We start from the raw sequence: 227422 nt of genomic DNA, 5'->3' as shown, positions 1-227422 counted from the left end.
GCAGGGTCCGCTGGTCCGCAGCCTGGCCGCCTACCAGCAGTACTACGCCCGGTGGTCGCGCGTCTGGGAGGCGCAGGCCCTGCTCCGGGCCCGCTTCGTCTGCGGCGACGCCGAGCTGGGCGGCCGTTTCGAAGAGCTGGCCGACAGGATCCGCTACCCCGAGGGCGGCCTGACCCGCGAACAGGTCGTCGAGATCCGCCGCATCAAGGCGCGCGTCGAGGTCGAGCGGATGCCGCGCAACGCCGACCCGCAGACCCACACCAAGCTGGGCCGGGGCGGCTTGTCCGACGTGGAATGGGCCGTCCAGCTGCTGCAACTGCGGCACGCGTACGCGGTGCCCGAGCTCCGCCGCACCCGCACCCTCGAAGCGCTGGACGCAGCCGTCCAAGCCGAGCTGCTCGACCCGGCGGACGCGGCCGCGATGACCGTCGGGTGGACGCTGGCGGCCCAGGTGCGCAACGCGTTGACGCTGGTGCGTGGCCGCCCCAACGACCAGCTGCCGCGTCACGGCGTCGAGCTCGCCGGCACCGTTCAGCTGCTGGGTGGCGGCGACCCGGGCGAGTTCGTCGACCGCTATCTGCGCCTGACCCGGCGTTCCCGCGCTGCCATGGAAAGGGTGCTCGAGTCTTAAGTCGCGCCCGGGTGGGTATTACACCTTCATGCTGTTCAACATGGTGAAGCGCTTCGCAATCATGGCCGTTGCCGTTCCGCTCGCGGCGGCGGGCGCCCGCAAACTCAGCGAGAGGCTGGAAGCCAAGCGTGGCCCCAGCCGCGGCACCCGCGCGCTCCGGCAGGGCGCCGACTTCCTCGGCGGCCTGCGCGGCCAGCAGAAGAAGAAGCGCCGTTTCGCCTGGTGACGACGCTGTCTCAGGCTTGCTTACGAATCTGGTCGGCGGCGGCGAGCAGAACCTCGACGGGAATCTCGACGAGGCGCTCGCCGTCGGGCACCTCGACACCGGCGTTGTCGTCGTTCACCACGTAGCCCTGCACGACAACTGTCGCGCGGTTCGTCCCGTAGACGGTCGGGCACGAACCGCCGCTGCAGTCGGGAGTCAGGGCGTGGAGGCGCAGGTCGGCGGTGGCCGTCTTTGCGGTGGTGACGGCGTCCTCATGGGTCGTCATGACACCCAAGGTACGGACGGGAGTGCCGTAACTACAATGGGTCAGGCTGCGGCGCCGGGCAGCATCTGGACGTATCGAGCTTCGTATTTGTCCAGGATGGGCTCGATATCGGTCGTCGCGACAGCTTCGAAGGCGTCGAACACGTGCCGATGCTGGCGGACGGCACGCCGCCCGGCCCGGGAGACCAGGCTGCTGTTGATGAGGTCGGCCATGACGTGCCGATCGCCCATGAGCTCGAAGCCATTGGCCGGCGGCACGGGCCACCGCTGGGTCAGGGTGACTATGCGAATCGCGACATTGGGCCTTTTTGCGATTTCACGCAGGCGCTTGATCTGACCCAGCATGTCGAGCGGTCCGCAGACCAGGTTGCAGAGAACCGTCTCGGCCATGACGAAGTGAAATTCCCGATCCGGCTCGTAGAGGGCCTGGCTTCGGGCCATGCGCGCGGCGACAGCCTCTTGTACAGCCAGGTCGGAGCCGGCGGCCTTGCCGTCGCCGACCTCGAAGCGGAACGCCTCGAGGATGGCGCGCGCGTACTCGCTGGTTTGCAGCAGACCGGGCACCACCGCGGGCTGGAACACTCGTACCTCGCGCACCGGCGCTTCGAGCGACTTCACGAAGTTCTGCCGGTTCGGCAGATTCGGCTCCACTGCCTGCCACTCGACGAACTGCTCATCCGACTGCTCGGCCAGGGCGGCCAGACGTTCGACCTCGTCCGCCGGCAGTTCGAGTCCCCGGGCGATGAGCCGGACGTCCTGCGGATCGGGGGTGGAAGCTCCGGTCTCGAGCCGGGAAATTTTGGCCTGGCTCATGCCGACCTTGTCGCCGAGGACCTGTCCGGAGATCTTTTTGCGTCGGCGCCAGCGTGCCAGCGCGGCGCCGACACTCTCGCCGGCGCTACGGGATGAGTTGGGCGAGTCGGTCATTCCGTGCTCGCCCCCCTCCTCAATATGTCTTGCTCGTCGCCCGGGCGGCCGCGGCGATGAGGATCTCTCGGGGAATCTCGACAATCTGTTCGCCGGCAGGCAGGTCAAGACCCGCGTCTTCGGCCGTGACGATGTATCCCTGCACTAGAACAGAGTCGGTGTCCGTGCCGTAGACGGTCGGGCACGTGCCTGAGCTGCACTCAGAGGCATACATATCGAGGCGCCACTTTGCGCCCGGTTTCGGTGAGTTTGTCACGTGCGCGAACTATACAGCACGGGTCAAGATTCTATGCGCGATTCCCGAATAGAGCCATGCAACCACACCTCGGAGGGAACGGAAACCCCGGTGGTCACATCGTGAACAGTCTGAAGAGCTAATTCACGTCGGCGCATCAGTCTTGCGGTTTCCTGCATAACGCTGCATATTCAAGTGCAGAGGGTCACGCCGGGACAACCACACGCTGTCGGTTCGACTTCGCTCTGTGGTTGTCTCGTCGGAGACGTCGAAGTCAGGGCCCTTGGTAGTGCATATGCGGCCTGAACCGGAGGTCGATCACATGCCCTTGTCTCCGCCAGCCTCACCAGCGAGTAGCGACCGGGAAGCGACACGCTTAACCCGGCCGATCGTGTATCTCACGCTCGCTGCGCTCTCCGTCCTGATTGCTCAGCCGTCGCGGCGACGGCAGTTGTCAGGACCCCCTGTCCTGGTGGCCGCAGCCGCGGTCAGCGCCCACCGAGTGGTCGCCTCCTCCGAGCCGCCCGGTCCCGCACCGGGCGGATCCACCCTCGTCCGACGGACAGGAGACTCCCGATGGCTACTTCCGTGCTGGTCGGTGTCGTCGCGCTGATCGTGGTGATGATCGCCCTCAGTGAGATCCTCGCGGCTGTCATTCCTCTCGTCATCGTGCTGACCTGCGTGCCCCCGGGGGAGCGGGACGGGCTCGCCCGCGTGCTGGCGGTGCTCGACTCGTCGCGGCGGCTGCGGGTGTGGTCGGCGCTGCGGCTCGCGGTGGCGCTGCGCCGGCAGGAGATCGAACAGGCCCGTGCCGCCGCTGACCCCTGCCGGAACCCGTACGCGCACCTCAACGCGCACTTCGCCGACCTGCCGGGGGATGCGCCGCTCAACCCGCCGTACGACCGGGTGGAGCCGGTCAGCCCGCCTGCCCGCGACTGACAAGACGCCGACGGGCCTCGGCCGTGGCGGCGGCGCTGGGGGTGATGCCGTCGCGCTGCGCGGACGCGAACACTTCGGTGAGCGTGTCCGCGATGGCGTCCAGGCGGGCCGTGACCTGCTGGGGCGATTCGTGGTGCAGCTCGACGGCGGTGGCGCTGATGACGCCGCCGGCGCTGACCACGTAGTCCGGGGCCCAGAGGATGCCCCGGTCGTGCAGCAGGTCAGCGGTGGCGGGGGTGTCGAGCTGGTTGTTCGCTGGGCCGGCCACAGCGGCACAGCGCAGCGCGGCCACGCTCGTGGGGGTCAGCAGTCCGCCCAGGGCGGCCGGCACCAGGACGTCGACGGCCGCGGTCTGGGCTTCTTCCGGCGTTGCCCAGGTGGCGCCCAGCTCGTCGGCCAGGGACCGCTTGGCCGGGTCGACGTCGGCGACGACGAGCTTCGCGCCGGACTCGGCGAGCAGCCGGGCCACCCGTCCGCCGACCCGGCCCAGGCCGACGACCGCGAAGGAGCGTCCGGCCGGGTCGGCTGAACCGAATCGGGCGCGGCACACCGCCCGCAGAGCCGCGACCGTGCCGGCGGCGGTGCCCGGGGACGAGTCACCGCTGCCGCCCGCGCCGGCCGGGCGGCAGAAGACATGGTTCGTACGGTGGCCGATCGTGACCATGTCGTCCGGGCCGGTGCCGACGTCGGGGCCGGTCGCGTAGTGGCCGCCCAGCTCCTCGATCACCGAGCCCGCGTCGTGCAGGGCGGCCACCCGTAGGCCGGGATCCGGTGTGGCGCCGGTGGGAAGGGCGATCACGGTCTTCCCGCCGCCGTTGGGCAGCCCGGCCAGGGCGCACTTGTCGGTCATGGCGGCCGAGAGCCGCAGGGCATCGGCCAGACCGTCCTGCCATTGCGGGTACGCCTTCAGGCGGCAGCCGCCGAGGGCCGTCCCCAGCGCCGTCGAGTGCACGGCCACGATGATCGGCAGCTCCGACTCCGGGCCGCGCCGGATGATGATCCGTTCATGCGAGAACATGGGGTCCAAGTTAGGCATCCACCCGCCCGCGGAAGCGTCGTGCCGAACGAAATTCGGTGCGACACCCGAAGGTGGTCGCCCGGCCGACGTTGATTCGGCGATCGCGCGGGAACGAGGATCAACTGCTGATCGTGTAGCGGCCCTGGTCGGTGACCTTGACGGTGAGCCAGTCGCCCTGGCGTTCCAGGGTGGCGTCGTTGTCGATGGTGAGCCAGCGGTTCCAGCGGATGCGTACGGGGACGGTGCCGGGAGTGGCGTCGAAGGTCACGGAGGCCGCGTCCTGGCGGACCAGGCGGGCCGGCGCGGCGACGAGGGGCCGGGGGTCGGCTACCGCGTAGAGACGCCAGTCGGCGTTGCTCCACAGTTCGGTCAGATAGGGCAGGCCGGCCTTGATCAGCTCTGCCTCGGGGCGGCCCGACCAGGTCAGTTCGGCGTCGGGGACGGCTACGAACTGGACGGCCAGCTCGTCGAGCCAGGCGCGGTAGGTGTCGGCGGTCAGAGGCACGCCGGTGCCGCGGGCGCCGGGGAGGTCGGTGAAGAAGAGCGGGTTGCGGTCGATGTCGGCCTGCCGCAGCCAGCCGCGGGCCAGGGGGACGTCGCCCATGTGGGCGGCTTCCCAGTAGTCGCGGGTGGCGGGGATCTCCACCCGGCCGGTCAGGTTTTCCTGGGCCAGGCGGTCGAGCAGGGGGCGGAAGTAGGCGGCGTCGGCGGTCGGGTTGCCGATGTCGCGCACGTCGCCGGTGACGACGGGGGGCTGCCACCAGCAGGCCACGGCCAGCAGGATCACGACCGCCCATCCGGGTAGCGGCCGGACGGCACCCGTCCGCGGCGAGGTGCGGGAGAGGACGGGGAGAGTGGCGTAGGCGGCCAGCAGGGGAAGGGTGAACATCACGGCCAGGCGGGTGGCGTTCAGGCCCACCGGGGTGTGGATCAAAGCTGCGGCCAGGACTCCGGCCGAGGAGAGCAGGGCGCCGATCCGTACCGGGCGGCGGGGGACCAGGGCGGCCACGACCAGGCCGGCGATCACTGCGCGCACGGTGTCGGTGCGGCTGATGTTCATCCAGCCGCCGTCGCCGAAGAGCAGGGCCGTCAGGGCCAGGGGGACGGCGGCGGGAATGGCCAGCAGCAGGCCCGAGCGCAGCCGGCCGGACAGGATCAACGCGACACCGGCCAGGCCCAGGAACAACGCGACGACCGGGCTGGTGGCTCCAGCCAGCAGGGTGAGCAGGGCGGCGAGCCAGCCGTCAAGAATGGAGGCACGCGGCCGGCGGGTGGTCAGGGCGACCAGCGCGCCGAGGGCCAGGCACACCCCGAGGCCGTACGTCACCCGGCCGCTCACCAGGTTGCCGGCCAGGCACGCGGTGCCGACCAGGGCGCCGAGCAGGGGACGCGGGGCGTCGGTGCGGCGCAGCAGGACGGCGAGGAGCACGGCTGCGAACGGCAGGCACAGGGCGCCGGTCAGGCGTACGCCCAGCAGCGCCATCACTGGCTGTGAGATCAGGCTGTAGCCGAGCTGGTCCACACCGGCGTACCAGCGCAGGTCGACGGGGGTGTAGCCGTGCGCGGCGAAGAAGTCGGCCCGGGCCACCTGGGCTGCCAGGTCGGAGCCCATGGCCGGAAGCAGCAGATAGGTGGCGCCGAGCACCGCCGCGAGCACGGCGGTGAACACTTCCAGCCGGTGCCGGGCCCACACGCGACCAAACCCTACAGCGCGTCACGATAGGGTGCTCGCCATGCCCCGCCTCGCCGCCGTCCGCTACGCGGGCCTGGGCGGCAGCGTCCTCCTGGCGGTGGCCGCCTGGCTCGGCGGCGCGACGAATCCGTGGCAGCCGACGATCAAACCCGGGACGATCTTCGCCGGTGACGACGGCGTGCTGCTGCCGGTCGCCTGGCTGCTCGGCACGGGGCTGCTGATCACCGCGTGGGTACTCGGTGTGCGTGCCGTGCCGTCGGCGCGCTGGGCGTACGTGACGGCCGGGCTCTGGATGCTGCCCCTGCTGGCCTTCCTGCCGTTGGGGAGCTACGACGCCTACTCGTACGCGTGCCAGGGCTGGCAGCAGAGTGCGGGCCTCGACCCGTACGCGGGCGGGGTCGATGTTCTGGGTTGTCCCTGGGCCGACGCCGTGGCCCCCACCTGGCGCGACGCCCCGGCCCCGTACGGCCCGCTGTTTCTGGTGCTGGCCGGGCTCGCGGCCAAGACCGGCAGCCTGGCCGGGACGCTGGCCGGGCTGCGGGTGATCGCGCTGGTCGGCGTCGCGCTGATCGCCGTGTCGCTGCCGGTGCTGGCCCGGCGCGGCGGTGTTCCGCTGGGTCGTGCGGTGTGGCTGGTGCTGGCCTGCCCGCTGGTGCCGATCCATCTGATCTCCGGCGCGCACAACGACGCGCTGATGGTGGGGCTGATGGTGGCCGGGCTGGCGTTCGCGATCAGGCGGAAGGGTTGGGCGGCCGGCCTGCTGCTGGGCTTGGCGGTGGCTGTCAAGGCGACTGCGGTCGTCGTGGCGCCGTTCGCCCTGCTGCTCGTGCTCGACCGGCAGAAGCGACCCGCGGCGACGCTGGCCGGGGGGCTGCTTCTCGCTCTGGCGGGGGTCTCGCTCGTCAGCGGGCGCGGGTTCGGGTGGGTCACGGCGCTCAGCGGCAGCGGGGTCTCGGTGCAGTGGACGTCGCTGCCCACGGCGATCGGCATGACGATCGACCTCGTCGGCCCGGATGCCGTGCCGGTCACCCGGGTTCTCGGCATCGCGGCGCTCGCGGTCGTCCTCGCGTGCCTCTGGTGGAAAGCCCGCCATCGCGACGCGCTGCTCTACTCCGGGTACGCCCTGGCGGCGACCGTTCTGCTCGCGCCGGTCTTCCACCCCTGGTACGCGTTCTGGCCGCTCGCCGTCCTTGCCGCCACCCTGCACACACACCTGAAGTGGCTGGTCGTGCCGTGCGCGGCCGCCTCCGCCCTGTGCCTGCCGGACGGTTACAACCTGGCGCTGGCGGTGAAGGCGCAGGGTGCCGTCGCCATGACCGCGTTCATCATCTACTTAGCCTGGAAATCGGTACATGAAGCGAAAAATCGCGCTGCTGAGCGTCGCCGGGCTGATCACGTTCCTGGTCGTCTATCTGGCCCAGACGCGTAACGGGTACTTCGACTCCAAGGTCTACTACGGAGCGATCCAGTACTGGTTCCGCGGCGACGGCGGCATGGTCTACGACTGGCTGCGGGCCGGAACCCCCTACGGCTTCACGTATCCGCCGTTCGCGGGTCTGGTCATGTCGCCCATGGCCTTCCTGCCGTTCGGCGCGGTGGTGGTGATCGCCATCGTGGCCACGGTGCTCACCACCGCGCTGCTCATCTGGTGGTTCGCCCGGGACCTGATCCGTCGACGGGGATGGACGGTCTGGTTCGCGTACGGCATCGCGGTGTGCCTGGCCATCTCGTTCGAGCCGGTGCGCGAGACGATCACGTTCGGTCAGGTCAACACGCTGCTGCTCACGCTCGTGGCCGGGGACCTGCTGTTCGGCCTGGGCCGGGGGCGCAAGTGGGCCGGCGTCGGCATCGGCGTGGCCACCGCGATCAAGCTCACGCCGGGCATCTTCATCGTCTATCTGCTGGTCACCCGGCGCTGGCGGGCCGCCGCCACGGCGAGCGGCGCCGCGGCCGGCGCGACCCTGCTGGCGGCCGCGATCTTCCCGGACGAGTCGCGGGAGTTCTGGACGTCGGCGCTGTGGGACACCAACCGGGTCGGCGTGCTGTCCTTTCTGTCCAACCAGTCGGAGCGCGGCTTCCTGGCCCGCCTGCCCATTGCCCAGGTCGAGGCGAGGGTGTGGCTGGTGTGCGTACTCGTCACCCTGGCCTTCTGGGCCTGGCGGGTGGCCAAGGCGCCGGACGACATCATGGGCGGCCTCGCGCTGACCGGCGTCGTCGGCTGCCTGATCAGCCCGGTCACTTGGATCCACCACTGCGTGTGGCTGCTGCCCGCGATCGTCCGCTGCGTCGACCTGGGCACCCGCAACCAGAAGATCCTGGGCGGCGCCGCCTACCTGCTGATGACGAGCCGGCTGACCTGGCTGTGGGAGAAACGCCCGCGCCCGCCGCTGGAGCTGATCGGCGGCAACCTCTATGTCTGGTTCAGCCTGGCCCTGCTGATCTGGACACCCATCGGCACCCCTCGTTCAGCGGACGTCCATGAGGAGGACAAGATCCTCACGTAGTCAGAGCGCATGCACAAACGCTCGGCAATCGCTCTGCTCGGCCTGGCCGCCACCTTTGTCGCCACGCCGGCGGCCGCTCACGCCCCCGATGGGGAATTCCGCCGGCTGGCCACCTTCCCGGCCTATCTGAACTCGTCGATCGACGACACCGCGGCGGCGGAGATCTCCACGGTCACCGGGGACGGCCGCACGGTCGTCTACACCGACAGCCCGGGCAAGCGCCTCGGCTTCGTCGACATCAGCGATCCCAGCCGGCCGCGGGCGTCCGGCACGCTGGCCCTGGACGGCGAGCCCACCTCGGTGGCGCACCTCGGTCACCTGCTGCTCGCCGGCGTGAACACGCGCGAGAGCTTCACCAACCCGTCGGGCAAGCTCGTCGTGATCGACGACCGCAGCCGCAAGGTCGTGCGGCAGATCGACCTGGGTGGGCAGCCCGACTCGGTCGCGGTGGCGCCGAGCGGCCGCTACATCGCCGTGGCGATCGAGAACGAGCGCGACGAGGACGTCAACGACGGCGCGATCCCGCAGCTGCCGGCCGGCTACCTGTCGGTGATCGACACGAAGACGTGGAAGGCCTCCAAGGTGGGCCTGACCGGGCTGGCCGCGGTCGCGCCGACCGATCCTGAGCCGGAGTACGTCAGCATCAACTCGCGCGACGAGGCGGTCGTCTCCCTGCAGGAGAACAACCACCTGGCTGTCGTGTCGCTGAGGTCGGGCAAGGTCGTCGAGCACTTCCCGGCGGGCGCGGTCACGGTGTCCGGTGTGGACACCAAGGACGACGACGCCATCACGCTGGACGGCTCGATCACCGCCGGGCGGGAGCCGGACGGCGTCGCGTGGATCAGCGACGACCTGTTCGCCACGGCCAACGAGGGCGACTACGAGGGCGGCTCGCGCGGCTGGACGATCTTCTCGCGCGACGGCCGGGTCGTCTGGGACGCCGGCAACACGCTCGAGCACCTCGCCGTCGAGCACGGCCTCTACCCGGACAAGCGCTCCGACGCCAAGGGCATCGAGCCCGAGAACGTGGCGTTCGCGAAGATCGGCCGTACGCCGTACGTCTTCGTCAACTCGGAGCGGGGCAACTTCACCGCGGTGTACGACGTGTCGAACCCGCGGAAGCCGAAGTTCCAGCAGCTGCTGCCGACCACCAACGGCCCCGAGGGCGTCGTCGCGGTGCCGTCGCGGGGCCTGCTCGTGGTCTCCAGCGAGGAGGAGATTCCGGACGCCAACATCCGCGGCTCGGTGCAGATCTACGGAATTGGCCGCGGCCGGTTCCCGTCGATCGTCTCGGACGACCTGATCCCGTTCGGCACGCTGTCGGCGCTGTCCGCCGTGCCCGGCAAGCGTTCCCAGCTCGCCTCGGTCACCGACTCGGCGTACACCCCGACCCGGATCCTGACGATCGACACCGCCTCCTCTCCCGCGAAAGTCAACAAGCAGCTGACCGTCACCAAGGCCGGCCGGCCGGTCGGTTACGACGCCGAGGGCATCGTGGCGCGTCAGGGTGGCGGCTACTGGTTGGCCAGTGAGGGCTCGGCCGAGACCCCCAACCTTCTGGTACGCCTCGACGCCCGCGGCGCGGTGCAGCAGGAGCTCCCGCTGCCGGCCGACATCGCCGCCGCCGTCACGACCAACGGTTTCGAGGGCGTGGCCGAGACCGGCGCCGCCGTCTGGGTCGCGATCCAGCGCCCGCTCAAGACCGACCCGGCGAACGTCGTCCGGATCGGCCGGCACGACCTGAGGACCGGCGCCTGGTCGTGGCTGCTCTACCCGCTCGACGCCGCCCCGCTGGGCTGGACCGGCCTGTCCGAGCTGGTCGCGGTCGACGGCGACACGTTCGCGGTGATCGAGCGCGACAACCAGCGGGGCCCGCAGGCCTCGATCAAGAAGATCTACCAGTTCGACGTCCCGGCCACCTGGACCGGCACGCCGACCGTCAGGAAGACGCTCGTCAAGGACCTGCTGCCCGCGCTGAAGGCCGGCAACGGCTGGGTGCAGGACAAGGTGGAGGGCCTGGCGGTCGGCGGTGACGGCCGGACCTACGCCGTGACCGACAACGACGCCATCGACGACGCCACCGGCGAGACGGTCTTCCTGCGGCTGGGCCGGCTGCTCTAGAGAAGGCCCACCGCGTCGGCCACCGTCGTGCCGGTGGCCCGGCGGTAAGCCTCGTCGAAGCCCGCGTCGCCCAGTGCGGCGCGGGCTTCGGCCATGATGCGGTCGACGTCGGGCACCGAACGGTCGCGGTAGCCGCGCACCGCGTCGGCCGCGCCCAGCAGGAACGCGGCGCGCGCGGCGTCGCCCATCCGCAGGGCCACATCGGCCCAGCCGACCAGGGTGAGGGCGACCACCGGCGAATCCCGCGACTCGACGGCGGTCCGCACGGCGTCGTCGTGCTTGAGCCGGGCCGTGGCCAGGTCGCCGGCGGCCGCGCTGATCAGGCCCTGGGTGTGCAGGGCCATCGCCCGGAACTGCGGAACCACCGCCGGGTGGCGCATCTTGGCCAGGGCCGCGTCCATGCCGGCGCGGGCCTCCTCGAGGTCGCCCTCCATCCGGGCGAACGTGGCGTGGCCGTACGCGACCGAGGCCAGCACCTCGGGCAGCGCCACCTCCTCGGCCGCCACCCGGGCCTGCTTGAGCACCGTGCGCGCCTCGGCGACCTCACCCGCCATCCACAGCTGGTGGGCCAGCTTCACCTCCATCTGGGGCACGTCCTCCCGGATGCCCACCTCGCGCACGAGCGCGATCGCCTCCCGCTGCCAGCCCACCGCCGTCGCGAAGTCGCCGCGCGCGGCGGCCAGGTCACCCAGCAGGCTGAGGGCGAAGCCGATGCCCCAGCGCTCGCCGATCGCGCGGAACCCCGCCAGCGCTTCGCGCATCTCGGCCTCGGCCAGCTCGGGGCTCTGCCCGAAGTTCAGCCGCAACTGCGACACGAACATCTTGGCGACCGCCCGCAGCCACGGCTCGGGGTCGTCGAACAGCGGCTCGATCAGGCGGAATCCGGAATCCGGCCCGCCCGGATCCTCGAACATCGCAGCCAGCGGCGGGATCAGCCGCAGCGCGGGGTGCTTCGATTCGAGCCCGGCGCTGTGCAGCTGGGCCAGGCCGAACTCGCTCTGCACCCGCTCGATCGTCAGCCCGCCCTCCAGCCCGTTGATCGCCGCGTAGGCGTGGGTCAGGGCCCTGTCCTCGGGGTCGGGCTCGCCGCTCATCGACGAGACCTCGGCCGCCAGCGCGGCCCCTTCCGACCGGTGGCCGCTGAGCCACCAGTACCAGCCCAGCCGGGCGGTCAGCGCGGCCCCGGTCGCCCGGTCGCCGGCCTCGATCGCGGCGCGTACCGAGGCGTGCAGGTTGTCGTGCTCCTCGGCCAGCCGCCGCAGCCAGGCCAACTGGTCGCGACCGCGCAGCTCGGGGTCGGCCCGGCCCGCCAGCTCGATGAGCCAGCCGGCCAGGGCGAGCCGCTGCGACTCGGACTCGCCGGCTTCGGCCAGCCGCTCGAGCCCGTACTCGCGAATGGTCTCGAGCATGCGGTAGCGGCCGCCGGGGCCGAGCACGAGCAGCGACTTGTCGACCAGCGCGGCCAGCACCTCGAGATCGGTGGCGCACACCTGCTCGGCCGCGTCGACGCCGGCGCCGCCCTTGAACAGCGCGAACCGGCGCCACAGCTGCCGTTCCGGTTCGCTGAGCAGCTCCCAGCTCCAGTCGACGACCGCGCGGAGCGTCTGATGGCGGGGCAGCGCGGCGCGGTTGCCGCCGGTGAGCAGGCGGAACCGGTCGGCCAGACGGTCGGCCAGCACGGCCACGGGCAGGGTGCGCAGCCGGGCGGCGGCCAGCTCGATGGCCAGCGGCATGCCGTCGAGCTCGCGGCAGACACGGACGACGGCCCCGGTGTTCTGCGCGGTGAGGGCGAAGCCGGCGGCCCGGTCGAGCAGAAGCCGTACGGAAGGAAAGGAAGCAGCGGTCGACGCGTCCGCATCCACCGGCGGCAGAGCCAGCGGCTCGACCGGATGAAGCTGCTCGCCCGGAATGCCGAGCGGCTCGCGGCTCGTGGTCAGCACGCGCAGCCCGGGCGCGGCCCGCAGCAACTCGTCGGCCACCTGGGCGGCCGCGGTGATCAGGTGCTCGCAGTTGTCGAGGATCAGCAGCATCGTGCGGCCGGCGAGCGCCTCCCGCAGCCGGGCCGCCTCGCTCCTCTTCGGACGGTCGAGCATGGTCTGACCGCGCAGGCCGAGGGCGGTCAGGATGGCCAGCGGCACCTCGGCCGGGTCGGTGACCGGAGCCAGCTCGACCCGCCAGACATCGCCGCCGTGGCGGGTGCCGACCTCGACCGAGAGGCGGGTCTTGCCGCTGCCACCCGGCCCGATCAGGCTCACCAGCCGGTGCTCGCCGAGCAGCCGGCGCACGGTGCTGACATCCGCCTCCCGCCCGACGAAGCTGCTCACCTCGGCCGGCAGGTTGCCGCTCGGCCTGTCCTGGAGCAGTTCGACGTGCAGGGCCCGCAGCTCGGCCGACGGGTCGGCGCCGAGCACCTCGGCCAGGCGGCGGCGAGCCTGCTCGAAGACCTCCAGCGCGCGGCCCGGATTGCCGGCGGCCTGCAGCGCGCGCATCAGCAGGGCCACCAGCTGCTCGTCGAGCGGATGCTGGGTGACCAGGCCCTCGAGCGCCGGCACGGCCGCCGGCCCGGTGACGCTGCGCTTGATCGCGTCGAGGCGCAGCTCGTGCAGCCGCGCCGCCTCGGCCCGGGCCACCTCGGGAAAGTCGAGATCACCGCGCCAACAGCCGAGCGCCCGGCCCGGATCGGTGGCGGCGAGCCGGGCGAAGACGTGCGCGTCGATCTGATCGGGCTCGATGACCAGGCGATAGCCGTACGAGGCGGCCTCGATCACCAGCCCGGCCTTGCGCAGCCGCGAGACCAGGGCCTGAAGCGCGTTGCCGGACGGTGGCTCGTCACCCCAGACGCCGTCGATCAGCCGCTCGGCCGAGACGACACGCCCCGGTTCCAGGGCGAGCAGCACCAGCAGGCTGCGCAGACGCGCGCCCGCGACCGGCACGACCTCGCCGGCCGGGCCGCGCAGCTCCAACGGCCCGAGCACGGCGATCTCCACACCTACGATTCTGCCCGCTTGTAGTGGGCGATGAGTACGCCCTTCGTCGTGGCGACGCAGTCGATCAGCTCGAACTCGGCGAGCGGGGCCGGCTGCTCGAACAACCGCGCGCCCGATCCCAGGGTCAGCGGGTGGATCAGCAGCGTGTAATCGTCGATCAGACCGGCCGCGTGCAGGCTGCGGACCAGCGCCGCGCTGCCGTTGACGGCGAGGTCAGGGCCGGGTGACGCCTTCAGCTCGGCCACTGTCGCGGCGGCGTCACCGCGCAGCAGGATCGAGTTCTCCCAGCCGCCGGCATCGTTCAGGGTGGTCGAGACGACGTACTTGGTCGCCTTGTTCATGAGAGCCGAGAACGGGTTGCCGTCGGTGGCGCGCCCCCAGACATTCGCGAAATCCTGCCAGGTGCGCCGGCCGAACAGCAGGTCACCGGCCTGGGCCATGCCTTTGCCGAGCTCCTGCCCCATGACCTCGTCGTTGTACCGCGGCCCCCAGCCACCATGGGCGAATCCACCGCGCGTGTCCTCGTCCGGTCGCCCCAGCCCCTGCACCACCCCGTCCAGAGTCATGAACGTCGTCACACTGATCGAACGCATGCCTGTCTCCCTGTCCTAATCCTGCCTTTCCTCCTGTACGAACGGCGTGCGCAATCTTCTACATCGCCGGGCTGCCGGCCCCGTTCTCCCCGCTGCGAACCACCCGGAAGTTGGCCGATGTCGTCGCCTCGCTGTGAACGCCTGTTCGTCACGGGCGGCCCTGCCGTGGTTGTGAACAGCGCTCAGACCGGTGAGCGGTTCGGATCCGCCGGGTGAGCGGGAACGGCGCCGTAGTACGGCGGCATCGGCGAGGGCGGTTCGGCCAGGAAGTAGGCGCGGGCTGAGCGGGGAGCGGTCAGGGTGAGCAGGGCGCCGAGCGAGGTGGTGAGGAGGGCGGCGCCGGCCAGGGGAAAGGCGCCAACACGGCGCGGGCGCCGGCGTCCCAGTCGTCCTGGCTGAGGTTGGTCAGCACACCGTAGGCAACCCGGCCCGCACCGACCAGGCCGACGGCCGCCAGCAGGCTCGCGCCGATCTCGACCGTTGTCGGGCGCGGTCTTTGTTCGTACGACATTTCTCGTTCCCCCGTGGCATCGAACCTGATCGTGGCGGTCATCGTAGAGCGCCGCCGACGGGACAGCGGCCGCGCGATCGGCGGTGTTAGGCTCGCGGACCTTCGCCCCGGGGGATGCCCGTGGGCTGAGGCCATGGGGGAAGCACTATGCACAGACGTCTGGGGAGAACTCTGTTCTCTCTGCTCGTGATCGCCGCGATCGGGCTGGCCCAGCCGGCCGTCGCGCACGCTGCCGCGGATGAGGGAACCGCGCCGCCGAGCATCGAATCGAGCGAGTACTTCACCGACAAGTCGGCGCCGATGGGTACCCAGGGCTCGTTCCGGTTCGGGCCCGGCGTGGCCGATGTCGTGTCCTATCTGTACAACTTCGACGACGGGCTGGACACGACCCTGCAGGCCGGCCCGGACGGGACGGCCACGCTGCCGTGGACGCCGCCGCGTGAGGGCTACTTCAAGCTGACTGTGCGCTCGGTGACCGGGGGCGGCGTCGTGTCCGACCCGGCCGTCCGCGCGTTCTCGATCCTGAGCCGGAGCCCGGTTGTCACGATCTATCCCAGCGAGAACGACGGCGTGGGCCGCCCGGTGCTGGTCGAGTTCCTGAGCGAGCTGCCCGGGGTCACCGGCTTCGTCTACCGGTACGACGGCGGCCGGTGGAAGAGCGTCGACGAGGGCTACTACAGCCTCGTCAACATCATTGCCAGTCGCGCCGGCACCACCAAGCTGGTCGTCCGGGCCAAGCTGCCCCACGGCAGGTTGTCGCCGGCCACCACGCTCGGCATCTATACGACCGATTCGCCGTTGGTCGAACTCGAGGGCCCGTACGGTTCGACCGCGATCGCCGGCGTGCCGATGACCGTGCGGGTCGACCCGGCCGTGAAGCACGTCAAGGAGTACCGCTACTGGGGCTTGAACAGCGGCGAGGAGCAGACCGTGCGCGCCGGTCGGGACGGCCGGCTCAGGCTGCCGTGGACGCCCGCCGAGCCGGGCTACCACCTGATCAATTTCCGCAGCGTCACCTCCGGCGACCGGGTCTCGGCCAGTCGCGAGATCGCGCTGACCGTGCAGCCCGCCGTTCCGACCGTGCTGTCCACGTGGAACAACACGACCCCGCGGGGTGGCGTGGGCGTGCCCGGCACGATCCGCTTCTGGTCCACGATCCCCGCCGAGCACGTCAAGGGCTTCCGCTGGCACGTCGACGACGGCCCGGAGCAGTTCACCGCCCGCAACCCCGTCGGGTACGACACCCGGACCCCCTACACCCCGACTCACGCGGGCTCGAACAAGGTGTACGTCCAGATGGAGTTCTCCGACGGCCGGCTCTCCCCGGTCCAGGAGTACTCGTTCCTGGTGGCCTGACCGACCGCCCGGCCGCCGGCACGCGAGAGCGGGCGGCCGGGTGCGGTTTCAGGCCGGCTCGGCTCGGCGCAGACGCAGCGACGGCATCATCATGACGACGGCCACTGCCGTCAGCACGATCGCGACGCTGACGCCGACCAGCACCCAGCCGGGCGCGCGGTCGTCGAAGAACGCGCCGATGCCCAGAAGCGCCGACAGGGCCCGCGAGCCGATCACGACGGAGGCGGCCTTGCGGTTCCCGTGCCACGCCGGGACGGCGGCGGCCAGGCTGATCAGGCCGAGCGTGAGCCCGGCGATGACGACCCCGACCGGTGGGCGGTTGTCGCCGAAGGGCAGTGAGCTCACCACGTCGAGCAGGGCGAGCAGGACAAGGATGACCAGGCCGGTGCGATACAACGGAACCTCCCGATGACAGGTGCGAACATCGGGAAGGGGCGGCGGCCCTCAGCGAGATACGTCCTCAGCCCAGGTCGCGGCCCGGCTGGGACGTGACCACGGCCCTGCTCATCACCGGAACGGTCGGTTCCGGCAAGACGTCGGCCGCCGAGGCCGCCGGAGACCTGCTGACCGCGCGCCGGATCCCGAACGCGGTCATCGACGTCGACTGGCTGCGACGATGCTGGCCGTCACCGCCGGGCGACCGCTTCAACGGCGCCCTCACCCTGCGCAACCTGAGCGCGGTCACCCACAACTTCGTCGACGCCGGCGCCGAGCGGATCGTGCTCGCCGGGGTGATCGAGAGCCGAGCCGAGAGGCACGCGTACGAGAATGCTCTGGGTCTGCCGCTGGCGGTTTGCCGCCTCCGCGTGGCGCTCCCGGCCGTGCACGCCCGCCTGCGTCGCCGCCACGCCGCCGACCCCGAAGGGCTGGCCTGGCACCTGGAGCGTTCCGGCGAGCTCGACGGGATCCTGGCCGCGGCCGGCGTCGAGGACATCCTCGCCGACGTGACCGACGAGACGATTCCGCAGGTGGCGGAGCTCGTACTCCGTGATTGGATGGGGTCGTGACGATTGCGGTGACCGACGCGCCGGAGAAAAGCCGTTTCGAGGCGCGCGACGACGACGGGACGCTGGCCGGGGTGATCACCTATCAGGTGACCGGCAACGTCATCGCCTACACGCACACCAAAGTCGAGCCCGCCTACGAGGGCCATGGCGTCGGCGGCCTGCTGGCCCGCGCCGCCATGGAGGACGCGCAGGCCAAGCAACGCCTGGTCGTGCCGATCTGCCCGTTCCTGGCTGCCTGGCTCGACGAGCACCACGAGTACGAGAAGATGGTCGCCCGCAGCCACCGGCGCGTGAAGTAGCCGCGCTCACGAGAACGGCGTCACCGGCCGGGCCTGGGGCTCGCCGTCGAGGACGATGTCGACCCGCTCGTTGTAGAAGCAGAGCAGGTCACGGATCTTCGGGATCTCGCCGATCGGGTCGGGGTAGCTCCACGCCGCGTCGGCCAGCAGCGGGTGCGACCAGTAGCGGGCCACGCCCTTGTACGGGCACCGCGACACCGTCTCGCTGGCGGTCAGCAGGTCGGTGCGCACGTCGGCGAACGGCAGGTAGTAGCGCGTCGGCAGGTGCGTCTCGAAGAGCAGCACCGGCCGGGTGCTGTTGGCCACCTCCTCGCCGTCGATCAGCACCTGGACGCGGCGTGAGCTGTGCACCGTGTCGACGCGGTGCCGGGGCGAGCGGGCGTGGACGAAGACCTGCTCGTCCTCCTCGTACCAGTCGAGGGTTTCCCAGGAGAACGTGACATGGCCCTTGAGCTGCTCGAACCGGTCGTCCGACCAGGCCGCGTCGTCGGCTCGCCGGCCGCCGGCGACCACGGACCACCGCCCGTCGGCCCGGTTGTCGAGCACATCGGGTCGCACATCCTCGTACGGTACGAAGTAGGTCGGGAAGCCGTGCTCGCTGATCTCGTCGAGCAGCAGGGCACGCTCGCTGTCGGCGACGACGGTGGGGCCCAGGCGCACCCGGATGCGGCGCGGGGTCGGCTCGATGGTCGTCTCGGGAGGCCGGAAGACAAACATGACTCCGGCATACACCCGTACGGCGCCCGCTGGGAAGCCGTTACGAAGCGCAGGCGATGCAGGTCGTCGCGAACGGCCGGATCTCGAGGCGCTCGCCCGCGATGGCTTGCCCGCACGACTCGCAGTGTCCGTAGGCGCCGGCGTCCAGGCGGGCGAGTGCCTCGTTGACCGCCACCAGCTGCGCCCGGGCCGCAGCGAGCACGGCCGTGAGCTGCGCCCGCTCGTACGCGATGGTGGCGCCCTCGGGGTCGTGCTCGTCGTCGGCGTTGTCGGCGCGGGACGCCTCGAAGAGCGCGTGCAGGTCGGCGTCGAGGGCCGCGATCTCGCCCTCGGCCTGCTCGCGGAGCCGCTCCAACGCCGTGCGGTGGCTGTCCATGGTCCCTCCACGGTAGCCAGCCCGGCGCCGCTCTTCCCGGCGTTGACTCGTGTGGCGGAGTTGAGGCCTGGATCGCTGCCTGCCCGGCGTGTTCTTCGCGGCGGCGGTCTTCACGCCGGCGTTCTTCACGGCAGTGAGCCTTGTAGCGGTGGGATGAGTGCCGCGATCGCTGCCTGCCCGGCCGCGTTGGGATGATCGCCGTCCGGGGACAGCAGGCCGGTCGGGTCGCGGCCGCCGTCGTCGCCGTGGAAGGCCGCTGCGGTGGAGAGATAGTCGGCGCCCGTTTTTGCGGCCGCTTCCTGTAACGCCTGGTTGACGAGGCTGGTGGCTCGGGCCGCGTCGCGGACACCGTCGGTGCCGTACGCGGCCGCGCCCACCTGACCATCCTGAACCACATTCCAGTAGCCGAGCACGATCACCGGAACCTGGTGGAGTTGCCGGATCGCGGTAATCGTGGCGGCCACATCGTTTTCGACGCCGGCAGCGACCGAGGCGTAGCGCGACGGCTGCCCGAAGACATCGGCCATGTCGTTCGCGCCGATCATGATGACCACCTCGGCGGCCGACGACAGGTCGTCCCGCATGTCGCCGAGGCCGGCCCGCACGTCGGCCGCCGTGGCGCCGCCGCGCGCCAGATCGACGTCCGTGGCGTGCTGGGCCCGGGCATAGAGCGCGGGAAACGGATCGCACCCGCACGCCGCGCCCGCCGCAACCGAGTCCCCGAGGGTGACGACGCTGGGCGGCGACGACGTGTGCCGGGTCGGCGCGCTCGCGCAGCCGCTAACCATCAGGACCACCAGCAGCGCGGTCAGGCGCCGCAGGTAGGCGATCGGGTTCCGCTCCTGCGTCGCCGGCCGGTGGGAGCTGTTCACGGCAGGCCCCATGAGTGGCGCAGACAGGCGCCGTGGTGTCGGTTTTCCGGCGGCACGTGGCCGCTGCTCCGATGCCTGCGACAACCGTCTTTCGCCGGCCGTCGGAACGCGTCCGCTGTCCATATCTGCGACAACCGCTTTCCGCCGGCCGTCGGGAAGTGGCAGCTGTCCAATGCCGGCAGAGCCTGCGACAACTGAGTTCCGCTGGGCGCCGGCAGGGGGCAGGCGGGAGCGTGTGGGCCGGGGGTCATGGCAGAGGGCGGGCCAGGTGGGCGGAGAGCCAGTCGAAGGCCGGGGCTTCCATCTGGCGCCAGACTGCGCTGCTGTGGCCGCCGTGTGCCACCACTGCGGTGGTCGAGGCCAGTGGGCGGTGGATCTCGGCGGCCAGCCGGCGGGAGTCGTGGGCTGATTCCTTGTCGTCGGCCGCCCAGCCCAGCCACAACGCGATCGCCGGCTGGGGGAGGTGGCGTAGCCGCCACGCTGGGTTGTTTGTGGTGTTCTGTGAGCCGTCGCCGACGTTGATGCCCGGCTCGGCATAGCCGGACAGGCTCGCAGCTGCCGCGTACTGCTGGGGGTGTCGTAGCGAAAGGTTGATCGCGCAGAAGGCGCCCGCCGAATAGCCGGTGAGACCCCAGGCGGCGCGATCGGTGCGTACGCGGAAATGGGTAGCGGCGTAGGCGGGCACGTCGACCGTCAGGAACGTCTCGGTCTGCGGGCCGTCGTGCAGGTTGGTGCACTCGGTGTCGAGCAGGCGCTCGGGCGTCTGATAGGGGAACAGCACGACGGTGGGGGCGATGCGTCCGGCCGCTGTCTCACGGTCCAGAGAGGACTGCACGTTCAGCTTGCGCAACCACGTCAGGGGTGTGCCGGGATAGCCGTGCAGCGCCTCGATCACCGGAAAATGGCCGCCGCCGCTGCGATAGGCGGCGGGCAGGTAGACGAACATCGGCATCGAGAGGCCGCTGGCCGGCCCGCGGACCGTGACGCTCAGCATCTCGCTGCCGCTGCTGCCGGCGGCCGTCGTCGCGGCGACCGCCTCGGTCGGATAGGCCTCGGTCAGCCGGTTGACCTGCACGGCCACGGCAGCGACGACGCTCAACAGGGCCAGCACGACGAGGGCGGAACGACCGATCGTCCGCACCCTGTTCCATCCCGCAGCGAGCAGCGCGGCCGTGGCCGGGACGGCGGCGAGTGTCAGCACGGTGCTCATGTCGGCCTGCCGTTCGACGGGAGTCTCAGCGGGGCGGCGAGGGCGGGCGGCAGGTCGCCGGTCGGCTGGTTGAGCACCGCGAACCCGGGCGGCTCGGCGGCCACGAAGGCGGCGGGGAGGGGGCCGGCGCCCACGACGTCCCAGCCCGCGGCCGCGACCCGCAGATCGTGGCCGAGCGCGGTGGGCAGGCTGCGCAACGCGGCGGCGGTGGTGGTCGCGGTGGGTGTCAGCGTCACGGTCACCGCCTCCGGCGTGTGCCGGGCATGCTCGCCCGGCGCGGTGAGCACCAGGACCACGGGGAAGGTCACGTCGGGCCGGGCCCGGTAGTCGCGCGGGAGGGCCACGGTGGGCGGGCCGGTCAGGTGCCACGCGGTCAGCTCGGGCGGGCGCCACGGGAAGCGGCTGGAGTGCATACGGGCGTCGAGCGAGCCCGCCCGCAGGTGGTCGGCGACCGCGACCGTACCGGTGTCGCCGCGCAACGCCTGCCAGGACGGATAGAACTGCTCGTGCCGGTTGACGGCCAGGCCGGCGGTGAGCACGACGAGGACCTCGACCAGCAGCACGCCCGCGGTGCGGCTCACCGGGCGCAGCCGGCCGCCGCGCGGCCACGACCACACGGTGGCGGCGCCGGCGGCAACGGTCGCCGCGACGGTCAGCGCGAGGAGCGGCAGGCCGGTGAGCGTCATGCCGCCGCCCCTTTCCAGGTCATGCCGCCAGCCTCTATGCGTCCGCTGTGAATTCCCTGCCGAAAAAGCTGTGTGCTAGCTCCATGCCCCTTGACCTGCGGGTTCCCGACTGTGTCGCACGTCGCTGGGTGACGCGGAACGCTATCCGACCAGGCGGTCGACGAAGGCGGTCAGAGCTTCGTCGGGGGTCACGCCGGCGTCGATCGAGGTGGTCAGCATGTCGAGGAGCAGGCCGTCCAGGGCGTAGCGGAGCAGGGCGATCTCGAGCGGGCCGCCGGGCAGGCCGGTGGTCGCGTGGAAGGCGACGTCCTCGCGGTAGCCGGTGCGCAGGGTCGTGCCGAGGATCTCGGCCAGGCCGGGGCGGCGGGCGGCCTCCAGACGCAGCTCGATGAGGGCCCGGGTCAGCTCGGGGTGGGCCGTCGTGCGTTCCAGGATGTAGCGCAGATAGTCGATGAACAGCTCGCGCCCGGCTGGGCGGCCGGCGAGCCGCTCGACCACAGCCGGGTCGGGCGCGAATCGTTCGAAGATGCGTTCGCCGAGCGCGCCGAGCAGGGCGTCGCGCGAGCGGAAATAGTTGGACGCCGTGCCGCTGGGCACGCCGGCCTCGGTGTCGACCGCGCGGTGGGTGAGACCGCGGGCGCCCGACTCGGCCAGCACGCGCAGGCCCGCGTCGGCCAGCAGGCGGCGGCGTTCCGGATTTCTGACCACGAGGAGAGACTAGCTCAACCACTACAGCTGTTGTAGTTTGGCCGCATGCGAAAACTCATCTACTACGTGGCCTCCACCGTCGACGGGTTCATCGCCGCGCCGGACGGTGACTTCGCGTTCTTCGGCCCGCTCAACGAAGAACTGAACGCCTACATCAACTCCCGTTATCCCGAGACACTGCCGACGGCGCTGCGCGAGCACTTCGGGGTCACCGCGCCCAACCAGGTCTTCGACACCGTCGTGATGGGCCGCGGCACGTACGAGCCGGCTCTGAACGCCGGCATCACCAGCCCGTACGCCCATCTTGAGCAGTTCGTCTTCTCGAGCACCCTCGACCCCGCGATCGACCCGGCGGTGACCGTGGTGACCGAGGACGCCCTGCCCTATGTGCGGAAGCTGAAGGAGCGCCCGGGCCGGGACATCTGGCTCTGCGGCGGCGGCGCCTTCGCCGGCGCCGTGCGTTCCGAGATCGACGAGTACGTGATCAAGCTGAACCCGGTGCTGGCCGGCGACGGCATCCCGCTGACAGCGGGCCCGTTCGACCCGGCCCGGCTGACCTTTATGGACGCCACGCCGGTCGGGTCGAGTGGAGTGGTGGTGCTGCGGTACCGGGGGAACCTGATGACCGACGACCGGGCCCTTCCTACCGAGGGCTAGTTCGAGCCGACGCGCTGGCAACGGGTGTGACGTCGCGGACGAACACGACTCCGTCGACGCCCGCGAGCCGGGCCGGGTCGAGCGGCGCGTAGCCGTACCAGGGGGACTCCCTTCGTGCCCCGGGCAGGTCGCGGGCTTCTGTCACGAGCTGATCTTGCGCGAACGCGTACAGGTGGCCCTCGACGGTGTCCGGGGGCGGGGCCGGCACGCCGTGCTCGTGGATCGTGCCGACGGCGGTGGCGACGAAGGCGTAGGCCGTACTCAGTTCGGCCTCGACCAAGGACCCGGCGCCCCACCACTCAAGAGGCCGGCCGCCCATCCGCATGCTGCTTCTCCCGCGCTGCAGATGCGAGTTGTGCCCGTACGCGAAGGTCGGACCCCGGTCGGCCAGGGCGCGCAGGTTGTCCGCCATCATCGAGTCGCGGATGCCGAGCAACCAGGCCAGGCGGTCGGGGGAGGGGTCGGCCATCCAGTAGTGGTAGCGCAGCAGGCCGGTGGCGGTGCGGGCGTACAGGCGAGCGCGTTCGTCCTGGTGCGGCTGCATGGCCAGGCGGGCCGCCAGGTCATCGGCGAACAGACGCAGTTCCTTGGCCTCGGGGGAGCGGCCCACCGACTGCGACGGATCCATCATGGCGGCCGGGTTGGTCCAGCGTTCGTCGTCGCCCAGCAGGCGGTCCATGTCCGGCGCGTGGCTGCCGGTGCTCTCGGCCAGAGCGGTCAGGACCGGGCGCGGACTGGCGGCGGCGGTGATCTCCAACGGGCCGTCGAAACCGGCGAAACGGACCTGCTCCCCGGGTGGGCGGCCGTCGTTGTGCGAGCGCATCCACCGTACGAGATCGTGGTTGCCCTGGAAATGGCCCCACTCGTGGCTGAAGCCGTTCCGAACCACATCGTCGAGGTCGCCGGCGCCCGTGGTGACGTAGTCGTCGACGGCGAGGGCCCGCAGGCAGTCGCTCTCCAAGGCGATCGTGCGGTATCCCTCGTACTCGACGAGATGCTTCCACAGCACGTTGCGCAGCGTGAGCAGGTTGTTGTCGCCGTGGGTGGGCTCGCCCAGAGCCAGCAGGCGGGGCCGGGCCGGGAACAGGCGCATCACATCTTCGACAGCGAAAGTCATGCCTCTGAACAGTATCGTTGAACCGTCCATTGAAACTTCGGCGCATTGGGCGAGGGTGAATGGCTCGGAACCCTCAAACGCTGCGACCGGTCGATCTGGCGCGGGCGCATGGTTTGTCGACTCAGGCGATCCGGAACTACGAGGAGGCCGGCATCCTTCCGGCGGCCGGCCGCACGCCGTACGGCTATCGCACTTACACGCCACGTCACGCGCAGGCGCTCCGCGCGTTCCTCGCCCTGATCCCCGGTCACGGCCACCGGACGGCCTCGCTGATCTTGCAGGCAGTCAACCGGGACCTGCCCGCCGAGGCTTTGCAGCGCATCGACGAGAGCCACGCCCAGCTGCTCGACGACCGCCGTACGCTGCGGGCCGTCGAAGCCGCACTTCGCGACCTGTCCCCCATGCCGGTGGAACGCGGTGACATGTTCGTCGGCCGGCTGGCCGGGCTGCTTGGCGTCCGGCCGGCCACGCTCCGCAAATGGGAGCGGGCCGGCCTGATCCACCCGCGGCGCGACCGCCGGACGGGGTATCGCGTGTACGGTCCGGCCGACATCCGCGACGCGCAACTCGTCCACCAGCTCCGCCGAGGCGGCTACCGGCTGGAACGCATCGCCCCGCTCATCGCCCAGGTGCGCACGGCCGGCGGCGTGGAGCCACTGGAGTCGGCGCTCAGCGACTGGCACGCGCGGTTGGCGGCCCGCGGCCGCGCGATGCTGGCCGGCGCGGCCGCCCTGGACGCCTACCTCATGCTCATATCACCGCTCATCGATGTCCATGGGTCCGCGACGAGCCCCCGCACGCGAAACGGCGGCCACCCCGGCCGAAGCCGATCGTGACCGCCGTTTCTTCCCTGAGCGGGATCAGACGTTGTAGTACATCTCGAACTCGTGCGGGGTCGGGCGGAGGCGGACCGGGTCGATCTCGTTGGTGCGCTTCCAGTCGATCCAGGTGCTGATCAGGTCGTCGGTGAAGACGCCGCCGGCGGTGAGGAACTCGTGGTCCGTCTCGAGGCTGTTGAGGACCGCGTCGAGAGAGCCGGGCACCTGCTTGACGCTGCCCCACTCCTCCGGGGGCAGGTCGTACAGGTCCTTGTCGATCGGGGCCGGGGGCTCGATCTTGTTCTTGATGCCGTCGAGGCCGGCCATCATCTGGGCCGAGAACGCCAGGTAGGGGTTGCTCGACGGGTCCGGCACGCGGAACTCGACGCGCTTGGCCTTCGGGTTGCTGCCCGTCACCGGGATGCGGGTGCAGGCCGAGCGGTTGCGCTGCGAGTAGACCAGGTTGACCGGGGCCTCGTAGCCGGGAACCAGGCGGCGGTACGAGTTGACCGTCGGGTTGGTGAAGGCCAGCAGGCTGGGCGCGTGGTGCAGCAGGCCGCCGATGTACCAGCGGGCCGTGTCGGACAGGCCGGCGTAGCCGGTCTCGTCGTAGAACAGCGGCTCGCCGTTCAGCCACAGGCTCTGGTGGGTGTGCATGCCCGAGCCGTTGTCGCCGAACAGCGGCTTCGGCATGAAGGTGGCGGTCTTGCCGTGCTCCCAGGCGGTGTTCTTGATGATGTACTTGAACATCTGCATCTGGTCGCCGGCGTGCAGCAGGGTCGAGAACTTGTAGTTGATCTCGGCCTGGCCGGCGGTGCCGACCTCGTGGTGCGAGCGCTCGACGGTGAAGCCGACGTCGATCAGACGGCGGACCATGGCGTCGCGCAGGTCGCTGTAGTGGTCGAGCGGGGCGACCGGGAAGTAGCCGCCCTTGTAGGCGGTCTTGTAACCCTTGTTGCCGCCCTCTTCGTCCTTGCCGGAGTTCCAGGCGCCCTCGATCGAGTCGATGTGGTAGAACGCCTCGTTGGCACTGGTGGAGTGGCGGATCGAGTCGAAGATGTAGAACTCGGCCTCGGCGCCGAAGAACGCGGTGTCGGCGATGCCGCTGGAGGCCAGGTAGGTCTCCGCCTTCTTGGCCACGTTCCGCGGGTCACGCGAGTAGGCCTCGCGGGTGAACGGGTCGTGGATGAAGAAGTTCAGCGCCAGCGTCTTCTGGATCCGGAACGGGTCGACGAAGGCGGTGGTGACGTCCGGCAGCAGCATCATGTCGGACTCGTGGATGGCCTGGAACCCGCGGATCGAGGATCCGTCGAAGGCGAGGCCGTCGGTCACCACGCTGTCGTCGAACGACTCGACCGGCATGTTGAAGTGCTGCATCACACCGGGCAGGTCACAGAACCGTACGTCGACGAACTTGACGTCCTCGTCCTTGAGGTATCGCAGCAATTCCTCGGGGTTGGCGAACAACACGTCCTCCTGGTACAGGATTTCGATACCGGGGCGGCGTTCTTCCGCCGCATGGCTGGGCTGGTCGCGACGCTATGGGGCGGGAGTTGCCCGGGCGTATCCCTATTGTTTCCGTCATGTTACGGAGTCTGTGGGTCTCCGCCGACGGTCAGGGCCGACCCCAGCGAGGCTATCGCGAAAACGGACGCGGTTACGCTGGTTGCATGGTTTCGGCAGGCAAGACCCCGCCCGGTACGCGGGGTGCGCTCGATCTGTCCGGCGTGACCCACGCCTCGTTCGGCCGCCGGTTCGGCGCCCTGCTGATCGACTGGGCGCTCGCCACCGTGGTGGCCGCCGTGATCGTCGACGACCTGCGCGCCAACCCCTGGCCCCAGCTGGGCATCTTCGTGCTGGTGCACGCGTTCTTCGTGGGCCTGTTCGGGCAGACTCTCGGCATGGCGCTGGCCCGCATCCGCTGCGTCTCCATCGTGGACGGCGGCGCGATCGGCCTGCCCCGCGCGATCCTCCGAGCCCTGCTGCTGGCCGTCGTCATCCCCGCGGTGATCAACGACGGCGACGGCCGGGGCCTGCACGACCGCGCTGCCCGCTCGGTCATGGTCCAGCGCTGACCTTGAAGTTAGGTCGCGCTCAGCGGGGGCGCTGCTGGCGGATCCCCTTGTTGGGACGCATGTTCTTGGGGATGGCGCCCTTGGGCATCTGCGGGCGGGCCATCAGGGCGCCGAGGCGCTTGTCGAGCGCGTTGACGTCCTTGCCGGTGAGGTTGCGCGGCAGCCGCATCATCGTCGTGCGCAGCTTCCTGACCGGGAGCTGGCCCTCGTCGGAGCCGATCACGTAGTCGTAGAGCGGCGCGTTGCCGATGACCTTGGACAGGCGGCGCTTCTCTTGCCCGAGCAGGCCGCGGACGCGCTGCGCGTTGCCCTCGGCCAGCAGGATCACGCCGGGGCGGCCGATCACCACGTGCACCATGTCGAACTGGGTCGTCGAGGCGGCCGCGGGACGGACCCGCCAGTCACCGCGCATGTTCTCGATCAGGGAGGCGGCGGCGCCGGGCTGGCCCTCGGCCGCGTTCATCATCGCGGCGTTGGAGCGCAGGTTGAGCACGATGACCGCGGCCAGCAGGGTGACCATGATGCCGATCGGCAGGTAGATCCAGCCGAACATGATTACCAGGACGACAGTCAGGGCGAGCGGGATCAGCACGGCCGCGAGGAGCAGCGGGACGAACCACTTGTCCTGCTTCGCGGTGAACGAGAACACCTGACCGATCTGCTTCAGGCGCGTGCCGAACGACACCTTCTCCTGCTCTTTTGCCATAACTCGAAAGTGTAGTGGGGCGGGTCCTTACCCACGCACCGGTGGTCCTCCCCATGGGTAAGGAGGCGCCGGACGCCAATATGAGGCAGGTTCCCCATGCCCGGCGGGTGCCTTCCGGCGAAGAGTTCCTTCCAGAAGAACTCCGACGGAAGGACACGGGATGTTCCCGTACAACGACCCCCGAACCATGCTCGACCTGCACCACCAGCGCGCCATTGAGCTGAGCCGCCGCGCCACCGACGCCCGCCGCGTGCGGGAGGCCGGCGCCGGCCGGTCCCGCCGCTTCGGGCGATGGCCCCGCAGGCGGGCGGAGCAGCCGGCCCGGGCCGCCGTGGCCGCATGACGGCCGTGGTGTCCGGGGGGCCCGGGCCGGTTTCCGCGGCGGAAAATCTGTCGCACCCCCATGGCATGCTCGACCTCATGACAGCGCATGCGCACAGCGAGGTGCTCGTCGGCCGGGGGGCCGACCTCGCTGTCCTGCGCGATGCGCTGAAACGGGCCCGCCACGCCGAGCCGTCGACCGTGCTGGTCGGCGGCGAGGCCGGCGTGGGCAAGACCCGCCTGGTCGAGGAATTCGCCCGCGGCCTGGCCGGCGAGCCCGTGCGTGTGCTGTCCGGCCAGTGCCTCGAGCTGGGCGAAGAGGGTCTGCCCTTCGCCCCGTTCGCGGGTGCGCTGCGCGAGCTGGTGCGGGCCGAGGGCGTCGGCGCGCTCGACGGTCACGAGCGCGAACTCGCCCGTCTGCTGCCCGAGCTGGGTCCGCCCCCGCTCGAGGGCGACGCCCGCCGCGGCCTGCTCTTCGAGGCGGTCGCCGCGCTGTTCGGGCGGGGTCCGCTGGTCCTGGTGATCGAAGACCTGCACTGGGCCGACCGTTCCACCCGCGATCTCATCGCCTTCCTGGTGCGGGCGGCCCGCCTGCCCCAGCTGCTGCTGATCACCACCTATCGCACCGACGAGCTGCATCGCGGCCATCCGCTGCGCGCGTTCCTGGCCGAGCTCGACCGGGTACGCGGCGTGCTGCGCCTCGAACTCGACCGGCTCGACCGCGAGGGCACGGCCGAGATGCTCACCCACCTGCTCGGCGCCGAGCCCGACGCGCGCGTGGTCGACGCGATCAACGAGCGCGCCCAGGGCAACCCGTTCTTCATCGAGCAGTTCGCCGGCTCGGGCCTCAACGAGATCCCCGCCAGCCTGCGTGACCTGCTGCTCTCCCGGGTCGACCAGCTGCCCGAGCCGGCCCAGCAGGTGCTGCGGGTGGCCGCCGTGGGCGGCACCCGCTTCGGCCACGGGCTGCTGGCCCGCGTGGCCGGGCTCGACGACGCGGCCCTCGAATCGGCGCTGCGGGTCATCGTGGCCGCCCAGCTCGTCGCGGTCGTCGACGCCGAGGGCGGCTTCGAGTTCCGCCACGCCCTGGTGCGCGAGGCCGTGCACGACGACCTGCTGCCCGGCGAGCACGCCCGGCTGCACGCCCGCTACGCCCGCGCCGTCGAGGCCGAGCCCCACCTGGTCCCCATGGGCCGGGCCGCCGCCGAGACCGCCCATCACTGGCACGCGGCCCGCGACCATCCGCGCGCGCTCATCACTGCCAAGATCGCGGCCGACGAGGCCAAACAGCGTTTCGCGTACGGGGAACAGGCGCGCCTGCTCGACCGGGTGCTCCAGCTGTGGGAAGACGTGCCCGACGCCCAGACCCTGCTCGGCCTCGACCACCTGGACCTGCTCGAAGAATCCGCCCTGGCCGCGATCGACTCCGGCGAGCACATGCGGGCGCTCACCCTCACCCGCGCCGCCCTGGCCGACCTCGACGCCGAGGCCGAACCGCTGCGGGCCGGCCGCCTGCTCGTGCGCCGGGCCAAACTGCTGCGCACGGCAGGCAAGTCCGACGGCCGGGCCGAGTGCGAAGAGGCGTTCCGCCTGCTCAGCAAGGCCCCGCGCGGCTCCACCCGGGTGCGCCTGCTGGCCGACGTGGCGCACCAGCTGGCCGGCCTCGACCCCGACCGCGCGGCCGAGGTCGCCCGCGTCGCGATGGCCGACGCCACCGACCAGGGCGACCTCGCCGCCCTGGTGACGGCCGAGGTGGCGTTCGGGTCCACCTGCTCGGGCCGGGTGCCCGCGGGCGAGGTGCTACCGGTCATGCGCGACGCGGTCGAACGAGCCCGCGCCGCCGGCGACCTCCCCGCGTTCACCAGCGGCCTGATCAACGTCTCCGACACGCTGTTCGAGCTGGGCCGCTACGAGGAATCGGCCGCGGCCGCCGCCGACGGCCTGCCCAGCGCGGGCCGGGTCGGGGTCAGCCGCACCACCGGCGTCTTCCTGCTGGCCAACCACGCCGAGGCGCTGATCGCCCTGGGCCGCTGGGACGAGGCCGACGCCCGCCTGGCCGAAGCCGCCCGGCTCGACCCGCCCGAGACGCTGGCCCTGCCCTGGCTGCGCCTGCGCGCCCGCATCCGCCTGGCCCGCGGCCGCGAGGGCGCACAAGCGCTGGTCAACCGGTCGCTGGCCTTCCTGGGCCGCCCCTACCTGAGCAACGAGGGCCGCCTGGCCACGCTCGACCTGAGGCTGCTGGCCGCCCTCGACGACCCCGACCCGGCCGCCGCCGTCGAGGCCGCCCGCTCCGCCCTGGCCGACCCGTCGCTGACGGTCCTGCCGCGCTACTGCTGGTCGATCCTGTCCCACGCCGCCCGAGCCGCCACCCGCGCCACAGACGCCGAGCTGGCCGCCGAGGTAGCCGCAGCCGCCACCCGCCTCCCGATCCGCCACCCGGCCGAGTTCGCCTTCGCGGCCGAGGTCCGGGCCCTGCTCGAGGGCGGCGAACCCCGCTGGCACGAGGCCGTCCAGGCCTGGCGCGACGACGGCCATCGCCACGAACTGGCCCGAGCCCTCCTCGACCTGGCCGAGGCCCAGGCCGCAGCCCGCTCAACCCACCGCTCCGACGCCGCTGCCGCCCGCGATGCAGCTTCCCGCTCCGATGCTGTTCCTCACTCTGAGGCCCGGTCCAGTTCTGAGGCTGCTTCTCGCTTTGAGGCTGGGCCTGGTTCCGGGGCTGCTTCTCGCTTTGAGGCTGGGCCTGGTTCCGAGGCCGCTTCCCGCTTTGAGGCCGGGGCTGGTTACGAAGCTGCTTCCCGATCGGAGGTCGCGTCTCGTTCGGAGGCCGCTTCCGGTTCTGTGGTCGCCTCTCGTTCTGAGGCCGCCGCTTCTCGCTCTGACCCGGCCGAGTCGATCGCTGAGGCCGTCGCGGTGGCGTCGGCGCTGGGTGCGACCCCGCTGGTTGAGGCGGCCGACGTCTTGTCGCGCCGCCTTGGCATCCGCCCGTCGACCCCGGCCGCTGTGCGCGACGACCTGCTGACCAGTCGCGAACGCGAGGTCCTGCGCCTGGTCGCCGAGGGTCACACCAACAGCCGCATAGCCGCCGACCTCTACATCTCACCCAAGACCGCGAGCGTCCACGTCTCCCGCATCATCGCCAAGCTCGAGGTCACCAACCGTGGCGAGGCCGCCGCCGTGGCCCGTCGCCTGGGCCTGCTCGACGACTGACGGCAACACGGCTGGCTGGGGTGGTCGCTGTCGTGCTGGGCGGCTGGCTGGGGTGGTCGCTGTTGTGCTGGGCGGCTGGCTGGGGCATGTCTGTGGTTGGGACGGTCGCTGTCGTGCTGGGCGACTGGCTGCGTTAGGTCTGGCTGCGGTGGTCGCCTGCCACGCTCGGCGGTCGGCCGCTCAGCGTTCGGGCACGGGCGCCGGGTTGGCCATTATCGACTCCGACCGACGGGGTGAGGAGTGCTGGGCCGGCCTCGGTGGCGAACCGCAGGCAGGGGCTGTTCACTCCTTACGGCGCACCGATCCCGCCGAGTCAGTCGTCCAGGTGTGCAGTCCAGCGACGTCGGTCGAGCTGTGCGAGGACGCGCCTTGCTGATAGACGAGTGAGGCACCCGATGCATAACCGGGCTGCCCTGGAGCCGAAAACCTAGGAGCCGCGCTGCTCGGGAGCCGAAAGCGTAGTGCCGGGCTGCCTGGGAGCCGAGCGGCCCGAAGATGAGCGGCCCGAAGCCGAGCAGCCCAAGAGCCTAGGAACCGGGCGGCCAGGTGCCGGGCGGCTGGGGTGCCGGGCGGCTGGGGTGCCGGGCGGCTGGGGTGCCGGGCGGCTGGGGTGCCGGGCGGTCAAGGTGCTGGCGGCCCAGGTGCTGGGTCAAGGAGCCGGGCGGTCAAGGAGCCGATTGCCTCAGAGCCGAGCAGCCTTAGAGCTGAGTTGTCCTCAGAGCCGAGCAGCCTGGGACCGGGCTGCCTAGGAAGTGGAGTGAGTCACCGACAAACGGCACTAGCGCCAATAGGTTTGTTGTGGAAACCTATTGGTATGGCAGCTGATTTGGTGTCCGGCGGTGGCGAGCCGCGGCGATTGCTGTCCGATGTTGGAGCTGATCGTCCGGAACATCGCCGAGCACCTGTGCGTGCTGGGGCCGCCCGTCTGATCGAGGAGGAGAAGGGCTACGTGCACCGGCTTCACCACCGTCGGCGCCAGTGGAACCTATGCGGCCTGTCCGCGCCGCCGTCCGAGGTTGTTGGACACGGCGGCCACCGCTGCCGTCGGCAGGCGCGTGTCCGATGAGAAGTGCGACGCCTCCGGCTCGGCTGGTCCGCCGGCCGGACGATCGGCAAACCAGCTCGTGGCGTCCGTCGAAACCACCAATAGGCACGATCGGGACCCCTCCCGCCCGCCGTCGGACGCATTTGAGCAGGTTCTTCAAGCCCTCGCCGGCACGAGCCATACATGTCGGCGCCGCCGTCGATCCCGTTGGCCCGTGATGGTGATTCCGCGTCAGCGACACATCCCGACCGAAAACCGTCCCGCATCCGGGAGCGCGGCGATCCGTGCGGCCCCGGTATGCGCCACGCCAAAACAGCAGGAGGCGCTATGACCCGTACACCGCCGATCGGCACTCATCTGTCACGCCGTGATCTCATCACCGGTGCGTTGGCCGCCGGGCTCGCCTTGCCTCTCGGCCTCGCGGGGCGCGCGGAAGCGGCTGCGGTTGCCGGTCCAACGGAAGCGGCTCCGGGCGCACCGCGCATGGTTCTGCCCGCGCCGACCGGTCCGCATCCGATCGGGTCGGTGGCATTGCGGCTGGTCGATCGGTCGCGGCCGGATCCGGTGGCGGGGCCGGGTCGCTACCGCGAACTGATGGTCAGCGTCTGGTATCCGGCCCGCGACGTCACTCGGTACCCGCGGAGCGTCTGGTTGTCCGATCCGCTCCTGCGTGCCCTGCTGGAGTTCAACGGGATTCCGGCCGGCTCGGTGGGCGGGCCGCCGATCACGGCTGGGCACGTGGGTGCGCCGGTGCAGCGGTCCGGTGGGCGGTTGCCGGTCGTTGTGTACTCGCCCTTGGCGCACGACCAGCGCGCTGACACCACGATTGTGGTTCAGGAACTCGCCAGTCACGGATACCTGGTGGTCACTGTGGACCACACGTACGACGCGTTCGTCGAGTTTCCTGACGGGCGGCGGCTTTCTCCGGTCGACGAACCGTCGCTGGGTGCTCCCGACTTCGCTGACGACATTCCGTACGTGCTGGATTGCATCGGTCGTCTCGCGGCGGGCCGGAACCCCGACGCTGACGGCCGTACGCTGCCGGCGGGGCTGGCCGGCGCGCCCGATCCGGGGCGCATCGGTATGTTCGGCACCTCGAAGGGCGGGACCGCGACGGCGCTGGTCATGAGCATGGATTCGCGCGTACGGGCGGGGTTGAGCCTGGACGCCCCGATGGAGCCGGTCATCGCCACCGATCTCGACCGGCCGTTCATGCTGATGACGGCGGACTACGGCCGGGACACGGCGCCGGTCGCGCAGCTCTGGTCGCGCCTGACCGGTTGGAAGCTCAACGTTCGGGCCTGCGGCGCGGTCCACAACGCCTACGACGACTATCAGTTTCTGCTGCCGCAGATCGGCGCGGCGGTCGGGTGGAGCAAGGAGATCCTGCTGTCCTGGATCGGCACCCTGCGCCCCGACCGGGCGGTACGCATCCAGCAGGCGTACCCCCTCGCGTTCTTCGATCTGCATCTGCGCCACCAGCGGCAGCGCCTGCTCGAAGGGCCCAGCCCGGCGTTCCGCGAGGTGCGCTACCTGCCGTGATCCGACGGCGGCGCCACGACTGAATGAAAACGGTTCGCGGTGGCGTGGAGGATGTGGCCGTTCGGGGTTGTCTGTGCCGTCAGGCGCCAGCCGAGCGGCGCCACGGCGGCGGACAGGTCGGCGGGCTGCCAGAAGCGCTTGACCACCCGGAACTCGCGGCCTCGTTGAGGGTGCGCTGCTGCACGTGGCCGGGCAGTTCGGCGGTGTGGTGGCTGTCGATCAGGAAGACGCGGCCGCCGGGGCGCAGCGCGGAAGCCACCTGGGCCCAGAACGCGGCGAAAAGGTCGGCCGGCACGTGGGACAGCCAGTAGCTGAAGAAGACCACGTCGTACGCGGCCGGCGGGGGCGTCCAGGCGAAGATGTCGGCCTGGTGGTAACGCACGTGGGCGCCCAGGTTCCGGGCCTGGTTCAGGGTGATGACGGCGGGGGAGGCGTCGACGGCCAGAACCGACGTGGCGTGCCGGGCCAGGCGGCGGGTCCAGAGGCCGGTGCCGCAGGCGTACTCGAGCACGTCGCCGGCCGGGGCGAAGGCGTCCAGGGCCTGCTCGGCGGAGGCCACGTCAGCGAACCAACGGCGTTCCTCGTCGGGTTGCAGCGCGTAGCGGCCCTGGCGGTACCACCACTCGTCGTACTCGCCGGCTCGTGCCTGATAGTAGGCGCGCTGCTCATCGAGAAGGCCCATGGCGCGACCGTAGAGCCGATCGCCCGAGTGACCAACCCGATTTCGGGCCGCCGGAGGCCTCGCAGGATGGCAGGGAAGCGACGGCGTTCGCGCTGTAGTTGGACCACGCCACGAAATCAGGAGGGATCGCGGAGGGAGCGGATCACGCGGACCAGGAAGTAGCCGCCGCCGCCGATCAGGAGCAGGCCGAACGCCACGGCGAACATGCTGCCAGGGCTCATGCCGGGGCGGGCGGCCTGAACCTCCGGGACCGCTGTGGTGGGGGCCGGGTAGTACATCGCGGGGGCATTGTCGGTGGCGGGCGTGGCAGTCGCGGCGGGGGAGGGCGGCGCCGGGGCGGGCGGAGCGGCGACGGCCGACGGCTGGGTGGGGGCGGGGGCGGGGTTCGTCGCGGGGGCGGGGGCCGGTACGGAGGTGCAGCCTGCCGTGGGCGGGCGCCAGCTTCCGACGTACGTGGTGAAGGTGTTGACCCTGATCGTCAGAGAGCCCTGGCGAGGGCCGCGCACAGTGGTGGAGCGGCCGGGGGCCAATCGGGTCAGTCGGCCGCCGATGAGGAACGCGGCGCTGACGTTGGCGGAGGCGGCGTTGGCCAGCGTGGCCCGGTAGGAGCCGTCGCACGCGCTGGTGAAGGCGACCGTGGGCTCGGGGGCGCAGTCGGTCGAGCCGCCCCGGTAGTGCGCCGGCGTGCCGGTGGAGCGGTTGCCCGGGGCGCCCAGGGTGGACGCGCCGTACGGGTTGCCGCCGCTGGTGACCTCGTCGAGCAGGCCGGTGCCGGTGATCGCGGTGACCTGGGTGCGGCAGGGCGGCACCACGACGTCGAGCCGGACCGTGCGGGCCCTCGACGTGATGGTGGCGCGGTCGGTGGCGTACGTGAACTGGCCCCCGCTGCCCTCGGTGTACGAGGCCAGGCCGAACGACTGGGTCTGACCGGCGCAGAGCGGACGGACGGCGGTGACGGTCGCCTTGCCGGAGTCGCCGTTGAACGTGTGGCGGAAGGTTGCCGACGAGGCGGAGACGCAGGTGTCAGCGGCCGAGGCGGCGAGGGGGGCGCTGAACACGACCGCCGGCGTCGCCGCGGCGAGCAGGAGCCTCAGCCAGCGCATACTCACAGAATCGGCTGATATCCGGCTTTCTGAGGCGAAGCGCACTGACGGACGCGAGGGGAAGACAACGATGCCCCGGCCGGGAAGGGCCGGGGCATCGGGAGGATCAGGTCAGCCGCGGGCCTCGAGGGCCTGCTTGTAGAGACGCCCGGCCCGGTAGGACGACCGGACCAGCGGGCCGCTCATCACGCCCGCGAACCCGATCTGCTCGGCCTCTTCGCGCAGCTCGACGAACTCTTCGGGCTTGACCCAGCGCTCGACCGGGTGGTGCCGCGGGGTCGGCCGCAGGTATTGCGTGATGGTGATCAGCTCGCAGCCGGCGTTGTGCAGGTCGCGCAGCGCCTGGGAGATCTCGGCCCGTTCCTCGCCCATGCCGAGGATGAGGTTGCTCTTGGTCACCAGGTCGGCCGCGCGGGCCTGGGTGATGACGTCGAGCGAGCGCTCGTAGCGGAAGCCGGGGCGGATGCGCTTGAAGATGCGCGGCACCGTCTCGACGTTGTGGGCCAGCACCTCGGGCTGGGCGCCGAAGACCTCGGCCAGCTGGGCCGGCTCGGCGTTGAAGTCGGGAATCAGCAGCTCGACACCGCAGCCGGGCTGGAGCTTGTGGATCTGGCGGACCGTCTCGGCGTAGAGCCAGGCGCCGCCGTCGGGCAGGTCGTCACGGGCCACGCCGGTCACGGTCGCGTACTTCAGGCCCATCGTCGCCACGGACTCGCCGACGCGGCGGGGCTCGTCGGCGTCGAACTCGGCCGGCTTGCCGGTGTCGATCTGGCAGAAGTCACAGCGCCGGGTGCACTGGTCGCCGCCGATGAGGAAGGTGGCCTCGCGGTCTTCCCAGCATTCGTAGATGTTGGGACAGCCGGCCTCCTGGCAGACCGTGTGCAGGCCTTCCTTTTGCACCAGGCCGCGCATCTGGGTGTATTCCGGACCCATCTTCGCTTTGACCTTGATCCACGGAGGCTTCCGCTCGATGGGAGTTTCGGCGTTGCGCGCTTCGATGCGCAGCATGCGGCGGCCCTCGGGAGCAATAGTCACAGCCCCGAGATTACGCCTGAATAGGATTCCGCCAAGACAGGGGCGACGAGGCTCACGTGACACGAGGTGTGACGGCGCTCATATGAACCGGTTAAATTCTCTTTCGCGGCGTGTACGCCTGGTGTTAACGTCCCGCCCACGGCAGTGAGGGAACCGAGTAGCCCCCGGAAGGCCGGCCGAGAGAGCCACCGATCGCTGTGAAGGTGGCCCGGGCGCCGGGGCGTGAAGACACTCCTGAGCCGCAGCAACACAAAGAGGCGCCCGTCAGGGCGCGAAGGTGTGGTGGCACCGCGAGGATCCCGCTCGCCCACGCCTCCCTGGGGCCGCGTTGCAGCTTTCAAGGAGGTCAACCGCCATGCAACGCATCCTCTCGACCCAGCTCCGCGCACACGTCGACGCGACGGTGACGATCGCGGGCTGGATCCACCGCCGCCGACTGCTCAAGTCGGTGGCCTTCCTGATCCTCCGCGACGCCGAGGGACTCAGCCAGGTCGTCGTGACCGAACCCGGTACCCGCGCCCAGCTCGAGGAGCTCGCCGAGGAGAGCGTCGTCGAGGTGGTGGCGACGGTCACCGCCAACGAGCAGGCGCCGGGCGGGGTCGAGCTGACCGCGCCGAAGATCCGGGTGCTCTCCGCCGTCACCGCGCCGTTGCCCTTCGAGCTGCACCGCCCGGCGATCGGCGCCGGTCTGCCGGCCCAGCTCGACCACGCCGCCCTGGCCCTGCGGCACCCGGAGCGCCGGGCGGCCCTGCGCGTGGCCGCGGCGGCGACAGCCGGCTTCCGGGCCGCGCTGACCGAGCAGCGGTTCGTCGAGATCCAGACGCCGAAGATCGTCGCGTCGGCCACCGAGTCCGGGGCCAACGTCTTCCGGCTCGACTACTTCGGGCGTACGGCGTATCTGGCGCAGTCGCCGCAGTTCTACAAGCAGCTGATGGTCGGCGTGTTCGAGCGGGTCTTCGAGGTCGGCCCGGTCTTCCGCGCCGAGCCCAGTGACACCGCGCGTCACCTGTCGCAGTACACCTCCCTGGACGCCGAGCTGGGTTTCATCCAGGACCACCGCGATGTGATGGCCGCCCTCACGCGGACGCTCACCGTCATGATGGCCACCATCACCGCGCGCGCCCGGCTGGCGACGCCGCGGGTGCCGTCGGAGATCCCCGCCGTGCACTTCAGCGAGGCGCTGCGGATCGCCGGGGCGCCCGCCGACGAGCCCGACCTGGCGCCGGCCCACGAACGAGCGCTGGGGGAGTGGGCACTGCGTGAGCACGGTTCCGAGTTCCTGTACGTGACCGGCTATCCGATGCGCAAGCGGCCGTTCTACACGCATCCGGACCCGGCCGACCCGGCGTACTCGAACGGCTTCGACCTGCTGTTCCGTGGGCTGGAGATCGTGACCGGCGGGCAACGCCTGCACCGCTACGAGGACTATGTGGAGGCGCTCGCCCGCGCCGGGGAGCCGCTGGAACCGTACGCGGGATATCTCGACGGCTTCCGCTACGGGATGCCACCGCACGGCGGGTGGGCGATCGGGCTCGAACGGTTCGTCGCCCGCCTGACCGGGACGGCTAACGTGCGTGAGGTGACCGCCTTCCCGAGAGACCTCAACCGGGTCGCCCCGTAGCGATGACGATCGACCTCGACGTCGCTCCCGCCCGTCGCACCCGGCGGGGTGAGCGGCGTACGAGGTCCGGCGTGCTCGTCGTGGCGGCGCTGGTGCTCGCGCTGGTCGCAGCATCGGCGCCGCCCTCGCACGCCGCCGGGATCACGCCCGTGTTCGAGGGCGACGGCCGGGGGATCACGGCCGGCCTGCTCACCCGGACGGCCGTCTTCACCCAGCACGGCACGTCGGAGGATCAGTCGGCCGACATCTGGGCGCGCCCCATCGCGCCCGGTGGCCCCGAGTGGATCACCAAGGTGGCCGGGCCGGGCGCGGGCCTGTGGCTCGACCGGTCGGGCACGGTGCTGGTCAGCGAGTCCGGCGATGGCGGGGAGACCACCCTCCTGGACGCCCGCACCGGCCACGTGCGGTGGCGGGCCGGCCAGTACTCGTCGGTGCAACCTCTCGGCGCCGCTGTCACGGACTGGGTGCCGCCCGGGCTCCTGCGGGTACGCGACGTGGCCACGGGACGAGTGCTCTGGTCGCACCCGGCGCGGGCCTTCGCCGTCGACCAGCCGCAACGGCACGTGGTCGTCTTCGACGTGCGGCGCCGGGCGACGGTGCTGTCGGCGGCCGACGGCCGGGTGGTCGCCCGCTCGGGGCGGCTGGACGTCGAGTGGAGCCTCGACTACCCGTCCCCGTTCGCCCCCGTCCGGTTGATCGGCGAGAACCTGGTCACGGCGGGAACGACGTCCGTCGGCGCCTACCGCCTGGCCGACCTGGCCCCACTGTGGCGGACGCCGATCCCCAGCCCGGCCGCCATCGTCGGGTGCGGTGGCCGGATCTGCGCGTTCTCGGCCGGCGAGCTGGCCGTCCTCGACCCGGCGACCGGCGCGGTGCGCTGGACCAGCGGGCGGTGGCGAAGCCTGGCCGACGACGGCCGGACCCTGCTGGACGAGGCCGGCCGGGCGGCGCGGGTCGACCTCGCCACCGGGCGCGTCGAGGCCGAGCTGGGCGCCGGCGATGTGGTCAACGGCCTGCAGTTCGCCGACGGCGGCGGCGAACGCACCCTGGTCCGCGGGATCGCCGACGGACGGGTGCTGGGCGAGGTCCCGAAGGTCGCGGAGGCCGCGTGCATCGCCGCCGCTGACCTGTTCGCCTGCCGGACGGTCGACGCCCGGTTCCGCGTCTGGCGGGTACGCCGGGCGTAGAGTCCGGTCCGTGGTGATCGATCTCGATGTCGTGCGGCCCGCGAGCGCGATCCCGGCCAAGCCCCGGCGACCGGCCCGCTACTGGGCCGTGGCGGTGGCCGCATTCGTGCTGGCCCTGACGGGCGGAGCGGCTGCCCCCGATCGGGCGGCCGGCATCACCGAGGTCCTCTCCGTCGACGGGCAGGGATCGCTGACCAGCCTGCTGACCGATGAGGCGTATTACACCGTCCGCACCGACGGGCACGTCGAGGCCCTGCCGCTGTGCGCCGGCTGCCCGCGGTGGAGTTCGCGGACGAAGCCCGGGCAGCGGTTGACGGCAGCCGGGGAAGACACGTTGATCGTCGATGTGAGCGAAACCGCCGAGGTGACGTTTCTCGACGCCCGCACGGGCGCGCTGCGCTGGCGGTTGCGCGACACGCTGGCGGTCGACGTGATCGGCGGGCGGGTCGCCGCGTGGGATGTCGAGAAGCACATCCTGCAGATGCGTGACCTGCGCACCGGGCGGGTCCTCTGGTCACGCCCGGCCTTCAACTACTCGGCCGACGAGGCGTTCGCGGTGATTCTTGACGGGGCGGGCGGCGCCACCGTGGTCGACGCCGCGAACGGTGCCGAGCTCACGCCCCGCCGCGACCTCGGCCGGCCGAATCCGGCCGCCCGGCTCGTGGGTGACCGGCTGGTCGTCTTCGGCGGAAGCTACCTCGCCGCGTTCTCGCGCGACGGGCTGTCCCGCGAGTGGATCACGGCCACCAACTCGCCGTACGGGGTGATCCCGTGCGGCCCGGGCCTGCTGTGCGCGTTCGGCTCCGCGGGGCTGACGGTGATCGACCCGGCCGACGGGTCGGTCCGGTGGACGAGCCCCACCTGGACCGGCATGGGTGAGAACGGCGTGCTGCTCGAGGAGAGCGGCCGTTCGGCCGTGGTCGACCTCGAGACCGGCCGGGTCGAACGGGAACTGGGACGCTCGGGGCCGGTCGGCGGGCTGCTGCTCTTCCCCGAACCGGGCCGGACGTCGGTGATCGGACTGGCCGACGGGCGCCTGCGCGGCGTCCTGCCGCTGGTGCTGCCGAGCGCGTGCAGTGCCGCCGGGCCCTACCTGGGCTGCGAGACGCCCGACGTCAAGTTCACGGTGTGGCGGCTCGGACGCTGAACTCGTTGCCGTCCGGGTCGGCCAGGTGGACCGTGCCGTCGTCGCCGGGACCGAGCCGGGTGGCGCCGAGCGCGATCAGCCGGTCGACCTCGGCCTGCTGGTCGGCCTCGACCGGGACGAGTTCGAAGCGCTGACGGTTCGGCCGCTCGTTCGGCGCCACCGGCGGCCCGCCCCACGCGACCTTCGTGCCGCCCCGGGGGGACTGGATCGCGGTCTCCTCGTCGGAGTCCCAGACCAGCGGCCAGCCCAGCGCCTCGCTCCAGAACAGGCCCACCTCGCGAGTGCCGTCGCACGCGTACTCGCCCAGGAAGCCGGTTCCGGCCAGGTACGAGTTGCCGGGCTCGATCACGTCGAACTCGTAGCCCGCCGGGTCGGCCAGCACGATGTGGCCCTCCTCGGGGCGCTGCCCGACGTCGAGGTGGTGGGCGCCGAGCTCGATCGCCCGGGCCACCGTACGCTGCTGGTCGTCGAGATCGCTGCTGGTCAGGTGCAGGTGGATGCGGTTGTGGCCGAGCGCGCCGCCGCGTCCCGGAACGAACCGCAGAGCGACCCGGGCGTCGTCGGCCGGACGAAGGCCCAACAGGGCGGCCCAGAAACGCGCCGCCCGATCCGGATCCTGTGCCTCGTAGGTCACCGCGGTCAGCAAGGCGGGCATCAGGCGAGCACCGCGATGGTCATGCCGACGACGATGACGAACGGGATGATCGTGGTGCAGACGAGGATCACCCAGGCGATGGGGTGCCCGAAATTCAGGGACACCCCGCCGCCGCGCTTGGGGACGAAGACCCGCTTGTCGGCCGGGTCTCGATAGAGAGCCATCAGAGCAGGGTAGTGAGGTGCTTCTCGACGACCGGCAGCACCTCGGCCACTGTCACGTCGCGGCCCAGTTCGGCCGAGAGTGACGTCACGCCCGCGTCGCGGATGCCGCACGGGGTGAAGCGGTCGAAGTTGGCCAGGTCGCAGTCGCAGTTGATGGCGAAACCGTGCTGCGTCACGCCGCGGGCGACCCGGATGCCGATCGCGGCGATCTTGCGGTCGGGGCCGCGCTCGTCGGCCAGGACCCAGGCGCCGCTGCGGCCCTTGATGTCGCTGCGGGCGGCCGTCACGCCGAACTCGGCGCAGACGTCGATCAGCATCTGCTCGGTGCGGCGGACGTAGGCCACCACGTCGATCGGGTCGGCCAGCTTGAGGATCGGGTAGCCGACCAGCTGCCCGGGGCCGTGCCAGGTGATTTTGCCGCCGCGGTCGACCTCGACCACCGGGGTGCCGTCGATCGGCAGGTCGGCGGGCTCGGTGCGCTTGCCGGCGGTGAGCACGCTGGGGTGTTCCAGCAACAGGACTGTGTCGGGCCGGGTGCCGTCGGCCACGGCCTCGTGCAGGCGCCGCTGCTCGTCCCAGGCCTCGCGATAGTCGACCAGGCCGGGCCGCAGGACGGTGAGCGTGGAAGTTGTCACGCGTCCCACGGTAGTCCCCTTGTCAGCGGTCGGCCGGATCCACTCCGGGACGGATGCGCCACACCAGCACGTCGTCCACGCGCTCGGGCGGACCGAGCAGATCGGTCGCGGTGATCTCGACCGCCGAGCGGAACAGCGGCCCCTCGGGTCCGGTGATCACGTCGGGCAGGAACAGCGCCTCGACGCCCCAGCGCTGGAAGTCGGCGCGCGCCGTGGCCCGGTCGGCGTTGTCCAGATCGGCGAGGTAGCCGTAGAGGGCAGCCCGCAGGAACAGCCAGTCGGTGGCCCGTGGCAGGGCGCCGATGCGGCCCTTGCCCTCGGGGCCCTCGGCGTCGGGACCGAGGAAGTAGCCGTCGGGGATGCGGAACTCCTTGCCGGCCCGAGCCATCGTGTACGCCTGCCAGCGCTGCCCGTCGGCGGCCACGTTGATGGCGAACGGCAGCGCGCTGATCACCCCGCCGTCGCCGACGTACCTCTCCCACGTGCCGTCGGCGATGAACCGCGGCTCGGGCGCCCGCTCCCGGTAGTGCAGCGGCACCGGGAAGATCGGCACGAGCGCGACCACGAGGCCCATCGCGAACCACGGCTGCGGAGCGCCCGCGCCGAACGCGCGGTCGGTGGCCATGGCGAGGATCACCCCGAACACTCCCACCAGGACGAGGGCGTAGCGGGCCGGCAGTGCCGCGTCGAACAGCGGCACGTGCTGCAGCAGCGCGTACAGAAGCGGGATGTCGGTCTCGGTGTCGGCCACCCGCAGGCGGGGGCCGAGCGAGATCAGGAAGAACAGCCCGCCGACGGTCATCAGGGCCCGCAGGGTCGCCCGCCGCCGGTCGTCCGCGCTGCGCCACAGCATCACCAGGGAGACGGCGAGCAGCACCAGCAGGGGCAGGCCGAAGAAGCTCGTCTCCTCGGTCTTGTTCGCCGCGAGGTCGTTGCCCAGCCCGGCCCAGCTCGCCAGCGAGCGGTCGCTGAAGGCGAAGAAGGAGAGCAGGTCCTCGGAGTAGTGCCGCTGGTTGAAGCCGGTGCCCTTGAAGGTCTGCGGCCCGGCGAAATGCATGTACAGCGGGTACGCCAACAGGGCGCCGGCCACCACGGCGGTGACACCCAGCCCGGCGGCGAACTTCGGCAGCGCAGCCCGCGCTTCGGCCCGGTTGATCGGGGACAGCGACCACGCGATCACGAAGACCCCGCCGGCCAGCGCCGTGAAGAACAGCCCCTCGGCCGCGATCGAGAAACCGACGGCCAGCGTCACTCCCAGGATCAACCCGTTGCGCAGCCAGTGGGCGGTGTCGCGCATCTTGAGCAGCCGCCACAGCACCAGCGGCGCGATCCAGCCCGAGGTCCAGTTGAGGTGGCCGTTCGCGTGGGCGACGAAGCCCGGCGCGAAGCCACAGAAGAAGCCGGCCAGCGCGGCCGCCGCCCGGTTGGCGGTGACGAAGCGGCTGAGGAACAGGAACCAGGCGTACGCCGAACCCGCGAGGTTGAGCGTGAGGACCGCCAGGAACGTGACCTGAGGGCCGGCCAGCATGGTGAGCGGCGCGAACAGGATCGCGTAGACCGTGATCGAGGTGTTGGCGGCCAGGTTGACGCCGTCCGGCACGTTCATCAGGTCGGTGAAGAAGGGGTCGCCGCCGTGGTGCAGCAGGTGTACGCCGTACGACAGCACCCACTCGAAGAACGCCTGGTCACCCACGTTCTCGGCGACCGCGTGCTGGAACGGGTCGCGCCAGAGCCGGCTCACGACGTAGCCGCCCAGGGCCAGGGCCATGAGCGCGACGAACAGATGGAACCGCCACTGCCGCGTCGCCCGGGGGGCGTCGGGGGGTGCCGGCTGATCTGACGAGGACGTGGAGGTGGGAACGGCGACGGACATCACGCGCAGGTTAGCAAGCCTGCGCCGCTGCTCAGCGCGACGCCGCCGGTTCCGGGTTCACTGTGGCCTGCACGGCGCCCTCGATCGTCGGGTAGGCCCACCGGAAGCCGGCCCGTTCCAGCACCGCCGGCACGACCCGTGCGCTCCGCAGGGATTCGCCGGCGAGTTCGCCCAGCACCACGTGCAACGCCGGGCCGGGCACGCTCAGCAGCGCCGGGCGGTGCACGGCGGCCGCGACCGCCTTGGTGAACTGGGCGTTGGTGATCTGCTCGCGACCGACGATGTTGACCGGGCCTGAGATGTCCTCGCGCTCGAGCAGGAAGTCGGCCGCGCCCAGCCAGTCGGGCAGGCTGACCCACGGCATCCACTGCCGGCCGCCGCCCAGCTTGGCCCCGCCGCCCAGCTTGAACAGCGGCAGCAGGGGCTTGAGCAGGCTGTCGAGGGTGAGGCCGGTGCGCAGCAGCACGACCCGGACGCCGGCGTCCTCGGCCGGGCGGGCGGCGGCCTCCCAGACGCGGCACAGGTCGGCCAGGAACGTCGTGCCGGCCGACGCCTCCTCGGTGGCGGGCGTGTCGCCGGTCTCGCCGTACCAGCCGACGGCGGAGGCCTGCAGCAGCGTGCGCGGGCGGTCGGCCTCGGGCAGCTTGCGGATGGCCCGGGCCAGCGTGCCGGTGGTGTCGACCCGGCTCGAGCGCAGTTCGCTCTTGTAGCCGGCGGTCCAGCGCTTGCCGCCGACGTTGGCGCCGGAGAGGTTGATCACCGTGTCGGCCGCGGCGACCACCTGCGGGTCGATCTGGCCCTGCGCGGGCTGCCAGGTCGCCTCGTCGGCGCTCCGCGCGGGCCGCCGCACCAGCTTGGTCACCTCGTGGCCGTGGCCGCGCAGGCGCTCGACGAGGTTGCCGCCGAGGAAACCGGACGCGCCCGAGATCAGGATCCGCATGTCCCCATCATGCCCTGAAGTGAACCTGTTCAAAACGAAGAAAGCGCGCCGGCGAACCGGCGCGCTCTCTCGGTGCTGCTTTGTTACGCGAGCCCGAGGTCACCCTCGAAGTGGCCGCCCTCGAGGCGGTCCTTCAGCGTGACCAGGAAGCGGGCGGCGTCGGCGCCGTCCACGATCCGGTGGTCGTAGCTGAGCGCGAGGTAGACCATCGACCGCGGCACGATGATCTCGCCCAGGTTGGGGTCGTCGATAACCACGGCCCGCTTGACCACCGCGCCGGTGCCGAGGATGCCGACCTGCGGCTGGTTGATGATCGGCGTGTCGAAGAGCGCGCCCCGGCTGCCCGTGTTGGTCAGCGTGAACGTGCCGCCCGAGATCTCGTCGGGGCCGATCTTGTTGTTCCGGGTGCGGTCGGCGACGTCGGCGATCCGCTTGGCCAGGCCGGCCAGGTTGAGGTCGCCGGCGTCCTTGATCACCGGAACGATCAGGCCCTTCGGGGTGTCCACGGCCATGCCCAGGTGCTCGGCGTCGTGGTAGGTGACCGTGCCGGCCTCCTGATCGATCGACGAGTTGACCACCGGGTGCTGGCGCAGCGCCTCGACCGCGGCCAGCGCGAAGAACGGCAGGTAGCTGAGCTTCACACCGTTCTTGGCCAGGAAGTCGGCCTTGGCCTTGTTCCGCAGCTGGGCGATCTTGGTGACGTCGACCTCGACGACCGTGGTGAGCTGGGCCGAGACCTGCAGCGACTCGACCATGCGACGGGCGATCGTCGCGCGGGTGCGGGTCAGCTTCTCGGTGCGGCCACGCAGCGGGCTCGGCGCCGGCTTGGCGGCCGCGGGCTTGGCTGCCGCCGGGGCGGCCTGCTGCTGCGGCGCGGGCGCCGCCTTGGCCGCCGCGGCCTTCTCGGCGGCGTCGATGACGTCCTGCTTGCGGATGCGGCCGCCGACGCCGGTGCCGGTCAGGGCCGAAAGGTCGACGCCCTTCTCGGTGGCGAGCTTGCGCACCAGCGGCGTCACGTAACCGGCGTCGCCGGCGCCGTTCGGGTTCGCGGTCTCGACCCGCGGCTGGGACGGCGCAGGCGGTTCGGCGGCACGCTCGGCCGCGACCGGGTCCTTGGCCGTCTCGGCCTCGGGAGCCGGGTCGGCGTACGACCCGCCGTTCGGCTCGAACGTCGGCGCCGGAGCCGAGTCGATCTTCGGAGCCGGAGCGGCTTCCTGCTTCGGTTCCGGGGCGGTCTCCTGCTTCGGGGGCGCGGCCTGCTGCGGGGCCGGAGCCGGCTTCTCTTCGGCCGGCGCGGGAGCCGCGCCCTCGGCGCCGATGATCGCCAGGTCGGCGCCGACGTCGGCCGTCTCGTCCTCCTGCACCTTGATCTCGAGCAGGGTGCCCGCGACCGGCGAGGGGATCTCGGTGTCGACCTTGTCGGTGGAGACCTCGAGCAGCGGCTCGTCGACCTCGATGGCGTCGCCGACCTGCTTGAGCCACCGGGTGACGGTGCCCTCGGTGACGCTCTCGCCGAGCGCCGGCATCTTCACCGCGGTGCCCTCGCCGCCGCCGGTGGGTGCGGCGGTCTGCGGCGCCGGAGCCTCCTGCTCGACCGGCTTCTCGGTCGACGGGGTGTTGAGCGCGGCCGGCTCGGGCTCCGGCTCCTGTTCCTGCTGCTGCTGGGCCGGAGCGGCAGGCGCCGGCTCGGCCGAGCCGGCGTCCTCGCCCTCGCCGGCGATGACCGCGAGCTCGCTGCCGACATCGGCCGTCTCGTCCTCGCCGACGACGATGCGGGTGAGCACACCCGCGGCGGGCGACGGGATCTCCGTGTCGACCTTGTCGGTGGAGACCTCGAGCAGCGGCTCGTCGGCCTCCACCCGCTCGCCCTCCTGCTTGAGCCAGCGAGTGACGGTGCCCTCGGTGACGCTCTCACCCAGTCGCGGCATGGTGACCGATACCGGCATGTCTCAGAACTCCTTAACCGCTGTGAACGGGGATCAGCTGTGTGCGTGCAGGGGCTTGCCGGACAGGGCCAGGAACGCCTCGCCGAGCGCCTCGTTCTGCGTCGGGTGGGCGTGGACGAGCTGAGCGACCTCTTCCGGGAACGCCTCCCAGTTGTAGATCAGCTGAGCCTCGCCGACCAGTTCGCCCATGCGCGCGCCGACCATGTGGACACCCAGCACCGGCCCGTCGTTGAGCCGGACCAGCTTGACGAAACCGGCGGTCTTGAGGATCTGGCTCTTGCCGTTGCCGCCGAGGTTGTAGTTGTACGTCGAGACCTTGTCGGCGCCGTACTGCTCCTTGGCCTTGGTCTCGGTCAGGCCGACCGAGGCGATCTCGGGGTCGGAGTAGGTGACCCGGGGGATGCCCGCCTCGTCGATCGGGGCCGGCTTGAGCCCGGCGATCTCTTCGGCCACGAAGATGCCCTGCTGGAAACCGCGGTGCGCGAGCTGCAGGCCGGGGACGATGTCGCCCACGGCGTAGATGTTGCCGACGCCGGTGTGCAGCCGCTCGTTGGTGATGACGAAGCCCCGGTCGAGCGTGACGCCCTGCTGCTCGTAGCCCAGGTCGGCCGTCGTCGGGCCGCGGCCGACCGCGACCAGCAGCACCTCGGCCTCGACGGTCTCGCCGCCGGCGATGGTCGCGCGCACGCCGTTGTCGGTGTGCTCCACCTTCTCGAACGGCTTGCCGACCTTAAAGTTGATCTTGCGCTTGCGGAAGGCGCGCTCGACCGTCTTGGAGATCTCCTCGTCCTCGGCCGCGACCAGGCGGGGGAGGGCCTCGAGGATGGTGACGTCGGCGCCGAACGACTTCCAGACGCTGGCGAACTCGACGCCGATGACGCCGCCGCCCAGCACGATCGCGGAGGACGGCACGCGGTCGAGCTTGAGGGCGTGCTCGCTCGTGATGACGCGCTTGCCGTCGACCTCGAGGCCGGGCAGCGAGCGGGAGTACGAGCCGGTCGCCAGGATGACGTTGCGCCCGGTGTAGCGCTTGCCGTCGACCTCGACCGTGTCCTTGCCGACCAGCTTGCCGGCGCCCTGCACCAGCGTGATCTTGTCTTGCTTGAGCAGGCCCTGCAGGCCTTTGTAGAGGCGCGCGACCACGCCGTCCTTGTACGCGTTGACACCCGCCATGTCGATGCCGACGAGGTCGGCCTTGACACCGAACTGCTCGCTCTCGCGAGTCTGGTCGGCGATCTCGGCCGCGTGCAGCAGCGCCTTGGTCGGGATGCAGCCGCGGTGCAGGCAGGTGCCGCCCAGCTCGGCCTTGTCGATCAGCGCGACGGAGAGGTTGAGCTCGGCCGCACGCAGAGCGGCCGCGTAGCCGCCGCTGCCGGCGCCGAGGATGACGATGTCGAAGGTTCCGCCGTTCGGCTGGCTCACGTTGACTCCAGTGTTCGCGTCGTTGCCATGCGGGTCACACAATGGAAACGGTCACAGTATGTCCAGGCCATCTTGTCACTTGGCGAACCGATCGATGCAGTCAGGTTCCCCACGCACGGGCCCGCTCGACGTACTCTTGCCGCAATTGAACGTGAGGAGCGGGTAGTGGCCTGGTTTCGGCGCCGCCGGGAGCCGCAACGAGCGGCCGGTCGGTCGGTCGACCGTGCCGATCTCGAGTATCTCGCAGAGTTCGTGCGCACCCGGCGCGGGGTCGAGGCGTTCATCGAGCCCCGTACGTCGGTGACCGAGACGACGGTGCTGCTCGTGGCCCACGACGGCGAATGGACGCGGCGCCGCACCGAGACGCCCGAGATCGCGCGACGGTGGGCCCATCAGCTCAGCGTTCCCATCTACGACGTGGCGTTGCTCGGCTACCCGCAACGGATGCGCGATTACAACGAGCGCCGGAAGCGGCGTCCCGCCCAGGAAAACTGACACGGTTCCGGGCGCCGTGCGCCCGGAACCGGAAATAATCAGCCTAACTGGTCGATCACGGACAACAGGGTACGAATCGGGACGCCCGTTCCGCCCTTGCTCCAATATCCGCTCGGCTCGCCGGTGTGATAGCTCGGGCCCGCGATGTCGATGTGCGCCCACTCGACACCCTCGGCCACGAACTCCCGCAGAAAGACTCCGCCCTGCAGCATGTGCCCGGCCCGGTCCAGATTGGAGTTGGTCTGGGAGATGTCGGCGATGTCGGACTCCATGCCCTTGCGCACCTCGTCCGGCAGCGGCATCGGCCAGGCCGGCTCGCCGACCCGGTCGCCCGCCGCCCGCACCAGCTCGACCGCCTCGTCCGAGCCCATCAGGCCCGCGATGCGCTTGCCGAGCGCGATGACCTGACCGCCGGTCAGCGTCGAAGTCTCGAACACGTAGTCGGTGCCGTCGGCGCAGGCGCGGGCGATCGCGTCGGCCAGCACCATGCGGCCCTCGGCGTCGGTGTTGTAGACCTCGACCCGCTTGCCGTTGAACATCGTGATGACGTCGCCCGGCCGGTACGCCGTCCCGGACGGCATGTTCTCGGCCATCGCCAGGTAGGCGCTGACCGCGACGCGGGGCTTGAGCGCGGCGACGGCGAGCATGGTCGCGCCGACCGCGGCGGCGCCGGCCATGTCGGACTTCATCTCCCACATGCCGGCGGCCGGCTTGATGCTGATGCCGCCGGTGTCGAACGTGATGCCCTTGCCGACCAGCGCGACCCGCTTCGGCGACTCGACGCCCTCGGGGGTGTAGGTCAGCTTGACCAGGCGCGGCGGCGCCTCGGAACCCTGGCCCACGGCCACGATGCCGCCGTAGCCGCCGGCCTTGAGCTCGTCGAAGTCGAGCACCTCGACCTCGAGGCCGGTGCCCGCGGCCGCGGCCACCACAGCGTCGGCGAACTCCGGCGGGCGCAGCACGTTGGGCGGGGTGTTGACCCAGTCGCGGGTCAGCCGCACGGCGCGGGCGACGGCCTCGGCCCGGGTCACCTCGGCCGCGGCCGAGGCGTCGTTCGCGTCGGGCACGTGCACCTGCAGCGCGGCCACCGGCTCGCGGCGGTTCGGCTGCGGCTTGGTCTTGTAGCCGGCGAACCGGTACGACCCCAGCAGCGCGCCCTCGAGGATGGCGCGGAGCACGCCCGGCGCGTCCTCGTCGTCGGGCAGCGGCAGGGCAAGCGCGACCGTGTTGCTGCCGGCCAGCGCGCGCACAGCGGCACCGGTGCCCCGGCGCAACGTCTCGGGGCTGGGCGCCGAACCGGTGGGCTCGTCGCCGAGGCCGACCGCGACCACCAGCGGCGCCGAGATCGTGCCGAGAGTGGCCAGCTTGGTCACCTCGCCCGGCGCGCCGCTCGCGCCGAGCAGCGCCAGCGTCGAGGTCAGCCTGCCGTCGAACGCGGCGGCGATGCTCTCGGCGCCGGCCGCCGGCAGCAGGGCGCCGCCCTCGTCAGGCTGGCTGTGCAGGCCGATGACGATGGCGTCGACGGCCAATTCGGCCGGGTCGGTGTCGACCAGGCTGAGGCTGGGCTGGGTCACTCGGGCACTCCGCGGACTGATGAGCCAGGCGCCTCATGGGCGCGCCGGCTGGTTCGGTGGGCCCCGGCGCGGTGACGCCGGGGGAGGGTTCCCCGCGACTCTAACCAAGCGCGAGGTCACGGGTAAGTTGACTCTCATGTCTGCCGACGCTCTTTCCCACTCCCCCCTGCACGAACGCCACGTGGCACTGGGCGCGAAGTTCGCCGGTTTCGGGGGGTGGGAGATGCCCCTCGAGTACGCGGGTGGCGGTGTCATCAAGGAGCACACGGCGGTCCGTGAGGCGGCGGGCGTGTTCGACGTCTCTCATCTCGGCAAGGCGCGCGTACGGGGAGCCGGCGCCGCCGCCTTCGTCAACGCCTGCCTCAGCAACGACCTCGGCCGCATCGGCCCCGGCCAGGCGCAATACACCCTGTGCTGCGCCGAGGACGGCGGTGTGGTCGACGACCTGATCGCGTACGTCATCGCGGACGACGAGGTCTTCCTCATCCCGAACGCGGCGAACACGGCTTCGGTCGTACGGCTGCTGACCGCCGCCGCCCCGGCCGGCATCACGGTCACCGACGAGCACCACGAGTTCGCTGTCCTGGCCGTGCAGGGGCCGCAGTCGGCCGAGGTGCTCGCGAAACTGGGCCTGCCCACCGGGCACGACTACATGTCGTTCTCGTCCGCCGGTCACCTGATCGTGTGCCGCACCGGCTACACCGGCGAGCACGGCTACGAGCTGGTCGTGCCCTGGTCGTCGGCCGTCGAGGTGTGGGACCAGCTGATCGCCGCTGGGGTGCGCCCGTGCGGCCTGGGCGCGCGCGACACGCTGCGCACCGAGATGGGCTATCCGCTGCACGGCCAGGAGCTGACCCTCGAGATCACCCCGGTGCAGGCGCGTTCCGGCTGGGCGGTCGGCTGGAACAAGCCCGCCTTCTGGGGGCGCGACGCTCTGCTGGCCGAGAAGGCGGCCGGGCCGCGGCGCACCCTGCGCGGGCTCGAGCTGACCGGGCGCGGCATCCCGCGCGGTCACATGCGGGTGTACGCCGGTGACCAGCTCATCGGCGAGACCACGAGCGGCACGTTCTCGCCCACCCGCAAGATCGGCATCGCGCTGGCCCTGCTCGACACGGCGGCCGCCGTGGCCGACGGCGACCTGGTCGAGATCGACATTCGCGGCCGCCGCGCCGAGGCCCGCGTGGTCAAGCCGCCGTTCGTGAAGACCTCGGTGCGCTGAAAACTGTCTCTCACATCACCGCCCGCAGCCTGTGGACAACCCCGTTCTCGGCTTGCGGGCGGCGTAGTTTGGGCCCGCCCCCTTGGTAGGGCGGGGCAGGGCTGGTTGGCCTTTGCCTTTGTCTTCGCCTTCAGCCGAGCGAAAGGCCGACGAGCGCGAGCGTGGTGGTCACCTCCACGGCTGCGCCCAGCACGTCGCCGGTGATGCCGCCGAAACGCCGTACGCAATGGCGCACCAGCAGCACCACGACGGTGAGTGAGATCGCGACGGCGACCGGCCCCTGCCAGGAGCGGCCCGGGGTCGCGGCAATCGCCGCCGCCGTGACCAGCGCCGCGCCCAGAACGGCCACAGGCGTCGGCACAGTGCCCGCCACGAGCGCGCCCAGCCCTTCGGGGCGGGCAGCGGGAATGCCTCGGCGGCAGGCCAGCGGAATGGCGACCCGGCCGGCCGCGAACGCCACGACGACCGCAGCGAGCGGCACGACAGCCAGTGCGGAAGCCTGCATCAGCAGCGTGAGCGCAATCGCGGCCACGCCGAACGGGCCGATGTCAGACTTTTTCATGATGTCCAGGGCGGCGTCGCCCCGGCGGTAGGAGCCCAGCGCGTCGATCGTGTCGGCCAGCCCGTCGAGGTGCATGCCCCGGGTCAACAGAGCCGCCGCGGCGACCGTCACGCCCCCCGCGACCAGGGCCGGAGCGTGCGCCTCGCGCAGCAGCCCCAGCAACGCTGCCAGCAACAGGCCGAGCAGGGCGCCGACAGCCGGCGCCACACTCATGGCCACGGCGGCCGCCGTGCGGTCGACGCGCCCGGCCCGGACCGGCAGAACCGTCAGCGTGGTCACCGAGAGCCGCAGACCCGCACCGAGGCTCACTCCGGGTGGGTGGTCGCCGGTCCCGGACCGTCCGGCTCGGGCTCGGCGAAGTCGGCGTCGTCCTCCGGCTCCAGCGCCGGATGCACACCGATCGACGACGCCAGACCCACGGCCGTGCGCAACAGCGGCAGCGCGGCCAGCGCGTTCGCGCCTTCACCCAGACCCAGACCCAGGTCGAGTACGGGGGTCAGGCCGAGCACATCGCCGCCCTGGCGCACGAGCTCGAGGTCGCCGGCGTCGGCCAGCAGCGTCCAGTGCCGGATCTGACCGCCCAGATCGCGCGCGATCAGCCCGGCCGCTATCCCGACCGGCCCGTCGAGCACGACCGGCAGTCGCCGGGCCGCGGCGCCGAGCAGCGCGCCGGTCGCCACCGCGACGTCCTGGCCGCCCAGCTCGCGCAGGATGTCCTTGGCGCCGCGCGGTTCCCGGCGGATGCGGTGCAGCGCGTCCCGCACGGCGGCGGCCCGCTCCATCCACGACTCGTCGTCGTAGACGCCGCCGGGCAGCAGCACGCGGGGAAGCACCGCAACGGCCTCGGCGCCCGTGGTGGCGGCGGAGATGGCAGCCGCGACCGCGTCGGTGCCGACGCCGATCGACGCGATGACGAGCAGATCCCGGCCGGCCTCGGCGGCGGCGTCGGCCAGCAGCCAGCCCTGCTGCAGGGCGCGGTCGACGTCCTCCAGGGACGCCGCGGCCATGTCCTCCATCGGGGTGGCCTCGGGAGTGCGCAGCACGGCGATGTCGGCCCCGGCCGTGCCGGCGAGGCGGCTCAGCACGCCCTCGCCGTTCTCGACCTGGGCGACGCGGCGCTCGACGTCGGCCACGTCGTCGCCGGCCGCGGCGCCGCCCGAGTGGCGGCCCGAGAGCAGCAGGACGCGAGGGGAGCTCCACGGCTGCGGGGTGACGGTGGCCTGGGTGGCGGCGGCGAAGGTGACGGCCTCGGCCAGGCGGCCCAGCCCGATGCCGGGGAAGTCGAGGGAGGGCAGGCGGTCGCGGGCGTCGGGGCCGGCGTCGCCGTCGGGCATGGGCAGGTCCATGCCGGGCTCGAAGACGACCGCCGAGGCGACCAGGGGCAGGATCATGGTGGGCTCGTTGAGCACGCCGGCTACCGGGGTGGCCGCCGCGGCCTCAGCTGCCACCGGGCTGACCAGTTGCGGCTGCGCGGTGGTGGCCGGCGCGACGGCCGGGCTCACGATGGCCGCGTCCGATTCCACCGCTGCGCCGGCATCCGCCTGCGTGGCCGCTGCCGGTTCCGCGACGGCTGTTTCGTCGGAGGAGCCCTTCAGCCACACCGGGCGGCCGGCGACGACGAGCGCCACCCGGTCGCAGGCGTCGGCCAGGGCCTGGTTCGTCGTGCCCAGCGCGTCGGCGAAGGCCCGCCCGACCGGCGTGGTCGGCACCAGCGACAGACCCACCTCGGGGCTCACCAGAACCACCCGCGCCGTGCAGGCACGCACGGCGGCGGCCAGCGCGGCCACGTCGGCCTCGTCGTTGTTGGGCTGCCGGGCCGGGTCGAGCAGGGCCGTCACCCAGCCGCCCAGGTCGTCCACGAGCAGCGTGTCGTCGGGCTTGGCCTCGCTCAGCAACTCGGTCAGCCGGGCCGGGTCGGCCGCCGTCTCCTCCGTCGACCACGACTGCGGCCGGCGGCGCTGATGTTCCTCGATCCGGGCCAGCCACTCCGGGTCGTCCTCGCCGCCGGCCGCGGTCGCCACATAGCGCACGGACGGAGCGCCGGCCAGCAGGGACTCGGCGAATGCGGACTTGCCGGACCGGATCCCGCCGAGCACCAGGACCGTGTGCCACCGATCATCGGACATGCCCCGTACCTTAAGGCCGGGGCGCACAGCGTGACGCCGTAGGGTGGAGGACACCGACCGAGGACGTGAAGGGGGCGGCGCATGCCGTGGAGTTGGCGCTACGAGAACGTCGACGGTCAGCCGGTGGCCGGGCCGGCCGAGACGTTCAGCAGCCAGGCCGACGCGGAGTCGTGGATCGGCCAGGAGTGGCGCGGGCTGGCCGAGGCCGGCGTGGCCAAGGTGGTGCTGGTCGAGGACGACCGGGTGGAATACCCGATGAGCCTGCTGCCGGCGGAGTGACGTGACCTACGACGATCCGGTCCACACGAGGACACCGCGCCACGCGTTCGTGCCCAGCCCGGTCTTCGTGGGCATCGTGGCCGTCTTCGTTGTCAGCGGCTGGATGACCTGGGTCGGTTTCGGCAACGTCCGGGTCGACGTGTTCCTGTTCATCGTCGCGGGCTGGCTGGTGTCGCTCTGCCTGCACGAGTACGCGCACGCGCTGATCGGCTACTTCTCGGGCGACCACACGGTGGCCGAACGCGGCTACCTCAAGCTGAACCCGCTGAAGTACACGAGCCCGCTGCTGTCGATCGTCCTGCCCGTGGTGGTGGTGATCCTGGGCGGCATCGGCCTGCCCGGCGGCGCCGTCTGGGTCGACCACCGCTACATCCGCAGCAAGGTCAAGGACTCGCTGATCAGCGCGGCCGGTCCGCTCACCAACCTGATCCTGGCCCTGGTCCTCGCGCTGCCGTTCCTGATCGGTGTCGGGCCCACGCTCGACCTGGTCGGCGGTCAGTTCGTCGCGGGCGGCTCCGGCGACCACCTGGAATTCTGGGCGGCGCTGGCCGCGCTGGCCTTCCTGCAGGTGACGGCGACCATCCTCAACCTGCTGCCGATTCCCGGCCTCGACGGCGGCAGCATCCTCGCGCCGTGGATGAGCCCGGCCTATCAGCGCGCGTGGAACCTCTTCGCGCCGTACGGCTTCATCCTGTTGTTCCTGCTGCTGTGGCAGACGCGGGTCGGCGACTACTTCTACGACGTGGTCTTCTGGATCACCGACAAGCTGGGCGTCTCCCAGGTCCTGATCCAGGTCGGCCTCGAACTGATGCGGTTCTGGAACTGAGCCTGCCGGCTCCGCTTCGCTCCGCTGGTGATCGCCCTTTTAGCTGGTGAGATGGCACGCGATTTTCCGCCGTCCGCAAACCCCGCGGCCGTCGGAAAACCGAGTGCCATCTCACCAGCGGCGATCACCGGGTATGGCAAGTTCCGTGGCTAGGGACGACGGGCCGGCGACTGGGTCTTGGCCGGGTCACGCTCGGCCACCGGGTCGAGGGCGGCGTCGATCGCCTTCATCACATCGGCGTCGAGCTTCTTGCCCGACGCCGCGGCGTTGTCCCGCACCTGCTCGGGGCGGGACGCGCCGATGATGGCGGCCGAGACGTTCTGGTTCTGCAGCACCCAGGCCACGGCCAGCTGGGCCAGGCTCAGCCCGGCCTGGTCGGCGATCGGCTTGAGCTGGGCCACGGCCTCCAGCACCTCGTCGCGCATGAGCCGCGAGATGAAGTTGGCGCCCGACTTCTCGTCGGTGGCCCGCGAGCCCGCCGGCGGCTGCTTGCCCACCTCGTACTTGCCGGTCAGCACGCCCTGAGCGATCGGCGAGAAGACGACCTGGCCGATCCCCAGCTCGATCGAGGTCGGCACCACCTCGGCCTCGATGACCCGCCACAGCGCGGAGTACTGCGGCTGGTTCGAGACGAACGGGATCTTCAGGTCCTGGGCCATTTCCCAGCCGGCCCGGATCTCGGACGCGGTCCACTCCGAGACGCCGATGTAGAGCGCCTTGCCCGAACGCACGACGTCGGCGAACGCCTGCATGGTCTCCTCGAGCGGGGTCGAGTAGTCGTAGCGGTGGGCCTGGTAGAGGTCGACGTAGTCGGTCTGGAGCCGGCCCAGCGACGCGTCGATCGACTCCATGATGTGCTTGCGCGACAGGCTGCGGTCGTTCGGGCCGGGCCCGGTCGGCCAGAAGACCTTGGTGAAGATCTCGAGGCCGGCGCGGCGCTCGCCCTTGAGCGCGCGGCCCAGCACCTCCTCGGCGCGACCGCCGGCGTACGCGTCGGCCGTGTCGAACGTCGTGATGCCCACGTCGAGGGCGGCGCGCACGCACGCGACGGCGGCCTCCTCCTCGACCTGGGAACCGTGGGTGATCCAGTTGCCGTACGCGATCTCGCTGATCAGCAGGCCGGAACGGCCAAGATGACGAAACTCCATACCCCGACCCTAGGCCCAGCTCGAAGAACTTTCAGAGTACGGGCCGGGTGTCCTTGATCAACTTTTCGATCTCGTCGAGCACGTCGGCGCGATCCCGGTACTTCAGCTCGACCAGCGACTCGCCCTTGCGGTCGAGCGCACCCCACAGCCCGAACCGGTCGGCAATCAGGAACGCGGCCGGGTGGATCAGCAGGGCGGCGTGCACGGGCGGCACCAGCAGGTGGCCCTCGCGGTCCACCACGCCGTACACCTCGCCCGCGTCGACCACCGCCAGTCCCTCCTCGGTGAAACCGTCCACCGGCTCGCCCGAGGCGAGCATCGTCGCGAAAGCCTGATAGTTCGGCTGCACGACAACCCGGGAATGCTCGTCGACGACACCCCAGCCGCCCCGCCGCACCAGCGCCAGCCCGTTGTGGAACGGCCGCGCGTCGTCGAACCCGCCCGGCACGATCACCCGGTTCTGCTTGTCGATCGCATGCCAGCCGCCCGCGTCGTCCCGCGATACCCAGGCCAGCCCACCGGCGAACCGCCCGGCCGCGCGATACCCCGAGGAGGCGTCGATGAACAGCACGCCCGACTCGTCGATCAGCTCCCACGCCGGCGCCTCGGGCCGCCGAACCCAGGCCACTCCGTCCGCGAACGGCTGAGCCTGCGCGTACCGCGGCGGCAGCAGCCCCGGATACCCGAACAGCCCCGAGCTTTCGTCCCGGGCGGGCCGGGGCGTCTCCATCTTGCCCAGAATGTCTTCGGACGAGCGCGGATAGGGCCCCCACCCCTCGGCGGCCCGTCCGGTGATCGTGTCGAGGGCCAGCTCGATCCGCTCGACCAGGTCCGGGTCGGCGCCCCGGCGCAGGTCGAGCGCCTTCTCCAGGTGGTTCACGGCCTCCAGGTAGCGCCCCTGCTCGAACGCGGACCGCCCGGCCAGCTCGGAGATCTCGGCCCGCAGCCGCGCGGGCAACTCGGCCGAGCCGGCTTCGGCATAGACGCGATCGGCCTCGGCGAACTCACCGCGCCACTGAAGCACATGCCCGAGCCGGGCACGTACGGTCGCCGTCCGCACCAGCTCCCCGGCCGCCTCCGCATGCACCAGGGCCGCCCGCGCGTCCTCCAGAGCCGGATCGAGATCCCCGAGCAGCCGCGAAGCCACCGCCCGCAAACTCAGCAGGCGTGCCCGGTCGCTGTCCCGCTCGGCATACTCGAGTTTGTCCGTGAGCCGGTCGATGACCACCCACATCGGCTCGTCGTCCTCGATCTGCTCCCGCAGCGTCCGCGGGTCGTAGGTCACCGGGTAGGCGGCCAGGATCTGCTCCGGGTCGGTGCGCCGGTTGCGCGGGTCGGCCCGCTGCTCCCGCTTCTGCCGAATCGGTTCGCCACTGCGCCGCCCGGTTTCCCCGTACGCCGGAGAACCGCCCCCAGCCGAGCCGCCCTCAGCCGAGCCCGTCACGTCATCCTGTTCGCCGCCCTCGGAGGCCGCGACCGGGGCGTCCGTCGAACTTGTGGCGGTTGTTGCCGCAGGCTCGGCCTCCGGGTCTGTCGCCTCCGGGCTCGTCTTTGTGGCGGTTCCCGCGGCAGGCTCGGCTTCCGGGTTCGCCGCCTCTGGGTTCGCTGTTTCAGGGCTTGTCGCGTCCGGGCTTCTCGGGCCCGTGGCGGCGTCGTCTGCCAAGTCGGACGGGGCCGTTGTCGCGGGGTCGGTGCCCGGGGTGGCGGTGGCGTCGTCGTCCGCCGAGCGCGTGGCGGCGTTGTCTGCCGAGTCCCCCGTGGAGGTTGTCTCGGAATCCGTGTCCGGGATTGGCGCGGAGGCCGTGACCGTGTGGTCCGTCGCCTCGGGGCCGGTTTCGGCGCCTGCTTCAGCGGTCGGAGCCGCCTCGCTCGTCAAGTCCGTTCCCGCGGCAGCCGACGAACTTGCCGCGGCAGCAGCCATTTCGGCAGGCGGCACAGCCTCCTGCCCGGCGGCGGACGATGAACCTGTCGCGGCAGTAGCCATTCCGGGGGACGTCACAGCCTGTCCCGAGGCAGACGACGAGTCTGTCGCGGCAGTGTCCATTTCGGACGAGGTCACAGCCTCGTGGCCGGCTTCCTCCGTGGCCGTTCCAGGAGCAGCCGCCACCGGGCCGTCGGAATCCTCCGAGCCGGGGTCGCGACCGGCAGTACCGACTTCGGTTGCCCGGCTGTGCGCTCCGGCTGCTCGTCTGTGGACCTCGGTTAGCTGGCTGTGCGCCTCGGGTGCTCCGCTGTGGACTTCACCCGGCGGTCCGTTCTCGGCGTCAGGCTCGTCGATGGCGCCGGCCTGGACCGTGGCCGTCCGCTCGCCGGTGTGGACGGCTGTCGCGACATCGTCGCCCGGCAGCCCCTCATCCGGCGCCGAAACCTGCCCGGTCGCGTCCGGACCGGAAGCCTGGCCGGAGCCTTCGGCGACGAAGGGCTCAGCGGCAAGGGCAGGCGAAGCCGACGGGCCTTCGAGAGCGGCAACCACATCACCCGGCGTGTCGTCGATGAGCTCGGCGTCCACGATGTCGTCATCGATCGCGCCCGCGGGCCGCACGACGACGGGCTCCTCATCGACCAGCTCGAATTCGACGAGCTCGACCTCGATGGCCTCGGCGTCGAAGTGCACGCCCTCAACACGGAACCGGGCCGACGGCGCGTGGTCGCCGCGATCTTCCGAGTCGCTCTCCAGCGTTCCGTCGCCGACATCCCCATCGTGAAGCGCGTCGGAGGCGTTCGAGCCTCCCTCTTCGCCCAAGTCCTCCGAGCCGGATTCCGACACGGCCGGAGCGGGCCGCCCGAAGGCCGCCACCGGTTCCGAACCAGTCGCGTAGGGCTGCGAAGACGCCGGCTGCGCCGAGCCGCTCGGCGTGGAGCCGTCTCGTGCCGAGTCGAGGCGCGACGAGTCGGCCTGCGGGAAGTCGCGCTGCGCCGTTTCGGCATGCGTGGCGTCGTGCCGCGCCGATCCAGAATGGATGGCGTCGTGCTGCGCCGTTTCGGCATACGGGGCGTTGTGCCGGGCCGATTCGGAATGCGTGGCGTCGTGCCGCGCCGGCTCGGAATGCGTGGCGACGTGCGGCGTCGGCTCGGGGTGCGTGGTGACGGGCTTCGCCGAGCCCGAATGCGGGGAGTCGAGCTTCGCGGATGCCGACAGCGCTGAGTCGTGCCGCGCTGGTTCGCGCTGAGTGTCGGCGGGCTGAGTGTTGCCGGGCTGAGTCGTGCCGGGCCGGGTGGAGTCGTGCCTCGCCGTACCGTGCCGCGCGAAGTCGTGCCGCGCGGATTCGGTGTGTGCCGAGTTGTGCGGCGCCGATCCGGGGCGAATGCCGGCGGGTTGTGTCGTGCCCGACTGTGCAGAGTCGAGCGTTGCCCGTGCCGATTCGTGCCGCCCTGGTCCCGGACGCTCGAAGTGGTGCTGCGCCGGTTCGGGCTGAGTGTTGGCCGCCTGTGATGGGTGGCGCGGCGAGGACGCGTGCTGCGCCGGTTCCGCGTGTGTGGTGCTGTGCTGGGCCCGGACCGGCTGCTCCACGTCCTCGAGGTGCCCGTGCTGTGCCGAGGCCTGGTGTGCGGTGACAGGCTGCGACGAAGCCACGTGCGAGGTGGTGGGCTGGGCTGCGGCCGGGTGAGATGAGTCGAACTGTGCCGAGACCAGGTTCGAGTGGTCAGGTCGCGCCCAATCTGGCTGGGCTGAGACGGGCTCGGCCGAGACCGGCTGTGCTGGGACCGGCTGGCCTGGGACTGGCTGCGCTGGGACCGGCTGGGCCGAGACTGGCCGGGCTGAGAGCGGGTGTGCGGACACCGGCTGGCCCGATACCGGCTGCGCGGACACTGGCTGGGCTGAGGCCGGCTGGCCCGAGACCGGGTGGCCCGAGACCGGGTGTGCGGATACCGGGTGGGCGGACACTGGCTGGGCTGAGAGCGGGTGTGCGGACACCGGCTGGCCCGAGACCGGGTGTGCGGACACCGGGTGAGCGGACACTGGCTGGGCTGAGACGGGATGAGGCGCGGTGGGCGGCTCTGCTGTCGGCTGTTGTGCCGAACCGGGGCCGGCCGGGTAAGGGCGCTCCGCGGCGGGCTCGTCGTAGTGCTGATCGGGGAAGACCGGGCCGGTGCGGGGCGTGGTGGGCTGCCTGACGATCGGCTGGACGGCCAGGGGCTCGTCGTAGTCGGCGTAAGGCAGGTCGGCGTAGTGCTGGGTTCCCGTACCGGGGGCGTCGGCGGCTGAGCGATTGATGTCGCCGGCCGGTTCCTCGGGGTCGGGGGTGGGCTCGCCGGCACGCCTCGGCGTGATGATGGGTAGCGCTCCGGACGGGACGAACCAGTCCTCCTGGCCCGGCGCGGCGCTGACTGGGTCCGTGCCGGTGGCGTGCGGCTGCGCGGATGTCGGGGCGACCGGCATGGTCGCGGAGGCCGTGTCCGGCCCGGGAGCCGGCGGCTGGTAGCTGGGCGGCTCGGTGGTGGGCTCAGGCCCGAACTGCCTGGCGATGGGCGCCGGGTGAGCGCCTGCCACGGGGTATGCCGGGTCGAACGCGGGCGCCGAGCTGACCGGTCGGGCAGTGGGCGCTGAGCTGACCGGTCCGGCAGCGGAGGCCGAGCTGACCGGCCCAGCGGGATGTGCGCTGACCGACCGCGCGGAGGAGGCGCCGGCCGACCCAGCAGGATGTGCGCTGATCGGCTCAGCAGGGGATGTGCTGACTGGCCCGGCGGGGACTGCGCTGACTGGCTTGGTGGCCGGCGTCGTGCTGGCCGGCGTCCCGCTCGTGGGTGCTGAGCTGGTGGGTCGGGCTGCGGGCGCCGTGCTGACAGTGGGTGCTGGACCTGCGAAACCGGCCGATCCCGCTGCGGGAACTGGGCCGGAGGGAGCGCCGGTCGCGGGCTGGGCGGTGGTGGGTGTCGACGCGGGCTCGTCGACGGGTTCGAGCACGGCCGGCTGGGCCACCGGCGGTGCAGCGGGGGCCTCGACGATGGGTGGCGGCAGCGGGGTCACTGCGCCGAGGCCGCTCTGGGAGAGCAGCCAGCCCAAGCCGTGCGACTCGCCGCTGTCGTCGGCCGGGGAGGCGGACGGCGGTGCGGATGAAGGCAGCGCGGAGGAAGGCACTGCGGAGGAAGGCACTGCGGACAAAGGCCGCGGGTCCTGGTCGGCAGTGCTGCCCTGCTTGTGGGCGGCGTCCCAGATCGAGCCACCCGAAACTGGCACGGCGGAGGTCTGAGACGAGGGGGAGACCGGGCGGGGTGCGGCATCCTGCCTGTCCGCCGGCGCCGGCTGAGTAGACGCGCCCGCCTCGGCGCCCGAGCGGTAACGGCCGTCCGGCTGGTGAGTCTGCGCCGATCCCGGTGCGCCGGAGGGTGCGGAGGTCGGCTGGGCCGAGACCGGTCGCGAGGGGGCGGGCGAGCCTCCGTGCGGCGACACAGGCTGGGCCGGCCGGAACTCGCCCGGTCCAGCCGATGCCGGTCGGGCCGGGGCGGCTTCGGACTGCGGGTAGCGGAGCTGCGCCGGGCGGCCGGCCTGGTCGGTTACCGGCTCGGAGTAGTCGGACTGTGCCGGGCGGTCGGACTGCGCCGGGTAGTCGGACTGGATCGCCCCTGGTCGGGAAGGGCTGGGCTCTGCCGGGTGGCCGTGTTGGGCGGTGTTTGGCTGCGTGTAGCCGGGCTGTCCGGGACGGCCCGCTTCAGGCTGCGCGTAGCCGGCCTGTGCTGGGCGGCCGTGTTGGGCCGCCTCAGGCTGGGGACGGCTGGGTTGGGCAGTGTCGGACTGTGGGCGGCCGTGCTGTGCCGGACGGCCGTAGTGGGCGGCTTCGGGCTGCGCGTATCCGGCCTGCGTCGGGCGGCCGTGCTGAGTTGCCTCGGGTTGGGGACTGCCGGGCTGCGCCACGTCGGGCTGGGGACGGCCGGGTTGCGCCGTATCTGTCCGTGAACTGCCCGGTTGCGCAGGAGCGGGCTGTGGGCGGCCGGGCTGTGCGTAGCCGGAGTGCGTCGGGCGACCGGGCTGGGCAGCGTCCGGCTGTGAAGGGGGGGACTGCGCCGGGGACTGCGGCCGGTTGCCCGGCTGCGCCGAAGGCGGCTGCGAAGAGCCGGGCTGGGCCGGCCCCGGGCGGCCGGATGCGGGCTGCGCCTGACCGGGGTGGTGCGGGTAGCCGGGCTGGACCGGCACCGAATGCGGGCGGTTGGCCTGCTGCGGCGCGGATGCCGCAACCGGCGGGGGTGAGACGGGACGCGCAGGAGCGGGAATCGGCGCCGACTGACGCGAGGGTGTGACCCGGGTGGGCTGGGGGGCCGGTCGGGCCTGGGGCGGCGTGCCGCGCTCGGGTGGGGCCGGACGGAGGTCGAAGGGGCCCTCGTCGCGGCCGTCGCGCTGGCCGGGTGCCGGGGGACGGGCGCCGGGGCGGGACGGGAACGCGTCGGCGGGGGCGGGGCGGGCACTGCCGTAGACGCCGGGGGCCGGGGAGACCGGGCGGCGCTCGTCGGGCGTGTGTCGCCGGCCGTAGTGCTGGTCGTCGGCGCTTGGGCGCGCGGCGCCGTAGACGCCGGAGGACGCGGGGGAGATCGGTCCCGGGCCGGATCGGTCCGGGCCGGCGGGGGCCGGGTTGTCGCGACCGGGATTGACCGGCACCGAGTACGGGTTGCCGGGGCGGGACTCGCGCATCTGCGCCTCGCGGAACTGGACCGCGTCGCGGTACGAACCGCCGGCCTGCGACGGCTCGGGACGCTGGTCGGGCTGGCGGCCGTAGACGCGCCGCTGTTCGGGGGCGGAGGGCTGTGAGCCGGCGGGCCGGTTCCACAGCGGCTCGTCGCGGCGGGGAGTCGGCTCCGGGCGGGCCGGCTGGGCGCCGTACCGGGACGGCTCTTGATCTTCGGAATCGGCCGGCGTGCCCTGGGAGGCCTCGTAGACCGGCGTGCGCACGGCCTTGCGACGGCCGGGGTCGCCGGGGTAGCGCTGGCCGGGCTGCGGCTCCCATTCCCAGGTGATCTCGTAGACCCAGGCCGGCTGGTCTCCCCAGCCGTCGCCCAGGGAGCTCCAGCCGTTCATCGGGCACCCGAGATCAGGCCCGGCGATTGGCGACGCTCCGTCACGGCGAACTTCCACTTCTGGTCGAAAATGCGCGGCGGCCACCGGGAGACCCCGATAGAGTCGCCCGGCTCCACCGCAGGGTCCGGCACTGGAGGTACTGGGAGTCAGGGAAGGAGATTAACGGCGTGGACGCGCTTGACGCCAGCGTGCCGGCGATCTCACCCAGACGTCCGATCGGCGCCTCCGTCGCTACTTTCCGTGCGTTGATGGGGTCGGGTTTCCGCCGGTACGCGACCTATCGGCAGGCCACGATCGCCGGAACGTTCACCAACATAGTCTTCGGCTTTCTTCGCTGCTACGTGCTACTTGCGGTAGCCGCGGGGGCAGCGGGCGGCGCGCCCGGGGGCTACGATGCGCGCCAGCTCGCCACATTCGTCTGGGTGGGCCAGGGACTACTCAACGTAGTGGGAATCTGGGGCTGGGGCGACCTCGCGGACCGGATCCGGACCGGCGACATCGTGGCCGACCTGGTACGCCCGGTTTCTCCGGTGACCGCGTATCTGGCCGCTGACCTGGGCCGGGCCGCCCATGCGCTGCTCACCCGGGTCGGGCCGCCGGTGCTCGTCGGCGCTCTCTTCTTTCCGCTGGCCACGCCCTCGCGCTGGCAGACCGTGCCGCTTTTCGCGGTTTCTGTGCTTCTGGCGGTGATCGCGTCGTTCACCTGTCGATACCTCGTCAACGCGACCGCGTACTGGCTCGACGACGCCCGCGGCCCGCTGATGTTCTGGACGCTGGGCTCGGGCGTGCTGGCCGGCCTCTACTTCCCGCTGCGCCTGCTGCCGGACTGGCTGGCTGTCACCCTGTGGGTGGCGACGCCGCTGCCGGGCCTGCTGCAGACGCCGCTCGACGTGCTGATCGAGCGGGACCAGCCGGCGTTGCAGGCCGGGCTGGTCGCGCTGCAGGCGGTCTGGGCTGCGATCATGCTCGCGCTGGCCCACTGGGTGCAGCGCCGGGCCGAGCGGCGCCTGGTGGTGCAGGGTGGGTGAGCTGCGGGCGTACGCGGCGCTGTTCGGCGGGCGGCTGCGCTCGGCCACGGCGTACCGGACGTCGTTCGCGGTCGAGATGGTGACCAACGCGGCCGGCACGCTGATCGACGTCGTCACCGTCTTCGTTCTCTACCGCGCGGCCGCATCCGTGGGCGGATTCACCCTCGACGAGGCGCTGATGATGACCGGCATCACCGCGTTCGCGTTCGTCCTGGCCGACCTGACCGTCGGCAACATCGACCAGCTCGAGACGTACGTGCGAACCGGGCGCCTCGATGCCGTGCTGGTGCGGCCGCTGGCCGTGCTGCCCCAGTTGATCCTGGCCGACCTGCCGCTGCGCAAGCTGATGCGTCTTGCGGTCGGGACCGGCGTGCTGGGTCTGGCGCTCGCTCGCAACGACGTCGACTGGACTCCGGCCCGCGCCTTGTTGCTGGTCACGGCGCCGATCAGCGGGGCCGTGTTCTTCGGAGCGATCTTCGTGCTGAGTGCCGCCTCCGCCTTCTGGTGGATCGACTCGGGCAAGCTGGGGCACGGCTTCACGTACGGCGGTCGCGACTTCACCTCGTACCCGATCACGGTTTACGGCTCGTGGTTCCGCACCCTCTTCGCGTACGGGCTGGGCTTCGGATTTGTCAGTTATCAACCCGCATTGACCCTGCTCGGCCGGGCCGACCCGCTCGGTCTGCCGAGCTGGGCGGGCTACCTGTCGCCGCTGATCGCGCTGGTCGTCTCGGCCATCGCGGCCGTGGTCTGGCGGCTGGGCGTGCGCCACTACCGGAGCACCGGCTCATGATCGAAATGCGGGAATTGCGCAAGACCTTCACCGTACGCGTGAAAGCGGGCCGCCTGCGCCGGGAGAAACGCGAGGTGGCGGCCGTCGACGGGGTCAGCCTCTCGATCGCCCGGGGCGAGATGGTGGGCTACATCGGGCCGAACGGGGCCGGCAAGTCGACCACCCTCAAGATGCTGACCGGTGTGCTGTCACCGACCAGCGGCGAGGTGTCGGTCAGCGGGCTGCGGCCGGTGCCCCAGCGCACCCGGCTGGCGCTGCGCATCGGCGTCGTCTTCGGGCAGCGCTCCCAGCTCTGGTGGGATCTTCCCCTCGGCGAGTCGTTCCGGCTGCTGCGGTACGTCTACCGGGTGCCCGCGGCCGAGCACGAGGCCCGGCTGCGGCGTTGCCGGCAACTGCTCGACCTGGACGCGTTCCTCGACACCCCGGTCCGGCAGTTGTCGCTGGGCCAGCGGATGCGAGGCGAGCTCACCGCGGCCCTGCTGCACGGGCCCGAGGTGCTGTTCCTGGACGAGCCGACGATCGGGCTCGACGTGGTGAGCAAGCAGGCGGTGCGCTCGTTCCTGGGCGAGCTGGGCCGCACCGGCGACGTCACGCTCGTGCTGACCACCCACGACCTGGCCGACATCGAACGCCTCTGCCGCCGCCTGGTGGTGATCGACCACGGCCACGTCGTGCACGACGGCACCATCGAGCAGTTGCACGCCCGCTACGGCTCCCGCCGGCGCCTGGTGGCCGACCTGGACGTCCCGCTGCCGCCCGGCTTCACCCTGCCCGGCGCGACGATGACGTCGACCGAGGCCGACGGCCACCGGGTCACCTTCACCCTCGAGTCGATCGCGGCCGGCGCCGCAGTCGCCGCCCTGGTCACCGCGGCCCAGGTGCGCGACCTGTCGGTGGTCGAGCCCGAGATCGAGGACGTGGTGGCGCGCCTCTACACCGATGTCAGCGGTGCTCCATGACGAGGACGGCCCAGGCGGGTTCGAGCGCCTCGTAGTGATGGGGAACATCGCCCGGGAACGTGATGTAGTCGCCCGGGCCGAGCTCGACGGTGTCGCCGTCCGGCCCGGTGCGGATGCGGCCGCCGCCGACCACGATGTGCTCCACGCTGCCCGGGATGTGCGCGGCGGCGTCGCGGGCCGGCCCGGGTTGCAGCTCCATCACGTACAGGTCGCGCCGGGTGTGCGGTGAACCGGCGGCGAGCAGCGTGGCCACGAAGTCGGCCTCGTCAGCTTGCAGCCGGGGTCCCTCGCCTGCCCGGACCACGCGCACCTGCGTCTCGAGCGGCTCGACCAGGCGGCTGAACGGCACCCCGAGCGCCACCCCGAGCGACCAGAGCGTCTCGATGCTGGGGTTGCCGGTGCCCGCCTCGAGCTGCGACAGGGTCGATTTCGCCAGGCCGGCCCGGCGGGCGAGCTCGGCGATCGAGATGCCCGCCCGCTCCCGTTCCCGGCGGAGGGCGGCGGCGATGGTGGCGAGCGGGGGCGCCGGTTGCTGCATGTTCGCTCCGTCGATCGATTCGTTCGGTTTGACGAACGCTGGGGATATCGTTCAGTATTTCAAACCATGCGTACGATACAGCGAACGCAGACGTTCGACCGGGCGCAGGTTCGCGACGCCGTCGCCATCGCCGCTGCCATGGTTGCGGTGGGCGCGTCGTTCGGTGCCATCGCCATCGCGTACGGCCTGCCGACGTGGGTGCCGTTCGCCATGTCCACGATCGTCTTCGCCGGGGGAGCGCAGTTCCTGGCCATCGGACTGCTCGCCGCCGGCAATCCGATCGCCGCCGTCTTCGCGGGCCTGCTGCTCAACGCCCGCCACGTCCCGTTCGGCCTGGCCATCGGCAGCACCATGGGCACGGGCTGGCGCCGCCTGGTCGGCACCCACGTCATGACCGACGAGGTCGTGGCGTTCACCCTGGCCGAGGACGACCCGGCCCGCCGCCGGCGCACCTACTGGCTCATGGGCATCACGCTCTTCACCTCGTGGAACGTCGGAACGCTGCTGGGCGTGCTGCTCGGCTCGGCCGTGGGCGACTACGAGGCCCTGGGACTCGACGCGGCCTTCCCGGCCGCCCTCATCGCCCTGATCCTGCCGTCACTGCGCGACCGGCCGACCCGGATCGTGGCGCTCACCGGCACAGCCGTCGCCGTGATCGCGACGCCCTTCCTGCCCGCCGGGCTGCCCGTGCTCTGCGCCCTGCTGGGCCTGCTGACCCTGATCCGCTTCGGCCGTCGCCGGGAGGCCTGATGCTGCTCGCCGCGATCCTGGTGCTGGGCGTCGGCACCTACACGATGCGCCTCGGTGGCGTGCTGCTGCGGGAACGCCTCACGCTGTCACCCGGCCTCCAGCGCCTGCTCCCGATGGCCGCCGCTGCCCTGCTGGCCGCCTTGGCCGGCACCGCGACACTGATGGCCGGCAGCGGTTTCGCCGGCGTGGCCCGCCCGGCCGGCGTGGCCGTGGGCGCGCTGCTGGCCTGGCGCCGGGCCCCCTTCGTGGTCGTGGTCGTGGCGGCGGCCGGGGTGGCCGCCCTGCTGCGCCTGGCCGGCGTCGACTAACCGGCGTCGCCTGGCCCCGTGTCGCCTGGCCCGTGTCGCGTGACCCGCGTCGCGTGACCCGCGTCGCGTGACCCGCGTCGCGTGACCCGCGTTGCCTGGCCCGCGTCGCCTAACCCGCCAGGAGGCGGCGCACGCCGTCGGGCACCTCGACGATCTCGGCAGCGCCCGGCTTCGCGACCTCGACCGCCTGGCCGAAGCCTGCGAACATGGCGGAACTGGCATAGGTCGGCAGCGTGACCTTCAAGGACGTCAGGTGGCCTTCGGTGTCGACCGAGGCCTCGAACGGCACGGACTGCGACACGCCGCCGTTGCCCTCGAGTTGCTCGGCCGTCGCCGGCAGCAGCCCCCGGGAAGTGCCGGGCGACGCCTCGGTGAGGTCGAGCAGGCCGGTGTACGCGCCCTCGCCCGTACGCGTCGCGCTCGCCATCGCCGCGGAAAGACCCTTGAGCCCGGCCGGGTCGAACGGGTCGCCCAGATGCACCAGGGAGGCCGTGGCGAACTCCGACACCGGGAAGCGGATGAACTTCGTCGGATCGAGATTCGGCAGGTAGGTCTTGCCGAGCGTCATCCACGCCTCGTCGCCGACCACCCGCACCTGCGACTCGGTGGTCTCGCCGTCCGCCTTCGTCGTGGCGGTCAGGGTCAGCACCTTGCCGCCCGGATCGGTGGCCCCCGCGACCTTGACGTTCGGCGCGCTCAACGTCACCCGGGCCGGAGCCCCAGCGGTCTTGGCCGCCGCGGCCCGCACCTGCGCGAGCGGATCAGCGGCGGGGGTCTCCGGAGCGGCGTCACCGCCCGAGTCGCAACCCGCCACCGCCAGCGCCAGCAACCCGGCAAGCACCCATCCGCGAATCATGACCAGAACCCCCGTTCATCGATGACCGGGGCAGACTAGTGGGTTTCCGCGGGGCGCGGGAGCTCCGTTGTGGATTCCAAGATCGCTCCCCCAGCCGAGCCCACCCTTCCCTAGGGGGAGCCCCCGCAGTCCATTATTGTCTTGGGTTCCTTGGTCACGTTGGTCGCCTGTGGACAACTTCCCAATGTGGATAACTCCAGGCCTACCGGCGGGCCAGCCAGACCGTGCGATCGGTGCGGACGCTGAGGTCGTCGCGGCCCGGCAGGCCGGCCACCACCTGGTCCAGGGCGGCCAGGTCGGCGGCGGTCAGGCGGTCCTCCAAGCCGTGGCGCATGCGGCTCAGGGTCACCGCGGCGTAACGGGCGGCGGCCGGGGGCAACGGCGCGGGCAGGGCGATGTCGAAGTGGCGTTCGGTCAGCTGGGTGAAGCCGGCCTGGCCGATCCGCTCGCCCCAGTTCTCGTGCATGTGCAGGCCGGCCTCGTGGCGGCGCTTGTCCATCTCGGCGTGGCCGAAGTCTTCCACGGCCTCGTCGGGGGTGCCGGTGAGGAAGCGCGGGAACGAGTCGAGCTCGGCGATCACCAAGAGGCCGCCGGGGCTCAGAACGGTGAAGGCTGAGGCCAGTGCCTGAGCCGGGTCGGCCATGTGGTGCATCGAGGAGGCGGCCCAGACCACGTCGACGGGGCCGAAGGCGGGCCAGGGTTCGTCGAGGTCGGCCTCGACGGTGTCGATGCGGTCGCCGAGGCCCGCTTGCTGGGCCCGGGCGCGCAGGTGGGCCAGCATCTCGGGGTCGACGTCGACCGCCGTGATCCGGGCGCCGGGCAGTTCCCGGGCCAGGGCGAGTGAGCCGGTGCCGCTACCGGCGCCCAGATCGACGATGCGGGGGTTGTCGGCGGCCTCGCGGCCGACCCAGGCGATGACGTCGCTGTGGTAGTCGTGCAGGACCTCGGCGTCCAGGTCGAGCATTTCGATCATGTGGTCGTGAGCCATGTCCCGAAGGTAGCCGCGCCTTGCTCTCAACGCATAGCATCTTGCGTATGAAGCAAGACCAGAATTTGGAGGCGGTGGTCCGGCAGCGGATCCGGGGATTGCGGGTGGCCCGTGGCTGGTCCCTCGACGAGCTGGCCGGTCGTTCGCTGCTGAGTCCGTCCACCCTGAGCCGGATCGAGACGGGACACCGGCGGATAGCCCTCGACCAGATGGCCGCGATCGCCCGCGCGCTCGGCACCACGATCGACCAGCTGGTCGAGTCCGAGGCCGACGACGACGTGGTGATCCGCCCGCACCAGCATCCGGAGCGCGGCGTCACGACCTGGCTGCTGTCGCGCGACAGCGGTCAGACGGTGGCCAAGATGCGGATCACCCGCAAGGTGCCCGACCAGCTGCGGGTGCACCCGGGGCGCGACTGGTTCACCGTGCTCTCGGGCACCGTCGAGCTGCGTCTGGGCGACCGTACGATCCTGGTCGGCACGAACGAGGCGGCCGAGTTCTCGACGATGGTGCCGCACGCGTTCGGCGCGCACGGCGGCCCGGCTGAGGTGCTGTGCATCCTCGACCACGAGGGCGAGCGCACCCACCTCGGCCCGGGTCGGCCGGAGGAACCCGGTCGGCCGGAGGAGCCGGGTCAGCCGGAGGGGAGCTAGACCGCCTGGCCGAGCTCGACGCGCGGCTTGGGGACGCGCATGCGGCGGAAGGTCAGGCCGCGCATCACGCCGTAGATCTGCAGCGAGCCGACGCGCTGGGTGGTCTTGGGGAAGCGCTCCTTCACGAGGCGCTTGACCTTGCGCGAGATGAGCACGCTGTCGATCACCACGCCGATCGCGAGCAGCAGCCACAGCAGGTTGCTGGCGAGCTGGACGGCGGAGATCTGCACGGTCGAGCCGATGAGCACGATCAGCGCGCCGCCGAAGAAGTAGGTGCCGACCGTACGGCGGCTGTCGATGATGTCGCGCACGAGCGCGCGCTCGGGGCCGCGGTCGCGAGCCAGCAGGTAGCGTTCGTCGCCGGCCTTCATGCCCGCGGTCGCCTCGGCCCGTTCCTGGCGCTGCCGCTCGCGCATCTGCTTGACCTGCTCGCGGCGGTTGGCCGGGGCGGCTGTCTCGGCGCCGAAGCGGCGGCCGGTGGTGACCCGCTTGGGCGTGACCTGGCCGAGCTCCTTCTTGCTGGGCGTGTAGCTCTTCGGGCGCGACTCGGCCGACGTCACCTCCTCGGCTTCCTCAGGAGCGGCGACGTCGGACTGCTTGCGGCGAAAGAGCGAGGGCACGCTCAGAGAGTAGCCAAGCGGCGCGGTGTGTTTCACACCGCGCCGCTGATAGTGATGAAAGAGAGGCTGTTACTGCCGATTCATTTCGGTTTTCCGCTGCGGGTCAGCTCAGTTCAGTTCTGCCGCTCGACGTGCGCGCCCAGGGCGGCCAGCTTGTTCTCGAAGTCCTCGTAGCCGCGGTTGATCAGGTCCACCCCGTACACCCGGGAGGTGCCTTCGGCGGCCAGCGCCGCGATCAGGTGGGCGAAGCCGGCCCGCAGGTCGGGGATGACCAGGTCGGCCGCGTGCAGCTTGGACGGACCGGCGATGACCGCGGAGTGCTTGAAGTTGCGGCGGCCGAACCGGCACGGCGTGCCGCCCAGGCAGTCGCGGTAGACCTGGATGGTGGCGCCCATCTGGTTCAGCGCGTCGGTGTAGCCGAGCCGCTGCTCGTACACGGTCTCGTGCATGATCGACAGGCCGCGGGCCTGGGTCAGCGCGACCACCAGGGGCTGCTGCCAGTCGGTCATGAAGCCGGGGTGCACGTCGGTCTCGAGGGCGACGGCCTGCAGCTCGTGACCGGGGTGCCAGAACTTGATGCCACCCTCGGCGCCGGTCACGCCCGGGCGCGCCACCCGGTCGTCGGTGATCTGGAACTCGCCGCCGATCGAGCGGAAGACGTTGAGGAACGTCATCATGTCGGCCTGGCGGGCGCCGAGCACCTCGATCTCGCCCTTGGTCGCGAGCGCGGCGGCGGCCCAGCTGGCTGCCTCGATCCGGTCCGGGATCGGCTTGTGCTGGTAGCCGTGCAGCCGCGGCACACCCTGGATCTCGATGACCCGGTCGGTGTGCACCGTGATGATCGCGCCCATCTTCTGCAGCACGCAGATGAGGTCGATGATCTCGGGCTCGATGGCCGCGTTGCGCAGCTCGGTGACGCCCTCGGCGCGGACGGCGGTCAGCAGCACCTGCTCGGTCGCGCCGACGCTGGGGTAGGGCAGCTCGAGCTTGGCCCCGTGCAGCCCGTTGGGCGCGCTCAGGTGCATGCCCTCGGGCTGCTTGTCGACGACCGCGCCGAACTCGCGCAGCGCCTGGATGTGGAAGTCGATCGGGCGCGGGCCGATGTGGCAGCCGCCCAGGTCGGGGATGAACGCGTGCCCGAGGCGGTGCAGCAGCGGGCCGCAGAAAAGGATCGGGATCCGGCTGGAGCCGGCGTGCACGTTGATCTGGTCGGTGCTGGCGCTCTCGACGTTCGTCGGGTCCATCACCAGCTCGCCGTCGTCCTGGCCGTCGCTGACCTTGACGCCGTGCAGCTCGAGCAGGCCGCGGACGACCTCGACGTCACGGATGCGCGGGACGTCGAACAGGCGGCTCGGCGACTCGCCCAGCAGGGCGGCCACCATCGCCTTCGAGATGAGGTTCTTGGCGCCACGGACCCGGATCTGACCCTGCAACGGCGTACCGCCGTGCACGACCAAGACGTCGTCGGTCAACGTAACCTCCAGCCGGTGGGCGCGAGGGGAGCGCCCGAAGATGATCGAGGGGGCAGACGGGTCGGGGGTACCCCGTTTCTGCAACCGGGTGAGCATAGCGCTGAGTGACAAGGACGCCAGTCACACAACGCCCGGGAGGCCGTGAAAAGCCGACAGTTAAGACAGCGGAAAGAAAATCGCGCGCTGTACGGATCTTGCCGACTACATTCCGTTACGGCAGGGCGAGCATCTGGTCCAGCGCGACACGCGCGTGCTTGGCCGTTTCCTCGTCCACCGTGATGACGTTCGGCACGCGTCCGGCGACCAGTTCCTCCAGCGTCCACACCAGGTGGGGGAGGTCGATGCGGTTCATGGTCGAGCAGTAGCAGACCGTCTTGTCGAGGAACATGATCTGCTTGTCGGGGTGGGCCAGGGCCATCCGGCGTACGAGATTCAGCTCGGTGCCGACCGCCCAGGCCGACCCGGCGGGCGCCGCGTCGAGCGCCTTGATGATGTATTCGGTGGAGCCCACGTGGTCGGCCGCCTGGACGACCTCGTGCTTGCACTCGGGGTGGACCAGCACGTTCACGCCGGGCACCCGCTCGCGCACGTCGTTGACGCTGTCGAGCGTGAAGCGGCCGTGCACCGAGCAGTGCCCGCGCCACAGGATCATCCGCGCGTTCCGCAGCTGCTCGTCGGTCAGGCCACCCTGCGGCTTGTGCGGGTCGTAGAGCACGCAGTCGTCGAGGTCGAAGCCCATCTCGAGCACCGCGGTGTTGCGGCCCAGGTGCTGGTCGGGCAGGAAGAACACCTTGCTGCCCTGCTCGAACGACCAGTCGAGGGCACGCTTGGCGTTCGACGACGTGCAGACCACGCCCTCGTTGCGGCCGACGAAGCCCTTGATGTCGGCCGAGGAGTTCATGTACGTAACCGGGACGATGTCGCCCGCGATGCCGAGGTCTTCGAAGTGCTCCCACGCGGTCTGCACCTGGCCGAGCACGGCCATGTCGGCCATCGAGCAGCCGGCAGCCAGGTCGGGCAGGATCACCTGCTGGGCCGGCGTGGTCAGGATGTCGGCGCTCTCGGCCATGAAGTGGACGCCGCAGAACACGATGAACTCGGCGTCGGGCCGGGCTGCGGCCTGCTGGGCGAGCTTGAACGAGTCGCCGGTGACGTCGGCGAACTGGATGACCTCGTCGCGCTGGTAGTGGTGGCCGAGCACGAAGACACGATCGCCCAGCGCGGCCTTGGCGGCGGTGGCGCGGGCGACCAGATCGGGGTCGCTGGGGGCGGGCAGCTCGCCCGGGCAGTCGACGCCCCGCTCGGATGCGGGGTCGCTGCCCCGGCCCAGCAGGAGCAGCGCGGTCGCGGTGTTCGAGGGTTCGGTCCAGGTCGACGTCACATCAGCCATCGTCGCACAGCCGGAGCCGGCGATCGCCGTGGCGAATGGCACAGCCGCCGGGCCGCTCAGGGGTGGCCGACGGGGGCTGCCACACTCATCGCGTGCGCGTGCTGATCTGTCCGGACAAGTTCGCCGGAACCCTCTCCGCCCTCGAAGTGACCGAGGCGGTCGTGGCCGGTTGGTCGCGCCCCGACGAGTTGATCCAGCGGCCGCTCTCCGACGGCGGGCCGGGGTTCATCGAGGTGCTGGCCGGGGCGACCGGCGGGCGCCGGATCCCCGTGCCGACGGTCGACCCGCTGGGCCGGCCCGTCGAGGGCGAGATTCTGCTGATCGGCGCCACGGCGTACGTGGAGAGCGCGCACGCCTGCGGCCTGCACCTGCTGACACCGGAGGAGCGGGACCCGAACTCGGCCAGCTCGTACGGGCTGGGCCTGCTGCTCATGGCGGCGGTCGAGGCGGGCGCGGCCGAGGTCGTGATCGGGCTCGGCGGGTCGGCGGTCAACGACGCCGGAGCGGGCATGCTGGCCGCACTGGGCGCCCCGCCGGTCGACATCGCCGGCTACGCCCTGCCGTACGGCGGCGCCTACCTGAACGCGGCCGCCTCGCTCGGCGGCGCTCCCCGGCTGCGGCAGGTGAGCCTGATCGCCGCGACGGACGTGGACAACCCGCTCACCGGCCTGCACGGCGCGAGCAACGTCTTCGGCCCGCAGAAGGGCGCCAGCCGCGAGGACGTCTACCGTCTCGACGCCGCCCTGGAGCAGTTCGCCGGCGTACTGGAGAAGGCTTTCGGGGTCGAGGGTCTGCAGCAGGCGCCCGGCGGGGGAGCGGCCGGCGGCATCGGCGCGGCGCTGATCGCCCTGGGTGGCCGGGTGGTCTCGGGCATCGGTCTGGTCAGCACGGCGATCGGACTCGAGCGGGAGCTGGACGCGGCCGACCTGGTGATCACGGGCGAGGGATCCTTCGACCACCAGTCGCTGCGCGGGAAGGTCGTGGCCGGCATCGCCAACGCCGCCCGCGACCGTGGACTGCCCTGCATCGTGCTGGCCGGGCGCAACGAGACGGGTTACCGGGAAGCCGCCGCGGCCGGTGTGACCGAGACGTATTCCCTGACCGAACATTTCGGCAGCACCGAAACGGCGATGGCCGAGCCCGCCCGGGGGCTGTCGGAGCTGGCTTTGCGAATCTCCGAGCAGTGGAGCCGGTGAAACAAGCCACCCGGATTGGGAATCATGGGGATTCGGGCTAGCGTTGGCCAGTACGGCAGCATGTCCGAGCCTTCCCGCACGCGGAAAACTCGGGCAACACCTAGTTCGACCTGGCAGGGAGATACCTAGTGACCACTGAAGCGCACACCGAGTCGGTCGAGGCGACCGCCCCGTCCGGCGTCATCCTGACCGACGTCGCCGCGGTCAAGGTCAAGGCCCTGATCGAGCAGGAAGGGCGCGACGACCTGCGCCTGCGTATCGCCGTTCAGCCCGGTGGCTGCTCCGGCCTCCGCTACCAGCTCTTCTTCGACGAGCGCTCGCTCGACGGTGACGTCGTCAGCGACTTCGGCGGTGTCGAGGTCGTCGTCGACCGGATGAGCTCGCCCTACCTGGCCGGCGCCACGATCGACTTCGCCGACCGGATCGACGCTCAGGGCTTCACGATCGACAACCCCAACGCGCAGAACTCCTGCGCCTGTGGTGACTCGTTCCACTGATCTTCGAAAATCCGACAGCAGGCCGCCTCGTTAACGGGGCGGCCTGCTGTCGTTCACGAGCCGGTAGGCTGCGTACGTAAGCCCCCCGTAACCGAAGACCCTGAGGGCCCACATGAAGATCGCCGTCACCGGCTCGATCGCCACCGACCACCTGATGCACTTCCCCGGGCGGTTCACCGACCAGCTCATCGCGGACCAGCTGCACAAGGTCTCACTCTCGTTCCTCGTCGACGACCTGGTGGTCCGGCGCGGCGGCGTGGCGCCCAACATCGCCTTCGGCATGGGCAAGCTCGGCCTGCGCCCGATCCTCGTCGGTGCGGTCGGCGCCGACTTCGCCGACTACCGCTCGTGGCTCGAGCGGCACGGCGTCGACTGCGACTCGGTGCACATCAGTGAGGTGGCCCACACCGCGCGGTTCGTCTGCACCACCGACGACGACCTCAACCAGATCGCGTCCTTCTACGCCGGCGCCATGTCCGAGGCCCGCAACATCGAGCTGAGCCCGGTGAGCGAGCGTGCCGGCGGCCTCGACCTGGTGCTGATCGCCGCCAACGACCCGGCGGCCATGGTGCGCCACTCCCAGGAGTGCCGGGCCCGCGGCTACAAGTTCGCGGCCGACCCGTCGCAGCAGCTCGCCCGCATGGACGGCAGCGACGTGCTGACCCTGATCAGCGGGGCCGAATACCTGTTCACCAACGAGTACGAGCGGTCGCTGCTCGAGACCAAGGCCGGGCTCACCGGTGACGAGGTGCTCGAGCAGGTGCGGATCCGGGTCACCACGCTGGGCAAGGACGGCGTCGAGATCACCGGGCGCGACATCGACCGCATCCACGTCCCGGTCGCGCGCGACGTCATCCCGCAGGACCCGACCGGCGTCGGCGACGGCTTCCGGGGTGGCTTCTTCGCGGCGATCTCGTGGGGTCTCGGCCTGGAGCGGGCGGCCCAGGTCGGCTCCCTGCTGGCCGCGCTGGTGCTCGAGTCGGCCGGCGGCCAGGAGTACGAGGTCCGCGGCGAGGACTTCGCCAAGCGCTTCGCCGACTCGTACGGCGACGCCGCGGCAGCCGAGATCAAGCAGTTCCTGCCTTCCGGCAACTGAGTCTGCCTGCATAGTTTCGGGGGGATCCATGGTGCTGGCCGTCTTCGCCGGGTTGCCCGGCGTCGGGAAGAGCACACTCGCCGCGCGGGTGGCCAGAGAGCTGCCCGCGTGCGTGCTCGCGGTCGACACCGTCGACTTCGCGCTCCAGCGCTACGAGGTCGTCGAGCCGAGACCCGGCTTCGCGGCGTACGGCGCGGTGGCCGCGCTGGCCGAGGTCCAGCTCGGCATCGGCCAGCACGTGATCATCGACGCGGTCAGCCCGGTCAAGGCGGCCCGCCAGCTCTGGGTCGAGGTGGCCGAGCGGGCCGGCGTGCCGCTGCGGGTGATCGAGGTGGTGGTCGGCGACGACGCCGAGCACCGCCGCCGGGTCGAGAAGCGCTATCAGAACCGTGACCACGAAGGCGTGCCCGACTGGGTGCGCGTGCTGGAGCGGCAGGCCGAGTACGAGCCCTACCTGGGCCCGCGCCTGGTCGTCGACACGTTCCTGGCCCGCGACCCGGTCGGCCCGGTGCTCGAATACCTGACTGTCTAGCTGAGGCGCCGCACTTCGAAGGCGTTCTCGGTGGGGGAGCCCAGGTACTCCTGGTGCTTCATGCGGCACCAGGCCGGGATGTCGTTCGCGGCGGCCGGGTCGTCGGCGAGCACGCGCACCACGTCGCCGACCCCGACCTTCCCGATGTTCTGGGCCAGCTTGATCACCGGCAGCGGGCACTTCTGACCCCGGCAGTCCAGCTCGATCACATGCCCGCCTCTCGCCGGATGCCCGCGACGAGGCCGGGCAGCACGGCCAGGAACCGATCGACGTCGGCCTCGGTCGTGTCGCGGTGCAGCGAGACCCGGACGTTGCCGTGGCTGAGCACGCCCATCGCCTCCAGCACGTGGCTGGGCCGCAGCGTCGACGCGGTGCACGACGAGCCCGACGACACCGCGAAGCCGGCCCGGTCGAGCGCGTGCAGCAGCGCCTCCCCGTCGACGTAGAGGCAAGAGAAGGTCACCAAATGGGGCAGCCGCTGCTCCGGGTCGCCGACCACCTCGACGTCGGGGACGGTCGCCGGCACCCGCTCCCGGATGCGCTCGACCAGGGCACTCAGCCGTACAGCCTCGCTCCGGGCCTCCGTACGCACCGCTCGCAGGCTCGCCGCGGCCGCGACCAGCGCCGGCAGGTCGGCGCTGCCGGGCGCTCCCGGGCGATAAAGATCATCTTGCGGGTACGGTGAGATCCAGCGCACACCCTTGCGGACCACCAGGACACCGACGCCCGGTGGGCCGCCCCACTTGTGCGCGCTCGCGCTCAGCAGCGACCAGCCCGGCGGCACATCGACCCGGCCCACCGACTGGGCGGCGTCGACGAAGAGCGGCACACCCGCCTCGTCGCAGTAGCCGGCCGCGACCGCCACCGGCTGCACCGTGCCGACCTCGTGGCTCGCGCTGATCAGCGAGGCCGCTGCCACCCTGGGCGCTGCGACCGCCCGTTCCCAGGCTTCGAGGTCGAGCCGGCCCAGGCGGTCGACGCCCACCTCGACGGCCTTGCCGCGCGCGGCCGCGTGCAGCACCGCCGAGTGCTCGATCGCCGAATGCACCAGCGTGTCGCCCCGCCGGGTGCGTCCGGCGAGGGCGCCGAGCACCGCGGCCTGGGCGGCGGCTGTGCCCGACGGCCAGAAGGACACCTCGTCGTCGCGTACGCCCAGAACCTCGGCGAACGCGGCCCGGGCCGCCTCGGAGAGCTGCTGGGCCCGCCGGCCCGCGGAATAGAGCCGCGCCGGGTCGGCCCAGCCGTCGGCGAGCGCGGCCAGCAGCGCTTCGCGGGCCACCGGATGCAGGGGAACAGCTGTCGCCGCATCGAGGTATGCCGGACCGGCGGGAACGCCCGTGTATTCCACCCCGGGAACGGTATCGTCCGATTGTCGACGGGTATACGTGCACCACTGAAGATCGGACCCCGCAACGGTGGGGGAGGGCCTGGTCGAGTAATGTGCGACCGTCGGTAACGCCTGGCCACTCGTGTCCTTTTCGGGCGGGAGGCGGCGCTGCTAAGGAGGCAAGAGCAGGTGAGCGCAAAAGGTTCGGCCGCACGGCCGCGAGCGGCAGTCCGGGGCGCCGGGCTCGGTCTCGGCGGGTCGTTGCTGCTGCTGGTGCTCTCGGGGTGTTCCGTCGACGGTGTCGGCGAGGCCTTCGGCCACTTCGGATGGCCCGGCAAGGGCATCACCTTGCAGGCCCACAAGATGTACGACTTGTGGATCGCCTCGACGATCGCCGCGCTGATCGTCGGCGTCTTCGTGTGGGGCCTGATCTTCTGGTGCATCATCCGGTACCGCAAGCGCGGTGACGAGCTGCCCGTGCAGACGCGGTTCAACATGCCGATGGAGGTGCTCTACACGGTCACCCCGGTGCTGATCGTGGCGGTGCTCTTCTACTACACGGCCATCGTGCAGACCGACGTGGACAAGCTGTCGAAGAACCCCGACCAGGTCGTCGAGGTCGTCGCATTCAAGTGGAACTGGCAGTTCAACTACCGCGACGGCATCGGTGAAGAGGCCAACACGGTCGCTTCGACGGTCGGCTCCTCCGACGTCATCCCGATCCTGGTGCTGCCGACCGGCAAGAAGATCCGGTTCGAGGAGACGAGCAGGGACGTCATCCACTCGTTCTGGGTGCCCGAGATCCTGTTCAAGCGGGACGTCTTCCCGGGCAACGTGCGCAACACCTTCGAGATCACTCTCGACAAGGAGGGCCGCTACGTCGGCCGCTGCGCCGAGCTCTGCGGCACGTACCACGCGTTCATGAACTTCGAGCTGGTGTCGGTCTCGCCCGAGCGCTTCGACACGTTCCTGCGGGCCAAAGAGGGCGGCGCCACCACGCAGGAGGCGATGGCGGCGATCGGCTACACCGGCGACGCGGCCTACGCGACGACGACCGAGCCGTTCAACACGAGGCGCCAGAAGAACAGCTGGAACCAGCGCGACGCGGTGTCCGCGGGCACCGGCGCGGCCGTGACGGCCGGGAAGTAGGGACAGCGTGCGTACCGAGTACAAGATCTTCGCCGGCGTCGCCGTCTTCCTCTTCGGAGCGGCCGTCGTCTACGGCATCTACACGCACGAGGCCCTCGGCCAGCTGGAATGGATCGGCACAATCGCGCTGATCCTGTCCGGTCTGCTGTGCTCGATGTGCGGCGGCTTCTTCTGGTTCGTCGCCCGCCGCATCGACCTGCGCCCGGAAGACCGCGAGGACGGCGAGATCGCCGAGGGCGCCGGCGAGATCGGCTTCTTCAGCCCGGGCAGCTACTGGCCGTTCGGCATCGCCCTGTCAGCCACGATCGCCGGCCTCGGCCTGGTCTTCTGGATGTGGTGGCTGGTGGCGTTCGGCATGATCCTGGTAGTGGTGGCGTCCAGCGCCATGATCTTCGAGTACTACACGGGTACCCGCCATCCGGCCGAGCACTGAGCTAGCTCACACTGAGCCCGCACCCCTTTGGGTGCGGGCTTTGTTGTGTCTGGGCTGGGTGCGTTGGGTTTGTTGTGGCTGGGCTGAGTGGGCATGTGATTGATGTGGCTGGGCTGGGTGCACAGGTGATTGATGTGGCTGAGCTGAGCGGGCACGTAACTGACTTGGCTGAGCTGAGTGCACATGTGACTGACGTTGGCTGAGCTGGGTGGGCACGGCTGCTGAGCTTGCTGGCTCCGCTTCGCTCCGCGTGGGGCGATCGCCTTTTAGGTCGATGAGTTGGGTCCCGTTTTTCAACGCCGCAAAGAGCGACGGCGTCGAAAAACGGAACCCAACTCATCGACGGCGACCGCCCCGGCAGCTCACTGACTACGTGCGCACGGGAGATTGGCTCGCGGCGCGGTGGCTCTTCGGTGGGGGCGGTGGGCCCCCGGTGGCTTACTGGCTACGTGCGCACGGCAATGTGGCTCGCGGCGCGGTGGCTCTTCGGTGGGGGCGGTGGGCCCCGGGTGGCTTACTGGCTACGTGCGCACGGCAATTTGGCTCGCGGCGCGGTGGCCTTTCAGTGGGGGCGGTGGGCCCCGGGTGGCTCACTGGCTACGTGCGCACGGCAATTTGGCTCGCGGCGCGGTGGCTCTTCAGTGGCGGCGGTGGGCCCCGGGTGGCTCACTGGCTACGTGCGCACGTGATTTTCGCTCGCGTGCAGTGTGAGCAACCTAAGAACACTTCTCTCCCGTGCGCCCGTCACCAGTGAGCTGCCGGGGCGGTCGCCGTCAATGAGCAGGCACCCGGTTTCCTGACGCCGCGGGGTTTGCGGTGGCAGGAAACCGGGTGCCTGCTCATTGACCTAAAGGCGACCGCCCCACGCGGAGCGAAGCGGAGCCAGCAAGCTCAGCAGCCGTACCCACCCAGCTCAGCCAACGTCAGTCACATGTGCAGCACTCAGCTCAGCCAAGTCAGTTACGTGCCCGCCCGGCTCAGCCAAGTCAGTTACGTGCCCGCCCAGCTCAGCCAACGTCAGTCACGCACCCACCGAGCTCAGCCAAGTCAACTACTTCACCCGCTCAGCTCACCCAAGGTCACTACGCAGCGGCGCGCCTTTGCTGTGGGGCTATGCGGTGGGGCGGGGTGGGGTGGCCGAGCCACAAGTGGGCGACGATCGGGGCGACGACCTCGGCGGCGCCGCAGCGGGTGCAAACGAGCTCTTCCGCCGGGACCTCGAACATCATGTCGCCGTCGCAGATGACGCAGCGTGGTTCTCGATCGGACACGGGTGGCTCCTCTCTTCGCCGGAAGGTGGATTACCCGAAACTGATTCCGACGCTGCCACGTGTTTGGGGCATTTGGGAGTATTGGGCCCGGCGTGTCCGCTGTGACTTTGCCCAACCTCGGAGTCGGCGCCTATTCGGCTGCTTTGGCCTGTTGGGCCGCGTCCACCCAGCGGGCCAGCAGAGCCGTCGCGGCCCCGGAATCGATCGTCTCCTGGGCTCGGGCTATTCCGGCCCGCAGCGTGTCTCTCAGGTCGCCGGGGAAGCCACTCTGAGCGGCGAGGGCGGCCGCCACGTTGAGCACGACGGCGTCGCGCACCGGGCCGGGCTCGCCGGCGAACGTGCGATGGGCCACGTCGGCGTTGAACGCCGCGTCGCCACCGCGCAGGGCGGCCGGCTCGCTGCGGGGCAGGCCGAGGTCGACGGCGTCGATCAGGTGCTCCTCGACCTTGCCGTCGCTGGCCTGCCAGACCCGGGTAGGTGCGCCCGTGGTGAACTCGTCGAGCCCGTCCTCGCCCCGCATGACCAGCGCCGAGTCGCCGCGGGCGGCGAACACCGCCGCCATCACGGGCGCCATCCGCTGGTCGAAGCAGCCGACCGCGGCGGCGGTGGGCCGGGCCGGGTTGGTCAGCGGGCCCAGGACGTTGAAGAACGTGGGCACGCCGAGCTCGCGACGTGTGACCGCGGCGTGCCGCATGCCGGGGTGGTAGCGGGCGGCGAAGCAGAAGCCGATGCCGGCGCCGGTCACCGTGCTCACCACGCCCTCGGGGCCGAGGTCGAGCGGGATGCCGAAGTGCTCGAGCAGGTCGGCAGTGCCGGTCGTCGAGGAGGCCGACCTGTTGCCGTGTTTGACCACCGTCACACCCGAGGCGGCTGTGATGATCGCCGCCATCGTCGAGATGTTCACGGTGTTGGCCCGGTCGCCGCCCGTGCCGACGACGTCGACCGCGCGGGTGCGGACCTCTTCGGGCAGCTCGACCCGGGCGGCGTTGGCCAGCATGGCCTCGACCAGCCCGGCCAGCTCGTCGGGCGTCTCGCCCTTGGCCCGTAGCGCGATCGCGAAACCGGCGATCTGGGCCGGGGTGGCGTTGCCCGTCATGATCTCGCCCATGGCCCAGGCGGTGTCGGCTGTCCCGAGTTCCTCGCCGCGCAGCAGGGCGCTCGTCAGATTCGGCCAGGTGCGTGCGCCCATGGCGGGGCCCTTTCGGGGATGCGGGTCAGTGGGTGCGGGTCAGGGGATCTGGCCGAGCGTGCCCAGCGGGATGGCGCCGTTGCGGCGGGCCCGGAGCATCGCGGCCACCGTCTGCCCGGTGGTGACCGGGTCGAGCGGCATGACCAGGGTCTGGTCGACCTGGGCGTAGGCGGCCAGCCAGCGGTCGGCGGCGCGCGCCAGGACCACGCACACCGGCGGCGGAGTGGCGTACTCGTCCTTGGTCTGCCGGGCGATGCCCAGGCCGCCGGCCGGGGACGCCTCGCCGTCGAGCACCATCAGGTCGATCTCGTACTTGTCGAGCAGGTCGCGGCAGTCCTCCCAGGTGGAGGCGTCGGCGAACTCGACCCGGAGGTCGGCGGCCGGACGCACGCCGATGGCCTGCCGGATGCGGTCACGCACAGCGGCGTCGTCGCTGTAGAGGAGGACCGTGTACTGAGTGACCTGCGCATCGCTCATTTGTTGTGCCTCGGCTCACGTTGCTACTCAGGGATTCTTGGGCTTACTCGGCTGGTACGGCGCCCGCCGATCGTAACGGAACTCACTACGGAGTGTCGGACCCCGGTACGCGGGTGTCGGCGGGTGCTCCGTTTGTGATCTTGGCAGCATCCTCGCGGGCCTGCTCGGCGGCCTCCTCGGCCTCCTGCCGGTCCAGGGCGCGGTCGATCCGGCGGGCCTCGCGTTCGGACTGGCGCACCCACTGCAGGATCAGGATGCCGAGCATCGTGACGCTGACGATCTCGCCCCCGGCCCACAGGATGCCGCCCGCCGTGACCTGGTCGGCCTTGGGATCGGTCCAGCTCAGGCCGAGGCTGTTGTAGTAGTCGCCGGCCAGCAGCGTCGAGCTCTGCATGATCGTCAGGCCGAGCACGGTGTGGAACGGCACCGACAGCACCATGAGCAGCGCGCGGCCGGGGTAGGGCCAGCGGTTGGGCAGCGGGTCGAGCCCCAGCAGCGGCCAGAAGAAGAGGCAGCCGGTGACGATGAAGTGGATGTGGATGAACTCGTGCAGCCACGAGTGCAGCAGCGTCTGCCGGTAGAGGTCGGTGAAGTACAGGACGAACGGGTTGGCCACGAAGATGCCGAACGCGACCAGCGGGAACGTCAGGACGCGGGCGACCCGGCTGTGCAGCACCGCGAGCACCTGGCGGCGGGCGGGGACGGGCAGCGTACGCAGGGCCAGCGTGACCGGGGCGCCGAGCGCGAGGAAGATCGGGCCCACCATGGACAGCACCATGTGCTGGACCATGTGCACCGAGAGCAGCGTGGTGTCGTACGCCTCGATGCCGGTGACCGTCACCGACGCGATCGAGCCCAGTCCACCGACGACGAACGCCACCGTCCGGCCCACCGGCCAGACGTCGCCCCGTTGCCGCAGCCGGTAGACGCCGTAACCGTAGAGCGCGGCCGCTACCAGCAGGAACAAGGCGACCAGGCTGCCCAGGTGGATCTCGGTGAAGATCGCGCCCGGGCTGAACGGCGGAAGAACAGTATCCCCGCTCGCGGCGGCGAGTGTGGGCATTTCGGCTAGGTGCACCACCCGAGGCTAGGCCCATCCGGTGGCGGCCAGTAATTCCGGGCTGCAACTCGTGCCTGAATTCGACCCCCCGCAGCACGTTGCACTGATCGCGGGGCAATAATGAGCCTCGTGACAGCGGCCTCAGCCATCGACAAGAGCCGGATCCACTCGCTGACGCGACCGAACATGGTCAGCGTCGGGACGATCGTGTGGCTCTCCAGCGAGCTCATGTTCTTCGCGGCACTGTTCGCGATGTACTTCTCGATCCGCGCGGCGGCGCCCGAGCAGTGGGAGGAGCACACCCAGCATCTCGAGATCCCGTACGCGACGACGTTCACGGTGATCCTGGTGCTCTCCTCGGTCACGTGCCAGCTCGGCGTGTTCGCGGCGGAGAAGGGTGATGTGTTCGCGCTGCGGCGCTGGTTCACCATCACCTTCGTGATGGGCCTGATCTTCGTGCTCGGGCAGGCGAACGAGTACCGCAACCTCGTCCACGAGGGCATCAAGCTCAACGGCGACGGTTACGGCTCGATGTTCTACCTGACGACGGGCTTCCACGGCCTGCACGTCACCGGCGGTCTGATCGCCTTCATCGTCTACATGATCCGTACGACCATGGGTAGGTTCACCCCGGCGCAGGCCACCTCGGCGATCGTCGTGTCGTACTACTGGCACTTCGTGGACATCGTGTGGATCGCGCTGTTCGCCATGATCTATTGGCTGCAGTAGACCCCGCCTTCGTCCATGAGCAACAGGTCTAAACGCAGAGGGATACAACCCATGACTTCTGACACCCCCGCCCGCCGGCGCCTCCGGGTGTTCTCCCGGCGGCGCGGCGTGCCGAGCCGGGCGCGCCGGCGTCTAGGCGCGGCGGTGCGCATGCTCGCCGCCCTGGCGCTTGCCGGCGGCGTCTACACCGCCTTCGCTCCGGGCGCGTTCGCCGACGAGCCGAAGCAGCTCTCCGCCACCGCGCAAGAGGGCAAGCAGCTGTACGACAACAGCTGCATCTCCTGCCACGGCCGCGACGGCCAGGGTGTCGAGGACCGCGGTCCCAGCCTGATCGGCGTGGGTTCGGCGTCGGTCGAGTTCCAGGTGGGCACCGGCCGCATGCCGATGACCCGCCAGGAGGCGCAGGCCGAGCAGAAGAAGCCGCAGTTCGACAAGAACCAGGTCAAGCAGCTCGGCCAGTACATCCAGGAGCTGGGTGGAGGCCCCCAGCTGCCCGCCGGTGAACTGGTCGAGAACCTCGAGGACAACCCCGAGGCGATCGCCCGCGGCGGCGAGCTGTTCCGGGTCAACTGCACCTCGTGCCACGGCTTCGGCGGTGGCGGCGGCGCGCTGTCCTCGGGCAAGTTCGCTCCGGCCCTGCACGACGCCACGCCCGAAGAGATGTACGCGGCGATGCTGAGCGGCCCGCAGAACATGCCGGTCTTCGGTGACAACCAGCTCACGCCGGAAGAGAAGCGCGAGATCATCACCTACATCACCCTGCAGCTGCAGGAGGACAAGGACCCGGGCGGTCTGTTCAACCTGGGCCGCTACGGTCCGTCGACCGAGGGCGTCGCGATCTTCCTCGTCGGCATCACGCTTCTGGTCTTCACGTCGCTGTGGATTGCGGGGAAGTCATGACCACGCTGCATCACGACGCGCCCGACGCTCCCGAGCCGGTGGACGTCGACGACCCGAGGCTCAGCCGCTTCGAGATCGTGAAGGAGGGACTGCGCCGCGACGAGATCGAACTCGTCACCTACGAGTCGCAGTTCCAGGGCACGAACTCGAAGGCCGAGAAGCGCGTCGTCCGCAACATCGCGCTCCTGTTCATCATCGCGGGCCTGGCCGCGTTCGCCTTCCTCGGCTTCTACATCTTCTGGCCGTGGCGGTTCGAGCTCGGGCACACGATGGGCGACTACTTCACCCCGCTGCTCGGCATCACGCTCGGCATCTCGCTGTTCGCGATCGGCTTCGCGATCCTGGCCTGGGCCAAGAAGCTGCTGCCGCACGAGGTGTCGATCCAGGCCCGGCACGACGGCGCGTCGCCCACCGACGAGCAGAAGATCACCGGCCAGACCATGGTCTTCGTCGGTGACGAGCTCAACCAGGGTGTCCAGCGCCGGCCGCTGCTCAAGGGCGCGATCGGCTTCGGCCTGGCGCCGATCGGCCTGGTCGCCGCGGCCCCGCTGATCGGCGGCCTGATCGAGAACCCGCACAAGGCGGATCAGCCCGACCTGTTCACGACCGGCTTCAGCCCGGTCAAGAACGGCGGCAACCTGGTGCGGCTCACGCGTGACGACGGCACTCCGATCCGGCCCGAGGACGTGAGCACCGGCGGCCAGATGACGGTCTTCCCCGGCGTCCCGCACGGCGCGACCAACGAATACGCCGACTCGCCGACCCTGCTGATCCACCTGCGGGCCGACGACGCGGAGGAGACGCGGAACAATGCCGCCGCCGACCGCCGCAACGCCGGGTCGATGTGGGGCAACTACGTCGCGTACTCCAAGATCTGCACCCACGCCGGTTGCCCGGCTAGCCTTTACGAACAGCAGACGAACCGCCTGCTGTGCCCCTGCCACCAGTCGCAGTTCCTCATCACCCGGAACGCGCAGCCCATCTTCGGTCCCGCCACCCGGCGGCTGCCGATGCTGCCGCTCGGGGTGGACGAGGAGGGCTACTTCGTGGCAACGTCCGACTTCAAGGACACCGTCGGACCTGACTTCTGGGAGCGGCCGTGAAGCGCCGAACAGGCAAAGCTGATCTTCAACAGGCGCCGGTCACCTTCGCCAAGGGCGTAGACGAGCGGTTCCAGGCCTCTACGCCCCTGCGCGCCCTGCTCAACAAGGTCTTCCCCGACCACTGGTCCTTCCTGCTGGGTGAGATCGCGCTCTTCTCGTTCATCATCCTGCTGCTCACGGGCGTCTTCCTGACCCTGTTCTTCGACCCGTCGATGACAGAGACCGCCTACCAGGGCGCCTATCCGGCCCTGCGCGGCACGGAGATGTCTCAGGCGTACGCGTCGTCGCTGCACCTCTCGTTCGAGGTGCGCGGTGGTCTGTTCATGCGCCAGATGCACCACTGGGCGGCGCTGCTGTTCATGGCGGCGATCGTTGTGCACATGGCGCGCATCTTCTTCACCGGCGCATACCGCAAGCCGCGCGAGATCAACTGGGTCATCGGCATGGCCCTGTTCCTGCTCGGCTTCCTGGCCGGGTTCACCGGCTACTCGCTTCCCGACGACGGCCTGTCCGGCACCGGTCTGCGCATCGCCTCGGCGATCATGCTGTCGATCCCGGTGGTCGGCACGTGGGTCTCGGCCTCGATCTTCGGCGGCGAGTTCCCGGGCCACCTGATCATCGGCCGGTTCTACATCGCGCACGTGCTGCTCATCCCGGGTGGTCTGCTCGCCCTGATCAGCGTCCACCTGGGCCTGGTCTTCAAGCAGAAGCACACCCAGTGGCCCGGCCCGATGCGCACGAACACCAACGTGGTCGGCGAGCGCATGTTCCCGCGTTACGCGCTCAAGCAGGGCGGCTTCTTCATGGCCGTCTTCGGCACGGTGGCGCTGCTGGCCGGCCTGTTCCAGATCAACCCGATCTGGCTGTTCGGCCCGTACCGCGCCGCTGAGGTCTCCTCGGCGTCGCAGCCCGACTGGTACGTCATGTTCATGGACGGCCTGGTCCGGCTCATGCCGAACTGGCAGATCTACATCGGCGACTACAGCATCCCGCCGCTGTTCTGGCCGGCAGTCGTGGGCCTGGGCTTCTTCACCACCGCGCCGATGGCGTGGCCGTGGCTCGAGGCCCGCAAGACCGGCGACAAGCGCATCCACAACCTGCTGGAGCGCCCGCGCGACAACCCGGAGCGCACCGGCATCGGCGCGATGGCGTTCACGTTCTTCATCGTGGCCACCATCTCCGGCGCCAACGACGTCATCGCCGACAAGTTCCACATCAGCCTCAACGCGATGACCTGGGGCGGCCGGATCGGGCTGATCGTCCTGCCCGCCCTGGCCTACTACCTCTCGGTACGCATCTGCCTGGGTCTCCAGCAGCACGACCGCGAGGTCCTGGCCCACGGCGTCGAGACGGGCATCATCCGGCGCCTGCCCAACGGGCAGTTCGTCGAGGTCCACCAGCCGCTCGGCCCGGTCGACGACCACGGCCACCCGCTCCCGCTCGAGTACGGCGGCTGGGTCGTCCCCAAGAAGATGAACCGGGTCGGTGCCCTGGGCCCGGCGGTCAAGGGCTTCTTCTACCCGGTCGAGAAGCCGTCCGAGGCTCCGGTCTCGCCCGGTATGCCGCCGGTCAGCGGCGACACCCGCGAAGAGATCACTTCCGGCCGGAAGTAACACACAGCACGACGAGGGGCCCGCTTCGGCGGGCCCCTTTTCGTTCACCGGCGCCGCCCGGCGGATAGCATGGTCGCGACCACTGAGCCCGCACAGCCGAGGAGCCCGCAGGTGAACACCGCGATCGTGCACATCGACTGCGCCACCGACTCGATCCCCGAGGTGGCCGAGGCGCTGGCGGCCCTCGACGGCGTCAGCGAGGTCTACTCGGTCGCCGGCAACGTCGACCTGATCGCGATCGTCCGCGTCGCCAAGTTCGACGACATCGCCGAGGTCATCGCCGGCAAGATCTCCAAGACGCCGGGCGTGCTCAACACGGAGTCGCACATCGCGTTCCGCGCCTACTCCAAGCACGACCTCGAGGACGCCTTCGCGATCGGCCTCCCAGACGCCGACTGAGCGTCCGGTCCCACCAGCCACATCTCCGCTCCGGATGACGGGAGCGCCCGGGGTAACCGACTCAGCGTCGGTTCCGCCGGCCACACCTCTGCTCCGGATGACGGGATTGCCGTGGGGGTAACCGACTGAGCGTCGGCTCCACCGGCCACACCTCTGCTCCGGAAGGCGCGATCGCCCGGGGTGGCACTGTAGTTCGGTGAGCCGCCGGGTGGCGTAGGAGCGCCTCTACCCCCCGGCCGTGATCGGGAACGAGTGATGCTCGTGCGTCACGAGCCATCGGCCGTCCTGCTTGCGCAGTCCTACGGTGAGCCGCAGGCGGCGGTCGGGGTGTGCGGCCAGCTCGGCGGGCTCGCCGCAGCGTAGGAGGGCGTGAGCGAAGGCCACGTCGGTGCTCGCGGTGATCTCCAGCCGCACGATCTCGAACACGGCTCCCGACTCGATCCACCGGAAGAACGGCGGCCAGGTCTCCCGGTACGCGTCGATGCCACGCACCCCGTCCTGCGGCGGCGGCACGTCGAACATCACGATGTCGTCGGCATGCCCGGCCACGACGCCGGGCAGGTCCCCGGCCCGGATGGCGGCCGCCCACCCCTCGATCAGATCGCCGATGAGCTTCTCGTCTTCTCGTTGCTGCTCAACCATGAGTGTCGTCTCCCTTCACCCGGTAAGACCGCCCACGATCGCCGAATTCATCGCCGTTGCCCGGCCGACCCGCCGGAGACGTTCATTCCCGGGATTCGCTTCGCCGGCGAGCGGGAGGCCCTCGCGCCGGTTGGGTGGCCGGTCTGCGCGCCGGTCTGCGCGCCGGGTGAGCGAGGCCCGCGTGCCGGTTGGGTGGCCGGTCTGCGCGCCGGGTGAGCGAGGCCCGCGTGCCGGTTGTGCGGCCGGTCTGCGCGCCGGTCTGCGCGCCGGGTGAGCGAGGCCCGCGTGCCGGTTGGGCGGCTGGTCGGCGTGCTGGGTGGGCGGCTGGTCCGCACACTGGGAGCGGCAGGGCGGCGGACCGGGTGCGGGATCGGTGGACGGAAGCCGGCAGCGGCTCGCCCGGGCGCGGGGGTCAGACGTGGACGGTGAGGTCTCCGGGGGCGCGCACGGTGCTCGTGAGGGACTCGGTGGCGTCGACCCGGGCGCCGGGCCAGATGACGCAGCGGGTGACGTTGCCGGCCACGTGGGCTCGGGCGCCGACCACCGAGTTGGTGACGGTGCCGGTGACCTCGGCGGTGTGGTCCACGAGGGAATCGCCCTGAGTGGCCTGCAGGTTGGCCAGGAGATAGTCGGCCGGGGTGCCGGTGTCGATGTAGACGCCCTCGTAGTTGACCAGCTCGAGCGTGCCCTCCGCCTCGGCCGGGCGCCAGACTGTTCGTACGAGATCGCTCTGTTCGGTGGAGAGGTCGCGGATGTAGCGCCAGGGCAGCAGCGAGAAACCGGTGAAACGGCGGCCGCTGAAGCCGCCCGTGGTGCCGGGCAGGGTGGGCTTGGTGAGCATGCGGACGGTCTCGCCGTCCCAGCCGTCGAGCAGCGCGGCGATGTCCTTGCCGGGCTCGCGGGCGGGATCGGCCAGATAGGCGTCGGCGTTGCCGACGAGCGCGCCGCGGCCGTCGATCCAGGACTTCAAGCGCCCCACGCCGCCGGAGGTGCCGACCGGGCCGTCGGGCTCGACCGAGAGGTGGGCGCGGTCGCCGACGTGCCGCACCACCTGATCGGCCAGGTAGGCAGCGTTGACGGCCACCGAGTCGGGCCCGGCGAGGCCCAGGCCGGCCAGGCGGGCCAACGCCCGGTCGAGCAGGGCGACGTTGCCGACCGGGCAGAGGGCCTTCGGCAACAGCTCGGTCAGCGGCCGCAACCGCTGCCCCTCCCCGGCTGCCAGCACCACCCCGGCGACGGTCGTCACGGTTGGTCCCCGTCAGCCCTCGTGACGGTTTCCGGCCCAGCGTTGGGCTCAGCTGCGGGCTGGGGGGTGGAGGGCTCGGGGGCCAGGTCGTAGCAGGCGAGGAGCTTGATCGTGTTGGCGGTCAGGCGGGGGAGGTCGTCGACGGGGAACCAGCCCACGTCGACGATCTCGCCGCCGTCGATGTCGAGGGTGGCCTGGGCGGCGGCGACCGTGCCGAAGAAGACGGTGTCGACCACGCCCACGGGGTGGACGATCGCGTTGGGGACGCCGGGGGTCAGGTCGTCGGGGGAGATGCGGACGCCCGTCTCCTCGAACAGTTCGCGGGCGGCGCCGACGGCCGGCTCCTCGTGGCGTTTCAGCAGGCCCGCGGGCAGGCTCCAGCCGGCCTTGGAGGGCTGGCGCAGCAGCAGCAGGTTGCCGGACTCCGAGTCGCGGATCACGGCGACGGCGCCGACCAGGTATTTCGGGGCGACCAGAATCACGACCGCTCGGCGCAGCGAGCTGGGCATGCGATAAAACGCCTGATATGCGTACGCGCGCACTCGCCGAGGAAAACTCACGTGAGCAAGGCTAGCGGGCGCCGCAGCCGCCTCCGAAGTGGCGTACGTCTGTCCGGCTGATCGCGCGGGGCCGCGGCGCGATCGGTCAGTCGGGATGATCGACGAGGGCGATGAGCTGTTCGACCACCGTGTCCGGCTCGAGGGTGCGTTCACACACCGCGACCAGCATGGTTTCGAGATCGGGATAGCCCAGCTCCTCGGCCAGGCGGCGCAGCGGCACCTCGCTGGCCAGGCCCCGGTCGTGCTTGCGCAGGGTCAGCCCGATCGTGGCGCGGCCCAGGCGCACCTTGTCGGCGATGCTGATGCCGGGCTCGTTCTTCTCGTCGAAGTACTTGTTGATCTGGAGCTGGGCCTGGCTCGATTTCACGAAGCCGAGCCACTCCCGGCGCGGGCCGCGAGGAGCGTTCGTCTCCACCTCGACATGGCCGTCGGTCTCGGAGAAGATCTCGACCACGTCGCCGTCGCGGAGCTGCGAGCTGAGCGGGGCCAGCCGGCCGTTGATCGTCGCGGCCAGACACTGGTCGCCCTTCTGCGGGCTGAGCTCGTAGGCCAGGTCGACCGGGGTGGAGCCGCTGGGCAGCTCGCACGCGTGCCCGTGGGCGAAGACCGTGATCTGGCCCTCGGAGAGGTCGCAGCGCAGCGAGGCGAGGAACTGGGCGGCGTCGGTCGTGTCCTGCTGCCAGTCGAGCACCCGCTTCAACCAGGTCAGCTGGTCGGCGCCCGAGGCCTCGGCGGTTTCCGCGTACTTGGGATATCGGTAGGTCGTGGCGACGCCGTATTCCGAGTAGCGGTGCATCGCCCGGGTGCGGATCAGCACCTCGACCAGGCGGCCGTCGGGGCCGGTGACGGTGGTGTGCAGGGAGCGGTAGAGGTTGTTCTTGGGGGAGGCGATGAAGTCCTTGAATCGGCCCGCCACGGGCCGCCACTGGCCGTGGATCGCGCCGAGCGCGGCGTAACAGTCGGTCTCGGGGCCGTCGACCACGACCGCGATGCGGGGCAGGTCGAACGGGACGGCGTGGCCGCCGGCGACCGTGTCTTTCCAGATCGAGTAGTAGTGCCGCGGCCGGGGCGTGACCTCGGCTGCCACCCGCTGGCGGCGCAGCGCAGTACGGGCCCGGGAAGTGACCTCGCCGAGATAGTCGTCCCAGCCGGGGCGGTTCTTCACGTGCTCGTCGATGCGCGCGTAGGAGTCGGGCTCGAGGTGGAAGAGCACCACGTCGTCGAGGTCGCGCTTGAGGGCCTGGATGCCGAGCCGATCGCACAGCGGGACGAGCACGTCGAGCGTGGCGGTGGCGATGCGGGCGCGGGAGGCGGGGGAGCGGGCGTCCAGCGTGCGCATGTTGTGCAGCCGGTCGGCCAGCTTGATGACCAGGACGCGGACGTCCTTGCCGGCGGCCACGATCATCTTGCGGATCGTCTCGGCCTCGGCCGCCTTGCCGTAGAACGCCTTGTCGAACTTGGTCACCCCGTCGACGAGGTGGGTCACCTCGGGGCCGAAGTCGCCGTGCAGGGCCTCGAGCGTGTAGCTCGTGTCTTCCACCGTGTCGTGGAGCAGGGCGGCGACCAGGGTGGTCGTGTCCATGCCGAGCTCGGCGCAGATCTGGGCCACGGCCAGCGGGTGGGTGATGTAGGGCTCGCCCGACTTGCGCATCTGGCCGCGGTGCATGTTCTCGGCGATCGCGTAGCTGCGTCGCAGGACGCCCGCGTCGGCCGACGGATGCACGTTGCGGTGGGCGCGCGTCAGCGTCGTCACTGGATCGTCATCGTTGCCGGGCAGGCTGAGGAAGGAGCGGAGACGCTGTGTGAGCGACATCTCGCGCTCGGGGGTCGGCAGGGCACGTCCAAGGGCGGCGCCGTGGCCGGCGTCGACGTCCACTGGACACCCCCTCACCACTGGGCCAGCGGCGCTCGCGCGGGGGACCGCGGGAACCGGTGGCCAAAACGTCGTGAAGCCCCGCGAACCAGGCCCGGGATTCCACTTGCCTTACAGCCTAAGCGAGCGAGCGTCATCCGAACGGTCAGTTACCGATGAGCGAACGGACGAGTCTTTACCCGAAGCGGCCGCCTCGGCCCGGTTGAGCAGGGAAGTGAACCGCGCCGCGCCACGAACCGGTGACACCCAGTCGCCGGATGTTTCCACCAGCCGGGTGTCGGCGAGTTCGAGCCAGGCCAGGATCCGCTCCGTCTCCTCGGCCGAGGCGGCCGGGACCGGGCCTCGTCCGGGAAGGACTGTCTCGGCCGTCAGGCGCACTGCCTCGAGGGTCGGCCGGGGGTGCTCGCGGGGCGGCGAGGTGGCCGCGGCGGCGAGCCGGCCGTGCCGGACGACGACGATCTCCCATCCGCCGATGCCGTCGCGCCGGGCCGCGACGATTTCGGCCAGCCTGGTCATGGCGGTCAGCCGCTGCATGCGCACAGTGGCCCGGAGCAGGGCGATCAGGCGGGACCTCAGCACCGCCGCCTCTTCGTAGCGGCGTTTGCCGGAGAGCGTGTCGATGCGGTCCATCAGGGCGTCGACCACCTGGGACGGATCGCCGTCGAGAGCGGAACGGAACGGCAGCGCGGCCGTCGCCTCGTACGCCTCGGGGGTGATCTTGTGTTCGCAGGGGGCGGGGCAGCGGCCCAGCTCGGCGAGGGCGCACGCCGGGGTGGGGGTGCGCACCGAGAGCTTGTGGCTGCACTGGCGCAGGGGCACGGCGTCGTAGACCCCGGCCGCGGCCAGTTCGGCCGTCTTGCGCGACGAGAACGGCCCCAGATAGGCCGCGCCGTCGTCGGCCAGCGTGCGGACCACCGACAGCCGGGGATAGGCCTCGGCGGTGAGCTTGAGCCAGACGACACGTTCGGGGTATTTGGACCGGCGGTTGTAGGGCGGGGAGTGGGCCGCGATCAGCCGCAGCTCGCGCACCTCGGCCTCGAGCGGGTGGGCGCACTCGAGCGCCTCGACCCGGGTGGCGGCCCCGAGCATCTCGGAGATGCGCGCCCGCTTCTCGCTGGCGGTGAAGTAGCTGCGTACGCGGGTGGCGATGTCTTTCGACTTGCCCACGTAGAGCGCGCGCCCGTCGCCCGCCCGGAACACGTAGACCCCGGGGACGTGGGGCAGGCCGTCGGCGAGGTGGCGCTGGCGGCGTTGGGTGGGGGTGACCGCCTTGGCGAACTCGATCGCGTCGCCCACCGTGTGGACCCGGAAGCTGCCCAGCCGCTCGATCAGGCCGTGCAGCACGTCGACCGTGGCCCGGGCGTCGTCGAGCGCGCGGTGGGTGGGCTGGACGGTGGCGTGGAAGAACTGGGCGAGCGTGCCGAGCTTGCGGTTGGGCACCTCGTCTCGGGTCAGCGCGCGGCGGGCGACGGCGGCCGTGTCGAGCACGCGGGGGTTGGGCCAGGTGTAGCCGTGCCGGGCGCAGGCCGCCTTGAGGAAGCCGACGTCGTAGGGCGCGTTGTGAGCCACCAGCACCGAGCCGCGCAGGAACTCGAGCAGGCTGGGCAGCACCGTCTCGATCGGCGGGGCGGGGGCCAGCATCGCCTCGGTGATGCCGGTCAGGACGGTGATGAAGGGCGGTAGCCGCTCACCCGGGTTGACCAGGGTCGCGAAGACGCCGAGCTCCTCACCGCCGCGCACCTTGACCGCCCCGATCTCGGTGATGCCGGCGCCGTCGGCCGCACCGCCGGTCGTCTCGAGGTCGAGCACCACGAAAGTGGTGTCGGCGAGGGAGAGCGCCGCCGGGTCGACGGACCCGTCAGCGCTGAGAAGCGTGTCCAGAGTGCCCTGGACATATGCCGGTTGTGCCACGGCGGGGAGATTAGAGCGGGGGTACGACAAGAACGCGCGCGGCGCCGGAAAAGATCACTTGCTTCGACAAGCATTTCTCCGGCCCACGGTGGGAGAATGGGGAGATGTCCGAGCTCCTGCCACCTGGCGACCGCCCCGATCAGGAGGCGGCCGTTTCGGATGGGGAGTTCGCACCCGAACCGGTGCTGCCCGAACCGGTCCGCCAGCGGATCACCGTGCTGGCCGCCGCCGCGCTGCCCGGCCTGCCGGCCGACGAGATTCCGGCGCAGATGCGCAAGGTCGCCCGTTTCGCCCCCAATCGCCGGGCCCGGCTCGGCGGGCGTGAGATCGCCGCCCAGCTGGCCGCCGACCCGCTGTTCCGCCAGCGCATCAGCGGCCGGGTCGTGACCGACACGGGTGACCTGGGCGCCGCGGTGGCCTCCGGCATGGCCCCGGCCGCGGCCGACCCGGTCGAGGTGGCTGCCCTGGCCTACCTGGCCCGTCCCGAGGGCTGGCGCGAGCTGGTCGACGCGGCGGGCCACGCTGTGCTGGCCGAGGCCGACAGCGCCGCCAGCGCCGCCCAGCTGCGTGACGCCGAGCAGCGGGCCGCCCGGGCCGAGCACGACCGGGCCGTGGCCAAGGTCGAGGCCGACAAGCTGCGTGACGAGCTGGCGCGCGTCCGCGAAGAGCTCGGCCAGCTGCGGGAGGAGTCGCGCGCCACCGCCAAGGCCCTGCGCGAGGCGCAAGCCGCCCAGAAACGCGCGAGCGACCTGCTGGCCACGGAGAAGGGGCGCGCGTCGCGCATCGCGGCCGACCACGATGCCGAGGTACGCCGTTTGAAGACCCGCCTCGCCGAGGCCGAGGCGCTGGCGGCCACGGGCAAGGCGGCGGCCAAGGACGCCCGCGCCGCCGACGACGCCCGGTTGTGGCTGCTGATCGAGACGATCGGCCAGGCCGCGTCCGGGCTGCGCCGCGAGCTGGCGCTCAACCCGGCCGACAAGATGCCGGCCGACTACGTGGCCGACGCCTCGGCCGACCGTCCCGGCACGCCCGAGCGCTCGCAGGCCCGCGCCCAGGACACGGACGACCCCGGCCGGCTCGACCAGCTGCTCGCCCTGCCCCGGGCGCACCTGATCGTCGACGGCTACAACGTCACCAAGCGCGGCTTCGCCGAGATGTCGCTCGAGCAGCAGCGCAAGCGCCTCGTGACCGGTCTCGGCGGCATCGCGGCCCAGACCGGTGACGAGGTGACCGTGGTCTTCGACGGCGCCGAGCGGGTGCACGGCCTGCCGCCGGCGCCGCGCGGCGTCCGGGTGCTGTTCTCCCGCAAGGGCGACACCGCCGACGAGCTGATCCGCCAGCTGGTGCGGGGCGAGCCGGCGGGGCGCCCGATCGTGGTCATCTCATCCGACCGTGAGGTTGCCGACGGCGTCCGCCGCCACGGTGCGTACCCGATGGGCGCCGATTCGCTACTGCGCCGCCTATCACGGTCCTGAGCTGCGGTTTCCTGTTTTTGTCATACCCCACCCCTAGCGTGATGGTTACCGATGGTGGTCGGCCCGCGACTTCTGACGTCGTGCCCGCCACCCGGGGAGGAGGAGTGATGATCATCGACTGCGGTCGCTGCGACCAGAGGTCTGCCGAATGCAAGGGCTGCCTGGTCGGAGCGCTGATGAACACCCCCGACGGCATCGCCGACCTGACCCCTGGCGAGCTGCGCGCGATCGAGGTGTTCGAGCTGGCCGGCTTCGAGGTCGAGCTGCTCGAGACGCCCGACCCGCCCGTGGTGGTCCCCATGTACCCGCGAGGGCGTCACGTGGCGTGATCACGAGTCTCTAGGATGGGCGGTCACGGTGCGTTGGGGAGGTGGGCATGAATCGACTCTGGGCGGCCGGCACGCTGGCGGTCCTGCTGGTCGCGCTGGCCGTGGTGGCCTACCTGATGATCCCGTGGCACCGTCCGCCCGCCCCGCGCCCCGACCAGATCGACGCCCTGCGCCAGCTCCCGGCCGACAAGGTGGCCCGCGCCCGCGAGTTCCGCTCCGAGCTGCGCCCCGGCAGCTACGCGTCGATGGTTATGGGGCTCGTCATCGCCCTGGTCATCGGTCTCACCCCGGTCGGCGCGTGGCTGGTCACCCAGGCCGGTCGCCCGTTCGGCGGACACTGGCTGGCCCAGGCCGTTCTCGGCGGCTTCGCGGTGGTCCTGGTGGCCGAGGTGGTCACGCTGCCGCTCGCCGCCTGGCGGCACACGATCGTCGTCCGCTACGGCATCTCCACCCAGTCCTGGGGCGCGTGGTCGGTCGACCTGCTGAAGTCGTTCGCGGTCAGCGCCGTGATCGGCGGATTGGCGCTCGCCGGCTTCTACACGGTCACGCACTTCGCGCCGCGCTGGTGGTGGGCTTTCGGCGCGGCCGGGGCGGCGGGGCTGGTGGTGCTGCTGTCGTTCGTGCTGCCGGTGCTGGTCGAGCCGGTCTTCAACAAGTTCACCCCCATGGCCGACGGTCCCCTGCGTACGGAATTGATCGAGCTGGCCGCCCGTGACGGCGTCCCGGTGAAAGACGTGCTGGTGGCCGACGCGTCCCGGCGCACCAAGGCCGTCAACGCGTACGTCTCCGGTCTCGGCCCGACCCGGCGCATCGTCGTCTACGACACGATGCTCACCGAGGCCGAGCCGGCCGAGGTCGTGTCGGTGGCCGCCCACGAGCTCGGCCACGCCAAGGACGGCGACGTCTGGACCGGCACGATCCTCGGCGCCCTGGGCACGGCGGCCGCGGTGATCGCGCTCTTCCTGCTCGGATCCTGGGGCTGGCTGCTCGACCGGGCCGGGGTCGGCTCCATCGGCGAGCCGAGGGCCATCGGCCTGCTCATCGCCCTGGTCACGCTGGCCGGCCTGGCCGCCGGCCCGGCCCAGGCCTTCGTGTCCCGGCGCATCGAGGCCCGGGCCGACGAGCACGCGCTCGTCCTCACCGGTGACCCGGCGACGTTCGAGGCCATGCAGCGCCGCCTCGGCACGGTGAACCTCTCCGACCCCGATCCGCCCGCCTGGGAGCACGCATTGTTCGCCTCACACCCGTCCACGGTGGAACGCATGGCCGCCGCTCGCGCCTTCGCCCGGGCCGCCCGCTGATGGGCCGCACGCTGCTGGTCACCAACGACTTCCCGCCCCGCCCGGGCGGCATCCAGCAGTTCGTCCACAACCTGGCCCTGCGCCAGCCGGCCGGGTCGCTCGTCGTCTACGCCTCCACCTGGCGCGGCGCCCCGGCCTTCGACGCCGAACAGCCCTTCGAAGTGGTCCGCGAGCAGACCGGCGTCCTGCTGCCGACGCCGGCGGTCGCCCGCCGTGCCGCCGACGTCGCGCGCGCCCACGGGTGCGACAGCGTCTGGTTCGGGGCCGCGGCGCCGCTGGGCCTGCTGGCCGAGGGTCTGCGCCGGCGGGCCGGCGTCGAGCGGGCGGTGTCGCTCACCCACGGCCACGAGATCGGCTGGGCCGCGCTGCCCGGCGCCCGCACGCTGCTGCGCCGCATCGCCCGCGGCAACGACGTGATCACCTACCTGGGCGAATACCAGCGCAGCCGGCTCGACCGGGCCCTGCACGGCCTCACCACGCTCGAACGCCTGGCCCCCGGCGTCGACGTCGACGCCTTCCACCCGGGCGTCGACGGCAGCGACGTCCGCGCCCGCCACGGCCTGACCGGCCGCCCGGTGATTGTCTGCGTTTCCCGGCTGGTGCCCCGCAAGGGCCAGGACATGCTGATCCGCGCCCTGCCCACGATCCGCCGCCGCGTCCCCGGCGCCGCGTTGCTGCTGGTGAGCGGCGGCCCCTACCGCGAGAAGCTGGCCCGCCTGGCCCGCGAGAGCGGCGTGGAACGCGACGTCGTCTTCACCGGCTCGGTCCCGTGGCCCGAGCTTCCGGCCCACTACGCGGCCGGCGACGTCTATGCCATGCCGTGCCGCACGCGGGCCGCCGGTCTGGACGTTGAAGGCCTCGGCATCGTCTACCTCGAGGCGTCGGCCACCGGCCTGCCCGTTGTCGGCGGCGATTCCGGCGGCGCTCCCGACGCCGTCCGCGAGGGCGAGACGGGCTACGTGGTCGGCGGCACCGACGTCGAGGCGATCGCCGCCCGCATCACCGACCTGCTGACCGACCAGGCCAAGGCCAAGGCAATGGGCGCCGCCGGCCGGGCGTGGGTCGAACAGGAGTGGCGCTGGGAGAACCAGGCCACCCGCCTGACAAAGCTCCTCACCATCCCCTAAGACGGATGGTGTTTTCCGTTGTAGCGCTTTGTAGCACGACGTAAGCTTTTTCATGGCCGAGCCAGCACATCGCGAGATCACTCAGCGGGAGTTGCGCAACGACTCCGGCGTAATCATGCGCGGGGTTGAGCGAGGCGAGTCATTCACCATTACGCGAAACGGAACCCCGATCGGGCGGTTGATCCCGCTGAGAAGGCGAATCTACGTGCCGCGCGAGCACGTGCGTGCGGCGTTCGCCACGGCCGCCTTGATCGACGCCGATCGGTTCCGCGCCGATCTCGACGCCGACATCGACCAGGATCCGTTCGATCGTGATTGGTGAGTCGACCGTCCGCGGCTTGATCGATACCAATATCGTCATCCACCTGACCGCGCTCGACTTCTCGCTCCTTCCTGACGAGATGGTCATCAGTTCGGTGACTTTGACCGAGCTGTCTGCCGGTCCGCACCTCACCGAAGATCCAGCCGAACGCGCTCGGCGAATCAGCGTCTTGCAGCACACCGAAGCGACCTTTGATCCGCTTCCGTTCGATGCTGAGGGGGCTCGGGCCTATGGCGTGATCTGTGCAGCGGTCCGGGCGGCAGGCCGGACGCCCCGTCGGCGGATCGCCGACCTCATGATCGCGTCGGTAGCCGCAGCGAACCGCATTCCGTTGTTTACGACCAATCCTGATGACTTCGTCGGGCTGGACCGTTTGGTGACAGTGGTAGCGATTCCGCGGCCCGCAGTGGCCGGCTGACCGGCAATCCATGACGTCCGCGAGGCGCCGGCTTAGCTGACACGGCGGTGGCGTGTCACAGTAGGCCTATGGATCCGATAGGCCTTGGGGCGATCGCTGCGGTGCTGGTCGTCGGCGTTGTGGTGGGGGTGTGGCGTCGGCGCGGGGACGGGCGGCTGCGAGATGTGAGCCCGCTTCCCGTGGGTCTGTCGCGAGACGCGGATTCCGCGCGCGACGCGCCGGGGGTTGCCGAGCTAGCGTCGACCGTGGCCGGAGCGGATCGGAGTTCCGGGGCGGCCGGGTTGCGGGCGGATGTGCGTGAGGAGCCGGGTGTGATCGAGGGCGAGGGCGACCCGAGCGCTGCCGGTCAGCGGCTCGATGCGGGGCTGTTGCGCGAGCTCGGTGTCGGCGAGGCGCAGGCCACGCTCCTGCAGTTCTCGTCCGCCTTCTGCGCGCCCTGCCGGGCTGTGCGGCGGGTCAGCTCCGAGGTGGCCGCGCTGGTGCCAGGGGTCCAGCACGTCGAGGTGGACGCTGAGAGCCACCTCGACGCGGTTCGGGCGCTCGGGATCTGGCGCACGCCGACGCTGCTGGTCCTGGACGCCGAGGGCCGTGTCGCCAAGCGGGCCACCGGGGTCCCCGGTAAGCCCCAACTGATCGCCGCCCTCGGCGACGTTCTCTGACGGTCGCCCCCGGCGAGAGGGCGTGCGTCAGGCGCCGGTGGTCTCGATCAGCTCGGGTGGGCGGCCGGGGGCGGCCTGGTCCGCGGCGGGGGTGCGGGTCAGAGTGCGGGTGCCGGGGACGAGGAGCTGGGCGGCGGCCGCGAGGAACAGGACGGCGGCGCAGGCGGTAAGGACCTTGGAGGTTCCGTACGCGGCGGCCAGCGGGCCGGCCAGGACGTTGCCGACCGGCATGGCCAGGAACGACGTCAGGTAGTCCCAGGAGGAGACCCGGCCCAGCATGCGCTGGGGGACGTTGTCCTGGATGGCGGTCTCCCAGGCCACGTCGAAGAAGATCAGGCCCGCGTACCCGATGATCGCGCCCGCGATGACGGCGATCAGTTCGGCCGGCCAGACGTAGGCCAGGGCCCACAGCGGCATCAGCAGCAAAGTCAGCCAGCCCGCGCGCAGCAGGCGGCGGGGTTTGAAGCGCAGGGCGACCGCGGCGCCGATGAGACCGCCCAGGCCCTCGGCGGCGGCGATGAAGCCGGCGGCGGACGGGCCGCCCAGCCGTTCGATGGCGACCACCTGCACCAGCACGAGGATCACGCCGTTGGCGATGTGGTAGACCGTGGCGCCGAACAGGCCGAACATCAGCCAGTCGCGCCGGGCGATCTCGCGCCAGCCCGCGGCCAGTTCGCTGAGCATCGAGGAACGTTCGCCACGCTGGGCCCGGACGCGGAGCAGCAGGGCCGCCACCATCGAGGCCAGGAAGCTGAACGCGTTGACGGTGAAGCCGGCCGAGGCGCCGAACGCGGCCACGGTGACGCCGCCCAGCGCGGGGCCGGCGATCTGGCTGCCGGTCTGCAGCATGCTCAGGGTGGCGTTGGCCGACTGGCGCTTCTCGGGCGGGACGAGCAGCGGGCGCAGCGCGCTGAAGGCGGGATCGAAGAAGCTCGCGGCGCCGGTCGAGATCGCGGCCAGGGCGCAGAGCAGCACGAGGTGGTAGGCGCCGCCGAAGAACATCAGCGCCATGCCGCCCGCGGCGAGCAGACGTACGAGGTCGGACGCGACCATGACGTGCTGCGGCTGCAGACGGTCGGCCCACACGCCGCCGAAGAGCGTGCAGACCAGGCGGGCGACGATCGACGACGCCATCACCAGGCCGAGGTCGCCGGGGCCGCCACCGGCCAGGACGACGGCGACGGCCAGCGCCACGGTCTGGAAGCCGTTGCCGACCCAGGACAGGGTCTGCCCGGTGGCGAGCAGTCGGAAGTCGGATATCCGCATGGAGCAGAAACTAGTTCACCGTCTAACTATTAGCAATCTAAAAATCAGACGGTGGCATGATGGCGTCATGGCCCGGGATGACGATCAGGAGCAGGACAGCGTCGACCAGCACGTGGCGAGGTGGTCCGCCTTCTGGAAGAACGAGCCCGCCTTCGCCCCCGAGGTCGAGGGCGCCCTGGTACGCATGAACTTCATCCAGCGGGAGGCCCGCCGCGCCGACGCGGTCGCCTTCGCCGAGTCCCGGGAGCTCACGTCCGAGGACTACAAGACCCTGCACGTCCTGATGATCCAGCCGTGGCCGGTCGAGGCGACCCCGGCCCAGTTGGCCGAGGCGGCGAAGGTGACCAGGGCCGCCATGACGAGCCGGCTCGACCGGCTGGTCGCCGCCGAACTGGTGACCCGCGAGAACGACGAGACCGACCGTCGACGCGTGCTGATCCGGCCGACCGCGGCCGGGCGGGCGATGTGGAGCAAATACATCTTCGAGGGCATGGCCCGCGACCAGCGCCTGCTGCGTGCCCTCTCGCACGAGGAGCTGATCCAGCTCAACGGTCTGCTGCGCAAGGTGCTGCTCGACCTGGAAAGTTGACCGCGCCGCCCGTGATGCCTCTCACCAGGCCCTTCGCGGTTCGAGGTGCGACGCTGACACGCATGGAACTCGACCCTCGCGGTCAGCGCTTCGCCGCCACGCTGACCAGCGTCGTCCTCGTCGTCGTACTGGCAACCGGCTGGGGATGGCTGGCGCTGGCGCAGACGGTCATTTTCGCGATCACGGCGGCCGATCCGCGGCGGGGGCCGTACGCGTACTTGTATCGCGCTCTGCTGCTGCCGAGACTCGGGCCGCCGGCCGACCGCGAGCCTGTTCCGCCCGTACGATTTGCGCAATTAATCGGTTTTAGCTTCTTGGCTGTCGCGAGTGTCGGCTACCTCGCCGGGGTGACCACGCTCGGCGTCGTCTTCACCGCGTTCGGGCTGCTCGCGGCGTTCCTCAACGCAGCCTTCGGGCTGTGCCTGGGCTGCGAGGCCTATCTGGCGATCAAACGGTTGAGCCGCCCAACGAGGGCCTAGAAACGACGACACGCCCGGTGGGGGGACCGGGCGCTGACGTCGTGGTGGAGCGGGGAAGGCTCAGAACTTGGGTGCGTCGGGCGCCTCGAGCAGGCCGAGTCGCAGCGCCGTCATCAGCGCCTGGGCCCGGTTGGCGGCGCCCAGCTTCTCGTACAGCTTCGAGATGTGGGTCTTGGCCGTGGACTCCGACACGAACAGCTGCTTGGCGATGCCGGCCACGCTCATGCCGTCGGCCAGCAGGCGCAGCACCTGGCCCTCGCGCGGCGAGAGCTGCGGGCCCGAGGGGGCCAGCCGGCGTTTCATGGCCTCGGCCAGGTCGGCCGCCGTGAACGCGCTGGGTGCGGACGCCGCGTGCCGGGCCGCCGCGACAACCTCGTCGGCCGGGGCGGTCTTGGGCACGAACGCGCTGGCGCCGGCCTCGAGCGCGCCGAACAGCTGGTCATCGCCCGCATACATGGTCAGGACCACGATGCCCATGTTGGCGTTGTTCTTGCGGAGGGCCTTGGTCGCCTCGAGACCGCTGCCGTCGGGCAGCCGCAGGTCCATGATCACGACGTCCGGCTGCAGGGCGCCGGCCTGGCGGACAGCCTCGGCGGCCGTGGCCGCCTCGCCGACGACCTCGAACTGGCGGTCGCGCTCGAATGCGTGTCGCAGCCCCTTACGAATCAAGTCATGATCGTCAACAAGGAGGACCTTGGTGCGCGTCGTCGGCGCCGGACTGGTCGACATGCTCGGGTTACTCCCCTTCTGGAGCGGAAACGCTATTCCGCACGCTATCGCGCCTAGCGGAAGATCCCAGCACTACGGCAACGGTTGTCCCGCTGGGGTGTCGCGGCGTGATCTTCAAACGGCCCCGGATCCGTTCGGCCCGCTCGGCCATGATGGTCAGACCGTACCGACCGTCCGGGCGGTCGTCAGCAAAGCCCCGGCCGTCGTCCGAGACCTCGATCTCGGCGTACGGCGGGTCGACGGTGCAGGTAACCCACAGATTAGAGGCTCCGGCGTGCTTACGCGCGTTGGTGATCGCCTCTTGGGCGATGCGCAGCAGCTCGGCCTCGGTGGCCGCGGGCAGGCGCGCCGTCGATTCGTCAAAAGTGAAGTGCACCCGCAGGCCGGCCGAGGTGCCGAGGGTGCGGGCGTACTCGGCGATCGCGGCGGCCAGGCCACCGTTGCGATCCACCTCGGAACGCAGCTCGAACAGGCTCAGCCGCAGCTCGGTGATCACGCGGGTGACCTCGGCGCGCAGGGAGCGCAGCTCCTCAGCCGTCTCCTCGGCGCCCTCGGGCAGGGTCGCCTGCGCGTTGTCGATGCCGTAACCCACCATGACCAGCTCCTGCGCGACCCCGTCGTGGATCTCGCGGGCGAGCCGCTGACGTTCCTCATTGGTGGCCAGCGAGCGGACGTCGTCGAAGAGCAGGGCGGCTTCCAGCCGCAGGGCGGCGGCGTCGGTCACCCAGGTGACCTCGTTGACGGTCTCCTTCGGGTACGCGTTGGTGACGTCACTTTCCAGAACGACGAGCCCGATCGTGCGGACACCGGCGACCAGCGGGACGACCAGGGAGGAGACATCGCCACGGCGGCTCGACCGGGCCTGCGAGCGGCTGGCCGTCTGCGGCTGCTGGCTGGCCCAGGCGTCGGCGATCGCGGAGTCGGCGTCGAGCGTGACCTCCCAGTCGACGCGTTCGGCGCCGGTCTGGGCGAGCACGACGAGCCGGCCGCCGCCGCTGGCCGACAGCACGGCGGCCCGGTCGGACGGCTTGACCAGGCGCAACTCCTCGAGCAGGTGCTCCGAGATGCCGCCCGGGTCGAGGGTGGCGCCCGGCAGCGAGCGGGCCACACTGCGCAGCTGGGTGAGAAGGCGAGTGGCTTCCGCGTACGGCTGGGGGGTCGGTTCCGTCGGCTGCATGAACTGGCGCATGGTGTCGGCCGCGAACGTGATGATCGCGCCCAGCACCAGCCACTGACCGCTGGCCGCGAGGAAGCCGGGCTGCGTGATCGGGCTGACCTCGCCGACCAGGGTGCCCCCGACGACCAGCGCGACCGCCGCGACGCCGAGCAGGGCGGTGCCCTCGGTGGGGCGCCGGCGCAGCGCCGCGGTGAGCAGCGGCACGGCCAGATAGGGCAGGACGGCCTCGGCGCCGAAGCCCGCGTCCAATGTGTTGTTGAGGTCGCTGGCGACGGCGATCGACCCGGCCGCGAGGCCCGTGATCACCACCTCGGCGAAGCGGCCCAGCGGGGCGAAAAGGTGATGGTCGGGGGCGATGACCGCGGGCAGCGCGGCGACCGCGAGAAGGGCGATCCAGCCCAGCTGCGCGGGGTCGCCGGTGGCGATCAGCGTGAGCGCCGCGACCAGCGCGAGCATGACGATGCGCGCGGCCACCGCGAGCGGTTGGACGCGCGCGTTGACGTTGGCAAGGAGCGGCACCTGACGGATGGTAGCCGCCTGCCGACCATCTGGCTTCTCCGCCCGGCCCGGCCGCCGGGATTGTGGGTCATGGGAGGTAGCCTCCGTGCATGGCGGATACCTCGACGCAGTCGATCCAGGTCCATGCGCCCCTCGACCGTGTGGCCGCGGTGATCAGCGACTTCGCGCGCTATCCCGAGTGGGCCGAGGCGATGAAGCGGGTGGAGGTCCTCGAGGAGTACGAGGACGGCTACGCCTACCGCGTGCGCTTCGTCATCGACGCCGGGGTCATGGCCGACGACTACACGCTCGAGTACGCGTACGCCGACGACCTCTCCCGCATCGAGTGGCACCTGGTCGAGCCCTCGAAGACGCAGAAGTCGCAGCGCGGCTCGTACGACCTGGCCGAGGGCCCGGACGGGGTCACCACGGTGACCTACACGCTCGAGGTCGAGCTCTCGATCGGGATGCTGGGCATGTTCCGCCGGAAGGCCGAAAAGATGATCATGGACACGGCGCTGAAGCAGCTCAAGCGCCGGGTCGAGAGCCTTCCGGCCGAGTGAGCTGACAGGCGGGGAGGATTCGATGGCCGGATCAGCGCGTGAAGAGGCCGAGCGGCTAGTCGCATCGGTGCTGGCGCGGGCCGTGACGGGTCAGGTGTTCGGGGAGCGGTGGGCCACCGGCGAGCCGGAGTGCTGCGTGTGCCCGGTGTGCAAGGCCATCGCGGCCATGCGCGATCCGAAACCCGAGACGGCGGCGCGGCTGGCCGGCAGCGCGGGCGACCTGGCGGGGTCGGTCGCGGGCCTGCTGCGCTCGGTCTCGGCCGTCGTGGGCGAGCGGCCCCGGCCGGCGACGCCGCCACCGCCTCCGCCGGCGCCCAACGCCGACCAGGCGTGGTCCGTGGCCACCCGCGCGGCTCGGCCGGACGTCCATCCCGGGGGAACAGGCAGCCCCGGCCAGGCCGCCCGCGGCGAGTCCGGTGACGGCGAGCTCGACCGGCCCGGCCTCAACAACGCCGACGGCGCGTGGGCTGCGGCCACCAATGGCGGCAGCGGCGGGCGGGCGGGGGCTCAGGGCGACGACCCGTGGGCGGCCGCGACCACCGCCAGTGCCGCGAGCGCGGCCGCGGACTATGCGGCCGAGCTGGCCGAGCGGCGGGCGGCGGCGCTGCGGGCGGCCGCCGAGGCCGAGCGCCGGGTGGCCGAGGCCGCGGCCCTGGCCAAGGCGCGCCGCGAGGCGGCGAACGCGGCCCGCGAGACGGGCGACACGTCCTGGCCGGTGGCGCCGGGCGCCCGTAGCGCACGAAGGTTGGATGTGTGGGCGGCGGCGACCGCCGATGCGGGTGTTACCTCCGTGGCCTCGGCCGAGACGATGGATCATGATGTGGCGGGCGACGAGCCGTCCGGCATCGCGGGCGACGAGCCGTCCGGCATCGCGGGCGACGAGCCGTCCGGCATCGCGGGCGACGTGGCGCCGGCTGAGGCGGGCGGTGCAACGGCCGGTAGGACGGGCGAGGCGACGCTCGGTGAGACGAGTGGCGCGGCGCCGGGTAAGGCCGGACGTGTGGGGCCCGGTCGTTCGGGTGACGCGCGGACGGATGGGGACAGTGGTGAGGCGGCGGCCGGGGACACGGGCGCCGAGGGTGCCGGCGGGGCGGGCGACGAAGCCCGTGGCGACGGCGCGGCATAGCGAGCTTATGAGGGGACGGGCAGCGTGACGCTGACCATCGGAGTCGACGTCGGCGGCACCAAGGTGGCCGGTGGGGTGGTGGACGAGCACGGCACGGTGCTGGCTTCGAACCGCCGCGACACCCCTGCCGAGGACCCGGCCGGCACCCGCGACACGATCGTCGAGGTGGCGGCCGAGCTGGCGCGGGACTTCCCGCAGGCCACCGCGATCGGCATCGGCGCGGCGGCCTGGATCGACGCGGCCGGCTCCACCGTGTTGTTCGCCCCCAACCTGGCCTGGCGCGACGAGCCGCTGCGCGACTACGTGACCAAGGCCGTCGGCCTGCCCACGGTGCTCGAGAACGACGCCAACGTCGCGGCCTGGGCCGAATTCCGGTTCGGGGTCGCCCGGCACGCCGACTCCATGGTGATGATCACCGTCGGCACCGGCATCGGCGGTGGCATCGTGCTCAACGGCAAGCTGTGGCGCGGCGCCAACGGCATCGCGGCCGAACTCGGCCACATCCAGTCGGTGCCCGACGGCCACCCCTGTGGGTGTGGCCGGCTCGGCTGCCTCGAGCAGTACGCGAGCGGCAACGCCCTGGTCCGCTTCGCCCGGGCGGGGGCCCGGCAGGAACCGGAACGCGCCGCCAAGCTGCTGGAACTGGCCGGCGGCGACCCCCTGGCGATCACCGGCCGGCAGATCACCGAGGCCGCCCACGCCGGCGACGGTGTCGCCCGCGACGCGTTCGCCCAGATCGGCTACTGGCTCGGCGTCGCGATGGCCGACCTGGCGCAGAGCTTCGACCCCGAGATCCTGGTGGTGGGCGGCGGCGTGGTCGACGCCGGCGACCTGCTCATGGTCCCGACCCAGACCACCTATCGCGACCAGCTCAAGCAGCGCGGACGCTTCGCGGTGGCCGACCTCAGCGCGGCCGAGACGGGCAACACGGCCGGCGTGGTGGGGGCGGCCGACCTGGCGCGACGCGGCTGATGTCCGGCGCGCGCCTGCGGGTGGTCAGCTACAACGTCCACGGGTTGAAGGACGACCGGGCCGCCCTGACCGGAGTGATCCGGGAGCTCGCGCCCGACGTGCTGGTCGTGCAGGAGGCGCCGCGCCGGTTCCGCTGGCGGCACAAGTGCGCCGCCCTCGCCGACGACGTGGGCATGGTGGTGGCCGCCGGCGGGCTGCCCTCGCTGGGCAACCTGCTGCTGGTGAGCCTGCGGGTGGCCGTGCACGAGACCTGGTGCATGCGCTACCCGCTCACCCCCGGCCGGCACCTGCGCGGGGCCGCGTTCGCCCGGGGCTCGGTGCGCGGTGGCCAGTTCACCGTCTCGGGCTCGCACCTGGCCACCGATCCGGCCGAGCGGCCGGTCCAGGCGGCGCTCTGGAAGCAGGAGCTGAGCCGGGCCGAGGGGCCGGTCATCGCCGCCGCCGACCTCAACGAGGGGCCGGGCGGCGGGGCGTGGCGCACGGTCGAGGACGGGTTCGTCTCGTTCCGGGAGGCGCCGCCGACCTTCCCGGCCACGCTGCCCAACCGCCGCATCGACGGGATCTTCCTCACCCCCGACATCACGATCGAGAAGTACGAGGTCGTCGAGTCCGAGCAGGCCCGTCGCGCGAGTGATCATCTTCCCGTCGTCGCCGACGTGCAGCTCCCTTCCACCTGAGCGGCCGGTCTGACAATATCGCCGGGTGCCCGACACTCCCGACATAGCCGATCGTCGAGACGCCGTGTGCGTCATCGGGGCCGGCGCCAGCGGTCTCGCCGCGATCAAGAACCTGCGTGAGGCCGGTTTCGAGGTCGACTGCTACGAGCGGGAGACGTCGGTCGGCGGCGCGTGGAACTGGCGCCACGACCGCAGCCCGGTCTACGCCGGCACCCACTTGATCACCTCGCGGCCGCTGACCGAGTTCCCCGACTTCCCGATGCCGGACACCTGGCCGGACTACCCCGACCATCGGATGGTGCTGTCCTACCTGGAGCGTTATTCGGCCCATTTCGGGCTTGAGACGAATGTCTGGTTCGGCACCGAGGTGGTGTCGGTCGCGCCGGCCGGTGACGGCCGCTGGGACGTGACGACGCAGAGCACCGGCGGCGGCTCGTCGCGGGTGCAGCGGTACGCCGGGGTGGTCGTGGCCAACGGGCACAACTGGTCCCCGGCCCGGCCCGAGATCCCCGGCGACTTCCGCGGCCAGGTGATCCACTCGGCCCAGTACAAGGACCCGGCCCAGCTGCGCGGCCGCAAGGTGCTCGTGATCGGCGGCGGCAACACCGGCTGCGACATCGCGGTCGAGGCTGCCCAGCAGGCGGGCACGGTGTGGCATTCGACGCGGCGCGGCTACTGGTACGCGCCGAAATACCTCATCGGTCGCCCGGCCGACCAGGTCAATGACCGGATGCTGAAGCTGCGCCTCCCGCTGCGCCTGCGGCAGTGGCTCTATCGCCGGGCCGTCGCGCTGACCACCGGCGACCTGACCCGCTACGGCCTTCCGGCGCCGGATCATCAGCCGTACGAGAGCCACCCGATCGTCAACAGCCAGCTCCCGTACTACTTGGGCCACGGCCGGATCACGCCGGTGCCCGACGTGACCGCCTTCGACGGCGCCTCGGCGGTGCTGGCCGACGGCCGCCGCGTCGAGCCCGACCTGGTGATCACCGCGACCGGCTATCGTCCGCGCTTCGAGTTCCTCGCGCCCGAACTGCTCGACACCGCCGATGACGGGCGCCCCGACCTGCATCTGCACGCGTTCGCCCGCAAGCACCCGACACTGGCCGTGGTCGGGCTGGTGCAGGCCGACTTCGGGCTGTTCCCGTTGGCCCACTGGCAGAGCGTGGCGGTGGCGCGGTGGCTGCGGCTGCGCGTGACTGATCCGCAGCGCGCGGCCGCCGTACAGCAGAAGGAGTCGGTCCGCCCGGTCGCGAGCTGGTCGCGGCGCCGGGTGGTGCCCACCGCCCGCCACTGGTTCGAGGTCGACCACACCGACTACCTGCGGGCCGTCGAGGGCCTGCTGCGCGAGATGGAGCCGGTTTCGTGAGGTCGGGTTTGCTGCGCTTCGAGGACTGGACCGATCCGGTTCCGCCGGTCGAGCGTGAGGTCGTCTCGCTCACCGAGGACGCCCGGGCCGACCTGCCGCCGTTGCTCTTCGTGCCCGGGCTCGGCCACGGCGCGTGGGCGTTCGCCGACCACTGGCTGCCGCAGGCCGCGTCGCGTGGCTACGCGGCCCATGCGGTCACCCCGCGGCCGGGCGGTGACCTGCGGGCCCACGTGCACGACGTGGTGCAGGTGGCGGCGTCCCTGCCGCGGCAGGCCGTGCTGGTCGGCCAGGGCGCCGGCGCGCTCGTGGTCGCGTACGCGATGGGCCGTTACCCGGTCCGGGCGGCGGTGCTCGCCGCGCCGGTGATGGACGGCTGGCCGACGCTGGGGGCAGCGCTGCGGATCAATCCGTTCGGCACGCTGCCGGCGCTGTTCGGCGGCCGCCTGAGGCTGAGCCGCAAGCAGCTCTTCGGCCCCGAGATGCCCGCCGAGGACGCCCAGCAGCACCTCGACCGCATCGTCGCGCGACCCCGGCGCGAACTGGTCATGCACGACCCCGCTCCGCGCCCGGTCGGCGATCCGCCGGTGCTGGTGATCGGCAGCCCGGACGACCGGGTCGTGCCGCGGACGTCGCTCGATCGCACCGCCACCCGCTACGGCGGCGCGCCGCTGCTCTTCCCCGGCATGGGCCACGACCTGATGCTCGACGTCGCGCGGGCCGAGCCGATCGAGGCGATCCTCGACTGGCTCGACAAGACCCTAGGAGACCAGGGGACGAGCTAGGTCGAGCTCGGTGAGGTAGGCGCGGGCCCAGGCGTGGATGTCGTTGGCGGTGATGTAGGCGCGCATCGCCTTCATGCGGGCGGCGAGGTCGGCCGGGTCGGCTGCCAGGGCGTGCAGCAGCGTCTCTTTCAGGCCGTCGACGTCGTGCGGGTTGACCAGGAAGGCGTCTTCCAGCTCGGCCGCGGCGCCGGCGAACTCGCTGAGCACCAGCGCGCCGGTGTCGTTGCGCCGGGCCGCCACGAACTCCTTGGCGACCAGGTTCATGCCGTCGCGCAGCGGGGTCACCACCATGACGTCGGCCGTCTGGTAGAGGGCAGCCAGGTCGGCCCGGTCGAACGGCTGGTTGAGGTAGTGGATGGCCGGTTCGCCGACCCGCCCGTACTCGCCGTTGATGCGGCCCACCTCGCGCTCGATGCGGTCGCGCAGCCCCCGGTAGTTCTCGACGCGCTCGCGGCTGGGCACGGCCACCTGCACCATCACCACGTCGCGCACCTTGACCAGGCCGTCGCGCAGCAGTTCCGAGTACGCCGTGAGCCGGTGCTCGATGCCCTTGGTGTAGTCGAGGCGGTCGACGCTGAGCAGCACCCGCTTGTGCGAGCCGAGGTCGCGCTGCAGGCGGCGGGCCTGATTCACCACGTACGGCCGGGCGTTGAGCGACCGCATCTCGGCCACGTCGATCGAGACGGGAAAAGCGCCGGTGCGCACGATACGTTGGCCTTCAGTCCGGTTATGGGTGGCGGGCGGGGCGGCTGGACTGGCGTCCATCGTGATCGCGTCGTCGGCGCCGTGGGCGCCGAGCAGTTTCGCGGCCAGCTGGGCGACGTTGTGGGCCGCCTGGGGCCGCTGGAATCCGACCAGGTCGGCCCCGAGCATGCCGCGCAGCAGCTCGAGCCGGCGGGGGAGCTGCATGAACAGCTCGGGCGGCGGGAACGGCACGTGCAGGAAGAAGCCGATCACCACGTCGGGCCGCATCTCGCGCAGGAGCTGGGGCACGAGCTGAAGGTGGTAGTCCTGCACCCAGACCGTGGCGCCCGGCTCGGCCACCTCGGCCGCGGCCTCGGCGAAGCGCCGGTTGACCGAGCGGTACGTCTCCCACCAGCCCCGGTCGAACACGGGCTGCTCGACCGCGTCGTGATAGAGCGGCCACAGTGTCGAGTTGGCGAAACCCTCGTAGTAGCCGCGCAGTTCGTCCTCGCTGATCGACATCGGACGCAGCCGCAGCGTGCCGATGTCGGGCAGCCGGGGAGCCTCACCGATGGTGCCGCTCCAGCCGACCCAGGTGGCCGGGGTCTGTTCGAGGATCGCGTGCAGCGCACCGGCCAGGCCACCGGGACTTCGGCGCCACTCGCACGCTCCGTCCGGCGCAACGTTGTCATCGAGCGGGAGACGGTTGGCCACGACGACCAGCGAGCTCTGACGCATCACCGAAGGTTATCGGATGGCTACTGGCAATCAGAGCGACGGCCATCGATTAAACATGGTTTTAATTTTCGACCAATGTGTCAGACGACCGCGCCGTTGTCGTCGTCGTAGTCGTCCTCGTCGCCCGACCGCAGCCGCCACACCAGCATGACCGCGCCCGAGACGATCGCCGCGAAGCCGAGCAGCGTCACGTAGTCGCGGTCGATCGGCAACATCGTCGGGAACAGGAAGAGCAGGAAGCCGACCACCACGGAGAGGACGCCGATGATCGCGTACTTGGAGAACCGCGGAAGCGGCGGCGGGGGCGGGGGGACGTAGCGCTCGTCCTCGCCCTCGTCGTCCTCGTCGTCGGGCAGCCCGGCCCCGAACGTGTCGAGGCCGTCGAGCAGCGACGGATCCTGCTCGCCGGGGGCGGGGCGGTCGGTGCGGCGGCGGTTGAGCGAGACGCCGGAGAAATCGGACGCGTTCGACAGGCCGCCGGCACGCGGCGGCTCCTTGGGCGCCTCGATGGCCTCGGAGGCCGGCCACGGCGCGGCGGTGGGGTCGACCGAGTTGTGGAAACCGGCAACAATCTTGGCCCATTCGGCCTCGATGTCGGGCTCGGTGGCCGGGGCGGCCGTCGGGTCGGCCGGGGGAGCCGGCGGCGGCGTGGGCGGTTCGCCGTCGGTCGCCTTGTGCAGATGCTCGCGTGCGACCTCGAGATGGGCCCGGTCGACATAAAGGCGGTCGATCGGCCGCGCGGGCAGAGTGGTGGCGCGCAAGATGGGATTGAGATCCGCCGTGGGCTGCAGATACGCGGCGATGCCGCCCGCTGCCAGCACATCGAGGAGGTGCTCGCCGACGCGTGGATCCACGTCACCCGCGACCGCGTAATCGGCCGCGTCGAGCCCGTTGTCCCGCCGCCCGCGGCGGGCACCACCCGCTGTCACCCCTGCACACTCCCTCGCCGACCGTGCCTTGAATGGTGACACGACATGGACAGGTTGCGGGAGTGCGTTGTGGCGCGCCGCCCCGCTTCGTACGCTTCCAAGACGCCCGGCCGTCCAGGAAAGGACACCGTGTTCTACTGGTTGCTCAAGTATGTGGTTCTCGGACCGGTGCTGAAGCTTCTCTTCCGCCCCGATGTTCGCGGCCTGCCTCACCTGCCCCGTAGCGGGCCGGTGATTCTGGCCTGCAACCACCTCTCGTTCTCCGACTCGATCTTCACACCCCTGGTCGTCGGCCGCAGGGTGACGTTCGTCGCCAAAGCGGAGTACTTCACCGGTAAGGGCATCAAAGGCTGGCTCATGCGCCAGTTCTTCAGCGGAACCGGGACGATCCCCGTTGACCGTTCGGGTGGCCGGGCGGCCCAGGCCGCTCTGAACACGCTGTTGCGGGTGCTGCGCGAGGGCGGTGTCGCGGGCATCTACCCCGAGGGCACCCGATCGCCCGACGGCCGCCTCTACCGCGGCAAGACCGGCGTGGCCCGCCTGGTGCTCGAGAGCGGCGCGCTGGTGGTGCCGGTGGCGCTGCTCAACACCGACGAGATCCAGCCCACCGGCAAGCTGATCCCCAAGGTCAAGCGGGTCCGGATGAGGTTCGGCGAGCCGCTCGACTTCTCCCGCTACGCCCAGGCCAAGGGTGACCGCTTCGTCGAGCGCGCGATCACCGACGAGATCATGTTCGAGCTCATGGCCATGTCCGGCCGCGAGTACGTAGACGTCTACGCCTCAAAGCTGAAGACGTCTATCGAGTCTCCCGGCAGCCGCGACTAAAGTCGCACTGCGCCCGTCGTTGTCGAGGGCGCCGAAAAAGGCTAGGCGAAGCCGAGGGCTTCTTCGGTGGCCTCGACAACGACCTCCCGGGGCGCGGTGCCTGCCGACCGGAGCGAGGCCATCAGGCTCAGTTAACCCACACTCATCCCTGCGCGACGGCGTAGAGCCTGCAGGTCGGTGACGACGATGCGGCGGCCCTCGGTGCGCAGCCAGCCGCGGCTGGCGAACGAGCCGATGGCCTGATTCACGCTCTGCCGGGAACCGCCCGCCATCTCGGCCAGCTGGCTCTGGTTGAGCTCGATGGTGATCATCGGAGCCTGGCTCTCGCCGGCCAGCCGTACGAGCGTCTTGGCCACCCGGCCCGGCAGGTCGAGGAAGACGTGGTCGGTGTTCTGTTCCGTCAGGCGGCGGATCAGGGCGCCGACCGAGCGCATCACGGCGTCGAGGATCCGCGGGTTGGCGTGCACCAGGTCGATGAACGCCGACCGCGAGAGGCTCAGCGCCTGGCAGTCCTCGATCGCCTCGGCCGACGCGCTGCGGGCCGACGCGTCCAGAAGGGACACCTCGCCCAGCACGTCCGGCGGACGGACGACGGTGAGCACCGCGCGCTCGCCGGTCGGCGCGGTGCGGAAGATGGCAACCGCGCCGCGCTTGAGAATGATCAAGGATTCGCCAGGGTCGTGCTCGACAAAGATGATCTGGCCCTTGCGGTACGTGCGTGGGACCGCGGTGGCGATCACCCGCTGGCGGACCTCAGGCTCGAGACCGGCAAACATCTCAACCCCGGTCAGCGCGTCGCCATTGTCCGGCATGCGATGGTCCACGGCGTCATCCCTCCCCCGGTGGGAGCCGTAGCGACGAGTGGCCGCGCCGGCCCCACGACGCGAACGATCACTCTTAGCACACAGCAACCCGCCGGCGCCATTTCTGCGCGCCTGCACCGCGACGCCTCATAGGATCATTCCGCTCCTGTTGCTATCTGTAAACCTCTGGATGCCAAGAGTGATCGCCCACCCGAGGTCACCCCCGTTGTCCGTCAGATTTACGTCATCTGCCCTGACAATCCCGCGGTGCCGGATGCCGAACTGCTTCGAACGACGCTGCGGGACGAGTGGCATCTCGTCCCGAGCGACATCATTGCCCTGGACGACGTGCTGCTGTCACACGGATGGGAGGTGACCGTCGCGGGTGACCAGTACGTCGTCCGGCTGAGTGAACCCGGCGCACGCCTCCCGGTGGAGGCGGGCCTGGTTGCCGCCGAGCATCTGCGGGGCCGGGACATCCCGGCCGGTGAACCGGTGCGCACCCTGGCCGGCGGGCTCACCGCCCAGACCGAGGCCGGCGCGTTCGCCGTGCTGCGCCGGGTGCCCGGCCGCCGGCTCGACGGCGCCGATCCGATCGACCAGCAGTGGTGGGGTGACCGGCTCGGCGCCGTGCACCGGGCGTTGCAGGGCTTCCACCACCCCGGGCTGCGCGCCTGGCAGCCGATCGACACCGGCGCCGGTCACCTCGACGCCGAGCCGTGGCTGCGTGCGGCTGTCGCCGACGCGTCCGCCGCCGCCAAGCGCCTCACGGTCACCGACCGGCTGACGTACGGGGTGCTGCACGGCGACCCGGCGCCCGGCGGCTTCGTCGTCGACCCGGGCACGGGCCGGGCCGGGCTGCTCGACTGCGGGGCGAGCGGGGTCGGGCCGCTGGTCTACGACGTGGCCGCGGCGGTCGTCTACGCCGGCGGGCCGGCGCACTCGAGCGAGTTGATCGACGGTTACCTCGCGGCCGGGCCGGTGGAGGCCGACGAGCTGCACGCCGTGCTGCCGGTGCTGCTGCGGTTGCGCTGGGCTGTGCAGGCCGAACGGGCGGCCCGCTACGGATGCGTGGAGGCGCTGCGGCAAGCTCGGAAGGCCCTGGAACAATAGGCCGCGATGGCCTACAGATATTTCTACGACTGCGAGTTCATCGAGGACGGGCGCCTGGTCGACCTGGTCTCGATCGGCGTGGTCGACGAGTTCGGCCGCGAGTTCTACGCGGTCAGCACCGAGTTCGACGACAGTCGCGCGATTCCCTGGGTGCGCCGCAACGTGCTCGACAAGCTGCCGTCGCCCTCCGACAAGGCGTGGCGCTCGCGCGAGCGGATCCGCGACGACCTGTACGCGTTCCTGAAGGAGCCGGTGGCCGGGCGCGACGAGCAGATCGAGCTGTGGGCCTGGTTCGCCGCGTACGACCACGTGGCGCTGGCCCAGCTGTGGGGCGCGATGCCGGCCCTGCCCCGCGACATCCCGCGCTTCACCAAGGATCTGCGCCAGCTCTGGGACGACCGCGGTCGCCCGGCGCTGCCCACCATGTCGGGCCGGCACGACGCGCTGGTCGACGCCCGCCACAACCTGGCCCGCTGGCGCGCCATGGGTGGGTGAGAGCTGAGCCTGCCCGCGGTGAAACCCGGACGAACCCCGACGCGTCACCGTTTGACCGGTCGATTCACGGGCAGTGGACTGGCATGACCGACAACGAGCAGGAACGCCGCGACAAGGTCAAGGAGATGGTCAAGGATGCCCGCATCGGCATGCTGACCACCATGACGACGGACGGTAAGCACGTGAGCCGGCCGATGGCCCTGCAGGACGTCGAGTTCGACGGCGACCTGTGGTTCTTCACGTACTCCGACTCCGACCTGGTCGAGCAGATCGCCGTGCACCCCGAGGTGAACGTGTCGTTCAGCGACCAGAAGCAGAACAACTGGATCTCCATCGCGGGCCGCGCCGTGCGCACGGACGATCCGGCCAAGGCCAAGGAGCTGTGGAACCCGTTCCTCAAGGCGTGGTTCCCGGAGGGCCTCGAGACGCCCAACCTGACCCTGGTCAAGGTGCACGCCGACACGGCCGAGTACTGGGAGGCCGCGCACAGCTCGAAGGTGATCACGCTGCTGGGTGCGGCCAAAGCCGCCGTGACCGGAAAGACGCCCGACGCGGGCGAGAACGAAACAGTGCGGCTTTAGCGGGGCGGCTGCATCCAGGCGGCGGGCGGCGACTAAAGTTCGGGTCGCAAGCCCGCCCCGGGCTCGGCAGCGCTGCCGACTCATTTCTCCCTGGGGCTCGACGGGCTCGAACAGCTTCTCGCAAACCCCGTTACAGGGAGGACGAGCAACATGCGTATCGGCGTGCTCACCGGCGGCGGCGACTGCCCCGGTCTCAACGCGGTGATCCGGGCGGTGGTCCGCAAGGGCGTCGCCGCGTACGGTCACGAGTTCGTCGGCTTCCGCGACGGCTGGAAGGGCCCGCTCGAGGGTCTGACGAAGCCGCTCGGCATCGCCGAGGTCCGCGGCATCCTGCCCCGGGGTGGCACCATCCTGGGCTCCTCGCGCACCAACCCGTTCAAGATCGACGGTGGTGTCGAGAAGATCAAGGCCAACCTGGCCGAGCAGGGCGTGGACGCGCTCGTGGCGATCGGTGGCGAGGACACCCTCGGCGTCGCCACCAAGCTGAACGACCTGGGCGTCAACGTGGTCGGCGTGCCCAAGACGATCGACAACGACCTGAACGCCACCGACTACACCTTCGGTTTCGACACCGCGGTCAACATCGCGATGGAGGCGATCGACCGGCTGCACACCACGGCCGAGTCGCACCACCGCACGCTGGTCGTCGAGGTCATGGGCCGTCACGCGGGCTGGATCGCCCTGCACGCGGGCCTGGCCGGTGGCGCCAACGTGATCCTGCTGCCCGAGCGCCCGTTCGACGTCGAGCAGGTCGCGACGTACGTGACCAAGCGCTTCCAGGTCGAGTACGCGCCGATCGTCGTCGTCTCCGAGGGCGCCCAGCCGCTCGACGGCCAGATGTCGCTGCAGAGCAAGGAGCTCGACTCCTTCGGCCACGTCCGCCTGGGCGGCATCGGCCAGTGGCTGGCCGAGCAGCTGGAGGAGAAGACCGGCAAGGAGGCCCGCACGGTCGTCCTCGGTCACATCCAGCGCGGTGGCACGCCGACCGCGTTCGACCGGGTGCTCGCGACCCGCTTCGGCCTGCAGGCCATCGACGCCGTCCACGAGGGCGACTTCGGTAAGATGATGGCGCTGCGGGGCACCGACATCGTGCGTGTGCCGCTGATCGACGGCACCGGCGAGCTCAAGACCGTTCCGCTGTCGCGCTACGAAGAGGCCGAAGTCTTCTTCGGCAGCTGACCTAGTCATTGCAGTAAGGGGCGGCCGCCATGGTCGCCCCTTACTTGTCGAGAGGGGCGGGCATGAGCGTCGCGGTGATGGGCACGGGCAAGCTGGGCGAACTGGTCCTGGCCGGGCTGCTGCGCTCGGGGCGGCCGGTCGACCAGGTGCTGGCCACCGCGCGTCGCCCCGAGCGGGCGGCCGAGCTGGCCGAGCGCTACGGCATCCGCCCGTTGTCCAACGAGGCCGCCGTGGCCCGGGCCGATGTGCTCGTCGTCGGCGTCAAGCCGCAGGACGCGGGCAAGCTGCTCGACGAGGTCGGCGGCAAGGTGACGGCGGACAAGCTGGTCGTGTCGCTCTGCGCCGGCCTGCCCACGAGCTTCTTCGCCGAACGGCTGCCCGACGGCGTCCCCGTCGTCCGCGTCATGACCAACACCCCGGCCCTGGTCGACCAGGCGATGTCGGTGCTGTCGCGGGGCGCGCACGCCACCGAGGAGCACCTGGCGACCGCCGAAGAGATCTTCAAGCCGATCGGCCGCACCCTGCGCGTCCCGGAATACCAGCAGGACGCGGTCACCGCCCTCTCCGGCTCCGGCCCGGCGTACCTCTATCTCGTCGTCGAGTCGATGATCGAGGCCGGCGTGCTGCTCGGACTGCCGCGCACCGTCGCCCACGAGCTGGCCGTGCAGACCGCGGTCGGCTCGGCCGTCATGCTGCGCGACTCGGGGGAGCACCCGGCCAAGCTGCGCGAGTCGGTCACCTCCCCGGCCGGCACCACCGCCGCGGCTCTGCGCGAACTCGAGGTCGGCGGCGTGCGCGCGGCCTTTCTCGGCGCTCTCGAGGCGGCCCGTGACCGGGCCCGTCAGATCGCGAGCGACATGGCGGGCCCGGGCCGGTAGGCCGCGTCTCAGTACCAGATGGCGATCTTGCTGCCGTTGTTCTCCTCCGGCGGGCTGGGGTGGCTCAGGGCCGTCCCGGTGGCCATGCGGTGGGCCGACCAGGCGACGGCGGCCGCGTCCAGAATGTCGTCCGGCGGCGCCTGGCCGGCCGGGCCGATCTGGTCGGGCAGCACGATGCCGTTGCGGGCCAGTAGCTCCCGGCGGCGGGCCTGACCGGTCCACGTCTTCTTCGCGTACTGCAGGGGCTCGCCCGCCATCGTGCGGAACGAGACCTCGGGGTGCGCCTCGAAGAGCAGGCCGGGATGTCGTTCCCAGATCGCGTTGGCCTCGAGCAGCTTGGGCCGCAACGCCCAGGACTGCCGGCTCAGCCCGGCGCCGGTCAGCTCGCGGCAGAGCCGGTTGGCCGTGGTGAACTCGGCCTCCTGCCAGACCGCGCGCGGGGGCACCCGGAAGACACTGCCGCGGCGCGGGCCCAGTTGGTCGGCGGCCAGGGTGTCGGCGGCGCGCCAGCGGTCGGGCAGCATGCCGAGGGGGATGTCCACGCCGATGACCGAGGCGCCCGAGCTGCCGGCGACGATCTCATAGAGCGTGGAGGCCAGGACGGCCCGGCCGAACGCGCCGTCGCGCAGCTCGACACCGACCCAGCCGAGGGCGTACGCATCGACTCCGATCACACGAATGCTCATCGGCGGCGTGTGGCCTCAGTGACTACAGCGTCGGAGATGGTCATGCTCGCAGACTACGCGCTGTGTCCGTGAGTGTGCACCCCGTAGCGGCGGCGGTCGCAAAGTCAAGCGTTGGGGCAATCCCGCCGGGACATCTTGACGAGTGTGAATTCCTATGACTACGGTCACTCCCAACGAACTTTTTGGAAAGTTTCCTAACTGTTCCATGAGGAGACCCAGTGCAGAAATCCCTCCGCCGCGCTACCTGGGCGTCGGCGATCGTGCTGGTGGCTGCCACCGCCGCGATCCCGGCGACCCAGGCTTCGGCTGCTGCGGCCTGTGCCCCCGCGTGGTCCTCGAGTGCTGTGTACGTCAAGGACAACGTCGCCTCCCAGAACGGCCACAACTACACCGCCAAGTGGTGGACTCAGAACGAGTCTCCGGCCACGAACAGCAGTCAGTGGGCCGTCTGGATCGACAACGGTGTCTGCGGCGGCACGACGCCCCCCACCACACCCCCCACCACCCCGCCGACGACACCCCCGACGACCCCGCCCACCACGCCGCCGACGACGACCCCGCCCGGCACCAGTGGCAAGAACGTGGTCGGCTACTTCGCCGAGTGGGGCGTCTACGGCCGCCAGTACTTCGTGAAGAACCTGGTCACGTCGGGCTCCGCGGCCAAGCTGACCCACATCCTGTACGCCTTCGGCAACACCACCGGCGGCCAGTGCTCGATCGGTGACGCCTACGCCGACTACGACCAGGCCTACACCGCGGCCAACAGTGTGGACGGCGTGGCCGACACCTGGGACGCCGGCGCGCTGCGCGGTTCGTTCAACCAGCTGCGCAAGCTCAAGAAGCAGTACCCGAACCTGAAGGTGATCTGGTCGTTCGGCGGCTGGACCTGGTCCGGTGGCTTCACGCAGGCCGCGGCCAACCCGACCGCGTTCGCCAACTCCTGCTACAACCTGGTCAAGGACCCCCGCTGGTCGGACGTCTTCGACGGCATCGACCTCGACTGGGAGTACCCGAACGCCTGTGGCCTCACCTGTGACGCCAGCGGCCCCGCGTCGTACAACAACGTGATCACCGCGGTGCGGAACAAGTTCGGCAACAACTTCCTGGTCACCTCGGCCATCTCGGCCGACGGCTCCAACGGCGGCAAGCTGGACGTGGCCGACTACGCGGCCGGCATCTCGAAGCTGAACCTGGTCTTCCCGATGACGTACGACTACTTCGGCGCCTTCGCCCCGCAGGGTCCGACCGCCCCGCACTCGCCGCTCAACTCGTACGCCGGTATCCCGCAGCAGGGCTTCTGGTCCGACGCGGCGATCCAGAAGCTGAAGAGCAAGGGCGTTCCGGCCAGCAAGATGCTCCTCGGCATCGGCTTCTACGGCCGCGGCTGGACGGGCGTCAGCCAGGCCGCCCCGGGTGGTTCGGCGTCCGGCGCGGCGCCGGGCACCTACGAGGCCGGCATCGAGGACTACAAGGTGCTCAAGAACAGCTGCCCGGCCACGGGCACGGTCGGCGGCACCGCGTACGCCAAGTGCGGCAGCAACTGGTGGAGCTACGACACCCCGTCGACCATCGCCGGGAAGATGTCGTACGTGAAGCAGCAGGGTCTCGGCGGAGCCTTCTTCTGGGAGTTCTCCGGAGACACCAGCAACGGCGAGCTGATCAGCGCCATCAAGAACAACCTCTAGTCCTTTTTCTCCTCAGTGGGAAGCGGGGCACCGGGCGCAAGCTCGGTGCCCCGCTTCCGTACGCTTGGGATATGCAGCGAGAGTGGCATCAGCTCAGCTACCCGGGGGTGGGCAACTCGGCCGTCCAGACCTCCCGCCCGTCCACCGACTCCGCCGAGGACGAGGCGCTCGGCCTCGACCGCTGGCGCACTTTGCCGCGGGTACAGATGCCGCCGTGGGCCGACCTGGACGAGGTCGCCTCCGTCTGCCAGGTCCTCGACAACGTGCCGTCGATCGTCGCGCCCTACGAGGTCGACCAGTTGCGGGCCAAGCTGGCCGACGTCTGCGAGGGGCGGGCGTTCCTGCTCCAGGGCGGCGACTGCGCCGAGACGTTCGACAACAACACCGAGAGCCACCTGCTGGCCAACGCGCGCACACTGCTGCAGATGGCGGTCGTGCTGACGTACGGGGCCTCGATGCCCGTCGTCAAGGTGGCGCGCGTCGCCGGGCAGTACACCAAGCCCCGCTCCGCCCCGACCGACTCGCTCGGCCTGCCGGCGTACCGGGGCGACCTGATCAACTCGCTCGAGCCCACCGAGGCGGCGCGCGTGGCCGACCCGCAGCGCATGATCCGGGCCTACGCGAACTCGGCGGCAGCGATGAACATGCTGCGGGCCTACCTGGCCGGCGGCCTGGCCGACCTGCACGGGCTGCACGACTGGAACAAGGACTTCGTCCGGGCCTCGCCGGCCGGTGAGCGGTACGACGCCATCGCCCGCGAGATCGACCGCGCCCTCGACTTCATCCGGGCCTGCGGCATGACCGACAGCGAAGCCCTGCGGACGGTCAGCCTCTACTGCTCCCACGAGGCGCTCGCGCTCGAGTACGACCGCGCGCTCACCCGGGTCAGCGACGGCAAGGCGTACGGCCTGAGCGGGCACTTCCTGTGGATCGGGGAGCGCACCCGCCAGCTCGACCACGCCCACATCGACTTCATCAGCCGGATCGCCAACCCGATCGGCGTCAAGCTCGGCCCCGGCACGTCCCCCGAGACGGCGATCGAGCTCTGCGAGAAGCTGAACCCGCAGAACATCCCGGGCCGGCTCACGCTGATCAGCCGGATGGGCAACGGCAAGGTCCGCGACGCGCTGCCGCCCATCGTCGAGAAGGTGACCGCGGCCGGCGCCAAGGTCGTGTGGCAGTGCGACCCGATGCACGGCAACACCCACGAGTCGTCCAACGGCTACAAGACCCGCCACTTCGACCGGATCGTCGACGAGGTGCTGGGCTACTTCGAGGTGCACCGCGGCCTCGGCACCCACCCGGGCGGCATCCACATCGAGCTGACCGGCGAGGACGTCACCGAGTGCCTCGGCGGCGCGCAGGGCATCGAGGACCTCGACCTGCCCGGCCGCTACGAGACGGCCTGTGACCCCCGCCTGAACACCCAGCAGAGCCTCGAGCTCGCGTTCCTGGTGGCGGAGATGCTTCGTGGTTGATCTTCGATCCGACACGGTCACCCGGCCCACCCCGGCCATGCGTGAGGCCATGGCGTACGCCGAGGTGGGCGACGACGTCTTCGGCGACGACCCGACGGTCCTGCGGCTGGAAGCGCGCGCGGCCGAGATGTTCGGGCACGAGGCGGCGCTGTTCGCGCCCTCGGGCACGATGGCCAACCAGATCGCGCTGCAGCTGCATGTGCCGGCCGGCGGTGAGCTGCTGGCCGGCGGGGACGCGCACGTCGTGACGTACGAGCTGGGCGCGGCGGCGGCTCTGGGCGGCATCAGCACCCGCACCTGGCCGTCGGCCGGCGCCGAGCTGGACGTCGAGCAGATCGCCGCGATGATCCGGCCGCTGGGTTATCCGTCGGTGCCGACGCGGGCGATCGCCGTCGAGCAGACCCACAACCTGGGCGGCGGCACCGTGGTGCCGCTGTCGGTGCTGCGCGATCTGCGCGGCCTGTCCGACAGAACGGGCGTCGGGCTGCACTGCGACGGCGCGCGGATCTGGCATGCGGCCGTGGCTGACGGTGTCTCTCTCGCCGATTACGGTTCCTTGTTCGACACGCTGTCGGTGTGCCTGTCGAAGGGACTCGGCGCGCCGGTCGGCTCGCTGATCATCGGCAGCCGCGACAAGATGACGCAGGCCCGGGTGATCCGCAAGCGGCTGGGCGGCGGCATGCGGCAGGTGGGCATCCTGGCCGCGGCCGGGCTGCACGCGCTGGAACACCACATCGACCGGCTCGCCGACGACCACGCCCGCGCCCGCCGGCTGGCCGAGGCCCTGGCGCCGCACGGCGTGGTCGACCCGGCCGCCGTGCGCACCAACATCGTGCTGCTCGACCTGTCCAAGAGCACGCTCGACGCGCCCGCCCTGACCGCGCTGGCCGCCGAGCAGGGCGTGCTGATCTCTCCGATGCTGCCCTCGATCGCCCGGGTGATCACCCACCTCGACATCGACGACGCCGGGCTCGACCGGACGATCGACGTGCTCAGCGGGCTGCTCCGCTCGGCGTGAGGCTGCGTCATTCCGTACGCGGGCTGGTCGTCGACCCGGACGACCGGCTGCTGCTCTATGCCACGCCGCTGGGCGACGCCACGCTGTGGGTGCCACCCGGCGGCGGCATAGAGCCCGGGGAGACGCTGCTCGACGCGTTGCGGCGCGAGTTGGCCGAGGAGACCGGGCTGGCCGTGGCGGGCACACCGCCGCATGTCTGGCACCGCGAGACACACGGCGTCGACTACGTGCCCGGCTGGGACGGCGTGATCAACGACTACTTCCTGATCCGCTCGCCGGCCTTCACGCCGTGCGGCACCCTCACGCCCGAGCAGCTGGCGGCCGAGAACGTCGGCGAGTTCCGCTGGTGGAGCGTTCCCGAGATCGCCGCGTCGGCTGACGTCTTCTCGCCGCGTGACCTGCTCACCCTGCTGCCCGGGCTGCTGGCCGTCGACCCTCCGGCCGGCCCCGTCGAGATCGACGGCCGGCCCATCATCCGACCAGCGTGACGGCCGGCGCGGGGGAGTACGGCTGGCCGGCGCGGTGGTGGCGGCGGCACAGGACGACGTAGCTGACGTCGGCGTCGGCGTCGGTGTCGGTGTTGCCCACGACGACGGTGTCGCCGTCGCGGACCATCACGCCGCCGGTGACGCGGGCGTTCATCCGGGCCGGCTGGCCGCACCAGCACATCGGATAGACCTGCAACGCCTCGACGACGTCGGCCAGGACGACCAGCCGGGCCGAGCCGGGGAACTGCTCGCCCCGGAAGTCCGACAGCAGGCCGAAGGTGAAGACGTCGAGGTGCTGGTCGTCGACGAGCCAGGCCAGCTGGTCGACCTGTTCGGCCGAGAGGAACTGCGCCTCGTCGACGATGAGGTGGTCGACGCGGGCGCCGGGATGGACCATGACGAGGTGGGCCAGGTCGGTGGCCGCGCCGAACTCGATGGCGTCCGCGCTGATGCCGATGCGTGACGACACTATTCCCTCGCCGGCCCGGTCGAGGCGGGTCATCAGCAGCCCGTTGCGGCCGCAGGCGGCGTACGTGTGCCGGTATTGCAGCACCATCGTGCTTTTGCCGCTGTTCATCGCCGCGTACCGGAAATGCAGTTGAGCCACCGTGCCTTCGCCTCCCCAGACCGGGGAGGAACAATACCTGGCCCCGATCATCGTGCTGGTGGTGCGGCGGCGTTTCCCAAGGCGGCCGTGACTGGAGGCTCGCCTTGCGCGGCAGTGGCGGGTGTGTGGCGCAGGGCGAGGACGACGATCAGCAGGGCGGCGAGGACGAAGCCGGCCGCCACCAGGAAAGCCTGGCTGTAGCCCGCGTGCAGGGCCACCACCTCGGGAACGCCTGGTTCCGAGGCGGCCGTGCGGGTGGCAGCGACGATGGCCAGGACGGAGAGGCCCAGGGCGCCGCCGGCCTGCTGGGCGGTGTTGCTGAAGCCGGAGACCATGCCGGTGTCGGCCGGGGCGGCGCCGGCCATGGCCAGCATGATGATCGACGGGACCGTGACGCCGACGCCGAGGCCCATGATGATCAGTGGGGGGAACATGTCGGCCCAGTAGGACGGGGCGGCGGGCATGCGGTGGAGCAGCAGCACGCCGGCGAACAGCAGCGTCAGGCCGCCGATCAGCACCGGGCGCGGGCCGAACCGGCCGGTCAGGCGGGGCGCCACGAAGAGTGAGACGAGGCCGATCACGATCGGTGTGGGTAGGAACGCGAGGCCGGTGCCGAATGCGTCGTAGCCCATTACCCGCTGTACGAACAGGGCGTTCATGAACTGGAAGCCCATGCCGGTGGCGAACACCAGCACGACGGCGGCGTTCGCGATCAGCAGCCAGGGACGGGCGAGAACGCGCAGCGCGATCAGCGGGCGCCGGGCCAGGCGCTGTCGCAGCACGAATCCGGCCAGGAACAGCACGGCTGCGGTGGCGGCGACGGGGGCGGTGTTGACGATCGCGTACACACCGGACGAGAGACCCGCCGTGATCAGCACGGCCCCCGGCAGGTCGAGACCCCGGCCCACACCCGGGCCGGCCTCGCGGGGGAGCAGGCGGCGACCGGCCAGCCACACGGCCAGGCCGATGGGCACGTTGATCAGGAAGATGACGGGCCAGCCGAGCGCGTCGGTCAGCACGCCGCCGAGCACGAAGCCGGTCGCGGCGCCGCCGGCCTGGGTGAAGCTGTAGATGCCCATGGCCCGGGCCTGCTCCTCGGGGCCGGGGAAGAGCCGCACGATCATGCCGAGCACGACGGCCGCGGCCAGCGCGCCGCCCGCTCCCTGCAGGAACCGTCCGGCGATCAACGCTCCGGCGGTGGGGGCGAACCCGCACAGCAGGCTGGCGACGGTGAAGACGCCGAGGCCCGCGAGAAAGACCCGCCAGGCTCCGACGAGGTCGCCGAGGCGCCCCGCGAACAGCAGCAGCCCGGCGAAGGCGACCAGATAGCCGTTGACCACCCAGGCGACGCCGGCGTCGGAGAAGCCGAGGTCGCGTTGGATGTCCGGCACCGCCACGGCCACGATCGTGCTGTCCAGAACGATCATCAAGGACATGGCGCACAGCACGGCCAGGGCGCCCGCGCGCGCTTTCGGAGAAGCACTCATGGGCCGACCGTAACAGATAATCTGTTACGGGACTATCTGCTGGCGAACCTTCAGCGGCTCCGGGCCCGGCGGACCGGCTGGGGTCCCGGGTCCCGCGTCGTGTCGGCCAACTGGCGCAGCGCATCGACGAAGGCGGCCCTTGCGGCGTCGGGCAGGCTGCTCAGGGCGTCGGCGTGGACGCGGTCGACGATGCGCTGGCCCTCCTCGGCGGCGAGGCGGCCCTTCTCGGTGACGGTGATGACCCGGGCCCGCCGGTCGGTTGCCGAGGGCCTGCGCTCGGCGTAGCCACGGCGCTCCAGGTCGTCGACCGTGCTGACCATGGTGGTCTTGTCGAGGTCGGCCAGGGCGGCCAGCTGGATCTGGGTGCGTTCCTCTTCGAGGGCGTGCGCCAGCACGCACTGCATGCGCGGCGTCAGGTCGACATCGGCCAGGGCTGCCGCGAGCCGGTTCGAGAGTGCGTGGCCGGCCATGTTCAGCAGGCCGGTGACGTCGCGTTCGGTGCGTTCGGGGGCGGACACCGGTCCAGCCTAGCGCCGGATCATCCGTAAGCGGACGATTCGGGGCCGGGACGGTCGACGGACCTGCCCCCGTGTCGGCCCGCCGCCCGGCCCGGCGGCTCCGATGTGGACAACCGTACGGTCCGTGGTCCGCCCCTTACAACCGATTAACGATCACCGCAGGGCGCGGCGGATGGCGATCAGCAGTTGGAGGCCGGCGACCGCGGCCAGAGCCAGCCAGACGGCGGTGGCCGCGGTGATCAGCGGGGCGTAGGCGAACGCGGCCAGCAGGCCGAAGATGGCCACCAGGACCCGGGTCGGGCGCTCGGCGACGGTGACCACGCCTATCTCGGACATGCCGGCCGCGGTGGCCCGGGCTCGGGCGTACTCCTGCAGCCAGCTCGCGGCGCCGGCGGTGACGGCCAGCCAGCCCGGAGCGCCGGCCAGCCAGAACGCGACCAGCCAGGCCAGCTCGCCCAGCCGGTCGGCCACCGAGTCGTAGACGTAGCCGAGGCGGGTGGTCCGGCCGGTGAGGACGGCGACGGCGCCGTCCAGGCCGTCGGCCAGGGCGGCCACCAGCACCAGAACCGCGGCCAGCAAGATGCCCGGGCGGTCCAGCAGCACCACCGACGCGGGCACCAGGAAGCAGATCAGCAGGCCCGCGGTGGTCACGGCCATCGGGCCGACGCGGTGGCGGCCGAGCCAGGAGCCGACGGCGTACGCGATCCGCACCCAGCCCCGTACGAGAAAATTTGCCTCACGAGGGTCGAAGCCGCCGTGCAGCCGGGACCACGCCCCGGCGTAGTCGTCCCAGAGCACGGGGGTCAGGCGGCCGCGGCCACGTCCGAGGGGGCCAGCAGCTGCCACACCTCGCGCGTCGCCGTCGACCGGTTGAGCGTGATGAAGTGGATCCCGGGGATGCCCTCGTCGAGCAGGCGGGCGCACATCTCGGCGCACACCTCGACGCCGAGCGCGCGCACCGCGGCCTCGTCGTGGGCCACCTTTTCGAAGCGGGCCAGCAGCGCGGGCGGGAACGGGGCGCCGGAGAGCTGCGACGAGCGCTCGATCGTGGCCATCCGGGTCACCGGCATGACGCCGGGCACGATCGGGGTGTCGCAGCCGGCCGCCGCCACCCGGTCGCGCAGTCGCAGGTAGTCGTCGGCCTCGAAGAACATCTGGGTGATGGCGAAGTCGGCGCCGGCCCGGCACTTGCGTACGAAATGGGCCGTGTCCGTCTCGATGTCGGCCGAGCGCGGGTGTTTGTAGGGGAACGCGGCCACCCCCACGCTGAAATCGCCCGACTGCTTGACCAGGCGCACCAGGTCTTCGGCGTAGTGCACGCCCTGGGGGTGCCGGACCCACTCGCCCATCGGGTCGCCGGGCGGGTCGCCCCGCACCGCGAGCACGTTGCGGATGCCCGCCCCGGCCAGGCGGCCGATCACGTTGCGCAGCTCGGCCACCGAGTGGTTGACCGCCGTCAGATGGGCCATCGGCAGCAGCGTCGTCTCCGTGGCGACGCGCTCGGTCACCGCGACCGTGGTGTCGCGCGTCGTGCCGCCCGCACCGTAGGTGATCGAGACGAAGCTGGGCCGCAGCGGCTCGAGCTCGCGGATCGCGCGCCACAGCAGGCGCTCGCCCTCGGGCGTCTTGGGCGGGAAGAACTCGAACGAGAACGTCGGGACGCCCCCGCGGATGAGCTCGCCGATGGCCGGCGTGCCGGGAAGACGAGAAGGAAGTCCGAGAGCCACAGGAAGACTCTACCGACGGCTTGGGTTAGCGTCGTCCCGTGACCTCCCCCCTGGAAGCCGCTGACCTGCGGGCCCGCGTGGACAAGGCGCTCGCCGCGTTCCTCGCCGAACAGCGTTCCCGCCTCACCGGCATCGATCCCGCCCTGGCCGCGGTGGCCGAGGCGCTGGAGGATTTCGTGCTGGGCGGGGGCAAGCGGCTGCGGCCGGCGTTCGCCTACTGGGGGTTCCGGGGCGCCCACGGGCCCGACTCGGACCAGATCGTCACCGCTGTCGCCGCGCTCGAGTTCGTGCAGGCCAGCGCGCTGATCCACGACGACCTGATGGACCGCTCGGACACCCGCCGCGGGGAGCCCTCGGTGCACCGCCGGTTCGAGGCGCGGCACACGGCGGCCGGCTGGCGGGGCGGGGCGGCGGCCTTCGGTGACAGCGCCGCGGTGCTGCTGGGTGATCTGGCCCTGGTCTGGTCGGACGAGCTGCTGCACACCTCGGGCGTCGCCCCGTCCGACCTGGCCCGGGCGCGCCCGGTCTTCGACGAGATGCGCACCGAGGTCACCGTCGGGCAGTACCTGGACGTGCTGACCCAGGCAACGGCCGACACGTCGCTCGACCGGGCCGGCAAGGTGGCCCGGTTCAAGTCGGCCAAGTACACCGTCGAGCGGCCGCTCCTGCTGGGTGCGGCGCTGGCCGGGGCGCCGGCCGAGGTGCACGACGCCTACTCGGCGTTCGGGCTGCCGCTGGGCGAGGCCTTTCAGCTGCGGGACGACGTGCTCGGCGTCTTCGGCGACCCCGCGCAGACCGGCAAGCCGGCAGGCGACGACCTGCGGGAGGGCAAGCGCACCTATCTGGTGGCGGCGGCCTTCGCGGGGCTCGATGATTCCGGCCGTACGGAACTGGACGCCGGACTGGGCGACCAGGGGCTCGACTTCGACGGCGTGACCCGGCTGCGCGCGCTGATCCGTGAGAGCGGCGCGCTGGCCGCCACCGAGCGGCGCATCGACGAGCTGATGGCAGCGTCGCTGGCCGCCCTCGACAAGGCCCGCGTCGACGAGGAGGCGCGGGAGGTCCTGCACCGCCTCGCCGACGCCGCCACCCGGCGTACGGTCTGACGCCGGTCTAGAAACCCAGCGCCTGAGCGCGTCTCTTCACCTCGCGGGCGCGGTCGCCGCCGAGGCCCTTGGCGGCGTTCCCATCGAGTGTGTCGTCCGGCTGGTACAGCCACCGGAGGGCCTCTTCGTCGTTGTACCCGGCGTCACGCAGCAAGTTCAGCACGCCGGGGAGGTGCTTCAGCACTGTGCTGTTGGCCACCAGGTCGGCGGGGACCACGCGGATGCCGTCACGGCGCACCGCGAGCAGGTGCCCGTCGCGGATCATCTGGTGGACCTTGCTGATCGACAGATCGAGCTTCGTGGACACGTCGGGCAGGGTGACCCACTCGGCCGGTCCGGCGGTTACGGAATCGCTCACACCTACAGCGTACGAGAGCGGAGAAGGAACCCGATGAGCGTGCTGCGCAGGACCCGCACGGAGGTGGCCGGCGCGTGGCGTTCGCTGCGCTACGACCTGGGCCGGACCCCGGCCCAGCCGCCCGCCGACGGACCGGACGTCACGTCGACCGGGATGGGCACCTGGGGCCTGGACGGCCTGGTCGAGCAGGTCGGACCCGAACCGGCGCCGCGCGCCCGCCGGCCGCGCCGGGCCGTGGCGATGACCGCGTTCGGGACGCTGACCGTGGTCGGGGCGGCCGGGGCGTACCTGGCCGTGGTGAACGGACTCGGCTCGCTGACGGCCGAGAAGCCGGCCGCGGCCGACACGTTCCCGCCGCGGGCCGCGGTGACCACCGGCGTCGGAACGGGACCCTCGACCCGGCCCGTCACCACCACCACGACGCGCGCCACCGTGGTCGCCCCGCGCCGGACCGTGGCCGTCGTCCCGCCCCCGCCCCCGCCCGCGGACCGGACACTGCCCGTTGCTGCGCCACCGCCTGCCGCGCCGGCGGCGAAGGGTCCGATCCGGACGGTGAAGCCGGCAAATCCGGAATGTCACTGCCAACCGCCCGTGCCGACGCCGACCGCGCCCACCTCGTCGCCGTCGCCCACGCCGTCACCGACCCCCTCCGCATCGGGGCCGCCGAGCTCCAGCCCTTCGCCGAGCGAGTCCGCGGACGGCTCCGCGGCGCCGTCGCCGAGCCGTTCCTGGGACGGCAGACGCCATCGGCGGCACCACTAAATCCGCTTTTGCCGGGGCGGTTCGGGCGGGGGTGACGCATGCCTCCGTACCCGTTTGGACTCAGCTGTGACATCCTGGACCGCCCCCACGCGAAAGACACATACACTTCACGCCGATGGACACCACAGTCGCCGACACGTTGATCGGCACGACGATTGACGGCCGCTACCGGATCACCGGTCGCGTGGCCCGTGGTGGCATGGCAACCGTCTACACAGCCACCGATGAACGACTCGAGCGCACCGTCGCCCTGAAGATCATTCACCCGTCGCAGGCAGCCAACGCCCACTTCGTGGACAGGTTCACCGACGAGGCCAAGACGATCGCCCGGCTCACCCATCCCAACGTCGTCGCCGTGTACGACCAGGGCCGCCACCAGGGCCTGCCCTATCTGGTCATGGAGTACGTGCAGGGCCGCACCCTGCGCGACCTGCTCACCCAGCGCCGCCGGCTCAGTCCGGTCGAGGCGCTGGCGATCCTCGAGCAGATGCTCGCCGCGATCGCCGCCGCCCACCGGGCCGGCCTCGTCCACCGGGACGTCAAGCCCGAGAACGTGCTGGTCGCCGAGGCGCCCAGCGGTGGCCTGGCCAACCTGGTCGACGCCGTGGTCAAGGTGGCCGACTTCGGGCTCGCGCGCGCCGTCGAGGCGAGCAGCGCCGACGATTCCGGTCAGCTCATGGCCACGGTGGCCTACGTGGCGCCGGAACTCGTCACCGACGGCCACGCCGACGCGCGCACCGACGTCTACTCGGCCGGCATCGTGCTGTTCGAGATGCTGACCGGCCGGGTGCCGTTCGACGGCGACGACCCGGTGGCGGTCGCCTGGCAGCACGTCGACAACGACGTTCCGGCCCCGTCGAGCCTGGTCAAGGGCCTGCCCAAGGTGCTCGACGACCTCACCGCGCGGGCCACCCGCCGCGACCCGGGGGCCCGGCCGACCGACGCCGGCGCGCTGCTGGCCGAGGTGCAGACCGTGCGCGACGATCTCGGCGCCGCCAACGTCGAGACGGCGCTGCTGCGTCAGGTGCCACCGACCCGGGGCGCGATGGTCGACGCCACCGCGGTGGTGCCCGCCGTCGGCGCCGGCGACCGGCCCTCGTGGGCGCGGTTGCCCAACCAGGCCGCCCCGCGCGGTCAGGAATACACCGCGGGCCGCCTCCCACGATCGGCCAAGCGGGGCAGCGAAGGCCCCGACCGTCGGCGCATCCTGCTGTCGGCTGCGATCGCGGTGATGGTGCTGGTCGTCGTCGGCAGCACGTGGTGGGTCACGCTGGGCCGCTACACCGACGCGCCCTCGCTGATCAATCAGACCAAGGCGCAGGTCGAGCTGAGCGCACAGCAGCAGGGCTTCGAGATCCTGTACGGCGACGGCGCGTACAGCGAGTCGGCCCCCAAGGACACGGTGGTGTCGCAGGACCCGGCGCCGGACGGCAAGGTCGTCAAGGGTGGCGTCATCACGGTGACGCTGTCGCTGGGCCCGGAGCGTTTCGCGGTGCCCGACCTGGCCGGGGCCGAGCTGGCCGCCGCCCGGGGCGAGCTCGAACAGCTCAGCCTAAAAGTGAAAGAGGGCGCGAGCCAGTACAGCGACACGGTGCCCGAGGGGGCGGTCATCTCGTCCGACCCCAAGACGGGCACGCAGCTCAAGCGCGGGGCGACGGTCACGGTCGTGGTCAGCAAGGGCCGCGCCCCGATCCGGGTGCCGGATCTCACCGGCAAGAACATCAACGACGCCCGCAACGAGCTGGCCCAGCTGGGGCTGACCGCGGCCGAGCGCTACAAGGACAGCGACCAGCCCAAGGACGCGGTCATCGGGCAGAACCCCAAGGCGGGCACCGGCGCCAACAAGGACGACGAGGTCACCCTCGACGTCAGCAAGGGCCCGCCGCTGGTCACCGTGCCCGACCTGACCAACCAGCCGTGCCAGCAGGCCAAGGCCGCCCTCGAGCAACTGGGTCTGCGCGTGCGCATCGACTTCAATCCCAATGCGTTCGTACGCAGCCAGCAGCCGGGCGGCAACACCCAGGTCGAACCGCAGACCGAGGTGGCCCTGCAGTGCTTCTAAATCACCGCCGGATCGGGTCGCACACCAAGACGTCGGGCGGGTTGGCCAAGGCCGCCCTCCCGTACGCCGACGCCGCGGGGTCCGAGACGCTGCAGGTGTACGTGTCGAACTCGCGCGGCTGGGCTCTGCCGCCGGGCGACCCGAAGCAGGACGTGCTGTTCCGCGACGGCATCGGCGAGCGCGAGGTTCCGGCGTACATCCATGCCTCGCTGCTGGTGAACCTGGGCTCACCGACCGGGCTGACCGTCGAGAAGTCGATCGCCGTGCTGGCCCACGCGCTGGAGCGGGGCAAGGCGATCGGCGCCACCGCCGTGGTGTTCCACGCGGGCAGCTCGGTCGACGAGGCGCACGACGACAAGGCGTTCCACCAGCTGCGTGAAGCTCTGCTGCCGTTGCTCGACCGCGACGGCATGCCGCAGCTGCTGGTCGAGCCGAGCGCCGGTGGCGGGCGCAGCCTGGCCTCCAAGGTGCAGGATCTCTCGCGGTATCTGGACGCCGTCGACAACCATCCGCGCCTGGGCGTCTGCTTCGACACCTGCCACGCCTGGGCGGCCGGGCACGACCTGGCCACGCCGGGCGGCATGACGGCGACGCTGGACGCCCTGGTCGCGTCGGTGGGTCCCGGCCGGCTCCAGCTGATCCACGCCAACGACTCGAAGGACGACTGCGGTTCGACCCGCGACCGGCACGAGACGATCGGCCAGGGCCGCATCGGGGCCGCGCCCTTCGCCGAGTTGCTGGCCCACCCCGCGACGGCCGGCATTCCGGTGATCGTGGAGACGCCGACGGTCGAGCACGAGGGCCACGCCGCCGACATCGCCCTGCTGAAGTCGCTGCGCCCGGCCGCCTGACTCCTTCCGGCCTGCTCCGGACGGTTTTCCCGCTGGACGCCTCCTCCCTGGCTGGTCGGCGAATTCGGGGCCGCCACAGCGCCGGTACGAGAGGCGTTGCCCGCCGAACCATGTCAATTAAGTGTTGACATTGCTAGGGTAGCGGCGTGGCTGATCTGACGGACTTGCGGGGGATTCCGGCCGCACGGGCGCGGCTCGAGGCTCGCGAGCTCGACCTCATCGACCAGGCCCGGCGCGCGGGCGCCACCTGGGGCGAGATCGCGGACGCGCTCGGGCTGGGCAGCCGGCAGGCGGCCGAGCAGCGGCGGTTGCGTCTTGTCGCGGCTGTCCGCGCTGCGCCGTCCGTGCCCGACGAGTACGGCGAAAAGATCGCTGAGCTGCGTAAATCGGCGCTCGACCTGCACCGTCGGGTCGGTGCCGACCGCCGCTGGGACCGTCGCTTCACCCGCGCCGTCCTCGTGCGCGAGACGCTGGCCGCCGTGCCCGGCGCGACCGGCGGGGCCTTGTTCGCCCTGGCCGAGGCGGTGACGGCCGACCTCGACGCCGCGGTCGCCGCGGCGGAACGTCCGCTGCCGGCCACCACCCGTGCCGCCGTCGACCGTCTGCGGCACGCATTGGCCGCAGCGTCACCAAACATTGACAGCTTGCCGCTCAACTCTGAAGGATATGAGTCCTCGCCACTCAATCCTCCGGAGGCGGCATGCGGCGCAACGCGCTCCTGTTCGTGCTGATCTCGCTGCTGTCCGGCTTCGGCAGCACGACCATGACGTTGGCCGCCGGCATCTGGGTCTACGACCTCACCGGCTCGGTCAGCCTGGCCGCGCTGACGGCCGTCTGCGTCTACGCGCCCACATTCGCCGCGCCCTGGCTGGGCGGGCTGGCCGACCGCCTGCCCCGGCGCCCGCTGCTCATCGTGGTCGACCTGGCCCTGGGCGGCATCATGCTGGCGCTGCTCGCCGTCCGGTCCGCCGGAGCAGCCTGGCTGATCTTCGCCGTGCTGCTGGTCCGCGGCGTCGGCTACGTGCTGATCGACGCCGGCGAGACCGCCATCCTGCCGTCGGCCCTGTCCCGGAAGATCCTGGCCGACGTGAACGGCTGGCGTTCCAGCGCCCAGGAGGGCATGAAGCTGGTGGCGCCGCTGGCCGGCGCGAGCCTGTACGCCTGGCAGGGGCCGACAGCCGTCATCGTCCTCAGCGCCGCCACACCGCTGCTCACGGCTGCCTGCTACACCGCAGTTCGCCTCAACGCGCCGGCCGCCGTCAACTCCGGGGGAGCGGCCGAGGACGTGGCCGGTGCGGTCGTCGGCGCGGGAGGCGCGGGCGCGGCGGGTGCGGCCGTCGGTGCGGCAGGAGTGGGAGAGGCAGGCCGGCCCGACGAAGGACGCGGGTTCCGGGCCGGGCTGCGGGCGTTGTTCGGGGTGGCTGCCGTGCGGGGGCCGGTGCTACTGGCGGCGGTCGCCATCGGGGCGTCGGGGTTGAAGGACGCTGCGGTGCTGGCCCACCTCGTGCACGATCTGCAGCTGCCGGCGACCCGCCTGGGGTATCTCGGCACGGCGCAGGGGGCGGGGTCGATCGTCTCGGGGCTCGTGGTCGGGCGGTTGCTGGCTCGGACGGCGCCGCTCACGGTCGTGGGGGTCGGGGCTGTCCTGTTCGCGGCCGGCTGCCTGGCCCAGTCGCTGCCGTGGTGGCCGGCGATGATCGTGGGCAGCCTGGTGATCGGCGTCGGGTTGCCGTGGACCCTGATCGCGGCCGTGACCGCCGTGCAGACCCTGACGCCGGACCACCTGCTCGGACGGGTCGCCGCTACCTCCACCACGGTCATGTTCGCTCCGGTCGCCGTCGGTATCCCGCTGGGGGCCGCCCTCGTCCATCTCGGCGCTGTCCTGCCGCTGATCGCCGCCGCAGTCCTCGGCGTCGCGGCCGGAGTGATCGCGCTGCGAGGGGCAAGCAGTCGGCGGGATGCGGCGGCCGCTATCGAAACGGCGCGCATTTGAACGGCGGGTGCGCACTTGAACGGCGGGTGCGCGCTTAGAACGGCGCGTGGGCTTCAGACGGCGCGCGCTGAAAACGGTGAGCGCCTGAAACGGTGCGTGGCTTCAAGCGGTGCGTGGCATCAAGCGGCGCGCTTGAGAACGGCCCGGGTGCGTACCGGCCGGCGGCAGGCGCGGTGATGCGGATAAGGGAAAGGCCGGGCACAACGCTGTGCCCGGCCTTTCGTCAGGTGGTGCTCAGATCTTCTTGCGGACGGCCTTGCGGTAGTCCGCGTTGAGCCGCCCGATCAGGGTCAGCGGGATGCCCTTGGGGCAGACCTGGCTGCACTCGCCCATGTTGGTGCAGCCGCCGAAGCCGGCGTCGTCCTGCGCCTGCAGCATGTCGATGACGCGGGTGTCGCGCTCGGGCTGGCCCTGCGGCATCAGCCCCAGGTGGGCGACCTTGGCCGCGGTGAAGAGCATCGCCGAGCCGTTCGGGCAGGCCGCTACGCAGGCGCCGCAGCCGATGCAGGTGGCTGCCTCGAAGGCCAGGTCGGCGTCCGCCTTGGGCACCGGGGTGGCGTGTGCCTCGGGCGCGGCGCCGGTGGGGGCGGTGATGTAGCCGCCGGACGCGATGATGTGGTCGAAGGCGCTGCGGTCGACGACCAGGTCCTTGATCACCGGGAAGGCGGCGGCGCGCCACGGCTCCACGTCGATGACGTCGCCGTCGGAGAAGTGGCGCATGTGCAGCTGGCAGGTCGTGGTGGCCTTCTCCGGGCCGTGGGCCACGCCGTCGATCACCATGCTGCACGCGCCGCAGATGCCCTCGCGGCAGTCGTGGTCGAACGCGATCGGGTCGTCACCGTCGAGGATCAGCGACTCGTTCAGCACGTCCAGCATCTCGAGGAAGCTGGCGTCGGGCGAGATGTCCTTGACGCCGTAGGTGACCATCTTCCCGGCGGTGTCCGGGTCGGTCTGCCGCCAGACCCGTACCTTGATGTCCATTACTTGTAGCTCCGGGTGCTCGGGTGGACGTACTCGAATTCGAGCTGTTCCTTGTGCAGGGTGGGCTTTCCGCTGTCGCCGGTGGCGTACTCCCAGGCCGCGACGTAGCTGAACTCGTCGTCGTGACGCAGGGCCTCGCCGTCGGGGGTCTGCGACTCGCCGCGGAAGTGACCGCCGCAGGACTCGCGGCGGTGCAGCGCGTCGATGCACATGAGCTCGGCGAGCTCGAAGAAGTCGGCGACGCGGCCGGCCTTCTCGAGGTTCTGGTTGAGCTGCTCGCCGGTGCCGGGCACCTTGACCCGCAGCCAGAACTCGTCGCGCAGGCTGCGGATGAGCCCGATGGCCTTGGTCAGGCCCTCCTCGGTGCGCTCCATGCCGCAGTACTCCCACATGATGTGGCCGAGCTCGCGGTGGAAGCTGTCGACCGTACGGTCGCCGTCGATCTCCAGGAGGCGCTTGATGCGGTTCTCGACCTCGGCGCGGGCCGCGACGACCTCCTCGTGATCCTCGGAGATCTTCTCGTAGGGGCCGTTGGCCAGGTAGTTGCCCAGCGTCGTGGGCAGCACGAAGTAGCCGTCGCCCAGGCCCTGCATCAGCGCGGACGCGCCGAGACGGTTGGCGCCGTGGTCGGAGAAGTTGGCCTCGCCCACGACGAACAGGCCGGGGATGGTCGACTGCAGGTCGTAGTCGACCCAGAGGCCGCCCATCGTGTAGTGCACCGCCGGGTAGATCCGCATCGGGACCTCGTACGGGTCCTCGCCGGTGATCCGCTGGTACATCTCGAAGAGGTTGCCGTACTTGGCCTCGACTGCCTTCTTGCCCAGCCGCTTGATCGCGTCCGCGAAGTCCAGGTAGACACCGAGCCCGCCGGGACCGACGCCGCGACCTTCGTCGCAGACGTTCTTGGCCGCGCGCGACGCGATGTCGCGGGGGACCAGGTTGCCGAACGACGGGTAGATCCGCTCCAGGTAGTAGTCGCGGTCGGCCTCGGGAATATCCGCCGCCGGCTTCTGCGAATCCGAGGAGGACTTCGGCACCCACACCCGGCCGTCGTTGCGCAGCGACTCGCTCATCAGCGTGAGCTTGCTCTGGTGCGTGCCCGACTCGGGGATGCAGGTGGGGTGGATCTGCGTGTAGCACGGGTTCGCGAACAGCGCGCCCTTGCGGTGGGCCCGCCACGACGCGGTGACGTTGCAGCCCTTGGCGTTGGTCGAGAGGAAGAAGACGTTGCCGTAGCCGCCCGAGGCGAGCACGACCGCGTCGGCCATCTCGGTGGTGATCTCGCCGGTGACCATGTCGCGCACGACGATGCCGCGGGCCTTGCCGTCGACGACGATCAGCTCGAGCATCTCGTGCCGGGCGTTCATCTCGATGTTGCCCAGGCCGATCTGGCGCTCCATGGCCTGGTAGGCGCCGAGCAGCAGCTGCTGGCCGGTCTGGCCCCGGGCATAGAACGTGCGGGAGACCTGCGTGCCGCCGAACGAGCGGTTGTCGAGCAGGCCGCCGTACTCGCGGGCGAACGGCACGCCCTGGGCCACGCACTGGTCGATGATGTTCACCGACACCGTCGCCAGGCGGTAGACGTTCGACTCGCGGGCGCGGAAGTCGCCGCCCTTGACGGTGTCGTAGAACAGCCGGTAGATCGAGTCGCCGTCGTTGCGGTAGTTCTTCGCGGCGTTGATGCCACCCTGAGCGGCGATCGAGTGGGCCCGCCGCGGGCTGTCCTGATAGCAGTACGACTTGACGTGGTAGCCCGCCTCGGCCAGCGTGGCCGCCGCGGAGCCGCCGGCCAGGCCGGTGCCGACCACGATGACCGTCAGCTTGCGCCGGTTGGCCGGGTTGACCAGCTTGGCGCTGAACTGACGGCGCTCCCAGCGGGTCTCGATCGGGCCCTCGGGGGCGGCGGTGTCGGCGATCGGGTCGCCGTCGTTCCAGAAGTCACCCATGTGTTCAGTCCACCAATCCGACGAGAACCGCGAACGGCACCGAGAGGTAGCCGACGACCAGCACCAGCGACAGCACCAGGGCTGTCGCGCGGGCGTAGAGCTCGCCGCGCGGGCTCTGCAGGCCGAAGGTGCGCACCGCGCTCCACAGGCCGTGCCGCAGGTGGAAGCCGACCGCGACGATCGACAGCGTGTAGAAGAGCGTCACGTACCAGCGGCCGGGCGCGAAGTCCTCGGCCACGTTGCGGTACACCTCGCCGCTGACCCCGTGCGGGTTCAGTGTGAGCGTGGTCAGGTCGAGGATGTGGTAGATCACGAAGAGCAGGACGATCACGCCGCCCCAGCGCATCGTGCGGGCGGCGTAGCTGCCCTGCACCTTGGGCCGGTGCGCGTACTTGACCGGGCGTGCCAGCCGGGCCCGGCGGGCCAGGATCGTCGCCGCCACGATGTGCCCGACCACGGCCACGGTCAGCACCGCGCGCTGGATGTAGAGGTACCAGGCCTCGGGGAGCAGCGGGGTGCCGATGGTCCGCAGCCAGTGCGCGTAGTGGTCGAAGGTCTCGGCGCCGAAGAAGATTTTCAGGTTGCCGATCATGTGCACGTACAGGAAGGCGACCAGCAGCAGGCCGGTGACCGCCATGAAGAGCTTGAGGGCGACCGAGGACCGGCGCCGCGCCATTTTGCCCGGAGCGGGCGCTGCCGCCGCCGACTTCCGGGTCGAAGTATCTACCGCCACACACTGGACGGTAGGGAGCGGGCGACGATTCGTCTAATGCATGATCGACGCAGTGTTCATAGAGATAAGCTATCGAGGTGCAGCTCCAGCAGCTTCGGTACTTTCTCGCAGTCGAACAAACCCGTCACTTCACCCAAGCGGCGGACATTCTGGGCGTCTCCCAGCCGACCCTCAGTAAGCAAATTCACACGCTGGAAGCGACCCTCGGGGCACCCCTTTTCGAGCGGATTCGTGGTGGTGTGACCCTCACGGCGGCCGGGCAGACACTGCTGCCGCTGGCTCAGCGGATGGTCGCGGACGCCGACGCGGCCCAGGAGGCGGTCGCCGACATCGTCGGTCTGCGTCGCGGCGAGGTGCGGCTGGGCGCCACCCCGAGCCTGTGCTCGTCGCTCGTGCCCGAGGTGCTTCGCACGTTCCGGGGCCGGCATCCCGAGATCCAGCTGTACGTCAACGAGGGCGGCTCGCAGGACCTGATCGAGAACCTGCTGGCCCACACGCTCGACCTGGCCCTGATCGTCCAGCCCGAGGAGGGCGTCGACGATTCGCTGAGCGCCGCTCCCGTGCTGCGCGAGAGCCTCGTCGTGGCGTCGGTGGCCGACGGGCCGCCGCCCACCCGTAATCCGCAGATCGCGCTGGCCGAGCTCGAGCACACGCCGCTGGTCATGTTCCGCGCCGGCTACGACATTCGCGGCGTCACCCTCGAGGCCTGCCAGAAGGCGGGCTTCACCCCGAAGTTCGCCGTCGAGGGCGGCGAGATGGACGCCGTGCTGGCCTTCGTCGAGGCCGGGCTGGGTGTGGCCCTGGTGCCGAGCATGGTGCTGGCCAACCGGCCGCTGCTGCGGGCGACCCCGCTGGCTCCGCCCGGCATGCGCCGCACGATCGCGCTGGCCCATCGCAAGCGCTCGGTCCTGCCGCATGCCGCCGAGGCGCTGCGGGCGACCCTGCTGCATCACATAGCCACCGAGGAACTCCCGCTCGGCGTCCGTCCTCTCTGAGAAGCGGATCTGGTACGCGCCATCGAGCGCAAGCCTCCAGCGGCGCTCAGAACCGCGAGCCCTCCTGCCACTGTTCCCACAGAGCGGCGTCCCCGTCGGCCCTGGGCGCGGGCAGGCGCCGGTTGAGAATCAGTAACAGCTCCCGCACCGGGGCGGTCAGCGTCACGTCGGCCCCGTGGTCGCCGTCGTTCCACGTGATGCCGCTGCTGGTGAGCGTGACGTGCCAACTTCGCGGGATGTCGGTGGCGCTGAACTGAAGGGTCTCTCCGTGGCCGCGCAGCGCCTCGAACATCTCGAAGCTGAGCAGCAGGTCGGACACCCCGTCGGCGGCCAGGTCGGGGGCCACGTCGCCGGTCGGGTCGGCGTCGAAGCGGTGGATGACCTGGTCGTGGACCATGCGCCGCAACCAGAACCCGGCTGTCTGGTGCCGCGGGTGCCAGCTCCACACCTCGCTGCCGAAGCCCCGGTCGGCCACGGCGGCGTTCAGCCGTTGCGCGCCGTCGAGCAGCCACGGCGTCCAGACGTCCGGATCGGACGGTGCGCCGACGCGCTCGTATTCCACCGGGCCGCCGGTCGCGAGGACGTCGGCGGCGTAGTGGTGGCCCGAGCCGACGTGCGTGACCAGGTCGTGGACCGTCCACTCGGGGCAGGTGGGCACGATCGTCGCGATCGGCAGCCGGGCCGCCGCCGCGCCCAGCCGCCCCGCCTCCGCCTCGAGCTCGGCCGCGTAACGCTCGGGGGCCAGCCATTCCATGGGACCGACCCTAGTGTCTGGGCGGTGCACCGTGGGGAATTCGGGAGACCGTGGCCGAGGCGGTCCCGATGACGAGTCACCTGGCGCAGTTCCTCGTCAGTGACGAGCAGTGGCTGTTGACCTTGCGGGTGTTGCGCCGCGGGCGGCTGGTTGATCTTCGACTGCCGCGATCCGGAGCCCGCGCGTGGTCGTCCCGGAATCCCGTCGGCTCACGTCGGCTGTTGTGCGACCCGCCGGTGAGATCGTCGACACATGGATGAATGTAGATTTAGTGGTCGAGGCTGCGGTCTCGGCAACTCGGCACTATGCATTTACTCACAGTGACGAGGTCGTGAGTCCCGCCACGCTGCGTTTTCGGTCCGAAAGCGCGTTGGGGACCGCCGTTGAAGCGGTGGGCTTCGATGTGGACACGGTCCGTGGCGGGGCGGCCCAGAACCGTGTTGACACAGGTGAGAACGGAGAATCGATCGCAGTTGCGATGGCGCGGCCGCAGGGTAGGTGATGTAACACTCTCTGTCTATCGGCAACGTGCCAATAGGGGCCGACCGTCGTCAGTCGCCCATATGTGATTACTATTCGCTCACGTCGGACCAGCCTGCTCGATGGAGAGATCTCGATCGGTGCGGGCGGAACAGAGGGAGAGGTGGGTGCGATGTCGGAGCTGCCGAGGGGCAACCAAGGGCCGGTCGATCAGCCGATCACTCACCACGGACCGCCCGGTGGCGGCGCCGGCCGGGTGCTGCTCGCGGCCGCGATCGTGCTGCTGCTCGTCGCCGTGGCCGGCGGCACGACCTGGTGGATGTACTCCCGCGACCCCGCCCCGACCTCCAACTCCGCCGTCCCGGCGCGCTCGCCGTCGGCCTCCACCTGCCCCGGCGTGAAGCTGCGGGTCGTCGCCGCCCCCGAGATCGCGCCGGTGGTGAGCGCCGCGGCCAAGACGCTCGACGACGACCCGGCCAAGCCGTGCGACCCCGTCGAGGTCGTCGCCGAGGAGCCGGGCCTCACCGTGGCCAACGCGGCCAAGCCCGACGTCTGGATCCCGTCCAGCAGCGCCTGGCTGGGCATCGCCAACGCGGGCGGCGCCGCCTTCACCGCGGAGGGCAAGCCGCTGGCCCACTCGCCGATCATGCTGGCCGCCCCGGTCGCGGTGACCACGTCGATCGCCAAGGGCGACCAGACCTCGTGGGCCCAGCTCACCGGGGCCCTGGCCGCCGGCCGGCTGCCCGCCGTGACCATGCCCGACGCGCAGGCCAGCACGACCGGCCTGCTCTCGGTCTACGGCGTCAACGCGGCCATGGCCCGCACCACGCCCGACGCCGGCATCGCCCAGCTGCGGGCGCTGACCCTGCGCAGCCGGCTCGCCGAGGCCACGGCCGACCCGACCAAGCTGATGTCCCGGATCGCCCAGCAGTGGAACACCAACGGTGTGGTCTACGACGTCGGCGTCTTCCCCACCACCGAGCAGCAGCTGCGCACTTACCAGCAGGGCAAGCACACCGTCCAGCTCAAGGGCGCGTTCCCGGCCGACGGCCAGGTCGAGGCCGACTACCCGTTCGCCGTGGCCAAGAACAATCAGGACATCGAGCTGACCGCCCAGCTGCGCGCGGCGATCACCCGCTCGTCGCTCACCAAGGCCGGGTTCCGCCCGGCGCCGCTGCCCAACACGCTGCCGCTACCCACCCAGCCGAAACAGCTGCTGGCCATGGCGACGATGTGGAGCGAGTACAAGTCGCTCAGCACCCAGGTGCTGCTGCTCATCGACGCGTCGGGCTCGATGAACAAGAAGATCACGGCGCCCGGTGGCGGCAGCACCACCCGGGCCGGCCTGCTGCGCGAGTCGGGCCGGTTCGCGGCCGAGCTGTTCGCCGAGGACACCACCGTCGGCATGTGGTATTTCGGCCAGCCGACGCCGACCAGCCCGCCGCACAAAGAGGTCGTGTCCTACGGCCCGATCACCGCGCCGGTCAACGGCAAGACCCGCCGCGAGGCGCTGGCCAAGGCGATGGTGGACTACCGGGCGGCCGACAACTCGGGCACGCCGCTCTACAAGACGGTGCTCGACGGCGTGGCCGAGATGCGGGAGAAGGTCTCGCCCGGCACGGTCACCCTGGTCGTGGTGCTGACCGACGGCGAGGACGGCGAGTCCACGTTCAAGATGACTCAGGCCCAGTTCATGACCAAGCTGGCCGCCGAGCAGGACCCGAGCCGCCCGGTGCCGGTCCTCGCCCTCGGCTACGGCCCCGACGTCGACATGAACGCCCTGACCGCGATGTCCGAGGCCACCGGCGGCAAGGCGTTCCCGGCCACCAACCCGGCCGACCTGTCCTCAGCCATAGCCAAGGCGTTCCTGGCCGCCCACGCCCCGCGCTAGGCCTCGTTTCGGGGTCTAGGCGGGGCCGATGCGGTCGGCGACCATCTGGGCCGAGAGCGTGACCATGGGCAGGCCGCCGCCCGGGTGAACCGAGCCGCCGACCAGGTGCAGCCCCTCGACCGGGCCGTGGTTGACCGGGCGCATCAGGCCACCCGCCGTGCCGTAGATGGCGCCGCCCGGGGCGGCCGTCGCGGCGGCCAGGTCGGCCGGTGTGCGCGTCTCGCGGAAGAGCAACCGGTCTCGTACGTCGAGGCCGCGCCGGGCCAGCACGGCGAGCACATGATCGGCGTAGGCGTCGGCGAGTCCCGGCCGCCGCCAGTCCACCGCCCGCCACCCCGTGCCCTGGCGCGGCGCGTTGATCAGCACGAACCAGGCCTCGCAGCCGGCGGGACGCACCTCGGGGTCGACGGCCCGGGTGACGAAGACCGTGGGATCGCCGGCCGGCCGGGCCCGCCGGGACGCCGATCCGAAGATGTCGTCGAACTCGCTGTCGTAATAGGACGGGAAGAAGACGGTGTGGTGGGCCAGCGACGGTGTCTCGCCCCGCACGCCCAGCAGCAGCACGAAGCCGCCCAGGCTGCGGTCGGTGAGCCCGGCCAGCCGCTGCGGCGCCGGCAGCAGGTCGCGGTAGACGGTGAGCGCGTCCACATTCGACACCACGGCGGACGCCGGCACGCATTCCCCGCCGGCCAGCCGTACGCCGGTGACCCGCCCGCCCTCGGTCGTGATCCGCCGCACCTCGGCGTTCCGCACGATCCGCACGCCCGCGGCGGAGCAGCGCTCCTGCAGCGCCGTGGCCAGCGTGCCCAGCCCGCCCGGCACGTAGAAGCCGCCGAACGCGAGCTCCGCGTACGGGACGGCGGCCAGCGCGGCCGGCGCCCGTCGCGGGTCGGCGCCGGTGTAGGTCGCGTACCGGTCGAGCATCGTCCGCAGCCGGGGGTCGCGCAGATACTGCCGTCCCAGCGCCCGCAGCGAGCGGCCAGGCGCGATCGCCGCCAGGTCGCCGACCCGCCACGTCAGCCGGGCCAGCGACGCCGCGGTCACGGGCTTGCGCAGCACCGACCGCCACGACGCGTCCCAGATGCGCCGCGCGCGCTGCCAGAACCGGTCCCAGTCCCGTGCCGCCTCGGGGCCGAGGGCGGCCGCGATGCGATCGAGAAACTCGGCGTGCACCGGCGACGAGTCGAGCACCGTGCCGTCGGCGAAGACGTGCCGCACCACCGGATCGAGCGGCACCAGGTCGGGCTGCGCCTCGGTGAACACCTGCGGCAGCGTGAGCAGGCTGGGCCCGGTGTCGAAGCGGAACCCGTCCCGCTCGTACACGGCCAGCTTGCCCCCGACCTCGCCGGAGCGCTCGAAAACCGTCACCGAGTGCCCCGCACCCGCCAGCCGGGCCGCCGCCGTCAACCCGCCGACACCCGCCCCGATCACCACGATGTCGCTCATACGGGTCGCCCGCGCCAGGTCAGGCCGCCGCGGGCGCGAAGGCGGAACGAGCGGGCCACCAGGCGGGCGAACAGCACGATCGAGAGGGGATGGGCGAGGGCGTCGGGCCAGGCGCGGCCGCCGGTCGCTCGGGCGGCTACCACGCGGCCGGTCACGCCCAGGAGGTAGGCGACCAGGGCGATGGCGGCCCATGACGAAGCGCCGGCTGAGGTCAGCACCACAGTGGCGAGCGGCGGGAACGCGTACAGAAAAAGCAGAGTGACCACGACGGCGCCCGCGCCGGACCGCGAGCCGAACGACGCCCAGAGCGACTTGGTGTAGCCCGCGGTGAGTTCGGCCCACGAGTCGTACATGCGGCAGGTCGCCAGCCGCGAGCCGTCGGCCAGCGCGATGCGGCCTCCGGTGCGTTTGACCGCGCGGGCCAGCGCGATGTCCTCGAGGATCTCGGTGCGCACCGCCGCATGGCCGCCCGCCCGCCGGTACGCCTCGGCGTCGACGACCAGCCACTGCCCGCCGGCCGCGGCCAGCGACGGGCGCGGCGAGCGTTCCATCGCCCGCAGCGGCAGGAACGTCAGCCAGGACCACTGCAACAGCGGTTGCACCAGCCGCCCGGCGCCGGTGATCTTCGGGTACGGCGAGAGCAGCCCCACCCCGGCCCGGCGCAGCTCGGCGACGGCCGCGGCGATCGCTTCCGGTTCGAGCACCACGTCGGCGTCCACGAACGACAGCACGCCGGCGTCCGCCGCGGCGTCGGCCAGCTGCTGACACGCGTGCGGCTTGCCCAGCCACCCGTCCGGCAGCGGTGTCCCCGTCAGCAGCCGCACCTTGTCGCCGGCCAGCGACCGCACGACCTCGGCGGTTCCGTCGGTCGAACCGTCGTCGAGCACGTAGATCGTCAGATCCGACGTGCCCCGCTGGGCCAGCAACGACTCGAGGCACGCGCCGACCCGCTCCGCCTCGTCACGCACGGGGAGAAGCACGGCGATCCGCTCGCCCGACGAAGACGCCGCCGGACCGGGCCGGCGCAGCAGCAGCGCGTTCACGGCGGTGTGGGCGGTCAGGGCGGCCCACGGCAGCAACGCCAGCCACCTCACGGCCGTACCCGTCGGAGGTCGGCGCCGGGCCGGGCCGGGATGAGCAGGCGAACGGCCACGGGCAGCACGGCCGCCCCCATCAGCACGCCGCCCCAGGCCGCCGAGGCGGGCAGGCTCAGGAAGACGGCGTGGGCGAGCACGGACGAAGCGTACGTCCAGAACCAGAGACCCAGCATGGGAGCGTCACCGGGCCGCGGCTCGTGCACGCGGGAGAAGTGACTCAGCGCGGTCATCAGCACCACCGCGAAGCCCAGCCAGCCCAGATAGTTGCCGACCGGGATGCCGGGCACGCCGGGCAGCGCCGGAGTGGGGGAGAGCCACCGCCAGTAGCCCTCGGCCACCATCTGCGGGTCGAGGAAGAGATCCCAGGCGGCCAGGCCGAACGCGGCTACCCCGACCCGGGCCCAGCGGGCGATCGGCAGGCGTTGCGCGGCCAGCCAGGCCGGCCAGGCCATCCAGGTCCAGGCGAGCGGGATGATGAGCGGGACGCCGAGCAGCTTGGGCCCGAGCTGACCGGAGTAGACGTAGGTGCCGAACGGGAAGCCGGTGGCCACGCCGATCGCCTCGACCGCGAAGCCGCCCAGCGTGGCCGCGCCGACGAGGGCGAGCGCGGCCCGCGGCCCGCGGCTGAGCAGCGCGTGCGTGACCGACAGCAGGTAACCGATCACGACGGTGGCCACGGTGAACGCGGCCCGCGTCCCGCCGGAGGTCAGCGGATAGCAGATCTGGGCGAGCACCAGCACTCCGAGCAGCGCCCACGGCCAGACGGACCGCCCCGCCCGCCGCCCCAAAACGGACTGAAGCCTTGCTTTAGATGCCGACAATGCCGGGGGCGTCTTCCGCGGGGCGCTCTACCACAGGCAGATCCCGGCCGAGGATGGCGAAGGCCCGCTCGTCGCCCGGGAAGTGGAAGTGGCGCAGCACGTCGGCGAAGCCGAACCGGCGGTAGAGCCGCCACGCCCGCGACTTCTGCTCGTCGGCCTCGGGCGTGGAGAGCAGCACCGTCTCACCGTCGGCCATGGCCAGCAGCGCGCGCAGCTGGCGGGCGCCCACGCCGTGGCCCTGTGCCGCCGGGCGCACGTGCAGTTCGACGACCTCGAAGCAGCTGGTCAGCCAGCGCTGCCGGTCGTCCTCGCCCAGCTGGGAACGCACCTGGTCGTGCCACCACTGGCCGGAGCCCGACGTGTAGCCGTAGCCGAAACCGGCGAGCCGCCCGTCGGTGGTGAGGGTCGCGACGGCCCGGAAGCCGGCCCGGCGCACATGGGCGCCGATGTAGCCACGCCGGGTCTGCAGCAGCTCCTTGCGGTAACCCATCGCCTCGCCGTAGACGCTCACCACGTCGTCGAGCCGCCGCAGCAGGTCGTCCGGCTGCCACGCCACGAGCCTCATCGTCGAGTCACGCCCCTCTTACGGTCCAGCCGAGCACGTCGCGGTCGCCCGAGATCTCGTCGACCGCGAATCGGGCGAAAAGCTCCTCGGCGTACCACCCATCGGTCGGCGTCCGTGCGATCACCGCGCGATGCTCCGGCTGACGGTACGCGAATCGGGCCAGGTCCGCCGCATCGCGCCACACGCTGATCGTGCCCTGGAAGCCGATCGGCGCCTCGCCGATGCCGAAGTGCGCCAGCAGGCCCGGCGCTTGATCGACTTCGGGGGCGACCGGGGCGATGGCCTTCCAGAACGCCGCGGCCCGGGTCGGGCGCAACCGGGCCCGGGTGAGCGCCAGCACCATGCCGTCCCGGCTGGGCGATCTACCCGGCTCGAACGGTTTCTTCCGGGACCAGGTGCCTCGGCTGCGCAGGGGAGTCAGGTCTATGCGGGCCGAAGCGACCGCCAATTTGTCCCACTTGGGGAGGATGACGGGATCGTCGCTCACGGTCACGGCCGCATATCGGGTCAGATCGGCGTCACCGGGACGGAAGCCATCGGCCGTACCCAGGAACTTGGCGAACGACGTCCGATGCGGGCCCGGAAAGGCCAGGCGGAACATGGCGGTCACGACCCGGCGCCGCGGCACCCGCCAGACATGCAGCGTGATCGGCATCGGCGGGTCAGGCCACGTCGGCCGGCGTGCCGGCGGTCACCCGCACCAGCTCGGCGAAGGTGATCGGGAAGACCGCCTGCGGCACCCCGCCCGCCGCCCAGATGTCGCGGTACTGCTCGAGCGCGGTGTCGACGAGCGTACGGACCGGCTTGGGGTGCCCGAGCGGAGCGACCCCGCCGATGGCCTGCCCGGTGTGCTCGCGGACGAACTCCGGTGTGGCCCGCCGAAGCTTCCCGATCCCCAGGCCGGCGGCGACCTTGGCCGTGTCGACCCGGTGCGCGCCCGAGGTCAGCACGAGCAGCGGCTCCCCGTCGGCGTCGAAGATCAACGAGTTGGCGATCTGGCCGACCTCGATGCAGAGCGCCTCGGCGGCCGCTGCCGCGGTGTGCGCGGCCGAGTCCAGGATGATGACCATGGACGGGGCGTCGTCGGCGGTGTGCGCTCCCGCGGCATCCAATGCGTCCTGCACGGCGATGACGTTGGGGTGTTCCCTCATCAGCCCATTCTCACCACCCGAACCGTTCCCGGTGCAGGCGGGCCGGGGGTACGCCCACCGCGCGAGCGGCCCGGAACACCGACGCGGCCCAGGCGTCCGGTCCGCAGACGTACACGTCGTGGCCGGCGAGGTCGGGGGCGAGCGCCCGCAGCGCCTGGGCGTCGTCGTAGTCGGCGTACTCGGCGGGCAGCCACGACCCGGGCTCGGCGCGCGGGCCGACCAGGGGCACCAGGCGCACGCCGCGGTGCTCGGCCAGCCACTCCAGCTCCTTTCCGAACGCCACCTCGTGCGGATGCCGGGTGCGGTAGACGAGGGTCGCCCGGCCATGGGCGTACGGCAGGTCCCAGAGCAGCGCCAGCAGCGGCGTCACCCCGGTTCCGCAGGCCAGCATCGTCACCGGGCCGCCGGCGTAGGCGGCTGCGGTCATCCGCCCGTACGGGCCCTCGATCAGCACCCGCGTGCCCGGCCGCAGCGCCGCGACCCGCGACGTGCCGTCGCCGACCACCTTCACCGTGATCCGCAGGCTGTCGCTGCGCGGCGGCCCGGACAGCGAGAACGGGTGACCGCGCAGCCCGCCCCGGCCGTCGAGGAAGCGCCAGACGAAGAACTGCCCGGCACGGACCGGCAACCGGTCGAGCCGCCGCCCGCGCAGATAGACGGAGACCAGTCCGGGCCCCTCCGGGTCGACGTGGTCGACGGTCAGCCGGTGCCGCAGCGTCCGCCACACCGGCAGCCCGAGGCGGAAGACGACGACCGAGCCCGCGGCGATCGCGTACAGGCTCCACCAGTAGGCGCGGGCCACCGGCGAGCGGAAGTCGCTGCCCAGCAGGAGCATGTGCGGCAGGGCCAGGCCGACGCCCAGGTAGGCGTAGAGGTGCAGCAGGTGCCACGACTCGTAGCGCATCCGCCGGCGCACGCGGCGCACCGAGGTGACCACGACCAGGATCAAAGCGGCGAAAGCCACGTAGGCCCACAGCATCCCCGGGTCCGGGGCCCTCATTCCGTACGCGGTGACGGCGAGCACGACATGGGCCACCAGCAGCAGGAACGACGCGAAGCCGGTCCACCGGTGCCAGCGGGCGAGCGTGTCCTGGCCGTACGCCCGCTCGACCCACGGGATGCGGGCCATCAGCACGACCTGGATCAGCAGCAGGTCAGCCGACCACAGCGCGGCCAGCCGCCCCCACGCGGCCGGGCCGGTGGGCGCGTCGTCCAGGCCCACCGTCCACAGTGCCGTGACGATGAGCAGAGTGAGGGCCGCCGTCTTCCGCACGAGGCGTGACCGTACGTTTCCGCAGGCTCCGGCGGCAGGGGCGGGTGAACAAGCCCTCGGTTTCCGGACTTTCCGTTATTCCCGTACGCCGGTGGCCTCTTCACTGGCGGCCCAGAGCGCGGCCGCGGCGGCCGGGTCGCTCGCGTAGGGCGCGGTCTTGGCGACCTCGTGCCCGACGTAGTAGGCGCCGTTACGCACGTCGCCCGTGGTGGCCAGCCAGACCAGCAGTGCGCCCGCCTTCTCCGGCGTGACCAGGAAGGGCGCGTACTTGTAGAAGAACCGCGTCGCCTTGCCCGCCCCGAAATTGCTGCGGACGACGCCCGGATGGAACGAGACGCTGGTGATCTCGGGCCAGCGCCGGGCGGCCTCGGCGGCGAACAGGATGTTGGCGGTCTTGGCCGCGCCGTAGGCGGGGAAGGCGCGGTACCGGGCCGGGTCGCCGACGAGATCGCCGGGGTCGGGGGCGGCCCGCATGTGGGCCCGCGAGGCGGTGTTGACCACCCGGCCGCCGGTGAGCCGGTCGCGGAGCAGGTGGGTGAGCAGGAACGGGGCCAGGTGGTTGCCCTGGATGGTGGCTTCGAAGCCGTCCGTCGTACGGCGGTAGTGCTCGAACCATGCCGCCGGCGTTGTTGGCCAGGACGTCGATCCTCGGGTAGACGTCTTTGATCCGGGCGGCCAGATCGCGTACCTGATCGAAGTCCTCGAAGTCTGCCTTGAGGATTTTGTCGGCCTTCACGCGCTTTGCGGCCTCGTCGAGGCGTGCTTGGGTGCGGCCGACCAGCACGACCCGGTCGCCCGCGGCCGCGAACTGTTCGGCGGCCGCCAGCCCGACGCCCGAACTGCCTCCGGTGACGACCACGGTCCGGCTCATGGTTCCTCCTTGGGCGTTCTCTGACTAAGGTCAGAGATTGTGGATCAGATCGAGCTCGTGCGTGACTTCAACCGGTTCTACACGCAGCGTCTCGGCGTGCTCAACGATCATTACCTGGGGCAGCGGCGTCCGCTCGGCGAGGCGCGGCTGCTCTTCGAGATCGGCGACGGCGCCGGCCTGCGCGAGCTCCGTTCCCGGCTCGGGCTCGACTCCGGTTACCTCAGCCGGCTGCTGCGCTCGCTCAGCGGCGACGGGCTGGTCACGGTCGGCCCGCATCCCACCGACGGACGGGTGCGGACAGCCGTGCTGACCGAGGCCGGGCAGCGGGAACGGGCCGACCTGGAGGCGCGCTCCCGCGAGAGTGTCGCCGCGCTGCTCGATCCGCTCACTCCGGCGCAGCGGGAGCGGCTGCTCGAGGCTCAGGGTCAGGTCCGGCGACTGACGCGCCTGGCCACCGTCACGATCGAGGCCGTGCCGGATGACGCGCCTCCGGCTCGCGCGTGCCTGCAGGCGTACGCCGCGGAATTGGACCTTCGCTTTCCCGAGGGCTACGACCCGGCCGCGCTGATCGCGCCCGGCGCTCTCACCGAGGGCACGTTCCTGCTGGCCCGCGAGGACGGACGGCCAGTCGGTTGCGGGCTGTGGCAGGGGAGCGGGCCGGTCGCGGAGATCCGCCATGTGTGGGTGAGCCCGGACGCCCGAGGGCTCGGACTGGGACGGCGGTTACTGGCCGCGCTCGAACGGGACGCGGCCGGGCACGGCATCACGTCGATCCGGCTGGGCACGCACTCGGTTCTCGCGGAGGCGATCGCGCTCTACCGGGCCGGCGGCTACCGCGAGGTCCAGTCCGACGACTCGTCGCCGTACAACCAGCTCGCCTTCGAGAAACGACTCGTACTTTAGGCGGGTCCGGTTGCCGGGCTTCCTTCGTACGATCGTGGCGTGCGTGAGACTCTCCACTCGGTGTGGCTCGAGCCCCGATCGCCTGGCGCGCCGGCTCGCCTCCGGCGCGACTGGGTGCTCCTGGGCGTGGTCGTCGTGGCCACCGTGCTCGAGGGAGTGCTGACCGCGGCCTGGTCCGGCATGATCCTCGGGCTCGTGCTGGCCCCCACCCTGCTGTGGCGCCGCACCCGGCCGTTCCTGATGGTCGCGATCGCGTTCCTGGTCTGCCTGTTCTGGGGCGATCCCGGCAACGGCACGCTGGCCTATCTGCTGATCCTGCCGTACGCGCTGTTCCGCTGGGGCTCCGGGCGCGAGGCGCTGGCCGGCGCCGCGCTGATCTTCGCCAAGATCTCGGTGGCGGCCGCCCTCGGCCACATCGGCGTCTCCGACATGCTGCTCGGGTTCGTGGCCATGATCGCGGCGTTCGCGCTGGCCACGACGTTCCGCTACCGCGCCCGGCTGCTCGAGCGCCGGCTCGGCGAGGCCAAGCTGCTCGAACGCGAACGGTTGGCCCGCGACCTGCACGACACCGTGGCCCACCACGTCTCGGCCATGGCGATCCGGGCCCAGGCCGGCATCGCGGTGGCCCAGCGGCAGCCCGAGGCGGCGGTCGAGGCGTTGCGGGTCATCGAGGCCGAGGCGACCCGCGCCCTGGCCGAGATGCGCACGATGGTGGGCGCATTGCGCTTCTCTCAGGCCGGCGACCTGTCGCCCAGTCCCGGCCTGGCCGAACTGCGCGGCCTGGCCGGGCCGTCCCCGTCGGGTCTGCCGGTTTCCGTCGAAGTGACCGGCGACCTGGACGACGTGCCCGCCACTGTCGGCACCGCCATCTATCGCCTCGCGCAGGAGTCGGTGACCAACGCACGGCGGCACGCCCGGCACGCCAGCCGCATCACGGTCCGCGTGGCCGCCGACGGTTCGCTGGTGCGCCTGCATGTCAGCGACGACGGCGAGGCCACCCGGGCCTCCGCGGCCGGTGGGTTCGGCCTGGCCGGCATGGCCGAGCGGGCCGGTCTGCTCGGCGGCACCTGCGAGGCCGGCCCCGGCCCGGGTCGCGGCTGGACGGTCAGCGCGGCGCTGCCGCGCACCGGGGCGGCAGCCTGAATGTCCGATGACATCCGGGTGGTCGTCGCCGACGACCAAGAGATCGTGCGTACCGGCCTGGTCATGATCCTCAACGCCGAGCCCGGCATCCGCGTCGTCGGCGAGGCCCCCGACGGCCGCCGCGCCGTCGAACTGGCCCAGCGGCTGCGCCCCGACGTGTGCCTGCTCGACATCCGCATGCCCGGCATGGACGGCATCGAGGCCACCCGCCGCCTGGCCGGCCCCGCCGTCACCGATCCGCTGGCCGTCGTCGTCATCACCACGTTCGACCTCGACGACCACGTCTACGCCGCCCTGCGTGCCGGCGCTCGCGGTTTCCTGCTCAAGGACGCCGGCACCGCCCTGCTCAGCCAGGCCGTGCACGCCGCCGCCCGGGGCGACGCCCTGATCGCTCCCAGCATCACCACCCGCCTGCTCAAGGCGTTCGCCGACACCGGCCCGTCCGGGCCGCCCCCGCAACCGGTCGACCCGCTGACCGACCGCGAGGAAGAGGTGCTGGCGCTGGTGGCCCGTGGCCGCACCAACGCCGAGATAGCGTCCGGGCTGCACATCAGCCTGAGCACAGTGAAGACCCACATCACCTCGTTGATGGCCAAGCTCATCGTTCGCAACCGGGTCGAGATCGCCATGTGGGCCTACGAGACGGGCCGCGCCACCGGCCGGCCTTAGGGCTTAACTGGTGGCTCACGTGGGGCTGCGGCGTGGCCCAGCCCGCGCTTGACGGCGGCCGCGGGGCCGTTCTGCGGCCGCCGTCAGCCATTACCTGGACCTCGCCTCGCTCCCGCGTGATCCACCTAGCACTTTGGGCCGGCGCCGGTCCTTCTTTGGGCCGGGTCTGCTCCAGCCTCCGCTCCGATGAGCCGGCGGCCCGCGATCGGCACGCTGAGCACCATGAAGGCTATCTATCAGAAGAGGTACGGCGTTCCGGCGCTCGAGGACGTGGCCGAGCCGGAACCCGGCCTGGGTGAGGTGCGGGTGCGCGTGCGGGCGGCCTCGATCAACGCTCGCGACTGGCACGTGATGCGCGGCGACCCCGTACTGGGCCGGCTGATGCTGCCCGCGGTGATGGGCCCGCGCGGACCGCGGCGCCGGATCCGGGGCACCGACTTCGCGGGGACGGTCGAGTCGGTCGGCGCCGGGGTCGACCGGTTCCGGCCCGGCGACGAGGTGTACGGCGACCTGGGGGACGCGCACGGGGCGTTCGCGGAATACGTCTGCGCCCCGGCCGACGAGATCGAGTTCAAGCCGGCCGGGCTCAGCTGGGCCGAAGCGGCGGCGATGCCACTGGCCGGCGGGACGGCTCTGATGGCGCTGCGGGACGTGGGCCGGGTGCGGGCCGGCCGGAGCGTGCTGATCAACGGGGCCTCGGGCGGGGTGGGCACCTTCGCCGTCCAGATCGGCAAGGCGCTCGGTGGCTCGGTGACGGCCGTGTGCAGCCCCCGCAACGTCGAACTGGTCCGCTCGCTCGGAGCGGACGAGGTCGTGGACTACACCGGGAGCGACTTCACCCGGCTCGGCCGCCGCTTCGACGTGGTGCTCGACCTGGTGGGGAACCGGTCGCTGGACGATCTGCGGCGGGTGGTGGCGCCGGACGGGGTGCTGGTGCTCTCGGGTGGGGGCACATCCCGCGGGCGGGCCCAGCTGTTCGGGCCGATGCGGCTGATCATCGGAGCGCAGATCGCGGCCAGGCTGTCCCGCTCGGGCCCGCGGATCGTGGTGCCGGCGACATCGCCGAGCCGTGAGCTGCTGGCCGGGCTGCGCGAGCTGGCCGAGGCGGGCCGGGTGACCCCGGCCATCGACCGCACCTACCAGCTCGCCGAGGTGCCGGAGGCGATCCGCTACCTGGAGGAGGAGCACGCCCGGGCCAAGGTCGTCATCACAGTGTGAACTCTTCCGAGCCCGGCCGGCCTCGTCGTCTTGCATTTTTGTCGTACGTCAGTGCTAGTCTTCTCCGTAGTTAGAACGGATGTTCGAACACCTTCGAACTTCGAAGGTTCGAGCCTCCGGGCTGGCGACGGGAGCGGTGTTTCGCGGCACGGCTCCCGAGCGTGGCACCCGCGAAGTGCCACGCGTAAGGCTCCGGGCATTCGCGGGCCCGGCGCCTTCAGACAAGGCAGGACCGTCGTCCGCCGCCCCCGACCCCCGGGTGGCGGACGACGGACCCGCCGGCAGGTCCGGCCGGGTGTGGTGTGGGGAAGCTTCACACCCGGCCGGTCACCACCACGGGCTGCTGCGCCTTCCTCCGCAGACGCCTCGGTTCGACCCGGAACGTCGGATGCGAGACACGCGAGGAGAAACAGATGGCGAGCCACACAGCGCCAAGCCTTTGGCCGGCTCCCGACCTGGCCCCGGCCACCCGTCCCGGCCCGTCGGCCTCCGGCCCGGCCCCGGCCCGCACACCCGCGCGCGCCCCGGCCTTCACGGCCCCCTCGGCTCCCGGCCCGGCCGCATCTGGCCCCGCCGTGCCTCATCAGGCCGCGCCCCGCCGGGCCACACCCGGTCATGCCGCTCCTGGTCATGCCGCATCCGGCCAGGCTGCGCCGGGTTATGCCGCGTCTGGTCAGGCTGCGCCGGGTTATGCCGCATCCGGTCAGGCTGCGCCGGGTTATGCCGCGTCTGGTCTGGCTGTGCCTCGTCAGGCTGCGCCCCGTCCGGCTGTTCCCGGCTTGGCTGTTCCCAGCCCGGTCGTTCCCGGGCTGGCGCACGCGCCGACTGCGGCCGCCCGGGCCGACGCACCCACCGTGCCGGCGCACATGCTGCCCCAGCGCACCCCGGCCCAGTTGCTGACCATCGCCCGCGAGGGTCTGGCCGAGGCGGCGCGCACCGGCCCCGACGGCCTGCGTTACGCCGCGGCCCACCTGGCCGCCCTGCGCGCCGCGGCCGCCGTGCTCGCGGCCCGGGCCCGTCCCGCTCCGGCCAGCCGCCGCAGCCGGGTGACCAGCGTCTGGTCCCTGCTGGTGCTGGTCGCGCCCGACTTCGGCGAGTGGGCCAACTATTTCGCCCTGGGCGCCTCCAAGCGCGCCGCGGCCGAGGCCGGCATCCCGCGCGTGGTGAGCCCTCGCGAGGCCGACGACCTGCTGCGAGCCGCCGAACAGTTCGTGGCCGTCGTCGAGTCCTCCCTGGGCCTGACCTACCAGCCCCCGCTGGCCGCCTGACCGTCCGGCCCGGCGGCCTGACGACCTTCCCGCTTCCCCGTCGGCGACACCCGGCGAGAGCGCTCGCCACCCACTTCGGCGAGCGTCTCGTCGTCGTGCCCGCCGTGCCACTTCACCGTGGCCACCGACGCAGCCCGGCGGCGCCCGACGGTGGCAGAGGTAGTGGGTGGCGAAGAGGACCGTGCGGCCGCGGCGCGCGCGTCGTCGCGGATCGCCGACGTCGAGAACGACCGGGTGACGATGCTCAGCGAGAACGCCGCCGACGTGGCGGTGCCTGGGGTCGCTCGTTTCTCGGCGGCGAGCCGCTGATGCCGCGCCGGGCGGCGGGGGCGTAGTGATCGGCCTGGCTCTGCCCGGCTTCTCGACGAGCGGGCGTTGATTGTTTCCGGCGCTGATCGATCGCGGCGGTGAGCCGCCGAGACGGTGGCGTAGTGATCAGGGAGGTCTGGTTCTGCGGAAGGCGGTGATGTTCGTGTGGTTTGCGGTCGGCCCTTAGATCGGGTTTCGCGCGGCGCCGTTCGTGTGCGGCTGGTGGTTTCGCGGGCGGCCTTCCGGTCTGGTTCGCGGCCGGTGATGTTCGTGTGCGAGTCGTGGTTTCGCGGGCCGTTCCTCAGGTCTGGTTCGGCGGGCGGTGACGTTCGTGCGCGGGTGGTGGTTTCGCGGGGTGGGCTTCAGGTGCGGGAGGGCGGACGGGCGAATCGGGAAGGGCGGCCGAGGCGGGGCCGGCTCGTGGCGAGCGGGCGGGAAACTGAGCAACAGAGCGAGGCAACACATGGCGGGACGCATGATCAGCGGTGCGGCCGCCCTTGCTGAACTGGTTCGGGCGGCGGGTGAGACGGAGACGGCGGGTCTCCACCGGACGCTTCCGGTGGTGCCCGAGCTGAGCTCGTTGCTGCCCGGTCATGGGCTGCGTCGCGGCAGCACCGTGGCGGTGTCCGCCGGGCAGTCCGCCACCGCCGCCGGCGGGACGTCCCTGTTGCTGGCCCTGCTGTCCGAGGCTTCCCGGACTGGCTCCTGGTGCGCGGTGGTCGGCGTGCCCTCGCTGGGGGCGATCGCCGCCGCCGAAAGCGGCATCGCCCTTGACCGACTGGCCCTGGTGCCCGACCCCGGCCCGGACTGGCCCACCGTGGTGGCCGCCCTCATCGACGGCGTCGACGTCATCGTGCTGGCTGTGCCCGGCGGCGTCTCCGCATCCATCGCCTCCCGCCTGGTGGCGCGGGCCCGCCAGCGGGGGAGCGTCCTGGTGCCGTACGGCGACTGGTCCGGCGCCGACGTGACCCTGCGCGTCCTCGAGGGCCGCTGGGAAGGCCTCGACGAGGGTCACGGCCGCCTGCGCCGCCGCCAGGTGCGGGTGCTGGCCCGTGGCCGCGGCGCCGCGGCTCGCCCCAAGGAAATCACCATGTGGATGCCGGGCGTCACAATCCGCCCGCTGACCCTGCCCCCGCCCACCGGCCCGACCCCAGCCAATCAGTCCACGGTGGACATTCCTACCCGCCCTCACCTGGTCCCCGTTCCCACAGGTTCCCCGCAACCACCCTCATCCCCGGCGGCGAGCGCGGATCGCCCGAGGCCGGCCTCCGTTCCCGTCGCGGTTGTTTCGCGGCGGTCGTTGTCTCCGGCGGCGAGCGAGGATCGCCTGGCGTCGGCCTCTGCTCCCGCAGCGTCTCCGGCGGCGAGCGCGAATCGTGCGGAGTCGGCCTCTGTCCCAGCGGCTGCTGTTTCTTCAGCGGCAGGTGTGGATCGTCGGCGACCGGCCTCCGTTTCGGCAGGTGCCGTTTCCCGGCATTCGATGTCTTCGGCGGCGAGCGCGGATCGGTCGGGGCCGGATGGTTCGGCGGCTGTTGTTTCGCGGCCGCCGGGGGCCGGTGTGGATCGTCCGGGGTGGGCGGCTTCCGTTTCGGCAGAGGGTTCGGGCGTCGTTTCGCAGCTGTCGCTGTCTGCGGGGGCGGCCACGGACGAGTCGGTGCGGCCGGGCGCGGGTCCGGAGGTCAAGTCTGATGTGGATGGTGGGCGGGTGCTGGCATTCCCGGCTGAGAAGGCCGAGAAGGCCGAGCGCCGCGGGAATCGGCCGGCGGTGATGTGAGTGGGGGCGGAGAGTGTGGGTGGGCGGACCATGGTGGTCTGGTGCCCGGACTGGCCGGTTGTCGCAGCGGAGATCGTGTTGGGCACGCCGGCCGCGCAGCCGGTCATCGTGTTGCTCGGGAACCGGGTGATCGCCTGCTCGGAGGCGGCTCGGCGGGAGGGCGTACGAAGGGGTCTGCGCAGGAGGGAGGCGCAGAGCCGATGCCCGCAGGTCGTCGCCGTCGAGCATGATCCGGGGCGGGACGCGCGGGCCTTCGAAGCCGTCGTCGCCGCCGTCGAGGAGGTGGCGGTCGGGGTCGAGGTGATCCGGCCGGGGGCGCTGGCGCTCTCGGCGCGCGGGCCGTCCCGGTATTTCGGCGGGGAGGAGGCCGCGGCCGAGCGGATCGTCGAGCAGGTCGCCCAGGCCTGTGAGGTGGAGAGCCAGGTCGGCATCGCCGAAGGGGTGTTCGCGGCGGGACTCGCGGCCCGTGGCGGGCAGGTGATCCCGCCCGGCGGGACGCCCGGCTTCCTGCGGGGGCAGCCCGTCGAGGCCATCGAGCGGCCCGAGCTGACCGACCTGCTCAAGCGACTCGGCCTCAAGACGCTGGGCGAGTTCGCGGCGCTGCCGGCGGGGGACGTGCTGACCCGGTTCGGTTTTGACGGGGCGCTCGCGCACCGGCTCGCGGCCGGTATGGACCATCGGCCGCTCGCGGTGCGCCGGCCGCCGCCCGACCTGGAGGTCACCGAGACCTACGACGAGCCGCTGGAACGGGTGGACGTGGCCGCGTTCGCCGGCCGGGCGCTGGCCGAGCGGCTGCACGACAAGCTGGCCGCGCACGGGCTGGCCTGCACCCGCCTGGGCATCGAGGCGGTCACCGCGAACGGCCAGGAGCTGCACCGCGTCTGGCGCCACGACGGCATGCTGACCGCGGCCGCCATCGCCGAACGGGTTCGCTGGCAGCTGGACGGCTGGCTCACCGGCGCCCGCCGCGGCGCCCCCGCCCGTCCGACCGCCGGCCTGGTGCGGCTGCGCCTGGTCCCGGACGGCGTGCTCGTCCACCTCGGACTCCAGCCGGGCCTCTGGGGTGACGCCGGGGCCGACCGCGAGCGGGCCCATCGGGCCTTCAGCCGCGTGCAGGGTCTGCTCGGCCCCGAGTCGGTGGTCACGCCCGTGTTCAGCGGCGGGCGCAACGCCGACGACCAGATCCGCCTGGTTCCGTGGGGCGACGAACGCGACCCTCACCGCCCCGCCGCGCCCCACTCCGATCCGGTGCCCGGCGTCCGGACACATCCGGTGCTGGCCGCCCACACCGAGCCCACGCTCGCGATCACCGGGCCGGAGGAGCAGGGACATGACGACGGCCGTCGTCGCAAGCGGACGGTCAAGCCTCCTGTGCTGCCGCCCTGGCCCGGCCGGCTGCCCAAACCCGCGCCCGCGTTGGTGCTGGCCCGGCCGTTGGCCGCGGTGGTGCTCGACGGCATGGGCGAGACCGTGGGGGTCAGCGCCCGGCTGGAACTCACCGGCGCCCCCGCGGCCCTGATCATCGAGCGCGCCCACCCCGTGGCAATCACCGGCTGGGCCGGTCCATGGCCGGTCGAGGAGCGCTGGTGGGCTCCGGCCGAGTCGCGGCGCCGGGCGCGCTTCCAGGTAACACTGCAGGATGGCCGCGCTTTGTTGCTGAGCCTGGCTGCCGGTCATTGGGCGGTGGAGGCCATCTATGACTGAGCCGAATCCGACCGCTCGCACCAAGATCGTCCGCCGATCCGACCCCGCCCTCCCTGGGGGAGCCCCCACTGGTCATTATCGCGCAGTTGGCAAGATCGGGGTGTGGGGTCTGTGGACAACCCGGGACTGTGGACAGAGCCATGGGCTTTCATAATCCCAAGATGTCCTGGTCGGATCTGGAGAAGACGCTCTCCGGAGGGGCCAAGGAGCAGCGGCACCTGCAGCCCGTCGTCGACCCGCTGGCCGTCGACGGGGACGGGGGCGATTCGCCGGCCTGGTCGCGCAAGCGGCAACCGTACGAGGCGCCCGCGTTGGTGCGCCGGGAGAAGGTCACCCCGTACGCCGAACTGCACTGCCACACGAATTTCAGCTTTCTCGACGGCGCCAGCCACCCCGAGGAACTGGCCGAGGAGGCCGCCCGCCTGGGTCTGAACGGGCTCGCCGTCACCGACCACGACGGTTTCTACGGCGTGGTGCGGTTCTCGCAGGCCGCCCGCGAGCTCGGCCTGCCCACGATCTTCGGCGCCGAGTTGTCGCTCGACCTGAGCAAGCCGCAGAACGGCGAGGCCGACCCCGAGGGCCGCCACCTGCTCGCCCTCGCCCACGGCCACGAGGGGTACGCCCGCCTGGCCGCTGTTCTGTCGCGGGGGCAGCTGGCCGGCGGCGAGAAGGGCAAGCCCGAGTACGGGGATCTGGAGGACATCGCCGAAACGCTGCGCGACCACGTGCTGATCCTCACCGGCTGCCGGAAGGGGCCGGTCCCGTCGGCGCTGGCGACCGGGGGCATCGACGCCGCGGCGGCCGAACTCGACCGCCTGGTCGCCCTTTTCGGTCGTCCGAACGTGGCGGTCGAGCTGACCTCGCACGGCGACCCGTACGACGACGACCGCAACGACGCACTCTTCGCCCTGGCCGGCAGCCGCGGCCTGGAGGTCGTGGCCACCAACAACGTGCACTACGCGACCCCGGCCCGCCGCCGGCTGGCCACCGCCCTGGCCGCGGTCCGGTCGCGCCGCAGCCTCGACGAGATCGACGGCTGGCTGCCCGCGGCCGGCACCGCCCACCTGCGCAGCGGCGACGAGATGGCCCGCCGGTTCGCGGCCTATCCGGGGGCGGTGGACAACGCGGCGATGTTCGGTGAGGGCCTCGCGTTCGACATCGATCTGATCGCGCCGCGGCTGCCCGACTTCCAGATCCCCGAGGAGGGGCACACCGAGATGACCTGGCTGCACGAGCTCACCATGCGCGGCGCCCGCGACCGGTACGGCCCGCCCCAGGCGCATCCCCGGGCCTACGAGCAGATCGAGTACGAGCTGAGGATGATCGACGAGCTCGGCTTCCCCGGCTACTTCCTGGTCGTGTACGACATCGTCCGTTTCTGCCGCGAGCAGAAGATCTACGCCCAGGGCCGGGGCAGCGCCGCCAACTCCGCGGTCTGCTACGCGCTGCGCATCACCAATGTGGACGCGGTGGCGAACAACCTGCTCTTCGAGCGGTTCCTCGCGCCGGAGCGGGACGGCCCACCCGACATCGACGTCGACATCGAGTCGGACCGGCGTGAGGAGGTCATCCAGTACGTCTACCGCAAGTACGGCCGCGAGCACACGGCCCAGGTAGCGAACGTCATCTCGTACCGGCCGCGGTCGGCGGTGCGCGACATGGCCAAGGCGTTCGGGTTCTCGCCGGGCCAGCAGGACGCCTGGAGCAAGCAGATCGACCGGTGGGGGAGCGTGGCCACGGTCGACGTCGAGGACATCCCGGCCCAGGTCGTCGAGTTCGCCAACCAGGTGCAGGACTTCCCCCGCCACCTGGGCATCCACTCGGGCGGGATGGTGATCTGCGACCGCCCGATCATCGAGGTGTGCCCGGTGGAGTGGGGGCGCATGCCGGGCCGCACGGTGCTGCAGTGGGACAAGGACGACTGCGCGGCGATCGAGCTGGTCAAGTTCGACCTGCTGGGGCTCGGCATGCTTTCCGCGCTGCGATACGCGTACGAAATGCTGGAATCCGATCTTGATATCTCCACCATGGACCTGACCGACGCCGAGGTCTACGAGATGCTCTGCCGGGCCGATTCGGTCGGCGTCTTCCAGGTGGAGAGCCGGGCTCAGATGGCGACTCTGCCCCGGCTCAAGCCGCGCGTGTTCTACGACCTGGTGGTCGAGGTCGCGCTGATCCGGCCCGGCCCGATCCAGGGCGGCTCGGTTCACCCGTTCATCCGGCGCAAGAACGGTCTGGAGGAGGTCACCTATCCGCATCCATTGATGCGCAATGCTCTCGAGAAGACGCTCGGTGTGCCGCTCTTCCAGGAGCAACTCATGCAACTGGCGATCGACGTGGCCGGCTTCGACCCGGCCGAGGCCGATCAGTTGCGGCGGGCGATGGGCTCGAAGAGGTCGGTCGAGAAGATGGAGAAAATCAAGAGGCGCCTGTACGAGGGGATGGCCGGGAACGGGATCACCGGTGAGCTCGCCGACGACCTGTTCCTGAAACTCTCCGCCTTCGCCAACTACGGTTTTCCGGAGAGCCATTCGATGAGCTTCGCCTATCTGGTGTACGCCAGCGCGTGGCTCAAGCGGTATCACCCGGCGGCCTTCTGCGCGGCGTTGCTGAACGCGCAGCCGATGGGTTTCTATTCGCCGCAGTCGCTGGTCGACGACGCCCGCCGGCACGGGGTCGAGGTGCGCCGGCCCGACATCAATCGGAGCGACGCCAAGGCCACTCTCGAGTCGACGCCGAAGACCCGGTGGGGCGCGCTGCCAGGGGAGCCGCCGCACGCCTGGGGCCTGGGCGGTCCGGCCGTCCGGCAGGGTCTGGCCAGCATCCGGACGCTCGGCGAGGATCTGGCCGAACGCATCGAGCAGGAGCGTCGCGCGAACGGGCCGTACCGCAGCATGACCGACCTTTCCCGGCGTACGGGATGTTCCACCACCCACCTCGAGGCCCTGGCCACGGCCGACGCCTTCGCCGGGTTCGGCCTCACCCGGCGCGAGGCGCTGTGGGCCGCCGGCGCGGCCGCGCAGGACCGGCCCGACCGCCTGCCCGGCACGGTGACCGGCACCGACGCGCCGATGCTGCCCGGCATGAGCGCGGTCGACGAGCTGGTCGCCGACGTCTGGGCCACCGGCTTGTCGCCCGAGACGCACCCGGCCCAGTTCCTGCGGGCCGAGCTCGACCGGGCCGGCGCCCTGCCGATCTCGAAGCTGGGCCGGGTCGAGGCCGGCACCCGCATCCGGGTGGGCGGGATCGTCACCCACCGGCAGCGCCCGGCGACCGCGGGCGGGGTGACCTTCGTGAACCTGGAGGACGAGACCGGGATGCTGAACGTGACCTGCTCCCCGGGGTTGTGGCAGCGCTACCGGCGGGTGGCCCGCACCAGTTCGGCGTTGATCGTGCGCGGCCGGCTCGAGAGCGCCGAGGGCGTGCTCAACCTGGTCGCGGACCGGCTCGAGGCGCTCACCCCGCCGGTGTCGCCCGCATCGAGAGACTTCCGCTGAACAGTGGCTTCGCCCTATTTTGTACCTTTAGTGGCATGCTTCCACTTCTGCTGGCCGCCGCGCTGATCGGGCCCGTGCCCGACCCGCCGCCCACCTACGGCTCCCCGCCCCGCCCCACCTCCGACAACCTCACCGTCAGCTACATGGCCGACGCCGGCTTCGCGATGGCGGTCAAACTCGCCTGCGACCCGCCCGGCGGCGGCCACCCCCACGCGGTGCGAGCCTGCGCCACCCTCGATCAGGCCGGCGGCGACCCGAGCCGGATCAAGCACACGACCACGGCCTGCATCCTGCTCTACAAGCCGGTCACCGCCACGCTGAGCGGCACCTGGCAGGGCCGGGAGGTCAGCTGGACGCACCGCTTCGGCAACACCTGCGAGATGCGCCGCGCCACCGGGGACCTGTTCCGGTTCTGAAACCCGCACCCGGCTGCCGTTACTCTGCCCGTGTGGACAACGCATCGACGCGGACAGCGCGCCCGCTCGTCTCCGCCCGCACCGCCGCCGTCTGGGCGGTGCTGCGCCGCGAGCTGGAACGGCACGCCGACCGTGAGCTGACCGTGCTGGACGTCGGCGGCGGCACCGGCGGCTTCGCCGTGCCGCTGGCCGAGGCGGGACACACCGTCACCGTCGTCGACGCCAGCCCCGACGCGCTGGCCGCGCTCACCCGCCGGGCAGCCGACGCCGGGGTCGCCGACCGGATCCGCGCGGTGCAGGGCGACGGCGACGCGCTGGCCGGCCTGGTCGCCCCGGGCAGCGTCGACCTGATCCTCTGCCACGCCGTGCTCGAGGTCGTGGACGACCCGGCCGGCGTGGTGGCGGCGATGGCCGGGGCGCTGCGGCCCGGCGGCGCGGTCAGCGTGCTGGTGGCGGGCCGTGCGGCGGCCATCCTGGGCCGGGCGATCAACGGCCACCTGCGGGCGGCCGGCGCCGTCGCGGCCGACCCCGAGGGCCGCGCCGGGGCGCGTGACACGCTGCGCCGCCGGTACGACGCCGAGAGCGCCACGGCCCTGCTCACCACGGCCGGCCTCACGATCGAACAGACCCATGGCGTACGCGTCCTGGCCGACCTGCTGCCGGCAGCCGTCGTCGAGGAGGATCCGCAGGCGCTGCTCGACCTCGAACTCGAGCTGTCCGCCCGCCCGCCGTTCCGCGACATCGCCTCTCAGCTGCACCTCTTCGCCCGCAAGCCGTGACCGCCCGGCCGCCCGCCACTGCGTCGCTCAGCGCCCGATCCGATGGCGCCGGGTCGTCCCGCGCCGGGCTGCGTAGCGCCGGGTTGCCGGTTGCGCCCGTTCCTGCCTGGCGGACGTCGTGACGACCGCGCCGCTGATCGTGCCCGCCGATCATCTGCCGTCGTCGGCGTTGGAGCCCGTGCGGCCCGCGTACGGGTCGGGCAGTCTGGCCGACGTGCTGCCCAGCGTGTCGGCGGTGCTCGGCGTGCCCGGTGCGCACGACGCGCTCGGGCTGCGGGGCGAACTCGACGGCATCGAGCGCATCGCGGTGCTGCTCGTCGACGGGCTCGGGGCCCATCAACTGCCGATCATCACCCCGTACGCCCCGGTCCTGGCCGAGCTGGCCGGGCGGGGACGCACGTTGACGGCCGGCTTCCCCTCGACCACTCCGGTCAGCCTCGTCACCCTCGGCACGGGTGTGCCGCCGGGCGCGCACGGCATCCTGGGCTTCACCACGAAGCGTCCCGACGGGCGGGTGCTCAACCACATCCAGTGGAAGCACGACCCCGATCCGGCCCAGTGGCAGCCGGTGCCGACCCGGTTCGAGCTCGCGGCCGCGGCCGGGGTCGAGGTGACCGTGGTGAGCAAGCCGGAGTTCGAGGGCAGCGGGCTGACGGTGTCGGCCTATCGCGGGGCCTCCTACGTGCCCGCCAAGGACAAGGACGCGCTGGCCGATCACATGCTCGCGGCGTTGGCCGCTGCGACCGGTCCGGCCCTGGTCTACGGGTACCACGCCGACCTCGACCACCACGGTCACGGCGACGGCGTCGACTCACCCCGCTGGCGGGAGGCCGCGCGTGGCGTCGAGGCGTTGCTCGACCGGCTGGTGCACGGGCTGCCGCCGCGATCCGCGCTGCTGGTGGTGGCCGATCACGGCCAGCTCAACGTGCCGGCTGACGCACGTTTCGACATGGCTGACATTCCGGAATTGCGCAACGGGGTGATCGGTGTCGCCGGAGAGCCCCGCGTCCGCTACCTCTACACCGCCCCCGGCGCCGTGGACGATGTGCTGACCACTTGGCGCGGCGTCTTCGGCGAAGCAGCGTGGGTCCTCACCCGCGACGAGGCAGTCGACGCCGGCTGGTTCGGCCCGGTGCCCGCCGACCACCGCGACCGCATCGGCGACATCGCCGTGATCGGCCAGGGCCGCACGATCGCCCTGGCCGGCGGCTGGGAACCCCCGACGGTCGGCCGCTTGATCGCCTACCACGCCTCAGTCACCGCCGCCGAAATGGAAATCCCCCTGCTCATCGCCCGCTGAACACGCGCTGAGCGGTGGTGATCCGTTTTTGTCGGAGGGTGGGGCTAGCCTCCTGACGTGGGACGCAGCCAGGCGGTGCCGAAGGGGCGCGACCCGCGTTTCGGCCCGGGCGCCGATGACGCGGGCTGCACGATTCTGCACGTCGACATGGATGCGTTCTTCGCCTCGGTCGCGGTGCGGGCTCAGCCCGAGCTGCGCGGCCGGCCGGTCATCGTCGGTGGCGTCGGGCCGCGCGGGGTGGTCAGCTCGGCCAGCTACGAGGCGCGCCGGTTCGGGGTGCGCAGCGCCATGCCCACCGCCCGCGCGCGGGCGCTCTGCCCGCGGGGGGTCTTTCTGCCGGTCGACGGGCCGGCCATCGGCGAGGCTTCCCGGGCCGTCATGGCTATCTTCCGCGACGTGACACCGCTGGTCGAACCGCTCTCGTCCGACGAGGCGTTTCTCGATGTGGCCGGCGCCCGGCGCCTGCTGGGCAGCCCCACCGAGATCGCCGGGCTGATCCGGCGGCGCATGCAGGACGAGCAGCGGCTCACCTGCTCGGTCGGCGTCGCCCCGACCAAGTTCGTGGCCAAGCTGGGCTCCACCCGGGCCAAGCCCGACGGGCTGATCGTCGTGCCGGGCGCGCTGGTGCTCGAGTTCCTGCACCCGCTGCCGGTCGACGCGCTGTGGGGCGTCGGCGAGCGGGCCGCCGAGACCCTGCGCCGCCTCGGCCTGACGACCGTCGGCGAGATCGCGCACGCGCCGGTCGGCATGCTGCGCGGCGCCCTCGGCGAAGCGGCCGCCGTCCACCTGCACGAGCTGGCCTGGGGGCGCGATCCGCGCGGGGTCAGCCCGGAACGGGAAGAGAAATCGATCGGCGCCGAGATGACGTACGACACCGACGTCGCCGACCCGGCGGTGATCCGCAAGAGCCTGCTCGCCCTGGCCGACAAGGTCGGCGCCCGGCTGCGCGCGGCCGGCGTCGTCGGCCGGACGGTGGCGATCAAAGTGCGTCTGGCCGACTTCCGGACGGTCAACCGGTCGCGCACGGTGCACACGAGCACCGATGTTGCCCGCGAGATATTTGAGATTTCCTGGTCGTTGTTCACCGCGCTCGGCGCCCGCGAACATATTCGCCTCGTCGGGGTGCGGGTCGAGGGGCTCACGCCTGCCGCGACCACATCGCGGCAGCTCAGCCTGGGTGAGCCGGAACGTGGCTGGCGGGAGGCGGAGGCCGCGCGCGACGCTGTCGTCGCCCGTTTCGGCCCGGGCGGGCTCTCTCCGGCCAGTCTTTTGGGACGAAGCGACCTGCGCAGAACCGAAAATCACCCGCACTCGACGGTCGTCCCGCTTTCCGACCCGCCAAGCCCCTCGTAGACTTGCTCGGTAAGGCAGCCGACGGCTGTCCCGCGCCACTTACCTTAGTGTTACCCCGACCCCGCCTGGGGGGTTGGATTTGCGCCCGGGGAGGAATGCCGTGCCGCTCTCGGAGCACGAGCAGCGGCTGTTCGATCAGATCGAGCGGTCGCTTGCCGAGGACCCCAAGTTCGCCTCGGCTGTGCGGGCCAGCGACCCGCGTTTTCACGCGCGACGCCGGCTCCTCGTCGCCGCGTTCGTCATCGTTCTCGGCCTAGCGCTGGTCGTCTATGGCACGGTGAGCCGCACGACGCCGTTGGGCGTCGCGGGCTTCGTTGTCATGCTGGGCGCCGCCGCGTTCGCCATGCAGTCGCGCCGTAAGGGTTCGGCTCCCGACCTGCAGGCCGTCGGTGGCACCGCCACGCGTCGCACCCGCCAGACCCGCAAGTCAGGCTTCCTCGACCGCCTCGAGGACCGCTGGCGCCAGCGCCCCGAAGGTCACCGCTGACCGACAAACAGGCCCGCGGCTGACCGGGGACGCAGCAACCCCAGCCGCGGCGCCCTGCACAAGCTCTTCGATGGCGGCCTCAGGCCGCCATCGGGCTTTTCGTGTGTCGGGTTTTCCTCACGTGCCAAATTCGCTTCGCGGGTAGTCCCTTCGGCCGATCCGGGTAACGATGAACGGTGGAAGCAGGCCAGCTTGCCGGCAGGGGATGGCATGGATGCCGAGGAAACGCCGACACCGCAGGGCACCATCGCCCTGACCAACTCCAACCGCAGTGACGCGCTGCTGTCCGCCCGCGGCGCCTTCGACCGCGACAATCGCAACACTCTGATCGGGTTCGTCGAGGCGACGTTCGCCGATGGGCACCGCGCGGTCGCGCTGGACGTCGCCGGGGTCACCTTCATCGACGCCGCCGTCGTGAACGCCCTGGTCAACTGCGAGGAAGACGCCCGCGTGCAGGGCCGCACCCTGCGCCTGCTGCACCCCAGCCCGGCCGTCGCCCAGGTGCTGGTCGACACCGGCACCCTCGCTGCTCTGAGCGGTCAGCGTCGCGGCCCGTCCGGCGTGACGGCGCCGCCCCGGACCCGCCCGGTCAGTCGCCGGGACGCCGTGATCGCCCGCGCCTACGAGGTGCTGGCCGCCTCCCGCCGCATGGCCCACGACGTCCGCGAATTCTGACCACGGGCCGGCGACGGCGATGCCGCCCCCTCGCGAGGAGGGAGCGGCATCGGTGAACCCCAGAGTTCAGCGACCGCGATGCGGCAGCAGCCGTCGCGGGCTGGCCTTGGCGAGGACGTCGCGCACCCGGCCACTGGCGGTGACCAGCCTGGCCGACGCCTCGGCCAGCCCCAGCCGCCAGCGCATCAGCACCGACGGCGGCATCAGGACCGCCACGATCCGCGTCCGCCGGTTGGCCGACCGGGCCAGTCCCTTGCGCACCCGGTTGAGGGCCACCGTCAGCTCGCCGCCCTCGAGCGGCTTGCGGGCGTACCGGGCCCTCTCTTCCGCCGCGCCGAGCAGGGTCGCCGCCGCTGCCGGCTCTTCGAGCAGCACCGCGTCGGTGACCAGCCGCTGGGCCGTGACCCGGGGCGTCTCGGTCGGGTCGATCGGGATCCGGAAGTCGACCATGGTGTCCATCAGCTCGTCCCAGGCGGCGTGCGCGTCGGCCCGGGCCTTCACGGTCTCGGCCGTCACCACGATGTCGGCCGGGCCCTCCAGCGAGGTGACCTTCGGCTGCCGGGGCACGGTGACCGCGTGCCGATGCCGACGCGTCAGAACCCTTCGCAGGGCCGGCACCAGCAGCAGCGCGAGGAGCAGCGCGGCCAGGCCGATGACAACGAGCGCGGTGCCCGAAAGAATACCCGCGGTCGACCCGGACGAATCGGACGCGCTCTGGTCGCTGAAGTCGGGACGGTCCGGCCGCTCCACGCCGCCCGCGGCCGCCGACGGGTCGGCGTCGGGCGCTGCCGCCGTCTCCGACGCCGTGCTGGACGGCACCGGCAGGTCGACGTCGGGGGCGAAGTCGGACCGGGCCGCGCCGGGCACGTTCGCGGCCGGGGTGGCGTCGAACGGGATCCAGCCGAAGCCCTTCAGGTAGACCTCGGTCCACGCGTGGGCGTTGCGGTTGGTGATGACGTACGTGTCACCGTCCTTCTCGCCCCGGGTGAAGCCGAACGCCACCCGTGCCGGAATGCCGGCCTCCCGCGCCATCCAGGCCAGCGCCGCCGCGTACTGCTGGCAGTAGCCGACCTTGGTCTGGAGGAACGACGCGATCTCGGAGCTGTTGGCGATGGGCTGCGTCGACAGCCGGTAGGTGAAGCCGTTCCGGGTCGAGAAGTGCTCGTAGAGCGCCCGCACCTTGTCGTACTCGGTCTGCTTGCCCGCGGTGAGCTGCTTCACCAGCGTCGCGACGGCCGCGTCGTCGGGGTGGGTGGTGTTCCGCCTGACGATCGGGTCGTCCGGGTTCAGCTCCTCGGCCTGGCGCAGCAGCGCCGGGGTGTAGCGGGCCCGCACGTACTCGAAGTTGTAGGTCAGCTCCTTGGTCGACCGCCGGTTGGAGTAGACGACCTGCTGGTTGTCGTCGAAGTACCAGCCGTTCTGGAGCCCGTCGAGCCCCACCGTGTTCTGGTAGACCGGCAGCATGCCCTGCTGCAGCTTGTCGCTGATCTGCACCTCGGCCCGGTGCTCGGCGAACGACCCGCCCGCGGTGCCGGTGCGCGGGTCGGGCAGGCCCTGTGCGATGTTCTCGCCGGTCGGGGTGGTGCTGCCGAAGCCGTTGTCGGTGAGCTGGTCGGCGACGCCGAAGCGCAGGTAGTAGGGCGTGCTCTCGTCGGTCTTGAGCCGCACCAGCTCGACCACCTCGGTCTGGCTCAGCTGACCGCTGAGCGAGGCGAAGAGGTTGATCCGTCCGCCGCTGCCGTTGCCCGTGCCGACGCCCACCCCGGAGCCGTTCTGGGTGAGCTGGGAGAGCAACCCGCCGCTGATCGTCGGCACCAGCAGCGGCAGCAGCACGGCCGCAACCACGCCGACGGCGCCCAGGCGGCGCCCGGCCGAGGCGAGCGGGGAGGGTTCCCACACGTCGACGTCGCGCCCGTCGCCGGTGAAGCGGCGGCCGAACCGGCGTACCCGGTCGATGTTGTCGCTGACCAGCAGCCACATGAAGCCGATGGCGCCGACGATGAACGGCAGCACCGGGACGCTGTTGACGTAGACGGCGACCGGCACCGAGTAGATCGCCAGCATCGGCAGACCGGCCAGGGCCGGCTTGCGCGCCACGACCGTCAGCAGGTCGACCGCGATCGCCACCGACCCGATGCCGAGCACCGTGACGAACAGCAGGCCGTCGCGGTCGGGCACGGGCACGCCGTACGAGCGGGTGTCCTGCCCGGCCTGGGTGAACAGCTCGGCGAAGTGGCTGAACGTGGACGGCGTCGGGATGAGGAACTCTTCACCGCTTCCGAACAGCCAGGTCAGCGTGAACAGCAGCACCACGATCATGCTGAGCGCCTGGGCCCAGGCCGGGAAGCGCAGCGTCCGGGCGCCGACCGCGGCGCCGGCGATCAGGCCCACGGTCAGCAGGCACTGCATGAGCCACGTGTAGCTGTCGAAGATCGACGAGATGGGCGCCGCCGCGAGCAGGGTGGCCCCCGCCGCGACGAGCCCGAGACGGCGCCGGCCGCTCATCGGTTCACTCCACTCACTGTCTCGGCCATGGCCGCGCGCCACGCGAAGCCACTGGAGCCCCGCGCCGCCGCCGGCCACAGCGCGGGCAGCGTCGACCCGTGCACGACCGGCACCGAGCGCCAGCCGCTGTGCACCAGTGCGAGCGCCGCCGCGGAATGCTCACGGTCGGCTTCCTGCCGCTCGCCGGGGGCCAGGTTGACCCAGGTCGAGCTGTCGATCGCGAAGCCGATGCAGGTCGCGCCGTTGCCGCGCAGCTGGGACAGCAGCTCGGCCTCGGGCACGGTGAGGGCGCCGAAGATGCCGATCACCAGGCCCCCGTCGGAGCGGCGGCGGACCTGCTCGACCAGCGTCGAGATGTCGCCGTTCTGGGCGAGTTTCACGTCGGCCAGGCTGTCGAGGATGATGCCCTCACCGGTGGCCTCGGCGGCGTCGATGTCGACCCCCGAGCCGGTGACCAGCCGCAGCTTGTAGCCGGCCTGCCGTAGGTGCATGGCGATGCTGGCGGTGGCCGAGACGGCCCACTCGAAGCTGGCCGTCGGCCCCTCGCCGCGGTGGGCGTAGACCCGGGTGTCGAGCACCACCGTGGCCCGGCTCTCCCAGGGCTGCTCCTCGCGGCGCACCATCAGCTCGCCCGTGCGGGCCGTCGAGCGCCAGTGCACCCGGCGCAGGTCGTCGCCGCGCCGGTACTCGCGGGTGGCGGCGTCGTCCTCGCCGTGCACGGCGACCGACCGGGCGCGGCTGTCGCCGGTGCCCGCGTACTCGCCGGCCAGCCGGACGGCCGGAAGGGTGACCACCTGAGGGATGACGGTGAGCCGGTCGACGCTCGGGAACGAGCGGGTCAGCTCGCACAGGCCGAACGGGTCGGTCAGCCGGATCACCAGCGGGCCGATCGGGTAGCGGCCCCGCACGTCGGCCCGCACCGTGTAGGCCACGCTGCTCGCCTGGTGCGCGCCGAGCCGTTCCAGCACCACCCGGGGACGGCTGCCCAGCGCGTACGGCAGACGATCTTCCAGCAGCAGCGTGCCGGTGGGCAGGCGGGACATGTTCTGCAGGCGCAGGATCACCCGCGCGCTCGAGCCGACCGGAGCCCGGCCGGGGTCGAGCGAGCGGGTGCAGGCCAGCTTGTAGCGGCTCCGGCCCACGTACGCGGCGGCCAGCAACGGCAGCGCGGCCAGCAGGATCGCCACCCGCAGCAGGTCACGTTCGCCGAGGATGATCGCGGAGATGCCGGCCGCGGCCGCCGCGGCCAGGAAGGAGCGGCCGCGCGTGGTCAGGCCGCGCAGGGCCTCCCGCATGTTCAGCGCCCCCGAGGCTCGTACTGGTTGGTGGGGCCGCCGCTGTTGTTCCGGGTGTCGTACGGCGAGCGGCTGCGGTCGTGCGGCAGCGGCAGGCGGTGCACGATCTCGGAGACGATCGCGTCGGTCGTGCGCCGGTTGAGCTGCGCGTCGGCGGTGGGGATGATGCGGTGCGCGAGCACCGGCACGGCCAGCGCCTGCAGGTCGTCGGGGAGCACGTAGTCGCGGCCCTCGAGCGCCGCCACCGCCTTCGCGGTGCGGATCAGCTGGAGCGTCGACCGCGGGGACGCGCCGAGCCGGAGCTCCGGCGCCTCGCGGGTGGCGGTGACCAGCGCGATCGCGTACTGCTGGACGGCCTCGGCCGCGTGCACGTCACGCGCGGTGGCGATCAGCCGGCGCACCTGCGCGGCGTCGGTGACGGCGCGCAGATCGTTCAGCGGGTCGTGCGCGTCGTGCCCGTCGAGCATGGCCAGCTCGGCCCGGGGGTCGGGGTAGCCCATGGCGATACGGGCGGTGAACCGGTCGCGCTGGGCCTCGGGCAGCGGGTACGTGCCCTCCATCTCGATCGGGTTCTGCGTCGCGATCACCATGAACGGCGCCTGAAGCTCGTAGGTCGTGCCGTCGACGGTGACCTGCCGCTCCTCCATGCACTCGAGCAGGGCGGACTGGGTCTTGGGCGACGCGCGGTTGATCTCGTCGCCGACCACCAGGTTGGCGAAGACCGCGCCCGGCCGGAACTCGAAGTCGCGCTGTTCCTGGTTGTAGACGCTGACGCCGGTCACGTCGCTGGGCAGCAGGTCGGGCGTGAACTGGATGCGGCGCACGGAGCAGTCGATGGACCGGGCCAGCGCCTTGGCCAGCTTGGTCTTGCCCACACCGGGCACGTCCTCGATGAGCAGGTGGCCCTCGGCCAGCAGAACCGCCAGCGCGAGCCGGACCGTTGCGCCCTTGCCCTCGATGACCTGTTCGATGTTGGTCATGATGGCCGACGTCGCGGCTCGGAACTCGTCGCTCGGCATTGGTCCACCGGGCTCGTCCCAGGTCGGGGTTGTCACGGGCCTCCTCCAGGTATGTATGCGCGCCCATCCTGGGGCGCGGGGGCGAAAGATCACCGAAAAGGCTGAGCCCTCCACCCCGTCACCACAGGTTAGCCCGATCACAGCAACTCGCCGAGGTCGGCCGCCGGGCTGATTCGACAACCGTCAACCGGACAGGTGTATCGGATAGGTAAAGAATCAGACATCGCTCTAGTTATATTTGCCGATCAGCAACCAGAGTCAGCCATCGACGGGTCTCACCAGTGAGGCCCGGTCGAGAGGGGCTGAATTGAGACCGTTATCCGTACCGTCCGCGACCCGGCGGTTGGGGGCGGCAGCCGCGGGTGTCATTTTGCTGGCATCGCTGCTGCCGGCGCAGGCACAGGCCGCGCCGCTTCCCGGGGCCGTTTCGGGGGCGACCGACAGCAAGTCGCAGCGACGAGCCGACTACGACTCCCGCCAGAACCTGGCCGCCGCCGCGGCCGCCGCACCGACCGCCGCCCTGAGCCGCGCCGCCGTTCCGGCGCCCTCCGGTTCCGCGGTGAACACTCTGCGTGACTCCCTAGGTGTCCAGGGCATCGTCGACATCGACCGGGCGACCGGTACCCCCCGCCGGGTGGCGAAGCTCGACGGCTTCCTCACCGGGCCGAGCCGGCAGAAGCCGACGAAGATCGCGCTCGACTACATCCGGGCCCACCCCGAGGTCTTCGGCCTCGACGCCGCCGACCTGGCCACCCTCGAGCTGCGCCAGGACTACGTCGACATCGAGGGCACCCACCACCTGAGCTGGGTGCAGGTGGCCGACGGAGTGCCCGTCTTCGGCAACGGCCTGAAGGCGCACGTGGCCAAGGACGGCCGTCTGGTGCAGGTCGACGGGGCGCCGCTCAAGTCGCTCCCCGCCGCCGCCGGCGCCACGAAGCTGTCTGCTACGGCCGCCCGCGCCGCCGCGGTCAAGGACGTGTTCGGCACGTCCGCGGCCAAAGTCACCGGGACCGAGGGCGCCAAGACCGTCTTCGCCGACAACGGCAACGCCAAGAAGGTCTGGTTCCAGACCGCATCGGGCCCGCGCCTGGCCTGGCAGACGATCGTCGTCGACGAGGGCTACGTCCACGTGATCGACGCGGCCACCGGCGACGTGCTGTACCGCAAGAGCACGGTCGCCAACGACACCGCCGACGTGTGGGAGAACTACCCGGGCGCCGCCCGCGGCGGGAAGCAGAAGCCGGTCGATGTCACGGCCAAGGGCTGGCTGCCGAACAACGCGCGCGTGCTGAGCGGCAACGTCGCCCACGTCTGGTCCGACGTGAACGACAACGACCTGCCCGACGCGTCCGAAGAGGTCGGTCCCTCCGGCGTCCGCAAGTGGAACTACCCCTTCGTCGACTTCAACGACGAGGTCGGTGGCCTCTGCTCCGACGCGTACCCCTGCTCGTGGGACCCGGAGACGCCCAACTCGTGGCAGACCAACCGCAAGCAGAACGCGGTGCAGCTGTTCGCGTTCCTGGGCACCTTCCACGACCACCTGAAGGCCGGCCCGATCGGCTTCACCCGGGCCGCCGGCAACTTCGAGGCGCGTGACGGCGACGCCGTGCAGGGCCAGGCCATGGACGGCGCGAACACCGCGGACGGCCTGCCCGACCCGAACCACGTCGACAACGCCAACATGAACACCCCGCCCGACGGCATCCCGCCGGTCATGCAGATGTACCTGCTGAGCCCGGGCCCCGCCTCGGTCGCCGCCAACACCGGTGACGAGGCCGACGTGGTGTTCCACGAGTACACCCACGGTCTGTCCAACCGCCTCGTGGTCGACGCCGACGGCAACTCGACCCTCAGCGGCCAGCAGGGCGGCGCGATGGGTGAGGCGTGGAGCGACTTCTACGCCTGGGACTACCTGGTGGCCAAGGGCCTCGAGAAGGACACCGCCAAGGCGGGCGAGGTGCTGATCGGCAAGTACTGGACCGCGGGCGGCACGATCCGCTACGAGGCTCTTGACTGCCCCGTCGGCTCGGCGGCGGCCAACTGCGCGGGAACCCCGGGCGCGGGCGCCGGCGGCTTCACCTACGGCGACTACGGCAAGATCTACGGCGGTGGCCCCGAGGTGCACGCCGACGGTGAGATCTGGGCGCAGACCCTGTGGGACCTGCGTCAGGCGATCGGCAGCCGGACCGCGCAGTCGATCGTGACGCGCGGCATGGAGCTCTCGCCGTCCAACCCGTCCTTCCTGGACATGCGCAACTCGATCCTCGCCGCCGACCGGGTCGTCGACAACGGCAAGAACGCCAAGGCGATCTGGAAGGTCTTCGCCAAGCGGGGCATGGGCTACTTCGCCGCTGCCATCGACGGCGACGACGCCCAGCCGGTCGAGGACTTCTCGATGCCGCCGTCGGCCAACACGCCGCGGGGCACCCTCAAGGGCAAGGCCACCGACTCGGACACCGGCGCTGCCGTGGCCGGTCTGACCGTCGCCTTCGGCGGGCACGCCTCCGGCTTCGCCGGTGACTACCGGGCAACCACGGCCGCCGACGGCTCGTACTCGATCTCGGGGATCATTCCGGGCACGTACGCCAAGGTGTTCGCGCGCGGCGCCGGCTACGACATCGTCGTGAAGACGCTGTCGATCAACTCCGGCACCAGGACCGAGAACTGGTCGGTCCGCAAGGACTGGGCGGGCTCCTCGGGCGGCGCCGGGATCGTCAGCTTCACCGGGCCCGACTACACGCCGTTCGGCTGTGGCCCGGCGCAGTTGATCGACCAGTCGCAGATCGCGGGCTGGGGCTCCGACGTGGCCCCGGAGGGACAGAACGCCGTGATCCGGCTCTCCGGCGCGGTGGACGTGTCCGAGCTGGTGATCAACCCGTCGGCCACCTGTGGTGACGACGAGACCGCCTCGACCGGTGGCTACCGCGTCGAGACCTCGGTCGACGGCACGACCTGGGCGGTCGCCGCGAGCGGCACCTTCCCGGTCGGCACCGTCACGCCCACCCCGGTCGCGCTGGCCGCGGGCACGGGCGACGGCATCCAGTTCGTCCGCTACACGATGCTGACCACGCAGGGTCAGGACGCGGGCCTCTGCCCGGCCGGCCAGCCGCCGACCGTCAGCGGCTGCGTGTTCCAGGACAGCACCGAACTGTCGGTCTACGGACCGGCGGCGTAACGCACATATACCGGTCGCCGCTCTCGGGCGGCGACCGGTATCATGCAATCCATGGCTCGGCGTTTCCTGCTTCTTAGCCGGCCGTGCTGCTCCCGCATCTAGCGGACCAGCACGGCGACCCCTCCTGCGTGAGGGGTTTTTTTGTGCCCAGCCACCAATAGACGAGAAGACGGATGCCGACGATGAGCGAGTCAGAGACCCCGAAGTTCCGGTACACCGCCGCGCTGGCCAACGAGATCGAGCCGCGCTGGCAGGCCTACTGGGCCGAGAACGGAACCTTCCACGCGCCCAACCCGGCCGGTGAGCTGGCCGACCCCGGGCACCCGCGGGCCGGGGCGCCCAAGCTGCACGTCCAGGACATGTTCCCGTACCCGTCGGGTGCGGGCCTGCACGTGGGTCACCCGCTCGGCTACATCGGCACCGACAGTTACACCCGCTACAAGCGGATGGCCGGCTTCAACGTGCTGCACCCGATGGGCTTCGACGCGTTCGGCCTGCCCGCCGAGCAGTACGCGGTGCAGACCGGCACCCACCCGGCGGTCACCACGGCGGCCAACGTCGAGCGCTACAAGAACCAGCTGCGCCGCCTGGGCCTGGCCTACGACGACCGACGCTCGTTCTCGACCACCGACCCGGACTACTACCGGTGGACGCAGTGGATCTTCCTGCAGGTCTTCAACTCCTGGTACGACCCCCAGGTGCGCAAGGCCCGGCCGATCTCGGCGCTGATCAGCGAGTTCGAGTCCGGCGCCCGCCCGACGCCCGGGAAGAGCTGGGCCGAGATGTCGCCGGTCGAGCGCCGCCGGCTGATCGACGACCACCGCCTGGCCTACGTGAGCGAGGCGCCGGTCAACTGGTGCCCCGGCCTGGGCACGGTGCTGGCCAACGAGGAGGTCACGCCCGAGGGGCGCAGCGAGCGCGGCAACTTCCCCGTCTTCCAGCGCAGCCTGAAGCAGTGGATGATGCGGATCACCGCGTTCGGCGACCGGCTGGTCGAAGACCTGGACACGCTGGACTGGCCCGAGCCGGTCAAGATGATGCAGCGCAACTGGATCGGCCGCTCGCGGGGCGCCCACGTCGACTTCCCGGTCGGCGACGACAAGATCACCGTCTTCACCACGCGGCCCGACACCCTGTTCGGGGCGACGTACATGGTGCTGGCGCCCGAGCACGAGCTGGTCGACCGGATCGCGCCGGCCGCGTGGCCGTCGTCGACGAACGTCAAGTGGACCGGCGGACACGGTTCCCCGGCCGACGCGATTGCTGCGTACCGGGCCGAGGCCGCGGCCAAGACCGACGAGCAGCGCACCGAGGGCAAGGAGAAGACCGGCGTCTTCACCGGCGCCTACGCGACCAACCCGGTCAACGGCGCGAGCATCCCGGTCTTCATCGCCGACTACGTGCTGGCCGGCTACGGCACCGGCGCGATCATGGCGGTGCCCGGCCAGGACGAGCGGGACTGGGCGTTCGCCGAGGTCTTCGAGCTGCCGATCATCCGTACGGTGCAGGCCCCGGAGGACTTCGAGGGCGCGTACACCGGCGACGGCGTGGCGATCAACAGCGACTGGCTGGACGGCAAGGGCGTCGTCGAGGCCAAGGCCGACATGATCACCTGGCTGGAGCAGCACGGCCACGGCCGGGGCGCGACGACGTTCCGCCTGCGCGACTGGCTGTTCAGCCGGCAGCGCTACTGGGGCGAGCCGTTCCCGATCGTCTACGACGAGACCGGCCTGCCGGTCGCGCTGCCCGACTCGATGCTGCCGGTCGTGCTGCCCGACGTCGACGACTTCTCGCCGCGCACCTTCGACCCGGACGACGCGAACAGCGAGCCCGAGACCCCGCTGTCGCGCAAGAAGGACTGGGTCAACGTCGAGCTGGACCTGGGTGACGGCCTGAAGTCGTACACCCGCGAGACCAACACCATGCCGCAGTGGGCCGGCTCCTGCTGGTACGAGCTGCGCTATCTGGACCCGAAGAACGAGAAGGCCCTGGTCGATCCCGACAACGAGGCCTACTGGATGGGCCCGCAGCGCGACGGCGACTGCGGCGGCGTCGACCTGTACGTCGGCGGCGTCGAGCACGCGGTGCTGCACCTGCTGTACGCCCGCTTCTGGCACAAGGTGCTGTACGACCTGGGCCACGTCTCGTCGTTCGAGCCGTTCCGCAAGCTGTTCAACCAGGGCTACATCCAGGCCTACGCGTACCGCGACGCCCGCGGCGTCATCGTGCCCGCCGAGGAGGTCACCGAGCGCGACGGCAAGTACCTGTTCAACGGCGTCGAGGTCATCCGCGAGTACGGCAAGATGGGCAAGTCGCTGAAGAACGTCGTCACGCCCGACGAGATGTGCGAGCAGTACGGCGCCGACACCTTCCGGGTGTACGAGATGGCGATGGGCCCGCTGGACGTCTCGCGCCCGTGGGAGACCCGCGCCGTCGTGGGGTCGCAGCGTTTCCTGCAGCGGGTGTGGCGCCTGGTGGTCGACGAGGAGTCCGGGGCCCCCCGGGTCAGCGACGAGCCGCTGGAGCCGGCGGTGCGCAAGCACCTGCACCGCACCATCGCCGGCGTCAGCGAGGACCTGGACGAGCTGCGCTTCAACACGGCCATCGCCAAGCTGATCGAGCTGACCAACACGCTGACCCCGCTGTCCACGGTGTCGCGCGAGGCGGTCGAGCCGCTGGTGCTGATGCTGTCGCCGTTCGCGCCGCACCTGGCCGAGGAGCTGTGGGCCAAGCTGGGCCACGCGGGCACGCTGGCCTACGCGCCGTTCCCGGTGGCCGACCCGGAGCAGCTGAAGGCCGAGTCGATCACCTACCCGGTGCAGGTGAACGGCAAGGTCAAAGCGCGCGTCGAGGTGTCGCCGACCGCCGCCGAGGCGGAGGTGCGCGAGGCGGCTCTGGCGTCGGTGGCGGAGGCTCTGGCCGGGCGCTCGCCGAAGAAGGTCATCGTCGTGAGTGGGCGGCTGGTGAGCGTAGTCGTCTGACGCTTTTCTTTCTTCAAGAGCAAACCCGCCGTGCCGGTCACGGCGGGTTTTGCTTGCTCTGTTATTCCGTACGGGCTACGTGCGGCCCGGCGTGGGCCGAGGCGCAGCCTGTCGGCCCGGCAGAGTCGCGCGCCCTGGCCAAAAAGCGAGAACCCGCCGGTACAGCACCGGCGGGTTCTCGCTTCGAGGTTCGGTCAGCGTCAGGCGGTCGCGAGGGTGGCGGTGGCGGCGGCCTTCTTGGCGGAGCGCTTCCACCAAATGATGATCGACGTCGTCAGGGTGAAGCCGATCAGGGCCGGAGCCAGCGACAGCGGGCTCATCTCGCCCGGGCGCACCACCGCGGCGCCGATCACGGCGTACGAGACGGCCGACGGGATCGAGGCCAGCGTGGTGCCGAGCAGGTAGCGCTTGCGGCAGACGCTGGTGGTGCCGTAGGCGTAGCCGACCAGGCCGAACGGGGCCAGCGGCAGGAAGCGGACCAGCAGCACCGCCGACAGGCCGCGACGGTTGAGCCAGCCGTCGAGACGCTCGAGCCGGCCGCCCGTACGGGCCGAAAGAGCGCCTCGGCCGACCCAGCGGCCGGCGTAGTAAGTGGCAGCCGCCGCGATCACCGCGGCCGCCAGGGCGGTCGCGGCGCCCGTGGCCGCACCCAGCACCGCACCGCAGGCCAGCGTGATGGCCGTGCGGGGAACCAGGACGGACAGGAGCAGACCACCCACAACCGCCATGACGACGGCGGCGGCGGGGCCCAGCCGGGCGAACTGGTCGGCGATGTCCTGAAGCGGCAGGACGGCGGCAGCGACGGCCACAGCGGCCACCACCAGACCGAGGATGCCGAAACGGACCAGACGCCGCTTCCAGCCCATCGAGGTGGAGGAGTGCTGCTGCGAAGGCTGAGGAACCTGAGGGTCCAGCGCGGGCTGTGCGCCCCGCGGGGCGATCAGGATGTCAGTCATGCAGGGTTACCGCCCAATGCTCGTCGGGTCAGGGTCAGGCTCGTCGGGTCAGGATCATGCGGGTCAGGGTCAGGCGCCGGCGGCAGCAAGTCGTTCCGCTCGCAGTTTGTCGGGCCAGGTGTCGTCGACCGGGGAAAGACTATCCGCGCCTGTCGCCCAACGCAGTAGCAGATCGGCTATAGCTGGGTTGCGAGCGAGAGCGGGCCCGTGGGAGTACGTGCCGAGTATCTTCCCGTGCCATGCTCCCTCGGTCTGCCCGTCATTGCCAATGCCGGCCGTCACCCGGGCGAGCGGGGCGACGCCCGGACCCAGGTGGGTGCGGCCGCCGTGATTCTCGAAACCGCTCAGCGGGGGCAGGCCCAGCCGGGGGTCGATGTCGCCGCGGATCTCGCCGACCGCGCGGGTTTCGCCCCGGTCGGAGTGCAGGTCGAGCAGACCCAGCCCGGGACATTTGGCCCCCTTGGCGAAGAACGAGTGACCGAACAACTGGTAACCCGCGCAGATGGCCAGCACGGCCGCGCCCTGGTTGACCGCGCGGTGCAGACCGCCGTCGTTGATCAGGCGCTGGGCCGCCAGAGCCTGCGGGCCGTCCTCGCCGCCACCGATCAGATAGATGTCGGCCGTCGAAGGCATCGGCTGATCGGAGCGCACGGAGTAGGTCTCGACCGGGATGCCGCGCATCGCCGCGCGCCGGGCCAGGATCAGCAGGTTGCCGCGGTCGCCGTAGGTCGACAGCAGGTCCGGGAAGATCCAGACGATTCTGAGGGCCTCAGTGCTCATGCTCTTACCTTCTGTTTTCCGTTGCGGGCAGGCTCAGTTGACACGGTCCAACTCCGCTCGGATGTCCTGGAACGCCGTGTAGTTGGCGATCACCTCGAGGCGCCCCATCGGGACCGACCGGATCGCCTCCTCGAAACTCAACACGTGCCGGAACGGGATTCCGTTCACCTCGAGGCGTACGGCGAGGTCGAACGCCCGGTCGCCGGTGATCAGCACCGGGCGGTTGTGCAGGGGCGAGAAGTCGACGTCGTACAGCCACGACGTGTCGAACCCGTCGGGGTCCCGCGCGTTGATGGAGAGCAGCGTGGGCGCCTGCTCGGCCATGTCGAACGCCTCGAGCCAGCTGGCCGGGTTCTTGGCCAGCAGCAGGCGGATGTTGCGGCCGTCCCGGTCGACCTGGGCGTAGCGCCCGGCGATCGAAGCCACCGTCGAGAGCCGGGGGAGCGCCTCGATCGGGCGGACCCCGAACTCGGCCGCCACGGCCAGCGCGGTCGCCGCGTTGCCGATGTTCACCGTGCCGGGCAGCTGCAGCTTCACCAGATGCCAGTCGCCGCGCGGGTCGACCACGCCCTCGTCCTCGACCCGCCACTGCGCCTGCGGGCGGCGCAGCGGGCAGCCGGTGCACCACCAGTCGCCGTTGGCGCGCTCGATCGGGTGACCGCTCTCGGGGCAGACGAAGGAGTCGTCGAGCCAGCGCTGGCCGGCGCTGAACCACGTGATGTGGGAGGAGCCCTGTGCGGCCCAGACCACCATCGGGTCGTCGGCGTTGGCGACCACCGAGACATCGGGGTGGCCGGCCAGCGCGGTGCGCCACATCTGCGCCATCATCGCGACCTCTTTGGCCCGGTCGAGCTGGTCGCGCGAGAGGTTGAGCAGCGCCACCACGCGCGGGTTGGTCTCGTCGATCACCCGGGCCAGGTAGTGCTCGTCGACCTCGAGCACGGCGAACGGCGTGGCGCCCGCCTTGGCCAGCGCCGACGTGTGCCCGGTGGGCATGTTGGCGCCGAAGGAGTTGGTGGCCACCGGGCCGAGCACCCCGAGCGCGGCCGCCGCGAGCCGGGTGGTGGTCGTCTTGCCGTTGGTGCCGGACACGAGCGCGATCGCCCGGCCCGAGGCCAGGTGGGTCAGCAGCTCCGGATCGATCTTGAGCCCGATCCAGCCGCCGATGACCGAGCCGTCGCCGCGTCCCGCAGCCCTGGACAGCGCGGCCGCGGTCTTCGACACGGAGGTCGCGACCTTGGCGCGCAGGGGCATTTTCCCGTCCGTCACGGCGACGAGGGTACCGGAACGACACGTTACGTCGAGTTGCCGAGAGTCCGATTTCAGCGTCTCGGGGCGGGCGCTCCGGAGAGCCATCGAGACCAGCCGTTCGGCCGAACCCATTTTGGCCGGTGAGAAAGGTTTGAACGGCGGAAGAGTGAATATCAGGCGGCCGTCACCCCAATGGTGGCGAAGAAATATGTGTTCTGATTCACCCGCAACTTTGGACCCGGAGTAATTTACTGATCACCGGTCGTCATGGCATTTATCGTCGCCTGGTAACAAATCGGACAGCGGCCAATATGCCAATCACTCTCGGTGACGAAATCGGATACTGCAGCCTTCGAGAATTTCGGGTAGCAAGGTCTGGCCGGCGGCACCCGCTGCCCGACTCGCGACGACCTGGTTCACGCCGAGCCCTGCCCCGGGCCGGTCGACGCGACCACCCGAGCACCATGTACGACCAACACAGGCATACGGGGGCAGGGACGGGGGACCCAATTGTGGTCCTCTCCGCGCCACCCGCTCCGGTGGCGACCACGGAGAAGACCTTGGGGTGAAGTCGCCTAACGGTGACCGGGCAAGCCTTCCCGCCCGAACCCGACAGCTAACCTCGCAGGCGTGCCGGAGGGATATCTCTACCGTGCACGAACACAGTTCGAGCCGTGGCCGCCGCATGCGTGGCGCCGGCACCATCGCACTGTCCCTGGGTCTCTGCCTTTGCGCCGGCCAGCTGGTGGCAGCCTCGCCGGCCAGCGCCGCCACCGTCACCCCCATCATGGCGGCGGCTGCCTCGGCAAAGGTCAAGCCCGTGGTCAAGACCTCGTACTCCACCCGGAAAGTTAAGTCCGGCAAGAGTGTCAAGGTGACCGCCAAGTACATCAACCCGGCGAACGGCAAGGTCGTCACGTCCGGCACGGTGCGCCTGCAGGCGTTCCGCAAGGGCAAGTGGGTCAGCCAGAAGTCGAAGAACCTGGGCAAGAGCGGTTCGGTCGCGATCACCTTCGCGCCCAAGACCAGCGGCTACCTGCGCGCTGTCTACGCCGGCTCCGCCAAGTTCGCCTCGCTGACGGGCGGCAAGACGTATGTGAGCGTCGTGCCGAACGGCAACAAGATCATCAACGAGGCGAAGAAGCACGTGGGCTCGCTGTACAAGTTCGGCGCGGCCGGCCCCACGCGCTTCGACTGCTCGGGCTACACGATGTACGTCTACCGCAAGACCACCGGTAAGAAGCTGCCGCACAAGGCCAACTCGCAGCAGAAGTACGGCAAGGCGGTCGCCAAGTCGAAGAAGCAGATCGGCGACCTGATCGTCTTCCGCAACGGCTCGTACGGTTACCACGCCGGCATCTACGCCGGCAGCGGTTACATGTACGACTCCCCGCACACCGGTGCGCGGGTGTCGAAGCGCAAGATGATCGGCTCGAACTACGTGGTCCGCCGCGTGGCCTGACGGCCCGCACGGATCAGCAACTCAGCTGGGGCGCGACCGGTTCGGTCGCGCCCCACTGCTGTCAGGGACAGCCCGACCGGCACAGCCGGCCGGGCTGTCCTTATATATGCGGCCGGCCCGTGCCGCCACCGCGCGGCCCTCCACTTTCCTCCCCCGGACGGGTTGACAGGTTTCTTGTCTGGGAGGTTTGGGCGTGTTCATCACGATTCTTAGCAGGCGGGCTGGAGGATGTCGGAAACCGGACGAGGTTGATCATGCTCTCGCCCTCCACTCGGCATCCCCCTCGCTGAGCTGGGGTTTCGTGTGCGAGCAACCGTCGCGACCCCGTCCATTCCGCTTGCGGGTGGAGGGAAGTGGAGTAGAGTGGAGCGCAGTGGCAGGGCCGATGGCGAACCTCACCTGAGCGACCTGCCGACCCGAGTTGACAGGCGGACCGCGAACCGCCCGGGGGCAGGGGGTGGGCGCCGATGTTCCTCGGCACGCACACCCCACGCCTCGATGACAAGGGGCGGCTGATCCTTCCGGCGAAGTTCCGAGATGAGCTGGCGGGAGGTGTCGTGATCACCAAGGGGCAGGAACGCTGCTTGTACGTCTTCCCGATGCCGGAATTCCAGCGCATCGCCGGTCAGCTGCGGGAAGCGCCGGTCACCAACAAGGCGGCCCGGGCTTACGGCCGGGTCTTCTTCGCCAGCGCGCACGACGAGATCCCCGACAAGCAGGGCCGGGTCACCATCCCCGCGCACCTGCGGGGCTATGCGGGTCTCGACCGTGAGCTCGTGGTGATCGGGGCCAGCACCCGTGTCGAGATCTGGGACAAGCAGTCCTGGGAGGACTACCTCGCGGCGAGCGAGGACGAGTTCGCCGACATCGAAGAGGGGGTGCTGCCGGGCGGACTGTGAGGCGTGGCACTCGGCTGGGCCCGCGAAGGCCCGGACGTCGCGCTTTCCGTACTGCGAGATCTCCAGCCGCTCCCGCACCTGGCGCCTCTTCCCCGGCGCCAGGCGCGTGTACGGCCCAGGGCGAGCCCGATGGCAACGGGCGAGCACCCGGGCACGAGCGGATGGGGATCTGGCGGTACGGACGGGCGTCCGGGAAGCGTCGCGGAACGGTGACGGACGCGGCGGTGTGAGAGACAACCGGCAGGTCGGTGCCGGCGGGGCGCGCGTGACAGCGAGTGGGGGTCGACATGGGGGAGCTTCGCGGCACGCACGTGCCGGTGCTGCTCGAGCGTTGCCTCGAGCTGCTCACCCCGGCCCTCGAGCTGCCGGGCGCCGTGCACGTCGATTTCACGCTGGGCCTGGGCGGTCACGCCGAGGCCGTCCTCGAGCGATTTCCCGAGGTGGTGCTGGTCGGGCTCGACCGCGACACCGAGGCCCTGGCCCACGCCGGTCATCGCCTGGCCCGGTACGCCGGCCGGATGCACCTGGTGCACGCGGTGTACGACGAGTTGCCACGGGTGCTCGAGGAACTCGACCTCACGGAGTTCCACAGCGGACTGTTCGACCTCGGTGTGTCGTCGTTGCAGCTCGACGAGGCGGACCGCGGCTTCGCGTACGCCCAGGACGCTCCGCTCGACATGCGGATGGATCAGACGACGGGCTTCACGGCCGAGCAGGTCGTCAACGAGTACGAGCCGGGGGAGCTGGTGCGCATCCTGCGCCAGTACGGCGAGGAGAAATTCGCCACCCGCGTCGTCTCGTCGATCGTCCGCGAGCGCCAGAAGGGCCGGATCACTTCGACGGCGCGACTGGCCGAGCTGGTCAAGGAGTCGATCCCGGCCGCCGCGCGGCGAACGGGTGGAAATCCCGCGAAAAGAACGTTTCAGGCGTTACGCATTGAGGTAAATGGCGAGCTCGCCACGCTCGAAGCGGCCATCCCGGCGGCTTTGGACGCGTTGGCGCCGAAAGGGCGCCTTGTGGTGATGAGCTACCAATCTTTGGAGGACCGGATCGTCAAGCGTGCCCTCACCGCGAGGACGCGCAGCACCGGGCCGGTCGACCTGCCGGTCGAACTGCCCGGGACGGGTCCGACGCTGCGGCTGCTGACAAGGGGGTCAGAACCGCCCAGCGAACAGGAGGTCGCGGAGAACCCGCGAGCGGCTTCGGTGAAGCTGCGCGCGGTCGAGCGCCTCGATCGGCACGACGGAACTACCGGGGCCGCCCGCGAACGGCCCCGACTGTCTACAACGCACGGGGGACAAGGGCGGTTACGCCCGGGGGCACGTGAAGAGGGGGAGGGGGAAGCATGAGCGAGCGCAACCAGGCGCCGCGGTCGGGGGGCCGGACCGCGGATCCGCAGCGTCCGACCACCGGGCGCCGCGACACGACGGGTGTGAGCCGCGATGCGGACGCTCCGGGAAACGCCGGCCGGGGGGCGCGGCGATTCACCGGTGCCGAGGAGGACGGCGGGCCACGCCGGTCCGACACGCGCCGGTCAGGGATGCGGAGCGACGATCGCGACGCGAGCCGGCAGCGGGGCGAGGCGCGTCCGGCGCGTTCCGCGCCGCGCGGTTCCGATTCCGTACGGGGTGAGCCGCGCGACACCGAAGCGGTGCGCAACCGGGCCAGGGAAGCCGGAACGCCCCGCGGCAAGGCGCGCGACACGGAAGGCGTTCGCGCCCGCAGCCGGGATGCGGACGGCGTGCGCAGCCGCACACGCGACACGGACGGGGTGCGGGCCAAGGCGCGCGACACCGACGGCGTGCGGGCCAAGGCGCGCGACGGCGTGCGAGCCAAGGCGCGCGATACCGATGGTGTGGGCGGCAAGGTGCGCGACTCCGGCGCGGTTCGAGCCCAGGGCCGGGACACCGAAGGTGTGCGGGCCAAGGCGCGGGAGGCTTCGGGCGTACGGGAAACGCGGGACCGCAAGGCCGGCGTGCTCGGTGGCCGGGGCCGGATCGCGGGCGGCCGCAAGGTCGAGGCTCCGGTCGACGGCGCCGCCGCGCTCAAGCTCGAGGTCTCGGCCGAGCCGCTGCGGGCGACCGACGCGGCCGCCGCTCCTCGTCTGCGGGTCGCCCCGCCGCCGCCGATCCACGGTGGACCGCGGGCGCCCTTCGTGGCGACGGTGATCGGCGTGGTGATCGTCGGGGTGCTGGGCATCCTGCTGGTCAACACGAAGACCAACGAGAACTCGTTCCGCATCGCCGACCTGCAGAACCAGAACACCGCGCTCGAGAACCAGCGCCAGGATCTGGAGAACCAGGTGGTCGAGGCGTCGAGCATCGGCAACCTGGACGCCGCGGCCCGCCGCCTCGGTCTGGTCAAGGCGGACGACGTGGCCCAGATCCGGCTCCCGGACGGGAAGATCATCAACTTCCGGGGACCGGCCACCGGCAAGCGTTCGCCGACCGCCCAGGAGGGCCTGAACGAGGGCACGCCGGTGACCGACAAGGGGGCCGACAACGTGAAGCCCGCCGACGGCGCCGGGCGGTAGCCGGATGCCGCGCGCTGACGACACACCACCGCGCCGGGGCGCTCAGCCCCGGCGCGGCACGTCTCGTGACGTGCCGGCCGAGGACGACGCGACGACGGGCAAGCCGAGCCGTGGATTCAGCGGCATCGGGGACGCGCGGGCCTACACACCGCGCGGGCGCACCGTGGCCGAGCGCGACCAGCGCACCCGCTCGCCGCGCGCCGGGCGCACCTCCGACCCGTTCCGCCCGGCGCTCCAGGTGCTCGACGGCGGGCAGCCGCCGCGCCGCGGGCGCCAGCCGGCCGAGCGCGAGGCCCCGGTCGAACCGGAGAAGAAGGACAGGAAGCAGCCGCCCCGCAGCCGCCGGCCCGAGCTCGACTTCGACGACGAGCCGGAGGAGTTCGACCGCCGGCGCGGCCGCACGACCGCCCGCACGGGGTCGGCCGCGCGCACAGTGGCCGACAAGCCGCGGGGCCGGACGACCGCGACCAAGCCGGCCCGGCCCGGGCGGGTCACGGCCTCACCGCGTACGCCGGGAAAGGCCGCACCACGGCGGACCGTGAGTGGACCGCGGGTCGACCGCGCCGTCCGTGCGGTCGCGACCGAGCCGCCCAAGCTGGCCAACAGCACCCGTCGTCTGCGGATCGGGGCCGTCCTCGCGCTGTCGTTGTTCGTGATGATCGGCGTCCGGCTGGTGATCCTCCAGGTGGCGGCGTCGCCCGAGGACGCCGACCGGCTGATCGAGCTGCGCGAGAGCCGCCTGGCCGAGGTGCGGCTGCCGGCGCCACGCGGCAGCATCCTGGACCGGGACGGCACCGTGCTCGCCCACAGCGTGGAGGCGCGCTTCGTCGGCGCCGACCCCGAGCTGGTCAAGGACCCGGCCCGGACGGCGTCGATCCTGTCGCCGGTCATCGGGGTTCCCCAGTCGAAGCTGGTCCCGCTGATGACGCCGCACAAGCGTCCCGGCGGTGGCGAGGCCCGGTTCGAGTTCCTCGCCCAGGGCGTGGACATCTCGACCGGCGAACGGATCCGCGCGATGAAGCTGCCCGGCATCGTGGTCAAGGAGGACGAGCGGCGCGACGTGCCGAACGCCGACCTGGCGGCCAACCTGATCGGCTTCACCGGCGCCGACAACTCCGGTCTGGAGGGTCTCGAGGCGCGGTACGACTCGCTGCTGCGCGGCACCGACGGCAGCCGCAAGTTCGAGATCGGCAAGGGCGACCTCAACAAGCCGATCCCGGGCGGCTTCGAGCAGCACACCGAGCCCCAGCCCGGCACCTCGCTCCAGCTCACCATCGACGGCGACCTGCAGTACGAGGTGCAGCGCATCCTGGCCGAGCAGATGAAGCAGGTGAAGGCCACCATCGGCGGCGCCGTCGTGATCGACGTTAAGACCGGCGAGGTGGTGGCCCAGGCGAGCTACCCCGCCTACAACGCGGCCAAGCCGGGCGACTTCACGCCGACCGAGCGCGAGGACGTGCCGAGCAGCATCGTGGCCGACCCGGGCTCGATCCACAAGGCGTTCATCTTCGGCGCGGCCCTGCAGGAGGGGCTGATCAAGCCGGATTCGGTGCTGACCATCGGTCCGGCCCTGGAGCGGGGCGGTTACCGCTTCCAGGACGGCCACATGCAGCCCAAGGGCACCAAGATGACGATGCCGGGGCTGCTCGCGTACTCGTCCAACGTGGGCACGATCCTCATCGCCGACATGCTCGGCAAGGAGAAGGTCATCGAGTACCAGCAGAAGTTCGGGCTGGGCAAGGCGACCGGCGAGGGCATGCCGGGCGAGGCCGAGGGCAGGATCCTCGGATCCGACGAGTGGAGCGGCTCGGCGTCGGGCTCGGTGCCGATCGGCATGAGTGTGGACGCCACGCTGGTGCAGATGGCGGCCGGCTACGCGGCGATCGCCAACGACGGCGAATACATCCAGCCCCACCTGATCAAGTCCATGATCTCGGGCCGGGGTGGCAAGGTCACCCACGCCGCGAAGCCGGAGCGGCACCGCGTGCTCGATCCGCACGTGGCGGCCGAGCTGCGCCTGATGATGGAGGCGGTGGTCGACAACAAGGGCGGCACCGGCACCCAGGCGGCCGTTCCCGGTTACCGGGTGGCGGGCAAGACCGGCACCGGCAAGCGGCTCATCGACGGCCAGTACACGAGCGCGAACTACGGCTCGTTCATCGGCATGGCGCCGGCCGACAACCCGCGGTACGTCATCGCGGTCTCGGCCGACGTGCCCAAGGGCACCGGTGGCGACGTGGCGGCGCCGGCCTTCGCCAAGATGATGTCGTTCGCGCTGCTGCACGGCCGGGTGCCGCCGTCCAGCACCAAGCCGCCGACGTTCAAGATCCATCCGTGATCCCGTCCAACCACCCCGCCGCCGCCCCGGAACGGACTGAAGACTGAGCCATGGGCGTCGCATGGCGTTTTCCGTACGAAGCCGGGCACGGGGTAGGGTCTGACGCCGTGCCCGGCATTCCCCGTCCCGATACCGTCGCTCCGTACCGGCTGGCCCGGCTGGCCGCGCTGTTGCCGGCCACGCTGACCGGCGTCGATGCCGAGGTCAGCGGCGTGACGCACGACAGTCGCGCGGTCCGCCCGGGCGATCTCTACGCGGCGCTGCCCGGCGCCGTCCGGCACGGCGCCGAGTTCATCAGCGACGTAGCTGCGGCCGGCGCCGCGGCCGTGCTGACCGACGCTGCCGGCCACGCGGCCGCGGTCGCTGCGGGCCTGCCGGTGCTGGTGGCCGAGGACCCGCGGGCGGTGCTCGGCACGGCCGCGGCGGCGATCTACGGCGACCCGTCGGGCCGGCTGACGATGATCGGCATCACCGGCACGGCCGGCAAGACGTCGACGGCGTACCTCGTGGAATCCGGCCTGCGGGCGGCCGGCGTGGTCACCGGGCTGATCGGCACGGTCGAGACGCGCATCGGCGATCTGGTGGTCGACAGCGTGCGCACCACCCCCGAGGCCACCGACGTGCACGCCATCCTCGCCGCCGGCCTGGAGCGCGGGGTCGGCGCCGTGGTGATGGAGGTGTCGAGCCACGCCCTCGCGATCGGGCGGGTCAACGGCATCGGCTTCACAGTCGGTGGCTACACCAACTTCGGCCTCGACCACCTCGACTTCCACACCGACGCCGACGACTACTTCGCGGCCAAGGCCAAGCTGTTCGACGGGCGCTGCCGGTTCGAGGTGCTCAACCTGGACGACCCCGCGCTGCGGCCGTTGTTCAAGCCGGGCACGATCAGCTATTCGGCGGACGGCGACCCGGCGGCGACGTGGTGGGCCACCGACGTCCGCCCGTCCGAGTTCGGCCAGCGGTTCGTCGCGCACGGCCCCGGCGTCGAGGTCGAGGCGGGCGTGGCCCTGCCCGGCCGGCACAACGTGGCCAACGCCCTGCTCGCCCTGGCCGCGCTGGTCGCCGCCGGCATCGGCGCGCAGGTGGCCGCGGACGGCATCGCGGCCTGTCCGGGCGTGCCGGGCCGGCTCGAGCGGGTGTCGGCCCCGGGCGAGGTGCTGGGCGTCGTCGACTACGCGCACAAGACCGACGCGATCGTGGCCGCCCTGGCCGCGCTGCGCGAGCTGGCCACCAGCCGTGGCGGCCGGCTGATCGGCCTGCTCGGCGCGGGTGGCGACCGCGACAAGGACAAGCGCCCGCTGATGGGGGCGGCGGCCGCCCGCGGCGCCGATCTCGTGATCGTCACCGACGACAACCCGCGCACGGAGGACCCGGCCGAGGTGCGGGCCGCGGTCCGGGCCGGCGCCGAGCAGTCCGGCGCTGCTGCGAAGATCATCGAAGTCTCCGGGCGGCGGGCGGCGATCGACGAAGCGGTCCGGCTGGCCGGACCGGGTGACGTGATCGCGTTGCTGGGCAAGGGACACGAGCGGGGCCAGGAGGTGAACGGGCAGATGCTGCCGTTCGACGACCGGATCGAACTCGCGGAGGCGCTGACCGCGGCGGCCGGGGGCCACTCGTGATCCGTCTGACACTGGCCGAGATCGCGGAGATCTCCGGCGGCCGCGTGGTGCACGCGGAACCGTCGCTCGCGGTCACCGGGGGAGTCGAGTACGACTCGCGCAAGATCGGCCCGGGGGGCCTGTTCGTCGCGTTCGAGGGCGAGAGGGTCGACGGGCACGAGTACGCGGGCACTGCCGTCGCCGCGGGTGCCGCGGCCGTGCTGAGCACGCGCGACACCGGACAGCCGGGAGTCGTCGTCGAGGAGCCGCTGGCCGCCCTGGCCGCGCTGGCCCAGGCCGTCGTCGCGCGGCTCGACGGGCTGACCGTGGTCGGGCTGACCGGCTCGAACGGCAAGACGACGACCAAGGACTACATCGGTCAGCTGCTCGCGCGGCTCGGGCCGACGGTGGCGCCGGCCGGCTCGCTCAACAACGAGCTGGGCTTCCCCTACACGGTGCTCCAGGCGAGCACCGAGACGCGCTTCCTCGTGCTCGAGATGGGCGCGCGGGGGATCGGCCACATCCGCTATCTCACCGACATCGCCCGGCCGTCGATCGGCGCGGTGCTCAACATCGGCGCGGCGCACCTGGGCGAGTTCGGCTCGGTCGAGGGCACCGCACAGGCCAAGGGCGAGCTGGTCGAGGCGCTTCCTCCGGACGGTTTCGCCGTCCTCAACGCTGACGATCCGCTCGTCGCGGGAATGGCGTCACGGACCGCGGCGAAAGTCCTGCTGACCGGCGAATCGGAACTGTCCGACGTGCGAGCTACGGACGTCAGCGTCGACGCCACCGGGCGGGCATCCTACACGCTGCGCTTCGCCGGGCGTACGGCCGAGGTGAAACTGGCCGTGGCCGGGCGCCATCAAGTCGCCAACACCCTGGCCGCGGCCGGTGTCGCGCTCTCGGCCGGCCTGCCGTTCGACGAGCTGGCGGCCGCGCTGGGCGAGGTGGGCATCGCCTCGGTCCGGCGGATGGACGTCTTCACCCGGCCCGACGGGGCCGTGGTCATCGACGACACGTACAACGCCAACCCGTCCTCCATGGCGGCCGCCCTGCGCGCGCTCGCCTCGATGGCCGGCGGGCGTCGCACCACCGCCGTGCTCGGCTACATGGCCGAGCTCGGCGAGCACGAGATCTCCGGCCACGAGGAGGTCGGCCGGCTCGCCGCCGAGCTCGGCGTGGATCGGCTGATCGTGGTCAGCGCCGAGGCCGCGCCCGTCGCGGACGGCGCGCTCGCCGTCGACGGGTGGAAGGGCGTGGCGACCGTCGTGGCCGACCAGGCCGCCGCCATCGAGATCCTGGACGGCGACCTCCACGGCGGCGACGTCGTGCTGGTCAAGGGTTCCCGGTACCGCACGTGGGACGTGGTGGACTCACTGCGTCCCGAGGAGGTTCGCCCGTGAGGGCAGTCATCGTCGCGGCCGCGGTCGCGTTCATCATCTCGCTGTTCGGCACCCCGATCGCCATCCGCGTGTTCACGGCGCTCAAGGCCGGCCAGCCGATCCGCACGGTCGGGCCGGCGAGCCACCAGGGCAAGAAGGGCACGCCCACGATGGGCGGTGTCGTCTTCATCATCGCCACGGTCCTCGCGTACGCGGCCGGGCACGTCGCCCTGACGACGCTGCCCGAGCGGCAGATCGCGCAGGAGTCGCCGACCATGACGGCGCTGGTCCTGCTCGGACTGTTCGTGTTCTGCGGCGTGGTCGGCTTCCTCGACGACTTCCTCAAGGTGCGCCGCCGCAACTCGGACGGTCTGAGCGCCAAGGGCAAGCTGCTCGGCCAGCTGATCGTCGGCGGCGCGTTCGCCATCGTCGCGCTCTATGTGCCCAGCACCAACGGCGAGACGGTGGCCAGCGAGCACATCTCGTTCATCCGCGACATCAGCTGGCTCGACGTCGGCAAGGTCGGCTCGGTGCTGGTCTTCGTCTTCGTCATCATGTCGATGTCGAACGGCGTGAACCTGACCGACGGCCTCGACGGTCTGGCCACCGGCGCGTCCATCCTCGTGCTGGGGGCGTACTCGCTGATCGGCTTCTGGCAGTACCGCCACTGGTGCGGTGACTCCGACTACGCCCGGGTCAACGACTACTGCTACCAGGTGCGAGATCCGCTGGAGATCGCCATGATCGCGGCGGCGGCCGCGGCCGCCTGCGTGGGCTTCCTGTGGTGGAACACCTCGCCGGCGCGGATCTTCATGGGCGACGCCGGCGCGCTCGGTCTCGGCGGCCTCATCGGCGGCCTGGCCGTGGCCACCCGCACCACGCTGCTGTCGGTCATCATCGGCGGTCTTTTCGTGATCATCACGATGTCGGTGGTCATCCAGATCATCTCGTTCAAGACCACCGGCAAGCGGGTCTTCCGGATGTCGCCGTTGCAGCACCACTTCGAACTGGCGGGGTGGAGCGAGGTCAACATCGTGGTCCGGTTCTGGATCGTGGCCGGCATCTGCGTCGCCATCGGCCTCGGACTGTTCTATTCAGACTTCCTGGCCATCATGGGATAGAGATCTCTGACGACACGCCAGGTTCATGACCGGGCTTGGCGTGTCGCCGGTACGAAGATGAGTGAATGGCGGAAGACCGGACTCAACAGGCACCCCGCCCGTCGCTGAGCCGGCAGTTGCTGCCCGCGGTGCACGGGCTCCTGGCGCGCCCGCTCTCCTCGTACTATCTGCTGCTCGCCAGCTCCGGCCTGCTGCTGCTCATCGGGCTCACCATGGTCTTCTCGGCCACCAGCGTGAAGGCCTTCGCCGAGAACGGGAACGCCTTCAGCGCGATCGCCAACCAGGCCGTCTTCGCGCTGCTCGGCCTGTTCGCGTTCTGGGTGTGCCAGCGGCTGCCCGCGGGCACCCTGCGCGACCTCGGCAAGTTCGTGCTGGGCGCGGCGATCGTGCTGCTCTGCATCCTCGACCTGCTGGGCGCGCTGGCCTCGGTCGGCGTGCTCGACAAGCCGCGCATCGGCCCGGTCCGGGCCGACCTGCTGTGGCTCTACTTCGGCCCGATCGGTCTGCAGCCGGCCGAGTTCGCCAAGCTCGGCATGGTGCTGTGGGGCGCCGACGTGATCGCCCGCAAGGGTCCCGCGCTGGGGCACTGGCGCGAGCTGTCCCGCCCGCTCTTCCCCGTGGTCGGCCTGCTGTTCGTTCTCGTCGGCTACAACGACCTGGGCAGCATGCTGGTGCTGCTCGCGCTCATCGTCGGGCTGCTGTGGGCGGCCGGCGTGCGGCTGCGGGTCTTCGCCGCGCTCGGCGTGCTCGGCCTGGCCGGCATCAGCCTGCTGATCGCGGCCGCGTCCGGCGGCGCCGGCTCGGGCCGTGAGGGCGAGGCGAACTACCGGCTGGCCCGGCTCACCGACTTCCTCAAGCCGCTCGACCAGTGCGACCTGGACGCCTGCTACCAGATCATCCAGGCCCGCTCGGCGATCTTCGAGGGCGGCTGGTTCGGCGTCGGTCTGGGCAAGAGCGCGCTCAAGTGGAACTGGCTGCCGCAGGCCGACAACGACTTCATCTACGCCGTGGTGGCCGAGGAGCTGGGCGTGGTCGGCTGCGCGGTCGTCCTGGCGCTGTTCTCGGTGCTGGCGTACACCGGCTTCCGGATCGCCCGCCGCTCGCAGGACCCGTTCCGCCGGCTGGCGGCCGCCGCGATCACCACCTGGCTGGTGGCCCAGGCGGTGATCAACATCGGCGGCGTGACCGGCATGCTGCCCATCACCGGCCTCCCGCTGCCGTTCATCTCCGCAGGTGGCAGTGCCCTCGTCGTCACCATGGCGGCGGTCGGCATGCTGGCCTCGTTCGCCCGGGCCGAACCGCAGGCGTCACTGGCGCTGAACGCGCGTCCGCCCGCTCGATGGGTACGGCTAGTCTGGGCCCCGCTGCCGCCGCTTCCCCCGTCGCGGCGGCCGAAGCCGACTCCGGCCAAAGCCAAGGCGGGGGCTGAGGGGAGACGGTGATGGGTCTGCTGCGGTCGGTCGTGCTCGCCGGAGGAGGCACCGGCGGTCACATCTATCCGCTGCTCGCCTTCGCCGACGCGGTGAAGAGGCATTTCCCCGAGGTGCGGATCACCACGCTGGGCAGCCCGAAGGGCATGGAGAACGAGCTGATCCCGCCGGCCGGCTACGACCTGCGCGTGATCCCCGCGTTCCAGCTGCCGCGCTCGGTCAACCTGAACCTGCTGCGCACTCCGGACCGGATGTGGAAGTCGGCCCACGCGGCCGGCAAGATCCTCGACGAGGTGCAGGCCGACGTGGTGGTCGGCTTCGGCGGTTACGTGTCGGTGCCGGCCTACCTGGCGGCCTGGCGGCGCGAGACGCCGATCGTCATCCACGAGGTCAACGTGCCGCCGGGCGTGGCCAACCGGATGGGCATGAAGTTCACCAAGAACGTGGCGGTCGGCTTCCCGACGCAGCCGCAGCTGGCCGAATCGCTCAAGGACGCCCGGGTCGTCGGCGTCCCGTTGCGTACGGCCCTCACCCACCTCGACCGGGCAGCGCTGCGGCCGCAGGCGCTCTACCAGTTCGGGCTGCGCCCCGACCTGCCGGTGCTGTTCGTCTCGGGCGGCTCCTCGGGCGCCCGCACGATCAACCTGGCCGTCGCCGCGGCGGCCAAGCGGCTGGCCCACTCCGGGGTTCAGGTGCTGCACGTGCAGGGCGGGCGCAACGACCCGTTCGACGTGCCGGCCGACCTGCCGGTGCCGTACAAGGTGATTCCCTACCTCTCGGACATGCAGCTGGGTTACGCCGCGGCCGACCTCATGCTCTGCCGCAGCGGCGCGATCACCGTGGCCGAGACGACCGCCCTGGGCGTGCCGGCCGTCTACGTGCCCTATCCGTTCAGCAACCAGGAACAGAAGCGCAACGCCCTGCCGGTGGTCGAGGCGGGCGGCGGTGTCCTGGTCGACAACGACGAGCTCACCCCCGAGTGGATCGAGCAGAACGTCATCCCGCTGGCGCGCGACCGGCAGCGCCTCGCCGTGATGGGCCAGTCCGCCGCCCGGTACGGTCGTCGCGACGGTGACGAGGCCCTGCTCGAATTCGTTCTCGAAGCGGTGGCCAAGAACCGATGAGCCTTTTCTCGATCGAGGGAGCACAGCAGTGAACACGGCGGAGCTGCGGCCGGCCGGCGAGTTGACCGCCGAGGACCTGGGCAACGTGCACCTCATCGGCATCGGCGGAGTGGGCATGGCCGGGCTGGCCCGCCTGCTGCTCACCCGCGGCATCCCGGTCTCGGGCAGCGAGCTGCGCGAGTGGCCGGCCCTGACCGGGCTGCGCGCGCTGGGCGGCACGATCCACATGGCCCACGTGGCCGAGAACCTCGACGGTGTCGACACGGTTGTCTACTCCACCGCCATCCCGCACGACCACCTCGAGCTGGCCGAGGCGCGCCGGCGCGGGCTGCGGGTGCTGCACCGGTCCGAGGCCCTGGCCGCCGCGATGACCAACCGCCAGGCCATCGCCGTGGCCGGCACGCACGGCAAGACCACGACCACGTCGATCATGACGGTGATCTTCCAGCACGCCGGGCAGGACCCGTCCTTCGTGATCGGCGGCGAGATCAGCGAGGCCGGATCCAACGGCCACCACGGCACCGGTCCGCACTTCGTGGTCGAGGCCGACGAGAGCGACAAGTCGTTCCTGATCTACCGGCCGCACGTCGCGATCGTCACCAACATCGAGGGCGACCACCTCAACAACTGGGGCGACCTCGAGGGCCTCAAGGCCGGCTTCCTGCAGTTCGCCGAGCTCGCCGACCCCGACGGTTTCGTGGTCACCTGCGCCGACGACGAGGGCACGCAGGACCTCATCGCGGCGCTGCGCGCCAAGGGCAAGACCGTCTTCACGTACGGCGAATCCGAGTCCGCCGACCTCCGCCTCAGCGACGTGGTCTCGACGGCGAGCGGCGTCCGCTACGTCGCCGAGCTCGACGGCAAGCCGCTCGGCGAGATCCGGCTGTCGCTGCCCGGCCGGCACATGGGCCTCAACAGCGCGGCCGCCGTGCTGACCGCGCTCCGGCTCGGCCTACCGCTCGACAAGATCGTCGAGGCGCTGGCGTCGTTCCCGGGGGTGCGGCGGCGCTTCGAGCGCAAGGGCATCGCCGCCGGCGTGCGGGTCTACGACGAGTACGCCTACCACCCGACCTCTGTCGAGGCGGCGCTCCGCACCCTGCGCGAGGTGGCGGGGGACGGCCGCCTGCTGGTGGTCTTCCAGCCGTACCGGGTGTATCGCACCCGCGACCTGCAGGCCGAGCTGGCCCGCGGGCTGAGCCTGGCCGATCAGGTCATCTGCATGGAGGTCTTCGGCCCGGGCGAGGTGCGCGGCCCGGGCGAGGGCGGGGTGGCGCTGACCGCTGCCATCGATCTGCCGGCCGACCGGAAGGTCTTCGTGCCCGACTGGGAGGACGTGCCGGCCGAGGTCATCCGTCGCAGCCGGCCGGGCGACGTCGTGGTGACCATGGGCGCCCCGCCGATCTCGCTGATGGGCGACGAACTGCTGGCCGCGTTCGACGACGCCGACCGCAGTCAGGCTCAGACCTAGCATGACGGGGCGTAACTGGCGGCTCGTGCGGGCGGACACCGACGCGGTGCCGTCGTCCGCGCGGCGTTTCATGGCCCGGGCCCGCCAGCGCAAGATGCGGGCTGCGCTGCCGTGGGCGATCGCCGCCGGCGTGCTGCTCGTCGCCGGGGGCGTGGCCTGGTTGGTCTATGGAACGTCGGTGCTGGGGGTCCGCGAGGTCAAGGTCGTCGGCGTCGAGCTGCTCGAGCCGATCCAGGTCGAGCAGGCCGTCGCCGTGCCGCACGGCGAGCCGCTGGCCCGGGTCGACCTCGGCACGGTGCGCACGCGGGTGCGTGCGCTGGCCCCGGTCGACCGGGTGGTGGTGCGGCGCAGCTGGCCGTCCACCCTGGTCGTCGAGGTCGTGGAGCGTACGCCGGTGGCCGCCGTGCCGCAGAACGGCCAGTTCTCGGTGATCGACCGGGCCGGGGTGCCCTTCCGCCAGGTCAAACAGGCGCCGCAGGGTCTGCCGCTGGTGCGGGTCGACTTCCCCGGCCCGTCCGACCTGAACACGGCGTCGGCCCTGACCGTGCTCGCCTCGCTCAGCGAGGAGCTGCGCGAGCAGGTGCTGGCGGTCTCGGTCCCCAAGCCGGCCCAGATCCGTCTCGAGCTGCGCAAGGACCGGACGGTCGTGTGGGGTGACGACACCCAGAGCGAGACCAAGAGTCAGGTGGCGACGGCCCTGCTGAAGAAGGCGGGCAGGGAGATCGACGTCAGCGCCCCGTCGGTCGTGACAATCCGCTGACATCCGGTCCCAAGCGGACATTGAGGCACGAACGGCTTATTTCGACTCAGGTTACGGCTCCGTCGGATTTTCGCCACGTAAGCGGACGCCGACACGCCGCGCCGGGTCTTTGGTTGATGTCGGAACTCCGCTTACGTTGCCACGAGAGGCTGAGTGGTTGACATAACCCTAAGCCTCTAGTAGAGGGTGAGGGTTTCCTCGCCCTCCCTTGTCCGGCAGCGGGTGTCGAAGGTGCGGTCTGGCCGGACCGCACGGGGCCCACGACATCCACAACCCTGGAAGGGAAGGCTGAGCCCATGACACCTCCCCACAACTACCTGGCGGTCATCAAGGTCGTCGGTATCGGTGGCGGCGGCGTGAACGCCGTGAACCGCATGATCGAGGTCGGGCTCAAGGGCGTCGAGTTCATCGCGATCAACACCGATGCGCAGGCGCTGCTGATGAGCGACGCCGACGTCAAGCTCGATGTCGGCCGCGAGCTGACCCGGGGCCTCGGCGCCGGCGCGCAGCCCGAGGTCGGCAAGAACGCCGCCGAGGACCACCGCGACGAGATCGAAGAGGTGCTCAAGGGCGCCGACATGGTCTTCGTGACCTGCGGCGAGGGTGGCGGCACCGGCACCGGTGGCGCGCCCGTGGTCGCCAACATCGCCCGCAAGCTCGGTGCGCTCACCATCGGCGTGGTCACCCGGCCGTTCTCGTTCGAGGGCAAGCGCCGCCAGGTGCAGGCCGAGTCCGGCATCGACGAGCTGCGCAACCAGTGCGACACGCTCATCGTCATCCCGAACGACCGGCTGCTCGCGCTGGGCGACCGCGGAATCAGCATGATGGACGCGTTCCGTCAGGCCGACCAGGTGCTGCTCTCCGGTGTGCAGGGCATCACCGATCTGATCACCACCCCTGGTCTGATCAACCTCGACTTCGCCGACGTCAAGAGCGTCATGAGCGGCGCCGGCAGCGCGCTCATGGGCATCGGCAGCGCTCGCGGCGACAACCGCGCGGTCGAGGCGGCCGAGAAGGCGATCTCGAGCCCGCTGCTCGAGCAGAGCATGGACGGCGCCCGCGGCGTGCTGCTCTCCATCGCCGGCGGGTCCGACCTGGGCCTGTTCGAGATCAACGACGCGGCCCAGCTGGTCACCGACGCGGCCCACCCGGACGCCAACATCATCTTCGGCGCGGTCATCGACGACGCGCTGGGCGACGAGGTGCGGGTCACCGTGATCGCGGCCGGCTTCGACGGGGGCACGCCCTCGTACAAGCCGTCCGAGCCGGCGCGCAAGGTCATCCAGCAGCCGGCCGAACGCGCGGCGACCACGCCGCAGGCGCCGGCGACCACGGTGTCGGCCCCGGCCGCCGCCTCGACGCCGCCGCCGGCCACCACGCCGACGCCGCGCCGGGTGCTCTTCGACGACGTCGACGTGCCCGACTTCCTGAAGAACGGCTCCTGAGGCACTTCTCTGGTCGGGGACGGCATGACTGACAACGGGCGGCGGTCCGAGCTGGCCGCCGCCTTGATCGAGGTGAACGGCCGGATGGCGCGCGCCTGCGAGGCGGCCGGCCGGGCCGCGGGCGAGGTCACCCTCGTCGCGGTCACCAAGACGTACCCGGCGAGCGATGTCGTGCTGCTCGCCGGGCTCGGCGTCACCGACGTCGGGGAGAACCGCGATCAGGAGGCCGCTCCCAAGGCCGCCGAGGCGCGCGCGGCGGGGGCGACTCCGCGCTGGCATTTCATCGGTCAGCTCCAGCGCAACAAGGCACGATCGGTTGTGCAGTACGCCGATGTCGTGGAGTCCGTCGACTCGGTGCGCCTGGCCGAGGCGCTCGCCCGCGCGGCCCAGGGGCGGCCGGATCCGCTCGAGATCCTGATCCAGGTGAGCATCGACGGCGACCCGGCGCGCGGGGGCGTGACCGGCGACGACCTCTGGCGGGTATCCGACTCGGTGGCATCCGCCGACAGCCTGCGACTCGGCGGCGTCATGGCGGTGGCACCGGTGGACTGGGCCCCCGACCGCGCGTTCGAGCTGCTCCGTGGGTTGTCCGAGCGGCTGGTCAAGTCTCATCCGTCCGCCACGGCCATCTCGGCCGGCATGAGTGGGGACCTCGAGGCCGCCGTCCGGCACGGCGCGACACACGTCCGGATCGGCACTTCTTTGCTCGGAATGCGAAACCTGCTGCGGTAGCCTTGCGGCGGGCAGCAAACTACATGGGTGTTGTTTACGCGACAACCGTTTGTGGGCATGTTTCATGATCATCCACGGCGGCGTCGGGTCGACGGCGCGGCACGTCACGGGACGAGGGTCCGCATCGGAGCTTCCGACCGTGCAAAGGGGGAATGCGGTAACGCCGAGGGGGTGCGTTCCGCGCGGCGGACGAAGGTGGGGGCACATGGCTGGTCGGGTCAACTCGCGGTGGCGGGACGGGGTGAAGGCATGAGCGCGCTTCGCAAGGCGGGCGTCTGGCTGGGCCTCGTCGAAGAGGACGACGACCGCGGTTACGACAACGGGTACGAAGAAGGCCCCTACCGCTCTCGGAACCGGTACTCGGGAAGCCGGTACTCCGACGACGAGTTCGCCGACGACGAGGAGCTCGAGGACGAGCGGCCCGTGCCGCGTGCGCGCACGGAGCGCAGCCGCGGATCCGACCGCCTGTCCTCGCACGCCGACGTGGACGACCACGATCGGGTGGAACGCCCGGAGCGTTCGGAGCGTGCGAGCGTCCGATCGATCACCCGGCCCGCCACGGTCGGTGACAACTCGTCCGCGCTGAGCTACTCCACGCGCGAGAACCTGGCCCTGGCCCCGCAGGCCGTGCATCAGCCGGAGCCCCGCCCGCGGCCGGTCGAGGAGGAGCAGCGTTACCAGATCACGACGCTGCACCCGACCACCTACCGCGAGGCGCGCACCATCGGCGAGCACTTCCGCGACGGCGTGCCGGTCATCATCAATCTCACCGAAATGGATGAAGGAGACGCGCGCCGGCTGGTTGACTTCGCCGCCGGGCTGGCTTTCGGCCTTCGCGGTACGATCGAGCGCGTGACCAACCGGGTTTTCCTGCTCTCACCGGCAAATGTCCAGGTCACCGCAGAGGACAAGGCCAAGATCGCTGAGGGTGGGTTCTTCGGTCAGGCCTGAGGCGGGCGCCCGCGCGCCCGCCACCCAGATGGGGGATCCGCACGAGTGCTCTCGATCGTGTTCCAAATATTGTATTTAGTCGTTTACATCTTCTTCCTGGTCCTACTTGCCAGGTTCGTGCTGGGTGCGGTACTCCAGTACGGGCGTCGGTGGCAACCCGGTCGTGGGGCGTCGGCGGGACTCGAAACGGTGTGGAGCGTCACTGATCCGCCCCTCAAGGCGTTGAGGCGTGTGATCCCCCCGCTGCGCATTGGTAACGTGAGTTTGGACCTGGCTTCCATCGTGCTGCTGGTTATCCTGTTCGTGCTCATGAGGTTCGTGCTTCAAAGATTGATCCTGAACTTCAGCTAAACAGCAGCCCCAACCGCGGCCGCGACTGACCCGAGGAGTTTCGATGCCGCTGACCCCGGCCGACGTTCATAACGTCGCCTTCAAGAAGCCCCCGATCGGCAAGCGGGGGTATGACGAGGAGGAGGTCGACGCCTTCCTGGACGAGGTCGAGCGTGAGCTCGCCCGTCTGATCGAGGAGAACAACGAGCTGCGCGCCCAGGTGGAGCGCGGCGGTCGGGGTGGCGCGCCAGCCGGTCCGAGCGCCGACCCGCGCCTCGCGGCCGAGCTCAACGAGGTCAAGGCCCAGCTTGACCGTGTGCAGCGCGACAAGGCGCAGGCCGAGCAGGCCGCGCGTCAGATGCAGGCCGAGCTCGAGCAGGTCCGGGCCCAGGGTCCGGCCGGTGGCAGCGCCGCCGGCGCCGGCGCCGACGGCGAGCAGCAGGCTCTGCGGGTGCTCATGATGGCTCAGCGCACCGCCGACGACCACGTCGCCGACGCGCGCCGCGAGGCCGACAAGCTGCTCTCCGACGCCCGTTCCAAGGCGGAGGAAGTCACCCGCGAGGCCCGCGCCAAGGCCGACGCCCTCGAGCGCGACGCCCGTCAGCGTCACCAGGAGGCCATGGGCGGTCTCGACGCCAAGCGGTCCGCGCTGCAGAAGCACATCGAGGAGCTGAAGCAGTTCGAGCGGGAATACCGCACGCGCCTCAAGGCCTACCTCGAGAGCCAGCTGCGCGACCTCGACGGCCGGGGTCAGGGCCTCGAGGCGGAGATGTCGCGAGCCGACTCCGGGCGCGCCGTCGGTGGCAGCGGTGGTCTTGCCGCGGCCGGCCTGGCCGGTTCGTACGGTGGCCGCAACGCCATCGAGTCCGGGCGCTGAGCTTTCTCTCTCCCTCCGGAACCCGACGAGGATGAGCCATGATCGTTGTTAGCCTGCTGCTCATCCTCGTCGCGGTGACGCTGCTCGTGCTGGGCCTCACCGGCGGATCGAGCGGGCTGCTCATCAGCTCCATCGTGGCCAGTCTGCTGGCCGCCGTCTTCCTGGTCGTCGGCGCGCGCCAGGCCGCCGCCGCGCGGCGCGCGACACCCGCGACACCCCCGCTCGTCGAGGACGACACCGACGAGAACGCGGTCTACGTGGCCGAGCCCGAGTTCGCCGCGGCCGCCGAAGAGATGGCCGCCCGCCGCTCCGCCGACGACTTCGCCGGCGATCAGCGCGAGACCGTCCAGTTCGACCCGGCCGACGTGGCCGCCGCGAAGCCCTCCGCCGGTCCCGACTTCGCCGACCAGGCCGGCGCCCCCGCGGGCGATTTGTCAGTAGATGAGCGCCCCCGAGCCGAGGATCCGGATTACGACCGGGCCTCCGCCACCATCAACGCCGCTCGCAGTGAGACCCCCGCCGAGGACGCCTGGCGCCGCGAGGCCCCGGATGCCGACGTTCCGGGGGCGGCCGCTCCCGGTCCGGACGAGGCCGATGACGAGTTCGCCGAGCCCGCCGCCGACGATCCCGACGACGAGCCGCTGCCGCAGGCGGTGCAGCCGGCCGACGCGGTCCGGGTGGCCCGCCTCGACGCCGAGGTGCTGGTCGTCGACGGCCGGCCGCGCTACCACGTGCCCGAATGCCCGAGCCTGGTCGGCCGCCTGACTGAGCCGATTCCCGTGCGCGAGGCCGTCGAGCTCGGCTTCAGCCCGTGCGGCCTGTGCCGCCCGGTCGACCGGCTGGTGGGCGTGGCCGCCCGCGGCTGAACTTCGGACTTCCCCAAGGCCGGACGTTGATCGGCACAATGAGGCATGGTCAAGCGCCGCGTGCCTCCGCCTGACGAGACTGCCCTCTCCGTGCCCGTCCGGGTGCGGCCGGGCGCCGGACGTGACCGCGTCGGCGGACGCTACGAGGGGCCGCACGGGCCCGCCCTGATCATCGCCGTGGGTGCGCCGGCCGTGGACGGCAAGGCGACCGAGGCCGTGCGGCGGGCGCTGGCCGGCGCTCTCGGAGTGCGCCCGGCCGCCGTGGAGCTGCGGCTCGGCGCCACCAGCCGCGACAAGGTGTTCATCGTCGCCGCACCCGCCGCCGGGGTCGCCGGGCGCCTGACCGCGCTGCGGGACGGCACGGCCACGCCGTGACCGGTGGGCTGGACTACGCGCTGCTCATCGGTTCCGCGGTCCTGCTGGTGGCGGTGGCCGCGGTCCGGGTCTCGACCCGGGTCGGGCTGCCGAGCCTGCTCGTCTACCTGGCCATCGGCATCCTCATCGGCGAGGCCGGGCTGGGCATCCGCTTCGACGACGCCGAGCTGACCCGGACGCTCGGCTTCTGCGCGCTCATCATGATCATTGCCGAGGGCGGGCTGACCGCCCGCTGGAGCACGCTGCGGCCGGTGCTGGGCCTGGCCAGCTCGCTGGCCACGGTGGGGGTGGCGGTCAGCATCGTGGTGGTCGGTCTCGTCGTCCACGTGCTGCTCGATCTCCCCTGGCAGCTGGCCCTGCTCTACGGCGCGGTGCTGTCGTCGACCGACGCCGCCGCAGTCTTCGCCACCCTGCGCCGGCTGCGGCTGCCGCCCCGTCTCGTCGCCACGCTCGAGGCCGAGTCCGGCATGAACGACGCGCCCGTGGTGCTGCTGGTCGTGCTGCTCAGCGCGGACCTGTCGGAGATGCATCCGTGGTGGTACGAGCTGTCGATCGTCGTTTACGAGCTGGCGGCGGGAGCAGCGATCGGCTACGCGGTGGGGGCGGCGGGGCGCTGGTTGCTGCGCAATGCCGCGCTGCCGTCAGCCGGTCTCTACCCGATCGCGGCGGTGGGTCTCACCGTGCTGGCGTACGCCGGTGGCGCCGTTGTTCACGCCTCCGGCTTCCTCGCGGTCTATGTCGCGGGGGTGGTGCTCGGCAACGGCCGGATCCCGCACCGCCGGGCCATCCTCGGATTCGCCGACGGCCTGGCCTGGGTCGCCCAGATCGGCCTGTTCGTGCTGCTGGGCCTGCTCAGCTCGCCCGCCCGGCTGGCCGATGCGCTGGTGCCCGCGCTGGTCGTCGGGGTGGCCCTGGTGTTGCTGGCCCGGCCGCTGTCGGTGGTGATCGCGGCGGTGCTGGCCCGGCCCCTGCGTGGCCCCCGCCGCCCCGGCAACCGGGTGGGCTGGCGGGGCAGCGCCTTCCTGTCGTGGGCGGGCCTGCGCGGCGCCGTGCCGATCGTGCTGGCCACTATCCCGCTCTCGGCCGGCACACCCGGCGCGGAGGGCCTGTTCGACGCGGTGTTCGTGCTGGTCATCATCTTCACGCTGGTGCAGGCGAGCACGCTCGGCCCGGCCGCGCGGATGCTGGGCGTGACCGCCCCCGGCGAGGCGGCCGAGGTGCACGTCGAGACCGCGCCGCTGGAGCGGATGAATGCCGACCTGCTCCAGATGGAGATCGCCGAGGGCTCCCGGTTGGCCGGTGTGCACATCGACGAGCTGCGCCTGCCGTCGGGCGCGTCGGTCACCCTGGTCGTGCGGGACGGCGCCGGCTTCGTGCCCGTCCCCGACACGCGGCTGCGCACCGGCGACGCCCTGCTGATCGTGGCCACCGCCGCGGTCCGCGACGTCGCCGAGCGCCGCCTGCGGGCGGTCAGCCGCCGGGGCCGCCTGGCCCGCTGGTTCGGTGAGGAGGGCGACGAGGATCCCACCGGTATCTAGCCACGGTTTCGGGGAGATTCGCGTTAATTGCGGGGCAAGATCCGGTACGGGCTGTTGTCGGTCCGGTATACGTTCCGTATCCTTGCCACCCACTGGAGTGCGTGGCCGCGGGTTCGGCCGCGCCGGTGGGGCCGGTGGGGGAAGATCTACGGCGTTGCCCGGCCCGAGCGACCGGCCGGCCGGCAACTTCGACGGTAGGGCCGGGGGGCCTCAGCGGCGCCCTCGGCTCGTAATCTGCACGCTGATCGCCGCTCGGGCGGGTGAGGGAGCGACCATGGCCAAGGCAACCGGCACCAAGGCAACCGGCACCAAGGCAACCGGCACCAAGGCGACCGCGACGGGCGAGGGCCGGCGGACCCGCAGCGCCGCCGAGACCGAGAAGATCCGGGTTGCGCTGGTCGAGCGCCGCGACGAGCTGCAGGCCGAGTACGACACCTCGATCAGCGAGCTCACCGAGCTGCAGCGCGACCGCGTGGCCGACTCGGTCGGCGACGACCAGGCCGACACCGGCTCCAAGACGCTCGAACGTGAGCAGGAGATCACTCTGGCCAACAATCTGCTGGAGCGCATCACACAGGTGGAACGCGCCATCGACCGGCTCGGCGAGGGCAACTACGGTTGGTGCGAGCGGTGCGGCAACGCGATCCCGGTCGAGCGAGTGGCGGCGTTCCCGTCCGCGACTCTCTGTGTGTCCTGCAAGCAGCTGGAGGAACGACGCTGAACGCCGACGAGGCTACGGGCGCGACCACCGTGGACGAGCCTGAGCAGGGGCCGAAACCCCGGCTCAGCGGGCGTGCCGTGGCCGTCCTCGGCGCCACCGCAGTGGTCGCCGTGGCCCTTGACCAGTGGGTCAAGTGGCTCTCCACCGAGAACCTGGACGAGGGGAATCCCGTCCGGATCCTCGGTGGCCTGATCTACCTGTCGCTCCTGCGCAACAGCGGGGCCGCCTTCAGCCTGGGCAGCGACTACACATGGATCTTCCCGGTGATCACCCTGGTCGTGATCGGCTGGATCACCTACATGGCGACCCGGCTGCGCTCGGTGCCGTGGGCGCTGGCGCTGGGCCTCGTGCTCGGCGGCGCCCTGGGCAACCTGATCGACCGGCTGTTCCGCGCCCCCGGCTTCCTGCACGGTCACGTGGTCGACATGATCAGCCTCTTCGGGCCGTACGCGGAATACTTCGCCGTCTTCAACATCGCGGACAGCTGCCTCAGCGTGGGCGTCGTGCTCGCGGTGCTGCTCGAGCTCACCGGCCGGCAGCGGGACGGCACCCGGATCTCCGTACGGAAGAAGAAGGACGAGCAGAAGTGAGCTCCCAGCGCTCCCTGCCGGTGCCCGACGGGCTCGACGGCATGCGGCTCGACCAGGCCGTATCGCGGTTGTTCGGGCTGTCCCGCACGGCCGCCGCGACACTCGTCGAATCGGGCGACGCGCTGGTCGACGGCATCCCGCGCCCCAAGTCCGACAAGGTCAGCGCGGGCGCCTGGCTCGAGGTCACGCTGCCCTCGCCGGCGAGCGCGCCGGTGCTGGTGGCCGAGCCCGTCCACGGCCTCCAGGTGATCTACAGCGACGACGACATCGTGGTGGTCGACAAGCCGGTCGGCGTGGCCGCGCACCCCAGCCCGGGCTGGACCGGCCCCACCGTCGTGAGCGGCCTGGCCGCCATGGGGCAGAACGTCGCGACCAGCGGCGCCGCCGAGCGGCAGGGGATCGTCCACCGCCTCGACGTCGGCACCACCGGCATCATGGTCGTGGCCAAGAGTGAGACGGCCTACAGCATGCTCAAGCGGGCGTTCAAGGAGCGCGAGGTCGACAAGCGCTACCACGCGGTCGTGCAGGGCCACCTCGACCCGCTGCGGGGCACCATCGACGCGCCGATCGACCGCCACCCGACGGCCGACTACCGGTTCGCGGTGATGTCGACGGGCAAGCCGAGCGTCACCCACTACGACACGATCGAGGCGTTCCGCTCGGCCAGCCTGGTCGACGTGAAGCTCGAGACCGGCCGGACCCACCAGATCCGGGTGCACTTCTCGGCCATGCGGCACCCCTGCGCCGGCGACACGCAGTACGGCGCCGACCCGACGCTGGCGGCTCGGCTCAAGCTCAACCGGCAGTGGCTGCACGCCCGCGAACTGGCGTTCCTGCACCCGCGCACCCACGACGAGGTGCGTTTTGTCAGCGACTACCCGGACGACCTGAAGTACGCGCTGAGCGTGCTGCAGGACGCGAGCTGATCCGGGAGCACTGTCACCGGTGGGGCCCGCGGGTCATCGAGTACGGGGGCACCCGCTGCGCGGCGCCCCCTCGGCCCGTCTGGTCGCCGCCGTCGCGGTCGCCTCGGCCGGTGTGCTGCTGCTCGGCTCGCTCTGGCTGAGCCGGCCCGAGGCGGCGCCCGGCGTTGATCCGGGCGACGTCGTCCGGGTCGGCGTGGTGCAGGGTCAGCCGGTGCCCGGCTACCTCGACGCGACCCGCGACGAGCTGGACGCCCTGACCAACCCGTCGGCGCCTTCCGCGGGCGAGACGTGGGCGCTGGTGAGCCTGGAGCACTACGTGGCCGCCGGGCTGCTGGCCGATCTGTTCCCGGGCACGGCGGTGGCTCAGGTGTACGCCCGGGTGCCGCTGGCCACGGCGCACACCCCGGTCGTGCGGATCCCGGTCTACCGGCTGCCGGCCGACGTGCTCACCGGCATGCTCGACACGGCCCTCGAGCGCGATCGGGAGCAGGCCGAGTACGAGCAACTGGCCCGTCGCCTGACCGGGGACGACGAGAACCAGCGGCGGGCCCGGCGGGCGTACGCGGCGGCGGCCGGCACTGCGGCGGCGGAGGCCGCGGCCTACCGCTCGGGGTGCTCCTGCGTCTTCGCGGCTGTGGTCCGGGCGGCGCCGGCCGCCCTGCGTGCGGTGGCCGACCGGCCCGGCGTACGGGCCGTCGACCCGGCTCCCGAGGTGCGTCAGCTGGACCGCACCGAGTTCCGCCCGCCGCTGCCGGAGCAGAACGGCACAGTTCCGGCCGAACCGCCGCGCTCGCCCGCTGTGCCAACCGGGTCCGAGGGCATTGCCCCGCGGCCATCCACGCCGATAATGTCGTCGGCCGGGGCGCCTGTGACATCTGCCTCATCGATCGGCGCTGTCCGCGCGACGCCGCCTTCCACCCCGGCACCGGAGGAGCGCTCTGCCGTACCCTCTGCTTCGGATGCGATTCCTGCTCACGATGCGACCAGCAGTTCAGCAGCACCTCGAGCCGGATCCGGGCGTTAGTTCTCTCGCCGGCCGGTTCGGGAGAACGGGCAGTGGCCCGATCGGGGTTCGCTCCGTAGCCTGTCAGGGGCGAGGAGCCCGGGGTGTGGATCACCGGCAGTCAAGCAGCGCAGGGAGGACGACCCGTGGACGGGACCGAGACCGGCTGGGGCCGGCCTGCGGAACCAGCCCCGCGTTGGCGGGCGCTGCTCGACCGCGCCCGGCACGGTTCCCGGCCGACCGAAGAACAGCAGGAGCAGGAGCGGGAGGCCGCGGCTACGCCGCCGGCCCCGCAACAGCAGTACGGCCAGCCGTTGCCGACGCGCCGCCCGGTCAACCCGCTCGAGACCCGCGGCCAGTACGGCGCCGGCCGCTACGAGCAGCGCCCGCCCGAGCCGCCGCAGCCTGAGCCGCGCCCGATGCCGCAGCGGCCGATCAACCCGCTCGACCCGCGCTGGCAGAGCCGCCCGGCCGACGCGCCGCCTTCGCCGCGACGCGCGTCCGCCCCCGCTCCCGCGGCCGCACCTCCGGCCGACGAGCAGCACAGCTTCTTCAACCCCGGGGCCCGGCCCCCGGCGGCGCCGCCCCCGGGTCGCGAGTACCCGCAGGTCCGGGCATCGGCCGCGGCTCCGGTCATGCCGGTCGCGCCGCCGCCGATGCCGGCGGCCCCGCCGGCCCGGCCCGCCGCCCCGCCGCCCGCGCCGATGGCGCCGCAGCCCACCTCGCCGGCCGCCGCCCGCATCGAGTGGCGGCAGGGACGCACCGACGACCAGCTCGAGCGCGCCGTGTCGGCGATGCGCCGCAAGCTGGGCAAGCCGCGGGTGCTGGCCTTCGCCAACCCCAAGGGCGGCGTGCACAAGACGACCGCCACGGTGCTGGCCGCGGCCACCATCGGCAGCGTCCGTGGCCGGGGCGTGCTCGCCTGGGACGACAACGAGTTGCGGGGCACGCTGGGCCTCCGGGCCGGCAGCGCCCGCCACGCCCGCACGATCAAGCACCTGCTGGCCGACCTGACGCAGATCGAGAACCTGCACGGCGACGCGATGCTGCAGGAGCTCGACGGCTATCTGCGGCACGCCTCCGACGGCTCGTACGACGTGCTCGCCGGCGAGGAGAACCCGCGCTTCGCGGCCCGGCTCGACCAGGCCACCGTGCGCCGCGTGATGGACCTGCTGCGCCGCACCCACGACGTGATCTGCGTCGACACCGGCAACAACGTCGAGAGCGTCAACTGGCAGACCGTCATGCGCCAGGCCGACCAGCTCGTGATCACCACCGTGCCCCGCGAGGACGCCGCGTTCACCGCCGACTGGATGCTCGACGTGCTCGACGACAGCGGCATGGGCGACCTGGTCTCCAACGCGGTCACGCTGATCTCGTGCCCCTCGCCGGGCCCGCTGCCCCTGCTCGACGACTTCGCCAAGCACTTCGCCACGCGCACCCGCGCGGTCGCCGTCGTGCCCTACGACCAGGCCCTCGAGGTCGGCTCGTCGATCGAGTACGGCGAGCTCCAGCAGGAGACGCGCACGGCGTGGCTCAAGGCGGCCAGTGTGATGATCGAGCCATTCGCCGAATGACACGCGTGTAGCCCTCGAATCTCGTCGGGGGCTCCGGCTAGAGTCGCTCGGGTCCAGCTGTGCCGGCGGAGGCGGCTTCGCCGCACCGCAAGGGCAAGAAGGTAAAGGGGGCCCCGGGTGTCTGACTCGTTCGTGCATCTACACGTGCACACCGAGTATTCGATGCTCGACGGTGCGGCCCGCGTCAAGGAGCTGCTGGCCGAGGCCTCGCGCCTGGGCATGCCCGCGGCGGCGATCACCGACCACGGCAACATGCACGGGGCGTACGACTTCTACACCCAGGCCAAGGCGGCCGGCATCACGCCGGTGATCGGCGTCGAGGCGTACGTGGCGCCCGAGTCCCGCCTCACCAAGAGCCGCATCAAGTGGGGCCGCCCCGAGCAGAAGGGCGACGACGTCTCGGGCAACGGCGCCTACACCCACATGACCATGTGGGCCCGCAACGCCGTCGGCCTGAAGAACCTCTTCCGCCTCAACTCGCGCGGCTCGATCGAGGGCCAGCTCGGCAAGTACCCGCGCATGGATTTCGACATCATCGCGGAACACGCCGAGGGCATCATGGGCACGACCGGCTGCCCCTCGGGCACGGTGCAGACCCGGCTGCGGCTCGGCCAGTTCGACGAGGCCCTGAAGTCCGCCGCGATGTACCAGGAGGCTCTCGGGAAGGACAACTACTTCCTCGAGATCATGGACCATGGCCTGTCGATCGAGAGCCGGGTGCGCGACGGCCTGCTCGAGATCGGCCGCAAGCTCGGCATCAAGCCGCTGGTCACCAACGATTCCCACTACGTCTACGAGGCCCAGGCGGCGGCGCACGACGTGCTGCTGTGCGTGCAGACCGGCAGCAACGTGGCCGACCCCAACCGCTTCCGCTTCGACGGCAACGGCTACTTCGTCAAGTCGGCCGACCAGATGCGCGCGGTCGACTCGTCCGACGCCTGGCAGGAGGGCTGCCGCACGACGCTGCTGGTGGCCGAGCGGGTCGACACCGAGGGCATGTTCACCTTCAAGAACCTGATGCCCCGGTTCCCCATCCCCGACGGCTACACCGAAGAGGAGTACTTCCGCCACGAGGCGTTCGAGGGCCTCAAGCGGCGCTTCCCCGGCGGCATCCCCGAGTTGCACATGAAGCAGGCCGAGTACGAGCTCGGCGTGATCATCTCGATGGGTTTCCCGGCCTACTTCCTCGTGGTCGCCGACTTCATCCAGTGGTCCAAGCGCAACGGCATCGCCGTCGGCCCCGGGCGTGGCTCGGCCGCGGGCTCCCTGATCGCGTACGCGATGGGCATCACCGACCTCGACCCGCTGCCGCACGGCCTGATCTTCGAGCGGTTCCTCAACCCCGAGCGCATCTCGATGCCCGACGTCGACATCGACTTCGACGAGCGCCGGCGGGGCGAGGTCATCCGCTACGTCACCGAGCGCTGGGGTGACGACAAGGTCGCCCAGATCGCCACGTTCGGCACGATCAAGGCGAAGGCCGCGATCAAGGACTCCGCCCGCGTGCTCGGCTACCCGTTCGCGGTCGGCGACCGGATCACCAAGGCCCTGCCGCCCGACGTGATGGGCAAGGGCATCCCGCTCTCCGGCATCTTCGACAAGGAGCACAAGCGCTACAGCGAGGCCGGCGAGGTCCGCACGCTGTACGAGACCGACCCCGACGTCAAGAAGGTGATCGACACCGCGCGCGGCATCGAGGGCCTGATCCGGCAGACCGGTGTCCACGCGGCCGGCGTGATCATGTCGGCCGAGCCGATCATCGACCACATCCCGCTGATGCGCCGGCCGGCCGATGGCGTGATCATCACGCAGTTCGACTACCCCACGTGCGAGACGCTGGGCCTGCTCAAGATGGACTTCCTGGGCCTGCGCAACTTGACGATCCTCGACGACGCGGTCAAGAACATCAAGCTCAACCACGCCATGGACCTCGACCTGCTGGCGTTGCCGCTCGACGACCAGGCGGCCTACGAGCTGCTGGCCCGCGGCGACACGCTGGGCGTGTTCCAGCTCGACGGCGGACCCATGCGGTCGCTGCTGCGGCTGATGAAGCCCGACAACTTCGAGGACATCTCGGCCGTCCTGGCGCTCTACCGACCGGGCCCGATGGGCGTCGAGTCGCACACCAACTACGCGCTCCGGAAGAACAAGCTCCAGGAGATCACCCCGATCCACCCCGAGCTCGAGGAGCCGCTGCGCGAGATCCTCGAACCGACGTACGGCCTGATCGTCTATCAGGAACAGGTGCAGCGCGCCGCGCAGATCCTCGCCGGCTACAGCCTCGGCCAGGCCGACCTGCTGCGCCGCGCGATGGGTAAGAAGAAGAAGGAGATCCTCGACAAGGAGTTCATCCCGTTCCGCGACGGCTGCCGCGAGCACGGCTACTCCGACGAGGCGATCCAGGCGGTGTGGGACGTTCTGGTCCCGTTCGCCGGCTACGCGTTCAACAAGGCCCACTCCGCGGCGTACGGGCTGGTCTCCTACTGGACGGCCTACCTGAAGGCGCACTACCCGGCCGAATACATGGGTGGTCTGCTCACCAGCGTCGGCGACGACAAAGACAAGATGGCCATGTACCTGGCCGAGTGCCGGCGCATGGGCATCCAGGTCCTGCCGCCCGACGTCAACGAGTCCGCCGGCCCGTTCACCCCGGTCGGCAAGGACATCCGCTTCGGCCTGGCCGCGGTGCGCAACGTCGGTCACAACGTGGTCGAGGCGATCGCCCGCTGCCGCGAGGAAAAGGGTAAATACCAGGACTTCTACGACTTCCTTTCCAAGGTGGACGCGGTCGTCTGCAACAAGAAGACCATTGAATCGCTGATCAAGGCGGGCGCGTTCGACTCGATGGGGCACAGCCGCAAGGGGCTGCTCGCGGTGCACGCCGAGGCCATCGACGCGTACGCCGATGTGAAGCGCAACGAGGCGGCCGGCCAGTTCGATCTGTTCGGCGCCTTCGGCGACACCGACGGCGGCAGCTCGGCCACGGTGGCCATGCCCGTGATCGGCGACTCCGAGTGGGACAAGCGCGACAAGCTCGCCTTCGAGCGCGAGATGCTCGGCCTCTACGTCAGCGACCACCCGCTGGCCGGCCTCGAGCAACTGCTGCAGAACTCGGCCGACACGACGATCGCCGCGCTCAACGAGGAGGGCTCGGTTCCCGACGGCCAGGTCGTCACGCTGGCCGGCATCCTCACCGGCGTGCAGCGGCGCATCACCAAGCAGGGCCGCGCGTGGGCCTCGGCCACGCTCGAAGACCTGGCCGGTGGCGTCGAGGCGTTGTTCTTCCCCAACACCTACGAGGTGATCGGCCAGTTCATCGCCGAGGACGCGATCGTCGTGGTCAAGGGCCGGGTCGACCGGCGCGACGACACCCCGCGCATCATGGCCATGGACATGTCGCTGCCCGATGTCAGCCACAACCCCGACAGCAAGCCGGTCACGCTCACCATGCCGATCACCCGCTGCACGCCGCCGCTGGTGTCCGAGCTGAAGGACATCCTGAAGAGCCATCCGGGCGAGGCCGAAGTGCACGTCCACCTGCAGAACGGAAGTCGCACGACGATTCTGCGGCTGGGCGCGGTACGGGTCGCGCCGACGCCGGCCCTGCGAGCCGACCTCAAGATGATCCTCGGCCCGTCCGCGGTGGCCTGAGCACGTGACCGGGCACGCGGGACGCAGGTGGGCGGCACCTGGCAGGATCGTAGGGTGAACGCGAGTCAGGAACCGGCGCCGCCGGGCGAGCGCCCGGCCTTCGACTACGAGGCCCCGCCGCACGGGTACGAGCTGGCCCACCCGTCCGGACCCGCCCGCACTTTCTTCGGCCGCCCGGTCGACCTGCGTGGGTCGTCGCCGCGGCCGTGGAAGCGCACGCTCGTCGTCACGGTCTCCTGCCTGCTGGTGATCCTCGCCCTGGGCGGCCCGCTGGGCCTGCTCTGGCGCTGGCTTGCCCCGTCCGTGCCGGTGATCGACGCGGGCCAGGCGGGCGTGGTCGTCAACGACCCGTCGCCCGAGGAATACATTGCCGCCGACGGCTGGTTCACGCTGCTCGGGCTGGGCTTCGGCCTGCTCGTGGCGATCGGCGCGTGGTTGCTGCTGCACCGCGACCGAGGGCCTTTTCTGCTGCTCAGCGTCGTGCTGGGCACACTCGGTGCGGGCTGGCTGGTGGCGCCCTGGGTGGGCGAGCTGGCGGGCCGGTCCGACTATCAGCAGTGGATCGAGACGGCCCAGCAGGGCGCGACCTACGCGGCGCCGCCCGAGGTGCACTCGCTCGGGCCGATGCTGGTGCCGGCGTTCGCCGCGGCCATCGCGCTGACGCTGATGGCCGGCTGGTCCAACGACCCCGACCTCGACCAGCCGGGCGCCAAGCCGGGCTACGGCCCCAACAGCGACCACACCGAGGGTTACCCGCCGCCGGGCGACCCGCGCGAATACCAGCCGGGCGACCCGCGCGGTTAGTTCGGGCTGGCCGGGCGGGCCAGGTCGCTGAGCGGCACCGGGACGGCGCGCACCTTCGCCAGCAGACCGGACTCGCGGTTGAGCAGCTTGAGCTCGGTGCGCAGCCGGGTCGCCGTGTCGGGGGCGGAGAGCAGCAGCTGGCGCTCGTCGGTGGTGAGCTGGGCGGTGGCCGCGATCAGGTGGGAGAGCACGGTCGCGTCGCCGGGCACCGCGTCGAGGCCCTCGGAGTCGGGGCGCAGCAGCTCGAGATAGGCCCGGAAGGCGGCCAGCGCCCGCGGCGCCAGCAGCTCGGCCAGTTCGTCGGCCGACTCGTCGGGCAGCCATTCGACGTCGGCCGTCAGGTAGGGCTCCTCGCCCTGGCGCACGTCCTTGACCGTGAACCGCCGCCGGCCGACGGTCATGATGTCGTAGCGGCCGTCGGGAAGCTCGGTGACCTGGCGCAATTCTGCCGTGCAGCCGGTCGGGTAGAGGTCGTCGACCTCGATCGGCGGGTTTTCCGGCGTGGGCTCGTCGGCGCCGTCGGGGGCCGGGGCCTCGGCCCCGCGGCGCAGCGTCACCACGCCGAACTCGTGCGGCCCGTCTTCGGGGCTGGCCACCAGCTCACGAACGAGCGTGCGGTAACGCTCCTCGAAGATGTGCAGGGGCAGCACCAGGCCGGGGAAGAGCACCGTACCCAGCGGGAACACCGGCAGCCGATTGCTCACGGGTTCAGCCTATCGGTCGCCCCACCATGGTCAACCCGTCCCACCCGCGGCGGCCGCGCGGCGGTCGCGTGAGAGTGATCGAGATCCCACGACCTGGTCCCGCCCACGGCGGACGCGGTTCTGCCGAGCCTTCCGCCTAAACTTGGCAGCGTGCTGAACCGGATCGACCTGCGCGGCTCCCACCGGGACCTGCGAGGCCTGCTGCCCCGTGCCCAGCTCGACGTCTCCGCGGCCGTCGAGCAGATCCGCCCGGTCGTCGAGGCGGTCCATGAGCACGGCTTCTCCGCGATCCGCGAGGCGACCCAGCGGTTCGACGGCGTCACCCTCGATCGGCTGCGGGTGCCCGCGGCGGCCATCGCCGCCGCGGCCGAGACCCTCGAGCCCGACGTGCGCGCCGCCCTCGAGGTGGTGATCGAGCGGGCCCGCAAGGTGCACGCCGACCAGCGCCGCACGGACGTCACCACCAAGGTGGTGCCGGGCGGCACGGTCACCGAGCGCTGGATCCCGGTGCGCCGCGTCGGCCTGTACGTCCCCGGGGGCCTGGCCGTCTATCCGTCCACCGTGGTCATGAACGTGGTGCCGGCTCAGGTGGCCGGCGTCGAGGCGCTGGTCGTGGCGAGCCCGCCGCAGAAAGAGAACGGCGGCCTGCCCGACGCCCGCGTCCTGGCCGCGTGCGCGCTGCTCGGCGTCGACGAGGTCTACGCGGTCGGCGGCGCCCAGGCCATCGCCATGCTCGGCTACGGCGCCGACGGGGCCGGCGACGGTGACCGTTGCGAGCCGGTCGACATCATCACCGGCCCGGGCAACATCTGGGTGACCGCGGCCAAGCGCATGCTGCGCGGCACGGTCGGCATCGACGCCGAGGCCGGCCCGACCGAGATCGCGATCCTGGCCGACGACACCGCCGACCCGCGACACGTCGCAGCCGATCTGATCAGCCAGGCCGAGCACGACCCGCTGGCCGCGAGCGTGCTGGTCACCGACTCGCCCGCGCTGGCCGAGGCGGTCGACGCCGAGGTGCTGCGGCAGGTGGCGAGCACCAAGCACGCGGCCCGGGTGCAGACCGCGCTGGCCGGCGAGCAGTCCGGCGTCGTGCTGGTCGACGACCTCGAGCAGGGGCTGCGGGTCGTCGACGCGTACGCGGCCGAACACCTCGAGATCCAGACCCGCGACGCCCGCGAGTGGGCGCTGCGGGTGCGCAACGCCGGGGCGATCTTCGTGGGTGCGTGGTCGCCGGTGTCGCTGGGCGACTACGCGGCCGGCTCCAACCACGTGCTGCCCACCGGCGGCTGCGCACGCCACTCGTCCGGCCTGTCGGTGCAGTCGTTCCTGCGCGGCGTCCACGTGATCGAGTACGACGAGGCCGCCCTGCGCGACGTCGCCGGTCACGTCGTCGCGCTGGCCAACGCGGAAGACCTGCCGGCACACGGCGACGCGGTGCGGGCTCGTTTCCCCGGCGGCGAGCAGTGACCACCATCGACGACCTGCCCATCCGCGACGATCTGCGGGGCCAGACGCCGTACGGCGCTCCGCAGCTCGACGTGGCCGTGCGGCTCAACACGAACGAGAACTCCTATCCGCTGCCCGACGTGGTGGTCGACGCGATCGCCAAGGCCGTGCAGGCCGAGCTGCGCGACCTCAACCGCTACCCCGACCGGGACGCGGTGGCGCTGCGGGCCGACCTGGCCGACTATCTCGGTCACGGCCTGACCAGCGCCAACACGTGGGCCGCGAACGGGTCGAACGAGGTCCAGCAGCAGTTGTTGCAGGCGTTCGCCGGGCCGGGCCGCACGGCGCTGGGCTTCGGACCGTCGTACTCGATGCACCCGCTGCTGGCCCAGGGCACCGGCACCAGCTGGATCGGCGCGCTGCGTGACCCCGACTTCGGCCTCACCCCGGCCGCGGCGCTCGCGCAGATCGACGAGCACGACCCCGACCTGATCTTCCTGTGCTCGCCGAACAACCCGACCGGCACGGCGCTCGACCCCGAGGTGGTCACGGCCGTGCTCGAGGCCGCCCGGGGGCTGGTGGTGGTCGACGAGGCGTACGCCGAATTCGCCCGTCCCGGCACGCCGAGCGCGCTCGCCCTGCTGCCCGGCCACCCGCGCCTCGTGGTCAGCCGCACGATGAGCAAGGCGTTCGGATTCGCCGGCGGCCGGCTGGGCTACCTGGCCGCCGACCCGGCCGTGGTCGACGCCGTGCAGTTGGTCCGGTTGCCCTACCACCTGTCCGCGCTCACCCAGGCCGCCGCCCGCGCCGCCCTGTCCCAGCGTGACGCTCTGCTGGCCACCGTCGAGGTGATCAAGCAGCAGCGTGACCGCATCGTCACCACGCTCCGCTCGCGGGGGACGAAGGTGGCCGACAGCGACGCCAACTTCGTGCTGTTCGAGGTGGGCGGGGATCAGAAAGTCGCTTGGCAGCGGTTGCTCGACCGCGGTGTGCTGATCCGCGACGTCGGCCTGCCCGGCTGGCTGCGCGTGACCGCAGGCACGCCCGCTGAGACCGACACGTTCTTGAACAAGCTCAGCCTGGAGGCACTGCCATGAGTCGCACCGCGAGGGTGGAGCGCGTCACCAACGAGACCAAGGTGCTCGTCGAGATCGACCTCGACGGCACCGGCAAGGGCGACCTGAGCACGGGCGTCGGCTTCTACGACCACATGCTCAACCAGCTCGCCCGGCACGGCGGCTTCGACCTGACCGTCCGCACCGAGGGCGACCTCGAGATCGACGCCCACCACACGATGGAGGACACGGCCATCGCGCTCGGTGACGCCTTCTCACGGGCGCTGGGCGACAAGGCGGGCATCCGGCGCTACGGCTCGGCCACCATCCCGATGGACGAGGTGCTGGTGCGGGCCGCGGTCGACCTTTCCGGCCGGCCGTACATCGTGCACGACGAGCCCGAGCTGGCGCCGTACATCGGCCCGGTCTACCCGACCAGCATGACCCGGCACATCTTCGAGTCGTTCGGCCACGCGGCCCGGCTCACGCTGCACGTCAGCGTGCTCCGCGCGGCCCGCGACGGCGGCAAGCCGGACGCCCACCACGTCGTCGAGACGCAGTTCAAGGCGTTCTCCCGGGCACTGCGCGAGGCCGTCGAGATCGACCCCCGCAACGCCGGTCAGCTGCCCTCGACCAAGGGCGTGCTCTGATGGCCATCGCGCTGTTCATCCTCGCCGGTTTCCTGGTCGGCGGCGTGATCCAGCTGGTGAAGTCGGGCGCCACGAAGTTCAGCATCGGCCTCGTCGGGGTGCTCGCCGCCCTGGCCACGGCCGGCGGCATCCTGTGGTCGGTCTGATGACGAACGTCGTCGTGCTCGACTACGGGTCGGGAAATCTGCGCTCGGCCGAACGGGCGGTGGCCCGTACCGGTGTGACCGTCACCGTGACGAGCGACCTGTCCGTCGCGGCCGAGGCCGACGGCCTGGTCGTTCCGGGCGTCGGCGCGTACGCGGCGTGCATGGCCGGCATCGAGGCGATCGAGGCCGGCCCGATGATCGCGGCGCGGGTCGCGGCCGGGCGCCCGGTGATCGGCATCTGCGTGGGCATGCAGATCCTGTTCGACGCCGGCGTCGAGCACGGTGTCGAGACCAAGGGCCTCGGCCTGCTGCCCGGCGTGGTCAACAAGCTGTCAGCCGAGCGCATCCCGCACATGGGCTGGAACACGGTCGACGTGGCTTCGGGGTCGCGGCTGTTCGACGGCCTGCCCGCCGACGCCAGGTTCTACTTCGTCCACTCGTACGCGGCCAATGATCTTGACGCCTTGGCCGACGCGAAGGTGACCACGGCGAGCCACGACCAGCCCTTCGCGGCCGCCGTCGAGCTCGGCCCGCTCAGCGCCGCCCAGTTCCACCCCGAGAAGTCGGGCGACGCCGGCTACGCGTTGCTGCGCAACTGGGTCGCCGGACTGTAAAGAGATGTCGAAAGAGCGCGCCCGGCGCCGCGAGGAACGTCTCGCCGTGCTGGAGAAGGAGAAGGCCGCGCGTGCCCGCAAGGTGGCGCGGCGACAGCGCCGGCGTGAGCTGGTCAAGCGCCTGACCCCGCGCACCCGCAAGACCGGGCAGCTCTATCGCCGCACCCGCAGCCAGCGACTCGGCATTCTGCTCGGGCTGGCGGTCGCCGTCGCCGCGGTCTGGCTTCTCGTGCCCGAGTTGTCGCTGCGGATCGTGCTCACCGCGGTGCTCGTCCTCGCCGCGCCGGCCCTCGTGGTCGTCGTCCTCGGCCGCAAGGCCGGCTGACCAACACTCTGGAGAAACAACTATGACCTTGCAGCTGCTGCCCGCCGTCGACGTCGCGGACGGTCAGGCCGTGCGTCTCGTGCAGGGCGCCGCCGGTTCCGAGACGGCCTACGGCGACCCGCTCGAGGCCGCGCTGGCCTGGCAGAACGACGGCGCCGAGTGGGTGCACCTGGTCGACCTGGACGCGGCCTTCGGGCGCGGGTCGAACGCCGAGCTGCTGGCCGGTGTGGTCGGCCGGCTCGACGTGAAGGTCGAGCTGTCCGGCGGCATCCGCGACGACGAGTCGCTGACCCGAGCCCTGGCCACCGGCTGCGAGCGGGTCAACATCGGCACCGCCGCGCTGGAGGACCCGGAGTGGTGCGACCGGGTCGTGGCCGAGTACGGCGACCGCGTGGCGATAGGCCTGGACGTGCGCGGCCGGACGCTGTCGGCCCGCGGCTGGACCCGGGACGGCGGCGACCTGTACGAGGTGCTGGCCCGGCTCGACAAGGCCGGCGCGTCGCGCTACGTCGTCACCGACATCACCAAGGACGGGATGATGCGCGGCCCGAACGTCGAGCTGCTGCGCGAGGTGTGCGCGGCCACCGACAAGCCGATCATCGCCAGCGGCGGCGTGTCCACCCTGGACGACCTGCGGGCGCTGGCTGCTCTGGAGCCGGTCGGGGTCGAGGGCGTGATCGCCGGCAAGTCGCTCTACGCGGGCGCGTTCACCGTGCGGCAGGCGCTGGACGTTCTCGCTCAACCCTGATCCATGCGCTCCTCAGGGCCTCCACCGCCGCCTGCACGGCTGGGCGCGCGGCGGAGGCCTCGCGCCAGGCGACCACGACGCGGCGCCTGGGCTCGGGGGTGACGCGGACGACGCGTACGCCCGGGGGAAGCTCGGTCGACCGGGCCAGCCGCGGGATGACCGCGACGCCGAGCCCGGCCGCGATCAGCGTCAGCTGGGTCTCGAACTCGGCGACGTGGAAGTCGGGCTGAACGCCGGGCACCACCCGCTGCAGCCATTCGAGGCAGACGTCGCCCGCCTTGGCCGCTATCCACCGCTCGTCCTCGAGCCGGGCCAGCGGCACCGTGTCGCCGAACCGGTGGCCGCTCGGCACGATCAGGTCGGCCACGTCCCAGCCGAGCTCGACGTGGGTGACGCCGTTCGGGTAGCGCAGCGCGACCGCGGGCCAGTCGTCGAGCACCGCGAGGTCGACGTGCCCCCGGTGCAGCATCTCGAGACCCTCGTGCGGATGGACCTCGACCAGCCCCGTGCTGAGCTGCGGATGTTCCGAGGCCAGGCGATGCAGCGCGTACGGCAGCAGGGCCCGGCAGGCGGTGGCGAACGCCGCCACCGTGAGGCGCCCGACGACCGTGTCCCGATGGGCGGCCAGCGCCGCCTCGGCCTCGTCGACCGTGGCCAGCACCTTCTCGGCGTGCCGGGCGAGCACCCGGCCGGCCTCGGTCAGCCGCAGACCCCGTCCGTGCTTCTCGACCAGTGTGGCGCCGGTTTCCCGCTCGAGCTTGGCGAGCTGTTGCGACACGGCGGACGGGGTGCAGTGCAGTGCCTCGCCCGCCGCCAGCACGGTCTTGTAGCTGGCCACGGCGTGCAGGGCTCGCAGCCGCCCCAGATCCATCATGTAGCCACGCTACTTCTTCGCGCGGCACCTTTCGGCGCTGCTTAGTGTTCGACCGCCCGAAGCCGGCGGCTGGGACCTCGTTACGCTTGCGGCATGACGGTTGCCGTGCGCGTGATCCCCTGTCTCGACGTGGACGCGGGCCGCGTGGTCAAGGGAGTCAACTTCGTCGACCTGCGCGACGCCGGCGATCCGGTCGAGCTGGCCGCCGCGTACGACGCGCAGGGCGCCGACGAGCTGACCTTCCTCGACGTCACGGCCTCGTCCGACGACCGCGGCACGATGCTCGACGTGGTCCGGCGTACGGCCGAATCGGTCTTCATCCCGCTCACCGTGGGCGGCGGGGTGCGCTCGGTCGGCAACGTCGACGTGCTGCTGCGGGCCGGGGCCGACAAGGTCGGGGTCAACACGGCGGCCATCGCCCGCCCCGAGCTCATCCGCGAGATCGCCGAGCGCTTCGGCAACCAGGTGCTCGTGCTCTCGCTCGACGTGCGCCGCTCGGCCGAACAGCCCAGCGGGTGGGAGGTCACCACGCACGGCGGCCGCCGCAGCGCCGGGCTCGACGCCATCGAGTGGGCCGAGCGGGTCGCCGCACTGGGCGCGGGCGAGATCCTGCTCAACTCGATGGACGCCGACGGCACCAAGGCGGGCTTCGACCTCGACCTGATCGCGGCCGTCCGGAAGGTCGTCGACATCCCGGTCATCGCGAGCGGGGGCGCCGGCGCGGTCGAGCACTTCCCGCCCGCGGTGTCGGCCGGGGCTGACGCCGTGCTGGCCGCCAGCGTCTTCCACTTCGGCGACCTGTCGATCGGCCAGGTCAAGCAGTCGCTGCGCGAGGCGGGCAATCCTGTCCGCTGAAGCTGGCAATGTGCTGAGAACCACGTCTCCCCGATCCGGCGCCGGGGCCGCTGAAATGCGGATAAACGCGCGTTTCACGTCGTGGGACGACGACATGTGGCGCTCGATACACTTGCGGTGAAGCTCACCGCTCGCTACCGGTGCCGGGGCGGTACTAGCCCTCCCGCAGCCGTGCCAATACCCTTCGGTAACACGAAAGTTAACTCCCCCCGGACAACTGACCATAAGGCGGCGCCGATGGCTCTCGAGGTTCCCTACCGGTCGATCCCCGACATGTTCTTCAAGCGCGTGGCCGCGACTCCCAACGGCCAGGCGTTCGCGGTGCCCAACGCCGACGACTCGGGCATGATCTGGTACACCTGGGCGCAGGTGGGCGAGCGGGCCTCGGCCATCGCGGCGGGCCTGCGTGACCTCGGTGTGGGCCTGGAGGACAGGGTGGCCATCCTGTCCGGCACCCGCTACGAGTGGGTGCTGGCCGACCTCGGCATCAACGCCGCGGGCGCCGCCACCACCACCGTCTACCCGACCACCGAGCCCGAGGACGCCAGCTACATCGTGGCCAACTCCGGGTCCAAGGTGCTCATCGCCGAGAACGCCCAGCAGGCGATGAAGATCGCCGGCGTCGAGACCGACGTGACGCACGTGGTGCTCATCGACGGCCTGGCCGACGCGGGCGCCACCCCGCCCCAGCTCACCCTGGCCGAGCTCGAGGAGCGAGGCGCCGCCGTCCTGCGCGAGCGCCCCACCCTGATCGACGAGGTGGTCGAGTCGATCGGCCCCGACAACCTCGCCACCCTCATCTACACCTCCGGCACCACCGGCCGCCCCAAGGGCGTACAGCTGCTGCACGCCGGCTGGACCTGGGAGGGCGTCGCCCAGCAGGGCCTCGGCCTGTTCGAGTCGACCGACCTGCAGTACCTCTGGCTCCCGCTGTCCCACTCGTTCGGCAAGACGCTGCTCTGCGGCATCATCCACGTGGGCGTGCCGACCTACGTCGACGGCCGCGTCGACAAGCTGGTCGACATGCTCTCGGTGGTCCAGCCGACGCTCATGTGCGCGGCGCCCCGCATCTTCGAGAAGGTCTACAACAAGACCGTCACCACGGCCCTGGCCGGCGGCGGCGCGAAGGTCAAGATCTTCCACTGGGCGGTCGCCACCGGCAAGCAGAAGGTCGCCCTCGAGCAGGCCGGCAAGCCGATCCCGGCCGGGCTCAAACTGAGGTTCGCCGTGGCCGAGAAGCTGGTCTTCTCGAAGCTGCAGGCCCGCCTCGGCGGCCGGCTGCGCGTGCTGGTCAGCGGCTCGGCCCCGCTCAGCCGCGAGATCGCCGAGTTCTTCGCGGCCGCGAACCTGCCGATCATGGAGGGCTACGGCCTGACCGAGAGCAGCGCGGCCAACTTCGTCAACCGGCTCGACCGGCTCCGGATCGGCACCGTGGGCCTGCCCCTGGGCGACCTCGAGTGCAAGATCGACACCGACGGCGAGGTGCTGCTGCGCGGCCGCCCGGTCATGCGCGGCTACCACAACCTGCCCCAGGAGACCGAAGAGGCCTTCACCGAGGACGGCTGGCTGCGCACCGGCGACATCGGCGAAGTCGACGCCGACGGCTTCCTGTCGATCACCGACCGCAAGAAAGACCTGGTCAAGACGTCCGGCGGCAAGTACATCGCCCCCAGCGCGATCGAGGGCCAGTTCAAGGCGGTCTGCCCCTACACCTCGCAGGCGGTCGTGGTCGGCCAGGCCCGCAACTTCGTGACGATGCTGATCTCGCTCGACGAGGACGCCATCAAGGGCTGGGCGGCCGGCGGCCCCCTGGCCGGCAAGAGCTACGAGGAGATCGTGGCCGCCCCCGAGACCGAGAAGATGGTCGAGGGCTACGTGCAGGAACTCAACAGCAAGCTCAACCGCTGGGAAACGATCAAGAAGTTCGCCATCCTGCCGCGCGACCTCAGCATCGAGGCCGGCGAGATCACGCCGTCCATGAAGATCAAGCGGCGCTCGGTCGAAACCAACTTCGCCGAGCAGATCGACAAGATGTACGCGGGTTCGCTCGCCCAGATCTGACGCAGCGCTGACGAAAGCGGCCGGGGCTCGTGCCCCGGCCGCTTGTTGTGTGCCCGCGGCCGGGCGTGGACCGCGCGGGGCTGGGATGTGGGGTCGCTACGGGCTGTTGAAGCCTGAGACGTTCCGGCGGCATTGCAGCACTCCTGGGGCTTGCGCCGGGGGCCGTGGGGCCTTGCCAAGGCCGTAGGGTGTGGAGCCGCGGCGGGGGATCGCGCGTCGTAGGCTGCGGCGATGGCTGAGGAACCGAGGTCGAAGCAGCAACGCAAGGCGGACGTGCTCGCGCGGCTGAGCGCTCCGGTGGCCGACGCCTGGGTCGCAACGGCCCGGGACGGCGAGCCCTACCTGGTGCCGCTCACCCTGGGCTGGTTCCGCGAACGCCTGCTGATCGCCACCGCCCGCAAGTCACCCACCGGCCGCAACATCGCCGCAACCGGCCGGGCCCGAATCGGTTTCGGCCCCACCCGCGACGTCATCCTGATCGAGGCGGCCCTGGAGGCGACGCTCCCGGTGACCGAGGCCGAAGCCGAGGGCGCCGCCTACGCCGAGCAGAACGACTGGGATCCGCGCACAGCGGGCGAGGCATACGTCTTCCTCGTGCTGCGCCCCACGCGGGTCCAGGCCTGGCGCGAGGAGAACGAACTCGCCGACCGCGAACTCATGCGGGACGGCGTCTGGCTCCTCTGACCAGCGCCGTCACCCGTGGCGTGCTCGCGCCGGGTGGCATGCCCGAACCCATGGTGTGCCCGGGCCCGTGCCGCGCCCGGACCAGTGCCCATGCCGTGCTCGTACGAGACGAGACGAGACGTTTCGTCTCGGGAGACGAAACGTCTCGTCTCGCTCGGCTTGGCCGTTCGGAGCGGTCAACGATCGCTCGGGTCGTCCGTCGCGGCTGCTCGGCTGTGGGGCCCGGCGTCAGGCGATGACCGACGGCGTTCGCCAGGAAGGGATCGTTGCCCGGTCGAGGTCGTGCCGGACTGAGGCGATGCGGCGGACCGCCTCGGTGAGTTGCTCGGAAGGCAACGCGAAGGGCAGCCGCAGGAAGCGTTCGAGCGTGCCGTCCAGGCCGAAGCGGGGGCCGGGCGCCAGGCGTACGCCGACGTCCTCGGCGGCCCGGGCCAGGGCGCTCGAGATGGGGCCGTCGAGTTCGGCCCAGATCGTCGCACCGCCCGGCGGCAGCACGAAGCGCCATTCCGGCAGCAGTTCGGTCACCGCGGCGGCCAGCACGTCGCGCTGCCGGCGCAGTTCGGCGCGGCGGTCACTCAGGATCTTGGGGGAGTGTTCCAGCAGGCGCACGGCCACGAGCTGTTCGAGCACCGGGCTGGCCATGTCGACGCCGACCCGGATGGCCGCCAGCCGCTGCACCAGCGGGGCCGAGGCGCGTACCCAGCCGATCCGCAGGCCGCCCCAGTAGCCCTTGCTCAGGCCGCCGATCGACACCACCCGCGAGTGCCGGTCGAACACGGCGACCGGCGGGGGCATCTCGTCGCCGTCGAGCTGCAGGTCGACCCACGACTCGTCGACGACCAGGTCGGTGCCGGTGCTGTGGGCCGTGGCGACCAGCCGTTCGCGCAGGCTCGTGGTCATCAGGTGCCCGGTCGGGTTGTGGAACTCCGGGATCACGTACGAGAGCCTCGGCCGGGTCTGCCGCAGCGCCCCGAGCAGCATCTCGCCGTCCCAGCCGGTCGCCGTGTCGAGCCCGTGGGTGCTGATCCGGGCCCGGCGCGCCGAGAGGGCGGCCAGCGCGTTGGGATAGGTCGGTGCTTCGACCAGTACGGGCGATCCGGGCGGCGCGAGCAGCCGGAGCACCAGGTCGAGGGCCTGCTGGGTGCCGCCGGTGATCAGGATCTGTTCGGCCGAGGTGGCCACCCCACGCGCCTGGTAGCCGGCCGCGACGACCTCGCGCAGCTCGATCAGGCCGGTCGGGTGGTAGCCGGCGCTGCCCAGATAGCGGGGCAGGTCGTCGGCGGCGGCCCGGGCGGCCGGCACCAGTTCGGGCGGGGCGGCCGAGGCGGCCACGCCCAGGTCGATCACGTTGCGGTCGTCCTCGGGGGTCCACAGGCCCGAAGTGGCGACCCGGTGGCCGTTGGGCAGGGTCGTCCAGCTTCCGGCGCCGCGCCGGCTGGTGAGATGGCCGGTCTCGCGCAGGGTGCGGTAGGCGGCGCTGACCGTCGTCCGGCTCACGGCGAGCGCCTCGGCCAGTTCGCGTTCGGCCGGGAGGCGTACGCCCAAAGGAAGCCGCCCGTCGGAGAGCAGCCCCCGCACCGCGGCGGCGAGAGCGGCGTAGTCGGGACTCCGATGGCGGCCCGGAAGCGAATGCCACTGACCGAGCAGCCGGGCCAATTGGCCCCCACGTATCGTCGTCGTCACATCCACCTCCGGCGAATTGGCTCTTCAGCTTCGCACAATTGGCCTTCAGAGTGGCATTCATGGCCCTCAGTGACAACAGAGATCGTCGTCTCGTCCGGCGCACCGTGCAGCTGTTCGCGGGGCTGGCGCTCTACGGCGTGAGCATGGCCTTCATGGTCGAGTCGGCGCTGGGCCTCAACCCGTGGGACGTGTTCCACCAGGGCCTGTCGAAGGTCACCGGGATCAGCTTCGGCCTGGTCGTGATCCTGCTCGGCATCCCGATCCTGCTGCTGTGGATCCCGCTGCGGCAGCGCCCGGGCTTCGGCACGCTGGCCAACCTGGTCGTGGTCGGTTTCGCGGTCGACGCCGCGCTGCACGTCCTGCCCGCGGGCGGCACGATCCCGGCCCGGGTGTGCTACCTGGTCGGCGGCATTCTGCTCAACGGTCTCGCCACCGGCCTCTACATCGGCAGCCGGTTCGGGTCCGGCCCGCGCGACGGGCTGATGACCGGCATCGTCGGGCGGTTCCCGCGGCTGTCCGTCCGGCTGGTCCGGACGTCGATCGAGCTGCTCGTCCTCGGCGTGGGGTTCCTGCTCGGCGGCACGGTCGGTATCGGCACGGTCGCGTACGCTCTGGCCATCGGGCCGCTCGTGCAGGTGTTCCTGCCGTGGTGCACCGTGGGCGGCGGCGAGCCGCAGGCTGCGATCCACAAAGGACTGAGCGGTTTGCGCCACTGATTCGGTTTAGCACACAAGATCATCGGTCACAGCTTTGTGATCATCGCGACACATTCGCTTCCCGGTGCCCGGGTCGCACGGCATCATTGCCCCATGGGGGCTGGCGGCTGGCAGTGGAACGACGCTTGGATCTTCGTGTCCGCGGTCATCGCCGAACGCCTCGAGCGTGACCGGGCCCAGCACGCCGCTCTGCCCATGGTCGGCGCGAGCCTGGCCGACCTGCTCGCCGCGGCCGACTTCCTGCACCACAGCATTCCCAACCGGGCTGAGCTCGAAGAATCCGTGCGCCGCCTGGCCGGGGCCGGCCTGATCGTCGTCGAGGACGACCTGGTCGAGGTCGCCCCGGCCGGTGAGCAACTGTGGCGGGGCCGCCCGTTCAGCGGCCTGTCCTCGGCCGTCATGACCCT

209 protein-coding genes, 3 pseudogenes and 1 riboswitch (2 of these 213 only partly in view) are annotated in these 227422 nt (G+C 71.3%); of the genes and pseudogenes, 129 read left to right on the top strand and 83 right to left on the bottom strand.

Annotation, left to right across the window (positions count from 1 at the left end):
• Both KXC43_RS13015 and KXC43_RS13010 read left to right on the top strand, forming a co-directional pair.
• Nucleotides 1-631, top strand: partial view of a bifunctional [glutamine synthetase] adenylyltransferase/[glutamine synthetase]-adenylyl-L-tyrosine phosphorylase gene (locus KXC43_RS13015; protein ID WP_221376266.1) — the 3' end only. Its footprint begins 2381 nt before the window's first position; 631 of the gene's 3012 nt are visible here — the last part of the coding sequence; the start codon falls outside the window, past its left edge; it ends in the stop codon at nt 629-631.
• A 28-nt stretch (nt 632-659) separates the two neighbouring features.
• The gene (locus tag KXC43_RS13010) at nt 660-857 is read left to right on the top strand and encodes a hypothetical protein (RefSeq protein ID WP_221376265.1); all 198 of its coding nucleotides are present in this window, start codon (nt 660-662) and stop codon (nt 855-857) included.
• Between the two features lie 10 nt (nt 858-867).
• Here KXC43_RS13010 and KXC43_RS13005 read toward each other — a convergent pair whose 3' ends face one another.
• Together KXC43_RS13005 and KXC43_RS13000 are read right to left on the bottom strand one after the other, a co-directional pair.
• Entirely contained in the window at nt 868-1122 is a 255-nt protein-coding gene (locus tag KXC43_RS13005) for a hypothetical protein (RefSeq protein ID WP_255643944.1), read from the bottom strand.
• Nucleotides 1123-1163: 41 nt separating this feature from the next.
• The gene (locus KXC43_RS13000) at nt 1164-2156 is read right to left on the bottom strand and encodes a helix-turn-helix domain-containing protein (protein WP_221376264.1); all 993 of its coding nucleotides are present in this window, start codon (nt 2154-2156) and stop codon (nt 1164-1166) included.
• Nucleotides 2157-2859: 703 nt separating this feature from the next.
• Between KXC43_RS13000 and KXC43_RS12995 the strand changes: the two genes are divergently transcribed.
• A complete protein-coding gene (locus tag KXC43_RS12995; protein WP_221376263.1) occupies nt 2860-3222 on the top strand; it encodes a hypothetical protein in 363 nt (120 codons plus the stop codon).
• Here the strand turns inward: KXC43_RS12995 and KXC43_RS12990 are convergent.
• The gene (locus KXC43_RS12990) at nt 3200-4240 is read right to left on the bottom strand and encodes a Glu/Leu/Phe/Val dehydrogenase family protein (RefSeq protein ID WP_221376262.1); all 1041 of its coding nucleotides are present in this window, start codon (nt 4238-4240) and stop codon (nt 3200-3202) included. The two genes, KXC43_RS12995 and KXC43_RS12990, sit on opposite strands and share 23 nt — an antisense overlap.
• Before the next feature lie 118 nt (nt 4241-4358).
• The gene (locus tag KXC43_RS12985; protein WP_221376261.1) at nt 4359-5933 is read right to left on the bottom strand and encodes a hypothetical protein; all 1575 of its coding nucleotides are present in this window, start codon (nt 5931-5933) and stop codon (nt 4359-4361) included.
• Between the two features lie 31 nt (nt 5934-5964).
• On the opposite strand from KXC43_RS12985, the gene mptB reads away from it, so the two are divergent.
• Genes mptB through KXC43_RS12970 form a run of 3 tightly spaced genes read left to right on the top strand, consistent with a single transcriptional unit; the run spans nt 5965 to nt 10558 of the window.
• Nucleotides 5965-7362, top strand: coding sequence for a polyprenol phosphomannose-dependent alpha 1,6 mannosyltransferase MptB (gene mptB / locus KXC43_RS12980; protein WP_438870881.1), 1398 nt, complete (start codon nt 5965-5967; stop codon nt 7360-7362).
• Nucleotides 7286-8437, top strand: coding sequence for a glycosyltransferase 87 family protein (locus tag KXC43_RS12975; RefSeq protein ID WP_221376259.1), 1152 nt, complete (start codon nt 7286-7288; stop codon nt 8435-8437). The genes mptB and KXC43_RS12975 overlap by 77 nt, the downstream gene beginning before the upstream one ends.
• A 9-nt stretch (nt 8438-8446) precedes the next feature.
• Nucleotides 8447-10558 carry an esterase-like activity of phytase family protein gene (locus KXC43_RS12970; protein ID WP_221376258.1) on the top strand — a complete coding sequence of 704 codons (2112 nt, stop codon included), beginning with the start codon at nt 8447-8449 and terminating at the stop codon, nt 10556-10558.
• Here the strand turns inward: KXC43_RS12970 and KXC43_RS12965 are convergent.
• The 3 genes from KXC43_RS12965 to KXC43_RS12955 form a co-directional block, all read right to left on the bottom strand.
• Nucleotides 10555-13545 carry an ATP-binding protein gene (locus KXC43_RS12965; RefSeq protein WP_221376257.1) on the bottom strand — a complete coding sequence of 997 codons (2991 nt, stop codon included), beginning with the start codon at nt 13543-13545 and terminating at the stop codon, nt 10555-10557. The genes KXC43_RS12970 and KXC43_RS12965 overlap by 4 nt on opposite strands.
• A 2-nt stretch (nt 13546-13547) precedes the next feature.
• Entirely contained in the window at nt 13548-14138 is a 591-nt protein-coding gene (locus tag KXC43_RS12960) for a dihydrofolate reductase family protein (RefSeq protein ID WP_221376256.1), read from the bottom strand.
• Between the two features lie 295 nt (nt 14139-14433).
• The gene (locus KXC43_RS12955; RefSeq protein WP_221376255.1) at nt 14434-14649 is read right to left on the bottom strand and encodes a hypothetical protein; all 216 of its coding nucleotides are present in this window, start codon (nt 14647-14649) and stop codon (nt 14434-14436) included.
• 147 nt (nt 14650-14796) lie between these two features.
• Between KXC43_RS12955 and KXC43_RS12950 the strand changes: the two genes are divergently transcribed.
• Nucleotides 14797-16005, top strand: coding sequence for a hypothetical protein (locus KXC43_RS12950; protein ID WP_221376254.1), 1209 nt, complete (start codon nt 14797-14799; stop codon nt 16003-16005).
• Nucleotides 16006-16053: 48 nt separating this feature from the next.
• Here KXC43_RS12950 and KXC43_RS12945 read toward each other — a convergent pair whose 3' ends face one another.
• A complete protein-coding gene (locus KXC43_RS12945) occupies nt 16054-16401 on the bottom strand; it encodes a hypothetical protein (RefSeq protein WP_221376253.1) in 348 nt (115 codons plus the stop codon).
• Between the two features lie 92 nt (nt 16402-16493).
• On the opposite strand from KXC43_RS12945, the gene KXC43_RS12940 reads away from it, so the two are divergent.
• Together KXC43_RS12940 and KXC43_RS12935 are read left to right on the top strand one after the other, a co-directional pair.
• A complete protein-coding gene (locus tag KXC43_RS12940; RefSeq protein ID WP_221376252.1) occupies nt 16494-17012 on the top strand; it encodes an adenylyl-sulfate kinase in 519 nt (172 codons plus the stop codon).
• Nucleotides 17009-17311, top strand: a complete 303-nt coding sequence (locus tag KXC43_RS12935; protein ID WP_221376251.1) for a GNAT family N-acetyltransferase — start codon at nt 17009-17011, stop codon at nt 17309-17311. Before KXC43_RS12940 ends, KXC43_RS12935 begins: the two co-directional genes overlap by 4 nt.
• A 6-nt stretch (nt 17312-17317) precedes the next feature.
• Here KXC43_RS12935 and KXC43_RS12930 read toward each other — a convergent pair whose 3' ends face one another.
• From KXC43_RS12930 to KXC43_RS12905, 6 genes are all read right to left on the bottom strand, one after another.
• A complete protein-coding gene (locus KXC43_RS12930) occupies nt 17318-18028 on the bottom strand; it encodes a DUF427 domain-containing protein (RefSeq protein ID WP_221376250.1) in 711 nt (236 codons plus the stop codon).
• 40 nt (nt 18029-18068) lie between these two features.
• Complete coding sequence (locus tag KXC43_RS12925; RefSeq protein ID WP_221376249.1) at nt 18069-18404, bottom strand: TraR/DksA family transcriptional regulator; 336 nt, start codon at nt 18402-18404, stop codon at nt 18069-18071.
• A gap of 125 nt (nt 18405-18529) precedes the next feature.
• Complete coding sequence (locus tag KXC43_RS12920; protein WP_255643942.1) at nt 18530-19399, bottom strand: SGNH/GDSL hydrolase family protein; 870 nt, start codon at nt 19397-19399, stop codon at nt 18530-18532.
• 124 nt (nt 19400-19523) lie between these two features.
• On the bottom strand, nt 19524-20486 hold the full coding sequence (locus KXC43_RS12915) for an alpha/beta hydrolase (protein ID WP_221376248.1): 963 nt from the start codon (nt 20484-20486) through the stop codon (nt 19524-19526).
• The gene (locus tag KXC43_RS12910) at nt 20483-21172 is read right to left on the bottom strand and encodes a hypothetical protein (RefSeq protein ID WP_221376247.1); all 690 of its coding nucleotides are present in this window, start codon (nt 21170-21172) and stop codon (nt 20483-20485) included. Before KXC43_RS12910 ends, KXC43_RS12915 begins: the two co-directional genes overlap by 4 nt.
• A gap of 141 nt (nt 21173-21313) precedes the next feature.
• Nucleotides 21314-21880 (bottom strand): TetR/AcrR family transcriptional regulator, encoded by a 567-nt coding sequence (locus KXC43_RS12905; RefSeq protein ID WP_221376246.1) that lies wholly within the window; start codon nt 21878-21880, stop codon nt 21314-21316.
• Between the two features lie 45 nt (nt 21881-21925).
• On the opposite strand from KXC43_RS12905, the gene KXC43_RS12900 reads away from it, so the two are divergent.
• Nucleotides 21926-22537 carry a dihydrofolate reductase family protein gene (locus KXC43_RS12900; protein ID WP_221376245.1) on the top strand — a complete coding sequence of 204 codons (612 nt, stop codon included), beginning with the start codon at nt 21926-21928 and terminating at the stop codon, nt 22535-22537.
• Here the strand turns inward: KXC43_RS12900 and KXC43_RS12895 are convergent.
• Nucleotides 22524-23654 carry an erythromycin esterase family protein gene (locus tag KXC43_RS12895; protein WP_255643941.1) on the bottom strand — a complete coding sequence of 377 codons (1131 nt, stop codon included), beginning with the start codon at nt 23652-23654 and terminating at the stop codon, nt 22524-22526. The genes KXC43_RS12900 and KXC43_RS12895 overlap by 14 nt on opposite strands.
• Nucleotides 23655-23713: 59 nt before the next feature.
• Here KXC43_RS12895 and KXC43_RS12890 point away from each other — a divergent pair, with 59 nt between their 5' ends.
• A complete protein-coding gene (locus tag KXC43_RS12890) occupies nt 23714-24490 on the top strand; it encodes a TioE family transcriptional regulator (protein WP_221376244.1) in 777 nt (258 codons plus the stop codon).
• Between the two features lie 24 nt (nt 24491-24514).
• On the opposite strand, the gene glnA is transcribed toward KXC43_RS12890, so the two are convergent.
• Complete coding sequence (glnA, locus tag KXC43_RS12885; protein WP_221376309.1) at nt 24515-25939, bottom strand: type I glutamate--ammonia ligase; 1425 nt, start codon at nt 25937-25939, stop codon at nt 24515-24517.
• Between the two features lie 203 nt (nt 25940-26142).
• Between glnA and KXC43_RS12880 the strand changes: the two genes are divergently transcribed.
• Entirely contained in the window at nt 26143-26547 is a 405-nt protein-coding gene (locus KXC43_RS12880) for an RDD family protein (protein WP_221376243.1), read from the top strand.
• Between the two features lie 19 nt (nt 26548-26566).
• On the opposite strand, the gene KXC43_RS12875 is transcribed toward KXC43_RS12880, so the two are convergent.
• The gene (locus tag KXC43_RS12875) at nt 26567-27253 is read right to left on the bottom strand and encodes a DUF4191 domain-containing protein (RefSeq protein ID WP_221376242.1); all 687 of its coding nucleotides are present in this window, start codon (nt 27251-27253) and stop codon (nt 26567-26569) included.
• A 160-nt stretch (nt 27254-27413) separates the two neighbouring features.
• On the opposite strand from KXC43_RS12875, the gene KXC43_RS12870 reads away from it, so the two are divergent.
• The 3 genes from KXC43_RS12870 to KXC43_RS12860 all read left to right on the top strand — a co-directional run bounded on the left by KXC43_RS12870 (nt 27414) and on the right by KXC43_RS12860 (nt 33371).
• Nucleotides 27414-27596: a hypothetical protein gene (locus tag KXC43_RS12870; protein WP_221376241.1), complete on the top strand. Its 183-nt coding sequence runs from the start codon at nt 27414-27416 to the stop codon at nt 27594-27596.
• A gap of 77 nt (nt 27597-27673) precedes the next feature.
• On the top strand, nt 27674-30784 hold the full coding sequence (locus KXC43_RS12865; RefSeq protein ID WP_255643940.1) for a helix-turn-helix transcriptional regulator: 3111 nt from the start codon (nt 27674-27676) through the stop codon (nt 30782-30784).
• 1570 nt (nt 30785-32354) lie between these two features.
• On the top strand, nt 32355-33371 hold the full coding sequence (locus KXC43_RS12860) for an alpha/beta hydrolase (RefSeq protein ID WP_308129062.1): 1017 nt from the start codon (nt 32355-32357) through the stop codon (nt 33369-33371).
• Between the two features lie 79 nt (nt 33372-33450).
• Here KXC43_RS12860 and KXC43_RS12855 read toward each other — a convergent pair whose 3' ends face one another.
• The 3 genes from KXC43_RS12855 to lipA all read right to left on the bottom strand — a co-directional run bounded on the left by KXC43_RS12855 (nt 33451) and on the right by lipA (nt 36164).
• Nucleotides 33451-34053, bottom strand: a complete 603-nt coding sequence (locus KXC43_RS12855; protein ID WP_221376238.1) for a class I SAM-dependent methyltransferase — start codon at nt 34051-34053, stop codon at nt 33451-33453.
• Nucleotides 34054-34169: 116 nt separating this feature from the next.
• Nucleotides 34170-35156 carry a hypothetical protein gene (locus KXC43_RS12850; RefSeq protein ID WP_221376237.1) on the bottom strand — a complete coding sequence of 329 codons (987 nt, stop codon included), beginning with the start codon at nt 35154-35156 and terminating at the stop codon, nt 34170-34172.
• A 111-nt stretch (nt 35157-35267) separates the two neighbouring features.
• Nucleotides 35268-36164: a lipoyl synthase gene (lipA, locus tag KXC43_RS12845; RefSeq protein ID WP_221376308.1), complete on the bottom strand. Its 897-nt coding sequence runs from the start codon at nt 36162-36164 to the stop codon at nt 35268-35270.
• Between the two features lie 382 nt (nt 36165-36546).
• Here lipA and aspS point away from each other — a divergent pair, with 382 nt between their 5' ends.
• Genes aspS through KXC43_RS12830 form a run of 3 tightly spaced genes read left to right on the top strand, consistent with a single transcriptional unit; the run spans nt 36547 to nt 40146 of the window.
• Nucleotides 36547-37812: an aspartate--tRNA(Asn) ligase gene (gene aspS, locus KXC43_RS12840; RefSeq protein ID WP_221376236.1), complete on the top strand. Its 1266-nt coding sequence runs from the start codon at nt 36547-36549 to the stop codon at nt 37810-37812.
• Nucleotides 37813-37814: 2 nt separating this feature from the next.
• Entirely contained in the window at nt 37815-38999 is a 1185-nt protein-coding gene (locus tag KXC43_RS12835; protein WP_221376235.1) for an outer membrane protein assembly factor BamB family protein, read from the top strand.
• Between the two features lie 10 nt (nt 39000-39009).
• On the top strand, nt 39010-40146 hold the full coding sequence (locus KXC43_RS12830) for an outer membrane protein assembly factor BamB family protein (protein ID WP_221376234.1): 1137 nt from the start codon (nt 39010-39012) through the stop codon (nt 40144-40146).
• Here the strand turns inward: KXC43_RS12830 and KXC43_RS12825 are convergent.
• From KXC43_RS12825 to lpdA, 7 genes are all read right to left on the bottom strand, one after another.
• Entirely contained in the window at nt 40121-40801 is a 681-nt protein-coding gene (locus tag KXC43_RS12825) for a VOC family protein (protein ID WP_221376233.1), read from the bottom strand. The genes KXC43_RS12830 and KXC43_RS12825 overlap by 26 nt on opposite strands.
• Complete coding sequence (locus tag KXC43_RS12820; protein WP_221376232.1) at nt 40801-40965, bottom strand: DUF5808 domain-containing protein; 165 nt, start codon at nt 40963-40965, stop codon at nt 40801-40803. Before KXC43_RS12820 ends, KXC43_RS12825 begins: the two co-directional genes overlap by 1 nt.
• The gene (lipB, locus tag KXC43_RS12815) at nt 40965-41600 is read right to left on the bottom strand and encodes a lipoyl(octanoyl) transferase LipB (RefSeq protein WP_221376231.1); all 636 of its coding nucleotides are present in this window, start codon (nt 41598-41600) and stop codon (nt 40965-40967) included. Before lipB ends, KXC43_RS12820 begins: the two co-directional genes overlap by 1 nt.
• 22 nt (nt 41601-41622) lie before the next feature.
• Complete coding sequence (locus KXC43_RS12810) at nt 41623-43473, bottom strand: DUF6311 domain-containing protein (protein WP_221376230.1); 1851 nt, start codon at nt 43471-43473, stop codon at nt 41623-41625.
• 31 nt (nt 43474-43504) lie between these two features.
• The gene (locus KXC43_RS12805; protein ID WP_221376229.1) at nt 43505-44413 is read right to left on the bottom strand and encodes a TIGR01777 family oxidoreductase; all 909 of its coding nucleotides are present in this window, start codon (nt 44411-44413) and stop codon (nt 43505-43507) included.
• 83 nt (nt 44414-44496) lie between these two features.
• Nucleotides 44497-46359, bottom strand: coding sequence for a 2-oxoglutarate dehydrogenase, E2 component, dihydrolipoamide succinyltransferase (gene sucB, locus KXC43_RS12800; RefSeq protein ID WP_221376228.1), 1863 nt, complete (start codon nt 46357-46359; stop codon nt 44497-44499).
• A 33-nt stretch (nt 46360-46392) separates the two neighbouring features.
• Complete coding sequence (lpdA, locus tag KXC43_RS12795) at nt 46393-47781, bottom strand: dihydrolipoyl dehydrogenase (RefSeq protein ID WP_221376227.1); 1389 nt, start codon at nt 47779-47781, stop codon at nt 46393-46395.
• Between the two features lie 165 nt (nt 47782-47946).
• Here lpdA and KXC43_RS12790 point away from each other — a divergent pair, with 165 nt between their 5' ends.
• Nucleotides 47947-48276 carry a hypothetical protein gene (locus KXC43_RS12790; protein ID WP_221376226.1) on the top strand — a complete coding sequence of 110 codons (330 nt, stop codon included), beginning with the start codon at nt 47947-47949 and terminating at the stop codon, nt 48274-48276.
• Between the two features lie 38 nt (nt 48277-48314).
• Here KXC43_RS12790 and KXC43_RS12785 read toward each other — a convergent pair whose 3' ends face one another.
• On the bottom strand, nt 48315-49850 hold the full coding sequence (locus KXC43_RS12785) for a leucyl aminopeptidase (RefSeq protein WP_221376225.1): 1536 nt from the start codon (nt 49848-49850) through the stop codon (nt 48315-48317).
• A gap of 136 nt (nt 49851-49986) precedes the next feature.
• On the opposite strand from KXC43_RS12785, the gene gcvT reads away from it, so the two are divergent.
• Nucleotides 49987-51069, top strand: a complete 1083-nt coding sequence (gene gcvT, locus KXC43_RS12780) for a glycine cleavage system aminomethyltransferase GcvT (protein ID WP_221376224.1) — start codon at nt 49987-49989, stop codon at nt 51067-51069.
• Between the two features lie 130 nt (nt 51070-51199).
• Here gcvT and KXC43_RS12775 read toward each other — a convergent pair whose 3' ends face one another.
• Nucleotides 51200-51940 carry an adenosylcobinamide-GDP ribazoletransferase gene (locus tag KXC43_RS12775; protein WP_221376223.1) on the bottom strand — a complete coding sequence of 247 codons (741 nt, stop codon included), beginning with the start codon at nt 51938-51940 and terminating at the stop codon, nt 51200-51202.
• Entirely contained in the window at nt 51937-53757 is a 1821-nt protein-coding gene (cobU, locus tag KXC43_RS12770; RefSeq protein WP_221376222.1) for a bifunctional adenosylcobinamide kinase/adenosylcobinamide-phosphate guanylyltransferase, read from the bottom strand. The genes KXC43_RS12775 and cobU overlap by 4 nt, the downstream gene beginning before the upstream one ends.
• Before the next feature lie 81 nt (nt 53758-53838).
• Here cobU and KXC43_RS12765 point away from each other — a divergent pair, with 81 nt between their 5' ends.
• Together KXC43_RS12765 and KXC43_RS12760 are read left to right on the top strand one after the other, a co-directional pair.
• On the top strand, nt 53839-54036 hold the full coding sequence (locus KXC43_RS12765; protein ID WP_221376221.1) for a hypothetical protein: 198 nt from the start codon (nt 53839-53841) through the stop codon (nt 54034-54036).
• 1 nt (nt 54037) lies between these two features.
• Entirely contained in the window at nt 54038-54862 is an 825-nt protein-coding gene (locus tag KXC43_RS12760) for a site-2 protease family protein (RefSeq protein ID WP_221376220.1), read from the top strand.
• 149 nt (nt 54863-55011) lie between these two features.
• Here the strand turns inward: KXC43_RS12760 and KXC43_RS12755 are convergent, their stop codons facing one another.
• Both KXC43_RS12755 and KXC43_RS52675 read right to left on the bottom strand, forming a co-directional pair.
• Nucleotides 55012-56010: an aldo/keto reductase family protein gene (locus KXC43_RS12755; protein ID WP_221376219.1), complete on the bottom strand. Its 999-nt coding sequence runs from the start codon at nt 56008-56010 to the stop codon at nt 55012-55014.
• Between the two features lie 31 nt (nt 56011-56041).
• Complete coding sequence (locus KXC43_RS52675; protein WP_221376218.1) at nt 56042-57454, bottom strand: WG repeat-containing protein; 1413 nt, start codon at nt 57452-57454, stop codon at nt 56042-56044.
• Between the two features lie 789 nt (nt 57455-58243).
• Here KXC43_RS52675 and KXC43_RS12745 point away from each other — a divergent pair.
• The 4 genes from KXC43_RS12745 (at nt 58244) to KXC43_RS12730 (ending at nt 65799) form a co-directional block, all read left to right on the top strand.
• On the top strand, nt 58244-59155 hold the full coding sequence (locus tag KXC43_RS12745) for a hypothetical protein (RefSeq protein ID WP_221376217.1): 912 nt from the start codon (nt 58244-58246) through the stop codon (nt 59153-59155).
• Between the two features lie 4112 nt (nt 59156-63267).
• Nucleotides 63268-64047, top strand: a complete 780-nt coding sequence (locus tag KXC43_RS12740; protein ID WP_221376216.1) for an ABC transporter permease — start codon at nt 63268-63270, stop codon at nt 64045-64047.
• The gene (locus KXC43_RS12735; protein WP_221376215.1) at nt 64040-64840 is read left to right on the top strand and encodes an ABC transporter permease; all 801 of its coding nucleotides are present in this window, start codon (nt 64040-64042) and stop codon (nt 64838-64840) included. Before KXC43_RS12740 ends, KXC43_RS12735 begins: the two co-directional genes overlap by 8 nt.
• Nucleotides 64837-65799, top strand: coding sequence for an ABC transporter ATP-binding protein (locus tag KXC43_RS12730; protein ID WP_221376214.1), 963 nt, complete (start codon nt 64837-64839; stop codon nt 65797-65799). Before KXC43_RS12735 ends, KXC43_RS12730 begins: the two co-directional genes overlap by 4 nt.
• Here the strand turns inward: KXC43_RS12730 and KXC43_RS12725 are convergent.
• Nucleotides 65783-66337 (bottom strand): helix-turn-helix domain-containing protein, encoded by a 555-nt coding sequence (locus tag KXC43_RS12725; protein ID WP_221376213.1) that lies wholly within the window; start codon nt 66335-66337, stop codon nt 65783-65785. The genes KXC43_RS12730 and KXC43_RS12725 overlap by 17 nt on opposite strands.
• A 66-nt stretch (nt 66338-66403) precedes the next feature.
• Between KXC43_RS12725 and KXC43_RS12720 the strand changes: the two genes are divergently transcribed.
• Entirely contained in the window at nt 66404-67087 is a 684-nt protein-coding gene (locus KXC43_RS12720) for an AzlC family ABC transporter permease (RefSeq protein ID WP_221376212.1), read from the top strand.
• Nucleotides 67087-67395 carry an AzlD domain-containing protein gene (locus tag KXC43_RS12715; RefSeq protein ID WP_221376211.1) on the top strand — a complete coding sequence of 103 codons (309 nt, stop codon included), beginning with the start codon at nt 67087-67089 and terminating at the stop codon, nt 67393-67395. Before KXC43_RS12720 ends, KXC43_RS12715 begins: the two co-directional genes overlap by 1 nt.
• A gap of 109 nt (nt 67396-67504) precedes the next feature.
• On the opposite strand, the gene KXC43_RS12710 is transcribed toward KXC43_RS12715, so the two are convergent.
• A complete protein-coding gene (locus KXC43_RS12710; RefSeq protein ID WP_221376210.1) occupies nt 67505-68251 on the bottom strand; it encodes a hypothetical protein in 747 nt (248 codons plus the stop codon).
• Between the two features lie 202 nt (nt 68252-68453).
• Nucleotides 68454-69239 carry a class I SAM-dependent methyltransferase gene (locus KXC43_RS12705; RefSeq protein WP_221376209.1) on the bottom strand — a complete coding sequence of 262 codons (786 nt, stop codon included), beginning with the start codon at nt 69237-69239 and terminating at the stop codon, nt 68454-68456.
• Nucleotides 69240-69286: 47 nt separating this feature from the next.
• Between KXC43_RS12705 and KXC43_RS12700 the strand changes: the two genes are divergently transcribed.
• Nucleotides 69287-69892: an XRE family transcriptional regulator gene (locus KXC43_RS12700; protein WP_221376208.1), complete on the top strand. Its 606-nt coding sequence runs from the start codon at nt 69287-69289 to the stop codon at nt 69890-69892.
• Here the strand turns inward: KXC43_RS12700 and KXC43_RS12695 are convergent.
• From KXC43_RS12695 to nadA, 3 genes are all read right to left on the bottom strand, one after another.
• The gene (locus KXC43_RS12695) at nt 69889-70512 is read right to left on the bottom strand and encodes a DUF3043 domain-containing protein (protein ID WP_221376207.1); all 624 of its coding nucleotides are present in this window, start codon (nt 70510-70512) and stop codon (nt 69889-69891) included. The two genes, KXC43_RS12700 and KXC43_RS12695, sit on opposite strands and share 4 nt — an antisense overlap.
• A gap of 113 nt (nt 70513-70625) precedes the next feature.
• A complete protein-coding gene (gene murA / locus KXC43_RS12690; RefSeq protein WP_221376206.1) occupies nt 70626-71984 on the bottom strand; it encodes a UDP-N-acetylglucosamine 1-carboxyvinyltransferase in 1359 nt (452 codons plus the stop codon).
• 211 nt (nt 71985-72195) lie between these two features.
• Nucleotides 72196-73365, bottom strand: coding sequence for a quinolinate synthase NadA (gene nadA / locus KXC43_RS12685; RefSeq protein WP_221376205.1), 1170 nt, complete (start codon nt 73363-73365; stop codon nt 72196-72198).
• 101 nt (nt 73366-73466) lie between these two features.
• On the opposite strand from nadA, the gene KXC43_RS12680 reads away from it, so the two are divergent.
• The 4 genes from KXC43_RS12680 (at nt 73467) to KXC43_RS12665 (ending at nt 76695) form a co-directional block, all read left to right on the top strand.
• Nucleotides 73467-74570 carry a glycerate kinase family protein gene (locus KXC43_RS12680; RefSeq protein WP_308129061.1) on the top strand — a complete coding sequence of 368 codons (1104 nt, stop codon included), beginning with the start codon at nt 73467-73469 and terminating at the stop codon, nt 74568-74570.
• Nucleotides 74571-74698: 128 nt separating this feature from the next.
• Nucleotides 74699-75067 (top strand): iron-sulfur cluster insertion protein ErpA, encoded by a 369-nt coding sequence (erpA, locus tag KXC43_RS12675; protein WP_127501239.1) that lies wholly within the window; start codon nt 74699-74701, stop codon nt 75065-75067.
• A gap of 112 nt (nt 75068-75179) precedes the next feature.
• Nucleotides 75180-76163: a carbohydrate kinase family protein gene (locus tag KXC43_RS12670; protein ID WP_221376203.1), complete on the top strand. Its 984-nt coding sequence runs from the start codon at nt 75180-75182 to the stop codon at nt 76161-76163.
• Between the two features lie 28 nt (nt 76164-76191).
• Nucleotides 76192-76695, top strand: coding sequence for a P-loop nucleotide/nucleoside kinase family protein (locus KXC43_RS12665; RefSeq protein ID WP_221376202.1), 504 nt, complete (start codon nt 76192-76194; stop codon nt 76693-76695).
• On the opposite strand, the gene KXC43_RS12660 is transcribed toward KXC43_RS12665, so the two are convergent.
• Together KXC43_RS12660 and KXC43_RS12655 are read right to left on the bottom strand one after the other, a co-directional pair.
• The gene (locus tag KXC43_RS12660) at nt 76692-76904 is read right to left on the bottom strand and encodes a sulfurtransferase TusA family protein (protein WP_221376201.1); all 213 of its coding nucleotides are present in this window, start codon (nt 76902-76904) and stop codon (nt 76692-76694) included. The two genes, KXC43_RS12665 and KXC43_RS12660, sit on opposite strands and share 4 nt — an antisense overlap.
• Nucleotides 76901-78043, bottom strand: coding sequence for a cysteine desulfurase family protein (locus tag KXC43_RS12655; RefSeq protein ID WP_221376200.1), 1143 nt, complete (start codon nt 78041-78043; stop codon nt 76901-76903). Before KXC43_RS12655 ends, KXC43_RS12660 begins: the two co-directional genes overlap by 4 nt.
• Nucleotides 78044-78211: 168 nt before the next feature.
• Between KXC43_RS12655 and ctaC the strand changes: the two genes are divergently transcribed.
• A complete protein-coding gene (gene ctaC / locus KXC43_RS12650; protein WP_438870880.1) occupies nt 78212-79171 on the top strand; it encodes an aa3-type cytochrome oxidase subunit II in 960 nt (319 codons plus the stop codon).
• 7 nt (nt 79172-79178) lie between these two features.
• Nucleotides 79179-79604 (top strand): cytochrome c oxidase subunit 4, encoded by a 426-nt coding sequence (locus tag KXC43_RS12645; protein WP_221376199.1) that lies wholly within the window; start codon nt 79179-79181, stop codon nt 79602-79604.
• 1082 nt (nt 79605-80686) lie between these two features.
• Here the strand turns inward: KXC43_RS12645 and KXC43_RS12640 are convergent.
• The 4 genes from KXC43_RS12640 to KXC43_RS12625 all read right to left on the bottom strand — a co-directional run bounded on the left by KXC43_RS12640 (nt 80687) and on the right by KXC43_RS12625 (nt 83604).
• The gene (locus KXC43_RS12640; protein WP_221376198.1) at nt 80687-80875 is read right to left on the bottom strand and encodes a hypothetical protein; all 189 of its coding nucleotides are present in this window, start codon (nt 80873-80875) and stop codon (nt 80687-80689) included.
• Between the two features lie 130 nt (nt 80876-81005).
• Nucleotides 81006-82064 (bottom strand): anthranilate phosphoribosyltransferase, encoded by a 1059-nt coding sequence (gene trpD / locus KXC43_RS12635; RefSeq protein WP_221376197.1) that lies wholly within the window; start codon nt 82062-82064, stop codon nt 81006-81008.
• 39 nt (nt 82065-82103) lie between these two features.
• Nucleotides 82104-82541, bottom strand: coding sequence for a hypothetical protein (locus KXC43_RS12630; protein WP_221376196.1), 438 nt, complete (start codon nt 82539-82541; stop codon nt 82104-82106).
• A gap of 85 nt (nt 82542-82626) precedes the next feature.
• Nucleotides 82627-83604 (bottom strand): cytochrome c oxidase assembly protein, encoded by a 978-nt coding sequence (locus KXC43_RS12625; RefSeq protein WP_221376306.1) that lies wholly within the window; start codon nt 83602-83604, stop codon nt 82627-82629.
• 126 nt (nt 83605-83730) lie between these two features.
• Between KXC43_RS12625 and ctaE the strand changes: the two genes are divergently transcribed.
• From ctaE to KXC43_RS12600, 5 genes are all read left to right on the top strand, one after another.
• Entirely contained in the window at nt 83731-84330 is a 600-nt protein-coding gene (gene ctaE / locus KXC43_RS12620) for an aa3-type cytochrome oxidase subunit III (protein ID WP_221376195.1), read from the top strand.
• A 51-nt stretch (nt 84331-84381) separates the two neighbouring features.
• On the top strand, nt 84382-85230 hold the full coding sequence (gene qcrC, locus KXC43_RS12615; RefSeq protein WP_221376194.1) for a cytochrome bc1 complex diheme cytochrome c subunit: 849 nt from the start codon (nt 84382-84384) through the stop codon (nt 85228-85230).
• Nucleotides 85227-86333 carry a cytochrome bc1 complex Rieske iron-sulfur subunit gene (gene qcrA, locus KXC43_RS12610; protein ID WP_221376193.1) on the top strand — a complete coding sequence of 369 codons (1107 nt, stop codon included), beginning with the start codon at nt 85227-85229 and terminating at the stop codon, nt 86331-86333. The genes qcrC and qcrA overlap by 4 nt, the downstream gene beginning before the upstream one ends.
• Nucleotides 86330-87946 carry a cytochrome bc1 complex cytochrome b subunit gene (gene qcrB, locus KXC43_RS12605; RefSeq protein ID WP_221376192.1) on the top strand — a complete coding sequence of 539 codons (1617 nt, stop codon included), beginning with the start codon at nt 86330-86332 and terminating at the stop codon, nt 87944-87946. The genes qcrA and qcrB overlap by 4 nt, the downstream gene beginning before the upstream one ends.
• Before the next feature lie 111 nt (nt 87947-88057).
• Nucleotides 88058-88345 (top strand): Lrp/AsnC family transcriptional regulator, encoded by a 288-nt coding sequence (locus tag KXC43_RS12600; RefSeq protein ID WP_133872359.1) that lies wholly within the window; start codon nt 88058-88060, stop codon nt 88343-88345.
• A 231-nt stretch (nt 88346-88576) separates the two neighbouring features.
• Here KXC43_RS12600 and KXC43_RS12595 read toward each other — a convergent pair.
• The 5 genes and pseudogenes from KXC43_RS12595 to KXC43_RS12575 form a co-directional block, all read right to left on the bottom strand.
• Nucleotides 88577-88987: pseudogene (locus KXC43_RS12595) on the bottom strand (YybH family protein); the annotation flags it as partial.
• A 412-nt stretch (nt 88988-89399) separates the two neighbouring features.
• On the bottom strand, nt 89400-90233 hold the full coding sequence (locus KXC43_RS12590; protein WP_221376190.1) for a nucleotidyltransferase family protein: 834 nt from the start codon (nt 90231-90233) through the stop codon (nt 89400-89402).
• Entirely contained in the window at nt 90230-90742 is a 513-nt protein-coding gene (locus KXC43_RS12585; protein ID WP_221376305.1) for an NUDIX domain-containing protein, read from the bottom strand. The genes KXC43_RS12590 and KXC43_RS12585 overlap by 4 nt, the downstream gene beginning before the upstream one ends.
• 136 nt (nt 90743-90878) lie before the next feature.
• On the bottom strand, nt 90879-92669 hold the full coding sequence (locus KXC43_RS12580; protein WP_221376189.1) for a RelA/SpoT family protein: 1791 nt from the start codon (nt 92667-92669) through the stop codon (nt 90879-90881).
• 108 nt (nt 92670-92777) lie between these two features.
• Nucleotides 92778-94577 carry a DEDD exonuclease domain-containing protein gene (locus tag KXC43_RS12575; protein ID WP_221376188.1) on the bottom strand — a complete coding sequence of 600 codons (1800 nt, stop codon included), beginning with the start codon at nt 94575-94577 and terminating at the stop codon, nt 92778-92780.
• A gap of 104 nt (nt 94578-94681) precedes the next feature.
• Here KXC43_RS12575 and KXC43_RS12570 point away from each other — a divergent pair, with 104 nt between their 5' ends.
• From KXC43_RS12570 to KXC43_RS50730, 7 genes are all read left to right on the top strand, one after another.
• Nucleotides 94682-96052 carry an NYN domain-containing protein gene (locus KXC43_RS12570; RefSeq protein ID WP_221376187.1) on the top strand — a complete coding sequence of 457 codons (1371 nt, stop codon included), beginning with the start codon at nt 94682-94684 and terminating at the stop codon, nt 96050-96052.
• A gap of 107 nt (nt 96053-96159) precedes the next feature.
• Nucleotides 96160-96381, top strand: coding sequence for a hypothetical protein (locus tag KXC43_RS12565; RefSeq protein ID WP_221376186.1), 222 nt, complete (start codon nt 96160-96162; stop codon nt 96379-96381).
• A gap of 47 nt (nt 96382-96428) precedes the next feature.
• Nucleotides 96429-97682, top strand: coding sequence for a M48 family metallopeptidase (locus tag KXC43_RS12560; RefSeq protein WP_221376185.1), 1254 nt, complete (start codon nt 96429-96431; stop codon nt 97680-97682).
• Entirely contained in the window at nt 97682-98809 is a 1128-nt protein-coding gene (locus KXC43_RS12555) for a glycosyltransferase family 4 protein (protein WP_221376184.1), read from the top strand. Before KXC43_RS12560 ends, KXC43_RS12555 begins: the two co-directional genes overlap by 1 nt.
• A 52-nt stretch (nt 98810-98861) precedes the next feature.
• Nucleotides 98862-99131 carry a type II toxin-antitoxin system Phd/YefM family antitoxin gene (locus KXC43_RS12550; protein WP_221376183.1) on the top strand — a complete coding sequence of 90 codons (270 nt, stop codon included), beginning with the start codon at nt 98862-98864 and terminating at the stop codon, nt 99129-99131.
• A gap of 16 nt (nt 99132-99147) precedes the next feature.
• The gene (locus tag KXC43_RS12545) at nt 99148-99549 is read left to right on the top strand and encodes a type II toxin-antitoxin system VapC family toxin (protein WP_255643937.1); all 402 of its coding nucleotides are present in this window, start codon (nt 99148-99150) and stop codon (nt 99547-99549) included.
• 311 nt (nt 99550-99860) lie between these two features.
• A complete protein-coding gene (locus KXC43_RS50730) occupies nt 99861-100208 on the top strand; it encodes a TlpA family protein disulfide reductase (protein ID WP_308129060.1) in 348 nt (115 codons plus the stop codon).
• A 27-nt stretch (nt 100209-100235) separates the two neighbouring features.
• Here the strand turns inward: KXC43_RS50730 and KXC43_RS12535 are convergent, their stop codons facing one another.
• Nucleotides 100236-101474 (bottom strand): MFS transporter, encoded by a 1239-nt coding sequence (locus KXC43_RS12535; protein WP_221376180.1) that lies wholly within the window; start codon nt 101472-101474, stop codon nt 100236-100238.
• 67 nt (nt 101475-101541) lie between these two features.
• On the opposite strand from KXC43_RS12535, the gene KXC43_RS12530 reads away from it, so the two are divergent.
• Nucleotides 101542-102063 (top strand): MarR family winged helix-turn-helix transcriptional regulator, encoded by a 522-nt coding sequence (locus tag KXC43_RS12530; protein WP_221376179.1) that lies wholly within the window; start codon nt 101542-101544, stop codon nt 102061-102063.
• A 62-nt stretch (nt 102064-102125) separates the two neighbouring features.
• The gene (locus KXC43_RS12525; protein WP_221376178.1) at nt 102126-102542 is read left to right on the top strand and encodes a DUF4395 domain-containing protein; all 417 of its coding nucleotides are present in this window, start codon (nt 102126-102128) and stop codon (nt 102540-102542) included.
• A gap of 60 nt (nt 102543-102602) precedes the next feature.
• Here KXC43_RS12525 and KXC43_RS12520 read toward each other — a convergent pair whose 3' ends face one another.
• Together KXC43_RS12520 and KXC43_RS12515 are read right to left on the bottom strand one after the other, a co-directional pair.
• Entirely contained in the window at nt 102603-103271 is a 669-nt protein-coding gene (locus KXC43_RS12520; RefSeq protein WP_020512124.1) for a response regulator transcription factor, read from the bottom strand.
• Nucleotides 103272-103278: 7 nt separating this feature from the next.
• Entirely contained in the window at nt 103279-104967 is a 1689-nt protein-coding gene (locus KXC43_RS12515) for a sensor histidine kinase (protein WP_438870879.1), read from the bottom strand.
• 89 nt (nt 104968-105056) lie between these two features.
• Between KXC43_RS12515 and KXC43_RS12510 the strand changes: the two genes are divergently transcribed.
• The 6 genes from KXC43_RS12510 to KXC43_RS12485 are packed head-to-tail and all read left to right on the top strand — an operon-like array spanning nt 105057 to nt 110435.
• Nucleotides 105057-105509, top strand: a complete 453-nt coding sequence (locus KXC43_RS12510) for an SRPBCC family protein (RefSeq protein ID WP_221376177.1) — start codon at nt 105057-105059, stop codon at nt 105507-105509.
• Between the two features lie 22 nt (nt 105510-105531).
• Nucleotides 105532-106635: a hypothetical protein gene (locus tag KXC43_RS53545; RefSeq protein WP_221376176.1), complete on the top strand. Its 1104-nt coding sequence runs from the start codon at nt 105532-105534 to the stop codon at nt 106633-106635.
• 24 nt (nt 106636-106659) lie between these two features.
• Nucleotides 106660-107607, top strand: a complete 948-nt coding sequence (locus KXC43_RS12500) for an ROK family glucokinase (RefSeq protein ID WP_221376175.1) — start codon at nt 106660-106662, stop codon at nt 107605-107607.
• A complete protein-coding gene (locus KXC43_RS12495; protein ID WP_221376174.1) occupies nt 107607-108284 on the top strand; it encodes an endonuclease/exonuclease/phosphatase family protein in 678 nt (225 codons plus the stop codon). The genes KXC43_RS12500 and KXC43_RS12495 overlap by 1 nt, the downstream gene beginning before the upstream one ends.
• A 25-nt stretch (nt 108285-108309) precedes the next feature.
• The gene (locus KXC43_RS12490) at nt 108310-109653 is read left to right on the top strand and encodes a flavin-containing monooxygenase (protein ID WP_221376173.1); all 1344 of its coding nucleotides are present in this window, start codon (nt 108310-108312) and stop codon (nt 109651-109653) included.
• Nucleotides 109650-110435, top strand: coding sequence for an alpha/beta hydrolase (locus KXC43_RS12485; RefSeq protein WP_221376172.1), 786 nt, complete (start codon nt 109650-109652; stop codon nt 110433-110435). The genes KXC43_RS12490 and KXC43_RS12485 overlap by 4 nt, the downstream gene beginning before the upstream one ends.
• On the opposite strand, the gene KXC43_RS12480 is transcribed toward KXC43_RS12485, so the two are convergent.
• Together KXC43_RS12480 and KXC43_RS12475 are read right to left on the bottom strand one after the other, a co-directional pair.
• Nucleotides 110412-111857, bottom strand: a complete 1446-nt coding sequence (locus KXC43_RS12480; protein ID WP_221376171.1) for an alpha,alpha-trehalose-phosphate synthase (UDP-forming) — start codon at nt 111855-111857, stop codon at nt 110412-110414. The two genes, KXC43_RS12485 and KXC43_RS12480, sit on opposite strands and share 24 nt — an antisense overlap.
• An 80-nt stretch (nt 111858-111937) precedes the next feature.
• Nucleotides 111938-112786: a DUF308 domain-containing protein gene (locus KXC43_RS12475; protein WP_221376170.1), complete on the bottom strand. Its 849-nt coding sequence runs from the start codon at nt 112784-112786 to the stop codon at nt 111938-111940.
• Between the two features lie 129 nt (nt 112787-112915).
• Between KXC43_RS12475 and KXC43_RS12470 the strand changes: the two genes are divergently transcribed.
• Nucleotides 112916-113611 carry a lysophospholipid acyltransferase family protein gene (locus KXC43_RS12470; RefSeq protein ID WP_221376169.1) on the top strand — a complete coding sequence of 232 codons (696 nt, stop codon included), beginning with the start codon at nt 112916-112918 and terminating at the stop codon, nt 113609-113611.
• A gap of 131 nt (nt 113612-113742) precedes the next feature.
• Here KXC43_RS12470 and KXC43_RS12465 read toward each other — a convergent pair whose 3' ends face one another.
• Complete coding sequence (locus tag KXC43_RS12465; RefSeq protein ID WP_255643986.1) at nt 113743-114423, bottom strand: Crp/Fnr family transcriptional regulator; 681 nt, start codon at nt 114421-114423, stop codon at nt 113743-113745.
• Between the two features lie 258 nt (nt 114424-114681).
• Between KXC43_RS12465 and KXC43_RS12460 the strand changes: the two genes are divergently transcribed.
• The 5 genes from KXC43_RS12460 to proC all read left to right on the top strand — a co-directional run bounded on the left by KXC43_RS12460 (nt 114682) and on the right by proC (nt 118660).
• On the top strand, nt 114682-115527 hold the full coding sequence (locus tag KXC43_RS12460) for a phosphotransferase enzyme family protein (RefSeq protein WP_221376167.1): 846 nt from the start codon (nt 114682-114684) through the stop codon (nt 115525-115527).
• A gap of 6 nt (nt 115528-115533) precedes the next feature.
• Nucleotides 115534-116022, top strand: coding sequence for a polyadenylate-specific 3'-exoribonuclease AS (locus KXC43_RS12455; RefSeq protein ID WP_221376166.1), 489 nt, complete (start codon nt 115534-115536; stop codon nt 116020-116022).
• A gap of 83 nt (nt 116023-116105) precedes the next feature.
• Nucleotides 116106-116603 (top strand): pyridoxamine 5'-phosphate oxidase family protein, encoded by a 498-nt coding sequence (locus tag KXC43_RS12450; protein WP_221376165.1) that lies wholly within the window; start codon nt 116106-116108, stop codon nt 116601-116603.
• Nucleotides 116604-116753: 150 nt separating this feature from the next.
• Nucleotides 116754-117782, top strand: a complete 1029-nt coding sequence (locus tag KXC43_RS12445; protein WP_221376164.1) for a 6-phosphofructokinase — start codon at nt 116754-116756, stop codon at nt 117780-117782.
• A 62-nt stretch (nt 117783-117844) separates the two neighbouring features.
• Nucleotides 117845-118660, top strand: a complete 816-nt coding sequence (gene proC / locus KXC43_RS12440) for a pyrroline-5-carboxylate reductase (protein WP_221376163.1) — start codon at nt 117845-117847, stop codon at nt 118658-118660.
• An 8-nt stretch (nt 118661-118668) separates the two neighbouring features.
• Here proC and KXC43_RS12435 read toward each other — a convergent pair whose 3' ends face one another.
• Nucleotides 118669-119346 carry a DUF429 domain-containing protein gene (locus KXC43_RS12435; RefSeq protein ID WP_221376162.1) on the bottom strand — a complete coding sequence of 226 codons (678 nt, stop codon included), beginning with the start codon at nt 119344-119346 and terminating at the stop codon, nt 118669-118671.
• A gap of 218 nt (nt 119347-119564) precedes the next feature.
• Between KXC43_RS12435 and KXC43_RS12430 the strand changes: the two genes are divergently transcribed.
• The 4 genes from KXC43_RS12430 (at nt 119565) to KXC43_RS12415 (ending at nt 124015) form a co-directional block, all read left to right on the top strand.
• Nucleotides 119565-121031, top strand: coding sequence for a glycosyl hydrolase family 18 protein (locus KXC43_RS12430; protein WP_221376161.1), 1467 nt, complete (start codon nt 119565-119567; stop codon nt 121029-121031).
• 71 nt (nt 121032-121102) lie between these two features.
• The gene (locus KXC43_RS12425) at nt 121103-122509 is read left to right on the top strand and encodes a class II 3-deoxy-7-phosphoheptulonate synthase (protein WP_221376160.1); all 1407 of its coding nucleotides are present in this window, start codon (nt 121103-121105) and stop codon (nt 122507-122509) included.
• Nucleotides 122502-123527: a threonine aldolase family protein gene (locus KXC43_RS12420; RefSeq protein WP_221376159.1), complete on the top strand. Its 1026-nt coding sequence runs from the start codon at nt 122502-122504 to the stop codon at nt 123525-123527. Before KXC43_RS12425 ends, KXC43_RS12420 begins: the two co-directional genes overlap by 8 nt.
• Complete coding sequence (locus KXC43_RS12415; protein ID WP_221376158.1) at nt 123524-124015, top strand: NUDIX domain-containing protein; 492 nt, start codon at nt 123524-123526, stop codon at nt 124013-124015. The genes KXC43_RS12420 and KXC43_RS12415 overlap by 4 nt, the downstream gene beginning before the upstream one ends.
• Here the strand turns inward: KXC43_RS12415 and KXC43_RS12410 are convergent.
• From KXC43_RS12410 to metF, 5 genes are all read right to left on the bottom strand, one after another.
• Nucleotides 123999-124622: a thymidine kinase gene (locus tag KXC43_RS12410; protein ID WP_221376157.1), complete on the bottom strand. Its 624-nt coding sequence runs from the start codon at nt 124620-124622 to the stop codon at nt 123999-124001. The two genes, KXC43_RS12415 and KXC43_RS12410, sit on opposite strands and share 17 nt — an antisense overlap.
• Nucleotides 124623-124669: 47 nt before the next feature.
• The gene (locus KXC43_RS12405; protein WP_255643936.1) at nt 124670-126109 is read right to left on the bottom strand and encodes an MFS transporter; all 1440 of its coding nucleotides are present in this window, start codon (nt 126107-126109) and stop codon (nt 124670-124672) included.
• Nucleotides 126110-126159: 50 nt separating this feature from the next.
• The gene (locus KXC43_RS12400) at nt 126160-126627 is read right to left on the bottom strand and encodes a MarR family winged helix-turn-helix transcriptional regulator (protein WP_308129059.1); all 468 of its coding nucleotides are present in this window, start codon (nt 126625-126627) and stop codon (nt 126160-126162) included.
• Nucleotides 126628-126780: 153 nt separating this feature from the next.
• The gene (locus tag KXC43_RS12395) at nt 126781-127434 is read right to left on the bottom strand and encodes a CDP-alcohol phosphatidyltransferase family protein (protein WP_255643981.1); all 654 of its coding nucleotides are present in this window, start codon (nt 127432-127434) and stop codon (nt 126781-126783) included.
• Nucleotides 127431-128354 carry a methylenetetrahydrofolate reductase [NAD(P)H] gene (gene metF / locus KXC43_RS12390; RefSeq protein ID WP_221376155.1) on the bottom strand — a complete coding sequence of 308 codons (924 nt, stop codon included), beginning with the start codon at nt 128352-128354 and terminating at the stop codon, nt 127431-127433. The genes KXC43_RS12395 and metF overlap by 4 nt, the downstream gene beginning before the upstream one ends.
• A 50-nt stretch (nt 128355-128404) precedes the next feature.
• Between metF and KXC43_RS12385 the strand changes: the two genes are divergently transcribed.
• Nucleotides 128405-129460 (top strand): polyprenyl synthetase family protein, encoded by a 1056-nt coding sequence (locus KXC43_RS12385; RefSeq protein WP_221376301.1) that lies wholly within the window; start codon nt 128405-128407, stop codon nt 129458-129460.
• A 7-nt stretch (nt 129461-129467) separates the two neighbouring features.
• On the opposite strand, the gene KXC43_RS12380 is transcribed toward KXC43_RS12385, so the two are convergent.
• Nucleotides 129468-129818, bottom strand: a complete 351-nt coding sequence (locus KXC43_RS12380) for an Rv2175c family DNA-binding protein (protein ID WP_221376154.1) — start codon at nt 129816-129818, stop codon at nt 129468-129470.
• Nucleotides 129819-129851: 33 nt separating this feature from the next.
• Between KXC43_RS12380 and KXC43_RS12375 the strand changes: the two genes are divergently transcribed.
• The 5 genes from KXC43_RS12375 to KXC43_RS12355 all read left to right on the top strand — a co-directional run bounded on the left by KXC43_RS12375 (nt 129852) and on the right by KXC43_RS12355 (nt 135486).
• A complete protein-coding gene (locus KXC43_RS12375; protein WP_221376153.1) occupies nt 129852-130580 on the top strand; it encodes a hypothetical protein in 729 nt (242 codons plus the stop codon).
• A 115-nt stretch (nt 130581-130695) separates the two neighbouring features.
• The gene (gene pknB / locus KXC43_RS12370) at nt 130696-132642 is read left to right on the top strand and encodes a Stk1 family PASTA domain-containing Ser/Thr kinase (protein ID WP_221376152.1); all 1947 of its coding nucleotides are present in this window, start codon (nt 130696-130698) and stop codon (nt 132640-132642) included.
• Nucleotides 132633-133493 (top strand): deoxyribonuclease IV, encoded by an 861-nt coding sequence (locus tag KXC43_RS12365; RefSeq protein ID WP_308129058.1) that lies wholly within the window; start codon nt 132633-132635, stop codon nt 133491-133493. Before pknB ends, KXC43_RS12365 begins: the two co-directional genes overlap by 10 nt.
• A 146-nt stretch (nt 133494-133639) precedes the next feature.
• Nucleotides 133640-134224, top strand: a complete 585-nt coding sequence (locus KXC43_RS12360) for a hypothetical protein (RefSeq protein ID WP_308129057.1) — start codon at nt 133640-133642, stop codon at nt 134222-134224.
• On the top strand, nt 134194-135486 hold the full coding sequence (locus KXC43_RS12355; RefSeq protein ID WP_221376151.1) for an MFS transporter: 1293 nt from the start codon (nt 134194-134196) through the stop codon (nt 135484-135486). The genes KXC43_RS12360 and KXC43_RS12355 overlap by 31 nt, the downstream gene beginning before the upstream one ends.
• Nucleotides 135487-135720: 234 nt before the next feature.
• Here the strand turns inward: KXC43_RS12355 and KXC43_RS12350 are convergent, their stop codons facing one another.
• Genes KXC43_RS12350 through KXC43_RS12340 form a run of 3 tightly spaced genes read right to left on the bottom strand, consistent with a single transcriptional unit; the run spans nt 135721 to nt 139089 of the window.
• Entirely contained in the window at nt 135721-136467 is a 747-nt protein-coding gene (locus KXC43_RS12350; protein ID WP_221376150.1) for a succinate dehydrogenase/fumarate reductase iron-sulfur subunit, read from the bottom strand.
• Entirely contained in the window at nt 136467-138413 is a 1947-nt protein-coding gene (locus KXC43_RS12345) for a fumarate reductase/succinate dehydrogenase flavoprotein subunit (protein WP_221376149.1), read from the bottom strand. The genes KXC43_RS12350 and KXC43_RS12345 overlap by 1 nt, the downstream gene beginning before the upstream one ends.
• A gap of 4 nt (nt 138414-138417) precedes the next feature.
• Nucleotides 138418-139089 (bottom strand): succinate dehydrogenase cytochrome b subunit, encoded by a 672-nt coding sequence (locus KXC43_RS12340; protein ID WP_221376299.1) that lies wholly within the window; start codon nt 139087-139089, stop codon nt 138418-138420.
• Nucleotides 139090-139217: 128 nt separating this feature from the next.
• Between KXC43_RS12340 and KXC43_RS12335 the strand changes: the two genes are divergently transcribed.
• Nucleotides 139218-140141: a LysR family transcriptional regulator gene (locus KXC43_RS12335; protein ID WP_221376298.1), complete on the top strand. Its 924-nt coding sequence runs from the start codon at nt 139218-139220 to the stop codon at nt 140139-140141.
• A gap of 46 nt (nt 140142-140187) precedes the next feature.
• On the opposite strand, the gene KXC43_RS12330 is transcribed toward KXC43_RS12335, so the two are convergent.
• Complete coding sequence (locus tag KXC43_RS12330; protein WP_221376148.1) at nt 140188-140895, bottom strand: maleylpyruvate isomerase family mycothiol-dependent enzyme; 708 nt, start codon at nt 140893-140895, stop codon at nt 140188-140190.
• A gap of 652 nt (nt 140896-141547) precedes the next feature.
• Between KXC43_RS12330 and KXC43_RS12325 the strand changes: the two genes are divergently transcribed.
• On the top strand, nt 141548-143266 hold the full coding sequence (locus KXC43_RS12325) for a substrate-binding domain-containing protein (protein ID WP_221376147.1): 1719 nt from the start codon (nt 141548-141550) through the stop codon (nt 143264-143266).
• 15 nt (nt 143267-143281) lie between these two features.
• Here KXC43_RS12325 and KXC43_RS12320 read toward each other — a convergent pair whose 3' ends face one another.
• From KXC43_RS12320 to KXC43_RS12285, 8 genes and pseudogenes are all read right to left on the bottom strand, one after another.
• On the bottom strand, nt 143282-144712 hold the full coding sequence (locus KXC43_RS12320; protein WP_221376146.1) for a phytoene desaturase family protein: 1431 nt from the start codon (nt 144710-144712) through the stop codon (nt 143282-143284).
• Nucleotides 144709-145806: a glycosyltransferase family 2 protein gene (locus KXC43_RS12315; RefSeq protein WP_221376145.1), complete on the bottom strand. Its 1098-nt coding sequence runs from the start codon at nt 145804-145806 to the stop codon at nt 144709-144711. Before KXC43_RS12315 ends, KXC43_RS12320 begins: the two co-directional genes overlap by 4 nt.
• Nucleotides 145803-146546, bottom strand: a complete 744-nt coding sequence (locus KXC43_RS12310) for a carotenoid biosynthesis protein (protein ID WP_438870883.1) — start codon at nt 146544-146546, stop codon at nt 145803-145805. The genes KXC43_RS12315 and KXC43_RS12310 overlap by 4 nt, the downstream gene beginning before the upstream one ends.
• A 70-nt stretch (nt 146547-146616) precedes the next feature.
• Complete coding sequence (locus KXC43_RS12305) at nt 146617-147195, bottom strand: GNAT family N-acetyltransferase (RefSeq protein ID WP_221376143.1); 579 nt, start codon at nt 147193-147195, stop codon at nt 146617-146619.
• Nucleotides 147196-147202: 7 nt separating this feature from the next.
• Nucleotides 147203-147850, bottom strand: coding sequence for a monooxygenase (locus KXC43_RS12300; protein WP_221376142.1), 648 nt, complete (start codon nt 147848-147850; stop codon nt 147203-147205).
• Nucleotides 147851-147857: 7 nt separating this feature from the next.
• Entirely contained in the window at nt 147858-148346 is a 489-nt protein-coding gene (locus tag KXC43_RS12295) for a YbaK/EbsC family protein (RefSeq protein WP_221376141.1), read from the bottom strand.
• A gap of 10 nt (nt 148347-148356) precedes the next feature.
• Nucleotides 148357-149619 (bottom strand): ferredoxin reductase family protein, encoded by a 1263-nt coding sequence (locus tag KXC43_RS12290; protein WP_221376140.1) that lies wholly within the window; start codon nt 149617-149619, stop codon nt 148357-148359.
• 75 nt (nt 149620-149694) lie between these two features.
• Nucleotides 149695-150490, bottom strand: a pseudogene (locus KXC43_RS12285) (SDR family NAD(P)-dependent oxidoreductase).
• 39 nt (nt 150491-150529) lie between these two features.
• Between KXC43_RS12285 and KXC43_RS52670 the strand changes: the two are divergent.
• The 15 genes and pseudogenes from KXC43_RS52670 (at nt 150530) to KXC43_RS12210 (ending at nt 167985) form a co-directional block, all read left to right on the top strand.
• Nucleotides 150530-151393 (top strand): GNAT family N-acetyltransferase, encoded by an 864-nt coding sequence (locus tag KXC43_RS52670; RefSeq protein ID WP_308129056.1) that lies wholly within the window; start codon nt 150530-150532, stop codon nt 151391-151393.
• A 39-nt stretch (nt 151394-151432) separates the two neighbouring features.
• A complete protein-coding gene (locus KXC43_RS52665; RefSeq protein WP_221376139.1) occupies nt 151433-152536 on the top strand; it encodes a sensor histidine kinase in 1104 nt (367 codons plus the stop codon).
• Nucleotides 152537-153205 carry a response regulator gene (locus KXC43_RS12270; protein ID WP_221376138.1) on the top strand — a complete coding sequence of 223 codons (669 nt, stop codon included), beginning with the start codon at nt 152537-152539 and terminating at the stop codon, nt 153203-153205.
• Nucleotides 153206-153427: 222 nt separating this feature from the next.
• A complete protein-coding gene (locus tag KXC43_RS12265; RefSeq protein ID WP_221376296.1) occupies nt 153428-154423 on the top strand; it encodes an NAD(P)-dependent alcohol dehydrogenase in 996 nt (331 codons plus the stop codon).
• Nucleotides 154424-155289: 866 nt separating this feature from the next.
• The gene (locus KXC43_RS12260) at nt 155290-155691 is read left to right on the top strand and encodes an SAV_6107 family HEPN domain-containing protein (protein ID WP_221376295.1); all 402 of its coding nucleotides are present in this window, start codon (nt 155290-155292) and stop codon (nt 155689-155691) included.
• Nucleotides 155692-155808: 117 nt separating this feature from the next.
• Nucleotides 155809-156000: a hypothetical protein gene (locus KXC43_RS12255; protein ID WP_221376137.1), complete on the top strand. Its 192-nt coding sequence runs from the start codon at nt 155809-155811 to the stop codon at nt 155998-156000.
• Nucleotides 156001-156463: 463 nt separating this feature from the next.
• A pseudogene (imuA', locus tag KXC43_RS12250) lies at nt 156464-157225 on the top strand (DnaE2-dependent mutagenesis accessory factor ImuA'); the annotation flags it as partial.
• 579 nt (nt 157226-157804) lie between these two features.
• The gene (locus tag KXC43_RS12245; RefSeq protein ID WP_221376294.1) at nt 157805-159478 is read left to right on the top strand and encodes a DNA polymerase Y family protein; all 1674 of its coding nucleotides are present in this window, start codon (nt 157805-157807) and stop codon (nt 159476-159478) included.
• 140 nt (nt 159479-159618) lie between these two features.
• Nucleotides 159619-162975, top strand: coding sequence for an error-prone DNA polymerase (locus KXC43_RS12240; protein ID WP_221376136.1), 3357 nt, complete (start codon nt 159619-159621; stop codon nt 162973-162975).
• Between the two features lie 35 nt (nt 162976-163010).
• Nucleotides 163011-163391: an SSI family serine proteinase inhibitor gene (locus tag KXC43_RS12235; protein ID WP_221376135.1), complete on the top strand. Its 381-nt coding sequence runs from the start codon at nt 163011-163013 to the stop codon at nt 163389-163391.
• A 32-nt stretch (nt 163392-163423) separates the two neighbouring features.
• Nucleotides 163424-164170 carry a methyltransferase domain-containing protein gene (locus KXC43_RS12230; protein WP_221376134.1) on the top strand — a complete coding sequence of 249 codons (747 nt, stop codon included), beginning with the start codon at nt 163424-163426 and terminating at the stop codon, nt 164168-164170.
• Between the two features lie 118 nt (nt 164171-164288).
• Nucleotides 164289-165470: an alkaline phosphatase family protein gene (locus KXC43_RS12225; protein WP_438870878.1), complete on the top strand. Its 1182-nt coding sequence runs from the start codon at nt 164289-164291 to the stop codon at nt 165468-165470.
• Between the two features lie 57 nt (nt 165471-165527).
• A complete protein-coding gene (gene dinB, locus KXC43_RS12220) occupies nt 165528-166823 on the top strand; it encodes a DNA polymerase IV (protein ID WP_221376133.1) in 1296 nt (431 codons plus the stop codon).
• 100 nt (nt 166824-166923) lie between these two features.
• Nucleotides 166924-167310 (top strand): SCO2097 family morphological protein, encoded by a 387-nt coding sequence (locus KXC43_RS12215; protein WP_221376132.1) that lies wholly within the window; start codon nt 166924-166926, stop codon nt 167308-167310.
• Between the two features lie 210 nt (nt 167311-167520).
• Complete coding sequence (locus KXC43_RS12210; protein WP_221376131.1) at nt 167521-167985, top strand: STAS domain-containing protein; 465 nt, start codon at nt 167521-167523, stop codon at nt 167983-167985.
• A gap of 66 nt (nt 167986-168051) precedes the next feature.
• On the opposite strand, the gene KXC43_RS12205 is transcribed toward KXC43_RS12210, so the two are convergent.
• From KXC43_RS12205 to KXC43_RS12195, 3 genes are read right to left on the bottom strand one after another with little or no spacing between them, the layout of a single operon-like run.
• Entirely contained in the window at nt 168052-170490 is a 2439-nt protein-coding gene (locus KXC43_RS12205; RefSeq protein ID WP_221376130.1) for a transglutaminase TgpA family protein, read from the bottom strand.
• Nucleotides 170487-171785 carry a DUF58 domain-containing protein gene (locus KXC43_RS12200; RefSeq protein WP_221376129.1) on the bottom strand — a complete coding sequence of 433 codons (1299 nt, stop codon included), beginning with the start codon at nt 171783-171785 and terminating at the stop codon, nt 170487-170489. The genes KXC43_RS12205 and KXC43_RS12200 overlap by 4 nt, the downstream gene beginning before the upstream one ends.
• Nucleotides 171786-171787: 2 nt before the next feature.
• The gene (locus KXC43_RS12195; RefSeq protein ID WP_221376128.1) at nt 171788-172840 is read right to left on the bottom strand and encodes an AAA family ATPase; all 1053 of its coding nucleotides are present in this window, start codon (nt 172838-172840) and stop codon (nt 171788-171790) included.
• 334 nt (nt 172841-173174) lie between these two features.
• Between KXC43_RS12195 and KXC43_RS12190 the strand changes: the two genes are divergently transcribed.
• Both KXC43_RS12190 and leuS read left to right on the top strand, forming a co-directional pair.
• The gene (locus KXC43_RS12190; RefSeq protein ID WP_255643935.1) at nt 173175-175979 is read left to right on the top strand and encodes a M36 family metallopeptidase; all 2805 of its coding nucleotides are present in this window, start codon (nt 173175-173177) and stop codon (nt 175977-175979) included.
• A 173-nt stretch (nt 175980-176152) separates the two neighbouring features.
• The gene (gene leuS / locus KXC43_RS12185; protein ID WP_221376126.1) at nt 176153-178960 is read left to right on the top strand and encodes a leucine--tRNA ligase; all 2808 of its coding nucleotides are present in this window, start codon (nt 176153-176155) and stop codon (nt 178958-178960) included.
• 200 nt (nt 178961-179160) lie between these two features.
• On the opposite strand, the gene KXC43_RS12180 is transcribed toward leuS, so the two are convergent.
• From KXC43_RS12180 to KXC43_RS12170, 3 genes are all read right to left on the bottom strand, one after another.
• Entirely contained in the window at nt 179161-179916 is a 756-nt protein-coding gene (locus KXC43_RS12180; protein ID WP_221376125.1) for a TVP38/TMEM64 family protein, read from the bottom strand.
• Between the two features lie 69 nt (nt 179917-179985).
• Entirely contained in the window at nt 179986-180696 is a 711-nt protein-coding gene (locus KXC43_RS12175; protein WP_221376124.1) for a type 1 glutamine amidotransferase, read from the bottom strand.
• A 33-nt stretch (nt 180697-180729) separates the two neighbouring features.
• A complete protein-coding gene (locus KXC43_RS12170; protein WP_221376292.1) occupies nt 180730-181950 on the bottom strand; it encodes a Mur ligase family protein in 1221 nt (406 codons plus the stop codon).
• Between the two features lie 456 nt (nt 181951-182406).
• A riboswitch (cyclic di-AMP (ydaO/yuaA leader) is annotated at nt 182407-182593 on the top strand.
• A 6-nt stretch (nt 182594-182599) separates the two neighbouring features.
• Between KXC43_RS12170 and KXC43_RS12165 the strand changes: the two genes are divergently transcribed.
• The 27 genes from KXC43_RS12165 (at nt 182600) to KXC43_RS12035 (ending at nt 214451) form a co-directional block, all read left to right on the top strand.
• The gene (locus KXC43_RS12165) at nt 182600-183409 is read left to right on the top strand and encodes a C40 family peptidase (RefSeq protein WP_308129055.1); all 810 of its coding nucleotides are present in this window, start codon (nt 182600-182602) and stop codon (nt 183407-183409) included.
• 467 nt (nt 183410-183876) lie between these two features.
• A complete protein-coding gene (gene mraZ, locus KXC43_RS12160) occupies nt 183877-184308 on the top strand; it encodes a division/cell wall cluster transcriptional repressor MraZ (protein ID WP_221376123.1) in 432 nt (143 codons plus the stop codon).
• A gap of 287 nt (nt 184309-184595) precedes the next feature.
• On the top strand, nt 184596-185657 hold the full coding sequence (gene rsmH / locus KXC43_RS12155) for a 16S rRNA (cytosine(1402)-N(4))-methyltransferase RsmH (protein WP_221376122.1): 1062 nt from the start codon (nt 184596-184598) through the stop codon (nt 185655-185657).
• Between the two features lie 191 nt (nt 185658-185848).
• Complete coding sequence (gene ftsL / locus KXC43_RS12150; protein WP_221376121.1) at nt 185849-186841, top strand: cell division protein FtsL; 993 nt, start codon at nt 185849-185851, stop codon at nt 186839-186841.
• A 4-nt stretch (nt 186842-186845) separates the two neighbouring features.
• Nucleotides 186846-189179: a peptidoglycan D,D-transpeptidase FtsI family protein gene (locus KXC43_RS12145; RefSeq protein ID WP_221376120.1), complete on the top strand. Its 2334-nt coding sequence runs from the start codon at nt 186846-186848 to the stop codon at nt 189177-189179.
• Between the two features lie 50 nt (nt 189180-189229).
• Nucleotides 189230-190801, top strand: coding sequence for a UDP-N-acetylmuramoyl-L-alanyl-D-glutamate--2,6-diaminopimelate ligase (locus tag KXC43_RS12140; RefSeq protein WP_221376119.1), 1572 nt, complete (start codon nt 189230-189232; stop codon nt 190799-190801).
• Nucleotides 190798-192183: a UDP-N-acetylmuramoyl-tripeptide--D-alanyl-D-alanine ligase gene (locus tag KXC43_RS12135; RefSeq protein WP_221376118.1), complete on the top strand. Its 1386-nt coding sequence runs from the start codon at nt 190798-190800 to the stop codon at nt 192181-192183. The genes KXC43_RS12140 and KXC43_RS12135 overlap by 4 nt, the downstream gene beginning before the upstream one ends.
• Nucleotides 192180-193283: a phospho-N-acetylmuramoyl-pentapeptide-transferase gene (mraY, locus tag KXC43_RS12130; protein ID WP_221376117.1), complete on the top strand. Its 1104-nt coding sequence runs from the start codon at nt 192180-192182 to the stop codon at nt 193281-193283. Before KXC43_RS12135 ends, mraY begins: the two co-directional genes overlap by 4 nt.
• Nucleotides 193284-193348: 65 nt before the next feature.
• A complete protein-coding gene (locus KXC43_RS12125; protein WP_221376116.1) occupies nt 193349-194725 on the top strand; it encodes an FtsW/RodA/SpoVE family cell cycle protein in 1377 nt (458 codons plus the stop codon).
• Nucleotides 194725-195837: an undecaprenyldiphospho-muramoylpentapeptide beta-N-acetylglucosaminyltransferase gene (gene murG / locus KXC43_RS12120; RefSeq protein WP_221376115.1), complete on the top strand. Its 1113-nt coding sequence runs from the start codon at nt 194725-194727 to the stop codon at nt 195835-195837. Before KXC43_RS12125 ends, murG begins: the two co-directional genes overlap by 1 nt.
• A gap of 28 nt (nt 195838-195865) precedes the next feature.
• Entirely contained in the window at nt 195866-197305 is a 1440-nt protein-coding gene (gene murC / locus KXC43_RS12115; protein ID WP_221376114.1) for a UDP-N-acetylmuramate--L-alanine ligase, read from the top strand.
• 1 nt (nt 197306) lies between these two features.
• Nucleotides 197307-198065 carry a cell division protein FtsQ/DivIB gene (locus tag KXC43_RS12110; protein WP_221376113.1) on the top strand — a complete coding sequence of 253 codons (759 nt, stop codon included), beginning with the start codon at nt 197307-197309 and terminating at the stop codon, nt 198063-198065.
• 296 nt (nt 198066-198361) lie between these two features.
• The gene (ftsZ, locus tag KXC43_RS12105; RefSeq protein ID WP_221376112.1) at nt 198362-199510 is read left to right on the top strand and encodes a cell division protein FtsZ; all 1149 of its coding nucleotides are present in this window, start codon (nt 198362-198364) and stop codon (nt 199508-199510) included.
• 24 nt (nt 199511-199534) lie between these two features.
• Complete coding sequence (locus KXC43_RS12100; protein WP_221376111.1) at nt 199535-200242, top strand: YggS family pyridoxal phosphate-dependent enzyme; 708 nt, start codon at nt 199535-199537, stop codon at nt 200240-200242.
• A 249-nt stretch (nt 200243-200491) separates the two neighbouring features.
• Nucleotides 200492-201193 (top strand): cell division protein SepF, encoded by a 702-nt coding sequence (locus KXC43_RS12095; protein WP_221376110.1) that lies wholly within the window; start codon nt 200492-200494, stop codon nt 201191-201193.
• A gap of 45 nt (nt 201194-201238) precedes the next feature.
• Nucleotides 201239-201544, top strand: coding sequence for a YggT family protein (locus KXC43_RS12090; protein WP_221376109.1), 306 nt, complete (start codon nt 201239-201241; stop codon nt 201542-201544).
• A 43-nt stretch (nt 201545-201587) separates the two neighbouring features.
• The gene (locus KXC43_RS12085) at nt 201588-202400 is read left to right on the top strand and encodes a DivIVA domain-containing protein (protein WP_221376108.1); all 813 of its coding nucleotides are present in this window, start codon (nt 201588-201590) and stop codon (nt 202398-202400) included.
• A 38-nt stretch (nt 202401-202438) separates the two neighbouring features.
• Nucleotides 202439-203266, top strand: a complete 828-nt coding sequence (locus tag KXC43_RS12080) for a hypothetical protein (RefSeq protein WP_221376315.1) — start codon at nt 202439-202441, stop codon at nt 203264-203266.
• Between the two features lie 45 nt (nt 203267-203311).
• A complete protein-coding gene (locus KXC43_RS12075) occupies nt 203312-203641 on the top strand; it encodes a DUF167 domain-containing protein (RefSeq protein WP_221376107.1) in 330 nt (109 codons plus the stop codon).
• Complete coding sequence (locus tag KXC43_RS12070; RefSeq protein ID WP_221376106.1) at nt 203638-205179, top strand: potassium/proton antiporter; 1542 nt, start codon at nt 203638-203640, stop codon at nt 205177-205179. The genes KXC43_RS12075 and KXC43_RS12070 overlap by 4 nt, the downstream gene beginning before the upstream one ends.
• A gap of 274 nt (nt 205180-205453) precedes the next feature.
• Nucleotides 205454-205900, top strand: a complete 447-nt coding sequence (locus KXC43_RS12065) for a TraR/DksA family transcriptional regulator (protein WP_221376105.1) — start codon at nt 205454-205456, stop codon at nt 205898-205900.
• The gene (gene lspA, locus KXC43_RS12060; protein WP_438870882.1) at nt 205873-206490 is read left to right on the top strand and encodes a signal peptidase II; all 618 of its coding nucleotides are present in this window, start codon (nt 205873-205875) and stop codon (nt 206488-206490) included. The genes KXC43_RS12065 and lspA overlap by 28 nt, the downstream gene beginning before the upstream one ends.
• Nucleotides 206491-206531: 41 nt before the next feature.
• Nucleotides 206532-207416 (top strand): RluA family pseudouridine synthase, encoded by an 885-nt coding sequence (locus KXC43_RS12055; protein ID WP_255643965.1) that lies wholly within the window; start codon nt 206532-206534, stop codon nt 207414-207416.
• A gap of 19 nt (nt 207417-207435) precedes the next feature.
• Nucleotides 207436-208440 carry a hypothetical protein gene (locus KXC43_RS12050; RefSeq protein WP_221376102.1) on the top strand — a complete coding sequence of 335 codons (1005 nt, stop codon included), beginning with the start codon at nt 207436-207438 and terminating at the stop codon, nt 208438-208440.
• A 125-nt stretch (nt 208441-208565) separates the two neighbouring features.
• A complete protein-coding gene (locus tag KXC43_RS12045; protein ID WP_221376101.1) occupies nt 208566-209996 on the top strand; it encodes a MinD/ParA family ATP-binding protein in 1431 nt (476 codons plus the stop codon).
• A gap of 117 nt (nt 209997-210113) precedes the next feature.
• Nucleotides 210114-213647 (top strand): DNA polymerase III subunit alpha, encoded by a 3534-nt coding sequence (gene dnaE, locus KXC43_RS12040; RefSeq protein WP_221376100.1) that lies wholly within the window; start codon nt 210114-210116, stop codon nt 213645-213647.
• A gap of 54 nt (nt 213648-213701) precedes the next feature.
• Nucleotides 213702-214451, top strand: coding sequence for a hypothetical protein (locus KXC43_RS12035; RefSeq protein WP_221376099.1), 750 nt, complete (start codon nt 213702-213704; stop codon nt 214449-214451).
• On the opposite strand, the gene KXC43_RS12030 is transcribed toward KXC43_RS12035, so the two are convergent.
• Nucleotides 214448-215155 (bottom strand): LON peptidase substrate-binding domain-containing protein, encoded by a 708-nt coding sequence (locus KXC43_RS12030; RefSeq protein WP_221376098.1) that lies wholly within the window; start codon nt 215153-215155, stop codon nt 214448-214450. The two genes, KXC43_RS12035 and KXC43_RS12030, sit on opposite strands and share 4 nt — an antisense overlap.
• A gap of 150 nt (nt 215156-215305) precedes the next feature.
• On the opposite strand from KXC43_RS12030, the gene hisD reads away from it, so the two are divergent.
• The 7 genes from hisD to priA are packed head-to-tail and all read left to right on the top strand — an operon-like array spanning nt 215306 to nt 220142.
• A complete protein-coding gene (gene hisD / locus KXC43_RS12025) occupies nt 215306-216625 on the top strand; it encodes a histidinol dehydrogenase (protein ID WP_221376097.1) in 1320 nt (439 codons plus the stop codon).
• The gene (locus KXC43_RS12020; RefSeq protein ID WP_221376096.1) at nt 216622-217701 is read left to right on the top strand and encodes a histidinol-phosphate transaminase; all 1080 of its coding nucleotides are present in this window, start codon (nt 216622-216624) and stop codon (nt 217699-217701) included. The genes hisD and KXC43_RS12020 overlap by 4 nt, the downstream gene beginning before the upstream one ends.
• A complete protein-coding gene (gene hisB / locus KXC43_RS12015) occupies nt 217698-218309 on the top strand; it encodes an imidazoleglycerol-phosphate dehydratase HisB (protein ID WP_221376095.1) in 612 nt (203 codons plus the stop codon). Before KXC43_RS12020 ends, hisB begins: the two co-directional genes overlap by 4 nt.
• Entirely contained in the window at nt 218309-218455 is a 147-nt protein-coding gene (locus KXC43_RS12010) for a CG2302 family histidine operon protein (RefSeq protein ID WP_221376094.1), read from the top strand. The genes hisB and KXC43_RS12010 overlap by 1 nt, the downstream gene beginning before the upstream one ends.
• Complete coding sequence (gene hisH, locus KXC43_RS12005; protein WP_221376093.1) at nt 218455-219069, top strand: imidazole glycerol phosphate synthase subunit HisH; 615 nt, start codon at nt 218455-218457, stop codon at nt 219067-219069. Before KXC43_RS12010 ends, hisH begins: the two co-directional genes overlap by 1 nt.
• A 4-nt stretch (nt 219070-219073) precedes the next feature.
• A complete protein-coding gene (locus KXC43_RS12000) occupies nt 219074-219394 on the top strand; it encodes a hypothetical protein (protein WP_221376092.1) in 321 nt (106 codons plus the stop codon).
• 22 nt (nt 219395-219416) lie between these two features.
• On the top strand, nt 219417-220142 hold the full coding sequence (gene priA / locus KXC43_RS11995; RefSeq protein ID WP_221376091.1) for a bifunctional 1-(5-phosphoribosyl)-5-((5-phosphoribosylamino)methylideneamino)imidazole-4-carboxamide isomerase/phosphoribosylanthranilate isomerase PriA: 726 nt from the start codon (nt 219417-219419) through the stop codon (nt 220140-220142).
• Here priA and KXC43_RS11990 read toward each other — a convergent pair.
• Nucleotides 220102-221016 carry a LysR family transcriptional regulator gene (locus KXC43_RS11990; protein WP_221376090.1) on the bottom strand — a complete coding sequence of 305 codons (915 nt, stop codon included), beginning with the start codon at nt 221014-221016 and terminating at the stop codon, nt 220102-220104. The two genes, priA and KXC43_RS11990, sit on opposite strands and share 41 nt — an antisense overlap.
• A gap of 93 nt (nt 221017-221109) precedes the next feature.
• On the opposite strand from KXC43_RS11990, the gene hisF reads away from it, so the two are divergent.
• The 3 genes from hisF to KXC43_RS11975 all read left to right on the top strand — a co-directional run bounded on the left by hisF (nt 221110) and on the right by KXC43_RS11975 (nt 224616).
• Nucleotides 221110-221871 (top strand): imidazole glycerol phosphate synthase subunit HisF, encoded by a 762-nt coding sequence (gene hisF / locus KXC43_RS11985; protein ID WP_221376089.1) that lies wholly within the window; start codon nt 221110-221112, stop codon nt 221869-221871.
• A gap of 237 nt (nt 221872-222108) precedes the next feature.
• Nucleotides 222109-223932: an AMP-dependent synthetase/ligase gene (locus KXC43_RS11980; RefSeq protein WP_221376088.1), complete on the top strand. Its 1824-nt coding sequence runs from the start codon at nt 222109-222111 to the stop codon at nt 223930-223932.
• A gap of 231 nt (nt 223933-224163) precedes the next feature.
• Nucleotides 224164-224616, top strand: coding sequence for a pyridoxamine 5'-phosphate oxidase family protein (locus tag KXC43_RS11975; RefSeq protein WP_221376087.1), 453 nt, complete (start codon nt 224164-224166; stop codon nt 224614-224616).
• A 228-nt stretch (nt 224617-224844) separates the two neighbouring features.
• Here the strand turns inward: KXC43_RS11975 and yczR are convergent, their stop codons facing one another.
• Nucleotides 224845-226299: a MocR-like transcription factor YczR gene (yczR, locus tag KXC43_RS11970; RefSeq protein WP_221376086.1), complete on the bottom strand. Its 1455-nt coding sequence runs from the start codon at nt 226297-226299 to the stop codon at nt 224845-224847.
• A 59-nt stretch (nt 226300-226358) separates the two neighbouring features.
• Here yczR and yczE point away from each other — a divergent pair, with 59 nt between their 5' ends.
• Together yczE and KXC43_RS11960 are read left to right on the top strand one after the other, a co-directional pair.
• Nucleotides 226359-227015: a membrane protein YczE gene (yczE, locus tag KXC43_RS11965; RefSeq protein WP_221376085.1), complete on the top strand. Its 657-nt coding sequence runs from the start codon at nt 226359-226361 to the stop codon at nt 227013-227015.
• Between the two features lie 93 nt (nt 227016-227108).
• Nucleotides 227109-227422: the 5' portion of a hypothetical protein gene (locus tag KXC43_RS11960; RefSeq protein WP_221376084.1), read on the top strand. Its footprint extends 118 nt past the window's final position; 314 of the gene's 432 nt are visible here — the first part of the coding sequence; the start codon lies at nt 227109-227111; the stop codon falls past the right edge of the window.

Source organism: Paractinoplanes polyasparticus (assembly GCF_019710575.1).
GTDB lineage: Bacteria > Actinomycetota > Actinomycetes > Mycobacteriales > Micromonosporaceae > Actinoplanes > Actinoplanes polyasparticus.
The sequence above is the reverse complement of the archived record's forward strand: the minus strand, read 5'-3'. Positions and strand labels throughout refer to the sequence as shown.

What these genes read in the sequence shown, in the direction of transcription:
- KXC43_RS13010 (WP_221376265.1), top strand. Translation starts at nt 660, where the DNA reads ATGCTGTTCAACATGGTGAAGCGCTTCGCAATCATGGCCGTTGCCGTT.
- KXC43_RS13005 (WP_255643944.1), bottom strand. Translation starts at nt 1,122, where the DNA reads ATGACGACCCATGAGGACGCCGTCACCACCGCAAAGACGGCCACCGCC.
- KXC43_RS12995 (WP_221376263.1), top strand. Translation starts at nt 2,860, where the DNA reads ATGGCTACTTCCGTGCTGGTCGGTGTCGTCGCGCTGATCGTGGTGATG.
- KXC43_RS12990 (WP_221376262.1), bottom strand. Translation starts at nt 4,240, where the DNA reads ATGTTCTCGCATGAACGGATCATCATCCGGCGCGGCCCGGAGTCGGAG.
- KXC43_RS12975 (WP_221376259.1), top strand. Translation starts at nt 7,286, where the DNA reads ATGAAGCGAAAAATCGCGCTGCTGAGCGTCGCCGGGCTGATCACGTTC.
- KXC43_RS12970 (WP_221376258.1), top strand. Translation starts at nt 8,447, where the DNA reads ATGCACAAACGCTCGGCAATCGCTCTGCTCGGCCTGGCCGCCACCTTT.
- KXC43_RS12960 (WP_221376256.1), bottom strand. Translation starts at nt 14,138, where the DNA reads ATGCGTTCGATCAGTGTGACGACGTTCATGACTCTGGACGGGGTGGTG.
- KXC43_RS12955 (WP_221376255.1), bottom strand. Translation starts at nt 14,649, where the DNA reads ATGTCGTACGAACAAAGACCGCGCCCGACAACGGTCGAGATCGGCGCG.
- KXC43_RS12950 (WP_221376254.1), top strand. Translation starts at nt 14,797, where the DNA reads ATGCACAGACGTCTGGGGAGAACTCTGTTCTCTCTGCTCGTGATCGCC.
- KXC43_RS12930 (WP_221376250.1), bottom strand. Translation starts at nt 18,028, where the DNA reads ATGTTTGTCTTCCGGCCTCCCGAGACGACCATCGAGCCGACCCCGCGC.
- KXC43_RS12925 (WP_221376249.1), bottom strand. Translation starts at nt 18,404, where the DNA reads ATGGACAGCCACCGCACGGCGTTGGAGCGGCTCCGCGAGCAGGCCGAG.
- KXC43_RS12920 (WP_255643942.1), bottom strand. Translation starts at nt 19,399, where the DNA reads ATGGACAGCGGACGCGTTCCGACGGCCGGCGAAAGACGGTTGTCGCAG.
- KXC43_RS12915 (WP_221376248.1), bottom strand. Translation starts at nt 20,486, where the DNA reads ATGAGCACCGTGCTGACACTCGCCGCCGTCCCGGCCACGGCCGCGCTG.
- KXC43_RS12910 (WP_221376247.1), bottom strand. Translation starts at nt 21,172, where the DNA reads ATGACGCTCACCGGCCTGCCGCTCCTCGCGCTGACCGTCGCGGCGACC.
- KXC43_RS12900 (WP_221376245.1), top strand. Translation starts at nt 21,926, where the DNA reads ATGCGAAAACTCATCTACTACGTGGCCTCCACCGTCGACGGGTTCATC.
- KXC43_RS12895 (WP_255643941.1), bottom strand. Translation starts at nt 23,654, where the DNA reads ATGACTTTCGCTGTCGAAGATGTGATGCGCCTGTTCCCGGCCCGGCCC.
- KXC43_RS12890 (WP_221376244.1), top strand. Translation starts at nt 23,714, where the DNA reads ATGGCTCGGAACCCTCAAACGCTGCGACCGGTCGATCTGGCGCGGGCG.
- KXC43_RS12880 (WP_221376243.1), top strand. Translation starts at nt 26,143, where the DNA reads ATGGTTTCGGCAGGCAAGACCCCGCCCGGTACGCGGGGTGCGCTCGAT.
- KXC43_RS12875 (WP_221376242.1), bottom strand. Translation starts at nt 27,253, where the DNA reads ATGGCAAAAGAGCAGGAGAAGGTGTCGTTCGGCACGCGCCTGAAGCAG.
- KXC43_RS12870 (WP_221376241.1), top strand. Translation starts at nt 27,414, where the DNA reads ATGTTCCCGTACAACGACCCCCGAACCATGCTCGACCTGCACCACCAG.
- KXC43_RS12865 (WP_255643940.1), top strand. Translation starts at nt 27,674, where the DNA reads ATGACAGCGCATGCGCACAGCGAGGTGCTCGTCGGCCGGGGGGCCGAC.
- KXC43_RS12855 (WP_221376238.1), bottom strand. Translation starts at nt 34,053, where the DNA reads ATGGGCCTTCTCGATGAGCAGCGCGCCTACTATCAGGCACGAGCCGGC.
- KXC43_RS12850 (WP_221376237.1), bottom strand. Translation starts at nt 35,156, where the DNA reads ATGCGCTGGCTGAGGCTCCTGCTCGCCGCGGCGACGCCGGCGGTCGTG.
- lipA (WP_221376308.1), bottom strand. Translation starts at nt 36,164, where the DNA reads ATGCTGCGCATCGAAGCGCGCAACGCCGAAACTCCCATCGAGCGGAAG.
- aspS (WP_221376236.1), top strand. Translation starts at nt 36,547, where the DNA reads ATGCAACGCATCCTCTCGACCCAGCTCCGCGCACACGTCGACGCGACG.
- KXC43_RS12835 (WP_221376235.1), top strand. Translation starts at nt 37,815, where the DNA reads ATGACGATCGACCTCGACGTCGCTCCCGCCCGTCGCACCCGGCGGGGT.
- KXC43_RS12825 (WP_221376233.1), bottom strand. Translation starts at nt 40,801, where the DNA reads ATGCCCGCCTTGCTGACCGCGGTGACCTACGAGGCACAGGATCCGGAT.
- KXC43_RS12820 (WP_221376232.1), bottom strand. Translation starts at nt 40,965, where the DNA reads ATGGCTCTCTATCGAGACCCGGCCGACAAGCGGGTCTTCGTCCCCAAG.
- KXC43_RS12810 (WP_221376230.1), bottom strand. Translation starts at nt 43,473, where the DNA reads ATGTCCGTCGCCGTTCCCACCTCCACGTCCTCGTCAGATCAGCCGGCA.
- KXC43_RS12805 (WP_221376229.1), bottom strand. Translation starts at nt 44,413, where the DNA reads ATGCGGATCCTGATCTCGGGCGCGTCCGGTTTCCTCGGCGGCAACCTC.
- sucB (WP_221376228.1), bottom strand. Translation starts at nt 46,359, where the DNA reads ATGCCGGTATCGGTCACCATGCCGCGACTGGGTGAGAGCGTCACCGAG.
- gcvT (WP_221376224.1), top strand. Translation starts at nt 49,987, where the DNA reads ATGTCTGCCGACGCTCTTTCCCACTCCCCCCTGCACGAACGCCACGTG.
- cobU (WP_221376222.1), bottom strand. Translation starts at nt 53,757, where the DNA reads ATGTCCGATGATCGGTGGCACACGGTCCTGGTGCTCGGCGGGATCCGG.
- KXC43_RS12765 (WP_221376221.1), top strand. Translation starts at nt 53,839, where the DNA reads ATGCCGTGGAGTTGGCGCTACGAGAACGTCGACGGTCAGCCGGTGGCC.
- KXC43_RS12755 (WP_221376219.1), bottom strand. Translation starts at nt 56,010, where the DNA reads ATGGAGTTTCGTCATCTTGGCCGTTCCGGCCTGCTGATCAGCGAGATC.
- KXC43_RS12740 (WP_221376216.1), top strand. Translation starts at nt 63,268, where the DNA reads ATGGGGTCGGGTTTCCGCCGGTACGCGACCTATCGGCAGGCCACGATC.
- KXC43_RS12730 (WP_221376214.1), top strand. Translation starts at nt 64,837, where the DNA reads ATGATCGAAATGCGGGAATTGCGCAAGACCTTCACCGTACGCGTGAAA.
- KXC43_RS12725 (WP_221376213.1), bottom strand. Translation starts at nt 66,337, where the DNA reads ATGCAGCAACCGGCGCCCCCGCTCGCCACCATCGCCGCCGCCCTCCGC.
- KXC43_RS12720 (WP_221376212.1), top strand. Translation starts at nt 66,404, where the DNA reads ATGCGTACGATACAGCGAACGCAGACGTTCGACCGGGCGCAGGTTCGC.
- KXC43_RS12715 (WP_221376211.1), top strand. Translation starts at nt 67,087, where the DNA reads ATGCTGCTCGCCGCGATCCTGGTGCTGGGCGTCGGCACCTACACGATG.
- KXC43_RS12710 (WP_221376210.1), bottom strand. Translation starts at nt 68,251, where the DNA reads ATGATTCGCGGATGGGTGCTTGCCGGGTTGCTGGCGCTGGCGGTGGCG.
- KXC43_RS12705 (WP_221376209.1), bottom strand. Translation starts at nt 69,239, where the DNA reads ATGGCTCACGACCACATGATCGAAATGCTCGACCTGGACGCCGAGGTC.
- KXC43_RS12700 (WP_221376208.1), top strand. Translation starts at nt 69,287, where the DNA reads ATGAAGCAAGACCAGAATTTGGAGGCGGTGGTCCGGCAGCGGATCCGG.
- KXC43_RS12670 (WP_221376203.1), top strand. Translation starts at nt 75,180, where the DNA reads ATGAAGATCGCCGTCACCGGCTCGATCGCCACCGACCACCTGATGCAC.
- KXC43_RS12665 (WP_221376202.1), top strand. Translation starts at nt 76,192, where the DNA reads ATGGTGCTGGCCGTCTTCGCCGGGTTGCCCGGCGTCGGGAAGAGCACA.
- trpD (WP_221376197.1), bottom strand. Translation starts at nt 82,064, where the DNA reads ATGGGCGCACGCACCTGGCCGAATCTGACGAGCGCCCTGCTGCGCGGC.
- KXC43_RS12630 (WP_221376196.1), bottom strand. Translation starts at nt 82,541, where the DNA reads ATGAGCGATGCGCAGGTCACTCAGTACACGGTCCTCCTCTACAGCGAC.
- KXC43_RS12625 (WP_221376306.1), bottom strand. Translation starts at nt 83,604, where the DNA reads ATGCCCACACTCGCCGCCGCGAGCGGGGATACTGTTCTTCCGCCGTTC.
- qcrC (WP_221376194.1), top strand. Translation starts at nt 84,382, where the DNA reads ATGACTTCTGACACCCCCGCCCGCCGGCGCCTCCGGGTGTTCTCCCGG.
- qcrA (WP_221376193.1), top strand. Translation starts at nt 85,227, where the DNA reads ATGACCACGCTGCATCACGACGCGCCCGACGCTCCCGAGCCGGTGGAC.
- KXC43_RS12585 (WP_221376305.1), bottom strand. Translation starts at nt 90,742, where the DNA reads ATGCCCAGCTCGCTGCGCCGAGCGGTCGTGATTCTGGTCGCCCCGAAA.
- KXC43_RS12570 (WP_221376187.1), top strand. Translation starts at nt 94,682, where the DNA reads ATGTCCGAGCTCCTGCCACCTGGCGACCGCCCCGATCAGGAGGCGGCC.
- KXC43_RS12565 (WP_221376186.1), top strand. Translation starts at nt 96,160, where the DNA reads ATGATCATCGACTGCGGTCGCTGCGACCAGAGGTCTGCCGAATGCAAG.
- KXC43_RS12560 (WP_221376185.1), top strand. Translation starts at nt 96,429, where the DNA reads ATGAATCGACTCTGGGCGGCCGGCACGCTGGCGGTCCTGCTGGTCGCG.
- KXC43_RS12555 (WP_221376184.1), top strand. Translation starts at nt 97,682, where the DNA reads ATGGGCCGCACGCTGCTGGTCACCAACGACTTCCCGCCCCGCCCGGGC.
- KXC43_RS12550 (WP_221376183.1), top strand. Translation starts at nt 98,862, where the DNA reads ATGGCCGAGCCAGCACATCGCGAGATCACTCAGCGGGAGTTGCGCAAC.
- KXC43_RS12535 (WP_221376180.1), bottom strand. Translation starts at nt 101,474, where the DNA reads ATGCGGATATCCGACTTCCGACTGCTCGCCACCGGGCAGACCCTGTCC.
- KXC43_RS12530 (WP_221376179.1), top strand. Translation starts at nt 101,542, where the DNA reads ATGGCCCGGGATGACGATCAGGAGCAGGACAGCGTCGACCAGCACGTG.
- KXC43_RS12525 (WP_221376178.1), top strand. Translation starts at nt 102,126, where the DNA reads ATGGAACTCGACCCTCGCGGTCAGCGCTTCGCCGCCACGCTGACCAGC.
- KXC43_RS12520 (WP_020512124.1), bottom strand. Translation starts at nt 103,271, where the DNA reads ATGTCGACCAGTCCGGCGCCGACGACGCGCACCAAGGTCCTCCTTGTT.
- KXC43_RS12510 (WP_221376177.1), top strand. Translation starts at nt 105,057, where the DNA reads ATGGCGGATACCTCGACGCAGTCGATCCAGGTCCATGCGCCCCTCGAC.
- KXC43_RS53545 (WP_221376176.1), top strand. Translation starts at nt 105,532, where the DNA reads ATGGCCGGATCAGCGCGTGAAGAGGCCGAGCGGCTAGTCGCATCGGTG.
- KXC43_RS12495 (WP_221376174.1), top strand. Translation starts at nt 107,607, where the DNA reads ATGTCCGGCGCGCGCCTGCGGGTGGTCAGCTACAACGTCCACGGGTTG.
- KXC43_RS12480 (WP_221376171.1), bottom strand. Translation starts at nt 111,857, where the DNA reads ATGCGTCAGAGCTCGCTGGTCGTCGTGGCCAACCGTCTCCCGCTCGAT.
- KXC43_RS12465 (WP_255643986.1), bottom strand. Translation starts at nt 114,423, where the DNA reads ATGCCGGACAATGGCGACGCGCTGACCGGGGTTGAGATGTTTGCCGGT.
- KXC43_RS12455 (WP_221376166.1), top strand. Translation starts at nt 115,534, where the DNA reads ATGGCCTACAGATATTTCTACGACTGCGAGTTCATCGAGGACGGGCGC.
- KXC43_RS12450 (WP_221376165.1), top strand. Translation starts at nt 116,106, where the DNA reads ATGACCGACAACGAGCAGGAACGCCGCGACAAGGTCAAGGAGATGGTC.
- KXC43_RS12445 (WP_221376164.1), top strand. Translation starts at nt 116,754, where the DNA reads ATGCGTATCGGCGTGCTCACCGGCGGCGGCGACTGCCCCGGTCTCAAC.
- proC (WP_221376163.1), top strand. Translation starts at nt 117,845, where the DNA reads ATGAGCGTCGCGGTGATGGGCACGGGCAAGCTGGGCGAACTGGTCCTG.
- KXC43_RS12435 (WP_221376162.1), bottom strand. Translation starts at nt 119,346, where the DNA reads ATGAGCATTCGTGTGATCGGAGTCGATGCGTACGCCCTCGGCTGGGTC.
- KXC43_RS12425 (WP_221376160.1), top strand. Translation starts at nt 121,103, where the DNA reads ATGCAGCGAGAGTGGCATCAGCTCAGCTACCCGGGGGTGGGCAACTCG.
- KXC43_RS12405 (WP_255643936.1), bottom strand. Translation starts at nt 126,109, where the DNA reads ATGAGTGCTTCTCCGAAAGCGCGCGCGGGCGCCCTGGCCGTGCTGTGC.
- KXC43_RS12375 (WP_221376153.1), top strand. Translation starts at nt 129,852, where the DNA reads ATGAGCGTGCTGCGCAGGACCCGCACGGAGGTGGCCGGCGCGTGGCGT.
- pknB (WP_221376152.1), top strand. Translation starts at nt 130,696, where the DNA reads ATGGACACCACAGTCGCCGACACGTTGATCGGCACGACGATTGACGGC.
- KXC43_RS12355 (WP_221376151.1), top strand. Translation starts at nt 134,194, where the DNA reads ATGCGGCGCAACGCGCTCCTGTTCGTGCTGATCTCGCTGCTGTCCGGC.
- KXC43_RS12350 (WP_221376150.1), bottom strand. Translation starts at nt 136,467, where the DNA reads ATGGACATCAAGGTACGGGTCTGGCGGCAGACCGACCCGGACACCGCC.
- KXC43_RS12345 (WP_221376149.1), bottom strand. Translation starts at nt 138,413, where the DNA reads ATGGGTGACTTCTGGAACGACGGCGACCCGATCGCCGACACCGCCGCC.
- KXC43_RS12340 (WP_221376299.1), bottom strand. Translation starts at nt 139,089, where the DNA reads ATGGCGCGGCGCCGGTCCTCGGTCGCCCTCAAGCTCTTCATGGCGGTC.
- KXC43_RS12330 (WP_221376148.1), bottom strand. Translation starts at nt 140,895, where the DNA reads ATGGAATGGCTGGCCCCCGAGCGTTACGCGGCCGAGCTCGAGGCGGAG.
- KXC43_RS12325 (WP_221376147.1), top strand. Translation starts at nt 141,548, where the DNA reads ATGTCGGAGCTGCCGAGGGGCAACCAAGGGCCGGTCGATCAGCCGATC.
- KXC43_RS12320 (WP_221376146.1), bottom strand. Translation starts at nt 144,712, where the DNA reads ATGAGCGACATCGTGGTGATCGGGGCGGGTGTCGGCGGGTTGACGGCG.
- KXC43_RS12305 (WP_221376143.1), bottom strand. Translation starts at nt 147,195, where the DNA reads ATGAGGCTCGTGGCGTGGCAGCCGGACGACCTGCTGCGGCGGCTCGAC.
- KXC43_RS12300 (WP_221376142.1), bottom strand. Translation starts at nt 147,850, where the DNA reads ATGCCGATCACGCTGCATGTCTGGCGGGTGCCGCGGCGCCGGGTCGTG.
- KXC43_RS12295 (WP_221376141.1), bottom strand. Translation starts at nt 148,346, where the DNA reads ATGAGGGAACACCCCAACGTCATCGCCGTGCAGGACGCATTGGATGCC.
- KXC43_RS12270 (WP_221376138.1), top strand. Translation starts at nt 152,537, where the DNA reads ATGTCCGATGACATCCGGGTGGTCGTCGCCGACGACCAAGAGATCGTG.
- KXC43_RS12265 (WP_221376296.1), top strand. Translation starts at nt 153,428, where the DNA reads ATGAAGGCTATCTATCAGAAGAGGTACGGCGTTCCGGCGCTCGAGGAC.
- KXC43_RS12260 (WP_221376295.1), top strand. Translation starts at nt 155,290, where the DNA reads ATGCTGCCCCAGCGCACCCCGGCCCAGTTGCTGACCATCGCCCGCGAG.
- KXC43_RS12245 (WP_221376294.1), top strand. Translation starts at nt 157,805, where the DNA reads ATGGTGGTCTGGTGCCCGGACTGGCCGGTTGTCGCAGCGGAGATCGTG.
- KXC43_RS12240 (WP_221376136.1), top strand. Translation starts at nt 159,619, where the DNA reads ATGGGCTTTCATAATCCCAAGATGTCCTGGTCGGATCTGGAGAAGACG.
- KXC43_RS12235 (WP_221376135.1), top strand. Translation starts at nt 163,011, where the DNA reads ATGCTTCCACTTCTGCTGGCCGCCGCGCTGATCGGGCCCGTGCCCGAC.
- KXC43_RS12210 (WP_221376131.1), top strand. Translation starts at nt 167,521, where the DNA reads ATGGATGCCGAGGAAACGCCGACACCGCAGGGCACCATCGCCCTGACC.
- KXC43_RS12205 (WP_221376130.1), bottom strand. Translation starts at nt 170,490, where the DNA reads ATGAGCGGCCGGCGCCGTCTCGGGCTCGTCGCGGCGGGGGCCACCCTG.
- KXC43_RS12200 (WP_221376129.1), bottom strand. Translation starts at nt 171,785, where the DNA reads ATGCGGGAGGCCCTGCGCGGCCTGACCACGCGCGGCCGCTCCTTCCTG.
- leuS (WP_221376126.1), top strand. Translation starts at nt 176,153, where the DNA reads ATGCCGACGATGAGCGAGTCAGAGACCCCGAAGTTCCGGTACACCGCC.
- KXC43_RS12180 (WP_221376125.1), bottom strand. Translation starts at nt 179,916, where the DNA reads ATGACTGACATCCTGATCGCCCCGCGGGGCGCACAGCCCGCGCTGGAC.
- KXC43_RS12175 (WP_221376124.1), bottom strand. Translation starts at nt 180,696, where the DNA reads ATGAGCACTGAGGCCCTCAGAATCGTCTGGATCTTCCCGGACCTGCTG.
- KXC43_RS12170 (WP_221376292.1), bottom strand. Translation starts at nt 181,950, where the DNA reads ATGCCCCTGCGCGCCAAGGTCGCGACCTCCGTGTCGAAGACCGCGGCC.
- mraZ (WP_221376123.1), top strand. Translation starts at nt 183,877, where the DNA reads ATGTTCCTCGGCACGCACACCCCACGCCTCGATGACAAGGGGCGGCTG.
- rsmH (WP_221376122.1), top strand. Translation starts at nt 184,596, where the DNA reads ATGGGGGAGCTTCGCGGCACGCACGTGCCGGTGCTGCTCGAGCGTTGC.
- ftsL (WP_221376121.1), top strand. Translation starts at nt 185,849, where the DNA reads ATGCGGAGCGACGATCGCGACGCGAGCCGGCAGCGGGGCGAGGCGCGT.
- KXC43_RS12145 (WP_221376120.1), top strand. Translation starts at nt 186,846, where the DNA reads ATGCCGCGCGCTGACGACACACCACCGCGCCGGGGCGCTCAGCCCCGG.
- KXC43_RS12140 (WP_221376119.1), top strand. Translation starts at nt 189,230, where the DNA reads ATGGGCGTCGCATGGCGTTTTCCGTACGAAGCCGGGCACGGGGTAGGG.
- KXC43_RS12125 (WP_221376116.1), top strand. Translation starts at nt 193,349, where the DNA reads ATGGCGGAAGACCGGACTCAACAGGCACCCCGCCCGTCGCTGAGCCGG.
- murG (WP_221376115.1), top strand. Translation starts at nt 194,725, where the DNA reads ATGGGTCTGCTGCGGTCGGTCGTGCTCGCCGGAGGAGGCACCGGCGGT.
- KXC43_RS12110 (WP_221376113.1), top strand. Translation starts at nt 197,307, where the DNA reads ATGACGGGGCGTAACTGGCGGCTCGTGCGGGCGGACACCGACGCGGTG.
- ftsZ (WP_221376112.1), top strand. Translation starts at nt 198,362, where the DNA reads ATGACACCTCCCCACAACTACCTGGCGGTCATCAAGGTCGTCGGTATC.
- KXC43_RS12100 (WP_221376111.1), top strand. Translation starts at nt 199,535, where the DNA reads ATGACTGACAACGGGCGGCGGTCCGAGCTGGCCGCCGCCTTGATCGAG.
- KXC43_RS12095 (WP_221376110.1), top strand. Translation starts at nt 200,492, where the DNA reads ATGAGCGCGCTTCGCAAGGCGGGCGTCTGGCTGGGCCTCGTCGAAGAG.
- KXC43_RS12085 (WP_221376108.1), top strand. Translation starts at nt 201,588, where the DNA reads ATGCCGCTGACCCCGGCCGACGTTCATAACGTCGCCTTCAAGAAGCCC.
- KXC43_RS12080 (WP_221376315.1), top strand. Translation starts at nt 202,439, where the DNA reads ATGATCGTTGTTAGCCTGCTGCTCATCCTCGTCGCGGTGACGCTGCTC.
- KXC43_RS12075 (WP_221376107.1), top strand. Translation starts at nt 203,312, where the DNA reads ATGGTCAAGCGCCGCGTGCCTCCGCCTGACGAGACTGCCCTCTCCGTG.
- KXC43_RS12065 (WP_221376105.1), top strand. Translation starts at nt 205,454, where the DNA reads ATGGCCAAGGCAACCGGCACCAAGGCAACCGGCACCAAGGCAACCGGC.
- KXC43_RS12055 (WP_255643965.1), top strand. Translation starts at nt 206,532, where the DNA reads ATGCGGCTCGACCAGGCCGTATCGCGGTTGTTCGGGCTGTCCCGCACG.
- hisB (WP_221376095.1), top strand. Translation starts at nt 217,698, where the DNA reads ATGAGTCGCACCGCGAGGGTGGAGCGCGTCACCAACGAGACCAAGGTG.
- KXC43_RS12010 (WP_221376094.1), top strand. Translation starts at nt 218,309, where the DNA reads ATGGCCATCGCGCTGTTCATCCTCGCCGGTTTCCTGGTCGGCGGCGTG.
- hisH (WP_221376093.1), top strand. Translation starts at nt 218,455, where the DNA reads ATGACGAACGTCGTCGTGCTCGACTACGGGTCGGGAAATCTGCGCTCG.
- KXC43_RS12000 (WP_221376092.1), top strand. Translation starts at nt 219,074, where the DNA reads ATGTCGAAAGAGCGCGCCCGGCGCCGCGAGGAACGTCTCGCCGTGCTG.
- priA (WP_221376091.1), top strand. Translation starts at nt 219,417, where the DNA reads ATGACCTTGCAGCTGCTGCCCGCCGTCGACGTCGCGGACGGTCAGGCC.
- KXC43_RS11990 (WP_221376090.1), bottom strand. Translation starts at nt 221,016, where the DNA reads ATGATGGATCTGGGGCGGCTGCGAGCCCTGCACGCCGTGGCCAGCTAC.
- hisF (WP_221376089.1), top strand. Translation starts at nt 221,110, where the DNA reads ATGACGGTTGCCGTGCGCGTGATCCCCTGTCTCGACGTGGACGCGGGC.
- KXC43_RS11980 (WP_221376088.1), top strand. Translation starts at nt 222,109, where the DNA reads ATGGCTCTCGAGGTTCCCTACCGGTCGATCCCCGACATGTTCTTCAAG.
- KXC43_RS11975 (WP_221376087.1), top strand. Translation starts at nt 224,164, where the DNA reads ATGGCTGAGGAACCGAGGTCGAAGCAGCAACGCAAGGCGGACGTGCTC.
- yczE (WP_221376085.1), top strand. Translation starts at nt 226,359, where the DNA reads ATGGCCCTCAGTGACAACAGAGATCGTCGTCTCGTCCGGCGCACCGTG.